This is a genomic window from Streptomyces sp. NPDC087270, from assembly GCF_044744625.1.
Classification (GTDB): Bacteria; Actinomycetota; Actinomycetes; order Streptomycetales; family Streptomycetaceae; genus Actinacidiphila.
In genome coordinates, this window is the sequence record NZ_JBIUYR010000005.1 from 55434 (window position 1) to 281066 (window position 225633).

At 73.2% G+C, this 225633-nt stretch carries 203 protein-coding genes, 1 tRNA gene, 2 pseudogenes and 1 riboswitch (2 of these 207 running past the window's edge); of the genes and pseudogenes, 103 read left to right on the forward strand and 103 right to left on the reverse strand.

All coding sequences use genetic code 11. The features are described 5' to 3' along the window. The 9 genes from ACIPAE_RS11635 to ACIPAE_RS11675 all read right to left on the reverse strand — a co-directional run. Positions 1-435, reverse strand: the 5' portion of a protein-coding gene (locus ACIPAE_RS11635) for a sensor histidine kinase (protein WP_402444578.1). The gene continues 1038 nt to the left of window position 1, outside the view; the window shows 435 of its 1473 coding nt (coding positions 1-435); the start codon lies at positions 433-435; the stop codon falls past the left edge of the window. Beyond that, positions 432-1286, reverse strand: coding sequence for a response regulator transcription factor (locus ACIPAE_RS11640; RefSeq protein ID WP_329362639.1), 855 nt, complete (start codon positions 1284-1286; stop codon positions 432-434). The genes ACIPAE_RS11635 and ACIPAE_RS11640 overlap by 4 nt, the downstream gene beginning before the upstream one ends. A 120-nt stretch (positions 1287-1406) precedes the next feature. Continuing rightward, the gene (locus tag ACIPAE_RS11645) at positions 1407-2777 is read right to left on the reverse strand and encodes a ricin-type beta-trefoil lectin domain protein (protein WP_329362641.1); all 1371 of its coding nucleotides are present in this window, start codon (positions 2775-2777) and stop codon (positions 1407-1409) included. Continuing rightward, positions 2777-4054: an RICIN domain-containing protein gene (locus tag ACIPAE_RS11650; RefSeq protein ID WP_329362643.1), complete on the reverse strand. Its 1278-nt coding sequence runs from the start codon at positions 4052-4054 to the stop codon at positions 2777-2779. Before ACIPAE_RS11650 ends, ACIPAE_RS11645 begins: the two co-directional genes overlap by 1 nt. 266 nt (positions 4055-4320) lie before the next feature. Beyond that, positions 4321-5298: a lysylphosphatidylglycerol synthase domain-containing protein gene (locus tag ACIPAE_RS11655; RefSeq protein WP_329362645.1), complete on the reverse strand. Its 978-nt coding sequence runs from the start codon at positions 5296-5298 to the stop codon at positions 4321-4323. A 310-nt stretch (positions 5299-5608) separates the two neighbouring features. After that, positions 5609-7519: a ricin-type beta-trefoil lectin domain protein gene (locus ACIPAE_RS11660; RefSeq protein WP_366410211.1), complete on the reverse strand. Its 1911-nt coding sequence runs from the start codon at positions 7517-7519 to the stop codon at positions 5609-5611. A 387-nt stretch (positions 7520-7906) separates the two neighbouring features. Further along, a complete protein-coding gene (locus tag ACIPAE_RS11665) occupies positions 7907-8974 on the reverse strand; it encodes a LacI family DNA-binding transcriptional regulator (protein ID WP_329362647.1) in 1068 nt (355 codons plus the stop codon). Between the two features lie 164 nt (positions 8975-9138). After that, a complete protein-coding gene (locus ACIPAE_RS11670; protein ID WP_366410212.1) occupies positions 9139-9879 on the reverse strand; it encodes a class I SAM-dependent methyltransferase in 741 nt (246 codons plus the stop codon). Positions 9880-10123: 244 nt separating this feature from the next. Further along, positions 10124-11134 carry an enoyl-CoA hydratase/isomerase family protein gene (locus ACIPAE_RS11675; protein ID WP_402444581.1) on the reverse strand — a complete coding sequence of 337 codons (1011 nt, stop codon included), beginning with the start codon at positions 11132-11134 and terminating at the stop codon, positions 10124-10126. A 150-nt stretch (positions 11135-11284) separates the two neighbouring features. Then, a riboswitch (ZMP/ZTP riboswitch) is annotated at positions 11285-11375 on the forward strand. Positions 11376-11401: 26 nt separating this feature from the next. Here ACIPAE_RS11675 and ACIPAE_RS11680 point away from each other — a divergent pair. Beyond that, entirely contained in the window at positions 11402-12883 is a 1482-nt protein-coding gene (locus tag ACIPAE_RS11680) for a glycine hydroxymethyltransferase (RefSeq protein ID WP_329362653.1), read from the forward strand. A gap of 148 nt (positions 12884-13031) precedes the next feature. Here ACIPAE_RS11680 and ACIPAE_RS11685 read toward each other — a convergent pair whose 3' ends face one another. Beyond that, positions 13032-13382 carry a DUF4190 domain-containing protein gene (locus ACIPAE_RS11685; protein ID WP_402444583.1) on the reverse strand — a complete coding sequence of 117 codons (351 nt, stop codon included), beginning with the start codon at positions 13380-13382 and terminating at the stop codon, positions 13032-13034. A 68-nt stretch (positions 13383-13450) separates the two neighbouring features. Next, positions 13451-13603: a hypothetical protein gene (locus ACIPAE_RS11690; protein WP_328472002.1), complete on the reverse strand. Its 153-nt coding sequence runs from the start codon at positions 13601-13603 to the stop codon at positions 13451-13453. A gap of 103 nt (positions 13604-13706) precedes the next feature. On the opposite strand from ACIPAE_RS11690, the gene ACIPAE_RS11695 reads away from it, so the two are divergent. The 4 genes from ACIPAE_RS11695 to ACIPAE_RS11710 all read left to right on the forward strand — a co-directional run bounded on the left by ACIPAE_RS11695 (position 13707) and on the right by ACIPAE_RS11710 (position 18146). Continuing rightward, positions 13707-14441 carry a TetR family transcriptional regulator gene (locus ACIPAE_RS11695; protein ID WP_402444585.1) on the forward strand — a complete coding sequence of 245 codons (735 nt, stop codon included), beginning with the start codon at positions 13707-13709 and terminating at the stop codon, positions 14439-14441. Between the two features lie 375 nt (positions 14442-14816). Continuing rightward, positions 14817-16127 carry an AraC family transcriptional regulator ligand-binding domain-containing protein gene (locus ACIPAE_RS11700; protein ID WP_402444587.1) on the forward strand — a complete coding sequence of 437 codons (1311 nt, stop codon included), beginning with the start codon at positions 14817-14819 and terminating at the stop codon, positions 16125-16127. 256 nt (positions 16128-16383) lie between these two features. Further along, positions 16384-17058 carry a ThuA domain-containing protein gene (locus ACIPAE_RS11705; protein WP_366410215.1) on the forward strand — a complete coding sequence of 225 codons (675 nt, stop codon included), beginning with the start codon at positions 16384-16386 and terminating at the stop codon, positions 17056-17058. A gap of 143 nt (positions 17059-17201) precedes the next feature. Then, the gene (locus ACIPAE_RS11710) at positions 17202-18146 is read left to right on the forward strand and encodes a DUF6227 family protein (protein ID WP_402444589.1); all 945 of its coding nucleotides are present in this window, start codon (positions 17202-17204) and stop codon (positions 18144-18146) included. 70 nt (positions 18147-18216) lie between these two features. Here ACIPAE_RS11710 and ACIPAE_RS11715 read toward each other — a convergent pair whose 3' ends face one another. Together ACIPAE_RS11715 and ACIPAE_RS11720 are read right to left on the reverse strand one after the other, a co-directional pair. Next, positions 18217-18816 carry a hypothetical protein gene (locus ACIPAE_RS11715; RefSeq protein WP_402444591.1) on the reverse strand — a complete coding sequence of 200 codons (600 nt, stop codon included), beginning with the start codon at positions 18814-18816 and terminating at the stop codon, positions 18217-18219. Between the two features lie 62 nt (positions 18817-18878). After that, entirely contained in the window at positions 18879-19412 is a 534-nt protein-coding gene (locus ACIPAE_RS11720; RefSeq protein ID WP_328471990.1) for a MarR family winged helix-turn-helix transcriptional regulator, read from the reverse strand. Positions 19413-19533: 121 nt separating this feature from the next. On the opposite strand from ACIPAE_RS11720, the gene ACIPAE_RS11725 reads away from it, so the two are divergent. Further along, positions 19534-20055: a YceI family protein gene (locus tag ACIPAE_RS11725; protein WP_329362669.1), complete on the forward strand. Its 522-nt coding sequence runs from the start codon at positions 19534-19536 to the stop codon at positions 20053-20055. A 72-nt stretch (positions 20056-20127) separates the two neighbouring features. Here the strand turns inward: ACIPAE_RS11725 and ACIPAE_RS11730 are convergent, their stop codons facing one another. After that, positions 20128-21315: an ROK family protein gene (locus tag ACIPAE_RS11730; RefSeq protein ID WP_402444593.1), complete on the reverse strand. Its 1188-nt coding sequence runs from the start codon at positions 21313-21315 to the stop codon at positions 20128-20130. A gap of 201 nt (positions 21316-21516) precedes the next feature. After that, a complete protein-coding gene (locus ACIPAE_RS11735; protein ID WP_402444595.1) occupies positions 21517-22809 on the reverse strand; it encodes an alpha-L-fucosidase in 1293 nt (430 codons plus the stop codon). A 315-nt stretch (positions 22810-23124) separates the two neighbouring features. Here ACIPAE_RS11735 and ACIPAE_RS11740 point away from each other — a divergent pair, with 315 nt between their 5' ends. Beyond that, the gene (locus ACIPAE_RS11740) at positions 23125-24174 is read left to right on the forward strand and encodes a LacI family DNA-binding transcriptional regulator (RefSeq protein ID WP_329362675.1); all 1050 of its coding nucleotides are present in this window, start codon (positions 23125-23127) and stop codon (positions 24172-24174) included. A gap of 52 nt (positions 24175-24226) precedes the next feature. On the opposite strand, the gene ACIPAE_RS11745 is transcribed toward ACIPAE_RS11740, so the two are convergent. Together ACIPAE_RS11745 and ACIPAE_RS11750 are read right to left on the reverse strand one after the other, a co-directional pair. Continuing rightward, the gene (locus ACIPAE_RS11745) at positions 24227-24931 is read right to left on the reverse strand and encodes a 4'-phosphopantetheinyl transferase (RefSeq protein ID WP_402444597.1); all 705 of its coding nucleotides are present in this window, start codon (positions 24929-24931) and stop codon (positions 24227-24229) included. Then, positions 24928-25797: a metallophosphoesterase family protein gene (locus tag ACIPAE_RS11750; RefSeq protein WP_402444599.1), complete on the reverse strand. Its 870-nt coding sequence runs from the start codon at positions 25795-25797 to the stop codon at positions 24928-24930. The genes ACIPAE_RS11745 and ACIPAE_RS11750 overlap by 4 nt, the downstream gene beginning before the upstream one ends. 576 nt (positions 25798-26373) lie before the next feature. On the opposite strand from ACIPAE_RS11750, the gene ACIPAE_RS11755 reads away from it, so the two are divergent. Continuing rightward, positions 26374-27453 carry a glycoside hydrolase family 11 protein gene (locus tag ACIPAE_RS11755; protein WP_402444601.1) on the forward strand — a complete coding sequence of 360 codons (1080 nt, stop codon included), beginning with the start codon at positions 26374-26376 and terminating at the stop codon, positions 27451-27453. A gap of 79 nt (positions 27454-27532) precedes the next feature. Here the strand turns inward: ACIPAE_RS11755 and ACIPAE_RS11760 are convergent, their stop codons facing one another. Then, positions 27533-28720: an acetyl-CoA C-acyltransferase gene (locus ACIPAE_RS11760; protein ID WP_329362683.1), complete on the reverse strand. Its 1188-nt coding sequence runs from the start codon at positions 28718-28720 to the stop codon at positions 27533-27535. A 46-nt stretch (positions 28721-28766) separates the two neighbouring features. Beyond that, on the reverse strand, positions 28767-29201 hold the full coding sequence (locus ACIPAE_RS11765) for a MarR family winged helix-turn-helix transcriptional regulator (RefSeq protein ID WP_329362685.1): 435 nt from the start codon (positions 29199-29201) through the stop codon (positions 28767-28769). Between the two features lie 240 nt (positions 29202-29441). Here ACIPAE_RS11765 and ACIPAE_RS11770 point away from each other — a divergent pair, with 240 nt between their 5' ends. After that, positions 29442-29849, forward strand: a complete 408-nt coding sequence (locus ACIPAE_RS11770; protein WP_402444603.1) for a VOC family protein — start codon at positions 29442-29444, stop codon at positions 29847-29849. Positions 29850-29897: 48 nt separating this feature from the next. On the opposite strand, the gene ACIPAE_RS11775 is transcribed toward ACIPAE_RS11770, so the two are convergent. Then, a complete protein-coding gene (locus ACIPAE_RS11775) occupies positions 29898-30296 on the reverse strand; it encodes an RNA-binding S4 domain-containing protein (protein ID WP_329362689.1) in 399 nt (132 codons plus the stop codon). Positions 30297-30415: 119 nt separating this feature from the next. On the opposite strand from ACIPAE_RS11775, the gene ACIPAE_RS11780 reads away from it, so the two are divergent. Continuing rightward, the gene (locus tag ACIPAE_RS11780) at positions 30416-32605 is read left to right on the forward strand and encodes an MDR family MFS transporter (protein WP_402444605.1); all 2190 of its coding nucleotides are present in this window, start codon (positions 30416-30418) and stop codon (positions 32603-32605) included. A gap of 24 nt (positions 32606-32629) precedes the next feature. On the opposite strand, the gene ACIPAE_RS11785 is transcribed toward ACIPAE_RS11780, so the two are convergent. Then, positions 32630-33253 carry a nuclear transport factor 2 family protein gene (locus ACIPAE_RS11785; protein WP_402444607.1) on the reverse strand — a complete coding sequence of 208 codons (624 nt, stop codon included), beginning with the start codon at positions 33251-33253 and terminating at the stop codon, positions 32630-32632. A 161-nt stretch (positions 33254-33414) separates the two neighbouring features. Here ACIPAE_RS11785 and ACIPAE_RS11790 point away from each other — a divergent pair, with 161 nt between their 5' ends. Further along, positions 33415-34287 (forward strand): LysR family transcriptional regulator, encoded by an 873-nt coding sequence (locus ACIPAE_RS11790; protein ID WP_328471962.1) that lies wholly within the window; start codon positions 33415-33417, stop codon positions 34285-34287. A 180-nt stretch (positions 34288-34467) separates the two neighbouring features. Here ACIPAE_RS11790 and ACIPAE_RS11795 read toward each other — a convergent pair whose 3' ends face one another. Beyond that, entirely contained in the window at positions 34468-35748 is a 1281-nt protein-coding gene (locus ACIPAE_RS11795) for a phosphodiester glycosidase family protein (protein ID WP_402444609.1), read from the reverse strand. A gap of 182 nt (positions 35749-35930) precedes the next feature. Here ACIPAE_RS11795 and ACIPAE_RS11800 point away from each other — a divergent pair, with 182 nt between their 5' ends. Continuing rightward, positions 35931-36923 carry a phosphotransferase family protein gene (locus tag ACIPAE_RS11800; RefSeq protein WP_402444611.1) on the forward strand — a complete coding sequence of 331 codons (993 nt, stop codon included), beginning with the start codon at positions 35931-35933 and terminating at the stop codon, positions 36921-36923. Between the two features lie 253 nt (positions 36924-37176). On the opposite strand, the gene ACIPAE_RS11805 is transcribed toward ACIPAE_RS11800, so the two are convergent. Together ACIPAE_RS11805 and ACIPAE_RS11810 are read right to left on the reverse strand one after the other, a co-directional pair. Further along, the gene (locus ACIPAE_RS11805) at positions 37177-38178 is read right to left on the reverse strand and encodes a beta-ketoacyl-ACP synthase III (protein WP_329362702.1); all 1002 of its coding nucleotides are present in this window, start codon (positions 38176-38178) and stop codon (positions 37177-37179) included. A gap of 276 nt (positions 38179-38454) precedes the next feature. Beyond that, positions 38455-40470 carry an ATP-binding protein gene (locus ACIPAE_RS11810; RefSeq protein ID WP_402444614.1) on the reverse strand — a complete coding sequence of 672 codons (2016 nt, stop codon included), beginning with the start codon at positions 40468-40470 and terminating at the stop codon, positions 38455-38457. Positions 40471-40865: 395 nt separating this feature from the next. Here ACIPAE_RS11810 and ACIPAE_RS11815 point away from each other — a divergent pair, with 395 nt between their 5' ends. From ACIPAE_RS11815 to ACIPAE_RS11825, 3 genes are all read left to right on the forward strand, one after another. Then, positions 40866-42215, forward strand: coding sequence for an extracellular solute-binding protein (locus tag ACIPAE_RS11815; protein WP_329362706.1), 1350 nt, complete (start codon positions 40866-40868; stop codon positions 42213-42215). 98 nt (positions 42216-42313) lie between these two features. Continuing rightward, the gene (locus ACIPAE_RS11820; protein WP_328474759.1) at positions 42314-43234 is read left to right on the forward strand and encodes a sugar ABC transporter permease; all 921 of its coding nucleotides are present in this window, start codon (positions 42314-42316) and stop codon (positions 43232-43234) included. 157 nt (positions 43235-43391) lie between these two features. Continuing rightward, positions 43392-44240, forward strand: a complete 849-nt coding sequence (locus ACIPAE_RS11825) for a carbohydrate ABC transporter permease (RefSeq protein ID WP_329373711.1) — start codon at positions 43392-43394, stop codon at positions 44238-44240. Positions 44241-44250: 10 nt separating this feature from the next. On the opposite strand, the gene ACIPAE_RS11830 is transcribed toward ACIPAE_RS11825, so the two are convergent. Beyond that, a complete protein-coding gene (locus ACIPAE_RS11830; RefSeq protein ID WP_402444616.1) occupies positions 44251-45606 on the reverse strand; it encodes a PucR family transcriptional regulator in 1356 nt (451 codons plus the stop codon). Positions 45607-45996: 390 nt separating this feature from the next. Here ACIPAE_RS11830 and ACIPAE_RS11835 point away from each other — a divergent pair, with 390 nt between their 5' ends. Further along, on the forward strand, positions 45997-47223 hold the full coding sequence (locus ACIPAE_RS11835; protein ID WP_329362710.1) for a lipase family protein: 1227 nt from the start codon (positions 45997-45999) through the stop codon (positions 47221-47223). A gap of 198 nt (positions 47224-47421) precedes the next feature. On the opposite strand, the gene ACIPAE_RS11840 is transcribed toward ACIPAE_RS11835, so the two are convergent. Then, positions 47422-48396, reverse strand: a complete 975-nt coding sequence (locus ACIPAE_RS11840; protein ID WP_402444619.1) for a zinc-binding dehydrogenase — start codon at positions 48394-48396, stop codon at positions 47422-47424. A gap of 264 nt (positions 48397-48660) precedes the next feature. Here ACIPAE_RS11840 and ACIPAE_RS11845 point away from each other — a divergent pair, with 264 nt between their 5' ends. The 3 genes from ACIPAE_RS11845 to ACIPAE_RS11855 are packed head-to-tail and all read left to right on the forward strand — an operon-like array spanning position 48661 to position 50785. Next, a complete protein-coding gene (locus tag ACIPAE_RS11845) occupies positions 48661-49302 on the forward strand; it encodes a TetR/AcrR family transcriptional regulator (RefSeq protein WP_329362713.1) in 642 nt (213 codons plus the stop codon). A 53-nt stretch (positions 49303-49355) separates the two neighbouring features. Further along, positions 49356-50000 carry a GNAT family N-acetyltransferase gene (locus ACIPAE_RS11850; protein WP_402444621.1) on the forward strand — a complete coding sequence of 215 codons (645 nt, stop codon included), beginning with the start codon at positions 49356-49358 and terminating at the stop codon, positions 49998-50000. Continuing rightward, a complete protein-coding gene (locus ACIPAE_RS11855; RefSeq protein WP_402444622.1) occupies positions 49997-50785 on the forward strand; it encodes an SDR family oxidoreductase in 789 nt (262 codons plus the stop codon). Before ACIPAE_RS11850 ends, ACIPAE_RS11855 begins: the two co-directional genes overlap by 4 nt. A gap of 25 nt (positions 50786-50810) precedes the next feature. On the opposite strand, the gene ACIPAE_RS11860 is transcribed toward ACIPAE_RS11855, so the two are convergent. Beyond that, a complete protein-coding gene (locus ACIPAE_RS11860) occupies positions 50811-51194 on the reverse strand; it encodes a VOC family protein (RefSeq protein ID WP_329362717.1) in 384 nt (127 codons plus the stop codon). Between the two features lie 188 nt (positions 51195-51382). Between ACIPAE_RS11860 and ACIPAE_RS11865 the strand changes: the two genes are divergently transcribed. Continuing rightward, the gene (locus ACIPAE_RS11865; RefSeq protein ID WP_402444624.1) at positions 51383-51931 is read left to right on the forward strand and encodes an ATP-binding protein; all 549 of its coding nucleotides are present in this window, start codon (positions 51383-51385) and stop codon (positions 51929-51931) included. Between the two features lie 114 nt (positions 51932-52045). Further along, positions 52046-53398: an amidase gene (locus tag ACIPAE_RS11870; RefSeq protein ID WP_402444626.1), complete on the forward strand. Its 1353-nt coding sequence runs from the start codon at positions 52046-52048 to the stop codon at positions 53396-53398. Here ACIPAE_RS11870 and ACIPAE_RS11875 read toward each other — a convergent pair. Then, positions 53383-55809: an excinuclease ABC subunit UvrA gene (locus tag ACIPAE_RS11875; RefSeq protein ID WP_366410235.1), complete on the reverse strand. Its 2427-nt coding sequence runs from the start codon at positions 55807-55809 to the stop codon at positions 53383-53385. The genes ACIPAE_RS11870 and ACIPAE_RS11875 overlap by 16 nt on opposite strands. A gap of 133 nt (positions 55810-55942) precedes the next feature. Then, positions 55943-56359 carry a VOC family protein gene (locus tag ACIPAE_RS11880; protein ID WP_329362723.1) on the reverse strand — a complete coding sequence of 139 codons (417 nt, stop codon included), beginning with the start codon at positions 56357-56359 and terminating at the stop codon, positions 55943-55945. 216 nt (positions 56360-56575) lie between these two features. Between ACIPAE_RS11880 and ACIPAE_RS11885 the strand changes: the two genes are divergently transcribed. The 9 genes from ACIPAE_RS11885 to ACIPAE_RS11925 all read left to right on the forward strand — a co-directional run bounded on the left by ACIPAE_RS11885 (position 56576) and on the right by ACIPAE_RS11925 (position 68714). After that, on the forward strand, positions 56576-57424 hold the full coding sequence (locus tag ACIPAE_RS11885) for an aldo/keto reductase (RefSeq protein ID WP_402444629.1): 849 nt from the start codon (positions 56576-56578) through the stop codon (positions 57422-57424). A gap of 282 nt (positions 57425-57706) precedes the next feature. Beyond that, a complete protein-coding gene (locus ACIPAE_RS11890) occupies positions 57707-57892 on the forward strand; it encodes a hypothetical protein (RefSeq protein ID WP_329362726.1) in 186 nt (61 codons plus the stop codon). Positions 57893-57908: 16 nt separating this feature from the next. Then, positions 57909-58742 (forward strand): hypothetical protein, encoded by an 834-nt coding sequence (locus ACIPAE_RS11895; protein WP_402444632.1) that lies wholly within the window; start codon positions 57909-57911, stop codon positions 58740-58742. 104 nt (positions 58743-58846) lie between these two features. Next, positions 58847-59962, forward strand: a complete 1116-nt coding sequence (locus tag ACIPAE_RS11900; protein ID WP_402444634.1) for a DUF6895 family protein — start codon at positions 58847-58849, stop codon at positions 59960-59962. Next, entirely contained in the window at positions 59959-60882 is a 924-nt protein-coding gene (locus tag ACIPAE_RS11905; protein WP_402444635.1) for a DUF6895 family protein, read from the forward strand. Before ACIPAE_RS11900 ends, ACIPAE_RS11905 begins: the two co-directional genes overlap by 4 nt. A gap of 182 nt (positions 60883-61064) precedes the next feature. After that, positions 61065-62108 carry a serine hydrolase domain-containing protein gene (locus tag ACIPAE_RS11910; protein WP_402445037.1) on the forward strand — a complete coding sequence of 348 codons (1044 nt, stop codon included), beginning with the start codon at positions 61065-61067 and terminating at the stop codon, positions 62106-62108. Between the two features lie 312 nt (positions 62109-62420). Continuing rightward, positions 62421-65477 carry a tetratricopeptide repeat protein gene (locus ACIPAE_RS11915; RefSeq protein WP_402444637.1) on the forward strand — a complete coding sequence of 1019 codons (3057 nt, stop codon included), beginning with the start codon at positions 62421-62423 and terminating at the stop codon, positions 65475-65477. 199 nt (positions 65478-65676) lie between these two features. Continuing rightward, complete coding sequence (locus ACIPAE_RS11920; RefSeq protein WP_402444639.1) at positions 65677-65907, forward strand: hypothetical protein; 231 nt, start codon at positions 65677-65679, stop codon at positions 65905-65907. Between the two features lie 194 nt (positions 65908-66101). After that, on the forward strand, positions 66102-68714 hold the full coding sequence (locus tag ACIPAE_RS11925; RefSeq protein ID WP_402444641.1) for a bifunctional FO biosynthesis protein CofGH: 2613 nt from the start codon (positions 66102-66104) through the stop codon (positions 68712-68714). A gap of 177 nt (positions 68715-68891) precedes the next feature. Here the strand turns inward: ACIPAE_RS11925 and ACIPAE_RS11930 are convergent, their stop codons facing one another. From ACIPAE_RS11930 to ACIPAE_RS11940, 3 genes are all read right to left on the reverse strand, one after another. Next, positions 68892-69269: a UBP-type zinc finger domain-containing protein gene (locus ACIPAE_RS11930; protein ID WP_402444643.1), complete on the reverse strand. Its 378-nt coding sequence runs from the start codon at positions 69267-69269 to the stop codon at positions 68892-68894. Further along, positions 69266-70708, reverse strand: coding sequence for an ATP-binding protein (locus ACIPAE_RS11935; RefSeq protein WP_402445039.1), 1443 nt, complete (start codon positions 70706-70708; stop codon positions 69266-69268). The genes ACIPAE_RS11930 and ACIPAE_RS11935 overlap by 4 nt, the downstream gene beginning before the upstream one ends. An 86-nt stretch (positions 70709-70794) precedes the next feature. After that, the gene (locus tag ACIPAE_RS11940) at positions 70795-72477 is read right to left on the reverse strand and encodes an FAD-dependent oxidoreductase (RefSeq protein ID WP_329362739.1); all 1683 of its coding nucleotides are present in this window, start codon (positions 72475-72477) and stop codon (positions 70795-70797) included. A 232-nt stretch (positions 72478-72709) separates the two neighbouring features. Between ACIPAE_RS11940 and ACIPAE_RS11945 the strand changes: the two genes are divergently transcribed. Then, the gene (locus ACIPAE_RS11945) at positions 72710-73105 is read left to right on the forward strand and encodes a helix-turn-helix transcriptional regulator (RefSeq protein WP_328471907.1); all 396 of its coding nucleotides are present in this window, start codon (positions 72710-72712) and stop codon (positions 73103-73105) included. A gap of 88 nt (positions 73106-73193) precedes the next feature. Here ACIPAE_RS11945 and ACIPAE_RS11950 read toward each other — a convergent pair whose 3' ends face one another. Further along, positions 73194-73994: a class I SAM-dependent methyltransferase gene (locus ACIPAE_RS11950; RefSeq protein ID WP_402444646.1), complete on the reverse strand. Its 801-nt coding sequence runs from the start codon at positions 73992-73994 to the stop codon at positions 73194-73196. 317 nt (positions 73995-74311) lie between these two features. Here ACIPAE_RS11950 and ACIPAE_RS11955 point away from each other — a divergent pair, with 317 nt between their 5' ends. From ACIPAE_RS11955 to ACIPAE_RS11965, 3 genes are all read left to right on the forward strand, one after another. Next, positions 74312-75631: a cytochrome P450 gene (locus ACIPAE_RS11955; protein WP_366410245.1), complete on the forward strand. Its 1320-nt coding sequence runs from the start codon at positions 74312-74314 to the stop codon at positions 75629-75631. Between the two features lie 45 nt (positions 75632-75676). Then, on the forward strand, positions 75677-75874 hold the full coding sequence (locus tag ACIPAE_RS11960) for a ferredoxin (protein ID WP_329362745.1): 198 nt from the start codon (positions 75677-75679) through the stop codon (positions 75872-75874). Positions 75875-76308: 434 nt separating this feature from the next. Beyond that, complete coding sequence (locus ACIPAE_RS11965; protein WP_329362747.1) at positions 76309-77505, forward strand: GH12 family glycosyl hydrolase domain-containing protein; 1197 nt, start codon at positions 76309-76311, stop codon at positions 77503-77505. 98 nt (positions 77506-77603) lie between these two features. Here the strand turns inward: ACIPAE_RS11965 and ACIPAE_RS11970 are convergent, their stop codons facing one another. Then, the gene (locus ACIPAE_RS11970) at positions 77604-79241 is read right to left on the reverse strand and encodes a class I adenylate-forming enzyme family protein (RefSeq protein ID WP_402444648.1); all 1638 of its coding nucleotides are present in this window, start codon (positions 79239-79241) and stop codon (positions 77604-77606) included. Between the two features lie 248 nt (positions 79242-79489). Between ACIPAE_RS11970 and ACIPAE_RS11975 the strand changes: the two genes are divergently transcribed. The 6 genes from ACIPAE_RS11975 (at position 79490) to ACIPAE_RS12000 (ending at position 86210) form a co-directional block, all read left to right on the forward strand. Further along, positions 79490-81124: an NAD(P)-binding domain-containing protein gene (locus ACIPAE_RS11975; RefSeq protein ID WP_366410248.1), complete on the forward strand. Its 1635-nt coding sequence runs from the start codon at positions 79490-79492 to the stop codon at positions 81122-81124. Positions 81125-81129: 5 nt separating this feature from the next. After that, the gene (locus ACIPAE_RS11980; RefSeq protein ID WP_402445041.1) at positions 81130-82263 is read left to right on the forward strand and encodes an alpha-hydroxy acid oxidase; all 1134 of its coding nucleotides are present in this window, start codon (positions 81130-81132) and stop codon (positions 82261-82263) included. Further along, the gene (locus tag ACIPAE_RS11985; protein ID WP_402444650.1) at positions 82260-83792 is read left to right on the forward strand and encodes a cytochrome P450; all 1533 of its coding nucleotides are present in this window, start codon (positions 82260-82262) and stop codon (positions 83790-83792) included. Before ACIPAE_RS11980 ends, ACIPAE_RS11985 begins: the two co-directional genes overlap by 4 nt. Positions 83793-83839: 47 nt before the next feature. Beyond that, complete coding sequence (locus tag ACIPAE_RS11990) at positions 83840-85186, forward strand: cation:proton antiporter (RefSeq protein ID WP_402444652.1); 1347 nt, start codon at positions 83840-83842, stop codon at positions 85184-85186. Between the two features lie 122 nt (positions 85187-85308). Further along, on the forward strand, positions 85309-85953 hold the full coding sequence (locus ACIPAE_RS11995; RefSeq protein WP_329362758.1) for an XRE family transcriptional regulator: 645 nt from the start codon (positions 85309-85311) through the stop codon (positions 85951-85953). After that, positions 85950-86210, forward strand: a complete 261-nt coding sequence (locus ACIPAE_RS12000) for a DUF6126 family protein (protein ID WP_402444654.1) — start codon at positions 85950-85952, stop codon at positions 86208-86210. Before ACIPAE_RS11995 ends, ACIPAE_RS12000 begins: the two co-directional genes overlap by 4 nt. A 38-nt stretch (positions 86211-86248) precedes the next feature. Here the strand turns inward: ACIPAE_RS12000 and ACIPAE_RS12005 are convergent, their stop codons facing one another. After that, complete coding sequence (locus tag ACIPAE_RS12005) at positions 86249-88663, reverse strand: glycosyl hydrolase family 95 catalytic domain-containing protein (protein WP_366410251.1); 2415 nt, start codon at positions 88661-88663, stop codon at positions 86249-86251. Between the two features lie 339 nt (positions 88664-89002). Beyond that, positions 89003-90694: a discoidin domain-containing protein gene (locus tag ACIPAE_RS12010; protein WP_329362762.1), complete on the reverse strand. Its 1692-nt coding sequence runs from the start codon at positions 90692-90694 to the stop codon at positions 89003-89005. A 311-nt stretch (positions 90695-91005) separates the two neighbouring features. On the opposite strand from ACIPAE_RS12010, the gene ACIPAE_RS12015 reads away from it, so the two are divergent. The 4 genes from ACIPAE_RS12015 to ACIPAE_RS12030 all read left to right on the forward strand — a co-directional run bounded on the left by ACIPAE_RS12015 (position 91006) and on the right by ACIPAE_RS12030 (position 95618). Continuing rightward, positions 91006-91953 (forward strand): N(4)-(beta-N-acetylglucosaminyl)-L-asparaginase, encoded by a 948-nt coding sequence (locus tag ACIPAE_RS12015; protein WP_328471882.1) that lies wholly within the window; start codon positions 91006-91008, stop codon positions 91951-91953. Positions 91954-92071: 118 nt separating this feature from the next. Then, positions 92072-92902: a M55 family metallopeptidase gene (locus tag ACIPAE_RS12020; RefSeq protein ID WP_328471880.1), complete on the forward strand. Its 831-nt coding sequence runs from the start codon at positions 92072-92074 to the stop codon at positions 92900-92902. 162 nt (positions 92903-93064) lie between these two features. Next, positions 93065-93613, forward strand: coding sequence for a pyridoxamine 5'-phosphate oxidase family protein (locus ACIPAE_RS12025; RefSeq protein ID WP_402444658.1), 549 nt, complete (start codon positions 93065-93067; stop codon positions 93611-93613). A 115-nt stretch (positions 93614-93728) separates the two neighbouring features. Next, positions 93729-95618 carry a hypothetical protein gene (locus ACIPAE_RS12030; RefSeq protein WP_402444660.1) on the forward strand — a complete coding sequence of 630 codons (1890 nt, stop codon included), beginning with the start codon at positions 93729-93731 and terminating at the stop codon, positions 95616-95618. Here ACIPAE_RS12030 and ACIPAE_RS12035 read toward each other — a convergent pair. Both ACIPAE_RS12035 and ACIPAE_RS12040 read right to left on the reverse strand, forming a co-directional pair. Next, entirely contained in the window at positions 95511-97682 is a 2172-nt protein-coding gene (locus tag ACIPAE_RS12035) for a tetratricopeptide repeat protein (RefSeq protein ID WP_402444662.1), read from the reverse strand. The two genes, ACIPAE_RS12030 and ACIPAE_RS12035, sit on opposite strands and share 108 nt — an antisense overlap. Before the next feature lie 187 nt (positions 97683-97869). Further along, on the reverse strand, positions 97870-98316 hold the full coding sequence (locus tag ACIPAE_RS12040) for a cold shock domain-containing protein (RefSeq protein WP_329362771.1): 447 nt from the start codon (positions 98314-98316) through the stop codon (positions 97870-97872). A gap of 370 nt (positions 98317-98686) precedes the next feature. On the opposite strand from ACIPAE_RS12040, the gene ACIPAE_RS12045 reads away from it, so the two are divergent. From ACIPAE_RS12045 to ACIPAE_RS12060, 4 genes are all read left to right on the forward strand, one after another. Continuing rightward, positions 98687-100258 (forward strand): Re/Si-specific NAD(P)(+) transhydrogenase subunit alpha, encoded by a 1572-nt coding sequence (locus ACIPAE_RS12045; protein ID WP_402444664.1) that lies wholly within the window; start codon positions 98687-98689, stop codon positions 100256-100258. Positions 100259-100265: 7 nt separating this feature from the next. Further along, the gene (pntB, locus tag ACIPAE_RS12050; protein ID WP_402444666.1) at positions 100266-101672 is read left to right on the forward strand and encodes a Re/Si-specific NAD(P)(+) transhydrogenase subunit beta; all 1407 of its coding nucleotides are present in this window, start codon (positions 100266-100268) and stop codon (positions 101670-101672) included. Positions 101673-101838: 166 nt separating this feature from the next. Further along, positions 101839-102297, forward strand: a complete 459-nt coding sequence (locus ACIPAE_RS12055) for a hypothetical protein (protein ID WP_402444668.1) — start codon at positions 101839-101841, stop codon at positions 102295-102297. 67 nt (positions 102298-102364) lie between these two features. Next, complete coding sequence (locus tag ACIPAE_RS12060; protein WP_402444670.1) at positions 102365-103189, forward strand: class I SAM-dependent methyltransferase; 825 nt, start codon at positions 102365-102367, stop codon at positions 103187-103189. Between the two features lie 57 nt (positions 103190-103246). Here ACIPAE_RS12060 and ACIPAE_RS12065 read toward each other — a convergent pair whose 3' ends face one another. Beyond that, positions 103247-104764, reverse strand: a complete 1518-nt coding sequence (locus ACIPAE_RS12065) for a carotenoid oxygenase family protein (protein ID WP_402444672.1) — start codon at positions 104762-104764, stop codon at positions 103247-103249. A gap of 314 nt (positions 104765-105078) precedes the next feature. Here ACIPAE_RS12065 and ACIPAE_RS12070 point away from each other — a divergent pair, with 314 nt between their 5' ends. Beyond that, positions 105079-106074, forward strand: coding sequence for an Ig-like domain-containing protein (locus ACIPAE_RS12070; RefSeq protein WP_402444674.1), 996 nt, complete (start codon positions 105079-105081; stop codon positions 106072-106074). Between the two features lie 148 nt (positions 106075-106222). On the opposite strand, the gene ACIPAE_RS12075 is transcribed toward ACIPAE_RS12070, so the two are convergent. The 5 genes from ACIPAE_RS12075 to ACIPAE_RS12095 all read right to left on the reverse strand — a co-directional run bounded on the left by ACIPAE_RS12075 (position 106223) and on the right by ACIPAE_RS12095 (position 112251). Next, complete coding sequence (locus tag ACIPAE_RS12075; protein WP_402444676.1) at positions 106223-108181, reverse strand: putative PEP-binding protein; 1959 nt, start codon at positions 108179-108181, stop codon at positions 106223-106225. Beyond that, positions 108178-108867 (reverse strand): dihydroxyacetone kinase subunit DhaL, encoded by a 690-nt coding sequence (dhaL, locus tag ACIPAE_RS12080; protein ID WP_402444678.1) that lies wholly within the window; start codon positions 108865-108867, stop codon positions 108178-108180. The genes ACIPAE_RS12075 and dhaL overlap by 4 nt, the downstream gene beginning before the upstream one ends. Positions 108868-109179: 312 nt before the next feature. After that, complete coding sequence (gene dhaK / locus ACIPAE_RS12085; RefSeq protein WP_402444680.1) at positions 109180-110181, reverse strand: dihydroxyacetone kinase subunit DhaK; 1002 nt, start codon at positions 110179-110181, stop codon at positions 109180-109182. Continuing rightward, on the reverse strand, positions 110178-110966 hold the full coding sequence (locus ACIPAE_RS12090; protein WP_329362791.1) for an aquaporin: 789 nt from the start codon (positions 110964-110966) through the stop codon (positions 110178-110180). The genes dhaK and ACIPAE_RS12090 overlap by 4 nt, the downstream gene beginning before the upstream one ends. Before the next feature lie 496 nt (positions 110967-111462). Beyond that, positions 111463-112251, reverse strand: coding sequence for an IclR family transcriptional regulator (locus ACIPAE_RS12095; protein ID WP_402444682.1), 789 nt, complete (start codon positions 112249-112251; stop codon positions 111463-111465). 59 nt (positions 112252-112310) lie between these two features. Between ACIPAE_RS12095 and dhaM the strand changes: the two genes are divergently transcribed. The 3 genes from dhaM (at position 112311) to ACIPAE_RS12110 (ending at position 114132) form a co-directional block, all read left to right on the forward strand. After that, a complete protein-coding gene (gene dhaM / locus ACIPAE_RS12100; RefSeq protein WP_329362794.1) occupies positions 112311-112703 on the forward strand; it encodes a dihydroxyacetone kinase phosphoryl donor subunit DhaM in 393 nt (130 codons plus the stop codon). Then, on the forward strand, positions 112687-112989 hold the full coding sequence (locus ACIPAE_RS12105) for an HPr family phosphocarrier protein (protein ID WP_329362796.1): 303 nt from the start codon (positions 112687-112689) through the stop codon (positions 112987-112989). The genes dhaM and ACIPAE_RS12105 overlap by 17 nt, the downstream gene beginning before the upstream one ends. A gap of 144 nt (positions 112990-113133) precedes the next feature. Continuing rightward, complete coding sequence (locus ACIPAE_RS12110) at positions 113134-114132, forward strand: aldo/keto reductase (protein WP_402444685.1); 999 nt, start codon at positions 113134-113136, stop codon at positions 114130-114132. A gap of 116 nt (positions 114133-114248) precedes the next feature. On the opposite strand, the gene ACIPAE_RS12115 is transcribed toward ACIPAE_RS12110, so the two are convergent. From ACIPAE_RS12115 to ACIPAE_RS12125, 3 genes are all read right to left on the reverse strand, one after another. After that, on the reverse strand, positions 114249-116423 hold the full coding sequence (locus tag ACIPAE_RS12115) for an NEW3 domain-containing protein (protein ID WP_402444687.1): 2175 nt from the start codon (positions 116421-116423) through the stop codon (positions 114249-114251). Positions 116424-116664: 241 nt separating this feature from the next. After that, a complete protein-coding gene (locus tag ACIPAE_RS12120; protein WP_328471843.1) occupies positions 116665-117450 on the reverse strand; it encodes a DeoR/GlpR family DNA-binding transcription regulator in 786 nt (261 codons plus the stop codon). 518 nt (positions 117451-117968) lie between these two features. Further along, on the reverse strand, positions 117969-119003 hold the full coding sequence (locus tag ACIPAE_RS12125) for an aldo/keto reductase (RefSeq protein ID WP_328471841.1): 1035 nt from the start codon (positions 119001-119003) through the stop codon (positions 117969-117971). Positions 119004-119161: 158 nt separating this feature from the next. Here ACIPAE_RS12125 and ACIPAE_RS12130 point away from each other — a divergent pair, with 158 nt between their 5' ends. Together ACIPAE_RS12130 and ACIPAE_RS12135 are read left to right on the forward strand one after the other, a co-directional pair. Continuing rightward, positions 119162-120091 (forward strand): LysR family transcriptional regulator, encoded by a 930-nt coding sequence (locus ACIPAE_RS12130; protein ID WP_366410264.1) that lies wholly within the window; start codon positions 119162-119164, stop codon positions 120089-120091. 134 nt (positions 120092-120225) lie between these two features. Beyond that, a complete protein-coding gene (locus ACIPAE_RS12135; protein WP_329373719.1) occupies positions 120226-120654 on the forward strand; it encodes a PaaI family thioesterase in 429 nt (142 codons plus the stop codon). A 72-nt stretch (positions 120655-120726) separates the two neighbouring features. Here ACIPAE_RS12135 and ACIPAE_RS12140 read toward each other — a convergent pair whose 3' ends face one another. After that, positions 120727-121233, reverse strand: a complete 507-nt coding sequence (locus ACIPAE_RS12140) for a MarR family winged helix-turn-helix transcriptional regulator (RefSeq protein WP_402444690.1) — start codon at positions 121231-121233, stop codon at positions 120727-120729. Positions 121234-121323: 90 nt separating this feature from the next. Between ACIPAE_RS12140 and ACIPAE_RS12145 the strand changes: the two genes are divergently transcribed. Together ACIPAE_RS12145 and ACIPAE_RS12150 are read left to right on the forward strand one after the other, a co-directional pair. After that, the gene (locus tag ACIPAE_RS12145) at positions 121324-122202 is read left to right on the forward strand and encodes a haloalkane dehalogenase (RefSeq protein WP_402444692.1); all 879 of its coding nucleotides are present in this window, start codon (positions 121324-121326) and stop codon (positions 122200-122202) included. A 31-nt stretch (positions 122203-122233) separates the two neighbouring features. Further along, positions 122234-123472 carry a DUF4032 domain-containing protein gene (locus tag ACIPAE_RS12150; protein WP_329362809.1) on the forward strand — a complete coding sequence of 413 codons (1239 nt, stop codon included), beginning with the start codon at positions 122234-122236 and terminating at the stop codon, positions 123470-123472. Between the two features lie 19 nt (positions 123473-123491). Here the strand turns inward: ACIPAE_RS12150 and ACIPAE_RS12155 are convergent, their stop codons facing one another. Then, entirely contained in the window at positions 123492-123806 is a 315-nt protein-coding gene (locus ACIPAE_RS12155) for a hypothetical protein (protein ID WP_402444694.1), read from the reverse strand. 266 nt (positions 123807-124072) lie between these two features. On the opposite strand from ACIPAE_RS12155, the gene ACIPAE_RS12160 reads away from it, so the two are divergent. Then, on the forward strand, positions 124073-124858 hold the full coding sequence (locus ACIPAE_RS12160) for an SDR family NAD(P)-dependent oxidoreductase (RefSeq protein ID WP_402444696.1): 786 nt from the start codon (positions 124073-124075) through the stop codon (positions 124856-124858). A 229-nt stretch (positions 124859-125087) separates the two neighbouring features. Beyond that, entirely contained in the window at positions 125088-127388 is a 2301-nt protein-coding gene (locus ACIPAE_RS12165; protein WP_402444698.1) for an acyltransferase family protein, read from the forward strand. 38 nt (positions 127389-127426) lie between these two features. Here the strand turns inward: ACIPAE_RS12165 and ACIPAE_RS12170 are convergent, their stop codons facing one another. Together ACIPAE_RS12170 and ACIPAE_RS12175 are read right to left on the reverse strand one after the other, a co-directional pair. Beyond that, the gene (locus ACIPAE_RS12170; protein ID WP_402444700.1) at positions 127427-128401 is read right to left on the reverse strand and encodes a hypothetical protein; all 975 of its coding nucleotides are present in this window, start codon (positions 128399-128401) and stop codon (positions 127427-127429) included. Between the two features lie 173 nt (positions 128402-128574). Further along, a complete protein-coding gene (locus tag ACIPAE_RS12175; protein WP_402444701.1) occupies positions 128575-130050 on the reverse strand; it encodes an MFS transporter in 1476 nt (491 codons plus the stop codon). Positions 130051-130385: 335 nt separating this feature from the next. Between ACIPAE_RS12175 and ACIPAE_RS12180 the strand changes: the two genes are divergently transcribed. Next, positions 130386-131018, forward strand: a complete 633-nt coding sequence (locus ACIPAE_RS12180; protein WP_402444703.1) for a MarC family protein — start codon at positions 130386-130388, stop codon at positions 131016-131018. 109 nt (positions 131019-131127) lie between these two features. Here ACIPAE_RS12180 and ACIPAE_RS12185 read toward each other — a convergent pair whose 3' ends face one another. Further along, positions 131128-131712 (reverse strand): TetR family transcriptional regulator, encoded by a 585-nt coding sequence (locus tag ACIPAE_RS12185; RefSeq protein WP_402445043.1) that lies wholly within the window; start codon positions 131710-131712, stop codon positions 131128-131130. Positions 131713-131816: 104 nt separating this feature from the next. On the opposite strand from ACIPAE_RS12185, the gene ACIPAE_RS12190 reads away from it, so the two are divergent. Then, complete coding sequence (locus ACIPAE_RS12190; protein WP_402444705.1) at positions 131817-132752, forward strand: oxidoreductase; 936 nt, start codon at positions 131817-131819, stop codon at positions 132750-132752. Between the two features lie 104 nt (positions 132753-132856). On the opposite strand, the gene ACIPAE_RS12195 is transcribed toward ACIPAE_RS12190, so the two are convergent. From ACIPAE_RS12195 to ACIPAE_RS12205, 3 genes are all read right to left on the reverse strand, one after another. Next, entirely contained in the window at positions 132857-133420 is a 564-nt protein-coding gene (locus ACIPAE_RS12195; protein ID WP_329362825.1) for a DinB family protein, read from the reverse strand. A gap of 485 nt (positions 133421-133905) precedes the next feature. Further along, positions 133906-135393 (reverse strand): hypothetical protein, encoded by a 1488-nt coding sequence (locus ACIPAE_RS12200; RefSeq protein WP_402444708.1) that lies wholly within the window; start codon positions 135391-135393, stop codon positions 133906-133908. Further along, entirely contained in the window at positions 135383-137752 is a 2370-nt protein-coding gene (locus ACIPAE_RS12205) for a hypothetical protein (protein ID WP_402444710.1), read from the reverse strand. Before ACIPAE_RS12205 ends, ACIPAE_RS12200 begins: the two co-directional genes overlap by 11 nt. 306 nt (positions 137753-138058) lie before the next feature. On the opposite strand from ACIPAE_RS12205, the gene ACIPAE_RS12210 reads away from it, so the two are divergent. Further along, a complete protein-coding gene (locus ACIPAE_RS12210; RefSeq protein WP_402444712.1) occupies positions 138059-138907 on the forward strand; it encodes a hypothetical protein in 849 nt (282 codons plus the stop codon). A gap of 54 nt (positions 138908-138961) precedes the next feature. Here the strand turns inward: ACIPAE_RS12210 and ACIPAE_RS12215 are convergent, their stop codons facing one another. Beyond that, positions 138962-139672 carry a PhzF family phenazine biosynthesis protein gene (locus tag ACIPAE_RS12215; RefSeq protein ID WP_402444714.1) on the reverse strand — a complete coding sequence of 237 codons (711 nt, stop codon included), beginning with the start codon at positions 139670-139672 and terminating at the stop codon, positions 138962-138964. Between the two features lie 85 nt (positions 139673-139757). On the opposite strand from ACIPAE_RS12215, the gene ACIPAE_RS12220 reads away from it, so the two are divergent. Next, positions 139758-140216 (forward strand): nucleoside deaminase, encoded by a 459-nt coding sequence (locus tag ACIPAE_RS12220; RefSeq protein ID WP_366410838.1) that lies wholly within the window; start codon positions 139758-139760, stop codon positions 140214-140216. Between the two features lie 122 nt (positions 140217-140338). Here the strand turns inward: ACIPAE_RS12220 and ACIPAE_RS12225 are convergent, their stop codons facing one another. After that, positions 140339-141301: an SDR family NAD(P)-dependent oxidoreductase gene (locus tag ACIPAE_RS12225; protein ID WP_402444716.1), complete on the reverse strand. Its 963-nt coding sequence runs from the start codon at positions 141299-141301 to the stop codon at positions 140339-140341. A 93-nt stretch (positions 141302-141394) separates the two neighbouring features. Next, positions 141395-142816: a chloride channel protein gene (locus ACIPAE_RS12230; protein WP_402444718.1), complete on the reverse strand. Its 1422-nt coding sequence runs from the start codon at positions 142814-142816 to the stop codon at positions 141395-141397. Between the two features lie 446 nt (positions 142817-143262). On the opposite strand from ACIPAE_RS12230, the gene ACIPAE_RS12235 reads away from it, so the two are divergent. Then, a complete protein-coding gene (locus tag ACIPAE_RS12235; RefSeq protein WP_366410841.1) occupies positions 143263-144816 on the forward strand; it encodes an SDR family oxidoreductase in 1554 nt (517 codons plus the stop codon). Further along, positions 144813-146273, forward strand: a complete 1461-nt coding sequence (locus ACIPAE_RS12240) for a cryptochrome/photolyase family protein (RefSeq protein WP_402444720.1) — start codon at positions 144813-144815, stop codon at positions 146271-146273. Before ACIPAE_RS12235 ends, ACIPAE_RS12240 begins: the two co-directional genes overlap by 4 nt. A 204-nt stretch (positions 146274-146477) precedes the next feature. On the opposite strand, the gene ACIPAE_RS12245 is transcribed toward ACIPAE_RS12240, so the two are convergent. Further along, the gene (locus ACIPAE_RS12245; protein WP_402444722.1) at positions 146478-150056 is read right to left on the reverse strand and encodes a choice-of-anchor D domain-containing protein; all 3579 of its coding nucleotides are present in this window, start codon (positions 150054-150056) and stop codon (positions 146478-146480) included. 545 nt (positions 150057-150601) lie between these two features. On the opposite strand from ACIPAE_RS12245, the gene ACIPAE_RS12250 reads away from it, so the two are divergent. Beyond that, positions 150602-153466, forward strand: coding sequence for an AAA family ATPase (locus ACIPAE_RS12250; RefSeq protein WP_329362845.1), 2865 nt, complete (start codon positions 150602-150604; stop codon positions 153464-153466). A 323-nt stretch (positions 153467-153789) separates the two neighbouring features. Next, entirely contained in the window at positions 153790-155412 is a 1623-nt protein-coding gene (locus ACIPAE_RS12255; protein ID WP_329362847.1) for a S53 family serine peptidase, read from the forward strand. Positions 155413-155595: 183 nt separating this feature from the next. Here the strand turns inward: ACIPAE_RS12255 and ACIPAE_RS12260 are convergent, their stop codons facing one another. Genes ACIPAE_RS12260 through ACIPAE_RS12270 form a run of 3 tightly spaced genes read right to left on the reverse strand, consistent with a single transcriptional unit; the run spans position 155596 to position 157611 of the window. After that, complete coding sequence (locus tag ACIPAE_RS12260; protein WP_329362848.1) at positions 155596-156423, reverse strand: SAM-dependent methyltransferase; 828 nt, start codon at positions 156421-156423, stop codon at positions 155596-155598. Positions 156424-156463: 40 nt separating this feature from the next. Continuing rightward, complete coding sequence (locus tag ACIPAE_RS12265; RefSeq protein WP_329362849.1) at positions 156464-156748, reverse strand: DUF397 domain-containing protein; 285 nt, start codon at positions 156746-156748, stop codon at positions 156464-156466. Beyond that, positions 156745-157611: a helix-turn-helix transcriptional regulator gene (locus ACIPAE_RS12270; protein WP_366410846.1), complete on the reverse strand. Its 867-nt coding sequence runs from the start codon at positions 157609-157611 to the stop codon at positions 156745-156747. Before ACIPAE_RS12270 ends, ACIPAE_RS12265 begins: the two co-directional genes overlap by 4 nt. Before the next feature lie 306 nt (positions 157612-157917). On the opposite strand from ACIPAE_RS12270, the gene ACIPAE_RS12275 reads away from it, so the two are divergent. Then, a complete protein-coding gene (locus ACIPAE_RS12275; protein ID WP_329362851.1) occupies positions 157918-158328 on the forward strand; it encodes a roadblock/LC7 domain-containing protein in 411 nt (136 codons plus the stop codon). Continuing rightward, positions 158325-159365, forward strand: a complete 1041-nt coding sequence (locus ACIPAE_RS12280; RefSeq protein WP_402444726.1) for a Scr1 family TA system antitoxin-like transcriptional regulator — start codon at positions 158325-158327, stop codon at positions 159363-159365. The genes ACIPAE_RS12275 and ACIPAE_RS12280 overlap by 4 nt, the downstream gene beginning before the upstream one ends. A 134-nt stretch (positions 159366-159499) precedes the next feature. On the opposite strand, the gene ACIPAE_RS12285 is transcribed toward ACIPAE_RS12280, so the two are convergent. After that, positions 159500-159904, reverse strand: coding sequence for a hypothetical protein (locus ACIPAE_RS12285; protein ID WP_329362855.1), 405 nt, complete (start codon positions 159902-159904; stop codon positions 159500-159502). A 96-nt stretch (positions 159905-160000) separates the two neighbouring features. Between ACIPAE_RS12285 and ACIPAE_RS12290 the strand changes: the two genes are divergently transcribed. Both ACIPAE_RS12290 and ACIPAE_RS12295 read left to right on the forward strand, forming a co-directional pair. Continuing rightward, positions 160001-161038 (forward strand): LuxR C-terminal-related transcriptional regulator, encoded by a 1038-nt coding sequence (locus tag ACIPAE_RS12290; protein WP_402444728.1) that lies wholly within the window; start codon positions 160001-160003, stop codon positions 161036-161038. A gap of 74 nt (positions 161039-161112) precedes the next feature. Continuing rightward, the gene (locus tag ACIPAE_RS12295; RefSeq protein ID WP_402444730.1) at positions 161113-161799 is read left to right on the forward strand and encodes a hypothetical protein; all 687 of its coding nucleotides are present in this window, start codon (positions 161113-161115) and stop codon (positions 161797-161799) included. Positions 161800-161835: 36 nt separating this feature from the next. Here ACIPAE_RS12295 and ACIPAE_RS12300 read toward each other — a convergent pair whose 3' ends face one another. Together ACIPAE_RS12300 and ACIPAE_RS12305 are read right to left on the reverse strand one after the other, a co-directional pair. Beyond that, on the reverse strand, positions 161836-162672 hold the full coding sequence (locus tag ACIPAE_RS12300) for an alpha/beta fold hydrolase (protein WP_402444731.1): 837 nt from the start codon (positions 162670-162672) through the stop codon (positions 161836-161838). Between the two features lie 209 nt (positions 162673-162881). Continuing rightward, positions 162882-164432 (reverse strand): APC family permease, encoded by a 1551-nt coding sequence (locus tag ACIPAE_RS12305; protein WP_402444733.1) that lies wholly within the window; start codon positions 164430-164432, stop codon positions 162882-162884. A gap of 370 nt (positions 164433-164802) precedes the next feature. Between ACIPAE_RS12305 and ACIPAE_RS12310 the strand changes: the two genes are divergently transcribed. Together ACIPAE_RS12310 and ACIPAE_RS12315 are read left to right on the forward strand one after the other, a co-directional pair. Beyond that, positions 164803-165351 (forward strand): cysteine hydrolase family protein, encoded by a 549-nt coding sequence (locus ACIPAE_RS12310; RefSeq protein WP_402444735.1) that lies wholly within the window; start codon positions 164803-164805, stop codon positions 165349-165351. A 71-nt stretch (positions 165352-165422) separates the two neighbouring features. Continuing rightward, positions 165423-165926: a DinB family protein gene (locus ACIPAE_RS12315; RefSeq protein ID WP_402444736.1), complete on the forward strand. Its 504-nt coding sequence runs from the start codon at positions 165423-165425 to the stop codon at positions 165924-165926. An 83-nt stretch (positions 165927-166009) separates the two neighbouring features. Here ACIPAE_RS12315 and ACIPAE_RS12320 read toward each other — a convergent pair whose 3' ends face one another. Beyond that, positions 166010-167500 (reverse strand): PLP-dependent aminotransferase family protein, encoded by a 1491-nt coding sequence (locus tag ACIPAE_RS12320; RefSeq protein ID WP_402444738.1) that lies wholly within the window; start codon positions 167498-167500, stop codon positions 166010-166012. A 413-nt stretch (positions 167501-167913) separates the two neighbouring features. Here ACIPAE_RS12320 and ACIPAE_RS12325 point away from each other — a divergent pair, with 413 nt between their 5' ends. Continuing rightward, positions 167914-168735: a glutamate racemase gene (locus tag ACIPAE_RS12325; protein ID WP_402445045.1), complete on the forward strand. Its 822-nt coding sequence runs from the start codon at positions 167914-167916 to the stop codon at positions 168733-168735. After that, positions 168725-169543: a YitT family protein gene (locus ACIPAE_RS12330; protein WP_402444740.1), complete on the forward strand. Its 819-nt coding sequence runs from the start codon at positions 168725-168727 to the stop codon at positions 169541-169543. The genes ACIPAE_RS12325 and ACIPAE_RS12330 overlap by 11 nt, the downstream gene beginning before the upstream one ends. On the opposite strand, the gene ACIPAE_RS12335 is transcribed toward ACIPAE_RS12330, so the two are convergent. The 4 genes from ACIPAE_RS12335 to ACIPAE_RS12350 all read right to left on the reverse strand — a co-directional run bounded on the left by ACIPAE_RS12335 (position 169503) and on the right by ACIPAE_RS12350 (position 173238). Next, entirely contained in the window at positions 169503-170417 is a 915-nt protein-coding gene (locus ACIPAE_RS12335) for an SURF1 family protein (protein ID WP_402444742.1), read from the reverse strand. The genes ACIPAE_RS12330 and ACIPAE_RS12335 overlap by 41 nt on opposite strands. Before the next feature lie 164 nt (positions 170418-170581). Next, entirely contained in the window at positions 170582-171958 is a 1377-nt protein-coding gene (locus ACIPAE_RS12340) for an FtsW/RodA/SpoVE family cell cycle protein (RefSeq protein ID WP_402444744.1), read from the reverse strand. A gap of 128 nt (positions 171959-172086) precedes the next feature. Then, complete coding sequence (locus tag ACIPAE_RS12345; protein ID WP_402444746.1) at positions 172087-172569, reverse strand: SRPBCC domain-containing protein; 483 nt, start codon at positions 172567-172569, stop codon at positions 172087-172089. Between the two features lie 174 nt (positions 172570-172743). Continuing rightward, positions 172744-173238, reverse strand: a complete 495-nt coding sequence (locus ACIPAE_RS12350) for a type II toxin-antitoxin system PemK/MazF family toxin (RefSeq protein ID WP_402444748.1) — start codon at positions 173236-173238, stop codon at positions 172744-172746. A gap of 181 nt (positions 173239-173419) precedes the next feature. Between ACIPAE_RS12350 and ACIPAE_RS12355 the strand changes: the two genes are divergently transcribed. Further along, positions 173420-174106 carry a DUF5753 domain-containing protein gene (locus ACIPAE_RS12355; protein WP_402444750.1) on the forward strand — a complete coding sequence of 229 codons (687 nt, stop codon included), beginning with the start codon at positions 173420-173422 and terminating at the stop codon, positions 174104-174106. A gap of 111 nt (positions 174107-174217) precedes the next feature. Here the strand turns inward: ACIPAE_RS12355 and ACIPAE_RS12360 are convergent, their stop codons facing one another. Continuing rightward, on the reverse strand, positions 174218-175087 hold the full coding sequence (locus ACIPAE_RS12360; RefSeq protein ID WP_402444752.1) for a fructosamine kinase family protein: 870 nt from the start codon (positions 175085-175087) through the stop codon (positions 174218-174220). Between the two features lie 50 nt (positions 175088-175137). Next, a complete protein-coding gene (locus ACIPAE_RS12365) occupies positions 175138-175611 on the reverse strand; it encodes a low molecular weight protein-tyrosine-phosphatase (protein ID WP_366410861.1) in 474 nt (157 codons plus the stop codon). Between the two features lie 163 nt (positions 175612-175774). Here ACIPAE_RS12365 and ACIPAE_RS12370 point away from each other — a divergent pair, with 163 nt between their 5' ends. The 4 genes from ACIPAE_RS12370 (at position 175775) to ACIPAE_RS12385 (ending at position 179294) form a co-directional block, all read left to right on the forward strand. Then, positions 175775-176758, forward strand: a complete 984-nt coding sequence (locus tag ACIPAE_RS12370) for an intradiol ring-cleavage dioxygenase (protein ID WP_402444755.1) — start codon at positions 175775-175777, stop codon at positions 176756-176758. Between the two features lie 166 nt (positions 176759-176924). Continuing rightward, positions 176925-177413, forward strand: a complete 489-nt coding sequence (locus tag ACIPAE_RS12375; RefSeq protein ID WP_402444757.1) for a pyridoxamine 5'-phosphate oxidase family protein — start codon at positions 176925-176927, stop codon at positions 177411-177413. 172 nt (positions 177414-177585) lie between these two features. Then, a complete protein-coding gene (locus tag ACIPAE_RS12380; protein ID WP_402444759.1) occupies positions 177586-178530 on the forward strand; it encodes a C45 family autoproteolytic acyltransferase/hydolase in 945 nt (314 codons plus the stop codon). Between the two features lie 230 nt (positions 178531-178760). After that, positions 178761-179294 (forward strand): VOC family protein, encoded by a 534-nt coding sequence (locus ACIPAE_RS12385; protein ID WP_402444761.1) that lies wholly within the window; start codon positions 178761-178763, stop codon positions 179292-179294. Positions 179295-179312: 18 nt separating this feature from the next. Here ACIPAE_RS12385 and ACIPAE_RS12390 read toward each other — a convergent pair whose 3' ends face one another. Then, positions 179313-180803: an FG-GAP repeat domain-containing protein gene (locus tag ACIPAE_RS12390; RefSeq protein WP_402444763.1), complete on the reverse strand. Its 1491-nt coding sequence runs from the start codon at positions 180801-180803 to the stop codon at positions 179313-179315. 456 nt (positions 180804-181259) lie between these two features. Between ACIPAE_RS12390 and ACIPAE_RS12395 the strand changes: the two genes are divergently transcribed. Further along, a complete protein-coding gene (locus ACIPAE_RS12395) occupies positions 181260-184697 on the forward strand; it encodes an Ig-like domain-containing protein (RefSeq protein ID WP_402444765.1) in 3438 nt (1145 codons plus the stop codon). Positions 184698-184855: 158 nt separating this feature from the next. Continuing rightward, positions 184856-185362, forward strand: coding sequence for a hypothetical protein (locus tag ACIPAE_RS12400; protein ID WP_402444767.1), 507 nt, complete (start codon positions 184856-184858; stop codon positions 185360-185362). A 119-nt stretch (positions 185363-185481) separates the two neighbouring features. On the opposite strand, the gene ACIPAE_RS12405 is transcribed toward ACIPAE_RS12400, so the two are convergent. From ACIPAE_RS12405 to ACIPAE_RS12415, 3 genes are all read right to left on the reverse strand, one after another. Then, positions 185482-186075 carry an RICIN domain-containing protein gene (locus tag ACIPAE_RS12405; RefSeq protein WP_402444769.1) on the reverse strand — a complete coding sequence of 198 codons (594 nt, stop codon included), beginning with the start codon at positions 186073-186075 and terminating at the stop codon, positions 185482-185484. A gap of 259 nt (positions 186076-186334) precedes the next feature. Then, complete coding sequence (locus ACIPAE_RS12410; RefSeq protein ID WP_402444771.1) at positions 186335-186940, reverse strand: hypothetical protein; 606 nt, start codon at positions 186938-186940, stop codon at positions 186335-186337. Further along, positions 186937-187602, reverse strand: a complete 666-nt coding sequence (locus ACIPAE_RS12415) for an RNA polymerase sigma factor (RefSeq protein ID WP_402444773.1) — start codon at positions 187600-187602, stop codon at positions 186937-186939. Before ACIPAE_RS12415 ends, ACIPAE_RS12410 begins: the two co-directional genes overlap by 4 nt. Here ACIPAE_RS12415 and ACIPAE_RS12420 point away from each other — a divergent pair. The 4 genes from ACIPAE_RS12420 to ACIPAE_RS12435 all read left to right on the forward strand — a co-directional run bounded on the left by ACIPAE_RS12420 (position 187595) and on the right by ACIPAE_RS12435 (position 189825). Then, positions 187595-187738, forward strand: coding sequence for a hypothetical protein (locus tag ACIPAE_RS12420; RefSeq protein WP_402444775.1), 144 nt, complete (start codon positions 187595-187597; stop codon positions 187736-187738). The genes ACIPAE_RS12415 and ACIPAE_RS12420 overlap by 8 nt on opposite strands. A gap of 392 nt (positions 187739-188130) precedes the next feature. After that, on the forward strand, positions 188131-188640 hold the full coding sequence (locus ACIPAE_RS12425; protein ID WP_402444777.1) for a DUF2750 domain-containing protein: 510 nt from the start codon (positions 188131-188133) through the stop codon (positions 188638-188640). Positions 188641-188683: 43 nt separating this feature from the next. Continuing rightward, entirely contained in the window at positions 188684-189076 is a 393-nt protein-coding gene (locus tag ACIPAE_RS12430; RefSeq protein ID WP_402444779.1) for a DUF6228 family protein, read from the forward strand. Between the two features lie 398 nt (positions 189077-189474). After that, the gene (locus tag ACIPAE_RS12435) at positions 189475-189825 is read left to right on the forward strand and encodes a hypothetical protein (protein ID WP_402444781.1); all 351 of its coding nucleotides are present in this window, start codon (positions 189475-189477) and stop codon (positions 189823-189825) included. A 37-nt stretch (positions 189826-189862) separates the two neighbouring features. On the opposite strand, the gene ACIPAE_RS12440 is transcribed toward ACIPAE_RS12435, so the two are convergent. From ACIPAE_RS12440 to ACIPAE_RS12455, 4 genes and pseudogenes are all read right to left on the reverse strand, one after another. After that, positions 189863-190147 carry a hypothetical protein gene (locus ACIPAE_RS12440; RefSeq protein WP_402444783.1) on the reverse strand — a complete coding sequence of 95 codons (285 nt, stop codon included), beginning with the start codon at positions 190145-190147 and terminating at the stop codon, positions 189863-189865. A gap of 160 nt (positions 190148-190307) precedes the next feature. Then, a pseudogene (locus tag ACIPAE_RS12445) lies at positions 190308-190658 on the reverse strand (transposase); the annotation flags it as partial. Positions 190659-190904: 246 nt separating this feature from the next. Further along, the gene (locus ACIPAE_RS12450; RefSeq protein WP_329362905.1) at positions 190905-191564 is read right to left on the reverse strand and encodes a hypothetical protein; all 660 of its coding nucleotides are present in this window, start codon (positions 191562-191564) and stop codon (positions 190905-190907) included. A 210-nt stretch (positions 191565-191774) separates the two neighbouring features. Next, positions 191775-192197, reverse strand: a complete 423-nt coding sequence (locus ACIPAE_RS12455; RefSeq protein WP_402444785.1) for a winged helix-turn-helix transcriptional regulator — start codon at positions 192195-192197, stop codon at positions 191775-191777. Between the two features lie 281 nt (positions 192198-192478). On the opposite strand from ACIPAE_RS12455, the gene ACIPAE_RS12460 reads away from it, so the two are divergent. Next, entirely contained in the window at positions 192479-193135 is a 657-nt protein-coding gene (locus ACIPAE_RS12460; RefSeq protein ID WP_402444788.1) for an FMN-dependent NADH-azoreductase, read from the forward strand. 133 nt (positions 193136-193268) lie between these two features. Beyond that, a complete protein-coding gene (locus ACIPAE_RS12465) occupies positions 193269-193982 on the forward strand; it encodes an SDR family NAD(P)-dependent oxidoreductase (protein ID WP_402444789.1) in 714 nt (237 codons plus the stop codon). Between the two features lie 95 nt (positions 193983-194077). Here ACIPAE_RS12465 and ACIPAE_RS12470 read toward each other — a convergent pair. The 12 genes and pseudogenes from ACIPAE_RS12470 to ACIPAE_RS12525 all read right to left on the reverse strand — a co-directional run. Continuing rightward, a pseudogene (locus ACIPAE_RS12470) lies at positions 194078-194284 on the reverse strand (DUF397 domain-containing protein); the annotation flags it as partial. A 108-nt stretch (positions 194285-194392) separates the two neighbouring features. Beyond that, positions 194393-194602, reverse strand: a complete 210-nt coding sequence (locus ACIPAE_RS12475; protein WP_402444791.1) for a DUF397 domain-containing protein — start codon at positions 194600-194602, stop codon at positions 194393-194395. 108 nt (positions 194603-194710) lie between these two features. Then, positions 194711-194920, reverse strand: coding sequence for a DUF397 domain-containing protein (locus tag ACIPAE_RS12480; RefSeq protein WP_402444793.1), 210 nt, complete (start codon positions 194918-194920; stop codon positions 194711-194713). Positions 194921-195075: 155 nt separating this feature from the next. Then, on the reverse strand, positions 195076-195285 hold the full coding sequence (locus ACIPAE_RS12485; protein ID WP_402444795.1) for a DUF397 domain-containing protein: 210 nt from the start codon (positions 195283-195285) through the stop codon (positions 195076-195078). A gap of 101 nt (positions 195286-195386) precedes the next feature. Further along, positions 195387-195593, reverse strand: coding sequence for a DUF397 domain-containing protein (locus ACIPAE_RS12490; RefSeq protein WP_402444797.1), 207 nt, complete (start codon positions 195591-195593; stop codon positions 195387-195389). Between the two features lie 98 nt (positions 195594-195691). Continuing rightward, complete coding sequence (locus tag ACIPAE_RS12495) at positions 195692-195898, reverse strand: DUF397 domain-containing protein (protein WP_402445046.1); 207 nt, start codon at positions 195896-195898, stop codon at positions 195692-195694. A 100-nt stretch (positions 195899-195998) separates the two neighbouring features. Next, positions 195999-196208 carry a DUF397 domain-containing protein gene (locus ACIPAE_RS12500; protein ID WP_402444799.1) on the reverse strand — a complete coding sequence of 70 codons (210 nt, stop codon included), beginning with the start codon at positions 196206-196208 and terminating at the stop codon, positions 195999-196001. A 95-nt stretch (positions 196209-196303) separates the two neighbouring features. Then, positions 196304-196513 (reverse strand): DUF397 domain-containing protein, encoded by a 210-nt coding sequence (locus tag ACIPAE_RS12505; RefSeq protein ID WP_402444801.1) that lies wholly within the window; start codon positions 196511-196513, stop codon positions 196304-196306. A gap of 96 nt (positions 196514-196609) precedes the next feature. Next, positions 196610-196819 carry a DUF397 domain-containing protein gene (locus ACIPAE_RS12510; protein WP_402444803.1) on the reverse strand — a complete coding sequence of 70 codons (210 nt, stop codon included), beginning with the start codon at positions 196817-196819 and terminating at the stop codon, positions 196610-196612. A gap of 96 nt (positions 196820-196915) precedes the next feature. Beyond that, positions 196916-197125, reverse strand: coding sequence for a DUF397 domain-containing protein (locus ACIPAE_RS12515; RefSeq protein ID WP_402444805.1), 210 nt, complete (start codon positions 197123-197125; stop codon positions 196916-196918). 155 nt (positions 197126-197280) lie between these two features. Continuing rightward, entirely contained in the window at positions 197281-197490 is a 210-nt protein-coding gene (locus ACIPAE_RS12520; RefSeq protein WP_329362917.1) for a DUF397 domain-containing protein, read from the reverse strand. Continuing rightward, positions 197487-198326 (reverse strand): Scr1 family TA system antitoxin-like transcriptional regulator, encoded by an 840-nt coding sequence (locus ACIPAE_RS12525; protein ID WP_402444807.1) that lies wholly within the window; start codon positions 198324-198326, stop codon positions 197487-197489. The genes ACIPAE_RS12520 and ACIPAE_RS12525 overlap by 4 nt, the downstream gene beginning before the upstream one ends. A gap of 105 nt (positions 198327-198431) precedes the next feature. Here ACIPAE_RS12525 and ACIPAE_RS12530 point away from each other — a divergent pair, with 105 nt between their 5' ends. From ACIPAE_RS12530 to ACIPAE_RS12545, 4 genes are all read left to right on the forward strand, one after another. Beyond that, positions 198432-198620: a hypothetical protein gene (locus ACIPAE_RS12530; protein ID WP_366410885.1), complete on the forward strand. Its 189-nt coding sequence runs from the start codon at positions 198432-198434 to the stop codon at positions 198618-198620. 7 nt (positions 198621-198627) lie between these two features. After that, positions 198628-198727, forward strand: a tRNA-OTHER gene (locus ACIPAE_RS12535). Between the two features lie 39 nt (positions 198728-198766). After that, complete coding sequence (locus ACIPAE_RS12540; RefSeq protein WP_329362922.1) at positions 198767-199627, forward strand: helix-turn-helix transcriptional regulator; 861 nt, start codon at positions 198767-198769, stop codon at positions 199625-199627. An 87-nt stretch (positions 199628-199714) separates the two neighbouring features. After that, a complete protein-coding gene (locus tag ACIPAE_RS12545; protein WP_402444810.1) occupies positions 199715-200359 on the forward strand; it encodes a maleylpyruvate isomerase N-terminal domain-containing protein in 645 nt (214 codons plus the stop codon). Positions 200360-200442: 83 nt separating this feature from the next. On the opposite strand, the gene ACIPAE_RS12550 is transcribed toward ACIPAE_RS12545, so the two are convergent. Next, positions 200443-201021 carry a GNAT family protein gene (locus ACIPAE_RS12550; RefSeq protein ID WP_329362926.1) on the reverse strand — a complete coding sequence of 193 codons (579 nt, stop codon included), beginning with the start codon at positions 201019-201021 and terminating at the stop codon, positions 200443-200445. Positions 201022-201370: 349 nt separating this feature from the next. Between ACIPAE_RS12550 and ACIPAE_RS12555 the strand changes: the two genes are divergently transcribed. The 3 genes from ACIPAE_RS12555 (at position 201371) to ACIPAE_RS12565 (ending at position 203582) form a co-directional block, all read left to right on the forward strand. Further along, on the forward strand, positions 201371-202186 hold the full coding sequence (locus ACIPAE_RS12555; RefSeq protein ID WP_402444812.1) for an SAM-dependent methyltransferase: 816 nt from the start codon (positions 201371-201373) through the stop codon (positions 202184-202186). 163 nt (positions 202187-202349) lie between these two features. Then, positions 202350-202865 carry a DinB family protein gene (locus ACIPAE_RS12560; RefSeq protein ID WP_402444814.1) on the forward strand — a complete coding sequence of 172 codons (516 nt, stop codon included), beginning with the start codon at positions 202350-202352 and terminating at the stop codon, positions 202863-202865. Positions 202866-203153: 288 nt separating this feature from the next. Continuing rightward, a complete protein-coding gene (locus ACIPAE_RS12565; protein WP_366410891.1) occupies positions 203154-203582 on the forward strand; it encodes a VOC family protein in 429 nt (142 codons plus the stop codon). A 164-nt stretch (positions 203583-203746) separates the two neighbouring features. Here the strand turns inward: ACIPAE_RS12565 and ACIPAE_RS12570 are convergent, their stop codons facing one another. Further along, positions 203747-206416 carry a polysaccharide lyase family 8 super-sandwich domain-containing protein gene (locus tag ACIPAE_RS12570; protein WP_402444816.1) on the reverse strand — a complete coding sequence of 890 codons (2670 nt, stop codon included), beginning with the start codon at positions 206414-206416 and terminating at the stop codon, positions 203747-203749. A gap of 310 nt (positions 206417-206726) precedes the next feature. Here ACIPAE_RS12570 and ACIPAE_RS12575 point away from each other — a divergent pair, with 310 nt between their 5' ends. Then, complete coding sequence (locus ACIPAE_RS12575) at positions 206727-207413, forward strand: cytidylate kinase family protein (protein WP_402444818.1); 687 nt, start codon at positions 206727-206729, stop codon at positions 207411-207413. 49 nt (positions 207414-207462) lie between these two features. On the opposite strand, the gene ACIPAE_RS12580 is transcribed toward ACIPAE_RS12575, so the two are convergent. Next, the gene (locus ACIPAE_RS12580; protein ID WP_402444820.1) at positions 207463-208155 is read right to left on the reverse strand and encodes a histidine phosphatase family protein; all 693 of its coding nucleotides are present in this window, start codon (positions 208153-208155) and stop codon (positions 207463-207465) included. A gap of 79 nt (positions 208156-208234) precedes the next feature. Then, positions 208235-209296: an NADH:flavin oxidoreductase/NADH oxidase gene (locus ACIPAE_RS12585; protein ID WP_329362939.1), complete on the reverse strand. Its 1062-nt coding sequence runs from the start codon at positions 209294-209296 to the stop codon at positions 208235-208237. 129 nt (positions 209297-209425) lie between these two features. Here ACIPAE_RS12585 and ACIPAE_RS12590 point away from each other — a divergent pair, with 129 nt between their 5' ends. Continuing rightward, a complete protein-coding gene (locus ACIPAE_RS12590; protein ID WP_366410896.1) occupies positions 209426-209788 on the forward strand; it encodes a helix-turn-helix transcriptional regulator in 363 nt (120 codons plus the stop codon). Positions 209789-209892: 104 nt separating this feature from the next. Here the strand turns inward: ACIPAE_RS12590 and ACIPAE_RS12595 are convergent, their stop codons facing one another. The 6 genes from ACIPAE_RS12595 to ACIPAE_RS12620 form a co-directional block, all read right to left on the reverse strand. Then, entirely contained in the window at positions 209893-210885 is a 993-nt protein-coding gene (locus tag ACIPAE_RS12595) for a CehA/McbA family metallohydrolase (RefSeq protein WP_402444822.1), read from the reverse strand. Positions 210886-211034: 149 nt separating this feature from the next. Continuing rightward, the gene (locus ACIPAE_RS12600; protein WP_329362944.1) at positions 211035-211412 is read right to left on the reverse strand and encodes a hypothetical protein; all 378 of its coding nucleotides are present in this window, start codon (positions 211410-211412) and stop codon (positions 211035-211037) included. 95 nt (positions 211413-211507) lie between these two features. Beyond that, positions 211508-211885 carry a peptidoglycan-binding domain-containing protein gene (locus ACIPAE_RS12605; protein ID WP_329362947.1) on the reverse strand — a complete coding sequence of 126 codons (378 nt, stop codon included), beginning with the start codon at positions 211883-211885 and terminating at the stop codon, positions 211508-211510. Between the two features lie 241 nt (positions 211886-212126). Beyond that, complete coding sequence (locus ACIPAE_RS12610) at positions 212127-213386, reverse strand: 1-acyl-sn-glycerol-3-phosphate acyltransferase (protein ID WP_402444825.1); 1260 nt, start codon at positions 213384-213386, stop codon at positions 212127-212129. Then, on the reverse strand, positions 213383-214261 hold the full coding sequence (locus tag ACIPAE_RS12615) for a patatin-like phospholipase family protein (protein WP_329362950.1): 879 nt from the start codon (positions 214259-214261) through the stop codon (positions 213383-213385). Before ACIPAE_RS12615 ends, ACIPAE_RS12610 begins: the two co-directional genes overlap by 4 nt. A 135-nt stretch (positions 214262-214396) precedes the next feature. Then, positions 214397-214984: a GNAT family N-acetyltransferase gene (locus ACIPAE_RS12620; RefSeq protein WP_402444826.1), complete on the reverse strand. Its 588-nt coding sequence runs from the start codon at positions 214982-214984 to the stop codon at positions 214397-214399. A gap of 713 nt (positions 214985-215697) precedes the next feature. Between ACIPAE_RS12620 and ACIPAE_RS12625 the strand changes: the two genes are divergently transcribed. The 7 genes from ACIPAE_RS12625 to rhaI all read left to right on the forward strand — a co-directional run bounded on the left by ACIPAE_RS12625 (position 215698) and on the right by rhaI (position 223789). Next, positions 215698-217215, forward strand: a complete 1518-nt coding sequence (locus tag ACIPAE_RS12625; RefSeq protein WP_402444828.1) for a sugar ABC transporter ATP-binding protein — start codon at positions 215698-215700, stop codon at positions 217213-217215. Beyond that, positions 217212-218255, forward strand: a complete 1044-nt coding sequence (locus ACIPAE_RS12630) for an ABC transporter permease (protein WP_328471668.1) — start codon at positions 217212-217214, stop codon at positions 218253-218255. The genes ACIPAE_RS12625 and ACIPAE_RS12630 overlap by 4 nt, the downstream gene beginning before the upstream one ends. Further along, the gene (locus tag ACIPAE_RS12635; protein WP_329362955.1) at positions 218245-219297 is read left to right on the forward strand and encodes an ABC transporter permease; all 1053 of its coding nucleotides are present in this window, start codon (positions 218245-218247) and stop codon (positions 219295-219297) included. Before ACIPAE_RS12630 ends, ACIPAE_RS12635 begins: the two co-directional genes overlap by 11 nt. Positions 219298-219559: 262 nt before the next feature. Beyond that, complete coding sequence (locus tag ACIPAE_RS12640; protein WP_402445048.1) at positions 219560-220570, forward strand: substrate-binding domain-containing protein; 1011 nt, start codon at positions 219560-219562, stop codon at positions 220568-220570. A gap of 100 nt (positions 220571-220670) precedes the next feature. Continuing rightward, a complete protein-coding gene (locus ACIPAE_RS12645; RefSeq protein WP_366410901.1) occupies positions 220671-221027 on the forward strand; it encodes an L-rhamnose mutarotase in 357 nt (118 codons plus the stop codon). Further along, positions 221024-222568, forward strand: a complete 1545-nt coding sequence (locus ACIPAE_RS12650) for an arabinose isomerase (RefSeq protein ID WP_402444831.1) — start codon at positions 221024-221026, stop codon at positions 222566-222568. The genes ACIPAE_RS12645 and ACIPAE_RS12650 overlap by 4 nt, the downstream gene beginning before the upstream one ends. Positions 222569-222622: 54 nt before the next feature. Further along, positions 222623-223789: an L-rhamnose isomerase gene (rhaI, locus tag ACIPAE_RS12655; RefSeq protein ID WP_328471658.1), complete on the forward strand. Its 1167-nt coding sequence runs from the start codon at positions 222623-222625 to the stop codon at positions 223787-223789. Positions 223790-223886: 97 nt separating this feature from the next. Here the strand turns inward: rhaI and ACIPAE_RS12660 are convergent, their stop codons facing one another. Continuing rightward, positions 223887-225633: the 3' portion of a TIM-barrel domain-containing protein gene (locus tag ACIPAE_RS12660; RefSeq protein WP_329362959.1), read on the reverse strand. 1529 nt of this gene lie beyond the right edge of the window; only the last 1747 of its 3276 coding nucleotides appear in the window; the start codon falls outside the window, past its right edge — the gene reads right to left on this strand; the stop codon is at positions 223887-223889.

Below are 225633 nucleotides of genomic sequence, written 5' to 3' on the forward strand. Positions count from 1 at the left end.
GACCCACAGCGTGCCGGACGCGGCGGCGCGCACTCCGCGCACGGGCACGGCGAGCACCCGCCAACTCTGGCCGCCGGCCCGCACGGTGACCGGGCCGGCGGCGCTCGCGGCGGACGGCAGCGGCGCGGAGCCGGCCGGCTGCGGGCCGCCGGAGACGGTGCCGCCGGAGCCGGTGACCCGGATGCCGACGTCGAGCGCGGAGCTGAACAGCTTGCGGCTGCGGGCCTCCTCGACATCGGGCGGACGGTCGTTGGCCATCGCCCGCAGCAGGTCGCGGGCCTGCGGTTCGACGTCGGCGGCACGCTGCCGCAGGTGCGCGTCGGCCTGCCGGTGGATGTCGCCCGCCACCAGCCGCACCATGATCCAGCCGGAGGAGATCACCAGCACCGGGACGAGGAGGCCGACCGCCACGGCGATCCTCGTGGACAGCCTCACCGGCCGGCGTCCCGCCCGGCACCGGCGACGTCTCCGCCGTGCCCACCCCCCGGTTCGTCCGGGCCCGCCGCGTCAGCGCGCAGCACGAAGCCGACTCCGCGGACCGTGTGCAGGATGCGCGGCCGCCCGCCGGCCTCCAGCTTGCGCCGCAGATAGCTGACGAAGGTGTCGACGGCGTCGGAGCGGACCGCGAAGTCGTAGCCCCAGACACGGTCGAGGAGTTGGTCGCGGGTGAGCACCAGGCCGTGGTTGCGGGCAAGCACTTCGAGGAGTTCGAACTCCCGGCGGGTCAGGTCGAGCGCGGTACCGTCGCGGCTGGCGGTGCGGGCGGCGGGGTCCAGGACGAGGCCGCAGGCACACACCTGGTCGTCGGGGCGAGGGGGGCGGCGGCGCAGCAACGCGTGCAGCCGCAGCACCAGTTCCTCCAGCGCGAACGGCTTGACCAGGTAGTCGTCGGCGCCGGCCTGGAGCCCGGCGACGCGGTCGGCGACCTCGTCGAGGGCGGACAGCACCAGCACCGGCAGGTCGTTGCCGGCACCGCGCAGCGTGCGGCAGACCTGGATGCCGTCCACGTCGGGCATGGAGATGTCCAGCACCAGCAGGTCCGGTGGCGTGCGTGCGAGCAGTTCGATCGCCTCCGCTCCGCCGCCCGCCTCGGCGACGGTGAAACCGCGCAGCCGCAGCGCGCGGCCGAGCGAGCGGCGGATCGCCGCGTCGTCGTCCACCACCAGGACCCGCCCGGTCGGTGCCCCGCCCTCACCGCCACCCGGGCCCGTCCCGCCGCGGCCCGTACCGTACGCGTCCGCCCCGGACGCGTCCCTGCCGCTTCCGTCTGCCGCTGTCCCGCTCATCCGAACGACCCTCCGCTATCCGGCAGCGGTCATGGTCGCATCGCACGGGCCGGGACCGCACGCCGGGAAGCGGGAAGCCGCGTACCGGGCGTCCGCCGTCGGAGCCCGGTACGCGGGGCCTCACCCCGCGTACTGCGCGAGGATGCGGGTGAAGTCCCAGGCCTGCTGGGACACTCCGGAGCAGGTGTCGTCGTTGGGGTACGCGCCGGGGCACGGCCGGTCGCGGTTGGCGGACCAGAAGGTCAGCCGGGCCAGGTGGTGGGCCTGGGCGTAGCCGAGGATGGTGCGGAAGTCGTCCAGGGTGACCGTCTCGTTGTTGTCGGTGATGCCGTTCATCGACGAGATGCCGCTGTGCCGGTACGCCACGTCGTCGCTGTAGCCGTAGGCGCTCTTCAGGGCGTTCTTCAGCCCGTCCGCGGCCTGCTCGGTGAGGGTGCCCATGTTCTGTCCGGCGCCGCCGAAGTCGAACGGCATGATGGTCCACGCGTCGACGGTCAGGCCGGAGGCGGCGGCCTTGTTGATCAGTCCGGTGTCGGGGCCCGACTGGCCGGTGCCGATGGTGACGTAGACGGTCAGCCCCGGGTTGTCCGCCTTGACGGTCTTGAGCGCGTCGACCACCCGCTGCTGGACGGTGCCGTTGCTGTAGGCGTCGGCCTCGATGTCGATGTCGATCGCCTTCAGGCCGTAGGCGCTGATCACCTTCTGGTAGGCCCCGGCGAGCGCGCTCGCGCTGGTGCAGGACTGCTCCAACTTGTTGCCGCTGTAGCCGCCGAAGGACGGGACGACGTCGCCGCCGGCCGCGCGCACCTTGTCGATGGTGCTCTGGTCGACCCCGCCGGTGAGTGAACGGCTGCCGTCCCACTGGGGGTTGCAGGTGCCGTTGCTGAGCACGAAGGCGAGGGTGAACCACTTCACGCCGGTGGCGTTCATGATCGTGGTCGGGTCGGGCGGGTTGCCCCAGCCGTTGTACAGGTAGGGGGCGACCGCCTGGACGCCGCTCGCGGGCGGTGGGGTGGTGCCGCCGCCGGTGGGCAGCGTCCACTTCTGGTTGGCGGACCCGGCGCAGGTCCAGATCTGCAGCCGGGTGCCGTTGGCGGAGCTCGGGCCGGTGGCGTCCAGGCACTTGCCGGAGCCGGTGTTGACGAGTGCGCCGTTGCTCGCGGTCCACTGCTGGGCGGCGGAACCGTTGCAGTCGTAGAGCTGCACCGGCGTGCCGTCGGCGGTGCCCGCGGCGGTGACGTCCATGCACTTGCCCAGCGCCTGGAGGGAGTTGTCGGAGCCGACGGTCCAACTCTGCGCGGTGGTGCCGTTGCAGTCGTAGAGCTGCACCGCGGTGCCGTTGGCCGAACTCGCCGAGGCGACGTCCACGCACTTGCCGCCGTAGCCGGTGATGGCGCCGGTGGCGGCAAACGCGCTCTGGGCCGGTCCGAGGGTGCTCAGCGCGCCGGCGGCGAGCGCCGCGCCGGCGAGGATTCCGGTGGTCTTCCGCATCAGCCCGTGTACGTCCACTTCTGGTTGGCGGCGCCGGTGCAGGTCCAGATCTGCAACCTGGTGCCGTTGGCGGAGCTGTTCCCGGTGGCGTCCAGGCACTTGTTCGCCGCCGGGTTGACGATGTCGTGGGCGCTGTTGACCACCCATTGCTGGGCCGCGGTGCCGTTGCAGTCGTAGAGCTGCACGGGTGTGCCGTCGGCGGTGCCGGCCGCGGTCACGTCCAGGCACTTGCCGAGCGCCTGGAGGGTGCCTCCGGTGGAGGTCCACTGCTGGGCGCCGGTGCCGTTGCAGTCGTAGAGCTCGACGGGCGTGCCGTTGGCGTTGTTCGCGCCGGTCACGTCGACGCACTTGCCGCCGATGCCGGTGATGGCGCCGCCGGTGCCGCCGCCGGAGGAGTCGCTGGTGGTGACGTGGACGTAGTCCACGACGAGTTGCTGCGGGAAGGAGGTGCTGCCGTCGGGGTCGCCGGGCCAGTACCCGCCGACCGCGAGGTTGAGGATGATGTAGAAGGGGTGGTCGAAGACCCAGCGGTTGCCGCCGAGGTCGGCGGGGGTGCGGGTCTCGTAGACCTGGCCGTCCACCGACCAGGAGATCGAGTTCGGCGCCCAGTCGACGGCGAAGGTGTGGAAGGCGTCGGAGAAGCTCTGGCCGCCGGGCAGCGTGTAGCCGGCGCCGATGCCGTTGGAGCCGGAGTAGCCGGGGCCGTGGATGGTGCCGTGCACGGAGCCGGGCTCGAAGCCGACGTTCTCCATGATGTCGATCTCACCGCTGTTCGGCCAGCCGACCGACCCGATGTCGTCGCCGAGCAGCCAGAACGCGGGCCACATGCCCTGTCCGCGGGGCAGCTTCATCCGGGTCTCGAAGTGGCCGTACGCCTGGGTGAACTTCTGCGGGGTAGACAGCCGCGCCGAGGTGTACTGGCAGGTGCCGTACCAGCACTGGTAGTTGGCCGGGTTCTCCTTGCGGGCGGTGATCACCAGGTCGCCCTGCCCGTCGAGCGCCGCGTTCTGGGTGCCGCTGGTGTAGTACTCGCGCTCGTGGTTGTCGACGTTGTCGCCGGTCTCGTAGCCCCACTTGGAGCTGTCGACGGCGCTTCCGGCCGGGCCGTTGAAGTCGTCGGTGAAGGTGGCCGCGGCGGGGGACGCCGCCGCGGGCGCGGCCGAACTGCTCGCGCTCGTCGCGGCGGCGGCCTGCTGGAGCCAGCCGAACAGCAGCAGCGCGGCCACGGCGAGCAGCGCGAAGGGACGGATACGCCGGGTGCGGGGTGGTGCCGACATGCCGGACTCCTCGGTCGGTGGGGGGCGGGGCAGCGATCGAGCGGGCAGATTTGGTCATGCCCCTGACACGCGGTCGGCCGGGACCGGGCGCGAGGCGAGGGACGCCACTCGCGTGCTGGGGGAAACGCTGTGGGGGGAACATGGGGAACGCTCGGGGCGAACGGGGCCACTGAGACCCCGGAAAGACTTACGCCACGTCTTAGTTCAGGACGTGATTTAAATGGCGAACCTGTGAGTCGTCAAGAGAAACGGCAAAGGTCCGTACCTTAAAGTTCCCCGCGGCGTACCAGCACGGCGAGCACGGCGGCACCGGGAATGAGCGGCAGCCACGTGGTGAGCAGGCGGTATCCCAGCACGGCCGAGGTCGCGGCGACCCCGGAGGCGCCCGCGGTGACCAGCGCCAGCGCGAGGGCCGCGTCCAGCGAACCGATCCCGGCCGGCGTCGGCAGCCAGCCGGCCGCGGTGCTCGCGCACAGGTACGCCACCATCACCCCGCTGACCGGCACCGGCGCGTGCACCGCGCGGATCACGGCGGCCACCACCGCGCCGTGCATCATCGGGAAGGCGAGCGAACCGCCCCACAGGGCCGCCACCCTGGACCGGTCGCGGTGCACCGCCCGCACGTCGTGCGCGACCGAGGCGACGAAGCCGCGCAGCCGCGCGCCGAGCCTGCGGGCGTACCGCAGCAGCAGCACGATCCCGGCCAGCGCGGCGCCGCCGCCGACCGCGAGCAGCACCGGGTGGTCCGGCAGCGCGGGCCGCCCGGAGACCACCCGCCGGATGTGCAGCGCGTCGGGGAAGACCAGCAGCGCCACCAGCAGCAGCACGATCCGCCCGGCCACGGCCGCCGCCGCGCGCACCGCGAGGGCGGCCAGCGCGGCGGTGGGGGTCATCCCGCGCCGGACCAGGAACCGCAGGTTCACCGCGTTGCCGCCGACGCCGGCCGGCAGCACGTGGTTGGCGGCCGAGGCGGCGAACTGCGCGGCCAGCAACCGCCCGGGCGGGACCGGACGCAGCACCGCGCCCTGGAGCGCGACGGCGGAGAAGACCCAGGTCATGACCGCGGCCAGGCAGGCCACCGCGAGCCACTCGCCGTCGGCGGAACCGAGCTGCCCCGCCCCGGAGTTGATGAGCGTCCACTTGCTGGCCAGCAGCACCGCGACGGCGGCGAGCGGCAGCACCATCGCCGTCGAACGCACGGAAGCGCGCTGCCACAAGGCTCCATCGGTGCGTGCGACGGACACGGCGGCTCCTCGGCGCGTGGGGACGGCACGTCCAGGCTAGGACGTCACGGACCCGCTCTCCTACCCGCGCAGGGCCACTTGGGTCAACGCGCCGGGGAACATCAGCCGACGGGACGACTTCGCCGCCCCGCAATGGACGACTATGCGGCCGCCGGCGCCCCCGAACGGCCCGGACGCGGAGCGCGGATACGGGGGCGGACACGGGCGCGCGCCGGCCGCCGGTCCGCGGGACGCGCGGACCGGCGGCTCTTCCCTCAGCGCGACCGGGCGGTGGTGAGAGGTCCACCACCCGGCCGTTTCGGGCAGCGGATCAGGCGGCGGGCGCCGTCCACTGCTGATTGGCGGCACCGGTGCAGGTCCAGATCTGCAATCGGGTGCCGTTGGCCGAACTCGGCCCGGTGGCGTCCAGGCACTTGCCCGAGCCGGTGTTCACCAGCTCGTTGTCCGGGCCTCTGGTCCACTGCTGGGCCGCAGTGCCGTTGCAGTCGTACAACTGCGTCTGGCTGCCGTCGGCGGTGCCGGCCGAGGTCACGTCCAGGCACTTGCCCAGCGCCTGGAGAGTGTTGCCCGAGGCGGTCCACTGCTGGGCGGCGGAGCCGTTGCAGTCGTAGAGCTGCACCGCGGTGCCGTTGGCGGAGCTGCCGCCGGCCACGTCGGCGCACTTGCCGCCGTAGCCGGTGATCGCGCCGGTGTGGCCGGGGCTGGTGCCGCCGCCGCTGCCCTGGGTGCCGGACCAGGTGAACGTCGCCGAGGCGCCCGCGGGCATGGTGTAAGTGAAGTGCTCGTTGCCCCAGTTGACCGTGACCGGCTGCGCGGAGGTCGACTCGTTGTAGGCGATCAGGGCCTTGGAGCCGTCCGGGTTCTTCCACGCGACGTTGCGGATCGTGGAGTTGTCGTCGGAGCTGATCCGGTGCGCGCCGGGCCGCACGAACTTCGTCAGCTGGCCCATCGTGTAGTACTCGATGGTGTAGTCGACCTGCCCGCTGCGGCTGTCGCCGTTGTGCACGGTGACCAGGCCGGTGCAGGTGCCGCAACCGCCGTTGTGCGGGCCCATGTTCTGATCGACCGCCAGGCTCCACTTGACCCAGCTCTGGCCCCAGTTGCGGGTGTAGTCGATCAGGTTCTCCATGTCCTCCTTCTGCTGGTTGCCGATCCAGGTGCCGCCGGAGTGCTCGGTGTCGAAGTCCGGCACGTTCGGGTACTGGTTGTGGATCGTGGTCTGCTCGCTGGTGCTGCCCTCGTAGCCGTGCCAGGCGATCCCGCCGAAGTTGGGGTCGTCGCGGATGGATTCGTCGTCCACGGTGGGCGCGGCGAAGCTGTCGTACGAGTCGGGGTTCCAGTCCAGCGCGAGCACCTTCGTGGACAGGCCGGCGGTGTGCAGCGCGGGCAGCAGGTCGTTCTTGGTGAAGTACGCCAGCCCGGAGCCGTTCCAGTTCGCGCCCGGATAGTCGCCGCCGACCGTCGGCTCGTTCTGCACCGACACGTAGTCGATCGGCACGCCCGCGGCCTGGTACGCCTGGATGTACTTCACGAAGTATTGCGCGTAGGCCGCGTAGTACTGCGACTGGAGCCAGCCCTGCACGTAGCTGCCGTTGTCCTTCATCCACGGCGGCGGGGTCCACGGGGTGGCCATCACCGTGACGTCCGGGTTGATCTGCTCGGCCTGCTTGGTCAGCGGCAGGACGTCCGTCTGGTCGTGGGCGATGGAGAAGTGGGCGAGCGTCGGGTCGGTCTGGCCGGCCGGCATGTCGTCGTACGTGTAGTTGTTGCGGGCCAGGTCGGAGGCGCCCATCGGGTTGCGCAGGAAGTCCAGGCCGATCCCGTTGACCGGGTCGAAGAGCTTCTGCATCACCGAGTCGCGGGTCGAGGCCGACAGGGCGCCGCTGGAGTTGAGCAGATAGGCGGCGGTGTCGGTGAAGGACGCGCCACCGCCGGTGAACTGCTGGTACTGCGTGCCCTCGTCCACCGTGACCTGCTGGCCGGAGCCGCCGGTCCCGGCGGCGAAGGTCAGCGGGGCCTGCTGCTCCAGGCCCTTCGTGACGTTGCGGCCGCCGGAGTCGTTGGTGGTGGTGAGGTACACCTGGACGCTCTCACCGGCCGCGTGCGCGGTGGCCGGCATCGCGAGCATGGGGGCGACGGCCGCCGCGGCCGCCGTCACCACCCCGACGAGGGTGCGCCGCATACGGGTTCTGCCCGCGCGGGGGCGCGTTGCTGCGCTCATGGTTCGTTGCCTTTCTCGGCAATGATGGCATGGGCCTGACATTTCGTCCTACGGGCCGTGCACCATCCGTCCGGGGCAACCGTGCAGCGAGGGGGCCCACACGCTTGTTCCCGTACTTGTTTCACGGCTTATATCGCGACGTGATTTAACTCGCGCTCCACAAGGCCGTCAAGGTGTCGAACGCGGTTCAGATGTCTGAAACACGGTGAAACAACGGTGCGTTGACCGGGTGCAGGGCGATGACCTGCGGGAGGTTGGTCTGGACCGCGGAAAACGCGCGGCGTGCGCCAAGCGGCGCGTCCGGGCCGGGCGGAGGGACTGGGCCGGGCGGTGTCCGGGCCGGGCGGAGGGACTGGGCCGGGCGGAGCGACTGGGGCCGGGCGGCGTCTATGCTGGGCGGCGCGCCCGCAGCGGGCGTTCGGCGGGGCGGGCCGGGGCGGTGCTCCCGCGCGGGACCAGCACCGGCGGTTCGAGCAGGACGTCCGCCACCCGCTCCCCCCGTACGTGTGCGAGCAGGACCTGCGCGGCGCGGTGACCGTACTCCGGCACGCGGCGGCTCACCGCGGTCAGCGCGGGGTGCACCAGGCGGCACAACTCGCTGTCGTCCCAGGCGACGAGGGACAGCTCGCCCGGCACCGACACCCCCATCTCCTGGGTGACGCCGAGCGCGGCGACGGCCATCACGTCGTTGTCGTAGACGATGGCGGTGGGCCGTTCCGCGGCCGACAGCAGCCGCCGGGTCGCCCGCGCGCCGTCCTCCCCGGAGTAGTCGGTGTAGACGCAGGTGACGCCGCCGAGTCCCAGCTCCTCCGCGGCGGCCTCGAACGCCTCGCCGCGCTCGCGGGTGTGCACGAAGTGCGGCGGCCCGGCCACCCGAGCGATCTCGCGGTGCCCCAGCGCCGCGAGGTAGGCGAGGGTCTCCCGGACGGCGACGGCGTCGTCGATCCAGACCGACGGCACCCCCGGCACCCGGCCCGCGTGGCCCACCGCCAGGGCGGGCAGGCCGAGTTCGGCGAGCAGCGCGGGGCGCGGATCGGGTTCGCGCAGGTCCACCAGGAGCACGCCGTCCACCCGCCGCTCGCCCCACCAGCGCCGGTACGCCTCCTCCTCGGCGCCGGCGTCCTCGGTGACCTGGAGCAGCAGCGCCGTGCCGGTGGCGGCCAGGCCGGCCTCGACACCGGAGATCAGCCGCATGAAGAACGGTTCGATGCCCAGTACCCACGCGGGCCGGTCCACCACCAGGCCGATCGCGCCGGCCCGGCCGTCGGACAGCGCGCGGGCGGCGCTGCTGGGGTGCCAGCCCATCCGGGCGGCGATCTCCAGGATGCGCGCGCGGGTTCCCTCCGAGACGCCCGGTTTGCCGTTGAGCGCGTAGGACACCGCGCCCTTCGAAACACCTGCCGCCTCGGCGATGTCGGCGATGGTGGGGCGCTTCTTGGGGGACACGGGGGACATGCGGCCTCGGGTGGTGCGGGGCCCGCGGGCGGGCCGTGTGCGGCGATACGGCCCGCCCACCTTAACAACGCTGAACCGGGGCAGTGGCGTTGGCACCGTGGCCGCGGGATCTCCGCGACGGCGCCGCCGGCTCAACCGGTTGAGCGCCGCGGTCCCGCCCCGGTTCAGCCGCGTACGGCCGAGATCTCCAACCGGACGTAGTCCGCGACGGGTTCGGCCAGCCGCGCGGCGACCGCCTGGACGAAGGGCTCGTGGTCGGCGTCGGCCATGGCGTCCAGCCGAGGGCCGAGGATGACGGTCGCGAGGAAGGACTCCAACTGCTCGCCGCGCTCGAACCTGGCCGGGTCGGGGCGCAGCCGGACGTCGATGTCGGTGAACCCGGCGGCGGCCAGCCGTTCGCGGGTGTCGTCCACGCCCGCGAACTCCCAGGTGTCGGAGGCGGTGCCGGTGACGTCGGCGACGGCCGCGTTCACCGCGGCGATGTTGCCGCGGCCGCCGCAGTCGCTGACCAGGCGGGCTCCGGGCCGCATCCGCTCGGCGAGCGACGCGAAGAGCGCGGAGTGGTCCTCGACCCAGTGGAAGGTCGCGACGCTGAAGACCGCGTCCACCTCGCCGTCGAAGGGCAGCGGCTTCGTCAGGTCGGCGAGCACGACCTCCACCCGGTCCAGGCGTCCGGCCAGCCGCTCGCGCAACTGGTCCAGCATGCGGGCGGAACCGTCCATGGCGACCACCCGGCCGTCCGGCAGCCGGTCCAGCAGCCCTTCCGTGTCGCGCCCGGTACCGCACCCCGCGTCCAGCACCCGCTCGTCGCCGCGCAGCGGCAGCCGGGCGAGCGTGCGCCGCCCCCAGCCGAGGTGCGGCAGCGGCAGGGAGTCGTACGTCCTGGCATCCCATTCCCGGGGCATGGCGCTCCAATCATCACGCGACCACGGCCGGCCGCCCGACGGCGGCGGTCCGGTGATCACCTCGACCGCCACAGTACGCCGCACTGACCGCATGGTGATACCGGCGTCTCATATAATGGTCAGCGCTCGGGGCGCGCCGACCCCCGGAACGGCGTGCGGGCGGGGTGCGGGATACGGGCGCAGGGCGCCGGGTGCGGGGTGCCGTTTGTGCGTGATGCCGGGTACGGGCGCGGGTTCTGCCCGGCTACGGGCGCGGCACCCAGACGGGGCTACGGTCCTTGTCCACCAGCGCGGCGCGCACCCCTTCGTGGAAGTCGGGCTCGCGGGCGGTGCGGCAGGCGCTCTCCAGCTCCAGGGCCAGGCACTCCGCCAGGCTCGCGCCGGCGCCCGCGCGCAGCAGCCCGAAGGTCAGCTCCAGGCTCATCGGGCTGGCCCGGTCCAGCACCGCGAGGGTGTCCTCGGCCCACGCCCGGTCCGCGGCGTCCCCGGCACCGGTCTGCGCGGTGAGCCGGTCCCGCAGCTCCGCCAGGTCCGGGGCGGAGAAGCAGCGCTCGATCGCCGCGCGGTGCCCGGCGAGTTCGGAGGGCGGCGCGCCCACGGCGAACCGTTCCAGCACCGCGTCCGGGGCGCCGCCGTCCGCGCCCGTCAGCGCCTCCTCCAGCGCGGGCAGGTCGGCGGCGGGAACGTAGTGCGTGGCCAGGCCGCACTCGACCGCGGCGGCGCCCGAGATCCGTACGCCCGTCAACCCGAGGTACCAGCCGACGGCGCCCGGCAGCCGGGGCAGGAAGTAGGTCGCGCCGATGTCCGGGAAGAACCCGATCGCCGTCTCCGGCATCGCCAGCACCGCCCGCTCGGTGACCACCATCGCCGAGCCGTGCACCGAGATGCCCAGCCCGCCGCCCATCGCGTACCCGTCGACCAGCGCGGTGTACGGCTTCGGGAACTGGGCGACCAGCGCGTTCAGGGTGTACTCCGTGCTGAAGTACGTGCGGACCGCCGCGTCGTCGCCGCGCAGGCCCGCGGCGCGCATCGCCAGGATGTCGCCGCCGGCGCAGAACGCCTTCGGGGAGGTGCTGCGCACCAGCACCGAACGGACCGCGGGGTCCTGCCGCCATCCGCGCAGCGTCGTGTCGATCGCGCGGGCCATCTCCAGGTCCAGCGCGTTCAGCGCACCCGGGCGGTCCAGTTCCAGGACCCCCACACCTGAGGCGGTGACCGCGCCGCGCACCGTAGCCGAGGTCTCTGCCCTGCCCATGTACCGCTCCCAACGTCGTGCCTACGGCGCCCCTGGCCGGCGCGGGCTCCCGCGCGGCTCCCCGCGGGAGGACCGGCAGGTACCCGGGCCCGGCCCGCAGGTGATCCCGGAACCGACAGTACGCGGCGGGTCGGGCGGGTTGATACGCTGCCCGGGAGCCGTGACTGGCGTGCTGGGATGGGTGCAACCATCGGGAAGCGGCTCGCGCGAAACAGAAGTGCCGTACGCCTGGGCCACCCCGTTGCCGAATCTCCGGAGGACCCCGCCATGGCCGAACCGTCTGTCACCCAGCAGTCCCCGCACACTCCGCAGTCCCGCCAGTCCGTCGAGTCCACCGCGTTCCGCAGCGCCCTTGAGGTGATCCGGGGCGTCGAGCCGCGGGTCGCGGACGCGATCGCCGCGGAGGTCGCCGACCAGCGCGAGATGCTCAAGCTGATCGCGAGCGAGAACTACGCCTCGCCCGCGGTGCTGCTGGCGATGGGCAACTGGTTCAGCGACAAGTACGCGGAGGGCACCGTCGGCCGCCGCTTCTACGCGGGCTGCCGCAACGTGGACACCGTCGAGGCGCTCGCCGCCGAGCACGCCCGCAACGTCTTCGGCGCCGCGCACGCCTACGTGCAGCCGCACTCCGGGATCGACGCGAACCTCGTCGCGTTCTGGGCGGTGCTCTCGCAGCGGGTGGAGCGCCCGGCGCTGGACAAGGCCGGCGTCCGCCAGGTCAACGACCTGACCGAGCAGGACTGGGCCCGGCTGCGCGCCGACTTCGGCAACCAGCGGATGCTCGGCATGTCCCTGGACGCGGGCGGCCACCTCACGCACGGCTTCCGCCCGAACATCTCGGGCAAGATGTTCGAGCAGCGCAGCTACGGCACCGACCCGCGGACCGGCCTGGTGGACTACGACGCGCTGCGCGCCGCGGCCCGCGAGTTCCGGCCGCTGATCCTGGTCGCGGGCTACTCCGCCTACCCGCGGCTGGTCAACTTCCGCATCATGCGCGAGATCGCCGACGAGGTCGGCGCCACGCTGATGGTGGACATGGCGCACTTCGCCGGCCTGGTCGCGGGCAAGGTGCTGACCGGCGACTTCGACCCGGTGCCGCACGCGAACATCGTCACCACCACCACCCACAAGTCGCTGCGCGGCCCGCGCGGCGGCATGGTGCTGTGCGACGACGCGCTCGCCGAGCACGTGGACCGGGGCTGCCCGATGGTGCTCGGCGGCCCGCTGCCGCACGTGATGGCGGCCAAGGCGGTGGCGCTGGCGGAGGCGGCCCGGCCGGAGTTCGGCACGTACGCGCACGCCGTGGTGGACAACGCCCGCTCCCTCGCCGAGGGCCTGATGCGGCGCGGCGCGACGCTGGTCACCGGCGGCACCGACAACCACCTGGCGCTGATCGACGTCTCCTCCTACGGCCTGACGGGCCGTCAGGCGGAGGCGGCACTGCTGGACGCGGGCATCGTCACCAACCGCAACTCGGTGCCGCAGGACCCGAACGGCGCCTGGTACACCTCCGGCATCCGCATCGGCACCCCCGCGCTGACCACCCGGGGCCTGGGCGCGCCGGAGATGGACGAGATCGCCGGCCTCATCGACACGGTGCTGGCGGCCACGACCCCCGCCGCGGCGGCGAAGGGCGGGACGTCGAAGGCCAACTACGTGCTGGACCCGGCCGTCGCCGAGCAGGTCGCCGCCCGCTCCGCCGACCTGCTCGCCGGTTTCCCGCTCTACCCGGGCATCGACCTGAGCTGACCGGCCCGCCGGACCGGAACGGCCCGCCCCTCGTACGTCGTCGCGCGTACGCGGGGCGGGCCGATCCATGTGCCCGGGCAGATCGGGCGAACCCGAGCGCCGGACGGGCCGGGTGCCCTGGGTACCCCCGGGGCACCCGGGTGACGGATCAGGTGAAGGACCAGATCACGCCGTGGTTGGCGATGGTGACCGCGACCATGACGGCCAGGTCGGCCACGCCGAGCGCCAGGCCGAGGGCCGCGCGGCCGCGGCGGCGGGTGCCGCGGGCGAACGCGACGAGCGCGAGGACGACGGCGGCCGGGCCGAGCACGACGTTCATCACCAGCAGGCCGGGCAGGCCGAGCAGGAAGGACGCGACGGCCATCCCGTCGGCGTCACGGACGTTGCGGGAGACGGCGGAGGACTCGGAGGCCGCGGATGCCGCCGGGGCGGTGCGGATCGCGGTGGTCGTGCGCGCGGCCGAGGAGCCGGCGTCGACCGGGTGCGCTGCGGTGTTCACGGTGTTCCTCTCGGAAACGGTGGGTTCTTCCGGTCCGCCGATCGGGCGGCGCCGGACGGGCGGCCCGCTCAGCGGTGACGGCGGGCGACACCCTCGCGGACGGCGAAACCGAGCAGCCAGGCCGCGATGGCGGCGGCGAGCACGGTGAAGACCGTGAGCGAGGTGTGGGCGGCGGCACCCATCAGGATGCCCATCCCCAGCAGGAGGACGACGAGGCTCATGTCTGCTGCACCTCCAGCGAGTCGAGATTTCAGATGACAGTTGTTCACTGACTTCTCCAGTGTACGGTGGCCAAAGTCGGAGAACGGTTGTTTACTGAATGACATGAGTCACACTTCCGACGCCCCCGGGACCGGGGCGGCCCGGGCAACTCGCGCGGAGCAGGCGGGCGTTGCCGCGCAGCCGTCCGCCGAGGGGCACCAACCGGGCATCCGCCAGGCCCAGAAGCAGCAGACCCGGCAGGCGCTGCTCGACGCGGGCCTGCGCCTGCTGGAGCACCAGAACCTCAGCAGCCTCGGACTGCGCGAGCTGACCCGGGAGGTGGGCGTCTCCCCCGCCGCGTTCTACCGCCACTTCCCCGACATGGCCGGCCTCGGGGTCGCCCTGGTCGACGAGGCGCTGGGCAGCCTGCACGACATGGTCCGCGCGGTGCTCGCCGACGGCGCCGACGGTTCGGTGCCCGACGTCCTGATCGAACGCACCGTCGCGATCACCGCGGCCTACGTCGACGAGCACCGCCCGCACATCCGCTTCATCGCGCGCGAGCGGCACGGCGGCGTGCGGACCGTACGGGAGGCCATCGCGGCCGAACTCGGCCGGTTCACCGACGAGGTGGCCGCCGGCCTGGCCGCGCAGCCCTCGTCGGCCGGCTGGTCCCGGGCCGAACTGCACGTGCTCGCCGGGCTCTACGTCGACCACATGGTGATGACCGCCGCGGAACTCCTGGAGGCGCCGCGCGACGACACCGCCGCGCGGCGGCGGATCATGCACGCGGCCCGGCTGCGGATGCGGATCATCAGCGTGGGCCGGCGGCACTGGCTCGACCCGGAACCGGACTGACCCGGGGGGCGGCGTCGCGCGCGGACGCGGGAGGCCGGCGGGCCCGTCAGTGGAGTACGGGACCGTGCGACAGGACAGCACGGCCCCGAGCCTCACGGGGCGGGCGCGAGGGGGGGCGGACAGGGCCTTTTGGAGTCGGTACGGACACGGTCCGCACCCGCACCGGCTCTCCCCCGCGGGCCTGCGCCCCCCTCGGGCACACACGGCATCCCGGGACGCCGTCCACCGATCATGGGTCGGACCCCCGTCCCGGCGGGAGGACGGAACGCGCCACCTGATGGTCGAAACGCGCCAGATCGCGCGTAGGCTGCTGACACGTCCCCGGCGGACCGCCGCGGGACGCCCAGGACGACCGCCGACCGCCGGAGTTCCGGTATGCCGCCAGCAGCGCCCATAACCGACCTGCCCACCTCGCACCCGCACCTGCACCCGCACCCCGGCGTGCCCCCGTGCCCGCCCGTACACCAGGGGCCCGCACACCAGAAGTACGACGGACGACGCGGCGGGCAGGGCGAAGGCGGTGGGGACAACGCGCAGGGCCCGTACGGCGGTACGGCCCGCACGTCCGTCCCCGCCTCGCTGGCGGGGGCCCCGCTCACCGACTCCGTCGTGGTGCCCCGCCTGATCGCGACAGCCACCGCGAACAACCCGCGCGAGGCCGAACAGTTGGTACGCGCCGCCGGGCTGCCGCACATACTCGGCCAGCCGGAGACCACGCGTGCCCCGTCCACGCGCACCTACCGGCTGTGGGGCGCGGTGCTGGCGCGCACCGGGCGGGTCGACGCCGGGCTGCTGGCCGCGGCCGGCTACCGGCCCGGCCTGCTCGACGTGTTCGACTACCTGATGACCTCCGCGCCGACCGTCGGCGAGGGCCTGGCCCGCGGCGCGGCCCACATCCATCTGATCAGCAGCAACTCCCTGCTGACCATCGACGAGTCCGACGACGAGGTGACCATCGGCTACGCCGCACGACACGGCGACGACGAACTGCGCTGGGTGGTCGCGGAGTTCGCGCTCGCGGTGCTGACCAGGCAGCTGCGGCACTCGACCGGTCGTGAACTCTCTCCGGTCCGGGTGGAGTTCGCCCATCGGGCGCCCCTCAGGCAGGCCCCGCACCAGGAGGCTTTCGGGAACGCCCGGTTGGAGTTCGGCGCGACGGCCGACGCGATCACGCTGCACCGGCAGGACCTGGAACGGCGGTTGGACACCGCCGATCCCGCGCTGGCCGCGATCATGCTGCGCGCCGCGGCCGAGATGCCGGCACCGCGGATACCGCGATCGGTCGCCGTACCCGGACTGCGCGAGGTGATCGCCGAGCAACTGCCCAACGGACGGCCCTCGTTGGCGGATGCCGCGCGGCGCCTCGCGATCAGCACGCGTACCCTGCAACGCAGGCTCGGCGACTCCGGCACCACCTGGCGGGCCGAACTGGACGCGGTACGGCGCGAACAGTCACTCCGGCACGGGAGCGCGGGCTCCGCTCAGCGCGCGGTGCGGCTGGGCTTCGCCGAGTCGCGCTCGCTCCGGCGCGCGATGAACCGCTGGGACGCGGACAACCGCGGCGAGGGCGCACGCACCGACGGCAGCACCGGCCGCGGCGGCGACCACGACACCGGCGGCCACAGCACCGACGGCGACGGGACCGGCGAGCGGTCCGGCACACCACAGGAGGCGGGCACGGCGTGACCGACGGAACCGAGCGAGCCCAGTACAGCGAAGGCGGCGACCCGGTCTGCTGGTCGGACCGGGTGTGCGAGGAGTGCGGGGCCTTCCGGGAGACCGCGGACCCGACGTGCGCGCGCTGCGGCAACCCGTACCCTGGCGCCGGCCCGTCAAGTCCGGCGGGACCGCGCCCGCTCCCCTCGGAACACGTCCCGTCCGACCGGCAGAACGCGCCTCCGCCACCGTCAGCGCTCCGACCGCCCGGCCGGCGAGCCGAGCAGTGACCGTCGGCACCGGCGCCGTACTGGTCTTCAGTGCGACCGCCGGATACCGGCACGCCTCGATCACGGCGGGGGCCGCCGCGCTCGCGGAACTCGCCGGCCGGCACGGCATGCCCGCCCGCCACACCGAGGACCCGGACGACCTGCGGCCCGACGCGCTCGCGGGCTGCGCGGCGGTGGTGTTCCTCTCCCCCACCGGCGAGGTCCTGCACGACCGGGCCCGGGCCGCGCTGCGCGACTTCGTGACGGGCGGCGGAGGCTTCCTCGGCATCCACGCGGCGACCTGCGCGGAGTACGACTGGCCGTACTACGGCGAGTTGCTGGGCGCGCGCTTCGACGGGCATCCGCGGGTCCAGCCGGCCGACGTGCTCGTGCACGACCGTACGCACCCCGCGACCGCGCACCTCCCGGCCACCTGGCGCTGGACCGACGAGTGGTACGACTTCCGCGCGGGACCGGCCGGTCGGGGCGTGCGGGTGCTCGCGTCCGCCGACGAGGACAGCTACGAGGGCGGCACGATGGGCGCCGTCCATCCGCTGGTGTGGTGCCACCGGGTGGGCGAGGGAAGGGTGTTCTACACCGCGCTCGGCCACCTCGAATCCGCCTACGCCGACCCGGACTTCCGCCGCCATCTCGACGGCGCGCTGCTGTGGTGCGCGGGAACGGCGGAGTGAGTCTCATCCCGATCGCCCACCGGGGGCGCGCGTTCTGGCGTACACGCCCGTAATTACGGCCTTTCGTATCCGCCACGGGCGACGGCGCTACTACGCTGAGTGGCGGCAGGAGAGTGACGGCGCCGGGGAGTCGGGAGGGCCGTATGGACGCTGAACCTGCGAGGGCGGTGGAGACGGACATCGAACGGGTGGGCGGCCGGCCCACCGATCAGCTCGCACGGTTACTGGCCCGCGCCGAGAACGGCGCGCAGGCCGCGCGGCACCTGGCCGAGGTGCACAGCGCGCTGATGCACTACTGCGGTCTCCAGTCGTGCCGCCACGCCAAGGGGCCGCCGCGGCCGATCGACCGGCGCACCTACCGGCACAGCTTCCTGCTGCCGGACGGCGGGGTTCGGCTGGTGTGGGAACTGGAGCACAACACCGGGCCGGGCGGCGAACTCCGGTACGCGGTCTTCACCGACCGGGGCGAACTCGCACTCGCCGAGTGGGAGGCCGACACGGCGTTCGGCCGGCCGCCGCCGTGGACCGGCCCGGACGGCGGCAGCGATCCGGCAGCGGCCGACCTCGGCGGAGTCGCCGGAATCGGCGGCCTCGCGGACCTGGACGGGCTCGCGGACCTGGACGGTGAGGCGGGCGGGGCCGGTCCGGGCGGCGCGGCGGGTCCGGGCGGGCTCGACGACGTGGACGTCCTGGGCGACCCGGCGCGGTCGGCGCCGCTCCCCCTGCCGCCGCTGCCCGAGCCGCACGGCTGCCACCGCGCCTACACCGAGGCCGACTCACCCGAGCACGCCCGCCGCCTGCTGCGCCGCGCGTCGAACGCCAACCCGCCGGGCGAGGAGGTCCATCGGCGGCTGCACGCGGCCATCGCCCACACCATCGGCATCGTGACCCGCCGCAGCACGCTCGTCGCCGGCCGCACGGTGACCTGGTCGCTGTACGAGCACGCGTTCCTCCTGCTCGACGGCACCGAGTTGAGCCTGTGGGAGATCGACCACACCCGCACCCCGAACGGGAGCCCGGTGTGCGAGGTCTACGCCTCGCGCGACGCGGCACTGGACACGGCGGTCCGCCGGATCGAGGCGGGCTGACCTGACCGGTTCGGCCGGGTGGCAGGAGCCGTACGCCTCCTGCCGCCCGCCGTGGCGGCCCGTGCCTGCCTCAGCCGTCGCCGCCGCGCTCGTGACGGCTGTCCGGTTCGGGGTGGGCGGCGGCCTCCGGGGACGTGTGGTCGTGGCCGTACTCGCAGATCCGGTCGTGCTCGTCCTCGGCGGCGAACCTGACCAGGGTCAGCCGGGAGAGCGGAGGCACGTTGCCGGTGCGGCCGGCCCGGCGCCAGGCGACGAGCACGGTCAGCCGGATCATCTTCCGGGCGACGTACACCAGCAGGGCGGCGAGCGGGAGTTCGGCGACCACCGCCGTGATGATCGCGCCGGTCAGCTCGTCGCTGTTCCAGTCCAGCACGATGTCGAACCAGGCGTCGCAGCACAGCAGCGCGGCGGTGACCAGCGCCCACGGGATGAAGATCTGCAACCGCCGCCACGCGCACAGCGCGGTGATGCCGATCGCCACGATCAGCGCGCCGTCGAAGCCGACCCAGGCGAAGCGCCACTGGTCGACCTCGTGGTGGGTGGGCAGGCTGGCCGAGAGGTAGCCGATCCACGGGATCAGGAAGAGGAAGCTGCCGGTGACGACGGCGAGGAACATCCGGCGCAGGTGACGCACGTGGTGGTCGTGCAGGGACGGGACCTCGTGAACCATGTCGTCCACTGTGCCCGACGCGTGTGCCCGACGGGGCCCCGCCGCGAACGGCGACGAGCGGATCACGGGCAGGACGGGACCGCGGGTGATCCGTTCGGCGGCGTGCCCGGCGCCGTACCGAACGGGTCGAGGGAGCCCACGGCCTCCGACAGCGCGTGGAAGACGTCCTCGCCGAGCGGCGCGACGACCCGGGCCCGCAGGGTCCGCGCGAGCGAGCGGGAGGCGGCGAGCACGGACTCGGCGCCGGCCGAGGTCAGCGCGGTGTAGACCACCCGGCGGTCGGCGTCGGAGGGGCGGCGCTCGACGAGTCCGGCGTCGGCGAGCCGGTCGACGAGCTTGGTGGTGCCGGCGGTGGAGAAGCCGAGCGCGGCGGAGAGCTGGTTCATGGGCGCGGCCTGACCGGGCGCGGTGACCAGGAACATCAGCGCCTGGAAGGAGCTCGGCGCCAGCCCCTGCTCGGCCTCGACGTCGGCGAGCATGTCGTCGGTCAGCCGTCGCACGCCCGACTGGAGGGCGTGCCACCGCTTCAGCAGGGCCAGTTCGTCGGCGTCGGGGCACGCTTGCGCCGCGTTGCTCCGTACGGGTTCCACCACCATGGCTCCAGGATAGCCTTCGAGCTATCATCTCGCTGGTTAGCTAATTACTGGTAACGTATTGAGCGTTCCATCAGCCCGAGGGGCCGATCCGGCCCGCCCGCGCCCGGAGAGGACGACATCCATGTCGCAGACCACCGCCGAAGCCGGACGCTGGGTGCTGGACCCCGCGCGCTCCTCCGTCGGCTTCCGCAGCAAGACGTTCTGGGGGCTGCTGACGGTGAAGGGCACCTTCGGCACCGTCAGCGGCGAGGGCGAGGTCGCGCCCGACGGCACCGGGCGCGGCACCCTCACCATCGACGCCGCCTCCCTCGACACCGGCAACGGCAAGCGCGACACCCACCTGCGCTCCGCCGACTTCTTCGCCGTCGACGAGCACCCGACGATCGTCTTCACCGCGAGCTCCGTCACGGCCCCCGCGGACGGCTCCGGCGAGGTCCAGGTCACCGGCGACCTCGCGGTCCGCGGCGTCTCCCGCCCGATCGCCTTCCCCGCCCGGGTCACCCTCGCCTCGCCCCAGGAGGCCACCCTGGAAGCCGATCTCCCCGTGGACCGTGCGGAGTTCGGCATCACGTGGAACCAACTCGGCATGCTGCTCAGCCCGTCCACGGTCGTCGTCACCGCGCACTACCGCCGCGAGAGCTGAGCGCGCGCCCTCGGGCGGTCCCCCGTACGGTGTACCCGATCCGCCCGGCGGGCTCTCTCGCGCGCCCTCGGGTCAACTCCCGCCGGCGGTGAGGAGTTCGTGCACCGGGAGGGTGGCCGCGCCGAGGGCGACCGCCTCCTGACCGAGCCGGCCGAGTTCGACCACGGTCCCACCGGCGAGGTAGCCGAGCACGTGACGGTCCATCACCTCCCGCACCGCGGGCAGCATCGCGGGGCCCATCGCGGCGCTCACCCAGCCGGAGAGGATCACCCGGTCAGGACCGAGCAGGTTCACCAGGTTGGCGATGCCCACGCCGAGGTACTCCGCGGCCCGGCGCACCGTGTCCGCGGCGGCACCGGGCGTGCGGGCGGCGGCGATCAGCGCGGCCAGCCGCCCCTCGGTGTCGCCCCCTCCCAACTCCACCGCCCCGGGCCGCTGTTCGTAGTACGCGAGGATCGCCTCGGCGCCGACGTACGCCTCCAGACAGCCGCGCGACCCGCACCGGCAGGCCGCGCCGTCCTTCTCCACCACGGTGTGGCCCCACTCGCTGGTCACGCTGGTGACGCCACCGGGTGAGCCCGTCGCCACCGCGGCACCGACGCCGACCGCGAGCAGCGCGACGATCGCCCGCTCCGCGCCCCGGCCCGCGCCGCGCCACATCTCGGCCTGGCCGAGGGTGCGGGCGCAGTTGTCCAGTTGCAGCGGGGCGGCGAGGTGCGGCCCGAGTAGGTCGCCGAAGGGCACGCCGGACCAGCCGAGGGTCGGCGCGTGCACGAGCCCGCCGGGCAGTACCGCGCCGGGCACGCCGACGCCGACGCCGAGCAGCCCGGCCGGATCGACCCCTGCCTCGGCGGTGACCTCCGCGATGCCCGCGAGCACCGACGCGGCGAGCAGCACGGGGTCCGAACGGCCGCCGTCCATCGAGTGGGTGGCGGTCGCCAGCGTGTCGAGGGTCCAGTCGAAGAGGCCGACCTCGACATGCGTCTCGCCGATGTCCACGCCGACCACCTGCGCGTATCCCGGCTCGACCGCCAGCAGAGCGGCCGGGCGGCCGCCGTCGGAGTCCAGCAGCCCGGCCTCCGCCACCAGGCCGTCGCCGAGCAGGTCGGTGACCACGTTGCTCACCGTCGCCGCGCTGAGCCCGGTGACCCGCGCCAGGTCGAACCGGCTGGCCGGGCCGTTCAGGTAGAGCCTGGTCAGGACGGACGTGCGGTTGTGCCGGCGCAGATCCCTCGTCGTCCGCCCCACATCGCGCTTCACCGGGCCCCCCTGTCGCCGTACCCGGCACATCGTGCCAGATCGGGGGTCGACCGCCACCAGGGGGGAAGCGCTCTCCCGGTCCCCCGGTGAGCGCTCTCCACCGGGCCGGCGGGGAGCGAGCGGCAGCCGTCACCGCGCCTGCGGCCCGGCAGACATCGGATGCCTCACCCCCGTCCCGGCAGCAGGCGGCGAACCCGGGGTTCAGTCCCGGCCGGTCCCCCGGTACAGGTCGAGCTCGCCGTCCAACTCCAGCGCCAGCACCGTCGCGTACGGGTCGACGTCACCCGGCGCGGGAGCGTCGATCCACAGCACGCCGGGCACGTCGTGCAGCCCGCCGGTGACGTGGTGGCCCAGCTCGGTCCCGGTGCCCAGCACGGTGGCCCGGCGCACCGCGTTGCGCAGGCCGCGCACCGACACCGTCTCGCGCGGCGGGTCGAAACAGGTCAGGTAGAGGGTCCGGCGGTCGGCGGAAAGGGTGCTGGGGCCGTAGTGGTGGCCGGGCGGCAGTCCGGCCACCGTGCCGTACACCGCGTCCGCGTGCCGCGACACCCACTCGCCCAGGCCCTCCAGGCGGGCGATCTGCTCGGGGGTGATCGTGCCGTCCTCACGCGGGCCGACGTCGAGCAGCAGGTTGCCGCCGGCACCGACCGTCTCGGCGAGGTAGCGGACGAGCTGGCCGACCGACTTCTGCCGGTGGTCGTGCGGCTGGTAGCCCCAGGAGTCGTTGACCGTCAGGCACAACTCCCAGGGGCCGTCCGGCGCTTGCAGCGGGACACCCTGCTCGGGCGTGGCGTAGTCGCCGCGGTGCAGCATGCGGGAGTTGAGCACCACATCCGGGGTGGCCGCGAGGATCTCGTCGGCGAGCGCGTCGATGCCCCACTGCTCGGCGGACCGCTCCCACTCGCCGTCGAACCAGAGCAGGTCGGGGCGGTAGCGGGTGGTCAACTCCGCTACCTGCGCGTTGCGGTAGGCCAGGTAGCGGCGCCACGCGGCGGGGTCCTCCGCGCCCGGTGCGGGGGCGCTGAAGCGGTTGTCGTTGACCGGGATCTCGGCCGGCGGCGACGGGTGGCGGACGGTCGGGTAGTCCGGGTGCGACCAGTCCGAGTGCGAGTAGTAGAGCCCGACGCGCAGGCCGTGCGCGCGCAGCGCGTCGGCGTATCCGCCGATCAGGTCGCGGCCGGCCGGGGTGTCGCGCGCCACCGACAGGCCCCGCTGCCCGGTGTCCCACAGCGCGACACCGTCGTGGTGGCGGGTGGTGAGCACCGCGTACCGCGCGCCCGCGCGGGCGAACAGCCGTGCCCAGGTGTCCGGTTCGTACCGGGACGCGGTGAACCTGCCGAGCTGGCCCAGGTACTGCTCGTGGCTGACCCGGCCGTCGTAGAACGCCCATGACTCGGGGACGCCGTCGACCGCGTAGACGCCGTAGTGCACGAAGATGCCGAGCTTGGCGTCGGGGAACCAGGGCTGCATGGGCATGAGCCGCAACCGCTCCAATACATCGGAGGTGTGACCGGACGGCCTCGACCCTAAGTCCGCCGGCCCCGCCGATCAATCCCCGCAGGTGCGAGGCCGCAGGAAGGCGGCGTCGGAGGCCGCAGAAAGGCAGCAGGAAGGCGGCGGAAAGGAGGCAGGAAGACCGCAAGAACGCGGCAGGACAGCAGCACGAATACGGCACCGCGGGCCCAGGGCCCGCGGCCCGGAGCGGGGCTCAGCAGTCGGCGGGGGGCCGCCGCACCCCGTCCCATCTGCGGGTTGTCGCCGCCCAGGGGCAACGGGAGAGCGCTCTCCCGTCGTGGTATAAAGGCAGGTATGACCACCAGCCGTCCGGGCCGTCCGCGCCTGCCCACCCTCGAAGACGTCGCGCGGTCCGCGGGGGTGTCGCGGGCGACGGTGTCCCGGGTGGTCAACGGCACGCGGAACGTCGACCCGGAGATCCAGAAGGTGGTCCAGGAGGCGGTGGCCCAGACCGGCTACGTGCCGAACCGCGCGGCCCGCACCCTGGTGACCCGTCGCACCGACTCGGTCGCACTGGTCTTCTCGGTGCCCGAGCACCCGGCCGACGACCCTTTCATGGCACGGGTGTTCAGCGACGCGTTCTTCGGCCGGATCGTCGGCGGCCTGCTGACGGTGCTGCGGCCACGCGGCGTGCACCCGGTGCTGATGCTCGCCGACTCCGACGACGTGCGGCGCGAACTCGTCGACAACCTGCGCCAGCAGCACATCGACGGCGTGGTGCTGGTGTCGATAGCGCCCGAGGACCCGCTGCCGTTCCTGCTCACCGAGGCGGGGCTGCCGACGGTGCTGTTCGCCCGCCCCACCACCCGGGTGCCGATCAGCTTCGTGGACATCGCGCAGCAGGCGGGCGTCAAACTGGCCGTCGAGCACCTGGTGTCCCTGGGCCGCACCCGGATCGCCACCATCGCCGGCCCGTACGACTCACCGGCCGGCCGGGACCGGCTGGCCGGGTTCCGCGACGCGATGGCCGAGCACGGCCACCCGTACGCGCCCGACATCGAGGGCGACTTCACGCAGGAGGGCGGCGAGGCGGCGATGCGCACGCTGCTGTCCGAACACCCCGACACCGACGGCGTGTTCGTCGCCAACGACCTGATGGCGCAGGGCGCGCTGCTCGCCCTGCGCGAGCTGGGCCGCCGGGTGCCGGAGGACATCGCCGTCGTCGGCTTCGACGACAGCAGCGCGGCGACAGCCTCCCGCCCGCTGCTGACCACCGTGCGGCAGCCGGTGGAGGACATGGCCGCGGAGATGGCCCGGTTGCTGCTCGCGCTGATCGACGACCCGGCCCAGCAGCTCCGTTCGGTGATCTTCAAGACCACCCTGGTCCGCCGCCACTCCGCCTGATGCCTGACGCCTGACCTCCACCCCTCCGCCCGAACGTCCGCGCCGGCGCCGCTCAGCTCTCCGAGGGGGCCGGGATCGCGATGACGGTGGCGACGAGGCCGGCGTGGGCGATCCAGCGGCCGGTGAAGAGGGCCGGGCCGACCCCGTCGGCGAGGAGCGGGCCGGGCACGAGGACGCGGGCGGTGAAGGTGCCGCGGGCCGGACCGGACGCGGACTGGTCCTGGGCCAGCAGGAGTTCGGCCTCCTCGAAGCCGAGCATGCGGTGGTGGTACGGATACCACGCCTTGTAGACGGTCTCCTTGGCGCTGAACAGCAGCCGCCCCCAGTGCATTTCGGGCTTCGCGGCGGTCAACTCCGCGAGCGCCGCGCGCTCTTCGGGGGTGGAGTGGATGACGTCGAGGACGCCGTCGGGCAGCGGGCCGTCGGGCTCGGCGTCGATGCCGAGCGCGAGGATGTCGGCGGCGTGGGCCACGGCGGCGGCCCGGTATCCCTCGCAGTGCGTGATGCTGCCGACGACGCCCTTGGGCCAGACGGGGGCGCCGCGGTCGGCGTTGTCGCGCGGGATCGGGCCGGCGGGCAGGCCGAGCGCGGCCAGCGCCTCCCGCGCGCAGGCGCGCCCGGCGGCGTGTTCGGCCCGGCGTTTGGGCACGGCCCGGGCGACGGCGGGCTCCTCCTCGGGGTGGAGCGGGACGCGGTCGAGTTCGTCGCCGTAGGCGGCCCGGGTGCGGACCGCGGGGGGGAGCAAATGCTCGATCATCGCCCGGCCCCCGGGCGGCCGGCGAGGATGCGGCGCGGCCCGAGCGGGCCGGCGTCGCGCGCGCCCCATTCGCGCGGGTACCCGAGCGACGCCTCGGTGAAGCGGATGCCGTCGCGGTAGGTGATGCGCGGGATGTGCAGGTGGCCGTAGACGACCTCGGTGGCGCGGAAGCGGACGTGCCAGTCCTCGGTGAGTTCGGTGCCGCACCACAGCGCGAACGACGGGTAGCGCAGCACCCTGGTGGGATCGCGGTGCAGCGGCCAGTGGTTGGCGAGGACCGTGGGCAGTTCGGGGTCGAGGGCCGACAGGCGGTCGGCGGTCGCGGCGACGCGGGCACGGCACCAGTCGTCGATGCCGGGCAGCGGGTCGGGGTGCAGCAGCATCTCGTCCGTGCAGACCACGCCCAGCTCGCTGGAGTGGTCGAGCGCGGCCTTCTTGGTGGTGGCGCCGGGGGTGCCGTCGCGCCAGGTGTAGTCGTAGAGCAGGAACATCGGGCAGACCGCGACGGGGCCCGTGGCGCTCTCCCACACCGGGTACGGGTCTTCGGGCGTGACGATGGCCAGCCGGCGGATCTCCTCGACCAGGTGCCGGTAGCGGGCCTCGCCGCGCAGGGTCACCGGGTCCTTGGGCGGGGTCCACAACTCGTGGTTGCCGGGCAGCCAGATGACGGTGCCGAAGTTCTCCTTGAGGGTGCGCAGCGCCCACAGGATGTCCTCGACCTGCTCGGCGACGTCGCCGGCCACGATCAGCCAGTCGTCCTCGCCGCCGGGCCGCATCTTCTCCACGATGTCGCGGTTGGCTTCGTAGCCGACGTGCAGGTCGCTGATCGCGAGGAGGTGCGGGGCGCCGGCGGTCGATGTCTGCACGGTTCCGATCCTCCCAGACGGTTCCCGCCCGCGGGCCGACTTCGCCCGTGTGCCGGTGTTTTCCGGTCCGCGCCGCCGCGGTGGTGACGGGGCCCGTGCCCGTACGGGTGACGGACCGCCACCTCCGCGCGCTCGCCCGCTCACACGCCGTACAGCATGATCGGTCACCAGGTCGAAACTTTCGCTGATATCGACCCGCGAACCGCATCGAAGATTCTGGATCACCTCGGATCGCGGCCGAACAAGCCTCGCCCGCAAGGGCAGTTGACCTGGGGACAACTCCCTTTGCGGCAGCGCGAATCGACGGCGACTCTTTCGCCGTTCATGCCGAAAGTGTTGACAGCCCGAGCGGCCCGACCAACACTGTTCGCCGTCGACAGGTCTCCACCGACGTCGACCCGGGCCACCCCCACGGCCCGGTCCTCCGGTCGCCGTCCCTACGACGGCGACCGGTCGGTCCCGGCCGCGTCGTACGAGCCGACGCGCGGTCGCCGTCACGCCCGAACACCGACAGCCCGCAAGGTCGTTCCACGCTGCCCGGCCCCCCACCCGCCTTCACCAGGAGGAAGCACGCACATGAACGACACACCCGCACGCCCCGCGAGCCGCGCCCGCGCGCGGCTCGACCTGCCCGGCCGCCTCAGACTGCTCGTCGGCGGCGCCTGCGCCGTCGTCCTGGTCGCCGTCGCGGCGCTGATCCTGCCGGGCACCGCCAACGCCGACACGATCATCACGACCAGCCAGACCGGCACCAACAACGGCTACTACTACTCGTTCTGGACCGACGGCGGCGGGTCGGTCTCGATGGACCTGGGCTCCGGCGGCAACTACAGCACCTCGTGGAGCAACGTCGGGAACTTCGTCGCCGGCAAGGGCTGGAGCACCGGCTCCCGGCAGAACGTGAGTTACTCGGGCAGCTTCAACCCGTCCGGCAACGCCTACCTGTCGCTGTACGGCTGGACCACGAACCCGCTCGTCGAGTACTACATCGTGGACAACTGGGGCACCTACCGGCCCACCGGCACCTACAAGGGCACGGTCACCAGCGACGGCGGCACGTACGACATCTACGAGACGACACGCACCAACGCCCCCTCCATCGAGGGCACCGCGACCTTCAACCAGTACTGGAGCGTCCGGCAGTCCAAGCGGACCGGCGGCACCATCACCGCGGGCAACCACTTCGACGCGTGGGCCCGCGACGGCATGAACCTCGGCACCTTCAACTACCAGATCCTCGCGACCGAGGGCTACCAGAGCAGCGGGAACTCCAACATCACGGTGGGCGGCAGCGGCGGCGGCACCACGGGCAGCACCACCGGCGGCAGCACAGGCGGCTCCACGACGGGCGGTTCGACCACCGGTGGCACCACGGGCGGCGGCGGGGGCACCGGTTGCACCGCGACCCTGTCCGCGGGCGAGCAGTGGAGCGACCGGTACAACCTCAATGTCACGGTGAGCGGCGCCGCCAACTGGACGGTCACCATGAACGTCCCCTCCCCCGAGAAGATCATCGCGACCTGGAACATCTCGGCCGCCTACCCCAGCAGCCAAGTACTCACCGCCACCCCCAACGGCAACGGCAGCAACTGGGGCGTCACGATCCAGACCAACGGGACATGGACCTGGCCGTCCGTCTCGTGCAGCGCGTCCTGACCGCCCCGACCCGAACTCCCCAGCAGCGCACCGCGCCACACCCCTGTGGCGCGGTGCGCCCGCTCGCGGATGGCGTGCGTCAGGCCCGGTCGACCAGGACGGCGGAGCCCTGGCCGACGCCCACGCACATCGTGGCCAGACCGCGCGCCGCGCCGGTACGGCGCATCCGGTGCAGGAGGGTGGTGAGGATACGGGCGCCGGAACAGCCGAGCGGGTGGCCGAGCGCGATGGCGCCGCCGGTGGGGTTGACCAGGTCGGGGTCGATGCCGAGTTCCCGTACCGAGGCGAGCGCCTGGGCGGCGAACGCCTCGTTGAACTCGGCCTCTTCGACGGAGTCGATACCGCGGCCGAGCCGGGCCAGCGCGCGCCGGGTGGCCGGGACGGGGCCGATCCCCATGACGTCGGGGTGCACTCCGGCGCTCGCGCCCGCGGCGTAGCGGCCCAGGGACTCCACTCCGAGGTCGGCGAGCGCGTCCTCGCTGACCAGCAGGAGCGCGGCGGCGCCGTCGTTCATCGGCGAGGCGTTGCCCGCGGTGACGGTGCCGTCGGCGCGGAAGACGGGCTTGAGGGCGGCGAGGCGTTCGGCCGTGGTGTCCTCGCGGATGCTCTCGTCCTGGCTGACGACCACGCCGTCGGGGCGGGCGACGGGCAGGATCTCCGCGTCGAACAGGCCGTTCTTTCGGGCCTCGGCCGCGTTGCGGTGGCTGCGCAGCGCGAAGGCGTCCTGGTCGGCGCGGCTGACGCCGTACCGCTCCGCGACCTCCTCGGCGGTCTCGCCCATCGCCAGCACGCCGTGCAGTTCCGGCATCCGCGGGTTGGTCAGGCGCCAGCCGAGGCGGGTGTCGTGGGTCTGGAGGGCGCGGGGCAGGGCCTCGTCGGGGCGGGCCAGGACGAAGGGCGCGCGGCTCATGGACTCCGAGCCGCCGGCCAGCACGATGTCGGCCTCGCCGGCGGCGATCATGCGGGCGGCGGAGGTGACGGCCTCCATGCCGGAGGCGCACAGCCGGTTGACGGTCGCGCCGGGCACGGTGTCGGGCAGGCCGGCGAGCAGCACGGCCATCCGGGCCACGTTGCGGTTGTCCTCGCCGGCCTGGTTGGCGGCGCCCCAGTACACGTCGTCGATCCGGGCCGGGTCGAGCGCGGGAACGCCGTCCAGCAGGCCGCGGATCGCGGTGGCCGCGAGGTCGTCCGGCCGGACCGTGGCGAGCGCACCGCGGAGCCGTCCGATCGGGGTGCGGCGGGCGGCGGCGAAGTGGACTGGGCGCATCGCGGACTCCTCGGGCGAGAAACTAGCAGTGTGAGTTTATGCCGAGTCACAGCCCGTCGTACACCCGGCTGAGCAGCGCGTGCAGCTGATCACACTCGTCGCCGTCCAGCGGGGCGAGGATCTCGTCCTGCACGACGGCGGCCTTCAGGCGCAGCCGCTTCAGGGCGGTGCGGCCCTTGGGGGTGATGGCGACGTTCACCCGGCGGCGGTCGACGGAGTCGCGGGCCCGCTCCGCGTAGCCGGCCTCGGCCAGGTCGTCGACGACCTTCACGATGTCGCTGGCGTCGATGGCCACGCGCGCGGCGAGGTCGCGCTGGGCGTGCGGGCCGAAGTCGGCGAGGGCGGCGAGGACCGCCATGTGCCACAGCCGCAGTCCCTCCTCGGCGAGGCGTTCGGCGAGGCGGGAGCGGGCCTCCTTGCCGGTTTTCGACAGGAGGTAGGTGGTGAGTTCGGCGAGGCTGGGGGGCGTGCGGGGGTCCATTCCGGCAGTGTAGGCGGTGACCCATGATGGGTGGGGCCATTGATGGGGCGAGCCGTTGATGGGTGGGCACCCATGAAAGGTGGGCCCCACGATGGGTGGCGCCCCTTCACCTGCGCTAGGCTCACCCCATCATGGGTGCGCACCCACTAATCGGCTCGCGCCGCCCACCGCCCACCGCCCACCACCTGTCCCCCGTCACCCGTCACCCACCACCCGTCACCCGTCACCCCGGAGCCCACCATGGACGCCCTCCACCCGCGCCTGCTCGTCGGCGACTTCGGAGCCACGTTCCGCTTCTACGACCACCTGCTGCCCGCCCTGCTCGGCGCGACCCTCACCCGGGGTGGCCCGGACGGGCCGTACGCGAGTTGGGACGTCGGCACCGAGGGGCTGCTGATGCTCTTCGACCGCGCCGCCATGGCCGAGGTCGCCGGCACCGGCTCCCTGCCCGCCTCGCCCCCCGCCGCCCAGGACCGGGCGATGCTGGTCAGCCGCGTGCCCGATGTGACGGCCGCGTACGACTTGGCGCTGCGCCACGGCGGCACCCCGGTCGCTCCCCCGACCGCCCGCCCCGAATGGGGCCCCACCACGCGCACCGCCCACCTGCGCGACCCGGACGGCAACCTGCTGGAGTTCCAGTCCTACTGACCCCTCGACGGAGGTCGCCGCCGGCCGGGCCGTCGATGCGTGGGACGGTCAGTCGCGGGGGCGGCGGCCGTGCAGGCGTTCCAGTTCGCGGCGGTCGCGCTTGGTGGGGCGGCCGGCGCCGCGGTCGCGTACGCCGAGGGCGAGCGCGTCGGTGCGCGGCGGCGGGGGCGGGCTGTTGTCGACGTACGCCTCGACAGCGACGGGGGCGCCGACCCGCTTGGCGAGCAGGCGGGAGATGACCACGACGCGCTCGCGGCCGGCGTGCACCAGCCGCACCTCGTCGCCGACCTTGACCGCCTGCGCGGGTTTGACCCGCTCGCCGTTGACCTTGACGTGGCCGGCCCGGCAGGCGGTGGCCGCCTGCGACCGGCTCTTGGTGAGCCGTACGCACCAGATCCAGGAGTCGACGCGGACGGTGCCGCCGAGCTGCTCGTGTTCTGCCGCCATGGGATGAAGCCTACGGCGGGCGTCCAGCGGTTTTCACGGCATCGGCCGGATGGGTGGCGACGTTGCGCCAGGTGGGCGCGGTCCGGCCGGCGCCGGGCGGGGCGTGTGAGGGTGGCCGGATGAGTGCGGACGCGGTGGGGCCGGTGGACGCGGCGGACGCCCCGGCGGGCGAGGAAGCAGCGGGGCCGGGAGCAGCGGGCCCGGGCCCGCGGGGGTCGGGCACACCAGGTGCGGGGGCACCCGGCGCCGGTGGTCCCGGGCCGGACTCGGGCGCACCGGTGCTGCCGGTGCGGCAGCGCAACGTCGTGTTCGCCACGATCGTGCTCGGAATGCTGCTGGCCGCGCTCGACCAGACGATCGTGGGCACCGCGCTCCCGACCATCGTGGCCGATCTGGGCGGGGCCTCGCACATGTCGTGGGTGGTGACGTCGTACCTGCTGGCGGAGACCGTCGCGACCGCGCTGGTGGGCAAGTTCGGCGACCTGTTCGGCCGGAAGCTGGTCTTCCAGGTGTCCGCGGTGGTGTTCGTCGCGGGGTCGTTCCTGTGCGGGCTGGCGACGAACATGACGCTGCTGATCGTGTGGCGCGCGGTGCAGGGGGTGGGCGCGGGCGGGCTGATGGTGACCGCGATGGCGCTGATCGCCGATGTGATCCCGTTGCGCGAGCGCGGCAAGTACCAGGGCGCGATCGGCGCGGTGTTCGGGGTGGCGACGGTGATCGGGCCGCTGCTGGGCGGGCTGTTCACGGATCACCTGACCTGGCGGTGGGCGTTCTACGTCAACGTGCCGATCGCCGTCGTCGTGGTGCTGGCGGCGGCGCGGACCATCCCGTCGGTGCGGGCGGCAGGCCGGCCGGTGATCGACTACCTGGGCATCGGGCTGGTCGCGGTGGGCGCGAGCGCGCTGATCCTGGCCACCAGCCTGGGCGGCAACGCGTACGGGTGGGGCTCGCCGGTCATCCTGGGGCTGTTCGTGGCGGGGGTCGTGGGGCTGGCGCTGTTCTGCGTGGCGGAGACGCGAGCGGTCGAACCGATGCTGCCGATGCGGCTGTTCCGCACCCCGGTGTTCGCGGTCTGCTCGGTGCTGAGCTTCGTGGTGGGGTTCGCGATGCTGGGCGCGATGACGTTCCTGCCGACGTATCTGCAGTACGTGGACGGGGACTCGGCGACGCTGTCGGGGGTGCGGACGCTGCCGATGGTGGTGGGGCTGCTGATCGCGTCGGTGGCGAGCGGGAACGTGATCAGCAAGACCGGCAGGTACCGGTGGTTCCCGGTGGCGGGGTCGCTGGTGATGGGGGTGGGGCTGTTCCTGATGTCGCGGATGGGGGCCGGTTCGGGGGCGGCGGCGGAGTCGGTCTACATGTTCGTGCTGGGGGTCGGCATCGGGCTGTGCATGCAGGTGCTGACGATCGCGGTGCAGAACACGGTGGCGTACGCGGATCTGGGTACGGCGACGTCGGGGGTGACGTTCTTCCGGACGCTGGGCAGCGCGTTCGGCACCGCGGTGTTCGGCACGATCTACGCCAACGCGCTGGGGCCGAACCTGGCGCGGGGCGTGGCCCGGGCAGCGCGGGCGACGGGGGCGTCGCCGGCGGTGCTGGCGCGGGCGGCGGGCAGCCCGGAGGGGTTGCACCGGTTGCCGGCCGCGCAGGCCGCGCCGCTGGTGCGGGCGTACCAGGACTCGCTGCACACGGTGTTCCTGTGGACGGTGCCGGTCGCGGCGGTGGGTTTCGTGGTGGCGCTGTTCCTGAAGCAGGTGCCGCTGCGGGACTCGGCGCGGGCGGCCTCGACGGACATGGGCGAGGGTTTCGCGCAGCCGAGCACCGGCGACTCCGAGAAGCTGCTGGAGTCGGCGGTGGCGAAGATCATGCACGGGTCGGGTCCGGCGGCCGCGCGGCAGATCCTCAGCGGGGCCGACACCCGGCTGGACGTGCTGGGCGCGTGGACGGTGATGCAGGTGGTGGTGCTGACGCGGGTGGTGGGGCACGCGAACGTGAACATGATCGCGGCGCGGCGCCGGCTGCCGCCGGAGGTGCTGCTGCCGGCGTTCGAACGGGCCGCCGCGGACGGGTGGTTGACGCTCGACGGGACGTTCGTGTCCACGACGGCGGCCGGGGAGCGGGAGGCGTCGGCGCTGACGGAGGCGTGGGCGCGGTGGCTGAACGAGCGGCTGGAGAGCGACTGGGGCCGGCCGTCGACGGCGGACCTGCGGGCCGCCTCCGACGCGATCGCGAAACGGCTGCTCGCCGAGGACCTGGGTGGGGACCGTCCGGAGCTGGGCGGGGACCGCCCGGCGCCGGCCCTGGGCTGAGCGGACCGCCCGGCAACGCGCGGATCAGCCGAAGACGGCGCCCGGGTCGCCGCTGTACCAGATGTTGTCGATCCGAAGGGTGCGGATCAGCCAGCGCCCAGCCCCGGCCGCGTCCCCGCCCCCGGCCCCGTCATCGCCCGCGGACCCGCCCCCGAACCCGGACCCGGACCCGGACCCGGCAGGGACGAGCGCGACCGCGTAGAGGTTCTTCAGCAGCGCGTACGTCGTACGGTCGGCGGTGAGGAGGTGCTGGGCCTCGACCAGCGCGGTGAGTTCGGCGCTGCCGCGGTCGGCCGCGACGGCGACGCGCGGGTTGCTGACGGTGTGACTGGTGCCGACGCGGCCGTCGAAGCCGGTGAGGATCGTGTCCACGATGGTGTCGGCGCCGGTCATCACGGGGCTGTGGCCGCCCCATGCCGCCGCGGCCGGGCCGAAGTCGAGCGTGGCGTCGTCGGCGAACGCGGAGCGGAACAGGGCGCGGTCGTGCAGGTCCTGGCCGAGGCCGAAGCGGTACAGGGCGTCGGTGATCTCGGCGCGGTCGGCGAGTTCGCGGACCGCGTCCTCGGTGCGGAGCGCGTCGAGGGCGTACGGCCGGGTGCGGGTGGCGGCCGCGGCGTCGGTGCCGAGCGGGGTGCGGGAGAGGTGCATGCGTCCAGGCTGCGGGCCCGGACCCGGCCGATCAATCGCCGTTGGCTCAACGATCGTTAAGTGGGATTTAATACTTGTCGGTGGATCAAGGACATCCCCGCGGCGCGGTTGCGGCCGGGGCGGTCGGAGTCTGGGCGGGGCCGGGGGAACGGAGGCCAGGCGTGGAGCGGTACGAGATCGAGGCGTTCCTGACGCTGGCCGAGGAGTTGCACTTCGGGCGGACCGCGGTCCGGCTGCGGGTGACGACGGCCCGGGTCAGCCAGGTGATCGGGAAGCTGGAACGGCGGGTGGGCGCGCCGCTGTTCGAGCGGACCAGCCGCAGCGTGGCGCTGACCCCGGTCGGGCGGCGGCTCCACGACGACCTGCGCCCGGCGTTCGAGCGGCTGGAGGCGGCGCTGGCCACGGCGGTCGCGGCCGGGCGCGGGGTGAGCGGCCGGCTGGGGGTCGGCTTCGTGGGGGCGGCGGCCGGGCAGTTGATGATCCGCGCCACGGAGGCGTTCCGGACCCGGTACCCGGAGTGCGAGGTGGAGATCCGCGAGGTGCAGATGGGCGAGGCGCTGGAGCGGCTGCGGGCCGACGGGCTGGACGTGCTGATCGCGTGCCTGCCGCTGACCGGTCCCGATCTGGCCAACGGCCCGGTGCTGCTGTCGGAGCCGCGGATGCTGGCGGTGCCGGCCGGGCACGCGCTCGCCCAGCGCGGCTCGGTGTCGGTGGAAGACCTGGCCCGGGTGGAGGTGCTCCAGGCGCCGTGCTCGCTGCCGGATCACTGGCGGGAGCCGGGTTCGCCGCGGTTGACGCCGGGCGGCCGCGCGATCACGGCGGGGCGTTCGGCGGCGACCTTCCAGGAGATCCTCACGCTGGTGGGGGCGGGCCTCGGGGTCTTCCCGGTCGGGGCGCACGCCACGCGCTTCCACGCCCGGCCCGACGTCGCCTACGTGCCGTTCCACGACACGCCGTCCCTGGAGTGGGGTCCGGTCTGGCGCACGTCGCGCGTCAACGCGCGTATCCGGGCGTTTGTCGCTGCCGCGGGCTGAGCCGTGTCCCCCCCGGGGTGGCCGGTTCTGTCGGTTCCGGGATCACCTGCCGGTGGAGGGTTACGCGCGCCGTTCCCCGCGCCCCTTGGCAGTTGCGGCTCCTTCCGCGGAAGGAGCGGCACCTACCAGGGGGCGGGGAACCGTGGGGACGGGACCGGCCGGACCGGAGGGTCTGCTCGGCTAGCGCGCGTACACCGCCACGAAGTCGCGGGTGGCCTGGACGTAGTAGCGGTCCGGCGGGTCCTCGAAGTCGAGAATGTTCGTGGGCTTGGGGTTCGCCGGGTCGTGGCTGCTGTCGTAGGACATGAAGGAGGGCCACGCGCGGTTCATGTCCAGCGGCATGGCGCGGACGGCGCCGGCGCGCTGCATGAGGTCGGCGAGGCTCTGCGCGTTCAGCGCCTGCCCGACGACCATGATGATGTCGCCCTGGGCGGTGACGCCGACGCCGGAGCGGGGCACGAACATGCCGCCCTGGTCGCTGACCCCCCAGTTGGAGTCGTCGTCGATGTCGGGGACGACCTTGCCGCCGTCGACCATGAGTTGCAGGCACTGGCGTACGCCGACCACGTCGGGGGTCATGCGCACGTCGCGGCCCCAGACGCCGACCTTGATGGAGCCGTCCTTGTAGAAGACCTCGGAGGCGGCGCCGTCGCGCAGTTCGCCGTCGGTCTTGCCGTCGAGGTAGAAGCCGCCGCGGGAACCGCCGTCGGTGATCCGGAACCCGCCGTTCCAGGTGGCGACGAGGCCGGTGCGACGGCCCTTGGGGATGGTGGGCGGCACGTCGAAGGTGCCGCCGGGTTCCATGAAGCCCGGGTGGAGCTGGAAGCGGGCGTACTTGCCGCTGATCCACGCGACGGCGGCCTCGTAGGAGGTGTGGTCGCCGTCGGGGCGGACATAGGTGCCCTGGACGATGGGCATGCCGTGGGCGCTGCTGAGCGTGCGGTAGACGCCCTCGCCGGGCAGGGCCGGGCTGACCGGCGGCTTCATGGGGGCGCGCAGTGCGACCAGGGGCTGGCCGTGGACGGCGCCCTTGCTCCCGGGCACCGCCCCCGAAGCCGCGCCGGCCGCGGCGGTGGCGCCCGCGGTGGCCTTCATCCGGGCCAGCGCGTCGGCGGACAGGGTGCCGCCGACCTTCGGCGGGTGCATCCGGTACTGGACGTTCTCCAGCTTGTCGACCACGAAGCCGAGTTCGTGGTCGCGGGCCCACTCCGCCAGGCGGGCCTCGGTGCTGTCGCTGCCGGGGTAGGTCAGCGCCCTGCCGACCGACCAGCCGATGGTGCCGGCGCACACCAGGCAGACACCGAGCGCGCCGCGGGTGACGATGCGGCGGCGGCGCAGTTGCGCGGGGGTCAGGTCGCGGCGGTGCTTCCAGGGCAGCAGCCGCCTGCGCGGTCTGCGTCCGGGGCCGCCGCCCGCCGGGTCGGCGGTGTCACCGTCGGGCTGCTGTTCCGCGATCGTCATGCCGCTCCTTCCATGTGCCCGCGCGCACATCGATCCGCTTTTCATACGTAATGACCCTTGTGGGTGCCGGTGTATCGCGCGGGCGCCCAGAAACACCCACCCGCCGCACGCCGCCCGGGCGCGCCGGCGCCGTAGGGTGGCCGGGCCTCGCACGGGGCACTGACGACGAGGGGGCCGCGGGCATGGCAGCACACGACGAGGTGGCGGCGGTGATGGCGCGGGCCGGGGTGCCCGCCGACCGGATCGCCGCCGCCACCGCGCTGACCGGCGGCACGTACAACGCGCTGCACGCGGTGGACCTCACCGACGGCACCCGCCTGGTGCTGAAGGTCCCGCCGCCCGCGCACCTGCCGCGGCTGAGCTACGAGGCCGGGCTGCTGCACGGCGAGGAGCGGTTCTACGTGGGCGCCGAGGCGGCGGACGTGCCCGCGCCGCGGGTGGTGCGGGCCGAACCGGACGAGGGCACCGGGCAGCCGCCGTACCTGCTGATGACGCACAGCCCGGGCCGGCCCTGGCACCTGGTGGCGGCGGAGGACGGCATGGGTGAGGACGAGAACGCCCGGCTGCGGGGCGAGTTGGGCACCTTGATGGCGCGGCTGCACGCGGTGCGCGGCCCGGCTTTCGGCTACCCGTCCGGCAGCACCGGCCCGCTCACCGACCGGTGGGCGCCGGCCTTCGCCGCGATGACCGACGCCATCCTGGACGACGCCGAGCGGTACGGCGCGTGGCTGCCGGTCACGGTGGCCGAGGCGCGCGCGGCGTTCGCGGCGGCCGGTCCGCTGCTGGAGCGGGTGGAGACGCCGACGCTGGTGCACTTCGACCTGTGGCCGGGGAACGTGCTGCTGGTCGGAGCGCCCGGTGCCCGGAGCGTCGGCGGGCTGATCGACGGGGAGCGGATGTTCTGGGGCGACCCGCTGGCCGACTTCGCGTCGCTGGAGCTGACCGACAGCGTCCCGGAGGACGACCCGGCCTTCCGCGCCGGATACGCGGCCGGTGGCGGTTGCACCACGTGGGACGAGGCGGCCCGGCGGCGGATCGCGCTGTACCGCGCGTATCTGCACCTGATCATGCTGGTCGAGGTGGTGCCGCGCGGGTACGGCGGGGAGCACCTGGCCTGGGCGCGGGAGTTCGCCGGGTCCCGGCTGCCCGGGGAACTGGCCGCCGCGGCCGGCTGACGCGGGCGGGGAACGCGGCGGGGGACGCGGCGCGCGCCCGGCGACAGCTGTGACAGAAGTGGCCGAATCCTTTCGGAGGACCGGGGTGCTCTGAGAGGATGCCCCTGCGGCTCGCGGCCGCCCTGACACGGCCGTAGGCTGCGCATTTCGCTCAGGCGGGGTGCCGGACGAGGAGGCGGTGATCCACGGATCACCGCCTCCTCGTGCTACGGCGCGCCGTCGGCCGCTGGCCGGTACGGCGCTCTTGACGCCGTTACGGCAGGGTCGCGACCACGGCCGCGTACGACAGGCCGGAGCCGTAGCCGAGCAGCAGAGCGGTGTCCCCCGAGGCGGCGTCGCCGGCCGCCAGCACCGCGTCCATCGCCATCGGGATCGACGCCCCCGAGGTGTTGCCGCTGGTCACGATGTCCTTCGCGACGGTCACCCGGGCGGGCAGCCCCATGGACTTGGTCATGCTGTCGATGATCCGCTCGTTGGCCTGGTGCGGGATGAACGCGTCGAGGTCCTCGGGCCGGAGCCCGGCCGCCTCGACCGCCTGCACGGCGACCTTCGCCATCTCGTACACCGCCCAGCGGAAGACCCGCTGGCCGTCCTGGCGCAGCGCGGGGAAGGGGTGCTGCGGGTCGTCCCTGAGCGTGTTCCACGGCACGCTCTGCCGGATCGCGTCGGCCTGCGAGCCGTCCGCGCCCCACACCGCGGGGCCGATGCCGGGGGTCTGCGACGGGCCGACCACGACCGCGCCCGCTCCGTCGCCGAAGATGAAAGCGGTCGAACGGTCCGTCAGATCTATGATGTCGGACATCCGTTCGACCCCGACCACCAGGACGTGGCCGCCACGGGCCCGCACCGCGTCCGAGGCGAGCACCACGCCGTGCACGAACCCGGCGCAGCCCGCGGAGATGTCGAAGCCGGCCGCGCGGTCGGCGCCCACCCGGTGGGCGATCTCGGTGGCGATCGCCGGCGTCTGCATCAGGTGGGTGAAGGTCGCGGCGATCACGCAGGTCACGTCGCTCGGGGTGATTCCCGCGGCGGCGATCGCCTTGAGGGCGGCGGCCTCGGCCATCACGCCCAGCGTCTCGTCCGGGTCGGCCCAGCGGCGGGTCACGATGCCGGTCCGCGCGCGAATCCACTCGTCGGAGGAGTCGATATGGCGGCACGCCTCCGCGTTGTCCACGATCCGCCGGGGGCGGTACGCGCCCACTCCGAGAATTCGGCTGTGCGGTGCCCCCATGGGCACAGCGATCTCAGCTTTCATGGGAGCCTTTCAGGCCATCGACCGGCCGGGAGGTCCACACCCCCGGCCGCGGCACCCCCGATGGGTGCCTCCCCGATTCTCCCGCGCACGCCGGGGCCCGGCGCACAGCCACCCCGGCACCCGCGCCCGCGTCGCCCGGCGCCGGCGTCCGGGCGCGCGGCACGGCGGCGGCACGCGACGGCCGTACGGCGGCTTCCCGCTGCCCCGCGGCCCGCTCCCGCCGCTCACCGGGGCCGCGCGAACCACCGTACGGCCCAGGCGCATCGCACGGGTGATCTAGCTCACAGGCATCATCGGGGAGGCGGCGCCGGACGCGTAGGCCCGCGCGTAGCGGGTGTCGCCGAGGGCGCCGCGGGCGGTGCGCTCGTACTGCTCGCGGACGGCGCGCAGTTCGGGCGTGCCGCGCTGCGGGTGGCCGACGCTGCGCCAGACCGCCTCGCCGTGGCCGTACACCCGGGCGGCGTGCTCGACCGACCCGTCGGCGGCCAGCGCCGCGGCCAGCACGTCGAGGCCGAGCGCGGTGCCGAAGGCGTCGCCCAGTTGCCGCTTGGCGTCGAGCATGGCGCGGGCGCGGTCGGCCGCCTCGTCGGGGTGGCCCTGGAACAGGGCGATCAGGGAGAGCTGGTAGTCGAGGTAGGAGCGGGTCCAGCGCTCGCCGATCTCCTCGCAGTGGGCGCGCAGTTCGATCGCGTCGCGGCGGGCCCGGTCCAGGTCGCCGAGGCCGGTGTGGGCGAAGATCTCCACCAGGTGGCAGCGCAGGCGCGCCGGTGAGTCGAAGGCGAAGCCGGGAGCCGCCGCGAGGACGTCGCGGACCGTGCGGCGGGCGTCCTCGCCGCGGCCGGTGAGCAGGGCCAGTAACCCGGCGAGGTAGGCGGCGCCGAAGACGCCCTCCTTGTCGCCGTCGGCGTCGGCGGCGCGCACCGCCTCGTCGCTGACGCGTAACGCCTCGTCGTACTCGCCCTGGAGGGTGAGCGTGACGCCGAGTCCGGCCAGTGCGCGGGTCCGGGCCGGGCCGGGCGGGACCGGGCCGGCCAGCGCGCCCTCCAGGGCCGCGCGGGCCTCCTTCAGCCGGCCGCAGCAGGTCCAGAAGAAGACCAGCAGCCCGGCGAGTTCGGCGCCGCGCTCCGGGTCGTCGCCGGACAGGTGGTCCAGCGCGGTGCGCAGGTCGGTGTGGGCGTCCTCCACGATGCGGTAGCAGTGGATCTGGTCGCTGCCGGGCCAGCTGTGCTCCGCCCAGCGGGCCAGCGCGACGAAGTGGTCGGCGTGGCGGGCGGTCAGCGACTCCTCCTCGCCGAGCTCGCGCAGCCACTCGCGGCCGTACTCCCGGATGGTGTCGAGCATGCGGTAGCGCTCGCCGTCGCGGCGCACCACGCTCTGGGCGACCAGCCGCTCCACGCCGGCCGCGACCGCGTCGGCGTCCAGCGGGGCGCCGGCGGTGACCGCGCGGGCGGAGGCGAGGTCGAAGGAGCCGCGGAAGACCGTCAGCCGCGCCCACAGCAGGCGCTCCGGCGGGTCGCACAGCTCGTGGCTCCAGCCGATGGCGGTGCGCAGCGTCAGGTGGCGGCGCGGCCAGACGAAGCCGGTGCGGCGGGCGAGCACGTCGAAGCGGGAGCCGAGGCGGGCGGCGACATCGGCGACGGACACGGTCGGGCCGACCTGCGCGGCGGCCAACTCGACGGCGAGCGGGATGCCTTCGAGCCGCCGGCAGATCGACTCGGCGGCCTCGGCGGCTCCTTCGGCGGACAGCGCGTGCGGGTCCTGGTCGGCGACGCGCTGGGTGAACAGCTCCAGTGCGTCGGGGCCGGCCGGCAACGGGGCCACCTCGATGACCTGTTCGGCCGCGCACTCCAACGGGCGGCGGCTGGTGGCCAGCACGCTCAGCCCAGGGACCTTGGCGAGCACCTCGCCGACCAGGCGCGCGACCGGGTCGACCAGGTGCTCGCAGGAGTCGAGCACCAGCAACAGCCGCTTGCCGTCGAGCCATTCGCACAGCGCGTCGACCGGCATCCGCGGCGAGTGGTCGGACAGGTCGACCGCGTCGCTGACGGTGGCGAGCAGCAGGTCGTCGCCGTCGAGCGTGGCCAGATCCGCCCACCACACGCCGTCGGGGAAGAGTTCGGGCGCGTACGTGGCCATCCGGGTGGCCGCGCGCTGCGCCAGCCGGGTCTTGCCGACCCCGCCCGCGCCGGTGAGCGTGAGCAGCCGACGTGACGCCAGCAGGCCGTCCAACCTGGCCAGTTCGGGCCCGCGGCCCACGAAACTCGTTGTCTCCTGCGGAATGAAGCCCTTCATGACGACAGCGTGGCATCGAACAGGCGCCGAAGGCAGCCGGTAGGCACGATCAGGCCGAACAGCGCGTTACGGGCAGACCGCGTCCGCCCTCGGCGGGCAACCGGCCGCGGCCTGGCGCACCCGCGCGCACGGCCGGTTCGGCCTACCCCGTTATCGAGTTGACGGAAGCGAACACGATTAAACACGGTGTGCGCATCACGGTCCGGCAACGCATCGACAGCAGGGCGTTGACGGTCTTCTGCATGTGGCGTAGAACTACCCTGCGATTGCGATGGCGTTTCATCTTGGTGACTTCTGTTGGAAACGGATCGGCGGGAAGCGTCGCCGAGAGGTTCCGACACCCGGGTTTTCGCCAGCTGTTCCACCAGATACGCCCACACACACATGGAGGCACCATGTCGGAGGTCGAGTCGTCGGGTACCACGGGCAGCCCGCTGTCCGCGACCCGCAGGAACCTGCTCAAGGGCGTCGGGGTCGCCGGCCTGACCGCCGCCGGCGGCGGCCTGCTCGCGGCGTGCGGTGGTTCCGGCGACAAGAAGAAGGACTCGGGCAGCAAGAAGCCCGTCGCGGGGAGCACGGTGACCTTCGGGTCGAACTACTCCGACGCGGCGCCCAAGGCCGCCTTCGCCGCGCTGACGACCGCCGCGACGGCGTCCAGCAAGGTGAAGGTGAAGATCAACACGGTCGACCACAACACCTTCCAGAACAACATCACCAGCTACCTGCAGGGCACCCCGGACGACCTGTTCACCTGGTTCGCCGGATACCGCATGCAGTACTTCGCTGCTCAGGGCCTGGTCGAGCCGATCGACGATGTGTGGGAGAAGATAGGCGGCAGCTTCAGCCCCGCGGCGAAGAAGCTTTCCACCGGTCTTGACGGCCACCAGTACCTGGTGCCGATCTACAACTACCCGTGGGTGGTCTTCTACAACAAGAGCGAGTTCGCCAAGCGGCACTACACCATTCCCACCACATGGGACGAATACATCGCGCTGGCGAAGCAGATGAAGAAGGACGGGCTGATCCCGATCGCCTTCGCCGACAAGGACGGCTGGCCCGCGCTCGGCACCTTCGACATCCTCAACATGCGGATCAACGGGTACGACTACCACAACAAGTTGATGACCCACAAGATCCCGTGGACCGACCAGGGCGTGCACACGGTCTTCCAGCACTGGGCCGAGCTCATGCCCTACATGCAGACCGGCGCCAACGGCCGGCTGTGGCAGGACGCCGCCAAGTCCCTGGAGGCCAAGCAGGCCGGGATGATGTTCCAGGGCACCAACCAGGTCGCCGCGCAGTACGTGACCGACAAGGCCGACCTGGCCGACCTGGACTTCTTCACCTTCCCCGCGGTCAACCCGCAGTGGGGACAGGACTACATGGACGCGCCCACCGACGGGTTCATGCTCAGCAAGAAGGCCAAGAACTCCGACGCCGCCAAGGCGATCCTGGAGTACATCGGCACCGGCCCGGCCGAGTCGACGTACCTCAAGACCGACCAGTGGGACGTCGGCCTGGTCAACGGCCTCCAGGTGCCGACGTACAACGCGATCCAGAAGAAGTCGGTGGAAGAGATCGCCAAGTGCAAGGCGGTCGCGCAGTTCATGGACCGCGACTCCGACCCGGCGATGGCCAACGCGATGATCGCGATCTGCCAGAAGTTCATCGACGACCCGAGCACCTCCAACATCACCAAGCTCCAGCAGAGCGCGGAGAAGCAGGCGAAGGCGATCTACTCCTGATGAGCGCTACGTCCCAGGGGCGTACCCCGGCGGCGGTGTCGGACAAGCCCGAGGACCTCAAGTCCCCGGTCCGGCGCCGCCGTCGGCGGTTGCGCACGATGACCGCCCGCGACCGCATCGTGGTCGCGCTGCTGCTCGGCATACCTCTGCTGCTCGACCTGGCCTTCGTGTGGTTCCCGGCGATCGGCACAATCCTGCTGTCGTTCACCAAGTGGAACGGCGTGGGCAGCCTGCACGAGAAGACGTGCAAGCCGAACATGCCGTCGATCCTCAACAACGGCTGCTGGTACGGCGTCCAGAACTACCACCAGGCCGCCACCATCTACCCCGAGTTCTGGCCCGCGGTCCGCCACAACCTGATCTGGCTGGCGGTCTTCGTGGTGATCGCCACCCCGCTGGGCATGCTCTTCGCGGTGCTGCTCGACCGCGGCCTGCGCGGCACCCGGATCTACCAGAGCCTGCTCTTCCTGCCGGTGATGCTGTCGCTGGCGCTGATCGGCATCATCTGGGAGTTCGTCTACTCCCAGAACTACGGTCTGATCAACACGGTGATCGGCAGGAACGGGAACGACAACGCGATCGACTGGCTCGGCAATCCCCATCTGAACCTGTGGGCGGTGCTGCTGGAGGCGACCTGGCGGCAGGCCGGGTACGTGATGATCCTCTACCTGGCCGGGCTCAAGGCCGTCGACCCGACGCTGCGGGAGGCCGCGCTGATGGACGGCGCGAACCCCTGGCAGACCTTCTGGCGGGTGATCTTCCCGGTGATGAAGCCGATCAACATCGTCATCATGGTGGTCACCGTCATCGAGAGCCTGCGCGCCTTCGACCTGGTCTACATCACCAACAAGGGCATCAACGGCCTCGAACTGCTGTCGGTGCTGGTGACCTCCAACATCGTCGGCGAGACCCAGCGGGTCGGCTTCGGCTCCGCACTGGGCGTGGTGCTCCTGGTGATCTCCCTGGTGCCGATCACGATCTTCCTTTATCAGACGTTCCGCCGGGAGGACACCCCGTGAGCGACGCATGCGAGGCAGGCGACGTGCAGGTAAGCGACCGCCCGCGGCTTCGCCGAGCAGGCGGAGAAGCGAACAAGGAGGACGCGTGAGCTCCGAGACCCTTACCCGGCCGCGGACCGAGGCGCCGCGGGTCGGCGGCCCCGGTGCCAAGCCGCGGCTGCGCGGGCAGATCGCCTCGCAGGCGTTCCTGATCGTCGCGTCGGTGCTGTGGATTTTGCCGATCCTCTTCGCCCTCTACGTGGCGGTACGCCCCTACTCCGACACCAGCAAGTACGGCTACGTGTCGCTGCCGCACCACCTGACGTTCCAGAACTTCCGGGACGCCTGGTCGCAGTCGGACATGCCGCACTTCTTCTGGAACTCGGTGCTGATCACGGTGCCGGCGGTGGTGATCGTGCTGGCGCTGGCCGCCGGCGTCGCCTTCGTCCTGGTCCGGGTCAACGTGAAGATCAACGTGGCGCTGCTGATCGTCTTCACCGCCGGCAACCTGCTGCCGCAGCAGGTCATCATCACCCCGCTCTACCGGATCTACCTGAAGATCCCGCTGCCGCACTTCCTCGCCGACAGCGGCCTGATGTACAACTCGATCTTCGGTCTGATCGTCATCAACGTCTCCTTCCAGCTCGGCTTCTGCGTGTTCGTGCTGAGCAACTACATGAAGTCGATCCCCGGTGAGATGTACGAGGCCGCGCTCGTGGACGGCGCCAGCCTGTGGACCCGGTTCTGGCGGCTGACCGTGCCGCTGTGCCGCCCGGCGCTGGCGGCGCTCGCGACGCTGCTGACCACCTGGATCTACAACGACTTCTTCTGGGCGATCACCCTGATGTCGTCGGGCGACAAACGGCCGGTGACCTCGGCGCTCGCCAACCTCCAGGGGCAGTTCGTGAGCAACCAGAACCTCATCGCCGCGGCCGCGATGATCGCCGCGATCCCGACGCTGGTGGTGTACCTGTGCCTCCAGCGGCAGTTCATCGCGGGTCTGTCCCTCGGGTCGAGCAAGGGCTGAGTCCCGCGCTTCACGCGCCGTACGCCGCCAGCGCGGCCTGGAGCCTGGGCAGGTCCGGGCCGTGCGCGGCGTTCAGCCCGGTCAGCGCGCTGGTCCGGCGCAGCCGGTAGTCCACCGTGTTCGGGTGGATGTGCAACCGCTCGGCGGTGCGCCGCCGGTCCAACCCGCAGGCCAGGAACGTACGCAACGTCTCCAGCAGGTCCGCGCGGCCCTCCAGCGGGCGCAGCAGCGAGGCGAGCCGGTCGCGGGCCGGGCTGGGCAGGGTGAGCTGGTACTCCAGCAGCACGTCGTCCAGCCGGTACAGGCCCGGGCCGCGCCCGCAGCTCTCGGCGACCTGCCGTATCCGGGCCGCCAGCCGCGCCGCCCCGGCGACGTCCTGCGGGGGCGCCGCGACCGCCGCAGCGGTCAGCTCGGCGCCACAGGCCCGCGCCATGTCCCGCAGGAGTCCGGCCAGCCGGTCGAAGTCAGCCGCGGAGTCAGCCGCGGAGTCAGCGGCGGGGACGTGGCAGCCGGCGCCCGTGAGGCCGTGGACGCCGGTGGTGTCGGGGGTGGCCCCGGGGGCCGGCGCCGTGTCCCGGGTGGTGTCGTGTGCCGGGGCGGCCGGGACCAGCGCCACTCCGCCGTCGGGCGACAGCGCCGACAGCGCCTCGCCGTGCGCCCAGCGGTCCAGCTCCGCCCGCATCCGGCGCAGCTTGCGGCCCGCGGCGATGCCCGGGTCGACGCCGGGCGTGTGCTCGTCCGGGTGCGGGGCGGCCGCCACGCTCACCACCCAGTAGCGCTCCGGCAGCCGCATCCCGGCGCGCTCGGCCGCCTGCCGCGCCGCGCCTCCGTCCAGCAGGGCCGACAGCAGCGCCTGACGCGCGCTCTGCCGCTCGCCGAGCGCGGCCTGGCTCTCGGCGATGTACCCGGCGAACACCGACGCGGTGACCGCGTCGAGGTAGCGCAGCAGCAGCTTCTGCGCGGCCAGCACGTCCGCCAGGTCCTCCGGGCCGGCCTCCGCCAGCACCTCGTCCAGGCACTCGTACGCACCCAGGAAGTACGCCCCGACCACCGCGTCCAGCGGGATGTGCTCCTGCGCGCGGCGCGCCGCCGAGCGGTGCGTCAGCTCCAACTGGGCGGCGGTGGGCGGCTGCCCGGTCCGCAGCACCTGCGCGAAGGAGCGGATGGCGCGGACCACCACCGCGGTGATGTCGCCCCGCAGTTGCTCGGCGGGCAGGGACGCGTACACCGGAATCCGCTCGGTCAGCCGGGTGACCACGCGCGCGGCCAGCTCGTGCACGGCGGTGACCAGGCGCTTGTCCAGCGGGGTGCCGCCGATGGTGATCGGGGCGGCGGGGCGTTGCACCGCCGCGGGCTGCGTCGTCACAGGGCACCTCGCGGGTTGCGGGCGCGCGCGGGTCGGATCGCGGGGCCCTACGCGCCCGGATACGGGACCTTCCACTATTACCTACGGGTAACCCCGGTGTGAAGTGCCGCTCCCGGCTTTGTGCCCGGTCACAACCGGGCGGGTGAAAGTCTGCGCCACCACCCCAGGCTCATCGCGTACCGGCCCGGCACATGATGGCGTGACCCCGTGAGACCCGCTGAGCCCGATGTTCCCGTCGATCCCGTCGTTCCCGTCGATCCCGTCATTCCCGTACGGCAGATCCGTCCCACGCACCCCGCGTGCGCCGTGTCACCCGTCCGGCCTGCCGCCGCGGCGGGCACCCGCCCGCCCCACCACCACTCCCCCACCCCCGAGGACTCGAGGAGAGCCGTGCGCAAGCCCTACGCCCTGGCCGTGACCGCCGCTCTGGCCTGCACCTGCATGTTCCTGCCCGCCGCCGCGAGCGCGTCGGCCGCGGCACCGTCCGCCACCACCGCACCCGGTTCCACCGTGCCGGACCAGGACCCCTTCTACGCGGCCCCGGCCGACATCGCCTCGTACGCGCCCGGCTCCGTCGTCGACAGCCGCCCGGTGCCGGGCGTCAACCTCTTCGGCATCTCCGTCCCGGTGAACGCCTGGCAGATCTCCTACCGCACCAACGACTCGCACGGGCAGGCCGAGCTGGCCGTGACCACCCTGGTGGTGCCCAAGACCGCCTGGACCGGGTCCGGGCCGCGGCCGGTGGTCTCGCTCCAGACTCCCGAGGACAGCGTCGGCACCAGTTGCGCCCCCTCGTACCAGATCGCCACCGGCAAGGACGTGCAGGACGCCGCGCTGGGCGCCCAGCTCCTCGCGGCCAACTGGGCGGTGGCGGTGCCCGACTTCGAGGGGCCCAAGTCGGTGTTCCTCGCCGGGCCGCAGGCCGGGCACGCCGTGCTCGACGGCATCCGCGCGGTGAAGGCGTTCGACACCGCGGGCATCGGTCCTGCCAACCCCTGGGCGCTGGACGGCTATTCGGGCGGCGCCGAGGCGACCGGCTGGGCCGCGCAGCTCCAGCCGTCCTACGCGCCCGAGGTGAAGCTGGCCGGTGCCGCGATCGGCGGGCTGCCCTCCGACCCGTCCTCGGTCGCGAGCTACATCGACGGCACCGCCTTCGCCGGCTTCGAGTTCGCCGCCGCGTACGGCCTCGCCACCGAGTTCCCGGAGTCCGGCATCAACGGACTGCTCAACTCCCGCGGGCAGCAGGACTTCGCGTCCATCAAGGGCACCTGCGAGCTGAACATCCTGCCGGCCTACGCCTTCCGGAAGCTCAACGAGGACACCTCCGTGTCCGACCCGCTCGCCGTCCCCTCGGTCGCGGCCGTCCTGCGCGCCAACACCCTCGGCTCCGCCGCCCCCACCACTCCCGTCTACGACTACCACGCCAACACCGACGAGATCGTGCCCGTCGGCCAGGACAACACCGCCGTCAGCGGCTGGTGCGCGGCCGGCGGCACCGTCGAGAAGGTCCGCGACCTGCTCGGCGAGCACGCCGAGGAGGCCGCCGCCCGCGCCGTGTCGGTCGAGGTCTTCCTGGCGAACCGCTTCGCGAACAAGCCGCCGAACAGCTCCTGCTGACGGCACGTCTGCCGGCACATCGACCGACTCGACCGACACTTCGACCGACACCTGGACCGACATCTGGACCGACGCCTCGACCGACACCTCGCGCCGGCCTGATCCGGCCGAGCCCTCCAGGCGCCTGCCCTGCCGCACCGGGCAGGCGCCTCGGGCATTTCGCTTCGGGCAGCGAACAGCCCCTGGGCACGAGCGGGTTCAGGGAGCGATCAGCACCGCCCCGACGTTGGCGCGGCCCTCGACGGCGGCGTGGGCGTCGGCGGCGCGCTCCAGCGGGAAGGAGGCGTGCACCCGGGGCACCAGCCGGCCCGCCGCGGCCTCGGCGAGGGCCAGGGCGACGTCGGCGCGCTGCTCCGCGGCGGGCTTGGCGAAGACGATGCCGAGCACACCGATCACGGCCAGACCGCGCCCGGCGATCGCGAGGGGGTCCAGCTCGGCCCAGCGCCCGGACGTGAACCCGTACAGGCCGAACCGGCCGCCGCCGTCGGCGGTCGCGGCGAGCGCCTGCACGGCGGTGTCACCGCCGACCGCGTCAAGGACGACGTCTGCGCCGCGCCCGGCGGTCGCCTCGCGGACCTGCGCGGCCCAGTCCGCGTCGGTGTAGTCCACGACCACGTCAGCGCCGAACTCGCGTGCGGCGGCGGCCTTTTCACCGCCGCCGACCGCACCGATCACCGTGCCCGCGCCCAGCACCCCGGCCCGCTGCACCAGCAGCGAGCCGATCCGGCCCGCGGCAGCCGTGACCAGCACGCTCTCGCCCGGCCGCGGCGCGATCGCGGCGAGCATCCCGATCGCGAGGGCGCCGGACTGGGCGACGGCGACGGCCGTGTCCAGCCCCAGCGCCTCGGGCACGCGATGGGCGTTGACGGCCTCGGCGACGGCGAACTCGGCGTACCCGCCGCTCATTCCGACGGTCGCGGCCACCACCCGGGCACCGACCAGCGCCGGATCGGTACCCGGGCCCGCCGCCACGACCCGCCCGCCGACCTCCAGGCCGGGCACGTACGGCAGCGGGAACGGGTAGCGGCCGGACCTGACGATCACATCGCCGTACGACAGTCCCGCCACCTCCACGGCGACGAGCACTTCGCCCTCGGCGGGGGCGGGGATCTCGACGTCCTCGACGCGCAGGACGTCCGGCGGGCCGAACTCGCGGACTCGGATGGCTTTCACGGGTGGCTCCTCGAAAGGCGGACGGGCGGACGGGCGGACGGAGCGGGCGCGGACGAGGTACGTGAACGCGGAGTGCGCGCGCCGGCGTCTGCGTTGACAGTTGCTCCCGATCGAGACAGCATGTCCCGATCAGGGCAGCGAGTGTCCGACCGGTCGGCACGTCTCGTTCGGGGCAGCGGTTCCGTGACCAGCCTCGCGTTCCGCCGGCGGCAGCGGCAAGCAACAGATCGACCGACGTGTCCCGTTGTGGACAAGGAGCGCGAAGTGTCCCAGCCCACCGAGAACGTCCGGGTCCGGCGCACCCGCAAACTGCTGCGGGACGCGCTGATCGAGCTGATCGACGAGCGCGGCTTCGACCGCGTCACCGTCGGCGGGATCACCGAGCGGGCGATGGTCAGCCGGGCCGCCTTCTACCGGAACTACCGCGACAAGTTCCACCTGGTCGAGCAGATCTTCGACGACGCGATGGCCGACCTGCACGGCTCCATGGCGGATGCCCCGCCCGGCTCCTCCGCCACCGCCCCGACCGACCACGGCACCCCACCCGACCGCGCCGCCGCGCCCGCCGGCACCCGGACCGACGCCGAGCGGTGGGTTTCGTTCTTCGAGCACATCGCCCAGTACCACCGCTTCTACGGCGCGTTGCTCGGCAAGCGCGGCAGCACGTGGTTCGCGGCGAGGATGCAGGCGTCGCTGGCGGACATGACCCGGCCGCACCTTCCGGCCACGGGCACCGCCGACGGCCTCGCGGCCTCCGTGCTCGGCGCCCTGTTCACCCAGTCGATCACCTGGTGGCTGGACCAGGGGATGCCCTCGCCCCCGCAGGAGATCGCCCGCCGATCCGCCCAACTCGCCGGTGCCGTCATCTCCGTGGCCAACGGCTGGTCCGCGCCCGCCCCGAAGTGAGCCCGCCCGGAACCGCAGGGGCCCCACCGGTCGGTTCCCCCACACTGGGGACCGTGCACCGCCACCGGATCGACACCCCGCACCCCGACGAGGCCGCCGCCCTCGCGGACGTCCACCTGCGGACCTGGCTGGAGACCTACCCGAACGCCGACGCGGGCATCGACGCGGCCTGGATCACCGAGCACATCGGCCCGGTGACGGCCCCGCCGGGTGTCGCCCGCTGGCGGGCGGTGATCGCGGACGCGCGGGACCGCCCGGATCGGACGTTCTGCCGGGCGGTACGACCGGTGGACGGCGACGGCGTGGCGGGCTTCCTGTGCGGGCTGCGCGAGCCGGCCGGCGAAGGGACGCCGGGCGGCACCCGGCGCCCAACGCCCGGCTCCCACGTGGTCACCCTCGGCCCGATGTATCTGCTGCCCGAGGCGCGCGACCACGGTGTCGGCGGCCGCCTGATGACCGACTTCCTCGGCTGGACCGGCGCCGACCCCGCCCGGCTGTGGGTGACGTCGTACAACGAAGCCGCGGTCCGCTTCTACGCCCGCCACGGCTTCCGGCCCACCGGCGAGCGCGAGTTGTGGCACGGGCGCCTCCCGAACCTGCGGATGGCAAGGGCGCCGCGCGTCCCGGCCGTAGGACCCGCGGGGGCCGTAAACCGGTTGCCGGGAGGGTCGGGGGTGGCCGAGGATCGCGGACCGTGACGACTTCCGCCGACAGCTCCCGTGCCGTCTCCGCGTCCCGCCCGCTCGCGCTGGTCACCGGTGTGGGGCGGACGGTCGGGATCGGCGCGGGGATCGCCGCGCAACTGGCCGACTCCGGCTGGGACATCGCGTTCAGCTACTGGAACCCGTACGACGCGCGGATGGCGTGGGGGGTGGAGGACGGCGCGGTCGAGGCGGTCTCGGCCGACCTGGCCGGGCGCGGCGCGGCCACTGCCGCGATCGAGGCCGACCTGGCCGAAGTGGACGCGGCGGCACGGGTGTTCGACGTGGTCGAGCGGCGGCTCGGGCCGGTGACCGCGCTGGTGATGTGCCACTGCGAGTCGGTCGACTCGGGCCTGCTGGACACGAGCGTCGAGAGCTTCGACCGCCACTTCGCGGTCAACGCCCGCGCGAGCTGGCTGCTGGTACGGGAGTTCGGCCGCCGGTTCACCAGGGCCCACGGCACCGGGCGGATCATCGCGCTGACCAGCGACCACACCGTCGGCAACCTGCCCTACGGCGCCAGCAAGGGCGCGCTGGACCGGATCACCCAGGCCGCGGCCAGGGAACTCGCCCACCTGGGCGTCACCGCCAACGTCGTCAACCCCGGCCCGGTGGACACCGGTTGGATGACGGACGGACTCCGCGACGACCTCGTGGCGCAGACCCCGCTCGGCCGCCTCGGCACCCCGCGCGACACCGCGCACCTGGTGGACTTCCTCTGCTCGCCGCGCGGCCAGTGGATCAACGGGCAGCTCCTGTACAGCAACGGCGGCCTCGCGTAGGGCGCGTCGCGCCCAGCCGCCCGGTTCAGGACGGGTAGGTGCTCAACTCCACGAGGTTGCCGTCCGGGTCGCGGACGTACACGCTCGTGATCGCTCCGGTCGCCCCGGTCCGCTCGACCGGCCCCTCCTCCACCGCGACACCGTGCCCGGCGAGTTCGGCGACGACCTCGTCCAGCGGCTGCTCCACCACCAGGCACAGGTCGGCGCTGCCCGGTGTCGGCCGCGCGGCCTTCGGTTCGAACTCGTGCCCCGCCCGGTGCAGGTTGATCTTGCTGTGCCCGAAGGTGAGCGCCTTCCGCCCGCCCCGGAAGGTCACCTCGGTCATCCCGAGCACCCCCGCGTAGAAGGCGATGGCGGCGTCGATGTCCCGGACGGTCAGGACGAGGTGGTCAAGGCGGTCGACACGCATGGCGGCTGCACGGTTCCTTCCGGCACGGGGGTACGGGGTACGGGGTACGGACGTTCGGGCGTAGCAGGTACGGGCCGTACCTGCTACCCGGCGAGCGTACCGAGCCGGTCGGGCGGATTCGGCCGGCGCCGCGTACGTCGGGCGTCCGGCGCGCGCCATGCCTGCTCGCTACGGCCGAATGGTGGGAATTGCCGCGCATTCCGGCTAACCGTGGTGCGAGGAGCGCCGACGGCGGGCAGGAGCTAGCCGATCCCACCGACCGCACCGACATCGCCGACACCGCCGACCCCACCGCACATCTCCAGCCCATCGAGATCCAGATGACCGTCACCACCGTCGCCAATCCGCGCGGCCGCCCCGGCTACGAGGCGACGCTGCCCTGCGCGCCGCAGAGCGCGCGGTCCGCGCGGAACCTCGTCACGATCGTGCTGAGCGTGTGGGCGCTGGACGACCTGGCCGAGGACACCGCCGCGGTGGTCGGTGAGCTGGTCGCCAACGCGGCCCGGCACACCACCGGTTCGCGGTTGCGGGTGTCGATCACCCGGCCGGGCGGGCAGCTCGTCCGGGTCGCCGTGACCGACCACTCCCCCGAACTCCCGGTGCTGCGCATCCCCGACCCCCAGGACGAGCGCGGCCGCGGCCTCGTCGTGGTCACGGCCCTCGCCGAGACCTGGGGCGCCACCCCGCTGCGCCGCGGCAAGCGGGTGTGGGCCGAGTTGCGCAGCACCCGCGCCTGACCGCCGAGTTCGGGCCGGCCGGCGCCCGGACGAACCCGTACCCGCACCCCCCCGCGCGTCTCCCTCGCGTCTCCCACCGGCGCACCGCTCCGCGCATCTGGCACGCTGGCCGTCGTGGACCTGAGAACGTACGACATGGAAGGTGCGGCGTCGGTGACGGCCGACGAGCTGTGCGACCGGATCGACCTGCGGGACCGGGCCGTTCACGCGTTCGTCGCCGGGTCGGAGACAAGTGCCGCCCGGCGGAGGCGCGTTCACCAGGAGCTGGCGGCGGTGCACGCGTGCCCGTCGGTGGACGGGGCGCGGCCGCCGCTGTTCGGTGTGCCGGTCGCGGTCAAGGACATCGTGCGCGTGGACGGGCTGCCGACGCGCGCCGGATCACGGCTGCCCGCCGAGGTGTTCGAGGGCGCGCAGGCGTCCGTCGTGGACCGGCTCCGCGCGGCCGGGGCCGTGGTCGCGGGGAAGACCGTGACGGCCGAGTTCGCGATGTCCGCACCGGGCCCCACCCGCAATCCGCACGCGCTGGACCACACGCCCGGCGGCTCCAGCAGCGGGTCGGCGGCAGCGGTCGCGGCCGGCATGGTGCCCCTGGCGATCGGCACGCAGACGGGCGGATCGCTGATCCGGCCGGCGGCGTACTGCGGTGTCGTCGGGTTCAAGCCGACCGTCTCCCGTATCCCGATCGACGGTGTCGTCCCCAACGCGCCGACCTTCGACACCCTCGGGATCTTCGCCGCGACCCCCGCCGCGGTGGAGGTGGCGGCCGCCGCGCTGTGCGACGGCTGGCAGCCGGTGGTACGCGACGCCGGGCGGCGCCCTCCGGTGTTCGGCGTGCCCGACGGGCCCTACCTGGACCGGGCCGGGGCGCAGGCGCGTACGGCGCTCGAACGGCAGGTGGCGGCCCTCACGCGGGCCGGGTGCGCGGTGCGCAGGGTGCCGATGTTCGCGGACTTCGCCCGCACCGCCGACGACGTGTTCGCCGTGAACCGCCACGAGGCCGCGCGCAGCCACGCCGAGTGGTTCCCCCGCCACGGCGACCTCTACCGGGAGCAGTCCGCGGCCACCGTCCGCCAGGGGCTCGCGATCTCCCGCACCCGCTACGAGGAGGCGCTGGCGGCGCGCGACGATTTCCGCGCCGGGCTGCTCGCGGCGACCGACCGGGCCGGGGTCGACCTCTGGATCTGCCCGGCCGCCACCGGCCCCGCGCCCCACGGCCTGTCCGACACGGGCGACCCCGTCATGTGCCTGCCCTGGAGCCACGCGGGCTGGCCGTCGCTCGCCCTGCCCGCCGACCGGACCCCCGACGGGCTCCCGCTCGGCTCCCAGTGGGTCGCTCGCGCGGGAGCCGACGAGCAGCTCCTCGCCTGGGCCCGCGCCGTCGCCCCGCTGCTCCTTCCGCCGGCTCGGCTGAACGCTCAGCCGACCACTCGGCCGACCGCCCCGCCGGCCGCTCAGCCGCCGACGTAATCCGCCAGGTGCTCGCCGGTGAGGGTGGAGCGGGCGGCGACCAGGTCGGCGGGGGTGCCCTCGAAGACGATCCGCCCGCCGTCGTGGCCGGCGCCGGGGCCCAGGTCGATGATCCAGTCGGCGTGCGCCATGACCGCCTGGTGGTGCTCGACCACGATCACCGACTTGCCGGCGTCGACGAGGCGGTCGAGCAGGCCGAGCAGTTGCTCGACGTCGGCGAGGTGGAGGCCGGTGGTCGGCTCGTCGAGGACGTAGACGCCGCCCTTGTCGGCCATGTGCGTGGCCAGCTTGAGCCGCTGCCGCTCCCCGCCGGACAGCGTGGTGAGCGGCTGGCCGAGGCTGAGGTAGCCGAGGCCGACGTCGGCGAGCCGGCCGAGGACGGCGTGCGCGGCCGGGGTCCGCGCGTCCCCCGCGCCGAAGAACTCCGCCGCCTCCGCCACCGGCATCGCCAGCACCTCGCTGATGTCGCGCCCGCCCAGGTGGTAGTCGAGCACGGACGCCTCGAACCGCTTCCCCTCGCACACCTCGCAGACGCTCGCGACGCCCGCCATCATGGCCAGGTCGGTGTAGATGACGCCGGTGCCGTTGCAATGGGGGCAGGCGCCCTCGGAGTTGGCGCTGAACAGCGCCGGCTTCACACCGTTCGCCTTCGCGAACGCCTTCCGGATCGGGTCCAGCAGGCCGCTGTACGTCGCCGGGTTGCTGCGCCGCGAGCCGCGGATCGGGCTCTGGTCGATCGACACCACCCCCGCGTCGGCGCCGGCCCGGCCGCTGCCGAGCGATCCGTGCACGAGCGAGCTCTTGCCCGAGCCGGCGACGCCGGTGACCACGACCAGCACCCCGAGCGGGATGTCGACGTCCACGTCCCGCAGGTTGTGCGTCGTCGCCCCGCGGATGGGCAGCACGCCGGTGGGCTCGCGCACGGTCTCCTTCAGCACGGCCCGGTCGTCGAAGTGCCGGCCGGTGACGGTGTCGGCGGCCCGCAGCCCCTCGACGGTGCCCTCGAAGCAGACGGAGCCGCCGCCCGGGCCGGCGCCGGGGCCGAGGTCCACCACGTGGTCGGCGATCCGGATCGTCTCCGGCTTGTGCTCCACCACCAGCAGCGTGTTGCCCTTGTCGCGCAGCCGCAGCAGCAGGTCGTTCATCCGCTGGATGTCGTGGGGGTGCAGGCCGACGGTCGGCTCGTCGAAGACGTAGGTCACGTCGGTGAGCGAGGAGCCGAGCTGGCGGATCATCTTCACCCGCTGCGCCTCGCCGCCCGACAGCGTGCCCGACGGCCGGTCGAGCGAGAGGTAGCCGAGGCCGATCTCGGAGAACGAGTCGAGGGTGTCGCCGAGCGCGGTGAGCAGCGGCGCCACCGAGGGCTCGGCCAGGCCGCGCACCCAGTCGGCCAGGTCGCTGATCTGCATCGCGCAGGCGTCGGCGATGCTGATCCGGCCGATCCGCGACGAGCGCGCGCCCTCGCTGAGCCGGGTCCCCCCGCACTCGGGACAGGCGGTGAACGTGACCGCCCGGTCCACGAACTCCCGCACGTGCGGCTGGAGGGAGTCCCGGTCCTTGGAGAGCATCGACTTCTCGACACGCGGGATCAGACCCTCGTAGGTCATGTTGATGCCCGCGATCTTCATCCGGACCGGCTCGTGGTGCAGGAAGTCGTGCAGTTCCTTCTTGCTGAACCGGCCGACCGGCTTGTCCGGGTCGTAGAAACCCGACTCGATGTAGAGCCGCGAGTTCCAGCCGCCGCCCTTGTAGCCGGGCACGGTGATCGCGCCGTCGTTGAGGGACCTGGACTCGTCGTAGAGCTGTTCGAGGTCGATATCGGAGACGGTGCCGCGGCCCTCGCAGCGCGGGCACATGCCGCCGGTGCGCTGGTAGGTGACCTTCTGCGCCTTCTTGGCGCCGCGCTCGACGGTCATCGCGCCGCTGGCCCGGACCGAGGGGACGTTGAAGGCGTAGGCGCTCGGCGGGCCGATGTGCGGGGTGCCGAGCCGGCTGAACAGGATGCGCAGCATCGCGTTGGCGTCGGTGGCGGTGCCGACCGTGGAGCGCGCGTCGGTGCCCATCCGCTGCTGGTCGACGATGATCGCGGTGGTCAGCCCCTCCAGCACGTCGACCTCGGGCCGGGACAGCGTCGGCATGAAGCCCTGGACGAAGGCGCTGTACGTCTCGTTGATCAGCCGCTGCGACTCCGCGGCGATGGTGCCGAAGACCAGGGAGCTCTTACCCGAGCCGGACACGCCGGTGAACACCGTCAGCCGGCGCTTCGGGATCTCGACGCTGACGTCCTTGAGGTTGTTCACGCGGGCGCCGTGCACCCGGATCAGGTCGTGGTCGTCGGCGAGCCGCGGCTCGGGCGCGCGGCCGGCGGCCTTGGCGCCGCTCTTCGCGGCGGTCTTCCTGGCCGTGCTCATGCTCTCTCCATCTGCTCCGCGGGGCCGCCCGCACGGGTCCGGTCCTCGGTCGGCGTCTCCTGCACCCGATCCAACCAGCTCGGCGCGGTATGTCCACAGATCACCGGGTGCCCGGGATCACCGCTGCCCGCGATCACCGCTTGCTGGGCTGGTGGAAGCGCAGCATGTTGCCGGCCGGGTCGCGGAAGGCGCAGTCGCGCACCCCGTACGGCTGGTCGATCGGCTCCTGGAGCACCTCGGCGCCCGCGACGCGGATGCGCTCGAAGGTCGCGTCGCAGTCGTCGGTGGCGAAGATCACGGCGCGCAGCATGCCCTTGGCGAGCAGTTCGGCCATGGCCTCCTTGTCGGCGGGCGAGGCGTTCGGGTTCGCGAGCGGCGGTTCGAGCACGATGTCGACGCCGGGCTGCGACGGCGAGCCGACGGTGACCCACCGCATGCCCTCGAACCCGACGTCGTTGCGCACTTCGAGACCGAGCACGTCGCGGTAGAAGGCGAGCGCCTTGTCGTGGTCGTCGACGGCGATGAAGCACTGGGAGAGTGTGAGGTCCATGCGCTTCACGCTACGGGCGGGGCCGCGCGGCCCGCTTCTCCATTCCTGACCGGTCCGCGCCGACCGGTCCACGACCAGTGCGCGCCGACCGTGCTGCGACCGGTCCGCGCCGACCGTGCCGCGGGCGACATGGCGGGTGTCCCCCCAGGTCGCGCGGGGCGCAGGAGGACAATGGCGGGAACGTACAGCGATCGTAGGGAACGGAGTGGTCCCCCCATGTCCCCTGTTTCACCCGCCGCCACGGCACCGGTGCGCGAGCTCAACGACGGCACGCGGCTGCCGGGGCTCGGCCTGGGCACGTATCCGATGGACGACACCGAGGCGGAGCGGGCGGTCGCCGAGGCGGTCCGGCTCGGCTACCGGCTGATCGACACCGCGGTGAACTACGGCAACGAGACCGGCACCGGCCGCGGCGTGCGGCACAGCGGGCTGCCGCGCGAGCAGATCGTGGTCACCACGAAGCTGCCCGGCCGCCACCACGGCTACGACGAGACGCTCGCGTCGTTCGAGGAGTCCCGCAAGCGGCTCGGCCTGGAGTACGTCGACCTCTACCTGATCCACTGGCCGCTGCCGAGGGTGGACAAGTACGTCGACTCCTGGCGGGCGATGGTCAAGCTGCGCGAGGAGGGCGCGGTGCGGTCGATCGGGGTCTCGAACTTCACCGCCGCGCACATCGACCGGCTGGAGCGCGAGACGGGCGTGCTGCCGTCGGTGAACCAGATCGAGATGCACCCGCTGTTCCCGCAGGAGGAGTTGCGCGGTCAGCTCGCCGGCAAGGGCGTGGCGGTGGAGAGTTGGAGCCCGCTCGGCCGTGGCAGCGACCTGCTGGCCGACCCCGCGGTGAAGGCGGTCGCCGAGGCGCACGACTGCACGCCCGGCCAGGCGGTGCTGCGCTGGCACACCCAGCTCGGCGCGGTGCCGATCCCCAAGTCGGGTGACCCGCAGCGGCAGCGCGACAACCTGGACATCTTCGGATTCGAGCTGTCCGAGGAGGAATTGGCGGCGATCACGGCCAGCGAGCGGCGGCGGCTGGGCGGCGACCCGGAGCAGCACGAGGAGTTCTGAGCGGCGGGCCCGCGCGCGACGGGTGCTCGACACGTGGGGCGCCTGACCGCGTGGGGCACCCGGCCGCGTGGGGGCTCGACGTGTGCGCTTACGGTCCGGGGCCGGCTGGCCGGCGCGCTACGGGGTGCGCGGCGGCGGGCGCGGCGGGCGGCCCGCGACGCGCGGATCGCCGTCCCAGCACGGGCTGGGAGCACGACACGCCCGGGGACAAATGTCGGATTTGCGGGCTATTGAACCGAATGCCATCCTGAAGATCCAAGCCGATCAAGAGGAGATGGTCCCATGGCTTCGGAGCTGACAGCCCCGGTCGAGACGGCAGCCCTTGCCGCTGAGGTCGAAGGACTGCTGGATTCCGCAGAACCGGAAGGCATCTACCGCGACACCCGTGAGTGCGGCGCAGGACTCCTGCTCGCGGGCCTGCTTCTGATCTCACCGCCTACCCCGCGTCCGAAGACGGACACCCGCTGACGCGGAAGGCGACACGTTGGCCGAGCAGCCGCAAGGGAACACCTCGCTGAGCGCTGTGGTCGCCGACATCGCCACGGGAGTCGTGCTCGCCCTCGACGGCGGGCACGACTCCTACGCGCTGTCGGGTGTCCTCGCGCAGGACGACCCGGTCGCACTCGCCGCGATCAGGGTCCTGGGGGCGGATGTGCTGGCGCCGTACGCGCCGGCCGCCGACACGACGAGCAGCCGGGCCGCGGGGCGCGGCGACGCGACGCGCCCGGGCGGAGCCGGCCTCGCGGACGAGGCGATCGTGCGGAAGGCGCTCGCCGCCTATCCGCCGGCCGCCGACGCCTCCGACGTGTCCGTGTGGAGCTACCGGGGGCTGGTGGAGGCGTCCCGCGCCTTCCTGCCCGGGAGTTCCGGCGCGGGCGGATACGGCGCGGGCGGATACGGCGCGGGCGGATACGGCGCGGGTCACAGCGTGGGCGGTTCCGGCGACGGCGGACAGGACGGCCGGCCGGCCGAGCCGCAGGCGGGCACCGACTGGCTGTACTCCGACCCGTGGCCCAAGCTCGCCCACCGGGCCTCCCAGCTCGGCGCCCTGTCGCTGCCCGGCCTGGCACCCGCCATCGCCGACGGGCTGACCGCGCGCACCGAGGACCTGGCCCGCGGCTTCGTCCGGGCGGTCCGCCGCCGCGACTGGCTCCAGGCCGCGGGCATCGGGCGCTGGCTGGCCCGGGTACCGGACGTACCGGACTCCCTCGGGCTGGACACGGGGCTGGTCTACGTCCTGCGGATGAGCGGCGGCGACCCCCGGGTGGCCCTGCACGCCGCGGTCGCCCGGCGCTTCTACGGGCGCGGGGCGCGGTGAGCGCGGGCGGGAGCGGGGCCACGGGACCGGGCGCGGGTGCGGCCGCGTCCGGTCCGGCTCGGCCGGGGGCGGGGGCAGGGGCAGGGGCGGCGGAAGCGCCGGGCGTGTCGGACCGGGTCGGCGCCACGCGGGCCGCGCCGGGCCGAGACCGCCAAGTCCCCCCGGGCTCACCGGACTTCCCCGCCCGACCCGGCGCCCAGGGCGAAGTACCCCACCCGGACGCCGAGTTGCTGGACCGGATCGCGGCCGGCGCGCTCGCCCGGATCGACGCGATGCGGCCGTCCTTCCGGCTGCCGGCCGACGTGGCGACCGACGCCGACCCGAACCTCACGCTCAAACCGCTGGGCGAGCTGGCCGAGTTGACCGACGTGGTGCGCGGCTGCCACCCCCAGCCGGGGGTGCGCGCCCTGGCCGACGACCTGTTCGCCTTCGCCTGGAAGGAGACCCGCGGCGGCGAGCTCTTCGCCGACCTGGTCCGCGGCGAACCGCAGGCGACCTACCCGGTCGAGTTGTACGGGGTGTTCGCCCGGGCCGGCCTGCGCAACCCGGCCGCCGAGGAACTGATGGCGGCCACCACCGGGCTGCGGCTGTGGCAGCTCGCCCGCGCGGACCACACCCGCACGCTCAACGTCCTCAACGCCGAGCGGCGGATCGGCCTGCCGCCGCACGCCGACTTCGCCGCCGTGCTCGCGCGGACCGGCCTGGGCTGCCGACCCGAGCCGTGGGCGCTGGACCTGCGCACCGCGTACGGCGTCACCCACGACGTCTACCACGTCACCGACTGGGGCCGCGCCCCGCACCGGATGGCCGAACCCGTCGCCGGCTACCTGCGGTTGTGGCTGCCGGCGTGGACCACGAGCTGGCTGGAGGAGCGGCAGTGGGACCTGGCCGGCGAACTCCTCGCCGTCGCCGCGTGCACGCCGGGCGCGCCGTACGACCCGGCGGCCTGGCGGGTGCTGGCGGCGGCGCAGCGCCCGGACGGCGCCGTGCCCGAGACCGGTGACGGGCCGCCCGAAGGCGCCCCGCCCGAGGAGGAGTTCACCGGCTGCTACCACTCCACGCTGGTGATCGCCTTCGCCGCGACCCTGGCGCGTACCGCTCCTGCCGCGCTCGCGGAGAACGCCGCCCCCGCCGTTTCCGCCGCACCCGCGTCCCCGTCCGCACCCGCACCCGCACCCGCACCCGCACCCGCACCCGCCGAGAGCGAGGTCCTGCCGTGACCGCCGCATCCCCCGCGCTCCTGCACCGTGTCGGCGACCAGGCACTCGCCTGGCTGCACGCCAACCGCGAGTACTTCCGGCTCACCGACGACGACCGCGAAACGGGCCGCGGTCTGGTCGAACGCCTCAAGCCCATCGGCGAGTTGGCGATCAACATGCGGGTCCTGGCCCGCGAGGGCATCGCCGGCTCGCGGCAGCACGACATCTCCGTGCGGCTGCTCGACTACGCCTGGCGGGACCTGCTCGACGGCGGCAACGTGCTGGCCGAGCTCCAGGCCCAGGAACCGCTCTCCCCGGTGCCGCTGGAGATCTACGGCAGCCTGCACGAACTCGGCCACCGCCACCCGGGATTGGAGGCAGCGATCGACCTCGCCCGCACCACCGCGAGCTGGCAGGCGGTCGAGATGCTGCCGAACCGGCGGCTCGGCCTGCTCAACGCGGAACGCAAGCTCGGGCTGGTCCCCAGCGGCGACTTCGAACAGGCCGTCGCCGCCACCTGGTTGGGCCGCACGCCGGAGCCGTGGACGGCGCAGTTCCACATCGCGTACGACGTCACGCACACCGTCTTCCACCTCACCGACTGGGGCGCGGAGCCGGACCGGCTGCCGCCGCGGATCGCCTCCTACCTGGCGCTGTACCTGCCCGCATGGGCCACGGACTGGGCCGAGTTGGAGCACTGGGACCTGCTGGGCGAGCTGCTCGTGGTCGACGCGTGCCTGCCCCGGCCGACGCTCGACGCGCAGCTGTGGGAGCGGTACGCGGCCGCGCAGTCCGCCGACGGCGCGATGCCCGTACAGCACGAGATGCCCACCGGGAGCCCGGCCACGGTCTTCGACATCGTCCACCACCCCACGCTGGTCGCGGCGTTCGCCTCCGCGATGGCCACCTCCCGGGCGCTGTCGTCGGACGTCGCCGCGTGAGCGGGCCCGCGGCAAGGCGGCCCGCGTCCGCCCCGCACCCGGCCGCCCCCGGCTCCCGCCCCGGCCACCGAACCGACACGGAGGCCGGCGACGACACCGGCACCGGCACCGGCAGCCGCAGCTCGCGTGCCGAAACCGGAGGCGCAACCGGGGCCGACCCCGAAGCCGATGTCGCCGCCCGGCTGGAGGAGGCGCTGACGCAGGTCCGCGCGCCCGACCTGGTGCTGGCCGTCAGCCGCGCCGGCCGCCGGACCGTCGCCACCGGCGGCACCGCCGACCCCCGGCTGCCGCGCACGTCGCTCAGCTACGAACTGGGCTCGCTCTCCAAGACGTTCACGGTCCTGCTGCTCGCCGAACTGGCCCGGGAGGGGGCGCTCGGCCTGGACGACCGGCTCGCCGCACACCTGCCGGGGCTGGAACTTCCGCACCCCAACTCCCGCGCCATCACCCTGCGGCACCTGGCCACCCACACCTCCGGGCTGCCCCGGGTGCCGCGCGACCTGATCCCCGGCGCGCTGCTGCGGCCGTACACCAACGGCTACGCCGGCTACGACCGCGAGCGGCTGCTGCGCGCCTTCGCCCGCACCCGCACCCGGCACGCCCCCGGCAGCCACTGGCACTACTCCAACCTCGGCCTCGCCCTGCTCGGCCCGGCCCTGGAGGGCGCCGTGGGCAGCGACTACGCCACCCTCCTGACCGAGCGCGTGCTGCGCCCGCTCGGCCTGGCGCGGACCACCATCGGCCCCGCCCCCGCGGGCAGCCCCGCCGCCACCGCCGCGATCGGCCACCGCCCCGACGGCCGTACCCCGCTGCCCCCCACCGACATGGCGGCGTTCACCTCGGCCGGTGCGATCCGTGCCACCCCCGGCGACCTGCTGCGCTACGCCGAAGCCCTCCTCTCCCCCGACGCGCCCGGCACCCCCGACGCGCCCGGTGCCCCCGTGCCCCTGCGCGACGCCCTGAGCGACGTCCAGGTCCCCCAGCTCCGGCGCGGCCTGGGCCACCGCCACACCCACACCCTCACCTGGTACCTGCACCCGGCCTTCGGCGGCCCGATCCTCTTCCACGCCGGCGCGACCTTCGGCCACCAGTCCTTCCTCGGCTTCCATCCGGCCACCGCGACCGCCGTCATCGGCACCGCCACCCGCCACGACCGCACCTGCGCACTGATCAACACCTGCTACACCCTCCTCCACTCCCTCACCGCTCCACCCCGAAACCGTTGACGCCGCCGTCCACCGCCTCGCAGATCTCCATGCGCAGGTATGCATGTGCAGGTACGGCCGGGCGGCGCGCCGCATCGACTGCGGGTGCGCCATCAGTCACCGCCGTGCATCCCAGCGGCGCCTGAAACGACTCAGCGCGGCAGGTACACCAGGGTGGGGCCCCGCAAGCTCCACCCCATCCGATGGTGATCGACCTTGACAGGCAGGGGCGCACTTCCTGTCGGGCCGCATCGCGAAAGTGCGCCCTTTGACCGAAGTTGACACTGTGTCACGCTGGATGCGCGGGATGGAACCGGCGACAGGGGGCGGCTGGTGGACGTCGACATCCTCGTGCTCGGCCCCGTAGGACTGCGTGTGGACGGTGTCCACGAGTCCTACGGAGCGGCCAAGCGCGCGCATTTCCTGGCAGCGCTCGCGATCGACGCGGGCCAGCCGGTAGGACTGGACATCCTGGCCCGGCGGTTGTGGGACAACAGTCCGCCCGGCAAACCGCCCGCATCGCTGCACTCCTACGCTGCCCGGGTCCGGAACCGGATCGGTGCCGATCTACTGGTCCAGCACGCGCACACCTACACTCTCGCCATCGACCCGGACGCCGTCGATTACCACCGCTTCAGCCGCCTTGCCAAGCAAGCACGTTCGCTGGTCGCCAGTGGCGACGACACCCGCGCGCTGGCGCTGGTGCAGGAGGCCGAGGCCCTGAGGCGTGGCACACCGCTGACCGGCATCGGTGGCCTGTGGGCCGAACAGATACGACGGCGCTTCCAGGAACGGCTGTTCTCGGCACGGATGCTGCGCTACGAGATCGAATTGCGCATGGGCCATTACGACGCGGTCGCCGACGAGTTGGCGACAGCGATCGAGCGCGCACCGGGAGACGAGACCGTCACGCGGTACTACATGGTGGCGGCGTACGGCAGAGGTCAGACGACCGCAGCCCTACGAACCTACGACGCGCTACGGCGACAGCTGCGAGCGGTCGGCACCGAACCAGGACACGCCCTGGCCCGCACCAACGCACTCATCCTCGACCAGGTGCCGCCCGGCGAACTACTCGCGGGCAAACCGCGGCATGTCCGCCGGCAGGTCCCCAACCACCTTCCCGCACACGCCGATCTGGTCGGGCGGGAGGAGGAGATACGTGTACTCTGCGCGTCCGGACCGGGAAACGTGGCAGTCCAGGCGATCTCCGGGATGGCCGGGGTGGGAAAGAGCCTGCTCGCGCTGCACACAGCGGAAAAGTTGGCACAGAAGTACCCAGATGGCCAGTTGTATGTCAATTTACGCGCCAACAGCGGGCAAGGGGCGCTGCCGGCGCGCAGCGCGCTGCGAACTCTCCTGCGGAGCCTGGACATTCCCGCCGAGGGCCTGCCCCCGGAACTCGATGATCTCAGCGCACTGTGGCGCACGGTACTGAGCACCCGCCGTGCCGTGGTCGTGCTGGACGACGCGGACGACCCCGACCAACTGCGGCCGCTGCTGCCGGGCGACTCGCCTTCGCTCGTGCTGGTCACCAGCCGCAGACGCCTCACCTCCCTCCCCAAGGCCAGGCACGTCTTCCTTGAGGCCCTGCCCCGGAAGAGCGCGGAGGCGCTGTTCACCGCACGTGTCGTCGCCGAGCAGATCGACGGCGACGAGAAGCTGGCGGAGCTGGTACGGCTGGCGGGACACCTGCCGTTGGCTCTCACCCTCCTCGCGGGACGGCTGCGGTCCCGTCCGACGTGGACCGTGTCGCATCTGCTGGTGAAGCTGTCAGACGACCCGGGGCGGCTGGCGGAGATCCGAGACGGCTCGGGAGACGAGGTGGCTTCGGCGTTCGCCCTGAGCTACGAGCAGTTGACGCCGGAGGAGCAGCGGGTCTTCCGGCTGCTGAGCCTGCACTTCACACCTGGCTTCGGCCCCCACGCCACCGCCGCGCTGACCGGTCTGCCGATCGCGACCACCGAACGGATCATCGAGGAGCTGTACGACGTCAGTCTGCTCGGCGAGCCGATGCCAGAGCACTTCGAACCGCCTGACCTCTTGCGCCTGTACGCGCACAACCTCACGCTCATCCACGACCCCGAGCCGGTGCGTGCGGCCGCGGTCGACCGGCTGGCCGACTTCTACCTGCACGCAGCCGTACACGCCGACCGCTTGCTCTTCCCCCGTACCGACCGGATCGAACGCCCCCTGCCCAGCGGCGCGTTCGCGCTGCCCCGGTGGACCGAGGCACGCCAGGCGCGGGCGTGGATGGTGGCGGAGACCTCCGCGCTCATCGCTGCCGTCCGCCACTACCGTGACCGCGGGCAGCCGGATCGGGCCGCCCAACTCGCCGACGCGCTGCACCAGTTCCTCGACACCGAGGGCCACTGGACGACAGCGGAGGAGATCCATCTGGCCGCCGCCCGCCACTGGCACACGGCGGCCGAGCCCGCCTCCGAGGCTCGCGCCCTGCTCGCGCTGGCCACGGTGCGCTCCCATCTGGGCCGCTACGACGAAGCAGAGCGCAGCGGCCGGAGCGCGCTCGCCCGGGCGCGCTCCGCGAACGACCCCGCGGTCGAGGCGGAGGCTCTGCGAGTACTCGGATTGACGGCGTGGGATCTGGGCCGCCTCGACGAGTGCCTGGAGTTCCACCAGGCCGCACTGGACATGCGGCTGAGAGCGGGAGACCGTTGGCACATCGCGAGGTCCAGAAACAACCTCGGCATATCCCTGCTCCACCTCGGCGATCACAGCCGGGCAGAGGAATGCTTTCGCGCCGCTTACGCAGAATTTGTCCATATTGGCGACCGCCGCGGAGAGGGCCAAGCGCTCAACAATCTCGGTGATCTTCACCTCCGGCGCGGTGAGACCGAATCGGCGCATGACGCCTTCAGCCGCTCATTGGACCTGGTCGCGGAGGACGGCAGCCGTACCGAGTACGCCGTCGGACTGATCAACGTTGCGAGCACCTTGCGCCTGCCGGGGAACACCGAACGAGCACTTGAGATTTACCGACGCGCCCTGGGGATACTGCGCATGATCGGCGGACGGCGCGAAGAGAGCGTCGCATTGGTGGCGATCGGAAAGGTGCTGCACGAATCGGGCCGTTACGCGGAGGCGTCGGCGCACCACACGTCGGCACTGACCGTGGCCCGTGCGATCGGCGCCACGCAGGAAGAGATACAGGCTCTGCGTGGGCTTGGCCTGTCGGAGCTGCGATCCGGGCGCCCCAAGGCGACGAAGGAGCATCTCGCTGCGGCACTGACGCTGGCCGAGCGGATCAACGCCGCGGAGGAGATGGCACGCTGCCACTTGGCGCTGGCCGAACTACATGGGGAAGCGGGCGAAATCGACGACGCGACGGCTCATTCCCGTCTGGCCCACGACTATTTCGACACTCCCTAAGAGCGTCCATCAGAGCTTTTATGTGAGCACCGACTGAGCATTCCGCTACCCAAATCGGGCGCGTAATCGAGACCGGGATGCCAGTTTAGTGCGGGCTCGGCACCACCGCCTCATGTTTGCACGACGACGCATTCGGATGGTCAACTCAGCTTGATCATCCCGGCGTCCGCTGTCGGACCTGCACAACAAGAGGAAATAAGTGACCACCGCTGCCTTACTCATCGTCATACTCTTCGGCTCCCATGCGCCGGCGCACTCCGAGCCGGCGGCGCAGAGCACGCCGCACATCCACTCGGTGGTCATCGCCGCCGACTCACGGACGGATGCCGCTCAGGCCGAGCCCGCGCAGGTGCACAGCGACCACTGCATGCCCAGTGCACTGGTCGACTCCGTCGGGACCCTCGGCTCCGTCGGGACCGTCGCGGTGTGAACCCGTCCGCTGGAGCCCGGTTCCCCCGGGCTCCAGCGGGGCCGAACGGCGGCCGGCAAACGCCAGGGCCCCGACGGCGCTTCAGGCGGCTGCCGCAGGTTGCGGGCGGCGAATTGGCTGGCCGGCCGTCCAGATGAGGAAAGTGCCCCCTGGGGGCATCGGGTCGGGGGCGCGGGTGTGCTTATGCTCGGACAATGACGACGCGTGAACCTGAAGAGCCCGCCGCCGCGGGGACGGAGAGCCGGCCGACGGCGAACGCGATGCGCCGTGCGCTGCACCGCGCGGAGGAGGGGGTAGCGCTGGACGCCGCGGAGGCGGCCGTGCTGCTCCAGGCGCGAGGCGCGGACCTGGAACGGCTGTCGGCGGTGGCCGGGCGGGTGCGGGACTCCGGACTGGCCGCGGCGGGCCGGCCGGGCGTGATCACGTACTCGCGGAAGGTCTTCATCCCGCTGACCCGGCTGTGCCGGGACAAGTGCCACTACTGCACCTTCGTCACGGTGCCCGGGAAGCTGCGGCGGGCCGGCGAGGGGATGTTCCTGTCGCCGGACGAGGTGCTGGACATCGCCCGGCGCGGCGCCGAAATGGGCTGCAAGGAGGCGCTGTTCACGCTCGGCGACCGCCCGGAGGACCGCTGGCCGGAGGCCCGGGAGTGGCTGGACGCGCACGGCTACGACGACACGCTCGCGTATGTGCGGGCGATGGCGGTGCGGGTGCTGGAGGAGACCGGGCTGCTGCCGCACCTGAACCCGGGGGTGCTCGGCTGGACCGACCTCCAGCGGCTGAAGCCGGTCGCGCCGTCGATGGGCATGATGCTGGAGACGACCGCGACCCGGCTGTGGTCGGAGCCCGGCGGCCCGCACCACGGCTCGCCGGACAAGGAGCCCGCGGTCCGGCTGCGGGTGCTGGAGGACGCCGGCCGCTCCAACGTGCCGTTCACCACCGGCATCCTGATCGGGATCGGGGAGACGTACACCGAGCGGGCCGAGTCGCTCTTCGCGATCCGCCGCACCTCCCGGCAGTACCACGGCATCCAGGAAGTCATCGTGCAGAACTTCCGGGCCAAGCCGGACACCGCGATGCGCGGCATGCCCGACGCGGAACTCGGCGAGCTGGCCGCGGCCATCGCGGTGGCCCGGATCGTGCTCGGCCCGGCGGCCCGCATCCAGGCGCCGCCGAACCTGGTGGACGGCGAGTACGGCAGCTTCGTCGCCGCCGGCATCGACGACTGGGGCGGGGTGTCGCCGCTGACCCCCGACCACGTCAATCCCGAACGCCCGTGGCCGCAGATCGAGGAGCTGGCCGCGCGCACCGCGGACGCCGGCTTCACGCTCAAGGAGCGGCTGACGATCTACCCGGAGTACGTACGCCGTGGCGAGCCCTGGCTCGACCCGCGGCTGCTGCCCCACGTCACCGCGCTCGCCGACCCCGACACCGGCCTGGCCCGCGAGGGCGTACGGCCGCGGGGGCTGCCCTGGCAGGAGCCGGAGGACGCCTTCCCGGCGGCGGGCGGGCGCACCGACCTGCACCGGACCATCGACACGCAGGGGCGCAGCGCCGACCGGCGCGACGACTTCGACGACGTGTACGGCGACTGGGCGGAGTTGCGCGAGCAGGCCGCGCCCGGACTGGTGCCCGACAAGGTGGACGCCGACGTCAAGCAGGCGCTGTCGGTGGCCGCCGACGACCCGACCCGGCTCACCGACGCGCAGGCGCTGGCGCTGCTGCACGCCGACGGCCCGGCCCTGGACGCGCTGTGCCGGATCGCGGACGACGTGCGCAGGGACACCGTCGGCGACGAGGTGACGTACATCGTCACGCGGAACATCAACTTCACCAACGTCTGCTACACCGGCTGCCGCTTCTGCGCCTTCGCCCAGCGCCGTACCGACGCCGACGCGTACACGCTCTCCCTCGACCAGGTCGCCGACCGGGCCGAACAGGCCTGGCAGGTGGGGGCGGTGGAGGTGTGCATGCAGGGCGGCATCCACCCGGACCTGCCCGGCTCGGCGTACTTCGACATCGCCCGCGCGGTCAAGGCCCGGGTGCCGGGCATGCACGTCCACGCCTTCTCCCCGATGGAGGTGGTCAACGGCGCGACCAGGACCGGCATGTCGATCCGGGACTGGCTGTCGGCGGCGAAGGAGGCCGGCCTGGACACCATCCCGGGCACGGCGGCCGAGATCCTGGACGACGAGGTCCGCTGGGTGCTCACCAAGGGCAAGCTGCCCGCCGCGACCTGGGTCGAAGTGGTCTCCACCGCCCACGAGTTGGGCATCCGCTCGTCGTCCACCATGATGTACGGCCACGTGGACCAGCCGCACCACTGGCTCGGGCACCTGCGGTTGCTCGCGGAGATCCAGCAACGCACCGGCGGTTTCACGGAGTTCGTGACCCTGCCGTTCATCCACACCAACGCGCCGGTCTACCTCGCGGGCATCGCGCGGCCCGGCCCCACGATGCGGGACAACCGGGCGGTCACCGCGATGGCGCGGCTGCTGCTGCACCCGCACATCCCCAACATCCAGACCAGCTGGGTGAAGCTCGGTGCGGAGGGCGCGGCGGAGATGCTGCGCTCGGGCGCGAACGACCTCGGCGGCACCCTGATGGAGGAGACCATCTCCCGGATGGCGGGCTCGCGTTACGGGTCGTACCGCTCGGTGCGCGACCTCGTCGCGATCGCCGACGCGGCCGGCCGGCCCTCCCGCCCGCGCACCACCCTGTACGGGGAGGTGCCGGAGGAGCGGACCGCCGCGGCGCTCGCCTCTGACGGGCACCTGCCGGAGCTGCTGCCGGTGCTCGGCGACTGAGCCGGCGGTCACGGGCCGGCCGGAGCGGATACGGACGGGCGGGCGGCGCGGATACGGACGGGCGGGCGCCCAGGAGCGGCGCCCGCCCGGTCGGTCGAGCCGGTCACGGTCGGACCAGTCGGTTGAGCCGGTCGCGGACGGGACGGTCGGTTGAGCCGGTTCGCGGTCGAGCCGGGCTCAGTTGAGCCGGTCGCGCCAGTCGGTCGGCACGCGCTCGGCCGGGCCGGGCACCGGCTGGTCGGCCGGGTGGCTCTGCGGCGCGGCGAGTCGGGGGCCGTCCTCGACGTACTGCTCCTTGGCGTAGTTCCAGAACCACTCCTCGCCGGGCTCGAAGCTGCGGATCACCTGGTGGCCGGTGGCGGCCGCGTGGGCGCCGGCGTGCTGCGCGGGTGAGGAGTCGCAGCAGCCGATGTGGCCGCAGGCCGCGCAGCGGCGCAGGTGGAGCCACCAGCCGCCGCCGGCCTCGCACTCCATGCAGCCGGTACCGCTGGGCGGCACCGAGGGGTCGATGGTCCCGGAGGTCCCGGGCGTGCCCTGGTCGTCGGACGGGGTCATACGGCTTCCTCCTCGCTGTCCTGACCGGTCTCGGACGTGCTCAGCGGCAGGCAGACCCGGAAGCGGGTGTCGCCCGGCTCGGACTCGACCGTCAGGTCGCCGTGGTGCTTGTTGACCACGATCCGCCAGGAGATGTCGAGGCCGAGGCCGGTGCCCTGGCCGACCGGTTTGGTGGTGAAGAACGGCTCGAAGATCCGCTGCCGGATCTCCGGCGGAATCCCCGGACCGGTGTCGCGGAACTCCACTACCAGGTTGCCGTGCTCCCGCCAGGTCCGCACGGTGAGCGTGCCCTCGCCGTCCATCGCGGCGACCGCGTTGTCGACGAGGTTCGTCCACACCTGGTTCAGCTCGCCCGGGTAGGCGGGGATGGGCGGCAGGGCGGGGTCGAACTCCTTGACCACCCGCACCTTGGCGCCGATCTTCCCGGCGAGCATCTGCAGGGTGCTGTCGAGGAGTTCGTGCACGTCGACCACCTGGTAGGGGGCGCGGTCGAGCTGGGAGTACTGCCGGGCGGCGTCGACCAGGCCGGAGATACGGGTGGTGGAGTCCTCGATCTCGTTCATCAGCAGCTCGGTCTCGACGGTGTAGTTCAGCCACCGCACCGCGCTCTCCAGCACCGCGCCGTCGACGGCCGCGGCGACCTGGTCCAGCCACTCCTCGTCGAGCCCGGCCTGGACGAAGGCCGGCGCCAGGTCCCAGCCGCCCGCGATGTCGTGCGCGTCCATCCAGTCCGCGATCGCGTCCTCCCGGTCGGAGGCGTCCATCGGGCTGAGCTGCTCGGCCTTCGCGACCCGCTCGGCGGCCCGCTCCTGGACGCCGACGAGGGTGTCCAGGTCGGCCTGCCGGTAGGGGCCGCCGGCGAGGATCTTCAGCTTGTGCCGCATCCCGGCCACCCGCTCGCGCAGCGAGGCGGTGGCCCGCAGCGCCGCGGCGGCCGGGTTGTTCAACTCGTGGGTCAGGCCGGCCGACAGGGAGCCCAGCGCGAGCAGCCGCTCCCGCTGGCTGACCACCTGCTGGAACGACTTGTTGCCGAAGAACAGGCCCTCCAGCAGGTGCACGGCCATCGGGAACCACTCGGTGACGATCCGCGAGAAGTCGTCGGCCGCCAGCACGAAGAAGCGCGAAGGCGCGGTCACCCGCATGGAGTTGGTGTACCGCTGGGGCACCCGGTCGCCCAGGTACGCCTGGAAGGCGCCGGAGTACACGCCGCGCTGCGAGGTCCTGGCCACCTCCACGTCGTCGTCGCCGACCCGCCGGGAGGTCACCAGGGCGCCGTCCAGCAGCACGTAGAAGCAGGTCGCCGGGTCGCCCTCGGCGAAGACCGGGCCCGGCTCGATCGTCTCCACCCGGCCGATCCGGCACAGCTCGGCGAGCTGCTCGGGCGAGAGCTTCTCGAACAGGAAGAGCGTGCGCAGCTCGTCCGGGTCGCAGGGGTCCAGCGGGCGCTGCGGGGCCTGCGGGGCCTGCGGGGCCTGCGTGGAGTTCTTCGGCGGGTTCTGCGGCGAGTTCTGCGCCGGGTTCTCGGTCACAGCCCCTCCAGGTAGCGGTGTACGAGCATGACGGCCATCGCGCCCTCACCGACCGCGGACGCCACCCGCTTCGCGGACTCGGCCCGCACGTCGCCGGCCGCGAAGACGCCCGGCACGCTGGTCTCCAGGTGGTACGGCAGCCGGTCCGGCTGCCAGCCGGGCGGACGGCGGCCGTCCTCGGTGACGAGGTCCGGGCCGGTCAGCACGAAGCCGTGCCGGTCGCGGTGGACGGTGCCGTCCAGCCAGTCGGTGCGCGGCGCGGCGCCGATGAAGACGAACATCCGGTGCGCGTCGACCAGTTCGGTGCCGCCGGTGTCGGCGTCGCGCAGCGCCAGGCCCTCCAGGTGCTCCTCCCCGTGCACGGCGGTGACCGAGGTCCGGGTGCGTACCCGGATGGTGGGGATGTCGGCGATCTGCTGGATCAGGTAGTGCGACATGGACGCTTCCAGGGACGCGCCGCGCACCAGCAGCGTCACCGACTTGGCGTGCCGGGACAGGTAGACGGCGGCCTGGCCGGCGGAGTTGGCGCCGCCGACGATGTACACGTCCTGGCCCTCGCAGCCGGCCGCCTCGGTCAGCGCGGAGCCGTAGTACACGCCACGGCCGGTGAGTTCGGCCAGGCCCGGCACGTCGAGCTGCCGGTAGGCGACGCCGGTGGTGAGGATCACGCTCTGCGCGGCGATCGCCGAGCCGTCGGAGAACCGTACGGTGCGGGCCGGGCCGCTGGTCTCAAGTGCGTTGACCTCGCAGGCGGTCAGCAGCTCCGCGCCGAAGCGGGTGGCCTGGCGGCGGGCGCGGTCGGTGAGTTGGGCGCCGGAGATCCCGTCGGGGAACCCGAGGTAGTTCTCGATCCGCGCGCTCTGCCCGGCCTGCCCGCCGGTCGCGGTCCGCTCCACCAGGACGGTGCGCAGCCCCTCGGAGGCGCCGTAGACCGCGGCGCCGAGCCCGGCCGGGCCGCCGCCGATCACCACCAGGTCGTAGAACTCCTCGGCCGGCGAGGTGGACAGGCCGACCTGCGCGGCCAGGTCCTGGTCGGACGGTTCCAGCAGCGCCTCGCCGCCCGGCGCGATCACCAGCGGCAGCCGCAGCCCGTCCTGCCCGGCGGCCTCCAGCAGCCGCCGGCCCTCGGCCTGGTCGGACTGATACCAGCGGTAGGGCACCTGGTTGCGGGCCAGGAACTCCCGCACGTCGGAGGAGCGCGCCGACCAGCGGTGCCCGACCACCTTCGTCTCGGGCACCGGGCGGTGGTCGGAGCACAGCCAGCTCTCCAGCAGGTCGTCGACCACCGGGTAGAGCTTCTCCTCCGGCGGGTCCCACGGCTTGAGCAGGTAGTGGTCGAGGTCGACCACGTTGATCGCGTCGATCGCGGCGCCGGTGTCCGCGTAGGCGGTGAGCAGCACCCGGCGGGCGCCGGGGTAGATGTCCATCGCCTGTTCGAGGAACTCGATACCGGTCATGTTCGGCATCCGGTAGTCGGCCAGGATCACCGCGACCAGGTCGCCGCGCAGCTTCATCTGTCGCAGCGCGTCCAGCCCGTCCTGCCCGGACTCCGCCCGCACCACGCGGTACCGCTCGCCGTAGCGGCGCCGCAGGTCGCGGGCGACCGCCCGGGACACCCCGGGATCGTCGTCAACGGTGAGGAGCGCGGCGCGGCGCGTGCCGGCGTCCGGCTCAGTCATGGGCATCCCGTCCCCGTGTTGTCGTCCATGTGTTCGGCCGTCTATGTCGTTCAGCGTAGTGGCACCGCCGGTCCGGCGCGCGAGGGAAAATCGGCGCGCGGACCCGGGGCCCGGCCGTGGGCGAGCGACAGGCGGTACGGCGGAGTGCGGGGGGTACGGGGCGGTACCGCGCGGTACGGCGCGGCGCGGGCGGATGCGCCGGTGGTGGGGCGGGCCGCCGTAGGCTGGCGGTATGCAGTCCTACACGATCGGGCAGGCGGCCCGGCTGCTGGGCGTCAGCCCGGACACCGCGCGCCGCTGGGCCGACGCGGGCCGGGTCACCACGCACCGCGACGACGCCGGCCGCCGGCTCATCGACGGCCGCGACCTCGCCGCGTTCTCCGTCGAACTGGCCCAGAACCCCGACACGGAGTCGGACACCTCGCACACCTCGGTCCGGAACGCGTTCCCGGGCATCGTCACGGCCGTCAAGATCGGCGACGTGGCGGCGCAGGTGGAGATCCAGGCGGGCCCGCACCGGCTGGTCTCCCTGGTCACGCGCGAGGCGGTGGAGGAGCTGGGCCTGGAGGTCGGCGCGGAGGCGGTGGCCCGGGTGAAGTCGACAAACGTCCATATCGATCGCCCGTAAGGGCCAGGAATCGCAGGTCAGGCCCCGGGGCGGGGCGGAGTGCCGCCACAGTGCGGCCCCGAGGTCGCGGGCGGGGTGCCGCCGCGGCTCAGGGCGCCGCGCGGTCCGGCACCGCCCGGATCAGCACCAGCGACCCGTCCAGATACGGGCGGCGGCGCAACTCCCCGTACTTCGCGTCCCACGCGCCCGAGCCGATCGCCGCGCGCAGTGCGCCGGTGTACTCCTCGCACACCTCCGGCGGCACGAAGCTCCACGCCGAGCACGCCTGCCGGGCGCCGGGGTCGAGCAGGCGCTCCGGGCGGGCGTAGTACGCCTCGTTGAACCCGTCGGTGCAGTCGGCCGGGATCGGCACCGAGGCCACCGTGCAACTCCCGCCCAGCGCGGCCGTGATGGCCTCGATCGCCGGGTAGCGGCGCGCCTCGGTGTCGAGCACCAGCGGCGCGTACTCGTAGAGCCAGAAGTCCCGTACCAGCGCGGGGTCGCAGGTCACGACGACGACCGGGCCGCGCGCCACCCGCCGCATCTCGCGCAGCCCGGCGACGGTGTCGCTCCACTGGTGCACGCTGAACGTGGTCATCGCGGCGTCGAACCGGTCGTCGGCGAAGGGCAGTTGCTCCGCGGTGCCGGCCACCGCGGGCGGCAGGTGGGCGGGCCGCTGGGCGCGCATCGCCGCCGACGGCTCCACCGCGACCACCTCGGCGCCGGCCGGCTCGTACGACCCCGCGCCGGCACCGACGTTGACCACGGTGCGGGCACCGCCCAACGCGTCCGCCACCACGCGCGCGATCCGCGGGTCGGGCTGCCGGTACGCGCTGTAGCCGCCGCCGATCACCCCGTAGTCCGCGTCTCCCGCGCTTCCGTCCGTCACGCCTTCCCGCACGTCTCCCATGCCTCCGAACCTACCCGCCCGCACCGCCCGGGTGGCCGAGCCCCCGCCGGGCGGGGCGGGCGGGGTTGGCCGGTTCTCCCCCGTCGCACCGGACTTCGGGCGGCTCTCGCGCCCCGTGGCGGCGCCGCACCGTCGGCTTCGGGACAGATTCCGCTCAGCGCCCGAGGCGCCCTTCCCTCCGCACGGAGCGTGAACTAACGTGACGTTTGGGTTAGTTGCCCCAAGCATCTAGTGGTATGGGCAACTACCCCGTGCGCCACAGCAGTTGCACCCCGCATCAGACATCTCACCCTCACCCCCGGAGGAGAGAGCCCGCCATGGCCGCAGCAGGACCGCACCCCGCCGCCCGTACCAGCCCGCCCACGACCGCGCACCCGAGCCCCTCGACGACCCTGGACGCCGGCAGCGGCGCATGCCCCGTCACCGGCGCCGGACCGTACACCGCGCTCCCCGACCCCTTCGACGCCCCCGCGCCGCACGGGGCCTGCCCCTTCGACCCGCCGCCCGCCTACCAGCAGGCCCGGCGCGAGCGCCCGGTCGCCCGTACCACGCTGTGGGACGGCTCGTCCTGCTGGATGATCACCCGCCACGAGGACGTCCGCCGCACGCTGCGCGACGACCGCTTCAGCGCCGAGGCGCACCGGCCGGGCTTCCCGTTCCAGAACCCCGGCCGCAGGGCGCTCGCCACCGGCCGGCCGACCTTCATCCGGATGGACGACCCCGACCACGCGCGGCTGCGCCGGATGCTCACCGCGGACTTCATGATCCGCAAGGTCGAGTCGTTACGGCCGCAGGTCCAGGAACTGGCCGACGAGTTGCTGGACTCGATGACCAAGGGCCGCCACGAGGCCGACTTCGTCGCCGACTTCGCACTGCCGCTGCCGTCGGTGGTGATCTGCCTGCTGCTCGGCGTGCCGTACTCCGAGCACGCCTTCTTCCAGCGGTGCAGCAGCACCATGCTCCGCGCCGATGCCACCGAGGCCGAGGTGACCACCGCGCAGGACGAACTGCTCGGCTACCTCGCCGAGTTGACCCGCACCAAGCGGCACTCCCCGGACGACGGCATCCTCAGCCGGCTCGCCGAGCAGGGCGAGCTGTCCGACGACGAGATCGCCCGGATGGGGCGGCTGCTGCTGGTCGCCGGTCACGAGACGACCGCGAACATGACCTCGCTGTCCACCCTCGCGATGCTGCGCAACCCGCGCGAACTGGAGCGGATGCGCGCCGCCGGACCCGACGAAGTCAAGTCGGCCGTCGAGGAGTTGCTGCGCTACCTGACCGTCATCCAGGGCGGGGTGACCCGGGTCGCCACCGAGGACGTCGTCATCGGGGACACCGTGATACGCGCCGGCGAGGGCGTGTTGTGCATGATCAGTGCCGCCAACCGCGACGAGGACGTCTTCGCCGACGCCGACCGGCTCGACCTGGCCCGCCCGGGCAGCCGCCGCCACATCGCCTTCGGGTTCGGCGTGCACCAGTGCCTCGGCCAGCCGCTGGCGCGGCTCGAACTCCAGGTCGCGCTGCCCACCGTGCTGCGCCGGCTGCCCAATCTGCGGCTGGCGATCCCCTTCGAGGACGTCCGCTTCCGCCACGACATGCTCGTCTACGGCGTGCACTCCCTCCCCGTGGCCTGGTGACCGCACCCCCGATCCCCCAGCCGCCCCACGGGAAGGACCCCGCCCATGCGCATCCACGTCGACCAGGACAAGTGCTGCGGTTCCGGCATGTGCGTGCTGGCCGCGCCCGAGGTGTTCGACCAGCGCGACGCCGACGGCATCGTCGAACTGCTCGACCCCAAGCCCCCGCAGACGATGTGGGCCGACGTCCGCGACGCCGCCGCCGGCTGCCCCTCCTGGGCCATCGAGGTCGACGAGACCTGAGATTCCTCCCCCGGGAACCCGCGGGAACCCGTGGGAGAGCGCTCTTCTGGTACGACGAACGGCCAGGAGAGCGCTCTCCCATGCCCGCTCCCCCGCGACACCGCCGCCTCGCCGCAGAAAATTCTCGTGGGCGCGCTCCCACGGCCCCGCCCCGCTGCCAGCGGGTTCGTCCCGCCGGCAACCGTCCGACCGATGCGTCGCTGGTCCGGACCATTGACACCCGCTTCCTGGATCTGACTTCATGGCTGGCGGTACGGCAAGCGCCCCCACGCGCGAGACCGGCAGCCGGCGAACGGTCGGCCGCCGCCCGGCCGCACCGTTCGATACCGAACCCAAGCCCTCCTTCCGCTGCGCGGGGCGGGTGCGGCGCCCCGCGCCATGGGAGCGCTCTCACCACCTCGCGGAGCCGGACCCCCACCCGAAAGGATCGGCTCATGACGCGACCAACAGGCCGGATACGGGCCGCCGCGGTGATCGCGGCCGTCTGTGCGGCGCTGTTCGTGCCCGCCGCCGGCGCCCACGCGACGGGCACGGCCGCCCCGGCGGACACCACCAACTGCCAGCCGCAGGGCTCGGTGAGCCTGGCCGGCGGCGAGTACACGTTGCAGAACAACGAGTGGAACTCCTCCGCGCCCCAGTGCGTGACCGCCACCACCGGCACCGCCTGGTCGGTGAGCACCGCGAACTTCGACCTCTCCGGCGGCGCGCCGGCCACGTATCCGTCGATCTACAAGGGCTGCCACTGGGGTGCGTGCACCACCGGCAGCAACCTGCCGATCCAGGTGAGCAAGCTGGCGAGCGCGACCTCGTCCTGGTCGACGGTCCAGCCCGCGACGGGCGCGTACGACGTGGCGTACGACCTGTGGACCAACTCCGCGGCCACCACCGGCGGCCAGCCGGACGACAGCGAGATCATGATCTGGCTCAACAGCCGTGGCGGGGTCTCCCCGTTCGGCAGCAAGACCGCCACCGCGACCATCGGCGGCCTGAACTGGGACGTGTACACCGGCCGCCAGACGTCATGGAACATCGTGTCGTACGTGCTCCAGGGTGGCGGAACGTCGGTCAACGGCCTGGACGTCAAGGCGCTGATCGACGACTCGGTGAGCCGGGGCACGACCGGCGCCGACTCCTATCTCATCGACGCGGAGGCCGGGTTCGAGATCTGGCAGGGCGGTCAGGGCCTGGGGACGAACTCGTTCTCGTTCGACGCGACGCAGGGCACCGGCACCGGGACCGGCGGCGGTACGACCGGGGCGATCCAGGGGTACGGCGGCAAGTGCGTCGACATCGCGGGGGCGAATCCCGCCGACGGCACGGCAGTTCAGCTCTACGACTGCAACGGCACCGCCGCGCAGCAGTGGACGGTGGGCGCCGACTCCACGCTGCGGGCGCTCGGCAAGTGCCTCGACGTCAAGGCGGCGGGCACCGCGAACGGCACTCCGGTGCAGCTCTACGGCTGCAACGGCACCGGTTCGCAGGTGTGGCGAGCAGGAACCGGCGGCACCCTGGTCAACCCGCAGTCGGGCCGCTGCCTCGACGCCACCGGCCCGAGTTCCGCCAACGGCACGCCCCTCCAGATCTGGGACTGCGGGGGCGCCGCCAACCAGCAGTGGACGCTGCCGAGTTGACCGGGCCCGGCTGAACGGGCCGACCGGCCGGGCCGGTTGACCGCCTCCGGTCGACCGCCTCCGGTCGACCGGGCCCGGCTGAACGGGCCAGGGCGCGGCTACTCCGTCGCGTCGCGCTCTGGCCCACCGTCCACCGGCCGGGCCGCCACCATGGCCAGCAGCGCCTTCTTGTCGGGCTTGCCGCTGGGCGCGACCGGGACGGCGGCGAGCACGGTGAGCGTGGCGGGGACGGCGCCGTCGCCGAGTACGGCCCGTACGGTGGCGCGCAGTTCGGCGGGGTCGGGGACCCGGTCGGGCGAGGCCGGCACGATGAAGGCGTGGGCCGCCTCGCCGGTCGACTCGTCGGGGGCGGCGACGACGTAGGACTGGTCGACGTCCGGGTGGGTGGTCAGGGCGGACTCGATGGCGGCGGTGTAGTGGAGGATCGCGTTGACGAAGACGACGTCGCGGGCGCGGCCGGCCAGCCGCAGGAAGCCGTCGTCGCCCAGGGTGCCGAGGTCGCGGGTCCTGATCCAGCCGTCGTGGACGACCTCGCGGGTCTGCTCCTGGTCGTTCCAGTACCCGGACATGGCCCCGCCGGCCTGGACCCAGACCTCGCCGGCGGCTCCGGTGGGCACGGGCTGCCCGGCGGGGTCGCGTACGGATATGCCGACGCCGGGCATCGGGCGGCCGACGGAGTCCCGTACTCGGTCTCCGTACCGGTCCTGGTCGGCGGGGGTGAGCAGCGCGAGCATGCCGGTCTCGGTCTGGCCGTAGCCCTGGTAGACGACCGGGCCCAGCCGGTCGGCCGCCTCGGCGAGGCGGTGCGGGGGCAGCGGTGAACCGGCGACGAGCAGGGCGCGCATGCTGCTGGTGTCGACGTCCTCGGTGCGCAGCGTGTCGAGCACCTGGTACAGGCGCGGGACCGTGCACAGGCACGCGGTGACGCGGTGGCGCTGCCAGGTGTGCGGGAAGGAGACCGGGGGTTCGGGGATGACCGCGGTGCCGCCGCCGAGCAGGCACAGCGCCAGGTGTTCGAGCATCACCGCGCTGGTGAGGGTGCCGAAGACGAGGAACCTGCGGTAGCCGTCGGCGAGTTGGCGGGTGGTGGCGCTCCACCGCGTCGGCTGCCAGGACCAGTGGTCGCCGAGCGCGCGGTAGGTCTGGGCGCAGCCCTTGGGGTTGCCGGTGCTGCCGCTGGTGAGGGTGATCAGGGCGATGTCGTCGGGGCGGCCGCGCGCGGTCAGTCCGGCGCGGGGCGCCGTGTCGCCGGCCTCGGCGTCGCGCGGGCCGTCGCCGGTCGCGGAGCCGCGCGGGCCCATGCCGCCGTCGCCACTGCTGCCGCCGAGCAGGTCGCGTTCGACGTCCAGCACGGCGCTGCCCGCCGCCTTGGCCGCGTCGGTGAGCGCGTCGGTGCGGGTGGTGTCGTCGGTGAGGACCGTGTCGATGTCCTGGGCCAGCACGTGGCGGAGTTGAGCGGGCGTCAGGCCGGGCCGCAGTCCGACGACGCGGCAGCCGAGCAGGTGGGCGGCGATCTGGGCGGCGAATCCGGCGGGGGTCACATCGGTGGTGAGGGCGACCGCGCGGCCGGGTCCGAGGCCGGCGGCGGCGAGGCCGGCGGCGCAGTCGCGGACCAGGTCGAGGACCCGGCCGCGGCTGACCGGCCGGGTCCGGAACTCGAAGGCGGCGGTGTCCGGGTCGCGGGCGAACGCGTCGATCAGGGGTTGCGGAAACACCGATTCGGCCGGATTGCTCATCTTTCCCTCCGATCCACGCGATCGGCCGCGGGCGCGTTTCGACCACGGCAAACCGCCTCGGGCGGCGTCCGGACATAGCGGAGGCGCGGGCCGGCAAGCGCTCCGAGTCGAGGGCGAAGTTATCCGGCCGGGGCCATTTCCAATCACCGAAAGATATGTGACATGGATCACATTACGCACCCTGGATGGCTCTTTGAACCCTCAACTAGGGTGTTGCATCTCCATCGGGGGAACGATCGGGAGGGCATATGTCGGGAGAAGAGCGGATCGACTACCTGGTGGTAGGCGCCGGACCCGCTGGAATCCAGGCCGGGTATTTCCTGGAACGCGCCGGCCGCGACTATCTGGTGGTCGAGGAGGGCGCGGCACCGGGGACGTTCTTCACGAGGTTTCCCCGGCATCGCACGCTGATCTCGATCAACAAGGTGCACACCGGCTGGGACGACCCGGAGTTGCGGCTGCGCACCGACTGGAACTCGCTGCTGTCCGACGAGCGCGGCCCGCTCTTCACCGCGGTCACCCCCCGCTATTTCCCCTCCGCCGACGACATGGTCGGCTACCTCGCGGACTTCGCCGCCACCCATCGGCTGCGCATCCGCTACAACACCCGCATCGCCCACATCAGCCGTCCCGCGCACCTGCACGGGGACTTCCTGGCCCAGGCCGCCGACGGCACCGCGCTGCGGGCGAAGCGCCTGATCGTGGCCACCGGCGTGACCCGCCCGCACATCCCGCCGATCGACGGCGTGGAGCTCGCCGAGCCGTACGGCGAGGTGTCGGTCGACCCGGCCGAATTCACCGGAAAGCGGGTGCTGATCATCGGCCGCGGGAATTCCGCCTTCGAGACCGCGGACAATCTCGTGGAGACCGCGTCGGTGATCCACATGGTGGGCCCCGGATCGCTGCGACTGGCCTGGCAGACCCATTTCGTCGGCCATCTCAGGGCGGTGAACAACAACTTCCTCGACACTTATCAGCTCAAGTCGCAGAACGCGCTGCTGGACGGCGAGGTCGTCTCGATCAGGCGATCGGACGAGGACGGCCGATATCGGGTCGCGGTGAAATTCGTCCGGGTCGCGGAAGTGGTCAAGGAGATATCCTACGACCGGGTGATCCTGGCCACCGGATTCAGATTCGACGCGTCCTTGTTCGCCGAGGAGTGCCGTCCCGAGCTGACGATCAAGGACCGGTTCCCGGCGCAGACCGACGCGTGGGAGTCGGCCAACGTGCCCGACCTGTATTTCGCCGGCACGATCACCCAGGTCCGCGACTTCAAGAAGTCCACCAGCGGCTTCATCCACGGCTTCCGCTACGGCGTGCGCGCCCTGCACCGCATCCTGGCCCGGCGCTACCACGGCGAGGCATGGCCGCACACGGAGCTGCCGGCCACCCCGGAGGCGGTCGCGGACGCCGTGCTGACCCGGGTCAACCGCACCTCGGCGCTGTGGCAGTTGTTCGGCTTCCTCGGTGACGCGATCCTCGTCGGCGCCGGATCGGTCGGCCACTACGAGGAGGTGCCGGTCGACCACCTCCACCGTTCGCTCGCCGACGGCGAGTTCGGCCCGGTCGACCGCTACCTGACGGTCACCCTCGAATACGGCGCCGACCACGACAAGGTGAACCCGTTCGACATCTCGGTGAACCGGCTCTCGCAGCAGGACACCGGCGGCCTCGACAGCCGCTACCTGCATCCGGTGGTCCGGCTGTGGCAGGACGGGAAGGAGCTGGCCGACCACCACATCACGGAGAACCTGGAGAACGAGTGGGACAGCGAGGAGGTACACCGCACCCCCCTCGTCCGCTTCCTCGCCACGCACCTCTTCCCGGCCGGGCGGCCCGCACCTGACCCCGCTGCGCCGGCGGCCACCCCGGAACCGTCGTGACCGCCCTGTCCACCGGAGCCCTCGACCCGCCCAGCGGTGCCCCCGCCCTGCCGTTCGACGTCCTGGACGAGCTGCGCGACCAGGCCCGGGCCCGACTCGACCCCGTGCACTGGGACTTCTACGAGGGCGGCGCCGGCCGGGAGACCGCCGTGGCCGAGAACGTCAGCGCCTTCGGCCGCCTCGCCCTGCTGCCCCGGATACTGCGCGGCGCCGGCCCGCCGGACACCGCGGTCGAACTGCCCGGGGCCCGCGCGGCGACACCCGTCCTGGTCGCGCCGACCGCCTTCCACCGCCTCGCCCACCCCGACGGCGAGCGGGCCACGGCCCGTGCCGCGGCGGCGGCCGGCACCGTACTGATCACCTCGATGGCCGCGACCACCGCCGTCGCCGACGTCGTGGCGGCCGCCCGGGAGGTACGCGCGGACGCGGCCGTGTGGTTCCAGCTCTACCTCCAGCCGCGGGCCGACGTCACCGACGCGCTGGTGCGGCGGGCCGAGGACGCGGGCTGCACCGCGCTGGTGGTGACCGCGGACTCCCCCGTCTTCGGCCGCCGCGCCCGCGACGACCGCAACGGCTTCCACGACCTGCCGCCCGGCTACGCGGCGGAGAACATGCGCGGCCTGCCCGGCGGCCCCCCGGACGCGCCGCTCGACATCGCGATGAGCCCCGCACTGTCCTGGGACGACCTGCGCAGGCTGCGGGAGCGCACCGAACTGCCCGTGCTGGTCAAGGGAGTTCTGTACCCGGACGACGCCCGCCACGCGATCGGCGACGGCGCGGACGGGCTGATCGTCTCCAACCACGGCGGCCGGCAGCTCGACGCCGCGCCCGCCACCATCGAGGCGCTGCCCCGGATCGCCGAGGCCGTCGCCGGCCGCGTCCCGGTGCTGCTCGACGGCGGGATACGGTCCGGGGCCGACGTGGTGGCCGCGCTGGCGCTCGGCGCCACGGCGGTCGGCATCGGCCGGCCCGTGCTGTGGGGGCTGGCCGCCGAGGGCGAGGCCGGGGTGGCGCGGGTGCTGGCGGAGCTGGCCGAGCAGACCGCGCACGTGCTGACGCTGTGCGGCGCCCGGGACTGCGCCGACCTCAACCGCGACCAGGTGGTCGTCCGCGGCGGGCAGGGGGTGGCGGGCGCATGACGCCGAACGCCGCGCGGGGTTTGTCCCGGGGCGCCGCCGTGGCCGCGGTCGCGCTGTCCAGTCCGTACTGGCTGCCGAAGGCCCTGGTCGCCTTACGCGTCAAGGTGTTCGCGAAGGTCAACGGGCCCGAGGGCGTGATCGTCCCGAACGAGCGGGTCGGCCCGGAGCGGTTCGCCGAGTTGTACGCGCACCCCGCCGCGAGCGGCCGCAGCAAGGGCGCGGGGCTGTCGGACCTGTTCTGGTACTGGCTGTCGCCGGGGCCCGAGGTGCACCAGGAGCACCTGGAGCCGGGCCCGCGCTACGACGCGGTGGCGCGGACCACCAGCTCGATCCTCGCCGGGACCAGCGCCGAGCTGTCCGCCGCCGCGGGCCGGTGCGCGGCACGCGTGCTGGACGAGCGGATACCCGGCCGGGCCGCGCTGGTGCGGCTGCGCGACCTGATGATGCCGATCTGGGCGGAGTTCTTCCACGAGCTGGTGTTCCGCGAGCCGTGCCCGCCGGACGTACGGCGGCTGATCGTGGACAACGCCGAGGACGTGGTCAACTCGCTGAAGAACACCCGGCTGCGGCACATGGACCGGCGGGCCCGGCTGACCCGCTACCTGCTGCGCCGGCTGGCCGCGAACGAGGTGCCGCACGACCTGCCCGCGGAGCTGGCCACCCCGCGCGACCGCGCCCACTACCTCCAGGGCACCTTCTTCAACACCGCCGTGGTGCAGATGTCGGAGGCGATGGCACACCTGCTGCTGGTGCTCGCCCAGCACCAGGACGTCCAGCGCCGGCTGGCCGAACACCCCGACGACGACCACGACTTGGGCAACGTCATGAACGAGACGCTGCGCATGTACCCGCTGTTCGGCATCGCGCACCGGATCACCGGCGCCGACATCGACCTCGGCCCGGGCGCCGCCTACCCGGCCGGCACGGTGCTGTGCTTCGACTACGCCGCCTACCACTCCACCGGTTACCAGGACCCGGAGGTCTTCGACCCGGGCCGCTGGGACCGGCTGTCGGCGAAGGACGCGCACCACATCCCGTTCGGGGTCGCGGCGAACCGGCCGTGCCCGGCGTGGCGGCTGTCGCCGCTGGTGATGCGGGCCGTCACCCGCGAGGTGCTGAGCCGTTTCACCCTGCACTCGTCGGTGTCCCACACCCGCTCCATCCCGCACCGCGCGCCCTGCCTGCTGGTCGCCCGCGACCGGCCGCTGCCCCGCTACCGGATCGGCGCCGTGCTGGCCGCGCTGAGGGTCCGGGACCGCTGGGAGGACCTGGGGCGCAGCGTGCTCCAGGCGGTGTTCGGCACCTGGATGGTGGTGGACGCGCGGCGGCTGCGGCTCACGGAGACGTGGTTCGCCGCGCACGACACGCAGGGCCGCCCGCTGCCGTCCGCCGCGCCGACGGACACCGAGCCACCGGCCACCGCGCCACCATCCGCCGCGTCGACGGACACCGTCCCACCGACCGCCGGGTCACCGGCCACCGCGCAGCCGACCGCTGCCCCGCCGACCTGCCCGTACCACCGCGACTGAGCCGCACGCCTTTCCCCCACGCCGTCCCCGCCGAAGGGCTGCTCCCCATGTCCTCCACCGAACTGGGCACCGCTTTCCTGCTGGCCGTCGCCGTCATCCTGGTGCTGTGCCGGCTGGTCGCGCTGCTGCTGCGACCACTCGGGCAACCGCCGGTCGTCGCCGAGATGATCGCCGGGGTGCTGCTCGGCCCGTCGGTGCTCGGGCTGGTGCTGCCGTCCGTCGAGCACCACCTGTTCCCGGCTGCCTTGCACCCGATGCTCTACGTCGCCGGCCAACTCGGCCTGGTGTTCTTCATGTTCCAGTCGGGGTACGACTTCCGGCTGGAGCGGATCAAGCCGGTGGCGAGGTCGGCGGCGCTGATCTCGGCGGCCGGCAGCGCCACGCCGCTGCTGCTGGGCGCCGGGCTGACCTGGGCCGTGCACGGCTCCGTGGACACCTCGCCGCCCGGGGTGCCGCTGCACGTGACGGCGCTGTTCGTCGGCGTCACGCTGGCGATCACCGCGTTCCCGATGCTGGCCCGGATCATCACCGAGAACGGGCTGTCCGGCACCGCGTTCGGGACCATCTCGCTGGCGGCCGGCGCGATGGACGACGTCGCCGCGTGGATCATGCTCGCGGGCGTGGTCAGCCTGGCGCGCGGCAGCGCGCACACGGTGGTGCTCGCCGCCGCCGGCGCGGCCGGGCTGGTCGTGCTGCTGACCGTGCTGATCCGGCTGCGCGGGCCGGCGCTGCGGGTCACCGAGCGGCTCAGCGACGAGCAACTGCTGCTCGCCACCGTGCTGTTCCTGTGCGCGGCCGCCTGGTACACCGACCGGATCGGCCTGTACGCGGTGTTCGGCGCGTTCAGCCTGGGCGCCGCGTTCCCGCGCTCGCCGCGCATCGACCGCACGATCGAGGCGACCGCGCCCCTCAGCCGGATCTTGCTGCTGCCGCTGTTCTTCACCTACTCCGGGCTGAACACCGACGCGGGGCTGCTCAGCGACCCGAAACTGCTCCTGTTCGCGGTGGGGTGCACGGTCGCGGCCGTGGTCGGCAAGTTCGGCGCGTGCTGGGCCGCGGCGCGGCTGGGCGGGCAGCCGCCCGCGGTGGCGCTGCGGATCGGCACCCTGATGAACGCGCGCGGCCTGATGCAGCTCATCGCGATCAACGTCGGCCTGTCCGAGGGGATCGTGTCGCCGTCGATGTTCACGGTGCTGGTGGTGGTCGCGGTGGTCACCACGGTGATGGCGACGCCGCTGCTGCGGCTGTGGGACCGGCTGGACGGCGGGGTGCCGGCCGAGCCGGACGCGACCGGTGCGGCCGGCGCCTCGACGCCGCCGCCCGCGCCGAGGCCGCCCCTCGCCGCGTCCACCGCGCCGGAGGGCCGTGGCGGGTCGCGCAGTTCCTCTCCCTGAGCTTCGCCAGGGTGGTGCCCCAGCCCCCTGAGGAGATGCGGCTCTCCTCCGCGAAGGAACGACGGTTTGCCTCAGAGGCAAGACTTTTGCCTCTGAGGCACATCATGTTGTTCCATGGGTTCATGGACGACGCGACCGCCACCCCGGACACCGCCGACGCGGTCGGCGCCGATGCCTCGGCCCTGGCCCCGCGGCTGCGGGACCGGCGGCGCGCGAGCGGCCTCACCCTGGAGGCCGCGGCCCGCCGCGCGGACCTCTCGGCCGCGCACCTGTCCCGGCTGGAGTCCGGCCTGCGCCAGCCGTCCCTGCCGGTGCTCCTCGGCCTCGCCCGCCTGTACGGCACCACCGTCTCCGATCTGCTGGGCGAGACGGCGGCCGAGCCCGATCCCATCGTACGCGGCGCCTCGATGGCCGCGGTGCCCGCCGGCGGCTGGACGTACCGGCGGGCCGGCGGCACCGGGCGGGCCATGCAGGCGCTGCGCGTGCACGTGCCCGCCCATGCCCAGGGCGGCCTGGTCCGGGTGCACCCCGGCGAGGAGTGGCTCTACGTCACCGCCGGGGTGCTCGAACTCTCACTCGGCGACCGTTCCCACACCCTGGCCGCCGGGGACTCCGCGCACTTCGACTCGCTCGTACCGCACCGGCTGGCGGCCGGCGGTCCGGACGGGGTCGACCTGCTCTTCGTCCACACCCTCATGCAGAGCGAGACGTCGGCACTGTGCGTCGTGCCGCGCGAGCCCGCCGACCCCCGAGGAGGCCGTTCATGACCACGAACCCCGCCGAGCCGCGTGCCCACCCCGCGCCGGAGCCCACCGCGGAGCCCGCGCCGACCCCGGGGCCCGGTCCCGGCCCGGCCGGTCCCGAGGCGGAGTCCGTGCCCGTCGTCGTGGTCGTGCCAGCCCTCGACAGCACCGAGAAGCACAAGGAGCGCGCGGTGATCCTGCGCGTCCTGGTGTACGTCGCGGTGGCGCACTTCATGGCGTTCTTCCTGTGGCTGATGTTCGCGGTGATCGGCAAGAGCTGAGCCGTACGGCTCGGGGCGCCCGGAACCGGCTCGGGCGCTCAGAACCGCAGGGTGACGCTGCGGCCCGGCGCCGTCCGCACCGTGTGGACCGTGCCGCCCGCCACCACTTCGGTGCTGCGGCCGCCCACGCTGCGGATCACGGCCTGCCGCACCCGCCCGTCGCGCCAGGTCAGGTCAACGGTGAAGCCGCCGCGGGCGCCGACCCCGGTGATGTGGCCGCTGCCCGCCCACGCCTTCGGCAGCGCGGGCAGCAACTCGATCCGGCCGGGCCGGGAGTACACCAGCATCTCCACCATCGCCGACGGCGTGCCGAAGTTGGCGTCGATCTGGAAGACGCTGCTGTCCTGCCCGAGCTGGTAGATGTCGAAGAAGTTCAGCGCGGAGCCGTTGCTGTCCGCGGTGGAGGGCCGCAGGTTGGTGGTGACCAGCTGGTACGCCTTCTCCGCGTCGTGCAGCCGGGCCCAGCACAGGGCGCGCCAGGCGTTGGCCCAGCCGTAGCTGTCCATGCCGCGGGCGGTGAGCAGCGCGCGGACGGCGGCGACGAGGTCGGCGGGCGAGGAGTCGAGGGTGATGCGGTCACCGGGGAAGAACCCGATCAGCGGGGAGAGGTGGCGGTGCTGGTCCTCGCCGAGGTTGTCCGGCGACATCCACTCCTCCAGCCAGCCGTTGGCCGGGCTGATCCGCGGCAGGTAGAGCCGGTCGCGCAGGCCGCCGATGGTGCGGGCGAAGCCGGCGTCCTTGCCGAGGAGCTGGGCGGCGGTGCGGTAGTTGCCGAACAGTGCCCAGACCAGTTCCTGGGAGTAGGTGTTGCCGATGCCGTCCTGCGGGCCCTGCTCGGGCGACCAGTCCTTGTCGTCGACGAGCACCTCGCGGTCCTCGCCGGTGGCGGGGTCGGTGACGGTCATGGACACCAGCCGGGCCTGCCAGAACTCGCAGGCGCCCTTGAGCAGCGGGTAGATCCGGGCCAGGGTGCGGGCGTCCTGGGTGTACTCGTAGTGATCGAAGAGGGAGTTGGCGATCCAGGCGTTTGCCGCGGGGTGCCACCACCAGCCGGAGCCGCCGTGGATGTTGGTGGAGAACGCGACCGTCCAACCCGCCACCGTGCCGGAGGAGTTGCGGAAGCGGTTGCGGGGGTCGTTGAAGAGCTTGCCGGTGTTCTGCGTCCAGGAGGGGAGTTGGGCGAGGCAGTAGTCGGTGAAGGCGTCGAAGCAGCCGGGCAGCGCGGTGCGGTCGGCCATCCAGTAGTTCATCTGGACGTTGATGTCGGTGTGGTAGTCGCCCATCCAGGCCGGGTCGTTGACGTCCAGCCACAGCGCCTGCAGGCCCATCGGGACGCTGTCGCGGGAGCCGCAGATCATCAGGTAGCGGCCGAACTGGAGGTAGGACGCTTCGAGTTCCGGGTCGGGCGCGGCGCCGTCCGCGGCGCGGGCCTGCAGCCGGGTCCAGGTGTCGGCCTGCTTCTGCTGGTCGGTGGAGGTGCCCAGCGACAGCGTCATCGCGTCGAACAGGCGGCGGTAGTCGGCGACATGGGTGCCGCGCAGGACGGCGGGGCTGTGCCGGAGCGCGGCCCGGGCCTTGGTACGGGCGAGGGCGCGCGGGTCGAGACCGGGGGCGCGGTAGCCGCGGGCGGCGTCGGGGGCGTAGTCGGTGCCGCCGCTGAACACCACGGTGAGGTCGGCGCAGCCGGTGAACTCGATGGCGGTGGCGGTGACCTCGACGGTGCCGGTGCCGCTGGAGGCGGTGACGGCGGCGGCGTAGCGCAGGTCGTTGTCGAAGGCGGCGGCGAAGGACAGGGTGCGGTCGCCGGGGTCGCCGGCCGGGGTCTCGCCATGGGTGCCGGCCAGGGCGATCCGGCCGGTGTGGCTGCCGCCCGCGCTGCTGGACAGGTGGAGCACGATCACGTCGTCGGGGTGGCTGGCGTAGACCTCGCGGGTGTAGGTGGCGCCGCCCTGCCGGTAGGTGGCGGTGACCAGGCCGTTGCTCAGGTCCAGGGTGCGGCGGTAGTCCGTGACGGAGTCCGCGGTGTGGGCGGGTATCTGCACGGAGAGGTGGGCGAGTTGGGTGAGGGAGCCGAACTCGACCTGCTCGTAGGGGAACTGGCCGTCGTCGTCGAGGACGTCGTTGCGGGTGCCGGTCCACAGGGTGCTGTCGGTGATGTAGAGCGCCTCGTCGGCGGGGTCGCCGCCGACGAGCGCGCCGATCCGCCCGTTGCCGACCGGCAGGCCCTGCTGGATCATCGCGTCGGCAGATGCCGGGGCGGTGTACCACAGGCGTACGGCGGCGGCGTCGTCCGTACGGGGGTCGGCGGTGGGCCGTTGGGGCTCCGCGGCGGCCGCGGTGAAGGCCGGCAGCCCGGCGAACGCGGCCAGCGAGCCGGCGGTCCCGGCACCGGCCAGGGCGAGAAAGCTCCGACGACTGGGCCGCTGAGCGGGTGCGGGCTGAGGGGCGGTCATGAGGGGTGGTCCTCCTGTGATGTTCTGCGGCACGCGGGGGGTCCTGGCAGAAACGCAGGAGCAACATAAAACTACTAATTAATGGATTCAAGGGTTCTGACAGCAGTCCTTCGGACGACCTCCCCGGGACAGGACATCCGATGTCTGGGCGGAGCATGCCCATGGCCGAGCGGAGTGATGCGTGCGGCGGGCGGATCTTTCCGACCGCCGGGCACGTCGCCGAAACGTGGGCGCCGAAACGTGGGTGCCCCCGGCCGGGTACCGACTCGGCCCCGGCCGGGGGCAGTCCGGGCGGCCGCGCGGGGAAGGGTCGGCGACCGCCCGGACGGCTCGATCGGTTCAGCTCGCGAAGACCTGGACCTCGGAGAGCTGCGCGGCCGGCCAGCCGGTGTTCGCGGTGAAGTTCAACCGCACGTAGCGCGTGGTGACCGAGGCCGGCAGGGTGACGGTCGCGGCGTTGCCGGTGGCCGGGTCGAACGTGTGGCCGGCGGAGGCGGCGAGCTGGGTGAAGCTGCTGCCGTCGGCGCTGCCCTGCACGGAGAGCGTCTGGGTGCGGGTGGCCCAGGCGGTGGCCGGCGGCAGGTTGAGCACGAGCCGCTTGACCGTGGTGGCGGCGCCCAGGTCGACCTGGAGCCACTGCGGGAAGGCGTTGTTGGCCGACTCCCAGTAGGAGTTGGCGTCACCGTCGGTGGCGTTGCCCGAGCCGTAGGACTGGGTGTGGCTGCTCTCCGACGTGGAACGGTGCAGGGCGAGGTTCCCGGTGGGCGGGGGCGTGGTGCTCCCGCCGACCACCGGCTGGGTGGGGCGGGTGGCGGTGAGGGCGATCTGGCCCTTGAGCATCCGGCCGCCGTCGCCGGTCAGCCGCAGGTAGTAGTCCGACGAGCAGGCCGTGCCGTCCTCGTCGAGCGCCAGGAACCCGGAGTTCGTCGGCACCTGCGCCTGGGTCTCGGCGGTCTTGGCGATCTGGTTGCCCTCGTTGAACTCGTCGAACATCGAGATGTAGACGCTCTGCACGCCGGCCCGGACCATGTTGTAGAACTGCCGCCACATGAAGTCGCCGTGCGCGCGCTGACGGAGCGTCACCGCACCGGGCAGCACGCACGGTTGGTAGTCGATGCCGTAGGTGGCGCACTCCGCCAGGTCCGGCACCGTCGCCACGTTGTAGAAGTTGTCGGCGTCCGAGACGTTGCCGATCCGGCCCACCATCCACGGCGAGAGCATGTCGAACGCGTGGTACACGTCCGAGAAGCCCGCACGCGAGTCGCGGTCCCCGGTACGCCACCAGGTCGGCACCCCGCCGATCACGTAACAGCCCTGGCTCTTGAACCAGTTGACGACGTCCAGGCACGCGTCGGCGGCGAACGGCCGCTGGTTGTCGGCGAACCCGAAGCCCCACACGCACACCACCGGCTTGCCGTTCTGCACCGCGTACGCCGAACTCGCGGTGTGGGCGTGCATCTTGCTGGTCCAGTCGGTCTTGATCTCCGACTGCATGTTCGTCCAGTCGGAGACGTCGTACATGATGTAGAACTTCCGCCCGTACTTCTCGGCGGAGCTGCGCACCTTCGCCGCCATGTCGTCGCGGGTCGGGCCCTCGCTGCCGTTGGGGTTGAAGCGCTGCAGCGCCGCGACGTCGATGCCGTTCTCCTGCAGCCACAGGAAGTGCGTGTCGACGGTCTGCTGGTCGTACGACGAGAACAGCGTGGCCGGCTGGCCGTTGCCGAGCGCCGCGTAGCCGGTCTGGTACGTGTGCGCGTAGTCGCTGACGTCGGGCCACGCCACGATCCCGGTGTTCGACGGCGAGGGCGCCGTCGCGTCGTTCGCGCTCCAGTGCCACCAGGCGTTGATCGGCGCGCCGTCGCCGATACAGGCGAACCAGCCCTGGTAGCCGACGGTCACCTTCCCGACCACGTCGCCGGGACCGCTGGCCGCCGACGCGGACCCCGCGGCCGCGGTCTGCGTGAGGACGGCGGTTCCTGTCGCGGTGGCGGCCACCGCGGCCTGCAGGAAGACCCTGCGTGTGACACCCATCTGGACTCCTCCGATCGGTCGTCAACTCCGGCAACCGCGGGGCTGGTGGGCGGAGATGGACCGGCCCGGCGGCTGGTGCGGGGATCGTAACGACGCGAACACACAGACGCAATAGATCGCGCATCAGGCGAAATATTTGACAGAAGATGTGCAAGAAAGTCGATGTCAATCTCTCTCCTGCATCCCGTATCCCTGCGGGCACAGCCGTGACCGCCATGCGGGTGTGACCGGCGCGGAACCCCGGCCCCCGGTTGCCCGTCCCAGGTCAGCGGGTGCAAGACTGCGCCCGCGAACACGGATCAGGAGGACACGTGGCGGAAGCGACGATCATCGGCAGCGAACGCAGCGAGGCGGGTCTGGCGACCGGGATGGAGGTGCTGCGCCGCGGCGGTTCGGCGCTGGACGCCGTGGAGGCCGCGATGCGGCGCTGCGAGGACAACCCGGCCGACCACTACGTCGGCACCGCGGGTCTGCCCAACGCCCGAGGCGAGGTCGAGCTGGACGCCTCCTTGATGCTCGGCTCCGGCCGCCGGTTCGGCGCGGTGGGCGCGCTGAAGGGCTACCCGAACCCGATCTCGGTGGCCCGCGCGGTCCTGGAGAAGCTGCCCCAGCACAGCCTGCTGGTCGGCGAGGGCGCCGCGCTCTTCGCCGAGGAGTGCGGGTTCACCACCGCCGACCTGATCACCGACGAGTCCCGCGAGCTGTGGCGCAAGCAGGTCGCCGACTCCCGCGAGTCGGTCGAGGGCGAGAACACCGCCGCCACCGACGGCGACGCCCGCTACCGGGAGAGCGCCCTCGCGCTGATCCGCCGGCTCGCCCCGCACGACGGCCCCTGGGGCACCATCAACATCATCGCCCTCGACGCCACCGGCGAGATGTGCGTGGGCGTGTCCACCTCCGGCTACCCCTACAAGTACCCCGGCCGGGTGGGCGACTCGGCGCTGCCCGGCGCCGGCAACTGGTGCGACCTGCGGGCCGGCGGCGCCGCCTGCACCGGCCGCGGCGAGCTGAGCATGCGCGGCGGCACCGCCCGCACCATCGTGGAACTGCTCTCCGACGGGCAGGAGCCGGCCGACGCGTGCCGGGCCGCGCTCGCCGACGCCGCCACCTTGCCGGACGACTTCCGCGCGGAGTTGCGCGCCCTGGCGATGACCCCCGACGGGCGCCACGGCGGCGCGGCCGGCCAGCAGGGCAGCGTCTACGGTCTGATGACCGACGCGTCCACCGAGCCGGAGTTCCGCCCGAGAATCGTGCTGTGAGCGCGGTGGGTGCCGCGCGCACCGTGAACGACGTGAGTGCCGTACGCACTGTGAGTGCCGTGAGTGCCGTGAGTGCCGTACGCACTGTGAGTGCCGTGAGTGCCGTGAGGAGCCTGCTGTGAAGATCTTCCTGTCCTCCGACATGGAGGGCACCGCCGGAGTCGTCGACTGGTCGCAGTGCCGGCACGGCCAGCCCGAGTACGCGTACTACCGCACCCTCCTGCAGGAGGAGGTCAACGCCGCGATCGAGGGCGCCGCGGCCGGCGGCGCGACCGCGTTCCTCGTCAACGACTCGCACTCCACGATGTCCAACCTGCGCCCCGACGCGCTGGCCGGCCGGGCCCGTTACCTGTCCGGTCGGCACAAGCCGCTCTACATGATGCAGGGCCTGGACGACTCGTTCGACGCGGTCTTCTTCGTCTCGTACCACGGCTCCATGTCCAGCGCGCCCGCCACCTTGTCGCACACCTACAACCCGGCCGCGATCGCCGAGGTCCGGCTCAACGGCGTGGTCGCCGGCGAGAGCGGCATCAACGCGCTGGTCGCTCTCGGCCACGGCGTCCCGGTGGTCCTGATCACCGGCGACGACACCACCGCGGCCGAACTGCGCCCCTTCTGCCCGGACGCGGTCGGCGCCGTCGTGAAGTCGTCCGTGTCCCGGTTCGCCGCCGACAGCATGCATCCCGAAGAGGCCCGCGAGGTGATCCGCTCGGCGGCCCGCCGCGCCGTGCAGACCCTCCCCTCGGCGTCCCTCCCGGCGATCGAACTGCCCGCCACGCTCACCGTCCGCATGCGCAACCCCGACCTCGCGGAGATGGCCACCTGGATCACCGGCGTCGAACCGGACCCGGCCGACCCGCTCACGGTCACCCTCACCGACCAGGACCCGGTGCGGCTGTACCGGACGTTCGTGACGGTCGTGCTGCTGACCCGGGGCATCGCGGAGTGACGGCGTAGCCGATCCGCGGCCTTCGTACGATTCGCGGGTGTTCGCGAATGTTCGCGGAGATTCGCGCCGTTCACGGTATACGCGGCTTCCGTCGCGTTGTCAGTGGGATGCGTCATGCTGGCGGGAAAGGAAGCGGGCAGGCGCGGCAGCGGAGGTGGCGGCATGGGAGCGGAGCACCAGGACACGGGTGCCGGAGTGGGCGTGCTGGACCGGCGGTTCAGCGAACCGGCTGCGGAGCCGAGCACCTGGGCGGAGGTCGGCGAGGTGCTCTCCGCCGCGGGCACGTACTGGCTGACGACCGTACGGGCCGACGGTCGCCCGCATCTCACGCCGCTGATCGCGGTCTGGCACCGCGAGGCGATGTACTTCTGCACGGGCGAGGGCGAGCAGAAGGCACGCAACCTCGCGGTGCACCCCGAGGTGGTCCTCGCCACCGGCGGCAGCGCGCTCAAGGACGGGCTCGACGTGGCGGTGGAGGGCACTGCCGTGCGCGTCACCGGGCAGCGGCGCCTGGCGGAGCTGGCGGCGGCATGGGTGGCGAAGTACGGCGAGGAGTGGCGGTTCGAGCCGCTGGACGACGGCTTCCGGCACGCGGGGCCGAACGGCGGGGCGCTGGGCACGGTGCCGGTGTTCGAGGTGGCGCCGACCACGGTCTTCGCCTTCCGCAAGGGCGGGACCTACGCCCAGACCCGCTTCCGGCCCCAGCGCTAGGACCGCCCGTAGCTCCGGACGCCGCCCGCGCTTCCGCCCCGCGCCCCGTACCCGGCCTCGCCCGAGTAGGTTGGAGGGCCGCCGACCTGCACGGTCGGCCGAAAGGGGTGCGCAGGTGCTGGAGGGGGCGGAGCCGGGCGACGCGTGGATACGCGTCCCCGTCGGCGAGGAGGCGGCCCGCTGGGCGACCCGCGGTAGCTGCCGCCGGGTGCTGCTCGTCGTGCACAACGTCACCTCGGCGACCCGGCTGCTCGACGTGCTCCCGCTCTTCCGCGACGACCTGCGGGTCCAACTCCTCGCCACCTGTACGGGTTCCTCGCCGTTCGGCGCGGGGGTGCGCGAACTCCTCGACGCGGTGGGCGTCCCGGTGCTGCCCTGGGACCAGGCGCTCCGCACCCCGGTGGACCTGGCGGTGTCGGCGAGCTTCGGCGGCGAACTGGAGCGCCTTGAGGGCAAATTGGTCATACTTTCACATGGAATCGGCTACAATAAGACCCTTGCCGGAAAGCCGGAAAGCCGGAAAGCCGGAAAGCCGGAAAGCCGGAAAGCCGGAAAGCCGGAATCGGTCTTCGGGCTGTCACGGGAGTGGCTGCTCGCCCGCGGCGAACCGATCGCGGACGCGATGGTGCTGTCCCACCCCGAGCAGGTGGACCGCCTCGCCGCCGCCTGCCCCGAGGCCGTACCGACCGCGGTGCTCGGCGGGGACCCCTGCTACGACCGGATGCTCGCCGCCGAGCACCACCGGCCGCGCTACCGGAGGGCGCTGGGCGTGCGCCCCGGCCAGCGGCTGGTCCTGCTCAACTCCACCTGGAACCCGACCTCCCTGTTCGGCGACGGCGGCCCGGATGACGTACTGCCGCTGCTGCTGCCGCGGTTGGCCTCGGAGCTGCCCGCGGACGAGTACCGGGTGGCGGCCGTGCTGCACCCGAACATCTGGGCCGGGCACGGCCCCGGGCAGGTGCGGCTGTGGCTCGACCGGGCCCGCCGCGCGGGCCTGACGCTGATCGACCCGCTCGCCGGCTGGCGGCAGGCGCTGATCGCCGCGGACCTGGTGATCGGCGACTTCGGGTCGGTGAGCTACTACGCCGCCGCCCGCGGCACACCCGTGCTGCTCGGTTCCGCCTCCCTCGCCGCCCTCGGGCCCGGCACTCCGGTGGCCGCCTTCGTCCGCGCCGCGCCCCGCCTTGACCCGTACGCGGCGCTCCTTCCGCAACTGGAGCGGGCGATCACCGAGCACCGACCGCTGCGCGGCCCGGCCGAGTTGACGACCTCCTCGCCCGGCGGGTCGGCGCGGCTGCTGCGCGAGCTGTTCTACCGGCTGATCGGCATCCCCGAGCCCGCCGCCCCCGCGCGGCTCGACCCGCTGCCGCTGCCCCCGTACGAACCGGCCGAGCCCACCGCGCCGCTCCGGGTGATCGTCCACCGCGACGCCGACGGCGTCCTCGCGGTACGCCGCCACGCCGACCCTCGGCACGAACCCGACGGGCCGGGCGACGGGCATCTGGCCGTCCACGAGGACACCCTCGACCCCGGCGTGCTCGACCTCGCCGACCTGATCCTGCGCCACGCCGACCCGGACGACCCGCGGCTCGGCCCACCGCGGCGCTGGACCGCGGAGGTGCTGGCGCGGTACCCGTCCTGCTCGCTCGCCGCGTACGTCACCGGCCGGCACGCGTGCGTCGTACGCCACCGCGGCGGGTTGCTGGCCGAACTCACCGCGCGGCCATGTCCCGAAGCACCAGGCGAGACTCCGGCGGAGGGCCCGGTGGAGGGTCCGGACCCGGCGCTGTACGCGTCCGCGCTGCTCGCCCTGCTCGGGCCGCACGGCGAAGGCGCCGAGCCGCTGCTCACCCGCGGGTTCGCGGTGCGGACCGGGACGGCCGTGCACGCGGTGGCGTCACGGCTGCTCGGGCCGGCAGCGCAGCCGCAGGGCGGCGAGGTAGTCGAGGTGGACGGTGGCGTGCTGCGCGCCGAGGAGGGTGGCGGCGCGGTCGATCAGGGGTAGCGCGGCCGGGGCGTCGCCGGCCATGAGGTCGGTCTCGGCGAGGTCGGTCAGGACCCGGGCCGCGTTGTAGGGCTCGTCGGTGGTCTGCTCGAAGTAGGCGAGCGCGGTGTCCAGGCGCTGCCTCGCCTCCTCGAAGCGGCCGAGGCCGCGCAGCGCCCGACCCTGGTGGCGTTCGACCAGCGCCGTGGCGCGCGGCACGTCCTCGCGGCCGTCGTCGTCCGGGCCGATCCGGGCGAGCAGCAGCCCGGCCTGTTCGAAGCAGCTCAGCGCCTCGGCGAAGCGCCACTCCCGCAGCCGGAGCAGGCCCAGCGTCTCTACGGCGGTGGCCCGGCCGCGCAGATGCCCGGCGGTCTCCTCCGCCCGTGCGGCGGCGGCCAGTTCACGGCCCGCCTCCTCGTATCCGGCCGACTCGATGAGCGCGAGGGCCAGTTGGGTGTGCATGCGGCCCGCCATCCGCGGGTCGCCGTGGTAGGCGGGAGCGGCGCGGACGCCCGCGCGCAGGGCGGGCAGCACCGTGTCGTAGCAGCCCGCCTTGAGTTGGAGGGCCCACAGCGCCTCGGCACCCTCGCAGACGGCGGCGGGGTCGTCGAACTCCTCGGCGGCCAGGACGGCTTCCACGATGTTGTCGGCCTCAGCGGTCAACGCGGCGATGGCGGCGCCCTCGTCCTCGTACCGGCCCGCCAAGGCCCCGCCGTCCGCGCCGCTCACACCGTCCACGCCGAGCCGGTCGTAGCGGTCGTAGCGGGGGCCGATGTGCCAGCGCTGCGGCAGCGCCGCGTGGTCCGCGCGGACCGCGAACGACACGTACCACTCGACGGCGCGGCGCAGGGCGGCCGCGCACGCGGCGACGCCCTCCTCGCGGGCGGCGGCGTCGGCCGCGTGCGCGCGGACCGCGGGGCGGAAGCGGTACCGGCCGTCGGGGGCCGGCTCCAGCAGGCCGTGCTGGGCGAGTTCGGCGAGCAGGTCGCGTGCCTCCGCCTCGCCGATCCCGGCCGCGGCGGCCACCGGTCCCGGGTCCAGCGCCGGCCAGGCCCGCAGCGCGGCGAGCCGGTACACCTGGGCGGCCGGCGCCGCGAGCCGGCGGTAGAGGCCGTCGACCACGGTCCGCACCGGGTCCCCGCCGGCGGCCGGCGGCGCGGTGGCGGCCCCGGCCAGGTCGGTCGCCGCGGCCCGCAGCGCGAACGGCGAACCGGCGCAACGCGCCAGCACCGAGGGCAGCGTGGCGCGGGCCGCCGCCACGGCCTGCTTGCCGACGAGGTCGACCAGCAGCCGTTTGGCGTCCTTGTCCCCCAGCGGGTCGACGAGCACCGGACGCGCGTCCAGGCCGGTGAGCGGGCGACGCGCGACGACCAGCGTGAACACGCCGGGCGCGGCGGTGACCAGGGGCACGACCTGGGCGGCGGTCCGCGCGTGGTCCAGCACGACCAGCAGGCGGCGGTCGGCGAGCAGCGCACGGAACAGTTCGGCGCGGTCCTGGGCGGCGGGCGGAACGCGCTCCTGCGGGACGTGCAGCTTGAGCAGGAAGTGCCGCAGCAGCGCGGTGGCCGTGGGGGCGGTGCTGGTGGAGCCGGCCCGCAGGTCGGTGTAGAGGGTGCCGTCGGGGTAGCGGTGTGCCTGGAGACCGCCCCAGTGGAGGGCCAGCGCGCTGGTGCCGACGCCCTCCGGACCGTAGAGCACGGCGATCCGCGGACGGCCGTCGGGCTTGCGGAACGCCTCCCGGTCCAGTGCGGCGAGCGGGCCCTTGCGGTCGGTGAAGAAGCGTACGGAGGCGGGCAGCGTGTGCGGCACGTGCCGGCGGTCGGGGCGCGGGTCGGCGGGGGCGCCGCTCATCCAGGTACCGAGGGCACGGGCCCGTTCAGGGTCGCTGCGGGCCTGGTCGACCAGGACCGCCGCCAGTGCTTCGCGGGCGGCCGCGTCGGCGGGAGCGGTGACCTCGCGGCCGGCGACGCGCGCCACGACACCGCCGACCGCCTCGCACAGCCGGCGGCCCGACTCGCCGGCCGCACCGGCGCCGACCGAACCGAGGAACGTGGTGACCGCCGACACCGACAGCGGATCAAGCACGGCACAACCCCCCGGAGCCCAGGCGTAGTCACGCGGAGTGCGCCGCTACGCCTACGTTACGTCTCGGGACCCACGGTAGTGCCTGCGGGGCTCGGGACGGCACGGTTCCGGCGTGTTCAGGAGGTGCCGCCCGGCGGGGGGCCGGCGGGTGCCGCCGGTCCTCGATCAGCCCTCGATCAACCCTCGATCAGTCCTCGACCCAGCCGTGGCTCTTGCCGAAGCGGAGCAGCTGCTGGCGAATCTGGATGATCTGCTCGCCGGTCATCCAGGGTGCCGTCTTGAGCAGGAGTTCGGTGCACTCGCGGGTGTACTCGTACTCGCTCAGCACGTCGCACATGGGGTCGTCGAGGTCGATGCCACCCGAGGAGCGGGGGGCGGAGGAGACCGCGGAACCGCGCGAGGCGGTGACACCGGCGGGCACACCGTCCGCACCGTGGGCGAGGCGGACGGAGGACGCCTTGAGCCCCCGGTCACCGTCCTCGACCTCGAACTCGACCGCGACACCGGAGCGCACGAACGACTCCGGGATCAACAGGTCATTGACGTGCAGGAACACGTCCTCACCACCGGTCTCCGGCGCAATGAACCCATAACCGCGAGCACCGTCGAACCTGACAACCCGACCGGCAACCATGCCAAACCCCCAGCAACCACTCCCGGGCCCCTTGCCCGAATGACCTGCGACGCATCGTAGCGCTCCGCCGGCGGGATCGGGTACAGGCCGTTCCCGGCGCGTCCGGCGGGTGGTCCGCGTACCTCGGCCGGCGATCCGCGTGCTCGCGCCGGCGATCCGCGTGCCGGCGCCGGTCCTCGCGGCCGGTGGTACGGCGGTTGACACCGCTGACGGCCTGACGCGGCTGACGCCGCTGGGACGGCGGACACGGCGGACCCCTTCAGCACCGGGTGTGTCGAAGCAGTCGGTACCGATCGCGAATGAACAATGCCCATCTGGTAATGCATGGCAGGCTGCGTAACCGAACCCGTCCAGGCCAGAAGGGACCAAGATGAGTCAGTCTGCGCAACCTGTGGGTGTCGTAGGGGTCGTGTCGGAGTCGCAACCCGGGGAGACGAGGGTGGCCGCCACCCCCGCGACCGTGAAGCAACTCCGCGGGCTCGGCTACGAGGTCGTCGTGGCGGCCGGGGCGGGACACGGTGCGAGCCTGTCGGACGAGGCGTACGAGGAGGCCGGCGCGACGATCGGCGACCGGGCCGGCGCGTGGGGCGCGGACGTGGTGCTGGCGGTGAACGCGCCCTCGACGGAGGAGATCGGGCTGCTCCGCGACGGTGCCGTGCTGGTCGCACTGCTCGCCCCGGCCACCCACCCCGACCTGGTCGACGCGCTCGCCGAGCGGCCCGTCACCGCGCTGTCCATGGACGCGGTGCCGCGCATCTCCCGGGCCCAGTCGCTCGACGTGCTCAGCTCGATGGCGAACATCGCCGGGTACCGGGCGGTGGTGGAGGCGGCCCACCTCTTCGGGCGGTTCTTCACCGGCCAGGTCACCGCGGCCGGCAAGGTGCCCCCGGCGAAGGTGCTCATCGCGGGCGCGGGCGTGGCCGGTCTCGCGGCGATCGGCGCCGCCGGCAGCCTGGGCGCGGTGGTGCGCGCCACCGACCCGCGGCCGGAGGTCGCCGACCAGGTCAAGTCACTGGGCGGCGAGTACCTCTCGGTCGAGTCGGCGGAGGCCGAGGTGAGCGCCACCGGCTATGCGAAGGAGATGTCGGACGACTACAACACCCGCGCCGCCGCGCTCTACGCCCAGCAGGCCGCGGACGTCGACATCATCATCACCACCGCGCTGATCCCCGGCCACCCGGCGCCGCTGCTGATCACCGAGGAGATGGTGGCGAGCATGCGGCCGGGCAGCGTCGTGGTGGACATGGCGGCCGCGCAGGGCGGCAACGTGGCGGGCACCGTCGCCGGGGAGGTGGTCGTCACCCCGAACCAGGTGTCGATCGTCGGCTACACCGATCTGGCCGGGCGGCTGCCCACCCAGGCGTCGCAGCTGTACGGCACCAACCTGGTGAACCTGCTGAAGCTGCTCACCCCCGGCAAGGACGGGCGGGTCGTGCTCGACTTCGACGACGTGGTGCAGCGCTCGGTGACGGTGGTGCGCGACGGCGAGAAGACCTGGCCGCCACCGCCGGTGCAGGTCTCGGCGGCGCCCGCGCCGGCGGCCGGCGGCGCGCCACCGCCGACGCCGCCCGCGGGCAAGGCGGCGAAGCGGCCGGCCACCGCGAGCCGCCGCTACACCGTGGTCGGCGCCGCCGCGGCCGTGCTGTTCGTGCTCGCCGGCTTCGCCCCCGCCCAACTCATCGGCAACCTCACGGTGTTCGTGCTGGCCATCGTGATCGGCTACTACGTGATCGGGCATGTGCACCACGCCCTGCACACCCCGCTGATGTCGGTGACCAACGCGATCTCCGGCATCATCGTGGTCGGCGCGCTGCTCCAGATCGGGCACGCGCACACGGCCGTCACGGTGCTGTCGTTCGTGGCGATCCTGCTGGCGTCCATCAACATCTTCGGCGGATTCGCCGTGACCCGCCGCATGCTCGGCATGTTCTCCAAGGACTGAGGCCGCGATGACTGCATCGACCGCCGCGCAGGCGGCCTACATCGTCGCGGCTCTGCTGTTCATCCTCAGCCTGGCCGGACTGTCCAAGCACGAGACGTCCCGTTCCGGCGTGGTGTTCGGCATCTCCGGCATGGCGATCGCGCTGGCCGCGACCATCGGCCTGGCCTCCCGCAGCATCGCCGCCACCGGGATCGGCCTGCTGGTCGTCGCGATGGTGATCGGCGCGGGGATCGGCCTGTGGCGAGCCCGCCGGGTCGAGATGACCGGGATGCCGGAACTCATCGCGATACTGCACAGCTTCGTCGGCCTGGCCGCGGTTCTCGTCGGCTGGGACGGCTATCTCGAAGTGGAGGCCAAGGGCAGCGGCCAGACCACCATCGCGCACGACCTGCTGGGCATCCACCACGCCGAGGTGTTCATCGGCATCTTCATCGGAGCGGTCACCTTCACCGGCTCGATCATCGCGTTCCTGAAGCTGTCCGCGCGGATCAAGTCGAGCCCGCTGATGCTGCCGGGCCGCAACTACCTCAACGTCGGCGCCCTCGTGGCGTTCGTCGGGCTGACCGCCGCGTTCGTGGCGTCGCCGAACATCGGCCTGCTGATCGCGGTCACCGTCGTCGCCCTCGCGCTCGGGCTGCACCTGGTCGCGTCCATCGGCGGCGGTGACATGCCGGTGGTGGTCTCCATGCTCAACAGCTACTCCGGTTGGGCCGCGGCGGCGTCCGGCTTCCTCCTCGACAACAACCTGCTGATCGTCACCGGCGCGCTGGTCGGCTCCTCCGGTGCGTACCTGTCGTACATCATGTGCACCGCGATGAACCGGTCCTTCCTGTCGGTGATCGCCGGCGGCTTCGGTATGGAGGCGGCCCCCTCGGACGACAGGGAGTACGGCGAGCACCGCGAGATCAACGCCGAGGAGACCGCGGAACTGCTGCGCTCCGCCTCGTCGGTGGTGATCACCCCGGGGTACGGCATGGCGGTCGCGCAGGCGCAGTACCCGGTCGCCGACCTCACCCGGCGGCTGCGCGAGCGCGGGGTGGAGGTCCGCTTCGGCATCCACCCGGTGGCGGGGCGACTGCCCGGGCATATGAACGTCCTGCTCGCCGAGGCCAAGGTGCCGTACGACATCGTGCTGGAGATGGACGAGATCAACGACGATCTCTCGGCGACCACCGTGGTGCTGGTGATCGGCGCGAACGACACCGTCAACCCGGCCGCGGCCGAGGACCCGGCCAGCCCGATCGCGGGCATGCCGGTGCTGCGGGTGTGGGAGGCGGAGAACGTGGTGGTCTTCAAGCGCTCGATGAACACCGGCTACGCGGGCGTGCAGAACCCGCTGTTCTTCCGGGAGAACACCCAGATGCTGTTCGGCGACGCGAAGGAGCGGGTGGAGGACATCCTCAAGGTGCTGTGACCCCCACGGGCACCGTGCCGGCCGGTTTCTACGCCACGGACCCGCGCCCCGGCGGTACGAACCGGGGCGCGGGCCCCGTCCGCTGGGATGCGTCTCTCCGGGATGCGTCCGCCGGGCGCGGGCCGAGCCGATAAGGTCCGTGCAGCGGACGCAACCGGGGGGATGCATGCGGATCACGTGGTCCACCGTGCTGTGCGCGGCGGCCGTCTTCGTCTTGCTGCTGTCGGGCGACGAACCCGGCGACGGGGTGCCGGCCGGGCCGCACCTGAGCAAGTCCGTGGTGGAGGCCGACCTCTCGGGCGTGGTGACGGCGGTGCGGGCGCCGCAGGTCACCGGGCTCATCACCGTCGGGCTCAAGGTCTCCGTCAAGCGCACGGGCAAGCCGCTGCCAGCGGAGTGCTTCGCGGGCAGCGGCTACAGCACGGTCACCAACACTCCCGGCAACTACACCGTGGTCGTGCGCGCCCTCGTGGCCGACGGCTGGCACACCTACCGGCGCACCACCGCGCACGGCCTGGTCGACACGGGTCTGTCCAAGGGCGGCTGGGACCTGTCGGTGTCCCGTTCCCTCGTTCGCGACATCCTCGATGCGATCGTCCTCTACGCCACCGACACCACCTGCTAGCCCCGCCGGCTTGATCGCCTACGCTCGGTCACTGAACGGGAATCGCGAGGCGGAGGAGTTGCCGGGCATGGCCGACGAGGACGCGAGCAAGGCCGCTGGGACGGAGGGCCGGGCCACCGTGTTCGGTTCGATCGCCGCGGAGTACGGGCGGTTGCGGCCGGCGCCGTGTGACGCGGCCGTGGACTGGCTGGTGCCCGAGGGCGCCGCGCGGGTGCTCGACCTGGCTGCCGGGGCCGGCACGTTGACCGGGCTGCTCACCGCGCGGGGGCCCGAGGTGGTCGCGGTCGAACCGGACGGCCGGATGCGGGCGGTGCTCGCGGAGCGGAACCCGGGGGTGACCGTGCTCGAGGGCACCGCGGAGGCCATTCCGCTGCCGGACGGCACCCTTGACGCGGTCGTGGTCTCCTCGGCGTGGCACTGGTTCGACACCGAACGGGCGGTGCCGGAGATCGCCCGGGTGCTGCGGCCCGGCGGCCGGCTGAGCGTCGTGTGGAACGGGCTCGACGACACCGTGCCCTGGGTGCACGAGTGGCGCACCGGGTTGCGCGCCGCCCGTACGGCCGAACGTGACCGCCCGCCACGGGAGCACTTCCGGCGCGGCGAGCGGCTGCGGGAGACCCTCGCCGGCCCCGGCTCCCCCTTCGCGGAGCCCGAGCACGCCACCTTCACCTGCGCCCGCCGTACCACCCCCGCCGACGCGGCTGCCCTCCTCGGCACCTACAGCCGCCTCCTCATCCTCCCCGCCGACCAGCGCGCCGCCCTCATCTCCCAGGCGGAGCAGGCCCTTCGCGCCCGCCCCGGCCTCCTCGACCCCGACGGCACGATCGACCTCCCCTTCCGCTCCATGTGCTGGCGGACCGACCGCGTCCCCTCGGACCGCCCGTCCGCGTGAGCCCGTCCGCCTGAGCGAGTCCGCGTGAGTCCGCCCGCGTGAGGCCGCCCGTCCGCGTCACGCCGGGACCCAACTTCCGTGGAAGCCGAGGGGGACCGGCCCGGGCAGATGGATACGGGCCAGCGGCGCCCCGCTGAAGTCCTGCGCGGCGAGGATCACCAGATCCGCGGCGCCCCGCACGGGATCGTGGACGTAGGCGAGGGCATAGCCGTCGTCCTCGGCGCGGGCGCCGCCGCCGGCGGCCGGCACGAACACCGCCTCGCTCGCGGGTGAGTCCTTCGGGAAGCGGTGCACCTCGGTGCTCCCCCGCAACAGGTCGTGCTTGAGCAGCGCGTTGCCGAAGACGCGGTCGGGCGCCACCCCGTCCACCGTCTCGTAGGCCCGCCACATCTCTCCGGCCGTGGCCGCGTAGCCGTACCGGTGGCGGCGGGAGACCAGCGACTCGCGGACCCGGGGGAACTCCTGCGGCCGGTCGTCGATCCGCCGGGAGCGCAACCGCCCGTGCGCCAGGTCGATCGTCCAGCGGTCCAGGCGGGGCGTGCCGAGCGCCGAGGGCCCGTCGCAGCCGCGCCCGGCCGCGAAGAACGGCGTCGGGAAGCTGGTGAAGTCGACGGTGACGGTGGTCCCGTCGTCGTAGGCGTTGAGCGTGTGCGAGTAGTACGCCGACGGGTCGGTCTCGAACCAGCGGATCGGCCCGCCGGCCCGCGGCAGCACCCCGACCCGGGCCGGATGCCTGTCGTTCCAGGTGTACGGCACCAGCGCGCCGGCCTGCGCGGCGGCGGCGTCGAATGTCACCGGGGTGTCGAACACCACCACATAGCGCTCGGTCAGGGCGAAGTCGTGCATCATCGGGCTGTCCGCGACCGGGATGCGGGTGGTGCGCGCCACCCGCCCGGTGCGGTCGACGACCAGGTGCCGTACGTGGTCCCAGGTCGGGTAGTACGTGATCGCGTGCAGCTCGTCGGCCTGTTCGTCGTACTTGGTGTGCGCGGTGAACGCACCGCTGAGCGTCCCGCCGAAGTCGTACGGCCCGAGGGTGTCCAGTTCCTCGCCGAGTTCGTACGGCGTCGGGCCGCTCTCCTGGAGGGCCATCACCCGGCCCTTGTAGGGGATGACGTGGGTGTTGTTGGCGAAGTCGTCGGCGGGGGCCTGCCACGGGTAGGGCTCGCCGAGCTTCGCGGCGACGGCCGCGGACCTGACCCAGCGGTTGCGGTACCACTCGGCGCGCCCGTCACGCAGCCGCACGCCGTGCACCATGCCCTCGCCGAGCATCCAGTGGTGGGCGCGGGGGTCCTCAAGCCCCAGCACATTGGGGCCCGTTCGCAGATAGCGGCCGTCCAGCTCGCGTGGGACGCGGCCGGTGACCGGCAGGTCGAAGGCGGTCACCTCCTCGGTGGCCGGGGCGAACGCGCCGTGCAGGAAGGGGTAGGGGTCGCGGCGCGCGGTGGGCGCCGCCGCCTGTGCCCGCGGGGCGCCGGGCAGACCGGGCAGACCCGGTACGCCGAGTGCGGTGAACCCGCCGAGCGCCGCCGCGCCCGAGCCGCGCAGCACATTCCGTCGTGTGAGATCCGTCATGATCCGAACTCCCCGTCGCAGCCGTTCCGAAAGGGGTACCGCACGGCGCGGCGCCCTCTACGACTGTGCCGTCCACGGGCCTCTGACCTCACTACTGTTGCCTTGCCGACTGGGGTGGGGCCAGCATGCCCAAGCTTTCCCCCGTCCCGCACCGGCGGCACCGTCCGTGAGCACAGCGGCCATCTCGTCACGTTCCGGGGTCGGTTCGAAAGCTTGGCATCCGCTTTACCGGCGACCGGAACCGCGCTGATCGCCGGGGAGTCTTAAGTTTGGTAGTCGCAGCCGATGCAGTGATATGAGCGGAGTACAGGTACATGGGTCGGGTCAGGACCAGCATGGGGATCGCACTGGTGGCAGGTGCGGTGCTCGCGGGCACGAGCGCGTGCGGTGGGAATTCGTCCGCTTCGACGCCGCCGAAGGACGACGCGAAGGCGTCGTCGTCAGGCTCGGCGGTGACCCCGAGCCCGAAGCCGACCACGCCGAAGCCGCTGGGTCCGCCGATGCTTCTCGACACGATAACGCCGCAGACGGGCACCACCGTCGGCGTGGCGATGCCGATCTCCGTGGTCTTCACCAACCCGGTGGCGACCTCGGCGCGGGCCGGCGTCGAGAAGGCGATGAAGATATCGACGTCGGTGCCCACCACCGGTGCCTGGCACTGGTTCAGCAGCACCCGGGCGGACTTCCGCCCGCAGGACTACTGGAAGCCGGGCACCAAGGTCACCATCGACGCGGACCTGAAGAACGTGCCGAACGGCAACGGGCGTTACGGCACCCACAGCTACACGCACACCTTCACCATCGGCGACGACAACCGCGCCAGCGTGTCGGTCACCGGCCACAGCATGAAGGTGACGCACAACGACACCGTGGTGAAGACGATGCCGATCGACGCCGGCAGCCCGTCGTTCCCGTCGTGGGACGGCACGATGGCCGTCATCGACAAGCAGAAGGAGGTCCGGATGACCTCCTGCAGCGTCGGCATCAGCTGCAACAAGTCCAGCCCGGACTACTACGACCTGACCCTGCCGTGGGACGTGCACCTGACCACCTCGGGCACCTACGTGCACTACTCCACCGGCGACCCGTACCCCGGGCACAGCTACGGCTCGCACGGCTGCGTGCACCTGTCGCTCGCGAACGCGAAGTGGTTCTACAACTTCATCAAGCCGGGCGACCCGATCACCATCACCGGTTCGCCGCGCGGCAAGGCCAAGGGTGACAACGGCTACGCGGACTTCAACCTGAGCTGGTCGACCTGGCTGGCGCAGAGCGGCGAGGGCCAGATCACGACCAGCCCGGCCGCCTGACACCGCCGGGTTCCTGGGAGGGGCGGGCTCACCGGATCGTCAGGTGAGCCCGCCCCCGTCTGTGCCCCCGTGTCTGTGCCCCCGTCTCCGCCACCTTCAGCGCCCCCGCCCCTGCCCCGGTCCGCGGGCCGTCCGCGCCGCCCGGACGTCAGTCGGGCAGCGCGGGCAGCCGGCAGCGGACCAGGTGATGGACCTGCTCCGCGGTCCGCAGCACCAGCGCCTCGGCCGCGGCCTCCCGGCAGGAGGTGTGGTCGAGCCGGCGGACCGCGGCCCGGACCTCGTCGAGCGCGGACGGGGCCACCGACAGGGTGTCGCAGCCGAGCCCGACCAGCAGCGGCAGCACCAGCGGGTGCGCGGCGGCGTCGCCGCAGACGGACACCGGCCGCCGGTGCGTCCGTGCGGCCGCGACCACCGCGGCGATCGCGCGCAGGACCGCGGGGTGTGCGGTGGACGCCGGTCCCGCGGCCGGGTCCCGGCGGTCCAGTTCCAGCAGTTGGCAGGTCAGGTCGTTGGTGCCCAGCGACAGGAACGCGGCCTCGCGGGCGAGCTCGTCGATCCGCCGGACTGCTTCCGGCAGCTCCACCATGATCCCCAACGGTGGTGCCGGCAGGTCGAGTTCCGCCGCCGCCCGGTCCAGCAGGGCGCGGCAGGCCCGCAGTTCGCCGACGTCCGCGACCATCGGGATCATGATCCGCAGTTCGGCGCGCGCACCGGCCGCCGCCGCCAGCAGCGCGGTGAACTGCTCGCCGAACGCGTGCGGTCGGGCCAGCATCAGCGGCAGCCCGCGCCCGATCCCGCGGCCGGCGGGCCGGTCCGCGGACAGGAACGGCGGCAGCTTGTCGTCGGCGAAGTCCAGCGTCCTGACGGTGGTGATCCGCCCGGCCAGCGGGGCGAGCACCGGCCCGAGCGCGATGGTGTGCCGGGCCCGGGAGGGCCAGCGCACCGCGTCGAGGAAGGGCAGTTCGGTACGGAGCAGGCCGACGCCGTCCGCGCCCGCCAGCAGACCGGCCCGCACGTCGGCGGGCGTGGCCACGTTGGCCCGCAGGGTCACCGGGTGGCCGTCGACGGTCCGGGCCGGCAGGTGCCGCTCGGCGGCGAGCTGGGCCCGCCGCTCCCGTACGGCCGCGATCGCGGCGAGCGCGCTCTCGCGTTCCCCGGCCGCGGGGTGGACGACGGCCGCGGCCCCGTTGACCAGGGTCTCCACTCCGTCGGGCAGGTCGAGCACCAGCGGGTCGACGCCGAGCAGCAGCGGGATGCCCAACGAGCGGGCCACGATGGCGGCATGCGAGTTCGGCCCGCCCGTCACCGACAGCGCGGCCGTCACCGTACGGCCCGGCTCCAGCAGGTCGGCGGCGCCGATCTCGCGGGCGGCCAGCACCACCGGCCGGTCGGGCGGGGGCTCCTGGACGCCGTGCAGCACCGCCAGCACCCGGCGGCCCACCTGCCGGACGTCCGCGGCCCGTTCGGCGAGCACCGGGTCGCCGAGCGCGGCGATGGCCCGGGCCTGCGCGTCCACGGCCTCATGCACCGCGTCCGCCGGGTCCGCTCCCCCGGCGACCAACCGGAGGGCGTGCTGCCGCAGATCGGGATCGCGCGCGATGAGCCCGCCGATCTCGATGATGTCGGCCTGCTCCTCGTCCCCCCGCGCCCGCAGCCCGGCGGCCACGGCGTGCAGGCGGTCGGCGGCCGTGTCGAACGCGTCCGCGACCAGCCCGCCGGCCTCGGGTGCGCCGGCCGTCTCGCCGGCGTCGGCGGGCGCGGGCAGCGCGGTGAGCCGGCGCGGACCGGACGGGCCTGCGGGGGCGGAAGCGGAGGCGGGGGTGCCGGAACTCGCGTCGGCGCGGCCGGAGATGGCGGGTTCGCCGCTCCCCTCGGTGGCGGGATCGCCGGTCCCGCACCCGCACTCCGCGCCCTCGGCGGCGGTATCCGCGGCCGTTCCGCCGGGGCCGTACGCCGTGCCCGTGCCCGTGCCTGCGTCGGCGGGTTGACGGGGAACGCGGGTGGGGGTCGGGGTGGGCGTGGGGAAGGGGCGGTCGGTGCGGTGGAGTTCGCCGAGTGCGGTGCCGGGCGAGGCGGGCTGTCCCGGATAGCGGAGGCGGGTGCTCATGCCGCCGCCTTGGCCGCGGCGGCGGTGTCGGCGAGGGCGCGGAAGATCAGCGCGGTGGAGGTGGCGCCCGGGTCCTGGTGGCCGACGCTGCGCGGACCGAGGTAGGAGGCCCGCCCCTTCCTGGCCTGCATGGGGGTGGTGGCCCGCATGCCCTCCTCGGCGGCGTCGGCCGCGGCGGCGGCCGCCTCCGCCAGGTCACCGCCGGCCGCGGCGGACGCGCGGAACGCCGCGAGGGCGGGTGCGTACGCGTCGATCATCGTCTTGTCGCCCTCGGTGGCGGCGCCGAGCCGCCGTACCCCGGCCAGTCCCGCAGCGAGCGCGTCGGCCACCCGCTCGGGACCGGCCGTACCCGCCTCGGACCCGGACCCGTCCGGCTCGTCGAGCGCGTCCAGCAATTCTGGCGCGTCCAACGCCTTGCCGACGGAGCGGAAGGCGCTTCCGTACAACGGCCCGGACGCGCCGCCGACCACGGAGATCAGCAGCGAACCGGTCTTGACGAGTATCAGCCCGGGGGTCGCCGCGTCGTACTCCGGCAGGGCCGCGGCGACCGCCGCGAAGCCCCGGTGCATGTTGGCGCCGTGGTCGGCGTCGCCGATGGCGGAATCCAGTTGGGTCAGCCGGTCCTTGTGCGTGTCCATGGCCGCGGCGATGGCCTGCACCCAAGTGCGGGCGAGGGCGGTGTCCACGGGATCTCCGTTCGTCAGTGCGGTGGTGTGCGTGCGGTGCGGGCAGTCGGGTGGAGCGATCGGATGGCGCGCGGTGCGGGCGGTCGGGTGAGGCGATCGGATGGCGTGCGGTACGCGCAGGCACGGCACCCGCAGGCGGCAAGTGATGTGCGCGCGGTGCGGCGGTCGGGTGGAGCGATCGGATGGCGCGCGGTACGCCTTGGCACGGCACCCGCGGGCGGCAAGTGATGTGCGGGCAGTGCGCGCAGTCGGGTGGAGCGATCGGATGGCGCGCGGTACGCCTTGGCACGGCACCCGCGGGCGGTGGCCGGGTCAGACGCCCCAGCGCAGCGCCGCCGTGTGCACCGGCGCGCGCCACAGGTCGAGCAGTTCGGGCGTGACCCGGCAGACGGTGACCGACGCGCCGGCCATGTCGAGGCTGGTGACGTAGTTCCCGACCAGGTTCCCGGCGATCCGCACGCCGCGTGCGGCCAGCAGCGCGGCGACCTCGCCGTAGACGACGTACAGCTCGATCAGCGGGGTGCCGCCGAGGCCGTTGACCATGACGAGCACCTCGTCGCCGGTCGCGAGCGGCTGGTCGGTGAGGACGGCGGCCAGCATGTCGGCGACGATCTCCCGTGCCGGGCGCAGCTTCTCGCGTCGGCGGCCGGGCTCGCCGTGGATGCCGACGCCGACCTCGATCTCGTCGTCGGGCAGCTCGAACCCGGGCTTGCCGGCGGCCGGCGCGGTGCAGGCGGTGAGGGCGACGGCGAAGGAGCGGGTGGCGGCGTTGACCTGGCGGGCGGTGTCGGCGACCTCGGCGAGCGGGGCGCCGCGTTCGGCGAGCGCGCCGGCGATCTTCTCCACGAAGACCGTGCCGCCGGTGCCGCGGCGGCCGGCGGTCCAGGTGGAGTCCTGGACGGCGACGTCGTCGTCGACCAGCACCGAGGCGACGGACAGGCCGTCCTCCGCGGCGAGTTCGGCGGCCATCTCGAAGTTCAGCACGTCGCCGGTGTAGTTCTTCACCACGAACAGGGTGCCCGCGCCTGCGTCGACGGCCTTCGCGGCGGCGACCATCTGGCCGGGCACGGGCGAGGTGAACACCTCGCCCGGACAGGCCGCGTCGAGCATGCCGGCGCCCACGAACCCGCCGTGCAGCGGCTCGTGGCCGGAGCCGCCGCCGGAGACCAGCGCGACCTTGCCGGGTCTGGGGCCGGCGGCCCGGGTGATGACGCGCTGGACGGTGTCGACGGTCAGGAGGTCGGGGTGGGCGGCCGCGATACCGGCGAGAGCGTCGTCGAGCACGGTCTCGGGCGCGTTGATCAGCTTCTTCACGACAGGGCTCCTTCGGGGGCGGCGGCCGGCGCCGGCCGGCCGGCGGTGCCCGCGGTACGGGCGGCGGGGGTACGGCGGGTGGCGAACGCGGTGTGCACCAGGCCGGCGAGCAGCGCGCCGACCACCTCGGCGCCGACGTAGACCGGCAGTTGGCCCCAGTGCACGGTGCCGCCGTAGAGCGCGCCGATGACCATCGGGCCGAACGCGCGGGCGGGGTTGACGGCCGCGCCGGTGGCCGGGCCGATCGGGATGATCACCGCGAACACCGCGAGGCCGATGGCGAGGCCGGCGAAGCCGCCGGGCGCGCGGCGGTCGATCGCGCCGAAGATCACGAAGACCAGGATGAACGTGCCGATCGCCTCGGCGGCGAAGGCGTGTCCCGCGCCGGTCGGTGCGGCGTAGGAGGCGATGCCGAGTCCGGCGCCGACGGCTCTGCGGCCGAGTACGGCGACGATGGCGAGCGCACCGAGCAGCGCGCCGGCCGCCTGCGCGGCGAGGTAGCCGGGGACGTCGCGCCAGGGCATCCGGCGGGTGGCGGCCAGCGCGAGGGTGACCGCGGGGTTGATGTGGCAGCCGGATATGTGGCCGATCGCGTACACCATCGCGATCACGACCATCGCGAACGCGAAGGCGATCATGCCGAGTTCGGCCATCGTGAAGGGCGCGGCGCCGCCGAGCAGGGTCGTGGCGGGCACGGAGCCGACGCCGACGAACACCAGCATCGCGGTGCCCAGCAGCTCGGCGAGAAGTTTCTGCGGGTAGGTCGGGAGTGCGGTGTCTTCCATCCTGAGCGCCCGGCCGCCGGTGGCGGTCGCGGGCTCTCACCTCCTGCGCGTGCGGGGCGGGTGGTGTGGGCGTGGCGGGGAGAGGCGTGGCGGGGAGAGGCGTGCCGGGGAGACCGGACGGGTGGCCGCCAGGCAGGTCAGGGCAGGGTCCATGCCTGGCGGCCGGTCGGGCAACGGGAGAGGGGAGCCAATCCTCCCTATTACCGAATGACGTTCATTAATGATGAACGTAGTGGGAAGTTAAGCGGGCGTTTCGCCGGTGTCAAGGGGTTCGGCGCCGCGCGGGGGCCCAACTCCCTGCGGCCCAGCGTGTGTTGCCGGAGCCCGCGGGGCGGACGGAAGCACGTCCCGGCGCATGGCGGCATACGGGGGCATGCGGGGGCGCGAGTCGGCGCCCGGGCGCACGGTCGGGCATGCGGAAGGGCCGGCGCTTCACGCGCTCGGCCCCGGTACGGCGCCGCGCCCGCCGCTCAAGGCGCGCGGGCGCGGGGAGGGTTCAGCCGGCCGCGCCTCGCGCCGTACCCCGTGCCGCCCCGCGCGGCGCGCCGAGGTCCCGGGACAGGTTGCGGGCGGTCTCCCTTACCGCGACGGCGAGTTCCTGCCGGGCGGGCTCCGCGAGCAGCCGCTCGACCGGCCCGACCACGCCGATCGCCCCCACCACGGCGCCGGAACGGTCGAAGACGGGCGCCGCGACCCCCGCGTCGCCGATCGCCGACTCCTGGTCCTCCAGCGCGTAGCCCTGCGCCCTGACCTGCGCCAACTGGGCGGCGAGCGGCTCGCGTCCGGTGATGCTCGCGCCGGTGAGCACGGTCAGCTCGCCGGCCAGCAGCCGCTCGCGCTCCTCGTCGGGGGCGAAGGCCGCCACCGCCTTGCCGAGCGCGCAGGTGTTCCAGGGGATGGACGCGCCGACTTCCAGGATCTGGACGGCTCCCTCAGGACGGAAGGCGTGGTGCACCACCAGCATGTGGTCGCCGGTGGGCACCGCGACCCACACCGCCTCACCGGCCCGGCGGGCCAGCAGGTCCGCCCAGGTGAGCGAGCGGGACCGCAACTCCTGGGTGTCCAGGTAGGAGTTGCCCAGGTGCACCAGATAGGGCCCGAGCTGGTACTTCGAGCTGTCCCGGTCCTGCACCACAATGCCCTCGGCCTCCAGGGTGCGCAGCAGCGCGTGCACGGTCGGCTTGGCCACGCCGAGCCGCTCGGCCAGCTCGGTGACCCCCAGCCGGGGGCCGGTGACGGCCAGCTCCCGGAGGATCTGGACGGCACGCTGCACCGCTTGCACCATGGGAAAACCTCTTCGTTCGGTATTGCTGAATGCTGTTCCGAGATCTAGCATCGCTGTTCATGACTGAACTTGTCGGCATCGTACTCGTGTCCCACAGCCCCGAAGTGGCCGCAGGGCTGCGCCGGCTGCTCGGCCAGATCGGCTCCGACGCCGTTCCGGTGGCCGTCGCGGGCGGCACGGACGACGGCCGGATCGGCACCAGCTACGCGCGTGTCGCCGCCGCGGTCAAGGAGGCCGACCGCGGCGCAGGCGTGCTCATCCTGCCGGACCTGGGCAGTTCCGTGCTCACCGCCCGGGCCGTCCTGGAAGACCAGCCCCGCGACGGCGCAGTGATCGCCGACGCCCCCTTCGTCGAGGGCGCCGTGGCCGCCGCGGTCACCGCCGCGGCCGGCGCGGACCTCGCCGCCGTACTCACCGCCGCCACGGAGGCCCGCCATGTCAGCAAACTCTGAACCGTCCGTCCGCACCGCGCCCGCCGGCGAGCCCACCGCGGAGATCTCCGTGGTGCTGCCGGCCGACCTGCACGCCCGCCCGGCCGGCCGGATCGCCCAGGCCGCCGCGCGGTTCACCAGCGACCTGTTGCTCCAGTTCGGGGAACGCAGCGCCAACGCGGCCGGCGTGCTGGCCGTCATGGGCCTGGGCGCGACCGCCGGGCGTACGGTGACCGTGCGGGCGCAGGGGCCGGACGCGCAGGCGGCGGCCGCCGCGCTCGCGGAGATCCTGGCGACGGCGACATAGCGGCCGGCCGGAGCGCCGGCGTCCCCGCGGGCGTCGGCGCCCCCACGGGCGCCGGCACCGGTACGGCCGCAGGTCCGCCGGGGTCTTCGCGGCCGCCCGCGCCCGCCGTCCGTACGTGCCCGCACCACCGCAGGAGCCGCCCCCGTGGCCACACCGCCGCACTCCCCCGCCGACCCGCCCGCGTCCACACCCGCGCCCGAGCCCACGGCCCGGATCGGGTTCGGCCTGGCCGCGGTCGGCCGCCCCGGCTACATCAACCTCGGCCGCGACCGGGACCTGCCGCCCGACCGCACCGTGGACGCGATGCGCCGCCGCACCCACGAACTGCTCGACCTCGCCTACGCGGACGGCATGCGCGACTTCGACGCGGCCCGGTCGTACGGCCGTTCCGAGGAGTTCCTGGCGCAGTGGCTCGACCAGCGGGAGCCGCCCGGGGTGGTGGTGTCCAGCAAGTGGGGCTACACCTACACCGCGGGCTGGCGGGTGGACGCGGAGGCGCACGAGATCAAGGACCACAGCCTGGCCACGTACGAGCGGCAGCTCGCCGAGACCCGCGCGCTGCTCGGCGACCGGCTCGACGTGTACCAGGTGCACTCCGTCACCCCGGACAGCCCCGCGCTCACCGACCCCGCGCTGCACCGCGCGCTGGCCGAACTGGCCGCGCACGGCGTCCTCGTGGGCCTGAGCACCAGCGGCCCCGCGCAGGCCGACGCGATCCGCGCGGCGCTGGCGGTCACCGTCGACGGCGCGCCCCTCTTCCGCAGCGTGCAGTCCACCTGGAACCCGCTCGAACCCTCCGCGGGACCGGCCCTCGCCGAGGCACACGCCGCCGGCTGCCGGGTGATGGTCAAGGAGGCCCTCGCCAACGGGCGGCTCGCCGCGCCCGATTCCCGCCTCGCCCCCGTACTCGGCCCGCTCGCCGCGGCCCTGGGCACCACGCCGGACGCGGTCGCCCTCGCCGCCGCCCTCCACCAGCCGTGGGCCGACGTGGTCCTGTCCGGCGCCGCGACCGCCGCCCAGCTCACCTCCAACCTCCGTGCCCGGCAGGTCGTGTTCACCCCGACCCAGCTCGCCACGCTCGCGGAACTGGCCGAACCGCCGTCCGCCTACTGGCGGCACCGCGCCGGACTGCCCTGGAACTAGGGCCTCGTCGCAAGGCGGCGCGTCCCCGGCGGAGGAGATCGGACTCCCCCGCCGGGGACGCGTGACCGCCGTGCGGCGCCTGCTCCTTGGTGACGCCTGCTCCTTGGGAGGACGTGCTACTTGACGGACATCGCGAAGACGTGGATCGCGGCCTGGTTCGGCAGGGTCACCGACCGCACCGTCTTGCCCGCGTCGAGGCTCACGGTGTTGGAGAACACCTGGTAGCTGGTGCCGAAGTTGGCCGGCCCGGACGGGGTGTCCCGGTGGTCGGTGGTCAAAGCGACCTGGGAGCCGTAGTCGTTCGTGGTCGAGCAGCACCAGTTGGGGAAGCCGAGGGTGCCCGTGCTGGTGGTGCCGTCGGTGTAGGTGACCGTGACGGTTCCGGAGGTGAAGCCCGCTTCGGCGCCGAGGAAGGCCAGTTGGCTGCCGGAACCGGCGAGGGTGATCTCCTGTCCGGCGGCCGTGGCGTTGTCCGGGGTGCCGGGCGCGGACGCGGGCCAGGTGAAGGTCTGCCCGTTGGCCTGGATCGTGGCGCCGGGGGTGGCGCCCACCTTCGCGAGGGCGTCGGCGGAGTAGCTGTCACCGGACCCGTCGAAGTCGCCCTTGGAGGTGTCGCTCTCCGGCGTCGTGCCGATGTTGTTGAACGCGGCGGCCAGCGACGGGTACGGCACCACCGAGGTGATGGTCAGCGGCCCGCTCACCGTGCCGCTGCCGGCGAGGCCCGCACGGTAGCTCGCGGTCGCGGTGACCGTGGAGACCGTGGTGCCCGGCTGGGCGGTGGGCGCGGTGACCTGGACGGTCGCCGAGGCGGTCCGGCCCGGGTTCACCACCAGCCCGAGCAGCGCCTTCGACGGCGAGACCTTCCAGCCGGACGGGGCGCTCAGCGCGACCGTGGCGCCCAGCAGCGGGGTGGCGCCGTGGTTGGTGAGGCTGACCTGGTACCGGTCCGGGTGCGCGGTGGTGCTGACGTCCTTCCAGCTCACCGCGGTGGAGGGCTGCTGGAGCGGGCTGCCGCCCGGGGCGACCCGGTACAGCACGGTGCCGTGCGGGGGCACGTCCGCGGAGATGGTGCCGGTGGTGACCGTGGTCTTCTTCGTCACCAGGTCCTTGAGCGTGAACGAGGAGCCGTGCGCGAAGCCGGCCTTGGCCGCGGTGGTGGTGATCGTCTGCGCGGTGTCGGAGCTGTTGAACAGTGCCACCGCCCGCTGCCCGCCCGCGAGTTGCTTGGAGAGCACGTCATAGCCGTCGCCCTGCTGGACGATCCGGCCCTGCAGCCCGGTGCGGTCCTGGTCGACCGCGATGACGTCCTTGTTGCCGAGCACCGCCAGCGCGTCGGCGGACAGGTGGGTGAGGTCGGTGCTGGAGATCAGCGGCGCGGCCATCATCGACCACAGCGACATCTGGCTCTGGATCTCGTCCCGGCTCAGCCCGGAGTCGCCGGCCAGCAGGAAGTCGGGGTCGTTCCAGCGCCCGGGGCTCTGCAGGTCGGCCAGGCCCACGTTGTACTCGTAGTTGTAGAGCAGCGAGGACCACTTGGCCGCGCCGCTCTCCTGGCCGAGCGCGATGTCCGCGCCCTCCCGCCACAGGTTGCCGACCTGCGCCGACCAGCCGATGACCTTGTCCCAGTCGGCCCCGCCCTGGAAGTACGCGGGCGCGGAGACCGAGAAGACCATCGGGCGACCGGTGTTGAGCATCGCCTGGCTCCACGCGGAGTACGTGTCGTGGTAGCTCTGCTCGTCCGTCTCGCCGGGCTTCGTCGGCACGTTGCAGCCGTCGAGCTTGACGTAGTCGACCTTCCACTTCGCGAACAGGTCGGCGTCCTGCTGCCAGTGGTCGAGCGAGCCGGGGTAGCCGCCGCAGGTGGCCGTGCCGGCGTCCTCGTAGATGCCGAACTTCAGTCCCAGCTTGTGCAGTTGGTCGCCCACGTAGGCCATGCCGTCGGGGAACTTCACCGGGTCGGGTGCCAACGCACCGGAGCTGTCACGGGACTTGGCCATCCAGCAGTCGTCGGTGGTGACCGTGTCGTACCCCTTGGCGGCAAGTCCGCTGCTGACCAGGGCCTTGGCGTTGTCGAGGATGGTCTGCTCGTCCATGTTGCACTGGTAGTACGACCAGTCGTTCCAGCCCATGGGCGGGGTGGGGGCGTAGTTCGGGTACGGCGCCGACGACGCGTCCGCGGGGGTGCCCGCGGACGCGCCGGGGGCGGTGAACAGGAGTCCGGTGAACGCCAGCGCGAGACAGCCGCTGCCGGCCAGGGCGGCGCGCGTGCGCCGGGCGAGAGGTGATGTCACAGGGGCAACCTCACTGATCGGTCGGGCCGCCGCGGGGCGGCCGCTCCAGAACCATGCGAGGACTATCTAGGCAGGCTTGCGCGAAATTGACAAGAGCATGCCCCTTATGAACATCTCGAATCAGCTTCACGCAGGGGGACTTGTGCGGGCCGGGCGAACCGGGCGGGCTCCTGGAGGGACCCCGCGGGTGCGGGCGCCACGAGGACGGCCCGGCGCGGACTCCCGCGCACGGGCCGGCCGTTCAGACGCAGGACACCTCGACGCCTTGGGCCACGAACTGCTCCACCAGTTCCTCCGGCGCGCCCTTGTCCGTGATCAGCACGGAGATCGCCGACACGTCGCAGACCTGGGCGAAGGCCCGCTTGCCCAGCTTGGTGGAGTCGGCGACCACGACCACCTTCTGCGCCCGCTCGGCCATCGCGCGGTTCGCGCTGGCCTCGCCCTCGTCGTGGGTGGCCGCGCCGAACCGCGGATCGACCGTGTTCACCCCGAGGATCGCGTAGTCCAGCGAGATCGCCTGGAGCACCATCGTGGCCAGCGGCCCGGTCAGCTCGTAGGAACTCGGCCGCGCCACCCCGCCGGTGACGACCGTCTTCACATACGGCCGCACCGCCAGCTCGTTGGCGATGTTGATCGCGTTGGTCACGATGGTCAGCGCGGTGGCGTTGCCGCGCTCGGCCAGGTCCGCCCGCATCGCCAGTTCCCTGGCCACGTCGGAGGTGGTCGTGCCGCCGTTGACGCCGACCACCGCGCCCGGCGGGATCAGCGCGGCCGCGGCCTTGGCGATGCGCTGCTTCTCGTCGGCCTGGCGCCCGGCCTTGTAGCGCAGCGGCAGGTCGTACGCGACACCGCTGAGCACGGCGCCGCCCCTGGTCCTGGTCAGCAGCTGCTGCCTGGCCAGTTCCTCCATGTCCCGGCGCACCGTGGCGGCGGAGACGTCCAGCAGTTCGGCCGCCTCGGCCACGCTGATCCGGCCCCGGTCGCCCAGGACCTCCAGCAGCCGCGTCCAGCGCTCGTGCGTCCCCATCGACTCCGCCCTCCGTTTCGGCCGATCGGAGAGCGAGCGTATCGCGCCGCGATCGGCCCCGACCTGCGCAAGGCGCTCTGCGCGGTTCTGGCGTTTACGGCGTGAACCGATCACATCCACGCAGCGCGGGGCCTGCGGAAACCCGCCCTCACGGTACCGGCCGCATTTCCGGCGCCCGCCCGGCGGGTGGGTCTCGCGGGGTTCCCCGCGCCGCCAGGAGGATGCGGCTCCTTCCGCCGGGCGGGCGCCAAGTCGGGGGCGGGGAACGGCGGGTACGCGGGCTGGGGGCAGGCTCGCGACCCCGCGGGGAAGGCTCCCGCGGGGCCGCGAGGTCAAGGGGCGGGGAGGGCGCGGCATGCCCTCCCCGCGGGCGCCCGCCGACGGCTGAACCGTCAGCGGTGGCACGGCCGTCGGCGGCGGAACCGCCAACCGCGCCGAGACCGTCAACCGGAACCGCCGGCCGAGGCGCGACCGTCAACCGGAACCGCCGGCCGGAACCGTCAGCCGAGGCGCGACCGTCAGCCGCGGCCCCGGATGTCGCGGCCCCGCTGGTTGACGCCGGGAACGCCGTAGGGGTAATCCGCGGCGCCCGGGTCACTCGCGGTGTCCAGCCGCTCGACCTGCTCGGCGGTGAGGCGCAGGTCCACCGAGCCGAGGTTGTCCTCCAGCTGCTCCAGGGTGCGGGCGCCGAGGATCACGGAGGTGACGGCGGGGCGGCCGAGCAGCCAGGCGAGGGCGACCTGGGCCATCGTGGCGCTCTGCTCGTCGGCGACGGCGCGGACCGCGTCCACGACGTCCCAGGTCCGGGCGATCGCGCTGCGCCGGTGGTACGACTCGACACCGCGATCGGGGTTCTCGCCGAGCCGGGTGGCGCCGGTGGGCAGCTCGTCACGGCGGTACTTGCCGGTCAGCCAGCCGCCGCCGAGCGGGCTCCACGGCAGCAGGCCGAGGCCCTCGGACTCGCAGGCGGGGGTGATCTCCCACTCGATCTCCCGGGCCAGCAGGCTGTACTGCGGCTGGAGGGTGACCGGGCGGGTCAGCCCGCGGAAGTCCGCGACGTCCACGGCCTTCTGCAGCTGCCAGCCGGTGAAGTTGGACAGGCCCACGTAGTGGATACGGCCCTGCCGCACCGCGTCGTCGAGGAAGCGCAGGGTCTCCTCCACGGGGGTGTACGGGTCCCAGGCGTGCACCTGGTAGAGGTCGATGCAGTCGACGCCGAGCCGGCGCAGCGACGCGTTGAGCGCGCGGTCGAGGTGGCGCCGGGACAGCCCGGCGTCGTTGGGGCCGTCGCCCATCGGGAAGCGGCCCTTGCTGGCGATCTCCACCCGGCCGGTGATGTCGGCGGGGCGGGCGGCCAGCCAGCGGCCGATGATCTCCTCCGAGACGCCGGAGCTGTAGACGTCCGCGGTGTCGATGAGGGTCCCGCCGGCCGCCACGAACCGGTCGAGCTGCGCGAACGCGCCCTTCTCGTCGGTCTCGGCGCCGAACGTCATGGTGCCGAGCGCCAGCGTCGACACGCTTGCGCCGCTGCTGCCGAGGGTGCGGTACTCCATGCGGGTTCTCCGGTTCTGCCGGCGGTCCGCCGGCGACGGGTGATGCGGGTGGTGCGGCCCGCGACGGGTGCGGGGCCACGTGCACCATGCTGTCCCCGACCCGGAAGACTCGTCCAATAGAAGAAAGAGAACGGATTCATCGACTAGATTTCTCAATCGTGGAACTGCGTCAGCTGGAGTACTTCGTCGCCGTCGCCGAGGAACGGCACTTCACCAAGGCCGCGCAACGGCTGCTGGTCTCGCAGTCGGGACTGTCGGCGTCGGTGCGCGCGCTGGAGCGGGAACTCGGCTCCCCGCTGTTCATCCGGACCACCCGCAGCGTCGAACTCACCGGCGCGGGAAGGGCGTTGCTCGGCGAGGCGACCCGCACGCTGGCCGGCGCCCGCGCCGCGAAGGAGGCGGTGGCGGCGGTGCAGGGCCTGCTGCGCGGCAGCCTCGCGGTGGGCACCGAGCAGTGTGTGACGGTCGACGTCGGCGCGCTGCTGGCCCGGTTCCGGGCCCGGCACGGAAGCGTCGAGGTGCGGATGCGGCAGGCGGGTTCCGCCGTACTCGCCCAGGACGTGGCGGACGGGCGGCTGGACCTGGCGTTCGTCTCGCTGCCGGGGCCGCCGCCCGAGGGCGTACGGCTGCTGCCGCTGACCCGCGAGCCGATGGTGCTGCTGTGCGATCCGCACCACCCGCTGGCGGGCGAGCCGCGGGTGGAGTGGGCGCGGCTGGCGGGCGAGACCTTCGTGGACTGGCACCAGGACTGGGGCGCGCGGCAGTTGACCGACCAGGCGTTCGCGGCGAGCGGCGCGGTGCGCCGGGTGGCGCTGGAGGTGTACGACGTCCACACGCTGATCGACCTGGTCCGGCACGGGCTGGGCGTCGCGGTGGTGCCCCGGCCGATCTCCCGCAAGGAGCAGGCCGCCACGCTGGCGGTGGTGCCGCTGGCCGGCCCGGGCGGATCGGACTGGGAGGTGTCGGTCGCGCTGCCGAAGGGCGACCGCCCGAGCCCGGCCGCCCGCGAACTGCTGTCGTACCTGGACCTGGCGCAGGTGAAAGGCCCGCGCCGCGCACCGGACACCGAGGAAGGGACCCGCCGGTGAACCCCGAACCGACGCCGAACACGACGCTGAACTCGACGCCCCCGCCCGGGTCCGGCGCCCCGCCCGCACCCCAGGCCGACGCCGCACCCGAATCCGGCTCCGCACCCGATGCCGCGTACGGGCCCGCGGTCGGGCTGGACCTCGAAACGGCCCGCAAGACGCTCGACAGCCAGCCGTTCAGCCGGCTGGTCGGCGCCGAGCTGACCGCGTTCGGCGCCGGCGGCGCGGTCCTGGAGGTCGCCGTCCGCGAGGAGCTGCGGCAGCAGAACGGCTTCCTGCACGGCGGCGTGCTGGCGTACGCCGCCGACAACGCGATCACCTTCGCCGCCGGTTCGGTGCTGGGCGCGTCAGTACTGACCGGCGGGTTCACCATCCAGTACGTCCGGCCGGGCACCGGGGTGCGGCTGGTGGCCCGGGCGCAGACCGTGCAGGCCGGGCGGCGTCAGGCGGTGTGCCGGTGCGACCTGTACGCGGTCGCAGCCGACGGCGCCGAGACGCTGTGCGCGGTGGCGCAGGGCACGGTGCTGCGGGTGAGCGCGCAGGCCGGGCCGCGGGCCGACTGAGCGGGACCGCCGGGACGGCGACGGCGGCGGGGGCGGGGGCGGGGGCGGGGGCGGCTCGCCGCCCCGGCGGTTTCAGCGTCCGGAGTGCGCGGGCTCGCCCTCGCGGCGCCCGGCGTGGTGGGCGATCAGCCGGCCGAGCAGCGAGGTCAGCTCGGCGCGCTCCTTCGCGGTGAGCGGCGCGAGCAGGTCCTCCTGGGCGGTGTCGAGGATCGCGTCGAGGCGGCGCAGGTGGGCGCGGCCGGCGGAGGTCAGCGTGATGACGTTGCGCCGCCGGTCGTCGGGGTCGGGTGCGCGCTTGACCGCGCCCTGGGCCTCGAGTTCGTTGATCACGGCCACCAGGTCGCTGCGGTAGATGCCGGTGCGCCGGCTCAACGTGGCCTGGCTGGCGGGGCCGTACTCCTCCAGGGCGGCGAGGGCCGCGTAGTGCCACTTGCGGGCGTCGACCGCGGCCAACCGGCCGCTGATCATGCGCTCGCCCTGGGCCGCGGCGAGGTTGAGCAGGCGGCTGGGCAGGGCCGCGAGCCGCTGCGGGGTGCCCGCCTGATCGTCCGGGAGCGGCATGTCGTGCGCGGTGTCCATGGCCGCATCGTACTCCGTTGTGTTTGTCGCACTAACGATGTACCTTCGTTAGTGCGACGAACGTTAGTCACACAAACGGAAGGCGTTCTCATGCCCACCCTCGACGTACTCGACTCGTTCCTGCACTACGAGCAGGCCGGCCCCGGCGCGGCGGAGGCCGCCGGCGCGCCGCTGGTCTTCCTGCACGGCAACCCCACCTCCTCGCACCTGTGGCGGCACGTCCTGCCGAAGGCCGCGGCGGCCGGGCGGCGCTGCCTGGCTCCCGACCTGATCGGCATGGGCCGCTCCGGCAAGCCCGACATCCCCTACGCGTTCGACGACCACGCCCGCTATCTGGACGCCTGGTTCGACGCGCTCGGCCTGGAGCGGGCGGTGCTGGTCGGGCAGGACTGGGGCGGCGCGCTCGCCTTCGACCGCGCCGCCCGCAACCCCGCCTCGGTCGCCGGGCTGGCCGTCATGGAGACGATCATCCGGCCGATGACCTGGGAGGACTACCCGGCCGCCGCCCGCTCCCGGTTCAAGGCGTTCCGCACCCCCGGCACCGGCGAGGAACTGGTCCTGGACAAGAACGTCTTCATCGAGGACAGCTTCGAGCAGACCGTGCTCGGCGAGCTGCCGGCCGCCGACCACGACGTCTACCGGGCCCCGTACCCGACCCGCGAGTCCCGCCGGCCGCTGCTGCGCTGGGCCCGCTCGATGCCGCTGGAGGGCGAACCCGCCGACGTGGTCGCCCGGGTCTCCGCGTACGACGAGTGGCTCGCGGCCAGCCCCGGCACCCCGAAGCTGCTGCTGACCTTCGACTCCTCGCCCACCTTGGGCATCGGCGAGGCGATGACCGCCTGGTGCGCCGAGCACATCTCCGCGCTGGAGATCGAGCACTGCGGTCCGGCCGGCCACCTCGCCCCCGAGGACCAGCCGGACGCGATCGCCGCGGCGGTCACCTCGTGGGCAGAGCGGCACAGCCTGTAGCCTGCGGTCCTACGAGAGGACCCCAAGCGCCATGCCGTTGCAGATCAGGGCCACCGACGCCGGCCACCCCGCCGACCTCCTCGACCTGCCGTGGGGCCTGCCGCTGGAGCAGTGGCCCGACGAGACGCTGGTCGCGCTGCCGCGCGGCATCTCCCGGCACGTGGTGCGCTTCGCCCGCGCCGGCGACGAGGTCGTGGCGGTCAAGGAGGTCAGCGAGTGGGCGGCGGCCCGCGAGTACGAACTCCTGCGCGACCTGGACCGGTTGGCGATCCCCGCGGTCGACCCGATCGCGGTGGTCACCGGCCGGGTGGCGGCCGACGGCACCGCGCTGGAGCCCGCGCTGATCACCCGGCACCTGGGCGGCTCGCTGCCGTACCGGTCCATGTTCGAGACCACGATGCGGCCCGGCACCGTCAGCCGGCTGCTCGACGCGCTGGCGGTGCTGCTGGTCCGGCTGCACCTGGTCGGCTTCGCGTGGGGCGACTGCTCGCTGTCCAACACCCTCTTCCGCCGCGACGCCGGCGCGTACGCGGCCTACCTGGTCGACGCCGAGACCGGCCAGATCCAGCCCAGGCTCAGCGCCGGCCAGCGCGACTACGACATCGAGCTGGCCCGGGTGAACATCGCCGGCGAGCTGATGGACCTGGAGGCGGGCGGCTCGCTGCACCCGTCGGTGGACCCGGTCACCTTCGCGGAGGCCATCTGCTCCCGCTACGGCGACCTGTGGCACGAGCTGACCCGCGAGTCCGTCTACCCGGCGGGCAAGCGGCACTACATCGACCGCCGAATACGCCGGCTCAACGGCCTCGGCTTCGACGTCGCCGAGATGCAGATCCAGCGCTCGCCGGGCGGCGACACCGTCACCTTCCTCCCGAAGGTCGTGGACGCCGGCCACCACCAGCGCCAGTTGCTGCGGCTGACCGGCCTGGACACCGAGGAGAACCAGGCCCGCAGCCTGCTCAACGACCTCGAACAGTGGATGACCACGCAGGACGACTACGCCCCCGGCGATCCCCTGGGCGCCCGGCCCGAGGTGCTGGCGCACCGCTGGGTCCGCCAGGTCTTCCGCCCCACCGTCCGCATGGTGCCGCGCGACCAGCGCGGGAAGATGGACCCCGCGCAGCTCTACCACGAGCTCCTCGAACACCGCTGGTACCTGTCGGAGCAGGCCGAGGGCGACGTCGGCCTGGAGGCCACCGTGGCGAGCTACCTCGCGGACGTGCTCCCGCACGTGCCCGACCCGTCGGCGGTCACGCCCGGCGAGGAGTGACGCGAGGCCGCGGTGATCCTCAAGGCGGAGGATCGTCCTCGTACCGGGCGTACTCGGACGACTCCGGCAACGCGGCGAGCTGCCGTGCCGGGCGCCGCGAACCGGTGAACCCTTCCGGCCACGGCACCAGCGCCGCCACCGTGCAGCCGTACCCCACGACGGCGAAGACGCACGCCATCCCCAGGGGGTCCGGCGCGGGCGGGTTCCCCAGGCCCGGCCGGTCGGGGAAGGCGGACTGCGCGACCATCGTCGGCACGCACAGGACGAACCAGGCCACCCCGGTCGCCATCCGGCTCATGAACCGTCTGAAGCGTGGATCGACGGTCGTCGTCATCGGCAACTCCCCCGTTGCGTAACGCCGTTGAGCAGCCCGGCGCCTGCTGCTCCTCGTGTGGCGTAGGACGCCGTAGACCCGCGAACGACACCGGACCACCCGGACGTCCGCAAGAAGGCCCCGCTCCCGATGGTGCCCGGCACGGGAAGCGGCGCGGGGAGCGGCGCGGGGTCCGGTCGTACGGCGAAGGCCCCGGGAACAAGCGGTGGGCGCCGTTGATTGACGCTGGGGCACAGCGACACCGCAGGGACCGAAAGGGACGCACCGTGGATCTCGAACTGACCGGCCGCCGCGCCGTCGTCACCGGCGGCAGCCGGGGCATCGGGCTGGCCACCGCCAAGGCGCTGGCCGCCGAAGGCGCCGACGTGGCACTCGTCGCGCGCGGCGCCGACGCGCTCGCCGCCGCCGTCGAGGCGGTCCGCGCGCACGCCGGCCCGGACCGTACGGTGGTCGGCCTGCCCGCCGACACGGGCGACGACGCCTCGGTGGCGGCGCTCGCCGCGGAGGCGGTCCGCGCGCTCGGCGGCGTGGACATCCTCGTGAACGCCGCCGCCACGCCCAGCCCGGGCAGCTTCCCCGAGGACGCGCTGGAGGAGGAGTTCAACGTGAAGGTGCGCGGCTACCTGCGCACCGCGCGGGCCTTCGCGCCGGCCATGGCCGAGCGCGGCTGGGGCCGGATCATCAACGTCAGCGGGCTGGCGGCGCGTCAGACCGGTTCGGTGGTCGGCTCGGTGCGCAACGTGGCGGTGGCCGCGCTGAGCAAGAACCTCGCGGACGAACTCGGCCCGCAGGGCGTGAACGTGGTCGTGGTGCACCCCGGCCTGACCCGCACCGAGAAGACCCCGCAGACCCTCGCCACCATGGCGGCGAACCGGGGCGTGAGCGTCGAGGACGTGGAGCGCGCCGCCGCCGCGGGCATCTCGATCGGCCGGCTCGTGACGGCGGAGGAGGTCGCGGACGTCATCACGTTCCTGGCGAGCCCGAAGAGCGTCGCGCTCAACGGCGACCCGGTGGTGGCCGGCGGCGGGGCGCGCGGCCCGATCTTCTACTGACCGTTCGCACGTTCGGGTGATGATCTGATGATCTGTTAGTTCTGATGGTCGATCAGCACGCGCGGGGCCGACGGGGGCGTTCCTACGGTGGAGCGTGCCTTCGTCTGCCCCGCTGCCCGAGTCCCGTCCCCCCGCCGCCTCCCGCCTGCACGGGCCGGCGGACCCGCCCGCGCCCCGCGAGGACACCGGCCCGGGGCCCCGTAAGGACACCAGCCCGGGAACCGGCCAAGTGGCTGACCGGAACGCCGACCGGAACGCCGACCGGAACGCCTCCCGGAGATCCGGGCCGCCGGCCCGAGGTCCGCGACTCGCCGGCCTGGACGGGCTGCGCGCGCTCGCCGTCGCGGCCGTCGTCGCGTACCACGTGGACCCGGACTGGCTGCCCGGCGGCTACCTCGGCGTGGACGTCTTCTTCGGTATCAGCGGCTTCCTGATCACCCATCTGCTCCTGGCCGAGCACCGGCGGGACGGCCGGATCGGGCTCGGCGGGTTCTGGCGGCGCCGCGCGGTCCGGCTGCTGCCCGAGCTGCTGCTGGTGCTGACCGCCTGCGCGGTGGCCGCGCGGCTCACGGCAGGACGCGGCACCGGCATCGGCGACGGCCTGCGCGGCGACACCCTGGCGTCGCTGGCGTTCGTCAACAACTGGTGGCAGATCCACCAAGGCGCCGACTACTTCCACCACTTCGGCAGCCCGCCGCTGCTCCAGCACCTGTGGTCGCTGAGCGTGGAGGAGCAGTTCTACCTGGTCTGGCCGCTGCTGCTGGCCGTCCTCCTGCCGTTCGCGCGCGGCCGCCGCCGGCCGCTGCTGACCGGGGCGCTCGCGGTGCTCGCCGCCGGCGGCGCGGCGACGTCGCTGTGGCGGATGCACGCGCTCGGCCCCGGCGCCGCCGGCGGCTCCCGGGCGTACTTCGGCACCGACTCGCACTGCGGCGCGCTTCTCGCGGGCTGCGCCGCCGCGCTGGCCCTGCCCGCGCTGACCCGCTACGCCGCCCGGCTGCCGCACCGCGGCCGGGCCGCGGTGCGCACCGCGCTCGCGGCGCTGGCCGGCTTCGCCGTACTCGGCCCGGGCAACGGCGTGATGTACGGGTGGGGCTTCGCGGTGGTCGCGCTGGCCACCACGGTGGTGTGCGCGGGCTGCGCGCTCGACGCGCAGCCGCGGCTGCTGGACACCGCACCGCTGCGGCTGCTCGGCCGGCACTCCTACGGGCTCTACCTGTGGCACTGGCCGGTCGTCGTGACCGCGAACGCCCTGTGGCCCGACATCTCCACGGCCGTACGCGCGGTGGAACTCCTCGCACCGCTGCTCCTCGCCGTCGCCGGCCAGCGGCTGGTGCAGCGGCCGATCGCCGCGGCCCTGCGCCGTCGGCCGGACCGTACGGCGACGCGCGGCGAGACGGCGACGCGCGGCGAGACGGCGACGCGCGGCGGGACGGCCGGGCACGGCGAGACCGCAACGCACGGCGAGACGGCCACGCGCGGCGAGACGCCCGGGCACGGCGAGACCGCAACGCACGGCGAGACGCCCGGGCACGGCGAGACCGCAACGCACGGCGGGACGGCCGGGCACGGCGAGACCGCGACGCACGGCGGGACGGCCGGGCGGGACACGACGGTTCCGCGGGCCGGCGGGGCGCTTCCGCGGGACGAGAAGGCGCGGCGAGGGCAGGCAGCGGCCGGACCGCTCCCGGCACCGGCCACCTTGCTGCGACGCGCGCACCGTACGGTTCCGCGGGCCCGGGTGGTCAGGCGGCACCCGGCACTGGCGGTGGTGGTCGGCGCGGTCGCGCTCGCGGCGGCCGCGGTGCTGGTCAGTCCGGCGTCGGCGCCCAGCGCCCTGCAGAGCCAGTTGCAGGCCGGGGCGAAGTACGAGGCGACGCTCGCCGGGAAGGGCGGCGGGGACGCCCACTTGGCCGCGCCCCACGGCTCGTCCGGTACGGCGGCGGACCCGGCGTCTCCCCCGGCCCCGGTGCCCGCGCCTCCCGCCGACCCGGGCTCGTCGGCGCCGGCCGAGCGGTCCCCCTCCGCGGCTCCCTCCCTCGCGCCCGGCACGGTCGACGGCAGCGACATCACCATGATCGGCGACTCGATCACGCTGGGCTCCGCGCAGGATCTGCACCGGGTGCTGCCCGGCATCCAGCTCTACGCCCAGGTCGGGCGGATGATGGAGGACGCCCCCGACATCTGCGCGCAGCTCCTGGCCCAGCACCGGCTGCGCGGCACCGTCGTGCTGGCACTCGGCACCAACGCGACGTTCAGCACGCAGGACGTGGACCACGTCCGCGCCGTGGTCGGCGACCGCCGGATCGTACTGACCACCGTACGCGGGCCGTTCCCGTGGCAGGACAGCGTCAACAGCGCGGTGCGCGACTACCACGCCGACCACCCCGAAGTGCTCCTGGACGACTGGTACTCCACCGTCGCCACCCATCTGGGCCTGCTGTGGATCGACCACGTCCACCCGCGCGGCGGCGCCGGCACCACGCTGTTCGCGACCAGCCTCGCCGACACCCTGACCGCCGGCGACTCCTGACGGCGACATGCTGGGGCGGGTGCGGGTGCGGGCGCGGGTCAGTGCAGGCAGATGCCCAGCACGCAGGGCGGCTTGTCGGACGGGGTGGTGGGGGGCGCGGAAGTCGGGGTGCCGGTGGGCGACGCGGACTGCGGTGCGGACGTACCGGTGCTGGGGGTGGTGACGCTGCCGGAGGCCGTGGTGCCCGCTGCCCGGGGTGTGGCGGGGGCGGAGGAGGCGGAGGTGCCGGGGCCTGCGGCGGGCGGGCGGCCGGCCGAGGTGCGGGGGTGCCCGGTGGAGGGGCTGCGGGGCGGCGCGCTGGAGGCGGGCGCGGCGGCGCCCGGCGCCGAAGTGCCGTGCGGCGAGGGGTCGTCCGGGACGGACGCGGCGGGCGGGGTCGAGGAGGAGCCGGCGGATATGACCGCCGCGGCTATGCCGCCCCCGACCAGTGCGAACGCGGCGACGACCGCGGCGCGGCGGCGGTTTCTGCGGCGCCGCTCGTCGAGCGGTTCCGGACCGGTGCCCGGGGCCGGCCGCGGGCCGGCGCCGGACGTGCGGGCCGGGGAGGTCGCGGAGACCTCGGGCGCTCCGGCCGGGTCGGGCCGCTCCGGGGGCAGCGCCACCTTGGCCGAGGGCGGGCCGGCCGGGGAGGCGTCGGCGGAAGGCGCGTCCGGGCGCGGTGCCGTCGGCTCCGCGGTGGCGGACCCGCGTGACGCCGGGGGCGGTTCGCGGTCGCGGTCGTATGGCGTCTCGGGCGCCGCGGGGACGGCCGGGATCGACACCGTCGGCGCCTCGGGGGCAGGCGCGCCGTCCGGCTCCGCCGCGAGGTCGTCCACGGGTTCGCCGTCCTCGGGCGGCAGGTCGGCCGGTGCCCGCCCGGCCGGGCCGCGCGGGTCGATGTCGGGCGCGTAGGCGCCGCAACCCGGGCACATGAAGGCGCCGTTGAGGGTACGCCGGCAGGTCGAGCAGTAGTCCATCCGCGGGTCGTCCGCGTCGTCCGCCGCACGACCCGGACGAGTCGCCGGTGTGCTCATTGGCCCCGCTCCTCTCTCCGGGCTCCCGTTTCCCATGGGCCGCAAGGCTAGTTCACCGCGAGCCGTGCTCCGGGGGCGGGGCGGATGCCCGCCCCCGGCGCTTCCCGTCCAGTTGGGGCGGCGCGGCCCGAACACCGAGCCTGGTGCGGAGAGTTGGCGCCGTCGCCGCGCGGTCACGGGGAGGCGTCGCCGGCCCGCGTCGGGCTCGTCCGGTCGCCGGTCTCCGCCGTACGGAGGGCGTCCGGCGCCTGGTCCGGGAGGTCCGGCTCGTCCTGGTCGTCCGGCGGGTCCGGGAGGTTCCGGCCGAGGCGGGCGAGCGGGGAGCAGGCGAAGTACAGCGGGGAGAGGGTCATCGCGGCGGCGGTCGCCAGCAGCGCGGCGCGCAGCCCGTAGCGGGCGGCGAGACCGCCACCGGTCAGGGAGCCGAACGGGCCCAGGCCCATGCCGACGACGTTGATGGTCGCGACCACGCGGCCCTGGAGCCGTAGCGGTGTGACGGCCTGCCGGACGGCGGTGGTGGTCACGTTGACGAGCTGGCTGAAGGCGCCGTAGACGAAGTTGATCGCCATGAGGGCGCCGAGGGTGGCGGCGCCGGAGCCGTGGAGCGCGGGCACGCAGAGCATCGCGCCGTCGGCGAGCGCGGCCGCGCCGACGAGCACCACGCCGTATCCGATCCTGGCCGGCAGCCGGGCGGACAGCGCGGAGCCCACCAGCGCGCCCGGGCCGGTCGCCGCGAGCACCAGGCCGACCGCGCCGCCCGACAGGTGCAGCGCGCGCGGCAGGAAGAGCAGGTACACGGTCATCAGGGCGGCGAAGGAGAACTGGAAGAGGCCCGACGCCGTGCCCACGGCCCGCAGCGCGGGGTCGCCGGCGACGAGCCGCAGTCCGTCGCGGATCTGCCACCACAGGCCGGCCGCGGGCTCGGACACCGGCTCGGACGTCGGTTCGGACGTCAGTTCGGACGCGAGTACGGGCACGGACGCGGGCACGGATACGGATACGGGCTTGGCCCGCGCTGGTCGCGGCTCGGGGCGCCGGATGCGGCGGATCGACAGGGCGGACAGCGCGAAGAAGAACACGCAGCCCGCGACCGCGACCGGAGCGGACAGCAGCGACACCAGCCCGCCGCCGAGCGCGGGCCCGCCGATCTGGGCGGCGGACCGGCTGCCCTCCAGCGCGCTGTTGCCCTCGGTGAGCCGGTCGCGCGGCACCAGCCGTACGAGCGTGGCCTGGTACGCCACGTCGAAGCACGCCGACAGGGACCCGGTGAGGAACGCGACGACGAGCAGCAGCGGAAGGCCGAGGCCGCCGAAGAGGTACGCCAGCGGGACCGCGGCCAGCACCGCGGCGCGGCCGAGGTCGGCGAGGACCATGAACCGGCGGGACCGCCGGCGGTCCACCCACACGCCGATCAGCAGCGAGAAGAGCAGGATCGGCGCCTGCTCGACGGCACGCAGGGCGCCGAGCCGGCCGGGGCCCGAGTGGAGTGCCACCACGGCGAGGAGCGGCAGGATCGTCCGGCCGGCCTGCTCGCCGAGTTGGGAAGCGGTCTCGCCCGCCCAGAACCTGCGGAAGTCGGCGTCCCGCCAGAGGGAGGAACGCGAAGAGCGGGAGGAACGGGGAGAGGGTGTCCCAACTGCGGTCGGCACGAGTGCCCCTTGAGTAGCGGAGAGCGGCGCCGGCTCCGGGGCGCGCGGGTGCGGCCCGCCGGGAACCGGGCAGGGAAAGGCTCGCTGTGCCGCTCTTCGACTTCAGGGGCAGCACGCGATGACGGGTCGGATACGACCTACGGCGTCAGCGCGCGCTTCGGTGACCGGGCACCTCAACTCTCCTTCGTGGACGACCGCCTCATCGTAGCGGCGGGCCTTCCGCCCGGCGCGGGCATTTTCTGCTCCGCCCGGGCACGTCCGCTCCGCGCGGGCTTTTTCCGCCCCGGGCGGGTCGGTCCGCCGCGGCCGGGCACGGCGGACCGAGGATGCGCCCCATGGTCACCAAGAACTACGCCGCCGCGTTCATCACGTTCTTCTCCGTCGTGGGGCCGCCCAAGGTGCTGCTGTCGTTCGCGCACCTGGCGCGGGTGCACGACCGGAGGCGGCTGCGGCTGATCGCACTGCTGTCGTCGGCGGTGGCGGTCGCGGTGGGCGCGCTCGCCGGGTTCACCGCGCCCTGGCTGCTGGAGCTGTTCCACATCTCCCCGCCCGCGCTCCAGTTGGCCGGCGGCGCGATCTTCTTCATCTACGCGATCAGCCTCGTGCTCGGCGTGCAACTCGGCCCCGACGGGCCGCAGGAGGACCACCCCGACGTGGTGAGCGGGCTCAGGGCGCTGCTGATGCCGTTCGTGGTGAGCCCGCTGGCGCTCACCGCGATCCTCATCGAGGCGTCCGAGCGCGACTCGTGGACCTGGCGCGGCACCGTCGTCGGCGCGTACGACACCGTGATCGTGCTCGACCTCGCCTGCGTGATCGTGCTCGCGCCGCTCCTGCGCCGGACCCACCACACCATCACCGAACTGCTCAGCCGCCTGCTCGGCCTGCTGCTCGCCGCGGTCGGCGTCGACGTGATGCTCGACGGCCTGTCGGCGCTCGGCGTCCCCGGGTTGGGCCGCGGCGGACACTGATCCCGGGGGTCCGCAGGGGTCCGCAGGGGTCCGCAGGGCTCCGCAGGGGTCCGCGGGGGTCCGTCGGCGTCGGCGGGGACCCTGCCCAGCCGCTCGACGGCGCCCTGCCTCACTCGATGGAGTCAAGCGCCGGGACGATGGTGGCGAACGCCTGGGCGGTCAGTTCGGCGGGGTCCTGAGCGCCGTCGCTGTCGCTCCACCGCCGCAGCACGGTGTCGAAGGCGGTGAGCGCCATCCCGGCAGCCAGCCGCGGGTACAGATCGGTGTCGGGATCGAGCCCCAGGCGCTGCGCCAACTCCGCCGCCAAGTCGTCGCGCCACTGGTCCTGGCGCTCCAGGAAGCGTGCGCGCAGGGCGGGGGTGCGCAGGATCAGCTGAACCACGCGCAGTGCCCTGTCGAAATGGTCGGCGCAGGCGGCCACGGGGACCCAGACCGTGTGCCGCAGGGCCACGGAGGGCCGCTCCTCGATGGGGCGAGACGCCAGCTCCGCGCGCATGCCGCTGCCCATGTCGGCCAGGAACCGGACGACCACGTCTTCCTTGGAGGCGAAGTACCGGAAGAACGTTCGCTTGGACACGCCGGCGGTGGCCGCGATCTCGTCGATGGTGACCGCGTCGAACCCCTTCAACGCCAGTAGTCGCAGCGCCGCTTCGCTCAGCTCGTCGGAGACGAGCTGGCGCTTGCGCTGGGCCATGGTGACTTCAGGGCGGGAGTTCACCGTCCGATCCTATCGCCACGCCATCCATGACACCTGGTACCTTCTTGACACCGAGTGCCATAGAAGGCAGCGTGTGCCGTATGAGGAAGAACCAGCGCTGGACCGCCCACCAGATCCCGGACCAGGCCAAGCGGGTGTTCGTCGTCACCGGTGCCAACAGCGGCCTCGGCCTGGCGACCGCCCGGGCACTCGCCCGCAAGGGCGGGCACGTGATCCTCGCGGTGCGCGACGAGGCGAAAGGCCGCCTGGCCGCCGCGGAGATCACCGCTGAGCAGCCTGACGCCGCCCTTGAGGTGCGCCGCCTCGACCTGGCCGATCTCGATTCGGTCCGAGCATTCGCCGATCGGTTACGCGGCGATCACCCGCGGCTGGACGTGCTCGTCAACAACGCCGGAGTGATGGCGCCGCCCCACTCACTGAGCGCCCAAGGCCACGAGTTGCAGTTCGCCTGCAACCACCTCGGCCACTTCGCGCTCACCGGTCTGCTGCTCGACCTGCTGACCGAGGGCGACGATCCCCGCGTGGTCACGGTGAGTTCGAAAAACCACCGGCAGGGGCACCTCCACGTCGACGACCTCTCCGGCGAGCGCACGTACTCGCCCATGGGGTTCTACAACCAGTCGAAGTTCGCCAACGCCGTCTTCGGACGGGAACTCCACCGGAGGCTCGCCGCGGCCGACAGCCCGGTGCGCAGCCTGCTCGCCCACCCCGGCTACACCTCCACCAACCTCCAGACGAGTGCGCCCGTCAACAGGGTGAAGGTGTTGTTCGGCCACGTCCTCGCCCCGCTCGCCCAGCCCCCGGACCAGGGTGCGCTGCCCCAGCTGTACGCGGCCACCGCCCCGGACGTGAAAGGCGGCGAGTTCATCGGGCCGGACGGCTTCGCCGAGTTGCGGGGCGGCCCGACACGAGTGCGGTTGTCCCCCGCGGCAGCCGATCCCCGGACCGGCCGCCGTCTGTGGGAACTGTCGGAGCGGCTCACCGACGTACGGTTCCTGTTTCCGACCGCTGACTGACGATCGCGTCGGCGAGATCGAAGAAGGCCTCGACGACGATGTCCCGGCGCTCGTATGGAGTGACGGCTTCCCCCTTGCTCCCGCAGCCGCTCGTGCTACTCCTGCTACCCCTGTCGTTCCTGCTGTTCCTGCTGTTCCTGCTGTTCCTGGGCGAGCAGGTCGAAGGCTTGCGCGCCGTCGAGGGATTCGCGGATGAGGTCGGCGTGGCCGGCGTGGCGGGCCTGCTCCTCGATCAGGTGGAGCAGAATCCAACGGGCGCTGCGCTTGCCGTCCTTGGGGAACCAAGGGGCCTCGGGCAGCGCGACGAGCACGTCGAGGGTGGGGAGTTCGGCGATGGCCGCGCGGGTCGCGCGGCCCACCGCGTCGAGCTCGGCGAGGACGCCGGCGAGGGTCTCGCCGGGCAGCAGCTGGAACTCCGCCTGCCAGTCGGCGGCCGGGCCGGGGCCGGCCTGCGGGCGGCCCATCAGGATGACCTGGACCCAGTTGTGCTCGCAGTGTGCCGCGTGTTTGACCAGGCCGCCGAGCGCCATCGCGCTCGCGCTGGGGTGCGCGGCGGCCTGCTCGTCGGTCAGCCCGCGGACCGCGCGGCGCAGCCCGCCGCGCTGCGCGTCCAGGAAGGCCAGCAGTGCGTCCCGCTCGTCGGTCTCCGCGTTCACCAGGCTCGGCATGGGGTTCCCTTCGGTCCGTCTCCGGTGCCGTTCGTCTTGACACTCTCGACCCTAGGAGCCGATGCGGTCAGGTACGGTCCGCGATCGCCCGCGGCTCAGCGGGGGCGACGCGGGCGGGGGAAATCGCCGTCGAGGACGCGGGGGGCGATGCCGCCAAGACCCGTATCCCGCTCGACGGACCGGTCACAGTCGCCGACGTCAACCGCATCGGCAGCGGCCCGGGCTACAGGAGCCAGTGGCGGGACGAGCGAGCCGTAGCCGGTGGCGGCCCAGACGCTCTCGCCCGCGGCTCAGCGGGGGCGACGCGGGCGGGGGAAATCGCCGTCGAGGACGCGGGGGGCGATGCCGCCAAGACTCGTATCCCGCTCGGCGCACCGGTCACAGTCGCCGGCGTCAGCCGCATCGGCAGCGGCCCGGGCTACGGGAGCCGGTGGCGGGACGAGCGAGCCGTAACCAGTGGCGGCCCAGACGCTCTCCCCCGCGGCTCAGCGGGGGCGACGCGGGCGGGGGAAATCGCCGTCGAGGACGCGGGGGGCGATGCCGCCAGGACCCGTATCCCGGTCGACGGACCGGTCGCCGGCGCCGGCGTCAGCCGCATCGGCAGCGGCCTGGGCTACGGGAGCCGGTGGCGGGACGAGCGAGCCGTAACCGGTGGCGGCCCAGACGCTCTCGCCCGCGGGCACCTCGAAGTACGGGACGCGGCGGCCGTCGGTGGCGGTGTCGGTGAGCACCTCCGGGGCGCGGTGCTGCTCGACGGCCGTGGCGCACTCCGCGCAGGCGGCGACCCGCAGCGTGTCGCGGCTGCCGAGCGGCCGCCAGACGAGGCGGCGGGCGGCCCGGCCGTGCAGCGGGTCGAAGAAGCAGAGCGGAAGTGCGTCGAAGCGGCCGTCGAACGCGTCGCGGCCCTCGGCGACCAGGGCGAGCACGCCCGCGAGGTCGGGGATGCCACGGGCGCCGTCCAGCACCTTGCCGGCGGCCGCGTAGGCGTCGAGCGCGCGGGCGAGGCCGGGCCGGGAACCGGCGTCGGCGTCCTCGACCGCCTCGCCGAGCGCGATCACCTCGGCCTCGGCGCGGCGCCGGAGCGCGGACTCGTCGGCGACCTCCTCGGCCGCGAACACCTCCCGCGGGAAGGCGAACGGCGAGGCGCGGCGGGCCATGGAGCGTCGCCGCAGCAGCCAACCGGCTCCGCCGCCCAGCACCACGACGGCGGCCACGACGAGCAGCCACACCACCGCGCCCGGCCCGGAACCGGCCGAACCACCCTTGCCGTGCTCGGCCTTCGCCGTGGTCGGGGGGCCACCGATGTCGGCGGTGGCCTGGTCGTACGCCTTCTTGCCGTCGCCGCTCGCGATCAGGTCGATGGCCTTCGCGACACGGTCGGCGAGGCCCGCGCTCTTCATGTCGTCCATCAGGCCGACCGCACTGGCCGCGTCCATGACCTGATGCGTGTCGTCGGGCCACTCCTGGCCGGTCAGCGTGTCGCCGAACTCGCCGTCCATGGTGATCAGGATGAGGTTGCCCATCCCCAGCCGGTCGTGCAGCACCCCCTGGAGCACCGTGGAGTCGCCGTCGAACGCGTCGCCCTTCACCAGGGGTACCAGCGCCACCTTGATCGGCAGGTGCGTCCTGCCGATCCGCGCGACCAGTTGCTTCTGCCGCGCGGGCGGCACCGCGCCCGCGTACGCCGGGTCGACGTACACCGGGGAGGCTTTCAGCGCGTCCGCGATCCGCTGCCCCGCCGTGCCCCCGGTGGCGGGCGCGCCGAGCCGGACCGGCGCGTGGACCTGTGATCGCGCCTGTGCCTGCGACTGCGCCTGAGTCCGGGCCGGCGCCTGCGCGGCACCGGCGGGCGCCGCGGCCACGAACAGCCCGCACAGGGTCGACAGCCCTGCCAGCAGGGCGAGTACGGCGCCCCGAACCGTCCCGTGGAGTGCGGGCGACGGCAGCACGGGGGGACGGTGGCTACTGGACATGGGTGTACTCCCTCGTGCCGGCGATCAGCCGGGCGATCCCGTCGCGTGCGGTGGGCAACGGACCCGGGGCTTCCTCGTACGGCCGCCAACTCCCGTGCGGGCCGGGCAGGAAGAGCCGTCGGCGGTCGAGCGCGTCCGGCCCGCGGGCCGCGGCGGCGCGGCAGCCGTCGCAGCGGTGGCCGGCGCGGGCGGCGGCGCGCCGGGCGGACGGGATGCGGTCGCTCGGCCCGGCGGCGGCGGTGGCCGCGCCGCCGGTGGCCGCGGCGCCGTGCAGCGGGTTGACGGTGCAGCAGTGCAAGTACGGCCGTCCGGCGAGCGCCGCCAGGCCCGCCTGCGCGAGCACCGTCGCGGCGGCCGACTCCGCGGCCCGCGCGCCCGCGTCGCGTCCGTCGCCGTCATGACCCTCGCCGTCACGACCGTCGCCGTCACCGTCGTGGTCGCCGAGGAGCAGCATCGCCGTGTCGAGGCAGTCCCAGGCGGTGTCGCGGTGCGGGGCGTCCGGGGCGGCGGCCGCGAACCGCGTTGCCAGGGCGTCCGTTTCGCGCCGGGCTGCCTGCGCGAGGTAGGCGGTCGAGGCCCGCGAGGGCGGCTCGGCGACCGCCGCACGACGGGGCCCGCGCCGCGCGCGCCGTCGGAGCGCGGCGCCCGTCCCGGTGCCCGCGGCGGTGAGCCCGACCAGGACGGCCGCGCCGAACGCGCCGACGAACAGCCCCGGAAAGAAGTCGCCGTGGAAGAGCCCCGGCAGCTTGTGGGCGGAGACCGCCTCGGGGGGCTGGTCCGGGCCGGAGGACGGATCGGCGGCGGCGTGCGGGACCTTGGCGATGTACGCCATGAGCTGGTCCAGGCGGTCGCCGAGGTGGTTGTCGTCGGAGGCGTCGTCCGAGCGGTCGTAGGCGATGGCCATCGGCAGGTCGAGGGTGAGGCGGAGGTCGTCGAGCGGGAGGCCGTAGTCGTAGACGTCGATGTCGCCGCTGAGCGGGTCCGCGACGACGTAGAGTCCGCCGCTGCCCTTGCCGGCGTCGGTGCCGGGGGCGCCGCCGCCGTCGGCCGCGAGGCGGGCGTGCACCGCGGTCACGAACGCCTCGGAGTCGCCGGCCGACTCGTCGTCCGGCAGTTGGGGCACCACGGCGAGCCGGATCGGCCCGGTGCGGAACGCGGCGATCTTGCGGCGGAGTTCGGCGAGCCGGGCCGCGTCGAGCACCTGCGGACTCTCCGGGTCGGTGTAGACGGCGCCCTGCCGCAGGCCGGCCGCGACCCGGTCCACCCGGGCGGTGAGGTCGGCGCGGGTAGGCGGCGAGGCGGCGCTGTCGGTGGTCTGGTCGAAGAGCTGGGGCGCCAGGAGCACGATGCCGAGGACCAGCAGCAGCGCGGCGGCCGACTCAGGCAGCAGCGCCCGGACGCGCCCGCCGCGCACCGTACGGTCCTCGGCGCCGCGGCTGTCCTTGGCGCCGCGGCTGTCCTTGGCGCCCTGGGCGCCCTTGCGCGTGGACCGGCCGGCGGGCTTGCCGGGAGGATGGCCGCCCTTGGCGAGGGTGACACCCGCGCCGCCGCCACCACCTACGCCACCACCCGCGCCACCGCCACCGACCGCTCCCCTGGCACGCGTACGATGCCGGCGGGCCCGTAGGAACCAGCCGATCAGCAGCACGGACAGCGGGAGGCAGGTCAGCGCGATGCCGGTGAGGAAGGACTGGTTGGCGCGGTCGGTGCTGTCGATGTAGTCGGGGGCGACCTCGCGGCCGGTGTTGCCGTACTTCTTCTCCAACTGGTCGGCGCGGTGCGCGGCCCGCGCCGGGCCGGAGGCGATCGCCTCGGTGAACACGCGGAAGGAGCGCAGCGGCCCCGCGTCGTACGGCAGCGCGTACAGCGCGATGGTCCGTGCGTCGTCGGCGGGGGCGCGGACGCCGAACGCCTTGGCGGCGGCGACGCCCATGTCGTCCACCTCGACGTAGAGCCCGTCGCGGCCGAGCCGGTCGTGGACGGTGCCCAGCAGGGCGTCGCCGGAGCCGCCGTGGTCGGGCAGGACCAGGACGTACGTCGGCACGCCGGTCGTCTTCGCCAGCGCCGCGAAGGCGGGGGCGGTGGACCGCGGGACGACGCGCGGCAGTTGGTCGGTGACGTACACCGGGTCGGTGCGCAGCGCGGCGGCGAGCCGGACGGACTGCGACACGGGCGGCGCCGCGCTGCCCTCGTCCGATCCCGTGCCGGACCCGGAACCGCTGTCCGGTGCCGCGCTCGCGCCGCCGGCACCGCACAGGAGCAGCAGCACGCCGAGGACGGCCAGGATCAGCGCGGCTGCCCGCGTCGGCGCGCCCCCGCGCGGCGATCGGCGCGCGTCCGCTCCGCTCGTGTCCCCCATGGCCGTCTCCCCGTCGTGCCTGTACCCACCCACGACTGTAGTTCCCGGCACCGACAACGCCCCGCCGGCCCGCCACCCCTCCCCGACGCCCCGCCGCCACCCGGCTCGCGGCCCGCCGCGCCGCCCCCAGCCCGCACTCGCCATGCACCCGCCAATCCTCGGACGTTCAGGGCGAGTTGGCCGACGCGTGCTGGTGCGGGTGATACCGGTGGGGCTAGGGTCATGGCTGCCCGAGCCCGCCACAGGACTGCGCACGTGGCCGGGGTCGGTCCGCCGAGCCGAGCTCCGACCACCTTGGGGGTTCCTGTGACCGCAACCGCACTGCGCCGCCGCGCGACCGCGCTGCTGATCGCCGCCGCCGCAGCCACCGCGCTGGGTTCCGCGACCGCGCACGCCGACGACTCGCCCGGCGGGTGGGTGGCGGCGGGCAGTTCGACGGTGAACTCGCTCACCGGCGGCGAGGGCATCGCCAGCCGGGCGGACGGCTCGCTGCTCACCCGGGGCCTGGGCTCGGTGCCGCTGCGGCTGCGGGTCCAGGGCTGGAACCACGTCGGCGACCCGGACATCGCGAACGGCTACGTCTTCGACGCCTACCAGGGCGGCGACGACGCCACCTCCAAGCTCTTCGAGGTCACCACGCCGGGCGGCCAGTCGTACGACTACACCCACCCGCTGGACTCCGGCGAGGCGCTCAACAACTCCTTCGCCGCGGTCTCCCCCGACGCCCAGTGGCTGGTGGAGGGCGAGTGGAACACCGAGACCCGGTTGCAGGTCTTCCCCGCGCCGCTGACCAACCCGTCCACGCCGAGCACCGGCGGCACCCTCGCCCAGGCCGGGCAGATCACCCTCGACCGCAGCGTCTCGGACATCCAGGGCTGCGACTTCGTCTCCGCGACCCGGCTGGTCTGCGCCTCCGACGACGCCACGAAGGACGTCCTCCAGGTCGACCTGCCGCACGCGCTGGACGGCACCCCGGTCACCGGGCAGGTCAGCACGCTCTTCCAGATCCCGCAGAGCAGCATCTGCTCGGGCACCTTCGAGGCCGAGGGCGTCGACTACGACCCGTCCGCCAAGCTGCTGCGGGTGGAGATCGTGCCGCCGAGCGTGTGCGAGGTCGCCACCACGATCTACGCCTACCGGCCGACGACCGGCTGACCTGATCATCGGCTGACCGGCGGGCGATCCGGCCGACCCGCGGGCCGTTCGCCCCTACCCGAGCCGCAGGTGCCGGGCCGGATCGAGGAGTACGCGGCCGCCGATCTCGATGGTGCCGTCGGCGCCGGGCGCGCAGAGGATCTGGGCGCCCGGCGCCTCGCTGACGTTCAGGGCCCGTTGCAGGTGGTGGGCGAGCAGGAGGGCGCCGGCGCCGGTGGGACCCGGGCGGGGGGACGCGGTGCCGTGGTGTTCGGCGCCGACGACCCGTCCGGCCGCCTCGTCGGACCACGCCCAGGCATAGTGGCGCTCCTCGGCGTCACCGGCCGGCCGCGCCTCGACCAGCGCCGGAGCGGCGTACTGCCGCAGGGCGCACGGCGCCGCCCAGCCGGCCAGCGCGGTGACCCAGCCGAACTCCCCGTCGTGCCGGGCGAACACGTCGCCGAGCGAGGGGATCTCCAGGATCTCCAGGTCGAGCAGCCAGGCCGCGCCGATCAGCGCGTGCGGGGCCAACTCGCGGCCCGGTACGGAGCCCGGCCCCGCGCCCGGCGCGGCGGGCCGGCCGGGCCGGTGCACCTCGACGGCGCCGCGCTCCGGGTCGTCCACGAACACGGTGTGCGGGCAGCCCAGCCGCGCGGCCAGTTCCTGGCGCGAGCGGCGGTCGGGATACGGCCGCCCGTCGCGTACGACCGCGACCTCGCTGCCGTGGCGGCGGTCGGGGCCGCACAGCACGGTCAGCACGTCGACACTGGTACGGGTGGCTGGCACGGGAGCATTCAACCAGCCCGGACCGTAGCGCGGTCACCGGTCGTGTCGCGTTGCGGGCGGCGGGCCGGGCCGGGACAGTGGGCCCATGACACGGACGGCGGCAACGGACCCGGCGGCCATGCTCGCGGTGGCCCTCCAGGAGGCGCGGGCGGGGCTGACCGAGGGCGGGGTCCCGATCGGCGCGGCCCTGTTCGGCCCGGACGGCGACCTGCTCGGCCGCGGCCGCAACCGCCGGGTGCAGGACGGCGATCCGTCGGCGCACGCCGAGACCTCGGCGTTCCGCGCGGCGGGGCGGCTGCGCGGGTACCGGCTCACCACCATGGTCACCACCTTGTCGCCGTGCTGGTACTGCTCCGGCCTGGTGCGGCAGTTCGGCATCGGCCAGGTGCTGATCGGCGAGGCGCGCACCTTCCACGGCGGCCACGACTGGCTCGCCGAGCACGGCGTGCGGGTGACGGTGCTGGACGACGACGCGTGCGTCACGCTGATGCGGGACTTCATCGCGACACGGCCGGAGTTGTGGGCCGAGGACATCGGGGAATAGCCCGGCGGGAGGTCCTCGGCGGCACGGGCGCCGGACCGCCCGGATACGTCGCGGGGCGGTCCGGCGGCCCGACCGGGCTACCAGCGCCGGCAGTTGACCATCCGTCAGGTGCAACGCGCCTGTCAGGCGAAGGCGTTCACGCCGGTGAGTTCGGCCGACAGGGTCCACAGCCGGGCCGCCTGCTCGGGGTCGACGGCATACGCCTTGACGCCGGTGCGGGGACCGTCGGGCACCGCGACGTCCGCGATGTCGCAGTCCTCCAGGTAGACCCCGCCCTTGCCGTCGAGTTGGGGTGAGGTGGCGGCGAAGACCTGGGTGGCGGCGCCCTGTTCGGGTGTCTTGAAACCCTCCGGGTTCAGCGGGTTGCCGTCCTCGTCGATCCAGCCGCGGTCCACCATCTCCTGCTGGGGAAGGTGGCGTTGGAGCGGGGTGAGGATACCGCCGGGGTGCAGCGCGAAGGCCCGCACGCCGCGGTCGCGGGCGAGGGCGTCGAGCTGGACGGCGAACAGCACGTTGGCGGTCTTGGCCTGGCCGTACGCCTCCCACTTGTCGTAGTCGCCCTGCTCGAACCCGAGGTCGTCCCAGCGGATCGCGGAGTAGTGGTGACCGGCGGAGGAGACCGCGACGACCCGGCCGCGGCCCCGCTCGATCGCCGGCCACAGCCGGTTGACCAGGGCGTAGTGGCCGAGGTGGTTGGTGGCGAACTGCGCCTCCCAGCCCGGGCCGACCCGGGTCTCCGGGCAGGCCATGACGGCGGCGCTGTTGATGACGAGGTGGATGTCGCGGCCGGTGGCGAGGAACCGCTCGGCGAACTTCTCGACGCTGCCGAGGTCGGCCAGATCCAGCTCCTCCAGCTCGACGCCGTCGATGCCGGCCAGCGCCTCCCGCGCGGTGTCGGGGCGGCGGGCCGGCACGACGACGTGCGCGCCGGCCGCGGTCAGCGCGCGGGTGGTCTCCAGGCCGAGCCCGGAGTAGCCGCCGGTGACGACCGCGAGCTTCCCCGTCAGGTCGATTCCGCGCAGGACCTCGGCCGCGGTGCTCTCGGCGCCGAATCCGGATGCGATGCGCTGCTGTGGTGTGGTCATGGCTTCGAGGCTAGGAGCTGGAGTGCTCTCCAAGGCAAATGGCTGCGCGGCATTCGAGCCGAACGGCGGCGGGTTTCACCTCTTCCGCCGCGTTCAGCCGCTGCCGGCCCCGGTGTCGGGCGCGGTTCCGTGTCCGGGTACGGAACCGGAAGCGGGCGCGGTTCCGTGCCCGGGCGCGCCGCCCGGACCAGGCGCGGCGCCCGGACCAGGCGCGGCACCGGGATCAGGCTCCGCGCCGGCAGGGGGCCGGGACAGCACGGCCGTGGCCACGTACGACACCACGACCGCCACGATCACCAGCGGCATCACGGTCAGGCCGTCCTTGCCGATCAGGAGGGTGGCCAGCAGCACCGACGTGAGCGGCAGCCGCAGCATGGCCACGCTCATCGCCCCCATCCCGGTGGCGAAGGCGGCGACCAGCGGCAGGCCGGGCAGGTGCGACATGAGCACGCCGCCGGCCGCGCCGACGAACAGGGCCGGGAAGATCGGGCCGCCGCGGAAGGCTCTCAACGACGCGGAGTACGCCAGGACCTTGCACACGACCAGCAGCGCGAGCGTGCCGATCGAGAACGTGGCGGCGTCGCTGAGCAGCGGACCCATCGCGGTCTGCCCGGAGTAGAGCACATCGGTGGCGGGCTTGCCCGAGCCCTCCGCGTAGGCGATGGCCAGGCCCGCGACGACCAGGCCGAGCAGCACGGTGAGCGGCAGCCGGTGGCCCTCGACGTGCCGGCGCAGCCGCCGCGCGAGCCACCGGAGTCCGGCCGCGATCAGTGCCGCGGCCAGCCCGATCAGCAGCGCCCAGCCGAACTCGGCCGCGGTGGGGTCGGCCGCCTTCGGCACGTGCGGCAGCTTCAGGGAGTACGTCCCGAGGCCCGTCCACGAGCCCATGCCGACGAAGATGAGCGCGCCGATCCCGGACGCGAGCAGGCCGGGCACCAGCACCGGGCCGAGCATCGGACCGCCCAGCCCGGCCGCCTCCATCAGCAGGAACGCGCCCAGCAGCGGCGAGCCGAGCAGTGAACTCACCGCGGCGAAGCTGCCGGTGGCGCCGACCACCGCGTACGTCCGCTCGGGCAGGCCGGGCCGCAGCAGCCGGATCGACCCGGCGGCCAGCCCGCCGCCCAGCGCGAGCAGCGGCGCCTCCGGGCCGAGCACCGCGCCGAAGGAGAGGGTGGCGAGGGCGGCGAGGAAGACGCCGGGCAGCGCGCTCAGCCCGAACGTGCCGGTCGCGGAGAACCCGTCGGTCGGCTCGTGGCCGCCTGCGCCGGGCAGGAAGCGTACGCACAGCGCGGTCAGCACCCCGCCGACCGCGAGCATCGGCACCGGCCACCACGGCGGGGTCCCGTCGAAGCCGAGCGAGCGGGGCAGGTCGTGGTAGATCAGCGGTTCGAGCTTCGCGGTCAGCGCGAGGAAGCCGAACGCCGCCGCGGAGATCGGGACGCCGAGCAGGACCGCGAATCCCAGCAGGGCGAGGTAGGCGCGGCTGCGCAGCAGCGCGTCCGCCTCGGCCGCCACGCCGTTCCCGCCCGAACCGGCCCCGGGCGCGCCACCCGTGCCCGGCCCGCCACCCGTCCCGCCCCCCGTGCCACCGCCCGTTCCGCCGCCCGTTCCGCCGGGTGTGCCCGCCGCCCCTTCCGCCCCGGCTGCCCCGCCCGCCATGACCCACCGCCTCACCGCCGACCGCGTTCGCGTACCCCGACCCGCCGACCCAAGCACCAGGCGCCGCCCGCCCGGCCGCCGACACCGGTCAGGTCACCCGGCGGAGCGGCGGGAGCGGGCCGAATGCCGCACGGACCGCGCCGCGCCCCGCGGTTCACGGCCGCCTTCCGCGACGTACCCGGCACCGGACCGGCACCGGACCCGCCCCGCGGTCATCCACGCGCCCACCCGCCCCCCGACCACCCCGCCACGCACACGCACGGTGACGGCTCCGGCACGTCCCGTCCGCTACGGTGAGGCACGTGACAGCTCAGCCCGGACCCCGGTGCCTGGTGACCGGGGCGACCGGGTACATCGGCGGCCGGCTCGTCCCGCAACTCCTCGACGCCGGACACGAGGTGCGGTGCCTGGCCCGCACCCCGGAGAAACTGCGCGACCACCCGTGGGTGGGCCGGGTCGAGGTCGCGGCCGGCGACGTGCTGGACCGCGAGGCGGTGGGCGCGGCGCTGCGGGACGTCGAGGTGGCGTACTACCTGGTGCACGCGCTCGGCACCGGCGCCGAGTTCGAGCACACCGACCGCAAGGCGGCGCGGATCTTCGCCGAGCAGGCCAGGGCCGCGGGCGTGCGGCGGATCGTCTACCTCGGCGGGCTCACCCCGCGGGACGTGCCGACCGGCCGGCTCTCCCCGCACCTGCGCTCGCGCACCGAGGTCGGCGAGATCCTGCTGGCGTCGGGCGTGCCGACCACGGTGCTGCGGGCCGCGGTGATCATCGGCTCGGGCTCCGCGTCGTTCGAGATGCTGCGCTACCTCACCGAGCGGCTGCCGGCGATGGTGACGCCGAGTTGGGTACGCACCCGGCTTCAGCCGATCGCCGTCCGCGACGTGCTGCGCTATCTGGTGGGCAGCGCCGCCATGCCGTCCGACGTGAACCGGGCGTTCGACATCGGCGGCACCGGCGTGGTCACGTACCGGGACATGATGCGGCGGTACGCGACGGTGGCCGGGCTGCCGCGGCGGGTGATCGTGCCGGTGCCGGTGCTCACGCCCCGGCTGTCCAGCCACTGGGTCGGGCTGGTCACGCCGGTCCCGGCGAGCGTGGCGCGCCCGCTCGCCGAGTCGCTGCGGCACGAAGTGGTCTGCCACGAGCACGACATCGCCGACCACGTGCCCGACCCGCCCGGCGGTCCGCTCGACGTGGACACCGCGCTGCGGCTGGCGCTGCAACGGGTGCGGGACGCGCAGGTCACCACCCGCTGGTCGTCGGCGTCGGTGCCCGGCGCGCCGAGCGACCCGCTGCCGACCGACCCCGACTGGACCGGCGGCAGCCTCTACACCGACGAGCGGGAGGCGGTGGTCGACGCCTCACCGGCCGATCTGTGGCGGGTGATCGAGGGCATCGGCGGCGAACACGGCTGGTACTCCTTCCCGTTGGCGTGGGCGGTGCGCGGCTGGCTGGACCGGCTGGTGGGCGGGGTCGGGCTGCGGCGCGGCCGGCGCGACGCGGAACGGCTGCGGATCGGCGACTCGTTGGACTTCTGGCGGGTGGAGGAGATCGAACGGGGCCGGCTGCTGCGGTTGCGCGCCGAGATGCGGCTGCCCGGCCCGGCGTGGCTGGAGATGCGCGCGGGCACCGACGGCTCCGGCCGCACCCGCTACCACCAGCGCGCCGTCTTCCAGCCCCGAGGTCTGCTCGGGCACGCCTACTGGTGGTCCATCTCCCCTTTCCACGCTGCCGTGTTCGGCGGGATGGCGCGCAACATCGCGCGGGCGGCGAGCCGTGTGGACGCCTCGGAGGGCCGCGCCTCCGCCGCGAGCGCGTCGGGCCGGCTCACGAAAGGCGGCCGCACGCGATGAGCGGGTCCGCCAAGTCCGCGAAGTCCGCCAAGGCCGCCAAGTCCGCCGACTCCGCTACGGCCGGGGCACGTTCGGCGACGACGCGGCGTGCGGTCGTGCTGTTCACCTCCGACCTGCGGGTGCACGACCATCCGCCGCTGCGGGCCGCGCTGGCCGGCGCGGAGGAGGTGGTGCCGCTGTTCGTCCGCGATCCCGCGGTGGACGGCGCCGGGTTCGCCGCGCCCAACCGGCGGGCGTTCCTCGCCGACTGCCTGGGCGCGCTGGACGCCGGGCTGCGCGAGCGCGGCGGGCGGCTGGTGCTGCGGGCCGGGGAGACGGTCGCGGAGGTGTGCGCGGTCGCGCGGGAGGCGGACGCGGCCGAGGTGCATGTGGCCTCCGGATGCAGCGGGTTCGCGCAGCGCCGTGAGGAGCGGCTGCGGCGTGCCCTCACCGCGGACGGGCGGCGGCTGCACGTCCACGACGCGGTGGTCACGGCGGTGCCGCCGGGCCGGGTCGTCCCGCAGAACTCCGGCCACTTCGCGGTGTTCACCCCGTACTTCCGGCGCTGGCGGCAGGAGGGGCTGCGCGATCCGCTGCCCGCACCGAGAGCCGTGCGGGTGCCGGAGTCGGTGCGCTCGGCCGCGATCGAGCCGCGCGCGGCGGTCGGCGCGGTGTCACCCGAACTGGCCGCGGGCGGTGAGGACGTGGCCCGGCGGCTGCTCACCGCGTGGCTGCGGCGCGGTGTCGGGGAGTACGACGCGCGCCATGACGACATGCCGGGGGACGCGACGTCGCGGCTCTCCCCGCACCTGCACTTCGGCACGCTCTCGCCGGTCGAGGCGGTGCGGCGGGCGCTGGCGAAGGGCGGGCCGGGCGCGGAGGCGTTCGCCCGGCAGGTGTGCTGGCGCGACTTCAACCACCAGTTGCTGGCCGCCCGTCCGGCGGTGTCGGCGGCCGACTACCGTACCCGGCACGACCGTTGGCGTACCGGGGCTTCGGCGGAGGCCGACGCGGAGGCGTGGCGGCAGGGCCGGACCGGCTACCCGGTGGTCGACGCGGCGATGCGGCAGCTGCGTACGGAGGGCTGGATGCACAACCGGGGCCGGCTGCTGACCGCGAGCTTCCTGACCAAGACCCTCTACCTGGACTGGCGGGTGGGCGCCCGGCACTTCCTGGAGCTGCTGGTCGACGGCGACATCGCCAACAACCAGCTCAACTGGCAGTGGGTGGCCGGCACCGGCACCGACTCCCGCCCCAACCGGGTGCTCAACCCGCTGCTCCAGGCGAAGCGGTACGACCCGGACGGCAGTTACGTGCGCCGCTGGGTGCCGGAGCTGGCCGGTGTGGCGGGTGCGGCGGTGCACGAGCCGTGGAAGCTGCCGGCGCGGGAGCGCGCGGGGTGCGGCGACTACCCCGAGCCGATCGTCGAACTGGCCGAGGGGCTGGCCCGGTTCAGGCAGGCGCGGGGGCTCGGGTAGCGAAGCGGCCGGAAGTGGACCGCGGCCGGGCATGGCGGTGCCGCCGGACGGGATGCGTCCGGCGGCACCGTGGTGCGGTGAAGCGTTCAGAGCGGTGGAGCCGTGGTGCGGTGGAGCCGTAGTGCGGTGGAGCCGTGGTGCGGTGGTGCGGTGACGCCGTGGTGTGTTCAGAGCCGCGGAACGTTCAGGCCGTGGAGCCGCGGGTCAGATGTTCCAGACCTGGAACTCCGAGAGCTGCCCGGCCGGCCAGCCGGTGTTCGCCGTGACGTTCAGCCGGAAGTAGCGCTGGCTGGTCGCGGGGAACGACAGGGTGACGGTGTTGGACGAGGTCGGGCTGAAGCTGTAACTCGCCGACGCCTTCAGGGTGGTGAAGGTGGAGCCGTCGGTGCTCGCGGACAGCGCCAGCGTCTCGTTGCGGGCACCCCAGCTCGCGGGGAGCTGGAGCACGACCCGGCTGGCGCTCTGCGCGGAGCCGAGGTCCACCTGGACCCACTGCGGGAAGGCGCTGTTGGCGCTCTCCCAGTAGCTGTCCTGGTTGCCGTCCGTCACGTTGGACGAGGGGTAGACGTCGGTGTGGCTGGACTCGCTGGTGGCCGCGTGCAGGGCCAGGTTGGCGCTCACCGTGCCGGTGCCGGTGCCGGTCAGCGGGACCGTGGTCGGGCTGTTCGACGCGTTGCCGGTGACGGTGAGGGTGCCGGTGCGGGCGCCGGTCGCGGTGGGCTTGAAGGTGACGCTCACCGTGCAGGTGCCGCCTGCCGCGATCGAGCTGCCGCAGGTGTTGGTCTGCGCGAAGTCACCGGAGGCGGCGATCGAGGAGACCGAGGCGGCCGCGGAACCGCTGTTGGTGAGGGTGACGGTCTTCGGGTCGCTGCTGATGCCCGGTGCCACGCTGCCGAAGCTCAGCGACGACGGGCTGGCCGCGAGGGTCGCCGAGGACGGCGGGGTGCTGCCGCCGCTCCCGCTGGGGAAGACCTCCAGGTCCGACAACTGGGCCTGGGACCAGCCGGAGTTGGCGGTGATGTTCACCCGGACGTACCGCGCGTCGGCGGCGTTGAAGGTGATGGTGACGGTGTTGCCGGTGGACGGGTCGAAGGTGCGGTCGGCGGAGGCCGCCAGCGTGGAGAAGCTGGAGCCGTCCGTGGAGCCCTGCACCGACAGGGTCTGGGTGCGGGTGGACCACGCCGTGGCCGGCGGGAGCTTGAGCACGACCTTGCCGACGCTGTAGCTCGCGCCGAGGTCGACCTGCGCCCACTGCGGGAACGCGCCGGAGCTCTCCCAGTACGTCGACGCGTCCGGGTCGGTGATGTTCGTCGCCGGGTAGAGGCTGTTGCTGCTGCTCGCGGTGGCGGGCTTGCCGGCCGCGATGTCGGTGCTGCTGTCGATGCCGCTGCCGGTCAGGCCGACCGTGGTCGGGCTGTTGTTGGCGTTGCTGGTGACGGTGAGGGTGCCGCTGCGGGCGCCGCCGGTGGTCGGCTTGAAGGTGACGTTGACGGTGCAGGAGGCACCGACCGCGACGGTGGAGCAGTTGTTGGTCTGGGCGAAGTCACCGGTCACCGCGACGCCGGAGACGGTCGCGGAGGTGGTGCCGGAGTTGGTGACGGTGACCGCCTGCGCGGCGGTGGTGGCGCCGACCACGGTGCCGGCGAAGGACAGGCCGCCCGGGTTGGTGTTGAGAATCGGGCCGGGTGCGGTGCCGGTGCCGGACAGGGTGACGGTGTTGGTGACACCGCCGGCGTTGACGGTCAGTGCACCGGTGCGCGCACCGGTCGCCGTCGGGCTGAACTTGACGCTGACCGTGCACGACCCGTTCGCCGCGATGGAGCTGCCGCAGGTGTTGGTCTGCGCGAAGTCACCGGAGGCGGCGATCGAGGAGACCGACGCGGCCGCGTTGGTCGGGTTGGAGACGGTCACGCTCTGCGCGGCGCTGGTGGTGCCGGTGGCGACCGAACCGAAGGACAGCGCGCTGGGGCTGGCGGTGACGCCGGACGGCGGGTACGGCGGGAAGACCGGGGTCGGCCACGGCCCGCAGACCGGGGTGCCGTCGATCCCGGAGTTGCCGCCGCCGTCGGTGACCGCGAAGTTGCCGCCCTCGCAGCTGTAGACCGGCGAGGGGGCGCCCACGCCGGTGGCGGTGACATTGGTGAACTTCGCGGCGCCGCCGGTCTGTTCCTGCAGCGCGAAGGTGCCGGTGCCGGCGATGGTGACGTTGCTGAGGTTGACCCCGCTGACCGTGCCCTCCACCCACTGCACGGCCTCGTACGGGCTCTGCTCGATCAGGGCGTTGGAGACGTTGATCGGGCCGGTGATGGCGCCCTGGCTGCCGTCGAACCACAGCGCGCCCACGCCGAACTGCCAGTTCGGGTCGAGGCTGCCGTCGCGGATCATGGTGTTGTTGCTGATGGTGGTGGTGCCGACCGGCGTGGAGGTGAAGCGCTGGCCGACCTGGATGCCGCCGCCCTGCGCGAGGCCGGTGTCCTGGACCAGGTTGCCGGTCACGGTGTTGTCGTGGCCGCCGTAGATCGCGATGCCGTTGGCGAGGGTCTGCACCGAGACGGTGTTGTCGGAGATGGTGTCGTTGGCGTCGGCGCCGAGCGAGGAGTCCGCCCAGGTGGCGATGCCGTCGTCACCGGTGTTGCGGATGTCGCTGTTGGTGACCGTCGAATTGGTCACCCCGCCGTGGAAGTTGATGCCGTCGGCGGTGGTGTCGCGGATGCGCATCCCGCTGAAGGTCAGCTTGTCCATCGGGCCGTCCATCCAGGCCCCGACCTTCATGTGGTCGATCCACAGGTTGGAGACGGACGAGTTGCTCATCGCGCCGCCGATCCCGTTCACCTGAGCGTTGTCGTCGCGCTCCTGGACGTTGCCGAAGATCGCGAAGTTCTGCAGGTGGACGTTGGTGCTCGCCGGGCCGCCGGTGCCGTAGGTCCCGTAGAAGCCGGGGGCGGTGCCGGTGACGGTCGAGTACCACATGCCGGCGCCCGCGACCGTGACGTTGTTGACGCTGATGTGGCCGGGGATGTTGTACGTGCCCGGCGGAATCCACACGGTGCCGCCCGACCCGGCCGCGCTGATCGCGGCGTTGAACGCGGCGGTGGAGTCGGCCGCGCCGCTGGAGTCGGCGCCCTCGCTGGTCACCGAGACCGAGCCGGCCGGCTGCGGGAGCGCGGCGCCGACCTGTTCGAAGTCGGCGAAGTCGAGGGTGTAGGAGGACGCGCTGTCGCCCGCGTCGACCTGGAACTTGAAGGTGGTGCCGGCCGGATACGTCGTGTCGAAGAGCCGGTGCGCCTCGTCGTAGAAGTGATGCGGGTTGCTGCCCGGCGAGTTGGTGAACGGGTAGCTGCCGTAGTACCAGGAGTACGCGTTCGTCAGCGTGAAGTCCGGCTGCTTGGTGCCGTTGACGTACAGCGACAGCGGCGCCGTGTACACCGAGCCGCCCGCGGTGTCCGGGATGCTGTACCGGAAGTCGATCGAGTTCGTGGCGACCGGCGTGGTGAACGTGACGTACTTGCCCGAGCCCTGCAGCGTCACCGCCTTGCGGTAGGACGCCTCGTCGGCGAGGTTGCCGGCCGCGTAACTCGGGCCGATCACGGTGCCGTTGGTGGCGGAGTTCTCCGCTTGCACCTCGACGTAGGGAAGGTTCGCGCCGCTGCCGCCGGTGGCGACCGCCGCCGTGGCCGCGACCGCGGGCTGGAACGCGAGGCCGAGCACGCCGCCCGCGGCGAGCACCGCGGTGGTGCCTCCGACCGCGACCGCACGTCTGAGACTTCGCAGGTGTCTGAACACGTCTTGCTCCTTTCGACACGAACAGCCGGACCGGCACCGCGGCGCCGAGCGCGACCGGGTGCGGGCCGAGGAGTGCACGAGCTGGGAGGAGGGGTGGGGAAAGGGGGGAAACGCCGGTGCACCACCGGGGTTCGGGTGGCGACGCAGGGGGACCGTAACCCCTCCGACACATCGCTGCAATATCCAGATCCGTTTTCGTTGAATCTCGACTTTTACTTGCAAGATTGAGTGTGATCACTTGAGTAACCGCCCGCCGTGGCACGGGAGTCGGCGGGGTTCGCACCGACCGCGCGGCAGGGGCGCGGGGCGGCGGCGGGCGGCCGGCGGGCACCACGACGCACCCCGCCCCGCACACCGCGACGGCATCGGACGTGCCGGGGCCGTTTCCTCCGCTTGCGCGAGGTCACAATCACGTGAAAACGGCCTGGCCGGAGCGCCTCGCGCCATTGACAGGCGGCTTTGCAGTGATTGTCATGGACATCAATCGAGACCGCGCCCGAGTGGCCCGTTCCGCGCGGTCCCGGACGAGGAGGTCAGCCCGCACCGTGGCACACGAAGCCGCCGGCGCAGCACCGGCCTACCGGCCGTACGCACCCCTGCCCGCGCCCGCGCGCACGGGCGGCGGCGCCGTGCGGCGCCCGCGCACCGCCCCGACCGGACGCGAGGCGCTGCTGGAGGCGGGGTGGGAACACCTCGCGCGCAGCGGCGGGTTGCTGCTGCACGGCCCGGCCGGGATCGGCAAGTCCGTGGTGCTCGACGCGCTCGCCGCGCGCGCCGCCGACGAGGGCGCCACGGTGCTGTGCTGTTCCCCCACCGCCGCGGACACCCCGCTGCCCTACCTGGGAGTCATCGACCTCTTCGCCCGGGTGCCCGAGGACGTGGTGCGGGCGCTGCCGTCCGGGCCGCGTACCGCGCTGCGCACCGCGCTGCTGCGCGGGCACGGACCGGTCGGGCCGTACGGCGGGCTCGCGGTGCGGCTGGCCGTGCTGGAGGCGCTGCGGCTGCTGGCCGCGCGGGCACCGGTCGTGCTGGTGGTGGACGGCTTGCAGTGGCTGGACGAACCGAGCGCGGAGGTACTGGCGTTCGTCGCGCGCCGGCTGGAGAGCACCGACGTGCGGATGGCCGCGACCGAGCGGGTGGCCGAGGACGGCCGGCCCGCCCGCGCCCGCTGCTGCCCGGCCGGCAGCGCCGAAGTCACCGTGCCCGCGCTGGGGGACGACGACATCGCGCTGCTGCTGCTCGCCTCCGGCGTGACCCTGCCGCCGTCCGCGCTGCGCGCGGTGCTGCACGCGGCGGCCGGAAACCCGCTGTACGCGCTGGCGTTGGGCCGGGACGCGCTGCGGGCCGGCACGCCCTCGCTCCCCGACGGCCACCAGCCGGTGCCGCCGGAGCTGCGCGCGCTCGTGCTGGACCGGGTCCGCGCGCTGCCCGGGCCGGTCCAGGAGGTGCTGCTGCTGGCCGCGGCCGCCACCCGGCCGACCCTCACCCTGCTGCGGTCGGCGGCCGGCACCGAGCCCACCGCGGCCGCGCTGGACGCCGCGGAGCGGCTCGGGGTGGCGGCCTGCGACGCGTCGGGCGCGGTGCGTTTCAGCCATCCGCTGCTGCCCGTCGCGCTGAGCGCGGACGCCTCGGGACCGGCCCGCCGCCGCGCGCACGCGCTGCTGGCCGCCGCGGTCGGCGAACCCGTCGACGCGGCACGGCACCTGGCGCTGGCGCACCCGCAGGAGGACGAGGCGACCGCCGGTACGGTGATGGCCGCCGCGCACCTGGCCCGGGAGCGCGGTGAGGCCGCCACCGCGGCCGAGCTGGCCGCGCTCGCCGCCGGCCGGACCCCCGCCGACCGCACCGAGCTGCACGACCAACGCCTGCTGGCCGCCGCCGGGTTCGCCTGCGACGCCGGCCACCGCGAGGAGTCCGAGCGGATCGCGCAGAGCGTGCTGGATTGCTCCACCTCGGCGCCCGGCCGGGTCGCCGCCCGGCTGGTCTTGCTGCGCAACGCCGGGCAGGCGCTGCGCGACAAGGCCGCGCTGATCACGGACGGGCTGCGGGAGGCGGCCGGGGACCAGGCGCTGGAAGCGAAGTTGTACGACTGGGCGGCGCTGCGCGGCCTGCTGTGCGGGGAGTTGGCGCAGGCGGCCGAGCACGCGCTGCGCGCCGCCCGCCGCGCCGCGGCCGTCGGGGACACCGGCACGGAGGTGGACGCGCTGTCCACGCTCGCCCGGGTGCGCTCGCTGGCCGGTGAACCGGCCGCCGCCGAGGCCGCGTTGGACCAGGCGCTGGCCCGGGCCGACCACGGGCCGCGCAGTTGGGGCATCCAGCGGATGCGGGCGATCCTCACCCTCGACTCCGACCGGGTCGGGTCCGCGCGGGCCCAGGTGCTCGCGCTGCTGGGCGCCACCGGCGCGGCGGCCGACGTCGAGCAGGACGTGGCGTCGCTGGTGGCGCTCACCCGGGTCCAGGTGCGGGCCGGCGAGTGCCGGGAGGCGCTGCGGACCGCGGCGCACTGCGCCCGCGTGGTCGCCGACGCCGGTCTGACCTCCGCGCCCGCGCTCTACGCGGCGGCCCTGGCGCGGACGTTCGGCGGCGACACGGACGAGGCGTGCCGGCTCGCGGTGGAGGCGGTGGCCGCCTCGGAGGCCGACGGCGACCAGCTCTTCCTGCTGCGCGCGCTCGCGGCGCTGGGGCAGGCCGCGCTCTTCGCGGGCGACCGGCGGCGCGCGGCCCAGTCCGTCGAGTCGCTGCGCCGCGCGCTGGAGATCGGTGCCGCGATGGGCGCCGCCGACCCGCCGCTGCTGTGCTGGCACGCCGACCTCGCCGAGGCGCTGGTCACCGCGGGCGAGACGGACGCGGCCGCCACGGTGCTCGGCCTGGCCCGCGCCCGGGTCACCGGTCCCGTGCCCGGCAGCGTGCTGGCGGCGCTGGAGCGCACCGAGGGGCTGCGGGAGGCGGCGGCCGGTCGGGCGAAGGAGGGCGCGGTGCTCCTGCGCTCGTCGGCGCAGCGGCTGCGCCCGCTGGAGCTGCCGGTGGAGCTGGTCCGTACGCTCACCGCGCTCGGTGCGGTGGAGCGCCGGGCCCGGCACCGTACGGCGGCGCGGGCCGCGCTCACCGAGGCGCTGGAGCTGGCCGAGCGGACCGGCGCGGCGCCGCTCGCCGCGCGGGCCCGGGACGAACTCGCCCGGGTGGACGCGGTGGTGCGCGGCACGGCGAGCGCGGCGCACCTGACGCCGGCGGAGACGCGGGTCGCCGATCTCGTCCGCGGCGGGGCCACCAACCGGGAGGTGGCCGCGGAGCTGTTCATCAGCGTCAAGACGGTCGAGGGGACGCTGTCGCGGCTGTACCGGAAGTTCGGTGTGCGGTCCAGGACGGAACTGGCCCATGTGATGGCGTCCGCGGGGCTCCGGCCGGCGTAGGTGCCCCGGCACCCGGCACCGCCACCCGCACCCCGGGCCCGCCGCCCGCGCACGTACCCGGACCGCGAGCGCCCGGGCCCGCCGCCCCACCCCCGTATCCCCGGCGAGCCCCCGCCCGACGCCCGTCCCTCCTCCCCCTGGACCTCTGCCGGACCTCCGCGCACACCATTCCCCCACATACGGCCCACCAACTCCCCACACCTGCCACGGGAAACACATCGTTAACAGTCGTCGCAAGGGTTCCCACGCTTATGTCCGGCCCCAACCGTCCCTAGCGTGGTGGTCGTCCCGATCCGGGCACCATCCCCTCATGGAGGACCTTCGTGACGCTCCGTCTGAAACTGCTGGTCGCCGCCGCGACTCCAGCGTTGCTGGCCGCGGCCATCCCCGCCGCGTACGCCTCCGCCCCCCACGCGGACTCGGCCCGTACCTCCCTGTCCGGCGACGTCGTGCCGGGCCTCACCTCGCACGCCGTCCGCACCGGTGACGTCGCGGCCGGAAAGCAGATATCCGTCGCGGTGAGCCTCACGGCCCGGAACGAGGGCGCGCTGGACACCTTCATCGCCAACGTCAGCGACCCCCACTCCTCCTCCTACGGCCACTACCTGACGAAGGCGCAGTACGCCGCCGAGTTCGGCCGCAGCGACGCCGACGTCAAGAAGGTCACCGACTACCTGCGCTCCCAGGGGCTCAAGGTCGGCAAGGTGCACTCCGGCAACCAGCTGATCGACGCCACCGGCACCGCCACGCAGCTGAAGAAGGCGTTCGGCACCACGCTGGCGAACTACAAGGACGGCGCCACCGGCCGCACCTTCTACGCCAACACCGCCGCGCCGTCGGTGCCCTCCTCGATCGCCTCGATCGTCGGCAGCGTCTCCGGCCTCAACAACCGTTCGCTGCTGCACCACACGGACGCGAAGGTCACCCCGCACAACGGCCCGGGCGGCGGCTACACCCCGGCCCAGATCAAGGGCGGCTACAACGTCTCCGGCGCCACCGGCAGCGGCCAGAAGGTCGCGCTGCTGGAGTTCGACGGCTTCCAGCAGTCCAACATCACCAAGTACGACAGCAACTACGGCCTCAGCTCCACCGCGCCCACCGTCAGCAAGGTGGACGGCGGCTCCGGCTCGCTCGGCGACGGGCAGGTCGAGGTCGAGCTGGACATCGAGGTGCTGAACGCGGTCGCGCCGGCCGCGCAGATCACGGTCTTCGAGGGCCCCAACTCCGACGCGGGCGAGGTCGACACCTACCAGGCGATCGTGGACAGCGGCATCCCCGTCACCTCGATCAGCTGGGGCGCCGCCGAGTCGGAGCGCACCAGCGCCAACATCACCGCCGTGGACGCCGTCTTCAAGCAGGGTGCGGCCGAGGGCCTGGGCTTCTTCGCGGCCTCCGGTGACGACGGCTCCGACGACGCCGGCAACGGCGGCAAGTCGGTCGACTACCCGGCGAGCGACCCGTACGTCACGGGCGTCGGCGGCACCACGCTGACGGTCACCTCGGGGAACGCCTGGAGCAAGGAGACCGCCTGGTCCGGCGGCGGCGGTGGCGTGTCCACCAAGTTCGCCATCCCGAGCTGGCAGACCTCGGTCCAGCAGAGCGCGGGCGGCGGCAAGCGCCAGGTGCCGGACGTCTCGGCGCTGGCCAACCCGAGCCCGGGTGTGTCCATCTACTCGCAGGGCAGTTGGGGCCAGGTCGGCGGCACCAGCGCCGCGGCGCCCGAGTGGGCCGCCTTCGCCGCCCTCTACAACCAGCAGGCCACCGCGGCCGGCAAGGCCAAGCTCGGCTTCGCCAACCCGGCGCTGTACACGGCGGCCGGCACCGGCTTCCACGACATCACCAGTGGCAACAACGGCGCCTACTCGGCCGCCAAGGGCTGGGACTTCGTGACGGGTTGGGGCTCGTACAACGCCGCCACCCTCTCGTCCACGCTGCTCGGCCAGTGAGGTGACGGCCTTCGGGCCGTGAGCACGACCCGGCCCGGACGGGGTGTCCCCGTCCGGGCCGCGGGCTGTTCGGACGTACGGCTCACCGCTGCCGGTTCAGCGTTGCCGGTTCAGCGTTGCCGGTTCAGCACTGACGGTTCAGCGCTGCCGGCTTGCCGCCTCGCGGTTCACGGCTTGCCCGCCTTACGGCTTGCGGCCGATGGCCGCGTAGACCGGGGTGCGGTCGCCGCCCTCGGGTTCGGGCCAGGGCATCGGCACCGCGAGCTCCGGGTGCCACCGGGGCGCGACGACCAGCCCGGGCTCGACGAGTTCGAAGCCGTCGAAGAACCGCGCCACCTCCGCGTGCGAGCGGACCTGCGCCGGGGTGCCGCCGGCCCGGTAGACCTTCGCCACCCCTTCGCCGGCCTCCGCGTCGAAGTCGCCGGTGACCTGGCTGATGGCGAGGTAACTGCCGGGCACCAGCTGGTCGGTGAGCGTCTTCACGATGCCGTGCGGGTCGAACTCGTCGGAGATGAAGTGCAGCAGCGCGACCATCGTCATCGCGACCGGACGGCTCAGGTCGAGGTGGGCCCGGGCCGCCTCCAGGATCTTCTCCGGTTCCCGGACGTCCGCGTGCACGTAGGAGATCCGGCCCTCGGGGTCCTGCTGGGACAGGTTCTCGGTGTAGCGCAGCACCGTCTTGCTGAAGTCCGTGCACAGGATGCGGGCTTCGGGCCGGGCGGCACGGATGACCTGGTGGTAGTTGGGCTCGGTCGGGATGCCGGTGCCCACGTCGATGAACTGGTCGACCTCCGTCGACTCGCCGAAGTAGCGGGCCATCCGCAGCAGCAGCATCCGGTTGATCCGGGCCGCGTCCTTGATGCCCGGGTAGGCGCGCTCGGCCGCGTCCACCCGCTCCCGGTCGATCGCGTAGTTGTCCTTTCCACCGAGGATGTAGTCGTACATACGCGCCGAACTCGGCACGCTCTCGGCGTCGTCCACGGTGGTGCCGCCGGTCGCCGGATCGTTCACTGCTGTCTCCCGGGTGGGTGTCGGTACGGACGGGGGCAGGTCAGGGGAGGTCGGGACGGGCCAGGAAGTCCGCCCGGCCGTCCTTGGCGGCGGCCACGAACATCGCCATCGCCTCCGCGGGGAAGATCAGCGCGGGACCGCCGGGGTCGGTCGACTGCCGGACCGCGACCAGGCCGCCGACGAGCACCTTGACCTCCACGCACGCTTCGCCGTTGGTGCCGCTCCACGGGCGGGACCAGCCCTCGGCGCCGAGTGCGGCGGGGGCGTGCGGAACGTGCGGAACATGCGGAACGTGCGGGGCGTACAGCGCGGGCGGCGGGTTCATCGCAGGTACTCCTTGCGCAGGCCGTCCAGAAAGCCCTTGGTGCGTCGCCGCGCCAGCGCTCCGGTCATCAGATGCTCGAACGTCTGCCGGTAGAGCTCGACTTCGGCGCTCTCGTCCCGGTACGCGGTGCCCAGGAGGCTGTCGACGCACGCGATGTCCGGGAAGTCCGGGATCGGGAAGCGGAAGAGCGTGAACGGCCCGAACGCGCCCCGGTGCAGGCCGGCGTCGAACGGATGCAGCTGGAGCGCCACGTTCGGCAGGTCGGCGGTCTCCATCAGCCGCTCGATCTGCTCGGCCATCACCGCGCGGTCGCCGGCCGGCCGCCGGATCGCGGTCTCGTCGATCACCGCCCACAGGAACGGCGGGCTGTCGGCGCGGGTCAGCACGTTCTGCCGCTGGAGCCGCAGCGCGACCCTGCGGCGCACCTCGTCGTCGGACTCCCGGGGGAAGCCGAGCCGGATGACCGCCTCGCAGTAGGCCGGGGTCTGGAGCAGCCCGGGCACCACCTGGGGTTCGTAGCTGCGGATCTGGGAGGCGGCGCTCTCCAGGCTGACGTACACCCCGAACCTGCCCGGCAGCACGTCGCGGTAACTCTGCCACCAGCCCGACTCGTTGGCCTTGTCGACCAGGGTCAGGAAGTCCGCGGCCTCGGGCCCGGTGACGCCGTACAGCTCCAACAGGGCTTTGACGGTGGCGTAGTTGAGCGAGGTCCTGGCGCCTTCGAGCCGGGTGACGGTGGACTGCGCCACGCGGATGCGCTCACCTGCCTGCGCCGCGGACAACCCGGCCGACTCGCGCAGGTCCCGCAGCCGCCGGCCGAGCGAGATCTGCAACACCGTGGGAGCAGCACGCCGTTCACTCACGCCGATGCGCCTTCCTCTTCGCACGTGCGCCGACCGTGGTGGCAGTCTGCCACGCGTTCGGGCATCAGGCACCCTGCATCATGCACATTGCCCCTTGCGTAGTGATCGGATGCCCGCGCATAGTGAAGCCGTGACACCTGCTGTGACGCCCACTCAGCTCGCCTCGCGCGGCGGCTCGTACGACCCGCGCGGCATGCGGCGTCCGCACGACTCGTGTATCGGGACCGGCGTCCGCGGCCGGGGCGGTGCGGCCGCAGGAGGTGCGGCGACGGCGGGGCACGACTCCCCCAGCGATCCGGAGACACCATGATCCCCACCGTCCACCCCGAAGTGCAGAAGACCGTCGAGGAGTACCTCGCACCGGTCGCGGGGGTGCGCGGCGCCCTGGTGGTCGCGGCGGACGGGCTGCCGCTGTGCGGGTACGAACTGGACGACGAACGCGTCGAGCACTGGGCGGCGTTGGGCGCCACCATGATGGGCGTCGCGCGGCGGGCCGCGGAGCGGGCCGAGGGCGGGGGCATCCGGACGCTGGTGGTCGACATGCACGACGGGCGGATCGTGCTCGCCGAGGCGGGCTCGGACAGCGTGCTGGTGGTGATAGCCGCGGCGGACGCGGAACTCGACCCGGCCGGACCCGAACTCGCCGCGCTCGCGAAGCAGTTGGTGGGCATCCTCGGTGCGGGTGCGCCGGGCGCCGAGGGGGACGGTCCGTCATGACGGACCCGCGCCCGGCGCGCGTCCCCGGCCCGCGGTCCCTGCGCGCCTTAGCCGAAGGGTGCGACGCGCACGCCCGCCCCGCCGCACCCGACCCGTACGGCCCGCGCGACGCGTACGGGCTGTTCGGCCCGCACACCACACGCCCCCGGCCCGAGCCGTCGCCCCTGCCGCCCGGCCGCCCCGCTCCCGCCCAACCCCCGGTCGGCGCGGTCGTGTTCGGGCTGGCCCTCCAGTCGCTGCGCCGCGGCTCCGTGTCCGGCGCGAACCCGGTACGCGGCCGGGCCGACGCGGCCCGGTCCATCGGCGCCGGCACCCGGGCGATCACCCGCCTGGAAGGCGCGCTCGGCGGCCACGGCATCGGCCCGGACGCCCGCCACGCCCTGCTCGCGCGCTACGGCATGACCGACCCCGAAACCCGCGACGCGACCGCGCGGCTCCTCCACGCGCCCGACCCGGCGGCGCTGCACGACAGCGGCGCCGGCTGGCCGCAGCGGCTCGCGGCCTGCGTCGGCCGGGCCGGTCGGGTCCGCACCTACGCCCTGACGGTCTTCCCGCGCGTGCTGTGGACGGCCGGCTACGCCCACGCGCTGTGCACCGCCCACCGGATGCCGCCCGGCCGGTTCACGCCACCGGCCCGGGTGCCCGAGGGGGTGCCGATCACCGCGCTCCTGGACGAGATGGTCCTGTGCCACCTGTGGAACGTCGACCTCGACCCGGCCGTGACCGCCGCCCAACTCGACCACGTGCTCGGCCTCGTGGCCGGCGGCACCCTCACCGTCCGGGTGATCGGGATGCACGCCCAGCCCACCGGCGCCGCCATGATCACCGAACTCGCCCGCGCCGGCGGCCGCCACCACCTCTTCGCCGAGGAGTACGACGACTTCTCCGGCGTCCACTACCGCACCGCACCCTCCCCCGGCCCCTACCCCGGCCTCCTCGACACCGCGGAGAGCCGCGCGATGTCCCCCACCGACAGCCTCGCCGTCCTCAAGGCCGCCCGCCGCCACGCCACCCCCTCGCCCAGCGGCGGCCGTTGACCCCCGCCGCGTCTCCGGCCACCGGTGCCGGGTGGCCCGCCGGCCCGCCGCGGCCCGCCGTGGCCCGCGAACCCGCTCAGGACCGGCGCGAGCGTCGCCGTACGCGTCCGCCGGACATCGTCGCGGGGCAACGCTCAGAGCAGCGGCTTGCGTTCGGGCCACCACCGCTCGACGGCCTCGACGGTGGTGAACGGGCTCACGTTGAAACAGAGCTTCGCACCGGGTGCCAGCTCGTGGGTGGTGTTGACCAGCACCTCCAGCAGCGGGGTGAGCGCCGGGTCCAGCCGGACACCGGCGCCGATCATCACGAGGTCGTAGTCCTTCGCGGCCAGCGCGGCGCGGTACACCGCCTCGGCCGTGCGGCCGTAGTCCAGCAGGCAGAGGTCGACGGTGAAGCCGAGCTCCTCCAGCCGGGCCCGGCCGGCGGCCACACCGGCCCGGACCGTTTCGGCGTCGATCTCGGGGAACGCCGCCCGTGACGAGGGCGCGTCGTCCACCAGCGCGGGGTCCAGTCCGACGGTGAGCATGGTCGGGGACATGCCTCGATACCTCCTGTGCCTCGGGATTTCCGGCTCAAGGGTAGGCAGCGGGGGCGCCGCACGGCCCTCCCCCACTTCTGGGATACCGTTCGGCCGGTGAGTTCCCCGGTGGCCCGGCGCGAGGCCGTGCGTGACATCGAGGCGATCTGCCGTCTCGACCTCGGCTCCCGGGAGCTGCGACGCCGGATCGCCGACCGGCTGACGCGGCTCGTCCCGGCCGACTCCTACTGTTTCGGCACGATCGACCCGACGACGATGCTGATCACCGACGACGTGAGCGTCGGCCTCACGTCGGCCGCGGCCGCGGCGGCCGTGCGCAACGAGTACCTGGTGGACGACGTCCTGAAGTTCTCGGTGCTCGCCCGCTCCAAGGTGCCCGCGGGCACGCTCGGCGCGGCCACCGGCGGCGACCCGGAGTCCAGCCACCGGTACCGGTCCGTGCTGCCGATGATTGACGCGCGGCACGAGCTGCGGGCGAGCTTCGTGAGCGACCGCCGGTGCTGGGGCGCCATCGCCCTGTTCCGCGGCGGTGGGCGGCCCGACTTCACCCCGGCCGACGTCGACGTGCTGCGGCGGCTGTCCGCTCCGGTGGCCACGGCCCTGCGCCGGACCGTTCACCGGGCACCGGGCGGCGACCCCGCTCCGGGCCCGGCCGAGGCGGGCGTGTTCCTGCTCGACCAGGACCTGCGGCTGCTCTCGGAGAATCCGGCCGCGAAACTCTGGCGGGACGAGCTGGTCTCGTCGGGCACTGAGCTGCCCGTCGCGGTCCTGGAGGTCGCCGCGTTGGGGAAGCGCACGACGCTGCCGGCGCACGGGCGGCTCCGCGGCGGTTCGGGCCGGTGGCTGTCGGTCCACGCCTCGCCGCTGAGCGGCGGCCCGCACCCGGCGGTCCTCGCCGTCACGATGCACCCGGCACCGGCCGCCGACGTGGCCGAGGTGCTGCTGCTCGCGTACGGGCTCACCCCGCGCGAGCGGGACGTCCTGGCGCGGGTCGTCGCCGGCCTGCCGTCGCGGGTCATCGCCGCGGAGCTGCACATCACCGCGGCCACCGTGCAGGACCACCTGAAGAGCGTCTTCGCGAAGACCGGTGTCCGCAGCCGCCGCGAACTGGTGGCCACGATCCTGGACTTGTGAGCGAGCGTTTCCCTCACCTGTCCACTGTCCACAAGCGCTGACGGTTCCGCCCGGCCGAGCGGCATCATGTCGCCATGACCCTCGCGACGCGCGCGACCGCCGCCCACCCGTCCGGTGCCACGCCCGGCGCCGACCCGGCCGCGTACGCGCGCGAGTTGCTGGTGGAGCGGCTCAACCGCGCGCTGCGCCGTCCCGCGGACCTCGGTGGCCTGCCCGCCGTACGTTCCCTGCTCGACCGGCTCGCCGCGGACGCCGAGGACGCCGAGGACGCCGGGGCCGCGGCCGGCACCGTGTGGCTGGCCGACACGAACGCGCGGCTGAGCGACGCGGCCCTGCTGCGCCACTGCCTGACGGACCCCGAGGTGCACGTGGCCGCCGCGCAGTACGCCGAGGACGCGCACCGCCTCGGCTGGCTGCGGCCGGACCGTACGCTGCCGGCCGCCGGGCACGCCGCGCTGGTCGAGGGCGTCCTGGAGTGGGCGCGGGCCGACCGGGACGGGGCGGACGTGGTCGCGGCGTACGGGCCGCCCTCGGTGACCTTCGGGGACCCGGACCCGCGCCGGCCGAAGACCCTCGGCTACGTCGGCGCGGACGGGCGCGGCCCGCTCGTCTCCTTCCACCTCGGGCACGCGCCCGGCCGCTCGGGCCCGGTGCTGCTCGCGGCCAGGATCGGCGAGCCGGGCGATTCCCTCTTCCGCTCGGACGGCGGCAGCGAGTTCACCCCGAGCGGGGACGCGCTGCTGGACGCCGAGGGGCAGTGAGGACGGCCGTGCGCGGGGTGGGGGCGGGGGTGCGGGTCAGGTCGGGGTCCACTCGCGGAGGGTGCGGGCCAGGGCGGCGGGCTGGTCGAGCGGGAGGAGGGTGTAGCTGTCCGGGATGGTCACGAGGGTGGCGTGGGGCAGGAGTTCGGCCAGGCGGCGGCCGTGCTCCGGCGGCATGACCTTGTCCTGCTCGGCCCAGACCGCCAGGGCGGGCCGGTCGTAGCCGGCCAGTTCGGCCGCGGCCTCGGTGAGCGCGCCGCGGTGCGCGGAGATGCCGCGCAGTATCCGTACGGTGTCGCGCCGGATGGCGGGCCGGGCGAGCAGCGACTTGATGAAGCGGGCGGTGGCGGCGTCACCGCGCTTGGTCAGCCGGCCGAACGAGACCGGCAGCCGGCGCAGCGGCTTGATCCGCATCTGCTGCATGAACAGGCCGAAGAGGGCGGGCGGGAGCTTGCCGGTGGCGACGACGGTCCGGCCGGTGAGGCCGGGCGGGAAGTTGTCGAACGCGTCGCAGGAGGCGAGCACCACCCGGCCCACCCGCGGCGCGCCCGCGGCGAGCAGGAGCTGGACCAGCGCGCCGCCGGTGTCGTTGCCGACGAGGGTGACGTCGTCGAGTTCCAGCCGTTCCAGGAACTCGCCGAGCAGCCGCGCGAGGCCCCGCGGCGACAGGTCGGCGTCCTCGCGCATCGGCAGCGTGTGCGCGCCCAGCGGCAGCGTCGGCACCACGCAGCGGTGGTCCGCCCGCAGGTCGGCCACGACGTCGTCCCAGAGCGAACCGTCCATCAGCAGCCCGTGCACCAGCACCACGACGGGGCCGTCCCCGCCGGTGTCCTCGTACGCGACGGGTCCGGCCGAAAGGTCGAGCTGTTCCATGGTCGGCCGCCACGTAGGGCTCCGGGTGGACCGCGGCGGGTTCGGCCTGGGGCGGTGCCGGGCGGCGCGGCGGCGACACGGCCTGCCGGGGCCCGGGCCGTGCTCGTGGCGTGCCCGCCGGTACGGCGCGCGGCGGTCCGATGCCTCCGGTGCGCGGCGGCGTCCGGGTCCGGTCGGGCTCTGGCCTCCCAACGTCCGTCCTCCGTCACTCAGTTGGTGGTCCGGCGGGACGGCCCGCGGCGCCGCTGCGCCGGCAGGGCGGCGGCGCCCCTGCCACCCGGGAGCGCCCGCAGCGCCGCGAGTCCCGCGAGGCTCGCGTACCGGCCCGGGCGGGCCGCGCGCAGCCACAGGGCGTAGCCGCTGCCGCCCGCGCCCGCCACGACCAGCAGCCAGGGCAAGGACGTCACGAGCGGGTTCGAAGTACCGGTCAGGACGCGGAAGTTGCACACGACCAGCACGGTGGCGGCGAGCAGCCCGGCGGCGCCCAGCGCGGGGGCGAGCCCGGTGCGCCACCAGTGGCCGGGCCGGCGCCGGTAGTAGCCGAGCACCGCGATCGAGGCGAGGGCCTGGAGCGCGATGACCCCGAGGGTGCCCAGGCCGAGCAGGGTGGTGGACATGTTCAGGTACGGGTCGAGGCCGGCCACGGCGAACACCGTCGCCACGACGGCGGCCAGCGCGGTCTGCACGGCGCTCGCCCGGTGCGGGGCGTGGTGCCGCGGGTGCACCGCGTCGAGCCGGCCGGGCAGCAGCCGGTCCCGCCCGAGCACCAGCAGGTAGCGGTTGGCGGCGTTGTGCAGGGCCAGCCAGCTCGCGAACAGGCTGGTGCAGAGCAGGAGTTGCATGGCGGTGGAGGCGGCGCCGCCCAGGTAGCGGTCGCCGAGGACGAAGAAGAGGTCGCCGAGGTGCGCGGCGGCGGTGGTACGGACCCGGTCCGGCCCGACCGCGCCCACCGCGACCCAGCTGGTGAGCGCGTAGAACGAGGCGACCAGCAGCACCGCGACGAGCGTCGCGCGCGGCACGCTCCGGCCCGGGTCGCGCGCCTCCTCGCCGTAGAGCGCGGCGGACTCGAAGCCGATGAACGACGCGAAGGCGAACATCACGGAGACCCCGGCGCCCGGGACCAGGACCTGGTGCGGGGCGAACGACACGGCGGGCAGAGCCGCCGGGCCGTGCTCGACCAGCACCGCGACGTCCAGCGCGAGCAGGATCGCGATCTCCCCGACCATGCACGCCGCCAGCGCGCGGGCGCTCAACTCGACGTGGCGGTAGCCGAGTACGCCGACCGCCGTGAGCCCCAGCGCGGCCCACACCTCCCACGCGAGGTGCAACCCGTGTGCGGCGGCGACGCCTTGGGCGAAGTACCCGAACGCGCCCAGCAGCGACACCGCGACCGCGTTGTACGCCACGACCGCGACCATCCCGGCGCCGACCGCCACCGGCCGGCCCAGGCCGCGCGCGATGTACCCGTAGAAGCCGCCGCCTTGGCCGATGTCGCGGCTGATCGCGGCGTACCCGCAGGAGAAGCAGAGCAGGGTCAGCCCGGCGAGGAGCAGGAGCGCCGGGACCCCGGGGCCGGCGCCCAGCGCGAAGGAGAGCGGCACCGTGAAGACCATCGCGGCCAGCGGGGCCGCCGCTGCGACGACGATGAAGACGATCTTCGGGGTGGTGAGGGTGCGGGTCAACCGCCCCTGGCGCGCGGCGAGTCGGCCGGGAAGGTCAGCGGCGGCGGATACGGCGTCAGGTGGCGGCAACGGCGACATACCCGGATCTTCCCGGCCCGCCCCACCGCCCGCCGCTCCTTCGCCCCGCCGTCCCACGACGGAGTGACCCCCGACCACCCCAACGCCACACCACCCGGGGCAACTCCGCGTACGCGCGGTGCCGTTCGGCCCCGCGCGGCAGCCCGCTCAGTGGCCCGCTCAGTGGCCCCTTCAGTGGCCCGCCACGGCGACCAGCACGGCAGAGGCCGTGAACAGGCACCCCCAGGCGATCAGGACCCACGGCACGACCCCGGCCCGGACCCGCCGCCCGAACCGCGGCTCGTGCCGTACGGTCCCCCGGCTCGGCCCGCCCGTCGCCCGACCGTAAACCCGAGGCGGGATTCCGGAGGAGGCCGCTACCGTGAGGCCCATGCCACACGCTTCCGCGCTCCTTGTCATCGACATGCAGAACGATCCGATGGAGATCGCCTATCGGGCCGCGGAGACCGTCGCCGTGATCGCCGGGCTGCGCGAGCGCGCCGGGGTCGCCGGGGTTCCGGTCGTGACGATCCAGGACCAGGGCGGCGGGATGGCGGCCGGGACGGAGGGCTGGCGGGTGGTGGCCCGACTGGCTCCGGGCGAGGGCGAGTCGGTGGTGCACAAGACGAGCCCGGACAGCTTTCTCGGCACCGATCTCGACAGGGTGCTGAAGGAGCGGGGCGTCACCGAGGTGGTCGTCACCGGGTTCGCCACCGAGATCTGCGTGGACACCACGGCGCGGCAGGCGCTCAGCCACGGCTACGACCTGGTGGTGGTCGCCGACGGGCACACGACGTCGGTACGGCCCGACGGCGGCGCGTTCGCCTCGCCGGCGCGGTCGATCGCGCACCACAACGAGATCTTCCGGCACCTCGGGTTCCCCGGACGGAGCATCCGGGTGCTGCCCGCGTCCGAAGTGGAGTTCGCCCCGCCCCGATAGGCCGCCCTGCTGCCTGCGCGGGGCGGCGGGCACCGGCACGGGTTGTCGGTGGCTGCTGGCAGCATCGGCGCATGAGTATGGAGACGGTGGAGAAGGAAGACGGCGAGAAGACGTCGTTGCTGGGGTTCCTCGCGGCGCAGAGGGCGTGCGTGCTCGCGGTGGTCGACGGCCTCGACACCGAGGCCCTGACCGCATCGGTGCTGCCCTCCGGGTGGACCCCGCTCGGGCTCGTGGAGCACCTGGGGTACGCGGAGCGGCACTGGTTCCAGGAGGTCGCCACCGGCGCGGCCGAGCCGCTGGACTGGCCCGACGACCCCGCTCCGTTGACGACACCCCGGCCGCCGGACGTGGTCTTCGCCTTCTACCGTGAGCAGTGCCGGCGCTCCGACGCCGTCCTCGCCGCCGCCCCGCTCTCGACGCCGCCGCGGGGCCGGCACCCCGGCGCTCAGGAGGACGAGGTCACCGACCTGCGCTGGATCGTCCTGCACATGATCGAGGAGACCGCGCGCCACGCCGGCCATCTCGACGTCGTGCGCGAGCTGCTCGACGGGCGGACGGGGCTCGGGCCCCGGTAGCCGCCATGCCCGGGCGCCGGGCGGAAGGCGCGAGCGGCACGCGGCAAGGGGCAACGGGCAAGCGGCAAGGGGCAAGCGGCGGGTCAGGCGACCCAGTGCGGGCGGCGGGTCGCGGCGGAGGGCGGGAGCCCGTCGGCGAGCGCGGTCGCCATCCGCTGCACCGCTTCCCGCAGGGTGTCGGGCTCCGCGGTGTAGGGAATCCGCAGCCGCTGCTCGAAGATGCCGGGGTCGGTGGCGAAGTACGCGCCGCCCTCGATCCGTACGCCGTAGTCGAGGACGCGTTCGGCCAGGGCGGAGGCGACGGGTTCGCCGAGGTCGACCCACAACGACAGCCCGCCGGGCGGCAGTTGCCAGGTCCACCGCGGCAGGTGTTCGGCCAGTGCGGCGGTGAGGGCGGCGCGCTGCCCGCGCAGCCGGGTCAGCCGGTCCGGCGGCGGTCCGCCGTCCGCGCCGGACAGCAGGTCGAGCGCGAGGAGTTGGTCGAGCACCGAGCCGCCCATGTCGGAGGCGACGCGCTGCGCGGCGAGTTCGGTGACCAGCCGCGAGGGCGCGCGCAGCCAGCCGACCCGCAGCCCGGCCCAGTGCGTCTTGCTCATCGACCCGACGGTGATGACCTGCCCGGTGCCGCCGGGCGGCGCGTGCGAGGCGAACGGCGCGGGCGCGGGGACGTCCAGGGCGAGTTCGGTGAGCGTCTCGTCGACGACCAGCCAGGTGCCGGCGTGCTGGGCGGCGCGCAGGATACGGGCCCGCTCGCCGTCGGGCATGAGGCATCCGGTCGGGTTGTGGAAGTCGGGGATCAGGTAGGCCAGTTGGGGCACCGCCTGGCGCAGCGTGGACTCCACGATGCCGGCGTCCCAGCCGGTGTCGGCCACCGGCACGGGGACGGTGCGCAGCCGGGCGCGGCGCATCGCCTCCAGGGCGTTGGGGTAGGAGGGGTTCTCGACCGCGATCCGGTCGCCGGGCGCGGACAGCAGGCCGAGCACCAGGGTGAGGGCGTGCTGGGCGCCGGCGGTCACCAGGATCTGGTCCGGCACGGTCGCCAGTCCCCGCCGGGTGAAGCGTTCGGCGACGGCGGCGCGCAACTCCGGCAGGCCGTAGGGGTGGTAGCCGGGGGTACGGGCGTGCTCGGCCACCCGCGGGGCGACCCGGGCGAGAGCGTCCGCGAGGGTCCGCTCGGGCAGCCCGAGGGAGGCCCTGGCCAGGTCGATCGCGGTGTCGGGGAGCCCGAGCGCGCGGGTGACGCCGCGGGGGGTGCGGCCCTCGGGCAGCGCGGTCCAGGTGCCCGCGCCCTGCCGGCTGTGCGCGTGGCCGCTCGCGCGCAGCAGGTCGTACACGGCGGTGACCGTGGCGCGGCTGGTGCCGAGGGCGGCGGCCAGTTCGCGCTCGGCCGGGAGCCGGACGTGCAGGGCGATCCGCCCGTCGAGGATCAACGTGCCGATGGCGCGGGCGAGGTGGCGGTAGGCGGGCCGGGCGCCGGACGGGTCGGGCAGCATCGCGGCGAGTTGCCGGCTGCCCAGGGTCCGGCCGCCGTGCGGCGCGCCCTCCACGGGCCGGGACGGCTGCGGGCCGGCCATACCATTTCCTCCCGATTGGCCATGTGATCCAGGCCAATCACTGTACAGACTCGCCTTCGGTGGCCTCGCCGGCGGACCGGGCGGGGCCTGTGAGGTCCGGCGCTCCCCCGCGGCCACCGTCCGGTGAGGACGGGGCCGTCTCGTGGCGGGCCCACGCGGACCGACCCGATCCCGCTCGACCCGACCCGACCCGACCCCCAGGAGGCGACCGCATGCAGGACCCCGACGACCTCGGCACGGCACAGGACGCCGTCCCCGGCACCGCGAAGGTGACGGTGACGGTGACGTCGACCGCGACGGCGACCACGACGGCAACCGCGACCAACGGCCCCCCGCCCGAAGGGCATCCGGCCGCCCGCCGCACCCCGGCGCCCGCGGACCGCACCGACCGCACCGACCCCGCCGACCGCCCGGTGCGGATCGCCCTCATGGACGCCGGGATCGGGCTGCTCGCCGCCGCGGCCGCCGTGCGCCGGCTTCGTCCCGACGCCGACCTCGTGCTGGCCTCGGACCCCGACGGCATGCCGTGGGGGCCGCGTACCCCCGCCGACCTCGCGGAGCGCGCGCTGGCCGTCGCCGGGGCCGCGGCCGTGTACGGCCCGGACGCGCTGATCGTGGCCTGCAACACCGCCACCGTGCACGCCCTGCCCGCGCTGCGCGCCCGGTTCGAGCCCCGGCTGCCGGTGATCGGCACCGTCCCCGCGGTCAAGCCGGCCGCCGCGGGCGGCGGGCCGGTCGCGGTGTGGGCCACCCCCGCGACCACCGGCAGCCGCTACCAGCGCGCGCTGATCGACGAGTTCGCGGCCGGAGTGCGCGTCACCGAAGTGCCGTGCGCCGGGCTGTCCGACGCGGTGGAACGGGCGGACGGGGAAGCCGTCGAGCGGGCGATCGCCGCTGCCGCCGCGCGCACCCCGACCGATGTAAGGGCTGTCGTCCTGGGGTGCACCCATTACGAACTGGTCGCCGAACAGGTTGGTGCGGCCCTACGGCACCCCGGCCGGCCGCCCGTCGTCCTGTACGGCACCGCGGACGCGGTCGCCGCCCAGGCGCTGCGCAGGATCGGCGCCCGCCCCGCACCCGGCTCCCCCGCCGCCGGCACCCTGCGCGTCGTCCACAGCGGCCGCCCGGCCGCCCTCCCCGCCGCCGCGCTCACCTACCCCGAGGGCCGCCTGCTGCACGCGGCTCCCGGCGGCCCCGCACCCGTACCCGACCGGCGGTCCGCTCGTGCACGGTGACGCCCCGGGCCCCGGCGTCGGCACCCCGCGCCACCCCGCCCCACCGACCCCCGTACCCGCGACCGCACCGGCACCGGTACCGGTACCGGCGCCCCGGACCCGCGCTCCGCTGCCGCCGCTCGGCTACCTCCCGCTCCGCCTGGCCCCCCGCCGCCGCCTGCCCCAACTGCTGGTCGGCCTGGCCCTGTACGGGTTCGGACTGTCCGCCATGGTCCGGGCCTCGCTCGGCGTCAATCCGTGGAGCGTGCTCTACGAGGGGGTGCAGCGGCATACCTCGCTGAGCTTCGGCACGGTCAACGGGCTGGTCGGGGCGTTCGTGCTGCTGCTGTGGATTCCGCTGCGGCAGCGGCCGACGTTCGGCACGGTCGCGAACATCGTGGTCCTGTCGTTCTCCTCCGACCTCGGCCTCGCGCTCCTGCCCCCGCACCCCGGGCTGCCGGCCCGGGTCGGCCTGCTGCTCGGGGGCGTGCTGCTCAACGGGCTCTCCGTCGCGATCTACGTCGGCGCGCGGCTCGGGCCGGGCCCGCGGGACGGGCTGATGACCGGCACCTCGGCCGCCACCAGCCGCTCGATCCGCTTCGTCCGCACCCTGATGGAGGTCACCGTCCTCGCCGTGGGCGTGCTGCTCGGCGGGAGCGTCGGGCCGGGCACCGTGCTGTACGCGGTGGCGATCGGCCCGACCGCCCAGTCGCTGCTGCCGCGCTTCGCCTACCGGACGGCGGCGGACCGCCGCCGCGACGAGGAGGAGGACGCGCGGGCCGCGCCGGTCAGCTCCGGGTGGCGGCTTCGGACCCGGCGTCGGCGGTGACGTCCGCCTCGGCCTTGACGTCCGCGCCGGCCATGCCCTCGGGCTCGGGCCCGCGCGGCGCGGGGGGCGCCGCCGCGGCCGGGGCGGCGGCCTTCTTGCGCCGCTCCTTCAGCTCCTGGCGCAGCAGAATCCACCAGCCGACCGGCACCATGAGGGCGAACAGCCACCACTGGATCGCGTAGGGCAGGTGGACGCCCTGGCCGACGACCGCCATGTCGGTGCCCGAGCTGTCGCTGCCCGGCGCGCCGATCTGCTCGGCGGACTGGCCCTTGGTGAGCGGCGGGCTGGTCTTCACGAGTTCCAGGTAGCCGCTGAGCACCGGCTTGGACAGCTTCTTCGTCTGCTCGGTGCTGTTGATCAGCATGAACTGGCGGGGCGGCAGACCGCCGACGTTCCGAATACCACTGATACGGGTGGTTTCGTCCAGTTGGAGCCGCCCGGTGAGGGTGACCGTCCCGGTGGGCGTCTTCGGCACCGCGGGGAACGCCGCGGTGTCGTCGGCGGGCGCGACCCAGCCCCGGTTGACCAGCACCGCGTCACCGTTGGAGATGATCAGCGGGGTGATCAGGAAGAAGCCCTGGTCGCCGTCGGCGTTGGTGCGGCGCCGGACCACGAACTGGTGCGCGGGGTCGTACTGCCCGGTGGCGGTCACCGGCCGGTAGCGCTCGCTGCCGGGCAGGTTCGCACCCGGACGGGACAGCGTCTGGATCGGGACCGGCTTCGCGTGCTGGGCCAGCGAGATCTTGTGGTTGCTGCGCTTGGTCTGCTCGTAGCGGTGGTACTGCCACAGGCCCAACCGGCCCATGACCAGTATCAGGGCCACGAACAGGATGGTCAGCAGAATCCAGCGGCGGGTGAACACGACGCGAAGCACGAAACGACGTTACCTCCCGCCCCGCGACCACCCGCACACCGGGTGTGCCCTGCGCGGTGCCCGGGCGGGCGAGCCGAGGCCGCGGGGGTCGGGGCCGCGGGGGTCGGCGACCGGGACGGCGCCGCAGTGGTCGGGGACGGGGGACGGGAAACGAGGAACGGGGGTCACCACTCCGCGTCGTCCACGGCCACCTCCGGGCGGCGCGCGGTGTCGCTGATCCGGATCAGGATGCCGACCAGCGCCCAGTTCGCGGTCACGGACGACCCGCCGTACGCGACGAACGGCAGCGTCATGCCGGTCAGCGGGATGAGGCCCATGACGCCGCCCGCCACGACGAAGACCTGGAGCGCGAACGCGGCCGACAGCCCGCCGGCGAGCAGCTTGCCGAACGGGTCGCGGGTGGCGAGCGCGGTCCGCATGCCGCGCTCGACGATCAGCGCGTAGAGCAGCAGCAGCGCCACCACGCCGGCCAGGCCCAGTTCCTCGCCCACGGTGGCCAGGATGAAGTCGGAGTTCGCGGCGAAGCCGATCAGGTCGGAGTTGCCCTGCCCCAGGCCGGTGCCGATCAGGCCGCCGGAGCCGAACGCCCACAGCGCCTGCATGGACTGCTCGGAGTGGCCGGCCAGGCCCTGCCGGCTCTTCAGGTACTCGCCCATGGGGTGCAGCCACGCCTGCACCCGCTGCTGGACGTGCGGCTCGAAGGAGTCGACGCCCACCGCGCCGCCCGCCGCCATCAGCAGGCCGAAGACGATCCAGCTGGTGCGCTCGGTGGCGATGTAGAGCATCACCACGAACATGCCGAAGAACAGCAGCGAGGTGCCCAGGTCCGTCTCGAAGACCAGGATCAGGATCGACACCGCCCACACCGCGAGGATCGGCCCCAGGTCCCGGCCGCGCGGCAGCGCAAGTCCGGCGAAGCGGCGGCCCGCCAGCGCCAGCGCGTCCCGTTTCAGCACCAGGTAGCCGGCGAAGAAGACCGCGATCACGATCTTCGCGAACTCCGCGGGCTGGAAGCTGAACCCGGCCACCGCGACCCAGATCCGCGCCCCGTACACGTCGACCCCGAGCCCGGGCACCAGCGGCAGGAGCAGCAGCGCCAGCGCGCCGGCCATCGAGATGTACGTGTACCGCTGGAGCTTGCGGTGGTCTCTCAGGACCACCAGCACCGTGCCGAACAGCGCCAGCCCCATCGCGGAGTAGAGCAGTTGACGGGGCGTGTCCGCCACGAAACCGGGGTCGGCCCGCAGCCGCTTCGACTGGTCGAGACGCCAGATGATCACCAGGCCGAGGCCGTTGAGCAGCGTCGCGATCGGCAGCAGCAACGGGTCCGCGTACCGGGCGAACCTGCGCACCACCAGATGCCCGAGGCCCGCCAGCAGTCCGAGGCCGAGACCGTAGCTCAGCAGCCCGGAGGGCACCTCGCCGTGCAGGGCCAGTCCGGTGTCGACGTAGGCGAAGACCGGGATCGCGACGGCGAGGAGCAGCAGCGCCAGCTCGGTGTTGCGGCGATCGGGCACGCCCGAGGCGTAGTTCGTCACCATGTGTCCCCCGCGGTCTTCCGTCCCCCGGGCGCCGCCCGCGCGCGACCCGCGCCCGGCGTCCCGCCGCCCCTCCATGATCACGGACTCCGCGGGGCCGCACGCAGTTCCCCGGGTACGTCCCCGGGCCGTCAGCCGGGGTCGGCCTCCACGAGTGCGGCGAGGTTCGCCAGCGCCATCCGCGTGCCGGTCTCGTTGTCGGCGGCGGGCACACCGTCGGGGATGCCCTCGTGCACGACCAGCACCTCGGTGCCGCCACGCCCGTCGGTGCCCGCACCCGCGTCGGTCAGCGTGGTCGTCATCCTCATCACGCCGTGGAAGCGGGCCTCGCCCGTCTCGAACTCGAACTCCTCCACCACTTCCTCGCCGGGCACGAGCCGCACGAACCGGCCGTGGTACGTGTCCGTGCGCGCCTCGGACTTGCCGCTCGCGGCGGGCGCGTCATAGGTGAGCGAGATCCGGAACGCGCCCCCCTCGCGGGCGTCGAACGCGTGCACCTCGCTGCGCATGCCGTCCGGCACCCGCCACTTCGCCAGCGCCTCCGCGTCGACCAGCGCCGCGTAGACGTCCGCGCGCGGCGCGTTCACATGACCGGCCACCCGAGTGGTGTACATGCCCGCACTCTACGGCCGCGCGCGCTGCGGACGGCAGTACGCGCCCCGCGTGCCGCGCCGCCGCCGCGTGCCTCGCCGCGGACCGGACGGCGGCGCGGCCACCGGCGGGATCACGGCGGGGGACCACGGCGGGATCACGACACGACCGGCGCCCCGGCTCCTCAGCGCAACTCCTCAGCGCAGCTTGAGCTTCTTCATGAACCCGGCGTCCACCGCGCCGGCATGGCGGCGGAACGCCGGCAACGGGACATCCCGCAGCTCGCCGGTCTCCAAGTAGCTCTGCCGGCCCGCCGCGTCGTCCACCGTGCCCGCGGGCAGCGCCAGCACGCCGGGGAGTTCGCCGTGCCGCTTCGTGGTGATCTTGGCGACCCGCGCGGAGGTCCCCCGCACGGTCAGCACCAGGCAGGGCCGGTCCTTGGACCCGGGCCCGTCCTCGAAGGGCACCTCCGCCCACCACACCTCGCCCCTGCGCGGCACCCGGTCGGCGCCCCGACTCCCTTGCCCGGAACGCGACTTGGGGCCCGTACCGGCGCGCGGCTGCGGGCCCCGCGGCGGGCGCCGCCGGGTGCGCCGCGGCGGACGCCGCGACCTCGCCCGGCCGTCGATCAGCGCGGCGACCAGCGCCAGCGCCGCCACCGCGGCCACAGCCGCCCACATCCCGCCGCTCATCCCTCGCCCGCCTTCTGTTCACCCGGTTCTCTGCGCCCGGTTCTCCGCACCCGACCCCGCCGACGAGTCTGCCCCACGCCCGCCGCACGCCCCGAACCCGCACCCGGGAGCCCTCCGCGCGCCCCCTCCGTCGCGGCCGTTTCGCGGACACGGCGGCCCCCACGATGCCACGATCGCCCGTATGCGGCTCTCTTCGGCGAACGACTCGCACGGTCCGGAGCGCTACGGTCCGGAGCGCTCGGAGCACCAGGACGGCGCCTGGCAGGCCCTGCTCCGGGAAGGAACCGGCCCCGTGCAGGAGAGCTTCCTCGACCTGGTCAGGAACACCCGGGACTACGTCGGGTACTCCCCCGACGTCGTCTGGGGGAACCTCCAGACGCCCGCCTACGCCACCGCGATGCTCCGGTTGGTCGTCGACTTCCACGAGATCCCCGACGACATCGAGGCCGGGGTCGCCGCACGGACCGCCCGCGCGGCGTACATCGGACGCGACGGCCGCACCTTCCATGTCCTGCTCGGCGAGCAGGCGCTGCTGACGAACATCGGCGGAGCCGGCGTGATGCGCGAGCAGTTGGAACACCTCGCCGGGGCCACCGTGCTTCCCGGGCTCACGCTCGGGGTCATCCCGGCCCGCGCCCGCCGCCACGTCCACCCCGGTGACGGCTTCGCCCTCTTCGACGACCGCCGCGCGGAGGTGGAGGGTTTCCGGGGCGCCGAGACGATCACCGATCCGGCCCGGCTCGCGGTGTTCCGCAAGGCGTTCGGCCTGCTGCGGCGGTCGGCGGTCTACGGGGCGGAGGCACGCGACCTGATCGCGCAGGCGGCGGAGGCGTTCGACCGCGACGGGTACGGCCCGCCCGACAGCTGACCGTTCCTCCGGCGGCGGCCCACCCCGACCAGGCAGGGCCCACCACGCAAGGCAGGGCCCACCCGGCCAGGCAGAACCCACCCGCCCAGGCAGGGCCCACCCCGGCAAGGCTCAGGCCGACAGCGCCGACCGGGCCGCTGTCAGGGCCTGTTCGCCGTAGCCGCGGCCGAAGAGCACCGTGTGGACCAGGAGCGGGAAGAGCTGGTGGAGGGGGACCCGGGAGCGCCAGCCGGCGGACAGCGGCGCGGCCTCGTCGTAGGCGGCCAGCACGCGTTCCAGGTGCGGGCAGCCGAAGAGCCGCAGCATCGCCAGGTCCGTCTCGCGGTGGCCGCCGTGCGCGGCGGGATCGATCAGCCAGGTGTCGCCGTCGGCGCCCCACAGGACGTTGCCGCTCCACAGGTCGCCGTGCAGCCGGGCGGGCGGCTCGGCGGGTCCCGCGAGGTCGGGCAGCCGGTCGCAGACGCGTTCCACGACGGCCGCTTCGGCGGCCCCCAGCGTGCCGAGGTCGACGGCGATCCGCAGGTAGGGCAGCACGCGGTGCTCGGCGTACCAGCGCGGCCAGTCGGGGCCGGTCGCGTCGCGCATCGGTGCGGTGCCGATGTACGCGTCCTCGGGGCCGCCGGGCGGCGGGGCGCCGAACGCGGGGGCGCCGGCGGCGTGCAGGGCCGCGAGGTCGCGGCCGAACCGGTCCGCGGCCCCGGCACCGGGCGGGCCGGTCGGGACCAGGTCGATGACCAGCCACGCGTCGTCGGCGCCCCGGACGGCCGGCACGCGCACCGTGCCCGCGTCGGCGAGCCAGCGCAGCCCGGCCGCTTCCGCGCGAGCCGCCCCGGGGCCGGCACCGCGTTTGGCCAGCACCACGGTGCCGTCGCCGAGCAGCAGTTCGGTGAGCGCGCCGGAACCGCCGCGCCCGCCGGTCACCGGCTGCCCGGTCAGCCGTGCCGCCGCGGCCCGGGCGGACTCGGGGTCGTCCCGGCTCACGCGCCGCGCCTCACGCCGGCCCTCGCTTTTTGCGCCTCACGCGCCGGCCCTCACGCGTCGAGGCGCTCGCGCACCCACGCGAGCAGGCCGGGGGTCGACGCCTCGATCATGTCCAGCACCTCTTCGAAGCCGTCGGGGCCGCCGTAGTACGGGTCCGGCACGTCCAGCCCGTCCGGGCCACCGGTCGCCGCCGGGTCGAACGACCGCAGCATCCGCACCCGCGACGGGTCGTCGACCAGCTTGCGCAGCGCCCTCTCGTGGCCGCGGTCCATCGCCAGGAACAGGTCCGCGTCCAGGTGTTCCGCGCCCACCTGCGCGGCGACGTGGTCCACGGGGTAGCCGTGCCGCTCCAGCACCTCCCCGGCGCGCGGGTCGATCGGGTCGCCGGCGTGCCAGGGCCCGATGCCCGCGCTCGTGACCCGGACCCGGTCCTCCAGGCCCTCCCGGCGCAGGTGTTCGGCGACCACCAGCGCGGCGGACGGCGACCGGCAGATGTTCCCGCTGCAGACGAAGCACAGATGCACGGCACCAGCGTACGGCCCCGCCCTCCCTCGTCCGGGCCCGGAACCGGCTCCGGAACCGACTCCGGAACCCTGGAAACCGCCTCCGGGAACCGGCTGCGGAACTGGCCGGATCTGGACGGTTGTTTCATATGGCGGTCACAGGACGGCTTTCTAGCCTCGCGCAATGACCAAACGAAGCCACGACGAACCCGACAACGCCGTCGTCTCCCAGGCACTGACCCGCCGCCGTGCGCTCGCTCTCGGTGGCGCGGGTGCCGTCGCGCTCACCGGCCTCGGTGCCACCGCGTACGCCGCCGACCGGTCCGCGTCCGGCGGTTCGGCGGCCGTGGCGGCCGCGAAGGCGGAGGCGCTGGCCACCACCGCGTGCATGCAGTTGACCAGCGAGCAGATCGAGGGGCCCTACTACCTCGACTACGAACTCTTCCGGAAGAACGTCGTCGAGGACCGCACCGGCATCCCCCTGCTGCTGGTCCTGCGCGCGGTGGACGCGTCGACCTGCGAGCCGCTGCGCGACTCGGCCGTGGAGATCTGGCACTGCGACGCCTCCGGGGTCTACTCCGGCTACACCCAGACCGGCAACGGCGGGGGTGGCGGCGGGGGCACGCCTCCGACCGACCCGCCGCCCACCGGCACCCCGCCCACCGGCACGCCTCCGCCCGGCGGTGGTGGTGGCGGTGGGCACGCCACCCCGACGGACGACCTCACCTGGCTGCGCGGCATCCAGATGACCGACCACCAGGGCTTCGTCACCTTCCGGACGGTCTTCCCGGGCTGGTACTCCGGTCGTGCCGTCCACGTCCACACCAAGGTGCACACCGGCGGCACCCGCACGTCCACCGCGTACACCGGTGGCCGCACCTGCCACACCGGGCAGTTCTACTTCGCCGAGAGCGCGGTCACCGCGACCACGGGTGTGACCCCCTACTCGGCGAACACCGTCACGCGGGTCACTCTCGACCAGGACAGCATCTACCCGGGCACCGGCACCGAGGGCGGACTGCTCAAGCTCGTCTACGACCCCCGGCACATCCAGCGCGGCGTCGTCGGCTACCTCACCATGGCCGTGGACCCCGGCGCCACCAACGACGGCGAGGGCGCTCCCGGCGGCGGCCCCACCCCCACCGCCTCCCCGACCGACAGCGCCTGACAGCGCCTGACAGCGCCCGACCGTCCCGCGCCCGGGACCGCGGTTCCCCGCATGGCGTGGCGGACCGCCCCCGGTGCGTCGGGACCGATGTCGAGAACGGGGGATCAGTACCGTCCCTGGTACGAGCGCGGCGAGTGGCGCCGCGTCTGACCGGAAGGACGCCGTGATGGATCAGCACACCATCGACACCGAACTGACCGACGCGGCGGAACTGCTCGACGCGGCCTCCTCGGGCCACCTCGCCTACACCGCGAAGGACGGCACGCCCCGGGTGGTCCTGGTCGGCATCTACTGGACCGGCGAGCAGTTCGTGATCTCCACGGCCGCCACGGCGCCCAAGGTCGCGGCGCTGCAAGCCCATCCGACCGTCGCCCTGGCCGTCGACGCCGGCGGCACCCCGGACCAGGCCCGGGCCCTGTCGGTACGCGGACGGGTGGACGTCCGCATCGTCGACGGCGTGGTCGACGAGTACCTCGCCGCGGCCCGCAAGAGCATGGACGCCGAGGCCGCCGCGCAGTTCGAGCAGAACTGCCGTGACCTGTACGACCGGATGGCGCGCATCGCGATCACCCCGACCTGGGCCCGCTACTACGACTTCGGCGCCGGCCGGGTGCCGAAGTTCCTCCAGGACCTCGCCGAGCGCGGCGGTCAGTAGGCGCGCGGTGCGGCGTGGGTCGGGAGGGCACGCCCGGTCCTCAGCGTGGTCACCGCCGACCGCACCACCGTGGTCCCGCTCCCTGATCGACGCGATCGTGCGCCTGGTGATTCACCCCGCAATTGACTAGGTTGCCCTCACCTCGTCGGATTCTCCCAGGGGAGCGGCAGCCGTGCGGCAGCAGCACAAGACCTTCCAGGCGATAGCGGTCGGCGACGGCGGCGACGGGCGGTGGGCCGCCCACGCCCGGGCCCTGTGGCGGGAGATGGCGGGCCTGCTGACCGCGGAGGGCCGGACTCCGCAGGGCGCGGACCGCGTTGGGACGCTCTTCCGTGCGCACATGCCGGAACTGGTCCCGGTGCTGGACCGCCTGGCCGGCCAACTCGACCGGCCCGACGCGGAAGCCTTCCTCACCCACGCGGCACTGCGGCCGTTCACCCAGTCCTGCACCCAGATCGGCCGGAACGGCACTCTGCTGCGCAACTACGACCTGCCGCCCGACCAGTGCGAGGGGACCATCGTCTCCTCCTGCTTCCTGCGCCCCGTGATCGGGATGCAGGACGTGCTGTGGGGCTTGCTGGACGGGATGAACGACGCCGGTCTCGCGGTCTCGCTCACCTGGGGCGGACGTTCCGTCTACGGACGCGGCTTCGCCGTTCTCATCGTGGTGCGCTACCTGCTGGAGACGTGCGACACCGTCGATGAGGCGGTCGACAGGCTGCGGTCCTTGCCGATCGCCGTCCCGCAGAACCTCACCCTCCTCGATCCCGTGAAGGCGGTGACGGTGTTCGTGGGGCCGGACATGTCACCGATGGTGGCGCCCGACGCCTGCGCCGCCAATCACCAGCACCTGCCGGTGACCGACGAACAGGAGCGGGCCTTGCGGACGCAGGAGCGGCTGCGCGCCATTCGCGCCGCGGGTGCGGACGTGGCCGCGATGCTGAAGCCGCCGCTGTACCGATCCGTCGACGACCAAGGGTCCAGAACGCTCTACACCGCCCGCTACCGGCCCGCCGAAGGCCGCGTGACGTACCACTGGCCCGGTGAGTCCTGGCAGCAGTCCTTCGGCGACTTCACACCCGGGTCCCGCACCGTGACCCTGGGCCGGTCCGGCTGAGAGGTTTTCCGGCCCCCGCTCACCCCGGCACGGACAAGGTCAACTCCGGGTGGGGACGGGGCATCCCCGCTGTCTCGGGCCGGGCCGATGCCGGCGCGCGGGCGGGGGTGAGCGGACGGGGGGTGAGGGATACCGGGCCGCGATCCCGACTCGCTGCCCTTGAGGACCGAAACTGACCTGGTTCGCCCCTACGGTCGCTGTCGGCAGCAACCATCAGCGAGAGGACAGCGATGCCCGAGCAGACCAGCAACGCCCCGGAGGGCTACACCACCGTCGCGCCTTGGGTCGTCACCGACGACACGGGGGCCTTCCTCGACTTCGTGACCCGGGCGTTCGGAGGCGAGGAGCTGGGGCGGGTGTCGACCGAGGACGGATTGATCGGTCACGCCGAGATCCGGGTCGGCGACACCGTCGTGCTGGCCTTCGACCGGCACGCGGACTGGCCCGCCATGCCGAGCCTGTTGCGCGTGTTCGTCGCCGACGCGGACCAGGCGTTCTCAGGAGCCCTCGCGGCCGGCGGCCAGGTCGTCACTTCCCTGGCCGACGACGCCTTCGGCCAGCGCGGCGGGCGGATCAAGGACCCGTTCGGCAACATCTGGTGGGTGGTCGGCCTCGTCGAGGACGTCGCGGAAAGCGAGATGTGGGAGCGCCTGGCGGACCCTGTGTACGCCGAGGTGATGCGCGTGGCTCAGGAGACGCTCGACGCGGAGCTCGGTGGCCGGCGCCAGGGAAGCAGCAGCGCGCCCGTCAGGACGACCGACTGACCGTTGCGACCGGCTCGTTCAGCGGGCGAACCCGTAGCCGAAGGTGTTCGACTGGCTCGCCGGTCGGCCGATGTCGTCCGCGGTGATCGTTTGCGGGTGGGCGGTCCGCACGCCGCGTGCGCTGCCGCGCAGCACCCTCACCACCTGCTCGACGACGGTGGAGGCGGGTTGGCCGATGACGAGGTCGCCGTGGCCGTCGTGGTCCAGGTCGATGATGCGGAGGGCGGTGGCGTGACCGGGGATGGTCTGGGCGTGGCTGACGGTGAGGCCGTTCGGGCCGCCGTAGAGCACGACGACGGCCGGTTGCGCCTGACCGGACCCGCCGGACTGACCGGACTCGCCGGAACCGCCTGGAGTGGTGGTGAAGGCGAGGTCGGCGTACCGGTCGGCGTTGATGTCGCCGACGGCCGCCGCGCGGCCCAGCTCGGCGTCCGGGCCGGTGCCGGCCTCGGGCAGACCGCGGGTGCTGACGTCGAACGCCTGCGGTGCCCGCGCGGGGATGCCGTGGGGGCCGCCGTAGTTGACGGTGACACGGGAGCGGGGCGGCACTCCGCCGGTGTCCCCCTGGGTTTCGGGGAGCACGCAGTCGACGACGTCGGCGTGGCCGTCGCCGTTGAGGTCGGCGGTGTAGGTGGTGAGCGAGCCGTAGGTGCTGTGCACGTCCTTGCCGTCGGGCCCGGTCAGACGCGGGCCGCGGACGAGGCCGGACGCGGAGCCGTAGTAGATCACGGTGGCCTTCGGGGGGACGTCGTCGCCGTCGTCCTCCAACCACTGGGTGACGACGTCGTCGCGGCCGTCGCCGTTGAAGTCGCCGACCGCCAGCGGGATGCCGAGGTTGGGGTAGCTGGGCGGGCGCTTCGGTAGCTGGGGGGTGAAGGACACCGCCGCGGTACGGGCGGGCTTGCCGGTGCGGGAGAACGGGCCGTAGTCGATGGTGCCCCCGGCCGGGCCGTCGTCGGCCAGGAGCAGGTCGGGGTGGCCGTCGCCGTCGAAGTCCCCGGTGAGGGGTGCGCGGCCCTGCAACCGGGCGGCCGGCGCGGAGGCGGTGGCGCCGCCCCAGACGACGAAGACGGTGGAGCGGCCGGCCTGGGCGATGAGGTCGGCGCGACCGTCGCCGTCGAGGTCGGCCGAGACGGTCACCGCGCCGAATTCGCCGCCCGTCCCGGCGGGCCCCTGACCGATGCCGTTCTGCGTGAACACGGTGGCGTGGGCGGGGTCGGCGCCGGTGGCGGAGCCGGGGACGACGGCGAGGTATCCGGCGGAGGCGACACCGTCGATGGTGGCGTTGGCGGCGGCCACGACCAGGTCGGGACGTCCGTCGCCGGTGAAGTCCTCCGGCACGCCCGGGCCCTTGGCCGGGGGCTTGGCCGGTGACGTGGCCGGTGTCTTGGCGGTGGTCGCGGTCGGGGACGCCGCCGAGTGGGGCCGGCCCGTGCAGCCGAGCAGGCTCAGCAGGGCGGCTGCGGTGCCCGCGACCGCCACGGTGAACGCTGCTCTGCTTCTTCCCATGCCCCTCAGACCTCCGGCACGGCGGGAAGGTTGCCCCCGGTGTGCGGGCGCACCGCAGGCGACGCCCGCCCGCGTTCCGGGCGACCTCCGTCCCGGCCCGTCCGATCTCTCCCGCGAGAGCGGCCACATGCGTGGATACGGCCCGGATACGGCCCGGATGCCTCCCACCCGTCAACACCCGGGATCGGGCGGCTCCTTCTGCCGCCCAGGGTCCGAACTCACCTGCTGGCGGCCGACATAGTGCGACTTGCTCGGAGGCCGCCTACGAACCTCCAGCCGGTTGTCGCCAACCCTCTTGACCCCTCAGAGGCGTCCCACTAGCGTCCTCCGCGAGCCGATACATCCGATGTATCAGCCGGGTTGCCGCGAGGCCGCTCCCACGCGATCACCGTATCGACCGAGACACCGGCCGACCTCTCCGGCCCACCGCACGCGCCTCTATCCAAGGAGCCGCACATGTTGCCTCGCACGTTACGCACCCATGCCCGGAGCAGCCGGATCGCGGGGGTCCTGGGCCTGGCCGCAGCCCTCCTGCTCGGCGGCGGACTGGTCCCGGCCGCGGTGGCGGCGTCGCCGACGAAGTCCCTCACGCTGTACGCCGCACCGTCGGGGTCGGGGCAGAAGCCGGGGTCGGGGCAGAAGCCGGGATCGGGGTCGGGGCCGGGTACGACATGCGAGAAGGCGTCCGCGCCCTGCTCGCTGACCGCGGCGAAAGCGGCCGTCCGCAAGGAAGTCGCCAAGCCGCACCCGGCGGACATCACCGTCGTCCTGGCCGACGGCACCTACCGCCTGGCGCACGGCCTCGACTTCGGCCCGGCCGATTCGGGCAAGCCCGGCCACCCGGTCACCTGGCGGGCGGCCCCCGGGGCGCACCCGGTGATCTCCGGCGGCACCCGGGTCACGCGGTGGACGCACGCCAAGGGTTCCGACGTATGGTCCGCCCCAGTGCCGGCCGGGACCCGTACGCGGCAGCTGTACGTCGACGGGGTGGAGGCGCCGGTCGCCCAGAAGACCCCGGCGCAGCTCGGCCTGAGCCTGACCTCGTGGGACAGGACGGCGTTCACCACGACCGGTTCCACCGCCACCTGGTTCTCGGATCTGGCCGCGCGGCTCAACGCGACACAGCTGCACGAGATGCAGTTCGTCTACACGCCCGCACCGCCGATGGACTGGGCGACCGTGGAGTGCCCGGTGGCGTCGGTCGGCGCGGGCGCGAAGCCCGGCACCACCACGGTCGGCATGGCTCAGCCGTGCTGGAACAACGTCACGAACAAGCAGACCACCGTGTGGGGCGGCAACTCCTCGAACATCACCCCGGACAGCCTCGCCGCCGGGACTCCGCCCACGATGATCGAGAACGCCTACGCGCTGCTGAGCCCCGGGCAGTGGTACCTGGACGACTCCGCGGACCGGTTGTACTTCGAGCCCGCGTCCGGGCAGCGCGTGTCCGCCCTCGACGTGGAGATCCCGCGGCTCGAATCGCTCGTGAACGTCGCCGGGACGCTGGCCCGCCCCGTGCACGACCTCACGTTCCGCGGCATCACGTTCAGCACGGCGACCTGGAACCAGCCCTCGACCCCGACCGGGTTCGCCCAGGTGCAGGACAACCTCATGGTCACCCAGCCGATCGCCAGGGACGCCGACGGCGACGTGCTGCCGGCGAGCCAGGGCGAATGCCACTTCGGCGCACCGGCGGAGGGCAGTTGCCCGTGGGCCGCGTTCGATCAGCCGCTCGCGAACGTGCAGTTGACGGCGGCCCGGCACGTGACCTTCGACGGCGACCGGTTCAGCGACCTCGGGGGCATCGGGCTGGGAGTGAGGTACGGCAGCGACGACAACCTCGTGCGCGGCAGCGAGTTCCGCCAGATCGCGTCGAGCGCGATCTGGCTCGGCTGCTCCGGCGACCCGACCCCCGGCTCGGCCGACGATCCGGCCGCCACGGTGATCGCGGACTGCTCCGACAACCCGAGCGCGTCGGCCCACGACGACATCGGCGCCCACGGCGAGGGCGAGATCATGACCGGGAACGTGGTCGACGACAACGTCATCCACGACGCGGGCCTGGACTACATCGGGGCCGCGGGCGTGACGATGCTGTTCACCCGGCACACCACCATCTCCCACAACGACATCTTCGACATGCCCTACGACGGCATCACCTCCGGCGCGTGGCAGGGCCACCCGGACGCGGAGTCCCTGCCGGGCGCCAACCCGCCCGAGACCCTCGACCAGTACTGGAACCACACCACCAACATCAACGCCCACAACGCGATCACCGCCAACTGGTTCCACCGGAACATGCAGATGTTCGGCGACGGCGGCGACGTCTACACCGAAGGCCAGCAGGGCCCGACCGTCTACCGCGCGGACGGCTCGATCGACCAGCAGGCGTCGTACGCGCAGGGCCTGACGATCAGCGGCAACGTCGGTGACACCGACACCGGCCACAGTTCGTACTTCGTCGCGCCCGACGTCGGCTCGCAGTGGATCACGGTCACCGGCAACGTCGAGTGGAACTCGCACTACTCCATGTCGAGTCACTGGCCCACGAACAGCGCGTGCCGCAACGCGACCGTGGGCAACTGGCAGGCGGACCCGGACGACAGCCCCGACGCGGTGTGCATCGGCGCGAACACGGCGTTCCCCAGCCGGCCCGGCCCCGCCGACCTGGCGAGCACCATCAGCGGTCGGAGCGCCCGGGCCGTGCTCGGCGCGGCCGGGCCGCAGGGCGCCTACCAGGCCGTGGACGCCGCGCTGCCGGCCCGCATCACCTACTCCGGCACCTCCCCCGCGACGGCCGGCACCCCCGAGCAGGTGCTCGTCGCCGGCTCCGGGTTCTCGCCGTCCAAGGCGGTCTACGTCGGCGGGGTCCGGGTCTCGGGGACCGATCTGACCGTGCTCTCCAGCGGTTTCCTGATCGCGAACGTGCCCGCCGGCGCGGACCCGACGGACCTCTCGATCGGCCGCCCGCCGGCACCGGTCATCACCGACCCGGCACCGTTCGCCGCCCTGCCGAACTCGCCGACCCGCATCGCCGGTACGGGGCTGGCCGGAGCCACCGTCACGGTGACCGATCCGGACGCGGCACGCCAGGTGTGCACCGCCACCGTGGCGCCGAACGGCACGTGGGCGTGCGCTCCGGCGACCGCGTTCGGCAACGGCCTGCGGACCATCTCGGCGGTCCAGGCCGACCGGACCGGTACCTCGGCGCCGAGGACCGTCTCGGTGGTCATCGGGCCGCGCACGCTGAGCCTGACCGCCGAGGTCGGCTTCGGCGGCTCGTTCACGGACCACGCCTACGCTCCCGGCGCCGGCGAGGTCGCCCTCGGCACCATCGACCGCCGGGCCGGCACGGAGACGGTCCAGCCCGGTCAGGGCGTCGTGCTCAAGGGCGGCGACAATGCCGTGGGCTTCGCACCGGCCACCTCCTGGGGCGACGCCCGACTGACGCAGAACTTCGTCGCCGACGTGAGGTTCACCCCGGCCGCCGGGACCGAACAGCCCTCGCTGGCCACGCTGTTCGCCGTGGGCGGCAACCTGTGGGTCCGCTACGGCGGCGGCCGGCTGACCTACGGCTTCGCTCCCGCCGGCGAGAGCAACCACACCGCGAGCGCTCCGCTGCCGGCGACCGGGCAGCAGCACGACCTCCGGATCGGCTGGGACGGCTTCGGCACCGTAGCGACCCTGCACGTCTTTCTCGACGGCGTCGAACTGCCCGCGGTCACCGGAGACGCCCCGCCCTCGACCCAGGTCCTCGACGACACGGTGGGCATCGGCAACGACGTCCACCCGGCGGCGCAGAGCCGCGGATTCGTCGGAACGATCGCCGGCTTCCGTATCGGAACCTACGACGGCCCGTTCGACCCGACCCTCCTCACCGAACTGGGAGGATAGCCAACACCGGCAGCGAATGATCGGGCCGCCGAGGCGTGCGCGGGCGGGAGGCTGCCCTCGGTCGGGGCTTCGGCGGGTGTCCGTTTCCCGCCTCCCCGGGCGTATCGCGGCGGCACCGGCCCTGTCGGGGGACCTCCGCGTGGGGGCACAGTAGGACGATGGAATTTCGCGGTGACATCCAACTGGCCCTGCGGCTGCGGGAGAAGCGCTACCGCCAGATCGAGAGCGCGTTCGACGCCGGCCGGCTCTCGGTCTACATGCTCGCCGAACCGGTGCCCGCACCAGCCCTCCTCGCGGAGTTCCACCTGATCGCGGAGGCGTACTACTCCGTCGAGATCCGCTACAGCCCGTCGGCGCCCGGCGAGAACCCGTTACGAGTGATCACCTGGTACGACATCCCGGGGCAGCAGGAGATCACCCCGGAGAACGCCTTCGGGTTCCGGGCCGCGGAAGTCACCGCAGCGGATGCCGAGGTGGACGGCCGGAGCGTCACCGGCACCCTGGGCACCGCCGGTGAGTCCTGGGTCTGGTCGGCCACCGTGCGGGAGTCCCACCTCCTCGTCACCGGCCGCGGCGAGATGGGGCACCTCTCCCTCACCTCGACGGGCGACTTCGCCGCAGCCGTCGCCGGCGGAAAAGCCTTCACCGAACGGAATTTCCGGTGACCCGGTGCCCACCGAGCGCGAACACGGCGCTGATCGCATGACCGCGCCCCGGCCGGCCGGGGCCGGACACGGGGCGCGGGTCGGTCCGTCAGGTCGGTCCGTCAGGTCGGTCCGTCGGTTCAGGTCCAGATGTCCCAGCCCTGGAAACCGTTGTCCTGAGAGGTGCCGTTGCAGGTGTAACCCCGCAGGAGGTCACCGTTGTTGGGTCCCGCGTTGGAGTCGTCCAGGCAGCGGCCGGTGGCGGCGTTCTGGAGCACCTGCTCGTAGTAGCCCTTCGCGGTCGTGCGGTTGACGATCCGCCAGCCCTGCCAACCAGCGGTGAAGCTTGGCGTGAGGCAGGGGAACCCGCGCAGGTAGTCCTTGCCGTCCGAGTGGGAGGAGTCGTCCAGGCACAGTCCGGTGGCGCCGTTCTGGAGCTGGGCGTAGCCGTTGGCCAGGGCGATCACCTTCCATTTCTGCCAGCCCCCGTCGTAGTTGCCCTGACCGCAGGGGAACCCGCGCAGCAGGTTGCCGTCCGCGACGCTGGCGTCGGACGAGTCGTCCACGCAGCGGCCGGTGTTGTCGTTGCCGCCGAGCTGGTAGCCCGGGTGGTTGAGGTCCCACCGGTCGATGTCCCCGTACGCCTGCGCGGTGCCGCCGGTGACGGCGATCCCCCCGAGGACGATCGTCGCGGCGAGAACGCCTTGCACGGTGCGTTTGGTGATGGTCCGCATGCCGGTTGAGCCCCCCGTGTGCGTGCGGAGGGCAGCTCTGTTGCTTCCCCCCGTCCACGGCGAGCCTACGGTCGTCCGCCGGCGGGCCGCAGAGACGAAATCCAGCCAACATGTCGCCTTTGCGAGGATTTCAAGGATCGGCCGCGCCGCGGGGCGGCCGCGCGACCGCATCGTCGCACCGCCACGACCTCCCCCGGCGCGGCCCGCGACAGCGAGGACGGCGGCCGGCCGCCGTCCTCACCGCCGGGACATAGGAAGGTCAGCGGGGAGTCGCCTGGGGGGAGTTGCTACGCACCAGACGGCAGTCGTTCGGGTGAAGGACGCTCACGGCATAGACCTGCCTCTTGCCGAGCCGGATGCGCAGCACCTGGACCGTGTCGCCGCGGTGCAGATACTGCTTGGCGGACACACCGGCCACGGCTCCGTCCACCACGGCGCCGGCCTTGGACTTCTGCACGTCCGGGGCCGCCGCGAACGGCACGAACGAAGCGCAGCCCACGCGACCGGCCTTGCCCTGCGGCTGGTAGATCTTGATCCCCGCCGCGCGAAGCTCGGACGTCAGCTTCGCAAGCTCCTCGGTGGTGTTCATGGGCTTGGCCTTGGCGTCGTAACTGATCTCCACCACGCCGTTCTTCTGCACATCGACCGCGTACGCGGGTGCCGCGCCGCCGCCGCCGGGCAGCACGACCAGGGCGACGCCCGCGATCGCGGCGGCCGCCAGGCCGAACCCGGCGCGACGCGCGGTCACGGCGCGGCGCGCCGGGCGGACACGGAGGCGGTCGGCGGGCAACTCGTCCGTGGGGCGGCCCGCTTCGCGGACGAGGGCGTCCCACAGCCGGTCCTCAAAACTGGTCGAGTCGTTCATGCTCTGCTCCTGGAGAGGTCGATCGAGGCGGCCGAGGCGTCGAGTACGGCGGCCGTGCTACGGGTGAGCGGGGCGGCGGACGAGCTCTCGTCCGACGGGGTCCCGGCGGCTTTGCGCAGTCGCGCGCGGGCGCGGTGCAGGGTGACGCGCGCGCTGACCGAGCTGATGCCGAGCGCGCGGGCGGCCTCGGCCACGGTGAGCTGGTCGACGGCGACGAGCTCCAGCACGGCCCGTTGCTGCTCCGGCAGCCCTTCCATGGCCTCGACCATCGCGCGCCCCTCGTTCTCGGCGACGATCCGGTCCTCGACCCGCGCGATGTCGTCCGCGCCCAGCAACCGCCGCCCGGCGACACGGGAGTTGAGCACGTCCACCCGGTTCTTGCGGCGGTACTCCGCGGAGACGACGTGCCGCGCGACCCCGTACAGCCACGCTCGCTCATTGCGTGCGGCCGACCGGTAGGCGTTGCCGGAGTCGACGACGGCGAGGAAGATGTCGGCGACGACATCGGCGACAGTGTGCGGGTCGTCGAACCGCCGGCCCACGAACCGCGTCACGTCATCGACATGCCTGCGGTAGAAGCCCTCCAGGTCCTCCAGATCCCGTACACGCCCGCGTGCGGAGCTGCCCGCCGGATCACCCCGGCGGCGTGCGGATATGTCCACTGAATCGCTTCCCCCTCTCGACGGCAGCCCGTCCGGCTCCCTCACCCCCTACGTGCGCATCGGGCCCGGAAGCGTTACAGCACGGCACACCACCACCGCCGTCACCGCCACCCACGAGGCACGCGTCGCCGAATGAGCCGACCCCAAGGTCATGGTCCACGACGGCAAGGTCGCCTCCAGTTCCTGAGGCCCCGGTATCCCCCTGGGCCTCGGCCGGGACAGCACGCACCGGGACGGCCGTGGGTCCGACGTCTGCACAGCGTCGGGGGCCGCCGCTGTCCCGAACCGCCTCGCCCGCCGTCGCAACGCCGCGTACGTTGAGGTGGTCGCGGATCTCGAAGTGGGCCAGGAAGGCGTCCCACTCGTCGCTGTTGGGGGTGCGGCATTCCTCGCTCGGTCGCAGGGCTCGACGGCGTGCGATGAACGCCCGGTGCGCTTCGATCGCCTCCACCGGATCGACGGCCACTGGTAACTCCGGCTAAGAACTCCTAACGAAATGAGTGGCGGGGGTCGGTAGGCTCGGTGGCCATGAGTCAGAGCGGTCCGCAAGCGGCAGCGTTCTTCCGCGATGTTTGCCGGAACCGAGTGGTCTGGCTTGTCCGGAATGACGAGGGAAGTCCGACTCACCTCTCCGAGCACGGCGGGCGAAGTCTCCCCTTCTGGTCGACGCAGCACCGCGCCCAGAGGGCGGCAGACATCTGGGGGCATGGGCTATGCGTTGAATCCATGCCCTTGGACACCTGGTGCGGGCATGTGCTGCCCGACGCCGCACGGGATGGACTCGTGATCGGTATCAACTGGAGCGGACCGCGCCTGGTCGGCTGGAGCCTTACCACCAAGGAGGTTCTCAACCGACTGGCGGCGGCTGACCAACCCACAGCATCGCTCGTCAGTGTGCAGTCGCCGCCGGCAGATGAGTGTGCATCCGAGGATGAGGAAGGCTTCGTGGAGGTCGTCGCGGATCTCCCAGCGGACCGGCATCACCCTGGCGCGCGTCCGCGAGATAGCCGAGGCCGTATTGCACCCCACCAACGGTGAATCCGGATGACGTGCGATCTGACGCTGGTCTAGCGTTCCACCCATGGCCTCCCCGGACAGCGACACCGACGACAAGCCCGGCGTCACCTTCCACTGCCAGGACAACCCGGCCGTCGGCGTGAAGTTCTGCGATCGGTTCAGCTTCGACGAAGACTCCGTGCACTATGCCGTCGAACTGTGGGCCCCTGGTCGTGCCGCTCGTGTCAACGAGGTCGCGGCCTGGAATCGGGACAGCGATCTCGTCCCGTTCCTGGAGGAACTGGCCAGAGACCACCGAGGCTGGAACGGCGAGCGGGCCTGGCCGAAGGCCACCGGCGGCTGGACCGCCTCGGGGACCACGTGGTTCGCGCTCAGTTCGAGTCCGAGCCGACCGCCTACCGATGGGTCTTCCACCGCGAGGGCGATGACGTTTGATCCGGGTGCTGGAGCTACCTGACGGGAGCCACCACGACAACGGAGGGACCGAGGTCTGGTCTGGCCGGACTGACGTCGACCGGCTCGCCCGAGCCGTGATCCGCTGTTTCGACGAGGTGGCACGGACCTACGGTGAGAGTGGCTACCGCGGGAAGTGGGGGGAGCACTTCCCCAGAGCCGAGCTCGAAGCCCTCAGGCGGCTCTGGCACTCTCGTGAACGGCCCGAAGACGCATGAGCTGGACATTTCACTTGACCTGTCGCAGCGAAGATAGTCGGGCCGGATTGTGTTGACCTGCGGGGACTGGATTGGGTGAGACGGCTGCGGGTCGGCCCGGCGGCCGGCAGGCTGGCGGGTCGCAGTGAACACGGTGTTGGCTTCATGCCCAGGCAGAATTGATCGTGTGATTATCTTTCACTGCGTGAACTGTCAGCAGCCTCTGACTGGCGAGCTGGAGCCTGGGGAGCCGCTGAGGGGCCCCGAGCGGCCACCTGGCCACGAGATTGCTTCACCGCGGATGGCTCAGGGAACCTTCAAGGTCAACTTCGACGGTTCCCTTCTGATCCTTCACTCCGATGACGTTCCGGGGATGGCACGCCATTCCGATGCTCGTCGCCTCATCGGTTGCTGCGGCCTCGCAGGCCAGGACGGTCCCAACCTTGTCTGTTCCGGCTGCGGTCTCGAAGTCGCGACGGAAGAAAGCGATTGCTGGACCGACAATCTGGTGGCCTTGGACGCGGCCGTGGTGAGTGAAGACCCCCAGCCGAAGTAGGCCATCGTGCTGCTCCCGCCGCCGACCGCCGGGCTCGTCAGCTGCCAGGGGCTGGCTCTGCTGCGTCGAGCTGAAACCAGTCCTGGGTGACCATCCAGGACTGGTAGTCCAGGAAGATCCTTGCGAGGCCGTCCGACCGCTCTCGGACCGTGAAGTAGTCGCGGAGGAGCCGGTGGAGCGTGATCACCGCTGCGGCGTCGGCCTGCTTGGTGAGCGGGTGAGTCCAGCCCCCTGGAGTGAGGTGGCGGACGAGGAGGGGCCAGGCCAGGTCGTGGCCTCGGCCGAGGCGGACCACGAGCCACTCCTGGAACCCTGTGAGCATGCTCCACGAGCTTCCGGCGTGCGTCAGGTCCGTGGCCAACGAGGTCGTGACCGGTGCGTACTCGGGCACCCTGCCCGAGATGGAATTGCTGGCGGGCAGGCTGCGGGCGTCTGGGATCGATGCCGTAGCTGTTCAGCCATAGGAGCCCCGGCCTGGCAATTCAGCTGATCCTCCGGGGTTCGGTCCCGGTCTTGTGATGAGCGGGCCGTTGATAGGCCTCACCGGTGGCAAGGACGCGGCCGATGTCGTGGCGGGTGGCGGCGCGGCGATTCTTCGAGCCGGGCGGTCGGCCGGGGCCGGGGCGGGCGGGTTCGGGTGCACCGGCCGGGGAGCCGGTTGTTGCGCAGAGGTTCCGGAACCCGCGCCGGACGCGGGCCGCGGAGGTTCCGGAACCCGCGCCGGACGCGGGCCGGAGTGAGTTTGTGCGGTGGCGCCGGCTTCTCCAGGGGCGCCGCAGGTCGGTGGCGAGTGGTCGGGCGAGGCGGACCTGGGCGGTGGTAGTTGCGGCCAGGTCGGCGCCGGGGGTGAGCCGGACCGCGTCCGCGCGGGCGGACAGGCAGCCGTAGAAGTCGGTCCGGAACCGGGACAACACGGTCAGGGACTCGACGCGGACAGACTCACCCTCGCGGCCTTGGCATGATCAACAGCGTCTCGACAACGCACATGATCACACCAAGGCCGCACCGCTGTCGCATCGCCCGCCGGCGACCACCGGGCAGCCAACTGGCCTTTCAGGGAAGGACGTTGAACAACGAGCCTACAGGCCGCCGCGCTTGCTGGGGAACGTCTTCAGGACCGCCTCGACGTTGTCCGGGTGCTCGGGGTCGACCAGGTCGACGGGCTTGTCCAAGCGGTACAAATCCCCCCTGGCCGGGTACTGGGTGAGGGCCGCGGTGAGGACCATCGGCTCCTTGGTCACCAGGACGAGAGGCTCGCCGCCGTCCTTGGGCTCGAACACCGCCGAGAAGGAGAGCTCGTCGCGCTCCACGTACCTCGGGGGGAACTGCTGCGTGAGGGTGAGGGTGCTCCTCACGTCGACGTCGACGTCGTTCTGCTCGAACACGACGTAGTTGTACTTCCCGCTGTCGATCTCCGCGCTGACCTTGAAGCCGACCGTGCGCAGCCGGACGCTGTAGAGGGGGTCGTTCGGGTTGACGTCGACGCGCTGTTTGATACCCCCGCGGAAGTCCACGTGGTAGGTCGCGCCCTTGACCTCGAGTTCGCTGTTGATCGCGAGCATGGAGGAGGGGATCTCCGCGCCGATGGGCGGCAGCAATCCGCCGGCGCGGGCGGAGGCGCCGTCGGCCGGAGCGGTGGCGGGGGCCGCCGTGGCGGAGGCGCCGGCCAGCATCGGGCAGGCGGCGAGGGCGAGCACGGCCGCGACAGTGGCGAGGGCCGGGCGTTGACGTGAGGACATGAGGTGCGCTCCAAGATCCACTTGATGGGTCGCGAGTAGTGGACCCCAAGTGGCACGTCCAGCACGGGGATTCGTCCGCCGGTGGGCGAGTCCGGCGCCGCGACCGCGGCCAGAGCCGCGCCCCGAACCGCCTCGCCCGCCGCGTCGCCCGCCGTCACCACGCCGCGTGGGTTCACGTCACCGCCGAGAAGTACCGGTGCGCGCAGGGGCTCAGGCGCGGGGGAAGGCTGAAGTGTCGGACTGGGCGCGGTTGGCGCGGATCTCGTCGTGGTGGTCGGCGACCCAGCCGATCAGCCGCATGACGATCTCGTGCAGGCCGCGGCCGAGCGGGGCGAGGGCGTACTCCACCCGCGGCGGCACCTCCGCGTAGGCGGTGCGCGTGATCAGGCCGTCGTCCCGGAGTTGGCGCAGCGTGTGGGTGAGCATGCGCTGGGAGATGCCGGGGATCTGGCGCTGGAGGTCGGTGTAGCGCAGCGGGCCGTCCTCCAGGGCCGCGGTGATCAGCATGCTCCACTTGTCGCCGACCCGGTCGAGGACCTGCCGGATGAACGGCATGTGGTCGGCGGGGATGCTCGCGCACGGCCCGATCGCCGCCGCCATCTCCCCATCAGTGCTGTCCTGCATGGCGCCCATCCCTCTCCGTCGCGCACACCGGTGTGCCTTTTGTACCGGCTTCCATACTGGCGCATCATGGCGCTACGAACAAATGAGAGGAATTGGCTCGGGCGGTGAAGGCAGCGATCGAGGCAGAGGTCTGGGCCGAGATCACCTGCCCCCGGTACAGGCCGAAATCACCTGTCCCCGGTACGGGCCGAAATCACCTGCCCCCGGTACGGGCCGGGCGGCCACCGTGCCCCCCGGCCCGCCCCCCACCGCCCTCCGATCCGGACATCCCGCTGAAAGGCGCCCACGCCATGTCGTACCTGCTGCACATCGACTCCTCCTCGCTCGGCGAGGCTTCCGTCTCCCGCCAGGTCGCCCGGTCCTTCCGCGACCAGTGGCAGGGCCCGGTCGTCCACCGCGACCTCGCCGCCTCGCCGGTACCGCACCTGACCGCCGCGGGAATCACCGCCGGCACCACCGACCCGGCCCGGCGCACTCCCGAGCAGGCCGCGGCCGCCGCGCTCCAGGACGAGCTGATCGAGGAGTTCCTCGGCGCCGGCGCGTACCTGTTCACCGTGCCGATGTACAACCTCTCGATGCCGTCGGTGTTCAAGGCGTGGCTGGACCAGGTCATCGTCCTGGACCGCACGATGAGCCACACCGGCACATCCCCGGCGGCGGGCCGTCCCGCCGTGCTGATCTCCGCCCGCGGCGGCGGCTACGGCCCCGGCTCCCCCAAGGAGGGTCTCGACTACGTGGTGCCCACGCTGGAGGCCGTTCTGGGGCACGACGACCTCCTCGGCCTGGACGTCACCACGGTGATACCCGAGCTGACCATGGCCCCGGTGGCGCCGGCCCTCGCCCCGCTGCTTCCGCTGCACGAGGCGTCCATGGCCGCCGCCCACGACCAGGCCCGCCGCCTCGCCACGACCATCGGCACGACCATCGGCACGGCGCGTGCCGCATGACGTAACCGGCCCGCCTCAACCCGACGGTGACCAGAACCCCCTGGCGTGGAACTCCCCGGGTTGACCCGCCCCCTCTCCCCCGTCCCTCACCCTCATTCACCGCCGCTGCCGCAGTAGTTGGAGGAACACCCCCATGTCCAAAGTGATCGCGATCTTCGGCGCCGGCCCCGGTCTCGGCGCCTCCCTCGCCCGACGCTTCTCCGCCGAGGGCTTCCGCGTCGCCCTGGTGGCGCGTCGCAAGGACCGCCTCGACGCCCTCGTCGACCAGCTCAGCGCCGAGGGCGTCGACGCGACCGGCTTCACCGCCGACCTCTCCGAGCCCCAGGAGATCCCCGCCCTGATCGAGGCAATCCGCGAGCGGTTCGGCCGGATCGACGTGGTCGAGTACGGCCCGATCCCCAGCGTCCACTTCACCCCCGCCGCCGAACTCGACCCGGACACCCTCGTCCAGGGCATCCCACTGCTCCTGCTCACACCGCTGACCGTCGTCCAGACCGTGCTGCCGGAGTGGAAGGAACGCGGCGACGGCGCGTTCCTGATGACCACCGGCGCCACCGCGGTCCACCCCATGCCGAACGCGAGCGGGGTCGGCCCGCTGATGGCCGCCGCCCGCAACTGGCTCTACTCCCTCCACGGGGAACTCACCGAGGCGGGCATCTACGCGGGCACCCTCTCGGTCGCCGCGTTCATCGGAGGCAGCGAGGCGGCAGAGGCCGCCGGCGCGTCGGAGTTGGCGGCCTCGTTCCCTGTCGTCGACCCGGCCGAACTCGCCGCGCTCTACTGGGACATGTACACCGAGCGCGACCGCGTCGAGGAAGTCCACCCCGCGTTCAAGGCCGACGGCTGACGGGCCGCGTGACCGGCCGGTCTTCTCGGCGGTGCGGACTACGTGTACGGCCCGCACCGCCGCTCCACCGGATACGCCGGAGGCCCCGCCGGGCAGACGAGGGGGAACTCGCCGGCCTTCACACCCGCCACGAAGCAGGCGAACGCATCAGCCGGAAAGGCCAGCACCAGGCCACCCGGGTCCTTGGAATCACGGACAGGGACGATGCCGCGCGAGGCGGCAAGGTTGGCGGCCACCTCAATGCACTCACCGCCGTTGCCGCTGTACGAAGACGTGAACCAACGGGGGGATTCGGTCATCACGGGGTGCCCCTTTCGTAGCTGGTCGATCACGACCACATCCGCACCACATCCGCCACCTACAACAGCGTCTCCGCCTGTCGACGAATGGCGAGCGTCGCGGGAGTGGGTTCAGACGAGGGGGAACTCGCCGGCCTTCACACCCGCCACGAAGGAGGCGAACGCATCAGCCGGGAAGGCCAACACCGGGCCACCCGGGTCCTTGGAATCACGGACAGGGACGATGCCACGGGAGGCGGCAAGGTTGGCGGCGACCTCGACGCACTGGCCGCCGTTGGCGCTGTACGAGGACGTGAACCAACGGGGGGATTCGGTCGTCACGGGGTGCCCCTTTCGTAGCTGGTCGATCACGACCACATCCGCACCACATCCGCCACCTACAACAGCGTCTCCGCCTGTCGACGAATGGCGAGCGTCGCAGGAGTGGGTTCAGACGAGGGGGAACTCGCCGGCCTTCACACCCGCCACGAAGGAGGCGAACGCATCGGCCGGGAAGGCCAAGACCGGGCCACCCGGGTCCTTGGAATCACGGACGGGGACGATGCCACGGGAGGCGGCAAGGTTGGCGGCGACCTCGATGCAGTTGCCGCCGTTGCCACTGTACGAAGACGTGAACCAAAGCGGAGTCTCAGTCATCACGCAGCCGATGGTAGGCCCTTAACATCGGCTCAACAGAGACGATTTCACGCTGGATTCGCCCCCGTTCCCACCGCTCGGCGTACGTGGCCCCAGCGCGTACGGCCCTGCTGCCCGCGAGGGGTAGCAGGGCCGTTGGTACGTGGTGCGGGAACGGGTCAGACGAGGGGGAACTCGCCAGCTTTCACACCCGCCACGAAGGAAGCGAACGCAGCAGCCGGGAAGGCCAGCACCGGACCGCCCGGGTCCTTGGAATCACGAACGGGGACGATGCCACGGGAGGCGGCAAGGTTGGCGGCCACCTCTACGCACTGGCCGCCGTTGGCGCTGTACGAGGACGTGAACCAACGGGGGGATTCGGTCGTCACGGGGTGCCCCTTTCGTAGCTGGTCGATCACGACCACCGGCACCGCGTGCCACAGCGGTTCGGCGAGCCGTCGATTGGTGCGGGAGCGGAATCGGGAGCGGGTCAGGCGAGGGGGAACTCGCCGGCCTTCATACCCGCAACGAACGAAGCAAACGCCTCGGCCGAGAAGGCCAGCACCGGGCCACCCGGGTCCTTGGAATCACGGACAGGAACCACACCACGCGAAGCGGCAAAATTGGCGGCCACCTCGACGCAGGCGCCGCCGTTGCCGCTGTACGAGGACGTGAACCAAAGCGGAGTCTCAGTCATCACGGGGTGCCCTTTCGTAGCTGGTCGATCACGACCACAGACGCCGCCTACAACAGCGTCTCCGCCTGTCGACGAATGGCGAGCGTCGCGAGAGTGGGTCAGGCGAGGGGGAACTCGCCGGCCTTCACACCCGCCACGAACGAAGCAAACGCATCAGCCGGGAAGGCCAGCACCAGGCCACCCGGGTCCTTGGAATCACGGACAGGGACGATGCCACGGGAGGCGGCAAGGTTGGCGGCGACCTCGACGCACTGGCCGCCGTTCTCACTGTAGGAAGACGTGAACCAACGCGGGGTCTCGGTCATCACGGGGTGCCCTTCCTCGACTCGCTGATCATGGCCGCCGGCACCGCCTTGCCACGGCGGTTCGGCGAACAATCGATGGGTACGGGGTTGCGGGAGCGGGTCACACGAGGGGGAACTCGCCAGCCTTCACACCCGCCACGAACAAAGCAAACGCATCAGCCGAGAAGGCCAACGCCGGGCCACCCGGGTCCTTGGAATCACGGACAGGGACGATGCCACGGGAGGCGGCAAGATTGGCAGCAACCTCGACGCACGCGCCGCCGTTCTCACTGTAGGAAGACGTGAACCAAAGCGGAGTCTCGGTCATCACGGGGTGCCCTTCCTCAACTCGCCGATCATGGCCACCGGCACCGCCTGCCACAGCGGTTCGGCGAACAGTCGATGGGAACGGGGTACAGGAACAGGTCACACGACGGGGAACTCGCCAGCCTTCACACCCGCCACGAACAAAGCAAACGCATCAGCCGGGAAAGCCAACACCGGGCCACCCGGGTCCTTGGAATCACGGACCGGAACCACGCCACGGGAGGCGGCGAGGTTGGCGGCCACCTCTACGCACTGGCCGCCGTTGGCGCTGTACGAGGACGTGAACCAACAGGGGAATGCGGTCGTCACGGGGGCACCCTTTCGTAGCTGCTTGATCACGGCCACCGGCACCGCCTGCCACAGCGGTTCGGCGAACAGTCGATGGGAACGGGGTACAGGAGCAGGTCACACGACGGGGAACTCGCCAGCCTTCACACCCGCCACGAACAAAGCAAACGCATCAGCCGGGAAAGCCAACACTGGGCCACCCGGGTCCTTGGAATCACGGACCGGAACCACGCCACGGGAGGCGGCGAGGTTGGCGGCCACCTCGACGCACTGGCCGCCGTTGTCGCTGTACGAGGACTTGAACCAACGGGGGAATGCGGTCGTCACGGGGGCACCCTTTCGTAGCTGCTTGATCACGGCCACCGGCACCGCCTGCCACAGCGGTTCGGCGAACAGTCGATGGGAACGGGGTACAGGAACAGGTCACACGACGGGGAACTCGCCAGCCTTCACACCCGCCACGAACAAAGCAAACGCATCAGCCGGGAAAGCCAACACTGGGCCACCCGGGTCCTTGGAATCACGGACAGGGACGATGCCACACGAGGCGGCGAGGTTGGCAGCCACCTCCATGCACTCACCGCCGTTGCTGCTGTACGAAGACGTGAACCAACGCGGGGTCTCGGTCATCACGCAGCCGATGGTAGGCCCCCAACATCGGCTCAACAGAGACGATTTCACGCTGGATTCGCCCCCGTTCCCACCGCTCGGCGTACGTGGCCCCAGCGCGTACGGCCCTGCTACCCGCGAGGGGTAGCAGGGCCGTTGGTGCGTGGTGCGGGAACGGGTCAGACGAGGGGGAACTCGCCGGCCTTCACACCCGCCACGAAGGAGGCGAACGCGTCGGCGGAGAAGGCCAACGCCGGGCCGCTCGGGTCCTTGGAGTCACGGACGGGGACCACGCCACGCGAGGCGGCGAGGTTGGCGGCGACCTCGATGCACTGGCCGCCGTTGGCGCTGTAGGAAGACGTGAACCAGCGGGGGGTTTCGGTCGTCATGGGGTGCCCTTTCGCAACTGGTTAATCATGGCCACCGACGCCGCCTGCGACAGCGCTTCGGCCTGGAGTTGATGGTAGGCCGTCAACATGGGGAGCACGAACGTACTTTCTCGATCAAGGTGCCCCTGTACCTGTGACTCGGCGTACGCAAGAACGGAGCGGTCGGCAAGCGTCAGCAGCGTAACCGGCCGGTTGAACGAGCGGCCTGCGCCTACGGAGAAGGGCGAGACGTGGATGATCCAGTTGGGGAGGGCAGCAACCTCGACTAGCCGTTGGAGCTGGGCTCGCATGTTCTCCGCGCCGCCAACAGCGTGGTGGAGGCAGCTCTCATCCATCACGACGATCACCAGGGGCGGGCGGGTCCTCACCAGCGCGGCCTGCCGGTCCATGAGGACGGAGACTCGCTCGGCGGCCTGACCTGTCGTGATGGAGCCGCGCTGAACCTCACCCTCCGCCAATGCCTTGGCGTATTCAGGCGTCTGCAACAGGCCCGGGATGATGCCGATTTCGAACAGCCGAAGCTCCACGGCCCGGCTCTCATAGCCGACGAACTCCGGGAAGCCCTCCAGCAGCGAGCCGTGCCGCATCTCGTGCCACTGGCGTTCGAACGAATCCGGTGATTCGGCGGTTCCCAAGGCAACGTCAGCCTTGCATGAGAAGGAGAGGGTTGGCGGCTTGCGACCAGTTTCAACCGCAGAAATATGCTGGCTGGAATATGCCAACGCTTCCGCCAGGTCTTCCTGCTTCCAGCCGCGGGCTTCCCGCACCCTGCGCAATCGGGCGCCGTAGGCCGCTCTTGGACTGCTCTCGGGGTTCAGCTCTTTGCGGTTGACCATGGGGCGCCCCAACCCTTCCTTCACATCCGATTACTTGAAGGTCTTCTGACTGTACGTCACTCTGGCCGAGTCCGGTAGTGGACCCACTACGGAGAGGAACGGGCCATGGGTATGACCATCGCCGTGTATCGGGTCAATCCGATGTCCGGAGAGCGCACCACCGTCCGGGACCGTTACGACGTGCAGCCGGCAACCCTGCCGACACCGTTGAGCAGCGCCCTGCCGCCGTGCGGCTGCAAGCGCTGCCGGCGGAGCGGGCACACCGAGCCGGCCACCCCACCCGACCACCGTTGAAGCACCTCCCCTTGTAGCTCAGTCAGGAAGAGCCCGGGCCCCCGCACTACCTCCGTTCATGCGTGCGGGTCGGCCCGATGACTCCGGTTCGAGTCCGGACAAGGGGACTTGGCGAGCACGAACGACACCGTAGAGAGGACATCCGTATGGCCAGCACCAGCGGCGAGAAGGGCACCACCAGGATGCTCATCGACTGGGAGTGGTTGTCGGCACGGGAGTTGTACGCCAGTGAACTGGCCTATCGGCGCCAGCAGGCGGGGCTGACGCTGATGGAACTCGCGGGGCTGTGCATGTACGAGCAGTCGTATCTGCACCGGCTGGAGCGGGGGCAGCGACTCGGGACCCTGGAGGCGGCCACCGCGCTGGACAAGGTGTACGGCACCGGGACCCTCCTGGTGAAGCTGTGGCACCTGGCCAAACGCGAGGCGAAGGACAAGCCGTTCCTGGGACTTGCCCCCTTGGAGGCGGACGCGGTGAGCGTGCAGGAGTACGCGGTCAGCGCGGTGCCGTACCTCCTCCAGACCCGCGCCTACGCCGAAGAACAGCTCCGCACCGCCCGCCCGCACAGCATCAAGCAGTTGAGCGCGCAGGTCACCGAGCGGCTCAAGCGGCAGGACCGTCTCACCGGACCCAACCCGGTTCACTACCGCGCGCTGATCGACGAGGCCGTACTACGGCGCGGGGCGCGCGACCCCCAGACGTGGACCGGCCAGTTGGAGCACCTCATCGACGTTGCCCAGCAGCCCGATGTGTCGCTGCACGTAGTGCCGTTCGGGACCGGGCCGCACCACATCCGCAGCTGCCTGGAGCTGATCTTCTTCCAGGACGGCCACGTCGTGGCGTACACGCAGAGCAGTTGGAGCGGCCACCTCGTCGAGGAACCCGAAGACGTCGAACCGCTGCGCCTGGCCTACGACTTGCTCCGCGACACCGCTCTCACGCCGACGGACTCGCTGGCTTTCCTGCGTACCGTACTGGCCGAACACACCGCGCACACCCGGTCGTAGCGGCAACCCGAGTCCGTATGGTGGACGGGTTGACCAATATACGGACGCCGCCGCCGTCGCGAACTCCCTGCGGGCACTATGCCTGCCATGACGACCACCGAGATCCGCACCGCGTACCTGCTGGCCGCCGAGCGGGCCACGCGCCTCCTGGCGGAAGGGGAGGTGGCGCTCCGCTGGCAGCAGGAGTCCGTGCTGCCGGGGATGTCCGTGGGCGGACTGGCCGGCCACCTTGCCCGCAGCGTCCTCCAGGTCGAGTGGTTCCTCGACGGTCCGGTGTTCGGCGCGGAACCGGTGACGCCTGTGCACTACTACGCCAGGCTGGAGGGCACCTCGACTCCCGGCTCCGCGCTCAACGTCGGCGTGCGTGCGCGGAGCGAGGAGACCGCCGCGGCCGGTCCCGCCGCCGTGGCCGAGCAGGCGCGGGCCGCGTGGCAGCGGCTGGCCGAGCGGCTGCCAGGGGAGCCGGCCGACCGGCGGGTGTCCGTCCTCCACCGGCCCGGGGAGGAAATGCTCCTCGACGGGTACCTCCAGACCCGATGCGTCGAACTGACCGTCCATCTTGAGGACTTGGCGCTGAGCGTGGGCGCCTCCAACCCCGCTCCCGAGGCCGCGCTCGCCCTCGCGATCGACGTACTCACCGCCGCGGCCCGCGAACGCCACGGCGACCAGGCCGTGTTGCACGCCCTGACCCGACGCGAACGCGACACCCACGACGCCTTGCGCGTGCTGTAGTCGGTCCTCGTCCGGCCGGGCACGGGCTGGGGCGTGGGGACTCAGCGGGCTCAACGGGCTCAACGGCTCAACGGCTCAACGGCTCAACGGGCGGGAGCCGGTTCGGACGACGGCCGCCACTCCCGCCTGATCAGCCCGTAGACCCACGAGTCGGAGACCTCGCCGTTGACGACGCAGTCCTCCCGCAACGTCCCTTCACGCACGAACCCGAGCTTCTCCAGCACGCGGGCACAGGCCACGTTGCGCGTGTCGGCCTCGGCTTGCACGCGATTGAGGTCCAGGGTGTCGAAGGCCCACCGCAGCAGAGCGCGCGCGGCCTCGGTCGCGTAGCCGTGGCCCCACGCCGTATCGACGAAGCAGTAGCCCAGCGACGCGCTGCGGTAGTCCGGATTCCACCTGGTCAGGCCGCACCATCCGATGAACGCCCCGTCGGAGACCCGATCGACGGCCAGTCTCGCCCCGGTGCCCTCCCGAGCCATCTGCCCGCAAGCCGCGATGAACCGCTCGGCGCGGGCGCGTTCGGTCCACGGTGGCGAGTCCCAGTAGCGCAGCACGTAGGCGCTGCTGTGCAGGGCAAAAAGGTCGTTCGCGTCCGCGTCCTCGAAGGCACGCAGGCGGAGGCGAGCGGTGGGCAAGGAGGGGGCCGGCAGCGACGTGCTCATGTTCCATCCCGTGGTCGGCGGCCGATCAATCAGACCTCCGCTGCCGGGCACCCGCAAGGGGTTTTCCCGGCGGGCCCCCACAACGACGTGAGTTGGCCCCTCGCCCGGGCGGGATGCCGCGGCCTGGTCTGCTGCGAGTTTACCGAGGCGGATGCGGGTGATCCGGGAGAGCCGTCGTGCCGTCAGCGCCACCGGGGCACGGGGAGCAGGTCGTGGTGAGGGGCCGAGTCCCCGTCACGCGAGTTCCACCGGGGACGGCCGAGGCCGCCACGGACGATGTCACGATGGGCCGAGCGACATCGGCAGCCGCGTACTCGATGGAGCCGCGGCCGGACGGCGGGCGGGACACATGGTGAACCAGGCAGGCGAGAAACGGGAACCCGACGCTGTCGACACGACGACGCCGGACGTCAGCCGCGTCTACGGCTACTTCCTCGGCGAGAAGGAGAACCATCCCGCGGACCGCGCCGCCGCCGACCAGCTCTCCCGGGTCTGGTCGGACGTCGGGATGTCCTGCCGGGCCAGCCGCGCCTTCGTGCTGCGCGCCACCGAGTACGCGACGAGCAAGGGCGTCCGCCAGATCATCGACATGGGCTGCGGCATCCCGACGAGACTCTCCGACAACGTGCACGAGGTCGCCCAACGCGTCCTCCCTGCCGCCCGGGTGGTGTACGCGGACAAGAACCCGCTCGTCCGCCGCCACTGCGCCCGCGATCTCGCCGGCGTCGACGGCTGCACCTACGTTCACCACGACTTCCTCGACGGCGCGGCGCTGTACGAACAGCCGCGGGTCCGCGATCACCTCGACCTCGCGGAGCCCGTGACCCTCCTGCTGGGGAACCTGCTGCACTTCGTGCCCGGTGAGATCGCCTACACGGTGGTGGCCGACCTGGTCCGGCCCCTGGCGCCGGGGAGCCGCCTGGTGATCGCCAGTATCGCCTCCGACCTTCGGCCGGCCCTGATGGAAGAGGCCATGGCTCACTACAGCGGGCGCGTGACCACGAGCTTCGCGCGAAGCCGCACCGAGATCGAGCGGTTCTTCGACGGGCTGACGTTGGAGGAGCCGGGCGTCGTGACGCCACCGCAGTGGCACAGCGGCCCGGGCGACGTCATTCCCCCGCCGCAACAGGTGTGCACGTGGGCGGCCGTCGGCGTGGTGGGCTAGCGCCCCCGACGAACCCGCGACCCCGCGAACACACGTCGGCGGGGCCGGTGAGGCGAGCACGTCCTCCCCTGTGCGCAGCCGCACCCCGGCGCGCTGCGGCACCGCGAACCCGCGGGCAAATCCAGGTGTCCCTTTCCAGGCCGCACCGGTAGCGTGCGCCGGCATGGCATCGGAACTGAAACGCCCCCCACTCCAAGCGGACGAACGCACCGCGCTCATCGGCTGGCTGGACCTGCAACGGCAGATCCTGCGCTGGAAGTGTGAGGGGCTGAGCGACGAGGACGCGCACCGCTCGGTCGTCCCGACCTCGCCGGCCATGACCATGGCCGGCCTCCTCTCCCATATGCGCTGGACCGAGCACATGTGGCTGGAGGTGGTGTTCCTCGGCGGCGACAAGCAGCAGAACCCGGCGTTCGACGAGTCGAGCGAGGACGCCGACTGGCACACCGGCGGCCGCCCCCTCACCGAACTCCTCGCGGAATACGAGGCGCAGTGCGCCCGCGGCAACGAGATCGTCGCCGCGGCCTCCCTGGACGACGTCGGCCGCCACCCCGACTTCCGCGACGCCGGCGCCAACCTCCGCTGGATGCTGATCCACCTCGTCGAGGAGACGGGACGGCACGCGGGCCACGCGGACATCGTCCGAGAGCTGCTCGACGGCACGAAGGGTTACTACTAGGTCGCGTATCGGGTTGTCATCAGCGGAGCCGTGACGAACCGCTACGACGCAACGGTGGCTCGCGGCCGGGCACGGCCAAGAAGCGATGTTGCCCCCGCCTGTGATGGTCACTAAGGTCCATCGCGTGACTGCCGGGTCGGCCATGGGCCACGCACGAGTGAGGTTCCCGGCCTCGGCGTGAGCCCGAGGCGGGCAAGAGGCCCGCCCACTTCTCCGCGTCTTGGCTCCCGGCGCCCGCATACGGCGCCGCATTCCAGCGGAAGATCCCAAAGCGGAGACACACCACTGATGTCCTATGACCAGCATGACCCGCATGAATCCGCGCCGCCGACGGCCGGCGTCCAGCTGAACCACACTGCCATCTACGCAAGCGACCGGCACCTGTCTGCCGAGTTCCTCGCCGCGGTCCTGGGCCTCAAGGTCGGCGCCCCGTTTGGACCGTTCCTCCCCGTCGACCTCGGCAACGGCGTGACGCTCGACTACTACGAGAAGAGGGACGAGCCGATCCAGTCGCAGCACTACGCCTTCCTTGTCCCTGACGAGCAGTTCGACGCCGTGATCACCCGTCTGACGGCGGTCGGGGTCACCTACTACGCCGACCCCAGCCACACCGAACCCGGCCAGATCAACCGTCTATTCGGTGGTCGCGGCGCCTACTTCGACGACCCGGACGGTCACAACATGGAGGTCATGACTCGGCCTTACATCCGCCCTTAGAGCGCGACAGGGCCGCCTTGATGCGGCGTTTGCGCAGGTAGGCTCGGTTGCCGCGGGACGAGTAGACCTTGTCCCCCGGCGACCGCGTCCGGCCGGGTGCGGGGGCGGCGAACGGTCCGGCGCGGGGGGCCGGTGGGGCGCCGACGGGGCGCGGGTGGGGCGGGTCAGCGGAGGGTGACCTCCAGGGTGGCGCCGTAGGTGTGGCGGGTGGTGGCCTCGACGCGGGTGGCGCCGCGGGAGCGGGTGACGCGGATGCCGTCGGCGGCGGAGAGCGCCCGCAGCCGGCGCCCGCGCAGCAGCACCGTGACGGTGTCGCGGGTGGTCGTGGGGTCGGCGACGGAGACCGTGGTGGTGCCGTCGTGCCGCTCGCGGACGAGTACGGAGGCGGGGCCGTCGACCTCCAACTCCCCCGCGCGGTGCGGCCCGGCGGCGAAGGCGTTGGCGGCGGTGATGCCCAGGCCCGCGTGGCGTACGGCCTGGAAGGCGGTGGAGTTGGCGAGCACCGACAGCGGACCGGGCCGCCCATCCGCATCGTGCGCACCGTGCGCACCGCCAGATCCGTACGCCCGCAGCGCGCTCTCCGTCGCGCCCGGCACCAGCGCGTACGCGAACGAGGTCGGCGCCGCGCCGGCCGGCTGGTCGCGGCCGACCGAGAAGACCTGCTTGGTGACGGCGGTGTCGGGATTGGACGTGCGGATCGCGCGCCGGCTGCGGGTCACGGTCTCCAGGCCCACCCGCACCCGCGCGTGCGGGTCCTGGCCGGGGCCGTCGAGCAGGACGTAGCCGATCGCGGTGCCCTGCCCGCCGTCGGCGTAACGCAGCCACGCCAGCGGGGCCGTGCCGGGGCCGGTGAACGGCGTGCCGTCGCGCAGTCGGCCGGTGACGCTCACCGGGTCCGCGGGTGCGGCGATGCGGGTGTCGAAGGTCGTCGTCACCGCGCGGCCCGCGCCGGCGCCCGTACCGTCGCCGACCCCCGCCGCGAGCACCACCACCTCGTCGTCGAAGAGGTACCAGGACTTGGTGGCCCGCGCGTCGCGGTAGGCGACGAAGTCGGCGGGGAGCAGGCCGGCTCGGGCGGCGGCGTACGCCGCGTCATCGGACAGCACCAGGCCGCAGGTGCCGTACGTACCCGAACGCGCGCCCCCGGAATGGGAGTTGGTGGACAGCGGGAAGTAGACGTAGGTGTTCTGCGACTCCGACGAGGAGGTGAACCCGGCCGCCGGGTTGTCGTACCACGCGGTGCCGTACAACTCCGGTACGGTCTCGCGGGTTTCGACGGGCGCGGTCACCCCGCCCAGCGCGTAGGGCGAGACGGCGGTGAAGTAGTCGACGCCGAACGCCTGCGTCTGGTCCTGGCCGGACAGGTAGAGGTAGTGCGCGCCCGCGCCCTGGAACCAGGGCATCAGGTTCTCGCCGCTCATGTACTCGTAGCCGCTGATCCGGGTGGAGCTGCGGGCGAGGGTGAACGCCCAGCCGGGGCGGCGGTGCACGACGCGGTCCATCGCGTTGAACGCCGAGTGCTGCGCGGGTGCGTTGAGGTCGGCGGCGGGTACGGAGGTGTCGGCGAGGATGTCGGCGTAGCGGGCCACGCTGACCGGGGAGACGAACGACGCCGGGTTCACCGGTGTGCGCGACTCCTGCCGGACGAACTTGGCGTACCCGGCGAGCGCGGTCGCGTCCGCGCCGGTGGTGTACGCCGACAGGTCCACCACGGACTCCACGACGGTGCCGACGTCGGCGTAACCGGTGCCGGTGCGCGAGACCGCGCGGCCCTTGACCGCCTCCATCATCCAGCCCTCGAAGATCAGCGGCGCGAAGCTGTTCGCGACCCAGCCGCGCGCCGCCCCGACCAGGTCGGCGCCCGCCAGGTAGTCGGTGCCGTCGAGGAGTTTGACGGTCTGCACGATCCGGGTGAGCAGCCCGGTGCCGTACGAGCCGGTGTAGGCGACGGACGCGTGCTGGAGGTAGGACCCGTCGGCGTAGAACCCGTCGGTGACGCCGTGCTGGAGGGCGTACGGGTCGATCGTGGCGAGCACCGTCTCCTGGTCCGCGACGGCCTTGGTGACCCGGGCGTCGTCGTCGAGCAGCGCGCCCTGCATGATCCGGTCGGTGGTGATGTCGGCGAGGTTGGCGCCGGTGTGGAAGCGGGAGTCGAGGTCGACGTCGCCGTCCTTGCCGTTGCGCAGGTAGGCGTCCATCGCGGCGACGTAGGTCGCGGGGAGGTCCGGCCGGGAGGCGGCGACGGTGTCCTTGAGCAGGATCAGGGTCTTGGTGGCGTACTGCGAGATGCCGATCTCCCAGTTGAACCAGTTGCCGTAGTAACCGGTCGCCTGGTCGCCGTAGTAGTGGTCGTAGAGCCACTGCAACCCGTCGACCACGCGCTGCTGTACGGCCGCGTCGCCCGCGAGGTCGGCGGCGCCGCCCGGCACGCGGGTGGCCAGCGCGATCTCGTACAGGTACTGGAAGGAGGAGGTGAGGTTGGTGTCGCTGGTGCCGAGGGCGAGCCCGCCGAACAGCTGGTCGCCGCCCGCCGCCGCGTCCATCGCGGTCAGCCGGGTGCGGGCGGTCGCCGCGATCGCGGCGAGCTTGGCGGCGACGTCCGGCCGGGCGTTGGACTGGGCGGTGCCCGCGAACACGTCCACGGTGTTGGCCAGGATCTGCGCGCGGTCGGCGGGGGTGCCGGCGGCGGCCTTGGCGGCGGTGGCGGTGCGGGCACCGGTGCGGGGGGCGGCGCCGGTGCCGGTGGCGTCGGCCCACGCGCGGGACGGCTGCGCCGCGGCCAGCAGGGCGGTCGCGGGCACCGCGGCGATCAGGGCACGGCGGGAGATCTGCACGGCGGGACCCTCCAAGGGCGGACGACAGAAAGCGCTTGCCGCATTCAAGCAACACCCTTTCCGCGTGTCACTAGGTTTCACACGATCACGGGAGCGCGGCATCTTCCGCCAGGCGGGGGCCGCGAGCGACGGGGCCACGCGGGCTACGTGGACCACGGGGGTTACGGGGGTTACGGGGACTACGGTGGGGCCACGTCCACCGGGCGGGTGCGGGGGCGCGCGTCCACCCGGGTGGGCGCGGGGCGGGTCCGGAACCGGCGATCGCGGCCCAACGTGCCCTGCGCACCGGCGCCGTGAGAGAGGGGCAGCAATGGATCGAGGTACCCGCGGCGAACTCATGGGCCAACTGGCCGGGGCGATCGGGGCCGTCACGACCGCGCACCCGGTGCGGGTCGCCGTCGACGGGCCGCCCGCCGCCGGCAAGACCACGCTGGCCGACGAACTCGCCGTCGTCCTGCGGGCGCAGGGCCGCGAGGTCATCCGCGCGACCGTCGACGACTTCCTCTTCCCCCGCGCACAGCGCTACCGACGCGGCCGGTACTCGGCCGAAGCCTGCTACTTCGACGCCCACGACCACGTAGCGCTGCGCCGGGTCCTGCTCGACCCGCTGGGCCCGGGCGGGCACCGGAGGTTCCAGCACTCCGTCTACGACAAGGACACCGACCGCGCGCTGTCGCTGCCGCCCACGACCGCCCCCGCGAACGCCGTACTCCTCTTCGACGGCGTCTTCCTCCTGCGCCCGGAACTCGTCGACCGATGGGAGCTGCGCATCCTCGTATCCGTCCCCTTCGAGCAGACGGTGGGCCGCGCCCGGGACCGGGACACGGCCCAGGCCGGGCCCTCCGCCGATGCCGCCGACGTCGAACGGTCCTGGCGCGAGCGCTACATCCCCGCCCAGCGGCTCTACGCCGCCACGGCCCACCCGGCCGACCACGCCGACTTCATCGTGGACAACGCCCAACTCCGGCGCCCGGCCTGGGAAGCCCGACCACGCTGACCGGCACGGCAGGAGACACGGCAGGAGACGACGACGGCTCGCCGGCGATTCAGCGTCGCGCGGAGTCGAGAGGGGAGGACTCTCCGAGAGGGCGGGTCTCGCCGAGAGGGCGGGACTCGTCGAGATGGCGGGTCTCGCCGAGGCTGACGACCTGGCGGTTGTGGTAGAAGTCGTCCTCGCGCAGCGTGGTGATGCTGCCGGAGGGGGCCCGGAAGCCGACGTAACCGGCCGACTCGATCGGCATCCTGATCCAGGACGCCACGACGAAGGTCAGTGAGCCGCCGTGCGTCACGACGATCTGGTGTGCGCACGGACGTCGCAGGATGTCGTCCATGGCCGCGTAGACGCGCCGCGCCAACTCCGCCCTCGTCTCGGCGCCTTCCACGCCCTCGTCGTGGTCCATCCGTTCCCCGACCGCCGGCGGCGGGACGAAGCGCCGGTCCAGCCACTCCTGCGGCCTTCCCCCCGCCTGACCGTAGGACTTCTCCCGCAGCCTGCGGTCGAGGACCGGCCGCACGCCGAACACGTCGGCCACTTCCTCGGCGGTCCGCCGGGTGCGCCGCAGATCCGAGGAGAACAGCTCCACCTCGGCGCCGTCCGGCACCCGGGCCCGGAGCGTTCGGGCGATGGAGACCGCCGCGCGGACTCCGGCGGGCGTCAGGCGCGAGTCGTGCCACCCGCCGACGACCCCCTCGACGTGGTGCGTCGCCTCGGGATGCGTGACGACGTGGACTGTGCGCACGAGAGTCCGCCCTTCGGGTCGATGACGTCCTGCCGACCGGCACCCAGCCTGGCACGCGCGACCGGCCCTTCTCAGGGTGTCAGTAGGCGCGGCGATACTGCGGCGGGATGCGTACCTCGGCTCCCAGTGCCTTGGCGGCGTCGAGGGGCCAGGTCGGGTGGCGCAGGAGTTCGCGGCCGATCAGGATCGCGTCGGCCTCGGAGTTGGCGAGGATCTTGGCGGCCTGGTCGGGCTCGGTGATCATGCCGACGGCGGCGACCGGCACTCCGGTCTCCGCCTTCACCCGCGCGGCAAAGGGCACCTGGTAGCCCGGCCCGACCGTGATCTTCGCGTCGGGGACGATGCCGCCGCTCGACACGTTCAGCAGGTCAACGCCGTGGTCGGCCAGCAGTGTCGCGAGGCGGACGGTGTCGTCCACGGTCCAGCCCTCGCGGTGGTCCGAAGGGTTCTCGGTGAGCCAGTCCGTCGCGGAGACGCGGGCGAAGAGCGGCAGGTCGTCGGGCCAGACGGCACGCACGGCGTCCACGACACGGAGGGCGAACCGGGTCCGGCTCTCGAAGGAGCCGCCGTAGGCATCCGTGCGGTGGTTGGTGACCGGCGACAGGAACTGGTGGATCAGATACCCGTGTCCGGCGAGCAGTTCGACCACCTGGTACCCGGCCGCGGCCGCCCGACGCGCCGCCGCCGCGAACTCCTCGACGATCCGGTCGATGTCGGCGAGGGTCAGTTCGCCGGGGCCGGCCGGCCGCCAGCCGCCCTGCTCCGGACCGAGCCGCTTGCCGCCCAGCCACTGACGGTCGGTCGACCCCTTGCTGCCGGAGTGCGACAGCTGGATGCCGGGCACGGCGCCCAGCGAGGTGACCAGAGCGGTGATCCGCTGGAACCCGGGAAGCTGCGCGTCGGTCCAGATGCCCAGGTCGTAGGGGGTGGTCCGGCCGGTGGGGCTCACCCCCGTGCCCTCGGTCAGGATCAGGCCGGCGCCACCGGCCGCGCGGGCGCCCTGGTGCGCGAGGTGCCAGTCGGTGGGAACGCCGACGGCCGGCCCCTCCGACCCCGCGCTGTACTGGCCCATCGGCGGCATCCACACGCGGTTGGGGATGGTCAACGCTCGCAAGCGGAAGGGCTCGAACAACTGGCTCATGGAGATGTCTCCTCAGGGCACGGCCGGGGCGGCCCGCCTTAGTTCGACGATTAACGTATTACGAGATTCATCGAACATCAAGGTTCGAGATTTGTCGAACTACGAGATCCGTCGCAGTAGACTCGCCGTATGCCTCCTCACAGCGCCGGCGCGGCAACTCCGAGCCGGCAACTGGACCATCCCGAGCCCGCCGACATCCGGCTGGAGGCGGTGCTGCACGCCTGCGCCGACCCGATGCGGCTCCGCATCATCCAGGCGCTGGCCGCCGACGCCGCGTCGGCTTGCGGGGAGATCGGGCTCGTGTGCAGCAAGTCCACCGCCACCTACCACTTCCGCGTGCTACGCGAAGCGGGCGTGATCACCCAGCGCTATCAGGGCACCGCGAAGATCAACGAACTGCGCCGCGCCGATCTGGACGCGGTCTTCCCCGGGCTGCTGGACACGCTGCTCGCGTCGGCGGCCGCGCAGTCCGGCAGGTCCAGCGAGTCCTGAGGGGCGGAGCGCGCTCCACCGGGTCTGCCACCGGGTGAGCCGGTGGGTGCGGCGGGAGGAGAGCACGGGCACGGGCATCGCGTCCGTGGACCGCGGGCGCGGGGTCAGGTCAGGATGATCGGGTTGGTGAGTGCGGCGGCGGCTCCGTCGGGGTGGCGGACCTCGACGCGGACGAACGCCGAGTCCTCCGCCGTCGTCTCCCACCGCACCACGCCTGGCCCGTCACCGGGGAGCGACGCGCGGTGCGCCTTTCCCCGGTCGGTGTGGAAGCTGACGGTCGCCGTCGGCACACCGCGTACGGCTGCCCGCACTTCGACCGGCCGGCCCCGGGTGGCGAGCCGTTCTCCCACCCCGGCGACGCGACCATCGGCGCCGGCGGTGAAGGACACGTCCACGTCCGCCGACCCGGCGATCCAGCTGCGGCCCGCGCGGATCGCGGCCAGGACCGCCTGCGTACTCAGCTCCTCGGCGAAGACCACGGTGTGGGGGATGCCGATCTGCCCCTCCAGGTGCGTGTCGCTGTTGCCCATCGCCGGCCGCCACGCGCCCGTCCGGAGGTCCGCCGCCAGGCCGCGTCCCCACTCCGCCAGGGCGGCCTCGTTGTCGGCGTTCCAGGGCTGGTCCGACGTCCAGAGCCCGTTCCACACCTCCACGACGTCGAAGCCCCGGAAGGGGAACGTGAAGTCGCCCGACGGATAGGGCGCGTGCGGGTGCGCGGCCACGCACAGGCCCCCGACGCGATGGACCTGGCCCAGGCACCGGTCGACCAGTCCGTCCCTGACCTGGTGGTTCCAGTCGACGACCTGGCCGGGGTCGATGCCGAGCGCGAGCCAGTGCCCGGTCTTCGTGACCACCTCCTCACCGAGGACGATCAGGAAGTCGTCGGCGGCCAGATGTCCCCACGCCCCGGGCGCGGCAGCCGAGTTGTGCTCCGTCGTCGCGATGAAGTCGAGCCCGGCGGCGCGTGCCCGGACGGCCAGTTGCTCGGGCGTGAGTTCCCCGCCGCCCGACCGGACGGAGTGGACATGGCAGTCCCCGCGGTACCAGGCCGCCCCGCGTCCGACCGCCCGCACCGGCGGGAAACCCGCACTGGACAAGTGTTCTCCCTCCGAGGTCCTGCCGAGCCAACGCGCGGGCCGAGCAGCCGGTTCCGGCCACCGCGGCGCCACCGCCACCCCAAGGCACGGCACGCCACGCCACGGCCCCCCGGGCGTACACCCAGGGGGCCGACGGTGCCGGGCGGCGCTCAGTAAGCGACGTCCCCCACGCTGGCGCGGTCGAAGTGCAGGTAGAACTTCGTACCGTCAAGGACTCCGGTGGCGGCCGTGCCCCAGGTCACGGCACTGATCCAGGTGGCCTTGTTGCAGGAGTTCGTCGCCTGGAAGCATGTCTGGACCCACAGGCTGTTGTTGGGCCTGACATTGATGTCCGCGCAGACCGACGACGTGGTGACCCAGCCGCTCGACGGCCACCTGTTGTTGCCGCTGGTGGAGTAGATGTTCGAGCTTCCGTAGCAGTCCAAGGGCGCCGCCGCGCTGGCCGACGAGCCGGCCGCGACCGTCAGCCCGCTCGCCGCGAGCGCGACGGCCGCCAGCGCGGTGATGCCTCGTGAACGGATACGCATGTTCCCTCCCGTCTGTGGAGCGGCAGGCCAGGACACCGGGCGGTGCCGAGCCGGCCGATCCCTCGTGTGGTTGCCTGCGGGGTGCCGCCGGGTCGTCAGTCCGTGGTGGGTACGTAGAGGTAGCAGCCGGCACCGACGTAGCCGAGCATCTGGTCCCCGGTCGCCGGTCCGACGACGCCGTCCACGCTCAGGTGCGGGTTCATGCCCGTCTGGTTCCACCACTGCTGGAAGGACTTGACGCCCGAGTAGGTCCGGGGACCGAACACGCCGTCGACGGTGACGTGGGCGGGGGCCGGCGAGTTGTCGATGGCCTCCTGGACGCACTCCACCCCGTTGTGCGTGTTCGCGTAGCCGTATCCGATCCAGCCGGCACCGGTCGTCGCGCCGGCGGTGCCGACGAACCCGCCCACGGCGCACACCAGGGCGGTGGCCGTGATCGCCGCTCCGCGGGCACCCGCTCTCATCCGCTTCATTCCCCGTCCTCCCCGTCCTCCGCAGCGCGCGGCCACACCGTGGGACCGCGCACCCCGTGATCCGATGTTCGGGTCCCACGGTGCGGCAGAAGCCCCGCCGGGTCATTGACGGTGCGCGCACCGCACTTGGCACTCCGCGCAGGAACGACGACCAGGACCCGGACACGTTCATCCCCCGGACCGGCGGCGCTCCGTGCCTCCGCACCCCCGCTCGGGCCGGCCGACACGCGGGAGCGCGAGGTCAGACGTGCGGGGTCCGGGCGACGGCGTGCGCGGCCGTCCACCGGTCGACGCGTTCCCACTGGGTGAGCAGCCAGTCGCTGCGGGCCTCCTCGCCCGGCGGAATCGCGGCGGCCGGTATCCGCCACCAGTGGGCCCGCACCCCGCGCGTGAACGGAAGGACGGACCAGGCGGTCCGGACCGAGTCGATGACGTCGAGCCCGGCATGGGTGACGAAGACGACGTCCGCAGTGGGCGCGGCGGCCAGCGCGGCCAACGCCCCGCCGTCGCGCGGCGGCAGCACGTAATGCAGCCGGGACGCGCGGGCGGCGCGGCGGTAGAGGCCGCGGCGGCGCAGCATGGCGATCACGCGGCGGTGGCGGCGCGGGGTGAAGTTGCCGCCCTCGGGGAAGAGCACGAGCGCGTCGCCGGGGCGCAGTCCTGCCGCGAGATCGGCGATGCCGTCGACGGCGGTGCCCGAGGCGGGCGGCACGAAGCAGTGCGGCACCCGGCCGAGGAGCACGTCCAGGCAGGGGTCGGCGCGCAGCGCGCCCTTGAGCACGGTGTGCGGGCGCAACCCGGCCTCGGTGAGCAGGATCTGGAGCAGCAGGAAGGAGTCGCCGAGACCGGCGTGCCGGACGAGTACGAGCAGGGGCGCGCGACGCGGGTCGCTCCCGGGCGCGACGCGTTCGTACGGTCGGCCACCCATCGGGGCGCTTGCCCGCGGGGCGCTTCCACCGGAGCCGTCGCCATGCGAGGCGTCACCGTGCGAGACGTCGCCACCCGGGCCGTCGCCACCCGAGCCGCTTCCGCGCGGGACGGCCGGAGTGACCTCGACCCTGAGCCGGAAGACGTGTTCCGCGGCCCGGCGCAGGACAGCCAGCAGCCGGGCGAGCGTACGGAACGCGGTGTCCTCCCGCCGGCGTCGGGCGGCCGGGCGCGGGGACGGGTCGCGCAGGAACACCACGGTCGCCGTCACCAGCCCGGCCAGGTCCGCCAGCAGGTAGAGCAGCGCGAACCCGGCCACCCGGGTCTGCCGCCACGGCCCCCGGGTGGCGAGGGAGACCGGCGCGCCGAGCACGGTCACGGCCACCAACAGGGCCGCCGTCAACGGGATCAGGGCCAGGAGCAGCGCGGTGGTGGCCGCCCGCCGCCCGAGGGTCACCGCGAGGGACACGGCCGAGGCTGCGGAAGCGGAGACGGAGGCGGACACGGAGGCGGGTGCGTCCGACGGCACGGACGCGGCCGCGGACGCGGACGGGTGGGGCGGGGGTGTCGTCATGCGGGGGCGCCGCCTTTCGGGGCGAGGGCCGTGTCGAGGTAGCGCGAGGACGCCGCGTAGGCGCGCTCGATGCGTTCCGCGGTCGCCCCGAACGCGGCGCGCCTGCGGAGTTGGCGCAGCGTCCCGCCGGTCTCGTCACGGGTGGAGGCGCTGGGCAGCACGTGCACGGTGACGTCCGGCGGCAGGTCGGCCATGTCCCGGGCGAAACGGTGCCTGCGGGCGATCTCGAAGGCGACGGTGGCGACTTCCCACGGCAGCCGGGGCGGAGTGAGCGCGTGCTCGACCCGGCCGACCTGGAGCACGTAGATCTCGCGGGCGCCGAGCGCCACCGCCCGGCCGACCGGGATGCTGTTGACCAGCCCGCCGTCCACGAAGTGCGCGTCGCCCAGCCGGACCGGCGGCAGCAGCCCCGGCACCGAGCAGGACGCGAGCACCGCGTCGGCCAGCGGTCCGCCGTCGAACCAGTGCTCGGCCGCGTCCTCGATCCGCGCCGCGACGCACTGGAACGGTACGGCCAGGTCCTCGATCCGGGTGACCGGCAGATGGGTGCGCAGCAACGTACGCAGGGGCGCCGCCGCGTAGAGGTGGGTGCCGCTGCGCAGCGCCGTGGACAACCGCGCCGCCAGCGAGCCGGTGAAGACCCCGGCCCGGCCCAGCCCCGTCCACAGCTCCTCCAGTCGGGCCACCGCGGACTGCGACGGGTCCGCCGCGACCGCCGCGCCGTTGATCGCCCCCACCGACGTGCCCAGCACCAGGCCGGGCCGCACCCCCGCGGCGAACAGCGCCTTCAGCATCCCCACTTCGTGCGCCCCCAGCGCCCCGCCGCCGCCGAGTACGAACGCCCGCCCGCCCTCGTCTCCCGCGCCGCTGTCCATGCCACCCCGCGTGCCCCGCCCCACCGGCCGCAATCCCGCCGGGCACCCGGCCCTACCGGCACCCGGCACCGAGCCACCCGCGCACCCGGGCTCCCCCGGCCACCCGGCCACCGGGTCCGCCCCCTTGACGCGGTGTCAGCCCCGGCCGCCGCGCACCCGCCCGTGCAGGTGCATGTCGTGCCAGCCGTCCGCGTGCCGCGCCGCCCCGCGGCGTACGCCCTCCTGCGCGAAGCCGGTCGCGACCGCCACCCGGCAGGACGCCGGATTGGCGGCGGAGTGCGCCAGTTCCAGCCGGTGGAAGCCGCCGTCGCCCAGCGCCCAGGCCGCGAGCGCGCGGACCGCGCCGGAGCAGACGCCGGTGCCGCGCGCCGCCGGGACCGTCCAGTAGGCCATCTCCGCCTGCCCGTCGGCGAGGTCGAACGCCTTCAGCGCCACGCGGCCCAGCAGCGCGTCGGTCGCCGCGTCCGCCACCGCCCAGTGCCCGCCGGTCTCGGCGGGCCAGGCGTCGCGCCACTGCTCGATCCACTCCCCCGCCTCGGCGACGGAGTCGGCGCGGCGCACGTGCCAGCGCTGGATCTGCGGGTCCTGGTAGGCGGCGTGGACGGCGCCGGCGTCGTCCGGCCGCCAGGGCCGCAACTGCCGCCCGCCCTCGACCGGGAGGACCGGCTGCCCGGTCGAACGAAGTGCGCCGGCGGGTATCGCGGGGGTGGCCAGAGAGGGCATGCTCGTATTGTCTCCACCCGGCCGGGCCGCCGCGGGCCCTCCCGGACGGGCTCCCCGTGCTCCTCCCGGGCGAGCCGCGGGCCGGACCGCTCCCCCGGGCCACCCGGGCGCCGCGCACCGGCAACTCCGGTTCCCCAGATCCCCCTTGAGGACCTGAGACGTTTCAAAAGTGCATAGAATAACCGCGCCGAGCAGGCTCCGCAATGGGGCGTACCGGCACGATTCGGAGACGATGCCCACCGCCCGGCTCCGCCCGCCACCGAACCCCCGCGGACCATGATCGTATCCGCGACCGTACACAAGGCCCGGGTCCCGCCTCCGACGCCCGCCGCGACCAGGGCGGTTGGCCGTCCGGAGGGAACCCGTCAGGTCCGGGCGCACGCGCGGGCACCCCCGCCGGGCACCCCCGCCGCGCCCGCCGGCGAGCGCCCCGGGAGCCCGCGCCGCCGGCCCGTACGGCGGCCCCCGCGGGCCGACGCGCCCACCAGCGCTCTTCCCCGCCAACGGATATTACGTGCGGGACCCTAGACGTCACGTGACGCAGGACATAGTCTCGCGTCCGTCAACTTTTGTGAAACGTTCCAATTTACCGGTGGCCCGACGTTCGGACGGAGGGCACGACGAGTCCCGGACGACGTTCCGGGGAGGGGGTGGGCACACATGTGGCGAGCCCGCCGCGCAAGCGCACCACACCAAGACGAGGACCTGGCACGATGAAAGATCCCGTAGGCAAGGACCCGCTCCTCGTCCTGGAGCAGGCGGCAAAGCGCTTCGGCGCGGTGCGCGCGCTCGAGGACGGGTCGGTCACCCTGTACCCAGGCGAGGCACACGCCCTGTTGGGCGAGAACGGCGCGGGCAAGTCCACGCTGGTGAAGATCCTCGCCGGCGTGCACCAGCCCGACAGCGGCCGGCTGCTGATCGGCGGCACCCCGGTCGTCCTGTCCGGGCCCGCGGCCTCCCGCGCCGCCGGGGTGTCGATCATCTACCAGGAGCCCACCCTCTTCCCCGACCTCACCGTCGCGGAGAACATCTTCATGGGCCGCCAGCCGCGCCGCGCCGGCCGCCGGATCGACCGGACCGCGATGAACAAGGCGGCCGTCGCGGTCTTCGAGCGGCTGGGCGTCCAGTTGGACCCGCAGCGCCAGGCCCGCGGCCTGTCCGTCGCCGACCAGCAGATCGTCGAGATCGCCAAGGCGCTGTCCCTGGACGCCAAGGTGCTGGTGATGGACGAGCCGACCGCCGCGCTGACCTCGGTGGAGGTGGAACGCCTCTTCGACGTGATGCGCACGCTGCGCGAGCAGGGCGCGGCGGTGCTGTTCATCTCGCACCGGATCGAGGAGGTGCTGGCGAGCTGCCAGCGCGTCACCATCATGCGCGACGGGCGCTTCGTGAGCACCGCGCCGATCGAGGACGTGACCGCCGACTCGATCATCCGCTCGATGGTCGGCCGCGAGCTGGGCACGCTCTTCCCGAAGACGCAGACCGACCCGGGCGCGACCGTGCTGGAGGTCGAACGCCTCACCCGGGAGGGCGTCTTCCACGACATCAGCTTCACCGTGCGCAGGGGCGAGATCGTCGGCCTGGCCGGGCTGGTCGGGGCCGGCCGCAGCGAGGTCGCCCGCGCCGTCTTCGGCATCGACCGGTGGACGTCGGGCACGGTCAAGGTGGGCGGCAGGAAGCTGCGCAACGGCAACCCGGCCGACGCGATGGCCGCCGGCGTGGCGCTGGTCCCCGAGGACCGCCGCCAGCAGGGCCTGGTGATGGACATGGGCATCGACCGCAACGTCGCGCTCGCCTCGCTGGAGCGGCTGGGCCGGTTCGGGCTGATCCAGCGCGGCTCGGAGCGCGAGCTGGCACTGACCTGGGCGGAGCGCCTGCAGTTGAAGTTCGGCCGGATGAGGAACCCGGTCGCCACCCTGTCGGGCGGCAACCAGCAGAAGGTCGTGCTCGGCAAGTGGCTGGCCCGCGGCCCCTCCCTGCTGATCATCGACGAACCGACCCGAGGTATCGACGTCGGGACCAAGGCCGAGGTGCACCGCATCCTCGACGGACTGGTGGCCGACGGGATGGCGGTGCTGATGATCTCCTCCGAACTGCCCGAAGTGCTGGGCATGGCCGACCGGGTGCTGGTCCTGCACGAGGGCCGGATCACCGCCGAACTCAGCCGCGCCGAGGCCGACGAGGACTCGATCATGCGCGCCGCCACCGGATACGCGGCGGTGGCGTCATGACCGCACAGCTCACCGCGCCGGCCCCGGCGCCCGACACCCAGCGCTTCGCCCGCGGCGCCGCCCTGCTGCGGGCCCGGGAACTGGGCATCGGCGTCGTCATCGTGCTGGTCTTCGTCGCCACCACGATCAGCAACCACGCCTTCGCCAACCCGCACAGCATCCAGCAACTGCTCACCGGCGCCTCGCTGATCGCGCTGCTCGGCGTCGGCGAGACGATGGTCATCGTCACCCGCAACGTGGACCTGTCGGTCGGCTCGGTGGTCGGCCTGTCCGCGTACGTCGTCGGCGACGTCTTCAAGCACCACTCCGGCTTCCCGGTGCTGCTGGGCTACGTGCTCGGCATCCTGGTCGGCGCCCTGGTCGGCTCGATCAACGGCCTGATCACGGTCGTGACCCGGGTGCCGAGCCTGGTGGTGACGCTCGCCATGCTCTACATCGTCCGCGGGGTGGACGGGGTGATCGTCGACGGCAAGACCATCGACCCGGGGGCGATCCCCAAGTCCTTCACCGAGGTGGGGTACCGGACCTTCCTCGGTGTGCCGTGGCTGGCCATCATCGTGGCGGTCGTGGTCGCGGTCGTGGGGTACGCGATGCGCTCCTTCCGGGCCAGCCGCGACCTGTACGCGATCGGCTCCAACCCGGAGGCCGCCGCACTGGCCGGCATCCCCGCCGGGCGACGGGTGTTCACCGCCTTCCTGATCAGCGGCGCGCTCGCCGGCCTGGCCGGGTCGCTGTTCCTCGCGCTGCACGCCCAGATCGACGTCACCGGCGGCAACGGCTACGAGCTGACGGTCGTCGCCGCGGTGGTCGTAGGCGGGGTGGCCATCTTCGGCGGCAGCGGCACCGTGCTGGGCGCCGCCCTCGGCGCTCTGCTGCTCAACACGATCAACCAGGCGCTGGTCGCCGCGAAGATCTCGTCCTTCTGGAACGAGGCGATCGCCGGCGGGCTGCTGCTGGCGGCCATCGCCTTCGACCGCTGGCTGGGCCTGCGGGTGGCCCGCAGCCTCCAGTCCGCACAGGGAGCCCACCGTGACGCCTGACATCACCACCACGAAACCGGCCACCCCCTCCTACCAGGGTGCCGACGACGCCGGGCAGCCGTTCTGGCGCGGGCTGGTGCGCTGGGAGACCGCGCTGGTGTTCGTCCTGATCGCGGTGCTGATCTTCGGGTCGGCGCAGTCGTCGGACTTCCTGGACGGCACCAACTTCTTCTACATCAGCCTGAACATGGGCGAGATCGCCATCATGGCGCTGCCGTTGACGCTGATCGTGATGACCGGCGAGATGGACCTGTCGGTGGCCTCGATGCTGGGGCTGTCCGGCACCGTGATGGGCTCGCTCTTCCACGACGGCTGGTCGGTGTGGGCCGCGATGGCGGCGGCGCTGGCGGTCGGCGCGGCCGGCGGCGCGCTCAACGGCCTGCTGGTGTCGAAGATGGGGCTGCCGTCGATCGCGGTGACGATCGGCACGCTGACCCTCTTCCGCGGCCTCTCCGAGATCGTGCTGGCGCCGCGCACCATCACCGGGTTCCCGATGTCGCTCACCAAGATCGGCGTGATGCCGGTGCAGGGCACGAAGATCGCCTGGTCCGCGCTGATCTTCCTGGTGCTGGCGGTGATCTTCGGGGTGATCCTGCACGCGACCTCGCTGGGCCGCTCCATCGTGGCGATCGGCCTGCAACCGGAGGCCGCCCGCTTCTCCGGGGTGCGGGTCGACCGGGTCAAGTTCGGGCTCTACGTGGCCTCCGGCCTCTTCTGCGCGCTCGCCGGCATCCTGTTCACCCTGAAGAACTCCTCGGTCAGCTACGACGCCGGCACCGGGCTCGAACTCAACGTGGTGGCGATCGTGCTGCTCGGCGGAGTGTCGATCTTCGGCGGCCGGGGCACCGTGATCGGCGTGGTGCTCGCGGTGGTCATCGTCGGCTGCCTCCAGCAGGCGCTGACCCAGATGGGCGTCCAGCCGGAGGTGCAGAACATCGTCACCGGCGCGCTGCTGCTGGTGAGCGTCGTCGTGCCCAACGGCGGCGAGCTGGTGCGCCGGATCAGAGCCCGCGCCAAGCGGGGCCCGCTGCCCGCCGCCTGACCCGCCGCCACCCGGAGCCCGCGGCTCCACCCGGCCACCCCGTCCGGAGCCGCGGCTCCACCCCCGCCACCTCGTCCGGAGCCGCGGCTCCACCCCCGCCACCTCGTCCGGAGCCGCGGCTCCCCGCCGCTTCCTCACCGGCCGGCACCCGGCGGCGCCGGCCGTTCCGTCCGACCCTCTGAAGAAAGACAGTCACGTGACCATCAGCAGAACCGTGCGCCGCAGGGCGACCGCACTCCTCTCCCTTTCCGTTGCCGGCCTCATGCTCGCGGCCTGCGGCTCCTCCTCCAACGCCGGCGCCGACCCGACCGGCAAGCCGACCGCGACCGGCGTCAAGAAGGGCCTGACGGTCTACTTCATCCCCAAGGACACCCAGAACCCGTACGAGGTGCTGGCCGACGCCGGCGGCAAGAAGGCGCTGGAGGAGCTCGGCGGCAAGGTCGTGGTCTCCAGCGGCACCGCCGACACCGCGGCCGCGCAGATCCCGTCGATCCAGACCGCGATCCAGAAGCACGCCGACGCCATAGTGATCGCCGGCAACGACCCGTCGGCGCTGTGCCCGTCGCTCAACCAGGCCGCTGCCGCCGGGATCAAGATCGTCTCGTTCGACTCGGACATCTCCTGCGGCACCACCCCGAACCACCTGTTCATCAACCAGGCGGACACCGAGACCATCGGCACCTCCGAGGTCGACCTGCTCGCCAAGCAGATCGGCAGCAGCGGCCAGGTCGCGATCCTGTCCGCGGCGGCCAGCGCGACCAACCAGAACGCCTGGATCAAGTACATGAAGCAGCAGCTGACCAAGTACCCGAACATGAAGCTGGTCAGCACGGTGTACGGCAACGACGACCCGGCCACGTCGCTGACCGTGCTGCAGGGCCTGCTGTCGGCGTACCCGAACCTCAAGGGCATCATCTCGCCGACCACCGTGGGCATCTCGACCGCGGCGCAGTACCTGTCCAACCACAAGGACGTGGCGAAGAAGGTCACGCTCACCGGACTCGGGCTGCCCTCGCAGATGAAGTCCTACGTCAAGGACGGCACCGTGAAGTCCTTCGAGCTGTGGGACCCCAACCAGCTGGGCTACCTGGCCGGTTACGCGGCCGCGTCGCTCGCGTCCGGCAGCGCCAGCCTGCAGACCGGGTCCAGCTTCAAGGCGGGCACGCTCGGCACGTACAAGGTGCTCGCCCCGACGAGCGGGGTCGGCCCGTCGGTGGTGCTCGGCCCGCCGACCGTCTTCGACGCCTCCAACGTCGACAAGTTCGACTTCTGATGCCGCGGGGCGCCCGGCCGGTCCTGTCCTGGGGCCGGCCGGCGCCGGCGGCAACCGGGGCGCCCCGGCGCCGCGGAGAGCACAAGGGAACGACGATCGGATGAACCGCTACTGCTTCCTGCTACGGGTCAGGCCCGACCGGCTCGACGAGTACCGCGAGCGGCACGCGCAGGTCTGGCCGGACATGCTGCGCGCGCTCGACGCGGCCGGCTGGCGCAACTACTCGATCTTCGCCGCCGACGACGGGCTGATCGTCGGATACGTCGAGGCCGACGACCTCGCCGCCGCGCAGGCCGCGATGGCCCGCACCGACGTCAACGCCCGCTGGCAGGCCGAGATGGCCCCCTACTTCACCGGCCTGGACGGGCAGCCGCCGGACGAGGGGTTCGTGCTGCTGCGGCAGATCTTCAACCTCGACGACCAACTGCACGCCAGTGGAGAAGGACCCGGCCGATGACCACGACTTTCGACTCCCCCCAGCCCGACGGCCCCGCGCGGCAGCCGGGTTCCGCGCCGCCCTCCGCCGCGCCGCCCTCCCCGGCGCCGCCCTCCGCCGCGCCGCCTTCCGCCCTGCCGGCCGGGCTGCGGCGCATCACCGCCCGGCGCACCAAGGTCGGCCTGGTGGCCGGCGGACTCGGCGCCTACTGGCCGCAGTTCCCCGACCTGCTGCCCCAACTCCAGCGCTCCGCGGACCGGGTGGCGGAGCGGATGCGGGCGCTGGACTGCGACGTGGTGGACGCCGGGTTCGTCTCCGACGCCTCCGACGCCGCGCGCGCCGCCGAGACGCTGCGGGTGGCCGGCTGCGACATCATCGTCGGCTTCCTCACCACCTACATGACCGCGTCGATGCTGGTGCCGATCGCGCAGCGCAGCGGCGCTCCGGTGCTGCTGATCAACCTCCAGCCCACCGAGGCGATGGGCCACGCGACCTTCGACACCGGTCAGTGGCTGGCGTACTGCGGCGCCTGCCCGCTGCCGGAGATGGCCAACGCCTTCCTGCGCTGCGGCATCGACTTCCGCTCGGTGTCGGGGTACCTGGAGGACGAGCGGGCCTGGGCCCGGATCGGCCGCTGGATCAAGGCGGCCGGGGTGCGCGGCGCGCTGCGGCACGGCCGGCACGGCCTGATGGGGCACCTCTACCCGGGCATGCTCGACGTGTCGACCGACCTCACGCTGGTCCCGGCGAACTTCGGCGGCCACATGGAGGTGCTGGAGTTCGACGACCTGCGGGTGCGGGTCGCCGCGGTCAGCGACGCGCAGGTCGAGGAGCGGATCGCGCTGGCCCGGGAGGTGTTCGACCTGGACCCGACGGTCCAGGAGGAGGACTTCCGCTGGGCGGCGAAGGTGTCGGTGGGGCTGGACCGGCTGGCGGACGACTTCGCGCTGGACAGCCTCGCCTACTACCACCGCGGCCTGGAGGGCGAGCAGCACGAACGGCTCGGCGCCGGCATGATCCTCGGCGCGTCCCTGCTCACCGCGCGCGGCGTGCCCACCACCGGCGAGTACGAACTGCGCACCTCGCTGGCCATGCTCATCGTGGACCGGCTCGGCGGCGGCGGCTCGTTCACCGAGCTCCAGGCGCTGAACTTCCGCGACAACGTGGTGGAGATGGGCCACGACGGCCCGGCCCACCTGGCGATCAGCCAACGGCGGCCGCTGCTGCGCGGCCTGGGCGTCTACCACGGCAAGCGCGGCTGGGGCGTGTCCGTGGAGTTCGACGTGGCGCACGGCCCGGTCACCACCTTCGGGATCGCCCAGCAGCGCGACGGCGCCTTCAGGTTCGTCGCCTCCACCGGCGAGGTGGTCCCCGGGCCGCTGCTGGAGATCGGCAACACCACCTCGCGGGTCGACTTCGGCTGCGACCCGGGCGAGTGGACCGACGCGTGGAGTGCCACCGGCATCTCGCACCACTGGGCGCTGGGTGTCGGCGACCTGCTGCCCCAACTGCGGGCGACCGCCGACCTGCTGGGCGTGGACCTGGTGGAGGTCGCCTTGTGAGCACCGATCCGAACTGTCAGCAAGAACCGTCCGCACTGGAAAGCAGGTCCGCCCATGGCCGGTCGTGAGGCAGCCAAGAACGTACTGCGCGCGCAGCGCATCGAGTTGCCGTCGTGGGCGTTCGGCAACTCCGGCACCAGATTCAAGGTCTTCGCCCAACAGGGCGTGCCCCGGGACCCGTTCGAGAAGATCGCCGACGCGGCCCAGGTGCACGCCTTCACCGGGGTCGCGCCGACCGTCGCCCTGCACATCCCCTGGGACGAGGTCGCGGACTACGCGGAGCTCGGCCGCGCCGCGGCGGACGCCGGCATCACGCTGGGCACCGTCAACGCCAACGTCTTCCAGGACGACGACTACCGGCTCGGCAGCGTCACCAACCCCGACCCGGCTGTCCGGCGCAAGGCGCTCGACCACCTCTTCGCGTGCGTGGACGTGATGGACCGGACCGGCTCGCGGGATCTGAAGCTGTGGTTCTCCGACGGCACCAACTACCCCGGCCAGGACGACATCAGGGCCCGGCAGGACCGGCTGGCCGAGGCGCTCGACGCGGTGTACGCGCGGCTGTCGGCCGACCAGCGGCTGATCCTGGAGTACAAGCTCTTCGAGCCGGCCTTCTACACCACCGACGTGCCGGACTGGGGCACCGCCTACGCGCACTGCCTGCGGCTGGGCGAGCGGGCGCAGGTGTGCGTCGACACCGGGCACCACGCGCCGGGCACCAACATCGAGTTCATCGTGGCGTTCCTGCTGCGCGAGGGGAAGCTCGGCGCGTTCGACTTCAACTCCCGCTTCTACGCCGACGACGACCTCATGGTCGGTGCCGCCGACCCCTTCCAGCTCTTCCGCATCCTCTTCGAGGTCAAGCAGGCGGGCGGGCTGGCGGAGGACTCCGGGATCGCGTTCATGCTCGACCAGTGCCACAACATCGAGCCCAAGATCCCCGGCCAGATCCGTTCGGTGATGAACGTGCAGGAGGCCACCGCGAAGGCGCTGCTGGTCGACACCGAGGCACTCGCCGCGGCGCAGGCGGCCGGTGACGTGCTGGGCGCCAACGGCGTCCTGATGGACGCCTTCAACACCGATGTGCGCCCGCTGCTGGCCGAGTTGCGCGCGGAGTCGGGGATCGACCCGGACCCGATGGCGGCGTACGCGCGGTCCGGCTACGCCGAGCGGATCGTCGCCGACCGGGTCGGCGGCACCCAGGCCGGCTGGGGCGCCTGAGCGCGCGTCCGTCCCCGCGTCGGCGGTACGGCCCGGGGCGGGTCCGGCGGTTCGCCGGTCCCGCCCCGGGCCGTTGACCGTCACCTGTCCCGGGATCTCAGCGGACGGTGACGGTGGTGGCGCTGTGCACGCTGCGGGCCGGGAGGGTGACGGTCAGGGTGTGGTCCGCCGCGCTGTAGTGCCAGGCCGTCCTGGGCAGCCGGACGCCGGTGGCGGCCACCGCGCCGGGCGCGGAGATCCCGCGGAAGGTCACCGTCCACTGCCGGCTGGTGACCTGGCCGGGGAAGGAACCGTCGGCCGCGCCGATCCGCAGGGTGTGCACTCCCTTGCGCTCGCTGTAGTGGACGGCCGTGGTCGCGGAGCGGGCCGGCACCGCGGAGGTGCCGTCGTCCTCGTAGAGCTGGAACGAGCCCGACGCGCCGCCGGTGACGGTGAGCGTGACCTTCTTCAGCGGGCTCTTCGCGTCGCTGCTGACGTGGTCGGTCCTGGTCGGCACGACCGCGCCGGCCCGGACGAACACCGGCATCGTGTCGAGCCCGGTGGTGATGGTCTGCGTGGTGCCGCCGGGGTAGGTCTGCCCGGTGAAGTAGTCGGTCCAGGTGGTGCCCGGCGGCAGCCACACCGAGGTGGTGGCGGTGGTGCCGGGCGTGGTGACCGGCGCGACCAGCACGTCGGGCCCGTACATGTACTCGCTGCCCGCCGTGGTGTAGGCGCTGTCCTCCTCCGGGTACTGGAGGTACATCGGCCGGACCACCGGGACGCCGGTGGCGTTGGCCTGCTGGGCGAGGGTGTAGGTGTACGGCAGCAGGTCCTCGCGCAGGTTGAGGAACTTGTCCGCGGAAGCGCGCGCGTCCGTGCCGTACTGCCAGGGCAGCCGGTCGCTGTGGTTGCCGTGCAGCCGGTCCACCGGCTGGAAGGTGCCGAGTTGGACCCAGCGGGCGTACAGGTCGTCGGGGAGCTTGGTGGTGGACTTCTGCTGCCCGCCGTCGGAGTACGTCTCGGAGCCGGTCAGCCCGGTCGCGTCGTTGAAGCCGCCGATGTCGTGGCTGACCGCGGACAGGCCGGTGGAGGCGGACTCGCCCGGGGTGTAGCCGACCTCGAACTTCAGGGTGCCCCAGGTGGAGGAGGTGTCCCCGGTGAAGTGGACGGTGGTGCGCTTGTCCGCCCACGGTCCGGTCGGCAGGCCGGTCGGGCTGCTGTAGCCGCCGGACTGGAGTGACCCGAAGGCCCGGGAGAGCACGAACCCGCGCCCGACGGTCTTGTCCGCGTCGGTGGCGTACTGCTGGTTGATCCAGGCGTCGGGGGTGACACCGGCCAGCGTGGACTGCGAGTTGTCGCAGCACCAGTCCAGCCACCAGAAGTCCGCGCCGGCCTGCTCCATCGTCTGGTGCAGCCCCAGGTACGCCTTGAGCTGGTCCGGGTCGCCGAAGTCGAAGGTGTACGTGCACACGTCGCCGTCGCAGCCGCTCTTGGCGAGCTTGTTCTTCGCGGTGGACTCGGCCTGCGCGAACTGCGGGTCGGTGCTGACGATGCTCGGGTGGATGTTGAGCGTGTTGTGCAGCCCCTGGCCGGCCGCCCAGTCGAAGAACGCCTTCGGGTCGGGGAACTTGGCCGGGTCCATCTCCCAACCGTCCCAGGTCGCCGGTGACTTGAAGTCGGTGTCGGTGACCAGGACGTCCAGCGGGTCGCCCTCGGAACGGAACGCGGGCAGGATGGTGTTCTCGTAGTCGGCCGCGGTGCGGTCCAGGTACTCCGAGTACCAGACCCCGTAGGCCCATTCGGGCAGCAGCTCGGAGGGGCCGGTGAGGGTGGCCAGGTCCGTCAGCGCCTGCTGGTAGTCGTGC

Bases quoted from the DNA above. Each gene is read 5' to 3' on its own strand.
- ACIPAE_RS12550 (WP_329362926.1), bottom strand. From the start codon at position 201,021: ATGAGCACGTCGCTGCCGGCCCCCTCCTTGCCCACCGCTCGCCTCCGC.
- ACIPAE_RS11660 (WP_366410211.1), bottom strand. From the start codon at position 7,519: ATGAGCGCAGCAACGCGCCCCCGCGCGGGCAGAACCCGTATGCGGCGC.
- ACIPAE_RS12440 (WP_402444783.1), bottom strand. From the start codon at position 190,147: ATGCTCACAGGGTTCCAGGAGTGGCTCGTGGTCCGCCTCGGCCGAGGC.
- ACIPAE_RS12400 (WP_402444767.1), top strand. From the start codon at position 184,856: ATGGAATTTCGCGGTGACATCCAACTGGCCCTGCGGCTGCGGGAGAAG.
- ACIPAE_RS11925 (WP_402444641.1), top strand. From the start codon at position 66,102: ATGACGACGCGTGAACCTGAAGAGCCCGCCGCCGCGGGGACGGAGAGC.
- ACIPAE_RS11740 (WP_329362675.1), top strand. From the start codon at position 23,125: ATGACCACCAGCCGTCCGGGCCGTCCGCGCCTGCCCACCCTCGAAGAC.
- ACIPAE_RS11950 (WP_402444646.1), bottom strand. From the start codon at position 73,994: ATGGGAGACGTGCGGGAAGGCGTGACGGACGGAAGCGCGGGAGACGCG.
- ACIPAE_RS12220 (WP_366410838.1), top strand. From the start codon at position 139,758: ATGACACGGACGGCGGCAACGGACCCGGCGGCCATGCTCGCGGTGGCC.
- ACIPAE_RS12070 (WP_402444674.1), top strand. From the start codon at position 105,079: ATGGGTCGGGTCAGGACCAGCATGGGGATCGCACTGGTGGCAGGTGCG.
- ACIPAE_RS11990 (WP_402444652.1), top strand. From the start codon at position 83,840: ATGTCCTCCACCGAACTGGGCACCGCTTTCCTGCTGGCCGTCGCCGTC.
- ACIPAE_RS12395 (WP_402444765.1), top strand. From the start codon at position 181,260: ATGTTGCCTCGCACGTTACGCACCCATGCCCGGAGCAGCCGGATCGCG.
- ACIPAE_RS12195 (WP_329362825.1), bottom strand. From the start codon at position 133,420: ATGCCGAGCCTGGTGAACGCGGAGACCGACGAGCGGGACGCACTGCTG.
- ACIPAE_RS12075 (WP_402444676.1), bottom strand. From the start codon at position 108,181: ATGAGCACCCGCCTCCGCTATCCGGGACAGCCCGCCTCGCCCGGCACC.
- ACIPAE_RS12530 (WP_366410885.1), top strand. From the start codon at position 198,432: ATGGGTATGACCATCGCCGTGTATCGGGTCAATCCGATGTCCGGAGAG.
- ACIPAE_RS12645 (WP_366410901.1), top strand. From the start codon at position 220,671: ATGAACCGCTACTGCTTCCTGCTACGGGTCAGGCCCGACCGGCTCGAC.
- ACIPAE_RS11810 (WP_402444614.1), bottom strand. From the start codon at position 40,470: ATGAAGGGCTTCATTCCGCAGGAGACAACGAGTTTCGTGGGCCGCGGG.
- ACIPAE_RS12370 (WP_402444755.1), top strand. From the start codon at position 175,775: ATGACCAAACGAAGCCACGACGAACCCGACAACGCCGTCGTCTCCCAG.
- ACIPAE_RS12010 (WP_329362762.1), bottom strand. From the start codon at position 90,694: ATGGGTGTCACACGCAGGGTCTTCCTGCAGGCCGCGGTGGCCGCCACC.
- ACIPAE_RS12640 (WP_402445048.1), top strand. From the start codon at position 219,560: ATGCTCGCGGCCTGCGGCTCCTCCTCCAACGCCGGCGCCGACCCGACC.
- ACIPAE_RS12625 (WP_402444828.1), top strand. From the start codon at position 215,698: ATGAAAGATCCCGTAGGCAAGGACCCGCTCCTCGTCCTGGAGCAGGCG.
- ACIPAE_RS12060 (WP_402444670.1), top strand. From the start codon at position 102,365: ATGGCCGACGAGGACGCGAGCAAGGCCGCTGGGACGGAGGGCCGGGCC.
- ACIPAE_RS11760 (WP_329362683.1), bottom strand. From the start codon at position 28,720: ATGCGCCCAGTCCACTTCGCCGCCGCCCGCCGCACCCCGATCGGACGG.
- ACIPAE_RS11970 (WP_402444648.1), bottom strand. From the start codon at position 79,241: ATGAGCAATCCGGCCGAATCGGTGTTTCCGCAACCCCTGATCGACGCG.
- ACIPAE_RS12275 (WP_329362851.1), top strand. From the start codon at position 157,918: ATGATCCCCACCGTCCACCCCGAAGTGCAGAAGACCGTCGAGGAGTAC.
- ACIPAE_RS12385 (WP_402444761.1), top strand. From the start codon at position 178,761: ATGCCCGAGCAGACCAGCAACGCCCCGGAGGGCTACACCACCGTCGCG.
- ACIPAE_RS11955 (WP_366410245.1), top strand. From the start codon at position 74,312: ATGGCCGCAGCAGGACCGCACCCCGCCGCCCGTACCAGCCCGCCCACG.
- ACIPAE_RS11885 (WP_402444629.1), top strand. From the start codon at position 56,576: ATGTCCCCTGTTTCACCCGCCGCCACGGCACCGGTGCGCGAGCTCAAC.
- ACIPAE_RS12305 (WP_402444733.1), bottom strand. From the start codon at position 164,432: ATGTCGCCGTTGCCGCCACCTGACGCCGTATCCGCCGCCGCTGACCTT.
- ACIPAE_RS12345 (WP_402444746.1), bottom strand. From the start codon at position 172,569: ATGTACACCACTCGGGTGGCCGGTCATGTGAACGCGCCGCGCGCGGAC.
- ACIPAE_RS11940 (WP_329362739.1), bottom strand. From the start codon at position 72,477: ATGACTGAGCCGGACGCCGGCACGCGCCGCGCCGCGCTCCTCACCGTT.
- ACIPAE_RS12600 (WP_329362944.1), bottom strand. From the start codon at position 211,412: ATGCGTATCCGTTCACGAGGCATCACCGCGCTGGCGGCCGTCGCGCTC.
- ACIPAE_RS11645 (WP_329362641.1), bottom strand. From the start codon at position 2,777: ATGCGGAAGACCACCGGAATCCTCGCCGGCGCGGCGCTCGCCGCCGGC.
- ACIPAE_RS11745 (WP_402444597.1), bottom strand. From the start codon at position 24,931: ATGATCGAGCATTTGCTCCCCCCCGCGGTCCGCACCCGGGCCGCCTAC.
- ACIPAE_RS12205 (WP_402444710.1), bottom strand. From the start codon at position 137,752: ATGGGGGACACGAGCGGAGCGGACGCGCGCCGATCGCCGCGCGGGGGC.
- ACIPAE_RS11815 (WP_329362706.1), top strand. From the start codon at position 40,866: ATGTCGGAGGTCGAGTCGTCGGGTACCACGGGCAGCCCGCTGTCCGCG.
- ACIPAE_RS12420 (WP_402444775.1), top strand. From the start codon at position 187,595: ATGTCCACTGAATCGCTTCCCCCTCTCGACGGCAGCCCGTCCGGCTCC.
- ACIPAE_RS11770 (WP_402444603.1), top strand. From the start codon at position 29,442: ATGGACGCCCTCCACCCGCGCCTGCTCGTCGGCGACTTCGGAGCCACG.
- ACIPAE_RS11930 (WP_402444643.1), bottom strand. From the start codon at position 69,269: ATGACCCCGTCCGACGACCAGGGCACGCCCGGGACCTCCGGGACCATC.
- ACIPAE_RS11665 (WP_329362647.1), bottom strand. From the start codon at position 8,974: ATGTCCCCCGTGTCCCCCAAGAAGCGCCCCACCATCGCCGACATCGCC.
- ACIPAE_RS12315 (WP_402444736.1), top strand. From the start codon at position 165,423: ATGAGTATGGAGACGGTGGAGAAGGAAGACGGCGAGAAGACGTCGTTG.
- rhaI (WP_328471658.1), top strand. From the start codon at position 222,623: ATGGCCGGTCGTGAGGCAGCCAAGAACGTACTGCGCGCGCAGCGCATC.
- ACIPAE_RS11875 (WP_366410235.1), bottom strand. From the start codon at position 55,809: ATGAGCACGGCCAGGAAGACCGCCGCGAAGAGCGGCGCCAAGGCCGCC.
- ACIPAE_RS12590 (WP_366410896.1), top strand. From the start codon at position 209,426: ATGCCTCCTCACAGCGCCGGCGCGGCAACTCCGAGCCGGCAACTGGAC.
- ACIPAE_RS12320 (WP_402444738.1), bottom strand. From the start codon at position 167,500: ATGGCCGGCCCGCAGCCGTCCCGGCCCGTGGAGGGCGCGCCGCACGGC.
- ACIPAE_RS11995 (WP_329362758.1), top strand. From the start codon at position 85,309: ATGGACGACGCGACCGCCACCCCGGACACCGCCGACGCGGTCGGCGCC.
- ACIPAE_RS12575 (WP_402444818.1), top strand. From the start codon at position 206,727: ATGGATCGAGGTACCCGCGGCGAACTCATGGGCCAACTGGCCGGGGCG.
- ACIPAE_RS12430 (WP_402444779.1), top strand. From the start codon at position 188,684: ATGGCCTCCCCGGACAGCGACACCGACGACAAGCCCGGCGTCACCTTC.
- ACIPAE_RS11720 (WP_328471990.1), bottom strand. From the start codon at position 19,412: ATGGTGGTGGAACCCGTACGGAGCAACGCGGCGCAAGCGTGCCCCGAC.
- ACIPAE_RS12405 (WP_402444769.1), bottom strand. From the start codon at position 186,075: ATGCGGACCATCACCAAACGCACCGTGCAAGGCGTTCTCGCCGCGACG.
- ACIPAE_RS11640 (WP_329362639.1), bottom strand. From the start codon at position 1,286: ATGAGCGGGACAGCGGCAGACGGAAGCGGCAGGGACGCGTCCGGGGCG.
- ACIPAE_RS12540 (WP_329362922.1), top strand. From the start codon at position 198,767: ATGGCCAGCACCAGCGGCGAGAAGGGCACCACCAGGATGCTCATCGAC.
- ACIPAE_RS11700 (WP_402444587.1), top strand. From the start codon at position 14,817: ATGCCGCCAGCAGCGCCCATAACCGACCTGCCCACCTCGCACCCGCAC.
- ACIPAE_RS12410 (WP_402444771.1), bottom strand. From the start codon at position 186,940: ATGAACGACTCGACCAGTTTTGAGGACCGGCTGTGGGACGCCCTCGTC.
- ACIPAE_RS11975 (WP_366410248.1), top strand. From the start codon at position 79,490: ATGTCGGGAGAAGAGCGGATCGACTACCTGGTGGTAGGCGCCGGACCC.
- ACIPAE_RS12545 (WP_402444810.1), top strand. From the start codon at position 199,715: ATGACGACCACCGAGATCCGCACCGCGTACCTGCTGGCCGCCGAGCGG.
- ACIPAE_RS11675 (WP_402444581.1), bottom strand. From the start codon at position 11,134: ATGGGCAGGGCAGAGACCTCGGCTACGGTGCGCGGCGCGGTCACCGCC.
- ACIPAE_RS12280 (WP_402444726.1), top strand. From the start codon at position 158,325: ATGACGGACCCGCGCCCGGCGCGCGTCCCCGGCCCGCGGTCCCTGCGC.
- ACIPAE_RS12045 (WP_402444664.1), top strand. From the start codon at position 98,687: ATGAGTCAGTCTGCGCAACCTGTGGGTGTCGTAGGGGTCGTGTCGGAG.
- ACIPAE_RS12190 (WP_402444705.1), top strand. From the start codon at position 131,817: ATGAGGAAGAACCAGCGCTGGACCGCCCACCAGATCCCGGACCAGGCC.
- ACIPAE_RS11710 (WP_402444589.1), top strand. From the start codon at position 17,202: ATGGACGCTGAACCTGCGAGGGCGGTGGAGACGGACATCGAACGGGTG.
- ACIPAE_RS12450 (WP_329362905.1), bottom strand. From the start codon at position 191,564: ATGTCCTCACGTCAACGCCCGGCCCTCGCCACTGTCGCGGCCGTGCTC.
- ACIPAE_RS12565 (WP_366410891.1), top strand. From the start codon at position 203,154: ATGTCCTATGACCAGCATGACCCGCATGAATCCGCGCCGCCGACGGCC.
- ACIPAE_RS12090 (WP_329362791.1), bottom strand. From the start codon at position 110,966: ATGGAAGACACCGCACTCCCGACCTACCCGCAGAAACTTCTCGCCGAG.
- ACIPAE_RS11780 (WP_402444605.1), top strand. From the start codon at position 30,416: ATGAGTGCGGACGCGGTGGGGCCGGTGGACGCGGCGGACGCCCCGGCG.
- ACIPAE_RS12375 (WP_402444757.1), top strand. From the start codon at position 176,925: ATGGATCAGCACACCATCGACACCGAACTGACCGACGCGGCGGAACTG.
- ACIPAE_RS12610 (WP_402444825.1), bottom strand. From the start codon at position 213,386: ATGACGACACCCCCGCCCCACCCGTCCGCGTCCGCGGCCGCGTCCGTG.
- ACIPAE_RS12390 (WP_402444763.1), bottom strand. From the start codon at position 180,803: ATGGGAAGAAGCAGAGCAGCGTTCACCGTGGCGGTCGCGGGCACCGCA.
- ACIPAE_RS12560 (WP_402444814.1), top strand. From the start codon at position 202,350: ATGGCATCGGAACTGAAACGCCCCCCACTCCAAGCGGACGAACGCACC.
- ACIPAE_RS12350 (WP_402444748.1), bottom strand. From the start codon at position 173,238: ATGAGCGGCGGGATGTGGGCGGCTGTGGCCGCGGTGGCGGCGCTGGCG.
- ACIPAE_RS12055 (WP_402444668.1), top strand. From the start codon at position 101,839: ATGCGGATCACGTGGTCCACCGTGCTGTGCGCGGCGGCCGTCTTCGTC.
- ACIPAE_RS11805 (WP_329362702.1), bottom strand. From the start codon at position 38,178: ATGAAAGCTGAGATCGCTGTGCCCATGGGGGCACCGCACAGCCGAATT.
- ACIPAE_RS12025 (WP_402444658.1), top strand. From the start codon at position 93,065: ATGGGAGCGGAGCACCAGGACACGGGTGCCGGAGTGGGCGTGCTGGAC.
- ACIPAE_RS11860 (WP_329362717.1), bottom strand. From the start codon at position 51,194: ATGCGTGTCGACCGCCTTGACCACCTCGTCCTGACCGTCCGGGACATC.
- ACIPAE_RS11945 (WP_328471907.1), top strand. From the start codon at position 72,710: ATGCAGTCCTACACGATCGGGCAGGCGGCCCGGCTGCTGGGCGTCAGC.
- ACIPAE_RS12520 (WP_329362917.1), bottom strand. From the start codon at position 197,490: ATGACGACCGAAACCCCCCGCTGGTTCACGTCTTCCTACAGCGCCAAC.
- ACIPAE_RS11765 (WP_329362685.1), bottom strand. From the start codon at position 29,201: ATGGACCCCCGCACGCCCCCCAGCCTCGCCGAACTCACCACCTACCTC.
- ACIPAE_RS12105 (WP_329362796.1), top strand. From the start codon at position 112,687: ATGTCAGCAAACTCTGAACCGTCCGTCCGCACCGCGCCCGCCGGCGAG.
- ACIPAE_RS11725 (WP_329362669.1), top strand. From the start codon at position 19,534: ATGTCGCAGACCACCGCCGAAGCCGGACGCTGGGTGCTGGACCCCGCG.
- ACIPAE_RS11775 (WP_329362689.1), bottom strand. From the start codon at position 30,296: ATGGCGGCAGAACACGAGCAGCTCGGCGGCACCGTCCGCGTCGACTCC.
- ACIPAE_RS11785 (WP_402444607.1), bottom strand. From the start codon at position 33,253: ATGCACCTCTCCCGCACCCCGCTCGGCACCGACGCCGCGGCCGCCACC.
- ACIPAE_RS11820 (WP_328474759.1), top strand. From the start codon at position 42,314: ATGACCGCCCGCGACCGCATCGTGGTCGCGCTGCTGCTCGGCATACCT.
- ACIPAE_RS12620 (WP_402444826.1), bottom strand. From the start codon at position 214,984: ATGCCCTCTCTGGCCACCCCCGCGATACCCGCCGGCGCACTTCGTTCG.
- ACIPAE_RS11795 (WP_402444609.1), bottom strand. From the start codon at position 35,748: ATGACGATCGCGGAACAGCAGCCCGACGGTGACACCGCCGACCCGGCG.
- ACIPAE_RS12285 (WP_329362855.1), bottom strand. From the start codon at position 159,904: ATGTCCCCGACCATGCTCACCGTCGGACTGGACCCCGCGCTGGTGGAC.
- ACIPAE_RS11965 (WP_329362747.1), top strand. From the start codon at position 76,309: ATGACGCGACCAACAGGCCGGATACGGGCCGCCGCGGTGATCGCGGCC.
- ACIPAE_RS11695 (WP_402444585.1), top strand. From the start codon at position 13,707: ATGAGTCACACTTCCGACGCCCCCGGGACCGGGGCGGCCCGGGCAACT.
- ACIPAE_RS12615 (WP_329362950.1), bottom strand. From the start codon at position 214,261: ATGGACAGCGGCGCGGGAGACGAGGGCGGGCGGGCGTTCGTACTCGGC.
- ACIPAE_RS12125 (WP_328471841.1), bottom strand. From the start codon at position 119,003: ATGGAGTACCGCACCCTCGGCAGCAGCGGCGCAAGCGTGTCGACGCTG.
- ACIPAE_RS11715 (WP_402444591.1), bottom strand. From the start codon at position 18,816: ATGGTTCACGAGGTCCCGTCCCTGCACGACCACCACGTGCGTCACCTG.
- ACIPAE_RS11755 (WP_402444601.1), top strand. From the start codon at position 26,374: ATGAACGACACACCCGCACGCCCCGCGAGCCGCGCCCGCGCGCGGCTC.
- ACIPAE_RS12095 (WP_402444682.1), bottom strand. From the start codon at position 112,251: ATGGTGCAAGCGGTGCAGCGTGCCGTCCAGATCCTCCGGGAGCTGGCC.
- ACIPAE_RS12180 (WP_402444703.1), top strand. From the start codon at position 130,386: ATGGTCACCAAGAACTACGCCGCCGCGTTCATCACGTTCTTCTCCGTC.
- ACIPAE_RS12585 (WP_329362939.1), bottom strand. From the start codon at position 209,296: ATGAGCCAGTTGTTCGAGCCCTTCCGCTTGCGAGCGTTGACCATCCCC.
- ACIPAE_RS12140 (WP_402444690.1), bottom strand. From the start codon at position 121,233: ATGGACACCGCGCACGACATGCCGCTCCCGGACGATCAGGCGGGCACC.
- ACIPAE_RS12605 (WP_329362947.1), bottom strand. From the start codon at position 211,885: ATGAAGCGGATGAGAGCGGGTGCCCGCGGAGCGGCGATCACGGCCACC.
- ACIPAE_RS11650 (WP_329362643.1), bottom strand. From the start codon at position 4,054: ATGTCGGCACCACCCCGCACCCGGCGTATCCGTCCCTTCGCGCTGCTC.
- ACIPAE_RS12355 (WP_402444750.1), top strand. From the start codon at position 173,420: ATGCGGCTCTCTTCGGCGAACGACTCGCACGGTCCGGAGCGCTACGGT.
- ACIPAE_RS12525 (WP_402444807.1), bottom strand. From the start codon at position 198,326: ATGGTCAACCGCAAAGAGCTGAACCCCGAGAGCAGTCCAAGAGCGGCC.
- ACIPAE_RS12185 (WP_402445043.1), bottom strand. From the start codon at position 131,712: ATGGCCCAGCGCAAGCGCCAGCTCGTCTCCGACGAGCTGAGCGAAGCG.
- ACIPAE_RS11880 (WP_329362723.1), bottom strand. From the start codon at position 56,359: ATGGACCTCACACTCTCCCAGTGCTTCATCGCCGTCGACGACCACGAC.
- ACIPAE_RS11670 (WP_366410212.1), bottom strand. From the start codon at position 9,879: ATGCCCCGGGAATGGGATGCCAGGACGTACGACTCCCTGCCGCTGCCG.
- ACIPAE_RS12120 (WP_328471843.1), bottom strand. From the start codon at position 117,450: ATGGGGACGCACGAGCGCTGGACGCGGCTGCTGGAGGTCCTGGGCGAC.
- ACIPAE_RS12630 (WP_328471668.1), top strand. From the start codon at position 217,212: ATGACCGCACAGCTCACCGCGCCGGCCCCGGCGCCCGACACCCAGCGC.
- ACIPAE_RS12555 (WP_402444812.1), top strand. From the start codon at position 201,371: ATGGTGAACCAGGCAGGCGAGAAACGGGAACCCGACGCTGTCGACACG.
- ACIPAE_RS12240 (WP_402444720.1), top strand. From the start codon at position 144,813: ATGAGCGGGTCCGCCAAGTCCGCGAAGTCCGCCAAGGCCGCCAAGTCC.
- ACIPAE_RS11680 (WP_329362653.1), top strand. From the start codon at position 11,402: ATGGCCGAACCGTCTGTCACCCAGCAGTCCCCGCACACTCCGCAGTCC.
- ACIPAE_RS12170 (WP_402444700.1), bottom strand. From the start codon at position 128,401: ATGAGCACACCGGCGACTCGTCCGGGTCGTGCGGCGGACGACGCGGAC.
- ACIPAE_RS12005 (WP_366410251.1), bottom strand. From the start codon at position 88,663: ATGACCGCCCCTCAGCCCGCACCCGCTCAGCGGCCCAGTCGTCGGAGC.
- ACIPAE_RS12310 (WP_402444735.1), top strand. From the start codon at position 164,803: ATGCCACACGCTTCCGCGCTCCTTGTCATCGACATGCAGAACGATCCG.
- ACIPAE_RS12465 (WP_402444789.1), top strand. From the start codon at position 193,269: ATGTCCAAAGTGATCGCGATCTTCGGCGCCGGCCCCGGTCTCGGCGCC.
- ACIPAE_RS12265 (WP_329362849.1), bottom strand. From the start codon at position 156,748: ATGAACCCGCCGCCCGCGCTGTACGCCCCGCACGTTCCGCATGTTCCG.
- ACIPAE_RS12145 (WP_402444692.1), top strand. From the start codon at position 121,324: ATGCCCACCCTCGACGTACTCGACTCGTTCCTGCACTACGAGCAGGCC.
- ACIPAE_RS11985 (WP_402444650.1), top strand. From the start codon at position 82,260: ATGACGCCGAACGCCGCGCGGGGTTTGTCCCGGGGCGCCGCCGTGGCC.
- ACIPAE_RS12200 (WP_402444708.1), bottom strand. From the start codon at position 135,393: ATGTCCAGTAGCCACCGTCCCCCCGTGCTGCCGTCGCCCGCACTCCAC.
- ACIPAE_RS12040 (WP_329362771.1), bottom strand. From the start codon at position 98,316: ATGGTTGCCGGTCGGGTTGTCAGGTTCGACGGTGCTCGCGGTTATGGG.
- dhaM (WP_329362794.1), top strand. From the start codon at position 112,311: ATGACTGAACTTGTCGGCATCGTACTCGTGTCCCACAGCCCCGAAGTG.
- ACIPAE_RS12065 (WP_402444672.1), bottom strand. From the start codon at position 104,764: ATGACGGATCTCACACGACGGAATGTGCTGCGCGGCTCGGGCGCGGCG.
- ACIPAE_RS12425 (WP_402444777.1), top strand. From the start codon at position 188,131: ATGAGTCAGAGCGGTCCGCAAGCGGCAGCGTTCTTCCGCGATGTTTGC.
- ACIPAE_RS11800 (WP_402444611.1), top strand. From the start codon at position 35,931: ATGGCAGCACACGACGAGGTGGCGGCGGTGATGGCGCGGGCCGGGGTG.
- ACIPAE_RS12295 (WP_402444730.1), top strand. From the start codon at position 161,113: ATGACCCTCGCGACGCGCGCGACCGCCGCCCACCCGTCCGGTGCCACG.
- ACIPAE_RS12225 (WP_402444716.1), bottom strand. From the start codon at position 141,301: ATGACCACACCACAGCAGCGCATCGCATCCGGATTCGGCGCCGAGAGC.
- ACIPAE_RS12650 (WP_402444831.1), top strand. From the start codon at position 221,024: ATGACCACGACTTTCGACTCCCCCCAGCCCGACGGCCCCGCGCGGCAG.
- ACIPAE_RS12000 (WP_402444654.1), top strand. From the start codon at position 85,950: ATGACCACGAACCCCGCCGAGCCGCGTGCCCACCCCGCGCCGGAGCCC.
- ACIPAE_RS11960 (WP_329362745.1), top strand. From the start codon at position 75,677: ATGCGCATCCACGTCGACCAGGACAAGTGCTGCGGTTCCGGCATGTGC.
- ACIPAE_RS12340 (WP_402444744.1), bottom strand. From the start codon at position 171,958: ATGGTGACGAACTACGCCTCGGGCGTGCCCGATCGCCGCAACACCGAG.
- ACIPAE_RS12455 (WP_402444785.1), bottom strand. From the start codon at position 192,197: ATGGGCGCCATGCAGGACAGCACTGATGGGGAGATGGCGGCGGCGATC.
- ACIPAE_RS12490 (WP_402444797.1), bottom strand. From the start codon at position 195,593: ATGACTGAGACTCCGCTTTGGTTCACGTCCTCGTACAGCGGCAACGGC.
- ACIPAE_RS12155 (WP_402444694.1), bottom strand. From the start codon at position 123,806: ATGACGACGACCGTCGATCCACGCTTCAGACGGTTCATGAGCCGGATG.
- pntB (WP_402444666.1), top strand. From the start codon at position 100,266: ATGACTGCATCGACCGCCGCGCAGGCGGCCTACATCGTCGCGGCTCTG.
- ACIPAE_RS11890 (WP_329362726.1), top strand. From the start codon at position 57,707: ATGGCTTCGGAGCTGACAGCCCCGGTCGAGACGGCAGCCCTTGCCGCT.
- ACIPAE_RS12300 (WP_402444731.1), bottom strand. From the start codon at position 162,672: ATGGAACAGCTCGACCTTTCGGCCGGACCCGTCGCGTACGAGGACACC.
- ACIPAE_RS12495 (WP_402445046.1), bottom strand. From the start codon at position 195,898: ATGACCGAGACCCCGCGTTGGTTCACGTCTTCCTACAGTGAGAACGGC.
- ACIPAE_RS11690 (WP_328472002.1), bottom strand. From the start codon at position 13,603: ATGAGCCTCGTCGTCCTCCTGCTGGGGATGGGCATCCTGATGGGTGCC.
- ACIPAE_RS12460 (WP_402444788.1), top strand. From the start codon at position 192,479: ATGTCGTACCTGCTGCACATCGACTCCTCCTCGCTCGGCGAGGCTTCC.
- ACIPAE_RS12150 (WP_329362809.1), top strand. From the start codon at position 122,234: ATGCCGTTGCAGATCAGGGCCACCGACGCCGGCCACCCCGCCGACCTC.